The 171,155-nt window shown below is 52.2% G+C and carries 141 protein-coding genes, 1 pseudogene and 2 riboswitches; of the genes and pseudogenes, 36 read left to right on the top strand and 106 right to left on the bottom strand.

Annotated elements, in window-relative coordinates; all coding sequences use genetic code 11:
- Positions 1 to 297: 297 nt before the first annotated feature.
- Genes AB4Z33_RS03280 through AB4Z33_RS03270 form a run of 3 tightly spaced genes read right to left on the bottom strand, consistent with a single transcriptional unit; the run spans position 298 to position 4,216 of the window.
- Positions 298 to 1,518: a pyridoxal-phosphate-dependent aminotransferase family protein gene (locus AB4Z33_RS03280; RefSeq protein WP_442048525.1), complete on the bottom strand. Its 1,221-nt coding sequence runs from the start codon at positions 1,516 to 1,518 to the stop codon at positions 298 to 300.
- The gene (allC, locus tag AB4Z33_RS03275; protein WP_442048524.1) at positions 1,515 to 2,801 is read right to left on the bottom strand and encodes an allantoate deiminase; all 1,287 of its coding nucleotides are present in this window, start codon (positions 2,799 to 2,801) and stop codon (positions 1,515 to 1,517) included. The genes AB4Z33_RS03280 and allC overlap by 4 nt, the downstream gene beginning before the upstream one ends.
- A 47-nt stretch (positions 2,802 to 2,848) precedes the next feature.
- The gene (locus tag AB4Z33_RS03270; protein ID WP_442048523.1) at positions 2,849 to 4,216 is read right to left on the bottom strand and encodes an allantoinase; all 1,368 of its coding nucleotides are present in this window, start codon (positions 4,214 to 4,216) and stop codon (positions 2,849 to 2,851) included.
- 273 nt (positions 4,217 to 4,489) lie between these two features.
- Between AB4Z33_RS03270 and AB4Z33_RS03265 the strand changes: the two genes are divergently transcribed.
- On the top strand, positions 4,490 to 6,139 hold the full coding sequence (locus AB4Z33_RS03265; RefSeq protein ID WP_442048522.1) for a PucR family transcriptional regulator: 1,650 nt from the start codon (positions 4,490 to 4,492) through the stop codon (positions 6,137 to 6,139).
- 26 nt (positions 6,140 to 6,165) lie between these two features.
- Here the strand turns inward: AB4Z33_RS03265 and AB4Z33_RS03260 are convergent, their stop codons facing one another.
- On the bottom strand, positions 6,166 to 7,209 hold the full coding sequence (locus tag AB4Z33_RS03260) for a YheC/YheD family protein (RefSeq protein ID WP_442048521.1): 1,044 nt from the start codon (positions 7,207 to 7,209) through the stop codon (positions 6,166 to 6,168).
- Positions 7,210 to 7,364: 155 nt separating this feature from the next.
- Between AB4Z33_RS03260 and AB4Z33_RS03255 the strand changes: the two genes are divergently transcribed.
- The 3 genes from AB4Z33_RS03255 to AB4Z33_RS03245 are packed head-to-tail and all read left to right on the top strand — an operon-like array spanning position 7,365 to position 10,544.
- Positions 7,365 to 8,585: a hypothetical protein gene (locus tag AB4Z33_RS03255; protein ID WP_442048520.1), complete on the top strand. Its 1,221-nt coding sequence runs from the start codon at positions 7,365 to 7,367 to the stop codon at positions 8,583 to 8,585.
- A gap of 16 nt (positions 8,586 to 8,601) precedes the next feature.
- Positions 8,602 to 9,573: a 2,3-diaminopropionate biosynthesis protein SbnA gene (gene sbnA, locus AB4Z33_RS03250; protein ID WP_442048519.1), complete on the top strand. Its 972-nt coding sequence runs from the start codon at positions 8,602 to 8,604 to the stop codon at positions 9,571 to 9,573.
- A 5-nt stretch (positions 9,574 to 9,578) separates the two neighbouring features.
- Complete coding sequence (locus AB4Z33_RS03245) at positions 9,579 to 10,544, top strand: 2,3-diaminopropionate biosynthesis protein SbnB (RefSeq protein ID WP_442048518.1); 966 nt, start codon at positions 9,579 to 9,581, stop codon at positions 10,542 to 10,544.
- A 350-nt stretch (positions 10,545 to 10,894) separates the two neighbouring features.
- Here AB4Z33_RS03245 and AB4Z33_RS03240 read toward each other — a convergent pair whose 3' ends face one another.
- Positions 10,895 to 11,131 (bottom strand): DUF6953 family protein, encoded by a 237-nt coding sequence (locus tag AB4Z33_RS03240; RefSeq protein ID WP_442048517.1) that lies wholly within the window; start codon positions 11,129 to 11,131, stop codon positions 10,895 to 10,897.
- Between the two features lie 346 nt (positions 11,132 to 11,477).
- On the opposite strand from AB4Z33_RS03240, the gene AB4Z33_RS03235 reads away from it, so the two are divergent.
- Together AB4Z33_RS03235 and AB4Z33_RS03230 are read left to right on the top strand one after the other, a co-directional pair.
- The gene (locus tag AB4Z33_RS03235) at positions 11,478 to 11,927 is read left to right on the top strand and encodes a MarR family winged helix-turn-helix transcriptional regulator (RefSeq protein ID WP_442048516.1); all 450 of its coding nucleotides are present in this window, start codon (positions 11,478 to 11,480) and stop codon (positions 11,925 to 11,927) included.
- 87 nt (positions 11,928 to 12,014) lie between these two features.
- Positions 12,015 to 12,953: an aldo/keto reductase gene (locus tag AB4Z33_RS03230; protein ID WP_442048515.1), complete on the top strand. Its 939-nt coding sequence runs from the start codon at positions 12,015 to 12,017 to the stop codon at positions 12,951 to 12,953.
- A gap of 52 nt (positions 12,954 to 13,005) precedes the next feature.
- On the opposite strand, the gene AB4Z33_RS03225 is transcribed toward AB4Z33_RS03230, so the two are convergent.
- Positions 13,006 to 13,707 (bottom strand): class I SAM-dependent methyltransferase, encoded by a 702-nt coding sequence (locus AB4Z33_RS03225; RefSeq protein ID WP_442048514.1) that lies wholly within the window; start codon positions 13,705 to 13,707, stop codon positions 13,006 to 13,008.
- Between the two features lie 161 nt (positions 13,708 to 13,868).
- Here AB4Z33_RS03225 and AB4Z33_RS03220 point away from each other — a divergent pair, with 161 nt between their 5' ends.
- From AB4Z33_RS03220 to AB4Z33_RS03210, 3 genes are all read left to right on the top strand, one after another.
- Entirely contained in the window at positions 13,869 to 14,573 is a 705-nt protein-coding gene (locus AB4Z33_RS03220) for a peptidylprolyl isomerase (protein ID WP_442048513.1), read from the top strand.
- Between the two features lie 175 nt (positions 14,574 to 14,748).
- Positions 14,749 to 16,278: a glycoside hydrolase family 43 protein gene (locus AB4Z33_RS03215; RefSeq protein WP_442048512.1), complete on the top strand. Its 1,530-nt coding sequence runs from the start codon at positions 14,749 to 14,751 to the stop codon at positions 16,276 to 16,278.
- 111 nt (positions 16,279 to 16,389) lie between these two features.
- Complete coding sequence (locus AB4Z33_RS03210) at positions 16,390 to 16,923, top strand: DUF6143 family protein (RefSeq protein ID WP_442048511.1); 534 nt, start codon at positions 16,390 to 16,392, stop codon at positions 16,921 to 16,923.
- A 136-nt stretch (positions 16,924 to 17,059) separates the two neighbouring features.
- Here AB4Z33_RS03210 and AB4Z33_RS03205 read toward each other — a convergent pair whose 3' ends face one another.
- The 5 genes from AB4Z33_RS03205 to AB4Z33_RS03185 form a co-directional block, all read right to left on the bottom strand.
- Complete coding sequence (locus AB4Z33_RS03205) at positions 17,060 to 18,238, bottom strand: LLM class flavin-dependent oxidoreductase (RefSeq protein WP_442048510.1); 1,179 nt, start codon at positions 18,236 to 18,238, stop codon at positions 17,060 to 17,062.
- Entirely contained in the window at positions 18,138 to 18,656 is a 519-nt protein-coding gene (locus AB4Z33_RS03200; RefSeq protein ID WP_442048509.1) for a TetR/AcrR family transcriptional regulator, read from the bottom strand. The genes AB4Z33_RS03205 and AB4Z33_RS03200 overlap by 101 nt, the downstream gene beginning before the upstream one ends.
- A gap of 185 nt (positions 18,657 to 18,841) precedes the next feature.
- Complete coding sequence (locus tag AB4Z33_RS03195; RefSeq protein WP_442048508.1) at positions 18,842 to 19,312, bottom strand: hypothetical protein; 471 nt, start codon at positions 19,310 to 19,312, stop codon at positions 18,842 to 18,844.
- A gap of 75 nt (positions 19,313 to 19,387) precedes the next feature.
- Positions 19,388 to 20,806 (bottom strand): sensor histidine kinase, encoded by a 1,419-nt coding sequence (locus AB4Z33_RS03190; RefSeq protein WP_442048507.1) that lies wholly within the window; start codon positions 20,804 to 20,806, stop codon positions 19,388 to 19,390.
- Positions 20,803 to 21,483: a response regulator transcription factor gene (locus AB4Z33_RS03185; protein WP_442048532.1), complete on the bottom strand. Its 681-nt coding sequence runs from the start codon at positions 21,481 to 21,483 to the stop codon at positions 20,803 to 20,805. The genes AB4Z33_RS03190 and AB4Z33_RS03185 overlap by 4 nt, the downstream gene beginning before the upstream one ends.
- Positions 21,484 to 21,701: 218 nt before the next feature.
- Here AB4Z33_RS03185 and AB4Z33_RS03180 point away from each other — a divergent pair, with 218 nt between their 5' ends.
- Positions 21,702 to 22,124, top strand: coding sequence for a DUF4395 domain-containing protein (locus tag AB4Z33_RS03180; protein ID WP_442048506.1), 423 nt, complete (start codon positions 21,702 to 21,704; stop codon positions 22,122 to 22,124).
- A 43-nt stretch (positions 22,125 to 22,167) separates the two neighbouring features.
- Here AB4Z33_RS03180 and AB4Z33_RS03175 read toward each other — a convergent pair whose 3' ends face one another.
- The 20 genes from AB4Z33_RS03175 to AB4Z33_RS03080 form a co-directional block, all read right to left on the bottom strand.
- Entirely contained in the window at positions 22,168 to 23,154 is a 987-nt protein-coding gene (locus AB4Z33_RS03175) for an oxidoreductase (RefSeq protein WP_442048505.1), read from the bottom strand.
- A gap of 24 nt (positions 23,155 to 23,178) precedes the next feature.
- On the bottom strand, positions 23,179 to 24,756 hold the full coding sequence (locus tag AB4Z33_RS03170; RefSeq protein WP_442048504.1) for an extracellular solute-binding protein: 1,578 nt from the start codon (positions 24,754 to 24,756) through the stop codon (positions 23,179 to 23,181).
- A gap of 44 nt (positions 24,757 to 24,800) precedes the next feature.
- A complete protein-coding gene (locus tag AB4Z33_RS03165) occupies positions 24,801 to 27,179 on the bottom strand; it encodes a helix-turn-helix domain-containing protein (protein ID WP_442048503.1) in 2,379 nt (792 codons plus the stop codon).
- Positions 27,180 to 27,371: 192 nt separating this feature from the next.
- On the bottom strand, positions 27,372 to 28,502 hold the full coding sequence (locus AB4Z33_RS03160) for a glycoside hydrolase family 88 protein (protein ID WP_442048502.1): 1,131 nt from the start codon (positions 28,500 to 28,502) through the stop codon (positions 27,372 to 27,374).
- A 57-nt stretch (positions 28,503 to 28,559) separates the two neighbouring features.
- Positions 28,560 to 29,441, bottom strand: a complete 882-nt coding sequence (locus tag AB4Z33_RS03155) for a carbohydrate ABC transporter permease (protein ID WP_442048501.1) — start codon at positions 29,439 to 29,441, stop codon at positions 28,560 to 28,562.
- An 11-nt stretch (positions 29,442 to 29,452) separates the two neighbouring features.
- The gene (locus AB4Z33_RS03150) at positions 29,453 to 30,331 is read right to left on the bottom strand and encodes an ABC transporter permease (protein WP_442048531.1); all 879 of its coding nucleotides are present in this window, start codon (positions 30,329 to 30,331) and stop codon (positions 29,453 to 29,455) included.
- 113 nt (positions 30,332 to 30,444) lie between these two features.
- Positions 30,445 to 32,085, bottom strand: a complete 1,641-nt coding sequence (locus AB4Z33_RS03145) for an extracellular solute-binding protein (protein ID WP_442048500.1) — start codon at positions 32,083 to 32,085, stop codon at positions 30,445 to 30,447.
- Between the two features lie 424 nt (positions 32,086 to 32,509).
- Complete coding sequence (locus tag AB4Z33_RS03140; RefSeq protein ID WP_442048499.1) at positions 32,510 to 32,785, bottom strand: hypothetical protein; 276 nt, start codon at positions 32,783 to 32,785, stop codon at positions 32,510 to 32,512.
- Positions 32,786 to 32,872: 87 nt separating this feature from the next.
- On the bottom strand, positions 32,873 to 33,178 hold the full coding sequence (locus tag AB4Z33_RS03135) for a hypothetical protein (RefSeq protein WP_442048498.1): 306 nt from the start codon (positions 33,176 to 33,178) through the stop codon (positions 32,873 to 32,875).
- Positions 33,179 to 33,539: 361 nt separating this feature from the next.
- Complete coding sequence (locus AB4Z33_RS03130) at positions 33,540 to 34,286, bottom strand: tyrosine-protein phosphatase (protein ID WP_442048497.1); 747 nt, start codon at positions 34,284 to 34,286, stop codon at positions 33,540 to 33,542.
- The gene (locus AB4Z33_RS03125) at positions 34,286 to 35,119 is read right to left on the bottom strand and encodes a carbohydrate ABC transporter permease (RefSeq protein WP_337104150.1); all 834 of its coding nucleotides are present in this window, start codon (positions 35,117 to 35,119) and stop codon (positions 34,286 to 34,288) included. The genes AB4Z33_RS03130 and AB4Z33_RS03125 overlap by 1 nt, the downstream gene beginning before the upstream one ends.
- Before the next feature lie 16 nt (positions 35,120 to 35,135).
- Positions 35,136 to 36,080, bottom strand: coding sequence for a carbohydrate ABC transporter permease (locus AB4Z33_RS03120; protein WP_442048496.1), 945 nt, complete (start codon positions 36,078 to 36,080; stop codon positions 35,136 to 35,138).
- A 17-nt stretch (positions 36,081 to 36,097) separates the two neighbouring features.
- On the bottom strand, positions 36,098 to 37,480 hold the full coding sequence (locus AB4Z33_RS03115) for an ABC transporter substrate-binding protein (protein ID WP_442048495.1): 1,383 nt from the start codon (positions 37,478 to 37,480) through the stop codon (positions 36,098 to 36,100).
- A 61-nt stretch (positions 37,481 to 37,541) separates the two neighbouring features.
- Entirely contained in the window at positions 37,542 to 38,363 is an 822-nt protein-coding gene (locus tag AB4Z33_RS03110; RefSeq protein ID WP_442048494.1) for a metallophosphoesterase family protein, read from the bottom strand.
- Between the two features lie 15 nt (positions 38,364 to 38,378).
- A complete protein-coding gene (locus AB4Z33_RS03105) occupies positions 38,379 to 39,371 on the bottom strand; it encodes a metallophosphoesterase family protein (protein ID WP_442048493.1) in 993 nt (330 codons plus the stop codon).
- A gap of 160 nt (positions 39,372 to 39,531) precedes the next feature.
- Complete coding sequence (locus AB4Z33_RS03100) at positions 39,532 to 40,179, bottom strand: GntR family transcriptional regulator (protein WP_442048492.1); 648 nt, start codon at positions 40,177 to 40,179, stop codon at positions 39,532 to 39,534.
- A gap of 603 nt (positions 40,180 to 40,782) precedes the next feature.
- Positions 40,783 to 42,891 carry an alpha-galactosidase gene (locus AB4Z33_RS03095; protein WP_442048491.1) on the bottom strand — a complete coding sequence of 703 codons (2,109 nt, stop codon included), beginning with the start codon at positions 42,889 to 42,891 and terminating at the stop codon, positions 40,783 to 40,785.
- A gap of 99 nt (positions 42,892 to 42,990) precedes the next feature.
- Positions 42,991 to 44,304: an ABC transporter substrate-binding protein gene (locus AB4Z33_RS03090; RefSeq protein ID WP_442048490.1), complete on the bottom strand. Its 1,314-nt coding sequence runs from the start codon at positions 44,302 to 44,304 to the stop codon at positions 42,991 to 42,993.
- Positions 44,305 to 44,455: 151 nt separating this feature from the next.
- A complete protein-coding gene (locus AB4Z33_RS03085) occupies positions 44,456 to 46,132 on the bottom strand; it encodes a response regulator (protein WP_442048489.1) in 1,677 nt (558 codons plus the stop codon).
- Positions 46,125 to 47,966 carry a cache domain-containing sensor histidine kinase gene (locus AB4Z33_RS03080; protein ID WP_442048488.1) on the bottom strand — a complete coding sequence of 614 codons (1,842 nt, stop codon included), beginning with the start codon at positions 47,964 to 47,966 and terminating at the stop codon, positions 46,125 to 46,127. Before AB4Z33_RS03080 ends, AB4Z33_RS03085 begins: the two co-directional genes overlap by 8 nt.
- A 256-nt stretch (positions 47,967 to 48,222) precedes the next feature.
- Between AB4Z33_RS03080 and AB4Z33_RS03075 the strand changes: the two genes are divergently transcribed.
- The 3 genes from AB4Z33_RS03075 to AB4Z33_RS03065 all read left to right on the top strand — a co-directional run bounded on the left by AB4Z33_RS03075 (position 48,223) and on the right by AB4Z33_RS03065 (position 51,151).
- On the top strand, positions 48,223 to 49,113 hold the full coding sequence (locus tag AB4Z33_RS03075; RefSeq protein ID WP_442048487.1) for a carbohydrate ABC transporter permease: 891 nt from the start codon (positions 48,223 to 48,225) through the stop codon (positions 49,111 to 49,113).
- Positions 49,113 to 49,952 (top strand): carbohydrate ABC transporter permease, encoded by an 840-nt coding sequence (locus AB4Z33_RS03070; RefSeq protein WP_442048486.1) that lies wholly within the window; start codon positions 49,113 to 49,115, stop codon positions 49,950 to 49,952. Before AB4Z33_RS03075 ends, AB4Z33_RS03070 begins: the two co-directional genes overlap by 1 nt.
- A 416-nt stretch (positions 49,953 to 50,368) precedes the next feature.
- A complete protein-coding gene (locus AB4Z33_RS03065) occupies positions 50,369 to 51,151 on the top strand; it encodes a hypothetical protein (RefSeq protein WP_442048485.1) in 783 nt (260 codons plus the stop codon).
- A 75-nt stretch (positions 51,152 to 51,226) separates the two neighbouring features.
- Here AB4Z33_RS03065 and AB4Z33_RS03060 read toward each other — a convergent pair whose 3' ends face one another.
- From AB4Z33_RS03060 to AB4Z33_RS03035, 6 genes are all read right to left on the bottom strand, one after another.
- On the bottom strand, positions 51,227 to 51,763 hold the full coding sequence (locus tag AB4Z33_RS03060) for a DUF2812 domain-containing protein (protein ID WP_442048484.1): 537 nt from the start codon (positions 51,761 to 51,763) through the stop codon (positions 51,227 to 51,229).
- Positions 51,756 to 52,088 carry a PadR family transcriptional regulator gene (locus tag AB4Z33_RS03055; protein ID WP_442048483.1) on the bottom strand — a complete coding sequence of 111 codons (333 nt, stop codon included), beginning with the start codon at positions 52,086 to 52,088 and terminating at the stop codon, positions 51,756 to 51,758. Before AB4Z33_RS03055 ends, AB4Z33_RS03060 begins: the two co-directional genes overlap by 8 nt.
- 155 nt (positions 52,089 to 52,243) lie before the next feature.
- A complete protein-coding gene (locus AB4Z33_RS03050; protein ID WP_442048482.1) occupies positions 52,244 to 52,549 on the bottom strand; it encodes a TM2 domain-containing protein in 306 nt (101 codons plus the stop codon).
- Between the two features lie 366 nt (positions 52,550 to 52,915).
- Positions 52,916 to 53,458 (bottom strand): LysM peptidoglycan-binding domain-containing protein, encoded by a 543-nt coding sequence (locus AB4Z33_RS03045; protein ID WP_442048481.1) that lies wholly within the window; start codon positions 53,456 to 53,458, stop codon positions 52,916 to 52,918.
- 120 nt (positions 53,459 to 53,578) lie between these two features.
- A complete protein-coding gene (locus AB4Z33_RS03040; protein ID WP_442048480.1) occupies positions 53,579 to 54,361 on the bottom strand; it encodes an SDR family NAD(P)-dependent oxidoreductase in 783 nt (260 codons plus the stop codon).
- Positions 54,362 to 54,515: 154 nt separating this feature from the next.
- Positions 54,516 to 54,863 (bottom strand): ArsR/SmtB family transcription factor, encoded by a 348-nt coding sequence (locus tag AB4Z33_RS03035; RefSeq protein WP_442048479.1) that lies wholly within the window; start codon positions 54,861 to 54,863, stop codon positions 54,516 to 54,518.
- Between the two features lie 151 nt (positions 54,864 to 55,014).
- Between AB4Z33_RS03035 and AB4Z33_RS03030 the strand changes: the two genes are divergently transcribed.
- From AB4Z33_RS03030 to AB4Z33_RS03015, 4 genes are all read left to right on the top strand, one after another.
- Entirely contained in the window at positions 55,015 to 55,677 is a 663-nt protein-coding gene (locus tag AB4Z33_RS03030) for an HAD family hydrolase (RefSeq protein ID WP_442048478.1), read from the top strand.
- A 29-nt stretch (positions 55,678 to 55,706) separates the two neighbouring features.
- Positions 55,707 to 56,585, top strand: coding sequence for an RNA polymerase sigma-70 factor (locus AB4Z33_RS03025; RefSeq protein WP_442048477.1), 879 nt, complete (start codon positions 55,707 to 55,709; stop codon positions 56,583 to 56,585).
- An 83-nt stretch (positions 56,586 to 56,668) separates the two neighbouring features.
- Positions 56,669 to 57,106: a carboxymuconolactone decarboxylase family protein gene (locus AB4Z33_RS03020; RefSeq protein WP_442048476.1), complete on the top strand. Its 438-nt coding sequence runs from the start codon at positions 56,669 to 56,671 to the stop codon at positions 57,104 to 57,106.
- Positions 57,107 to 57,234: 128 nt separating this feature from the next.
- Complete coding sequence (locus AB4Z33_RS03015; protein WP_337102852.1) at positions 57,235 to 57,426, top strand: sporulation protein Cse60; 192 nt, start codon at positions 57,235 to 57,237, stop codon at positions 57,424 to 57,426.
- Positions 57,427 to 57,624: 198 nt separating this feature from the next.
- Here the strand turns inward: AB4Z33_RS03015 and AB4Z33_RS03010 are convergent, their stop codons facing one another.
- Complete coding sequence (locus tag AB4Z33_RS03010; RefSeq protein WP_442048475.1) at positions 57,625 to 58,455, bottom strand: class I SAM-dependent methyltransferase; 831 nt, start codon at positions 58,453 to 58,455, stop codon at positions 57,625 to 57,627.
- A 118-nt stretch (positions 58,456 to 58,573) separates the two neighbouring features.
- The gene (locus AB4Z33_RS03005) at positions 58,574 to 59,428 is read right to left on the bottom strand and encodes a protein-glutamine gamma-glutamyltransferase (RefSeq protein WP_442048474.1); all 855 of its coding nucleotides are present in this window, start codon (positions 59,426 to 59,428) and stop codon (positions 58,574 to 58,576) included.
- Between the two features lie 293 nt (positions 59,429 to 59,721).
- Between AB4Z33_RS03005 and AB4Z33_RS03000 the strand changes: the two genes are divergently transcribed.
- Both AB4Z33_RS03000 and AB4Z33_RS02995 read left to right on the top strand, forming a co-directional pair.
- On the top strand, positions 59,722 to 60,018 hold the full coding sequence (locus AB4Z33_RS03000; RefSeq protein ID WP_442048473.1) for a hypothetical protein: 297 nt from the start codon (positions 59,722 to 59,724) through the stop codon (positions 60,016 to 60,018).
- 76 nt (positions 60,019 to 60,094) lie between these two features.
- Entirely contained in the window at positions 60,095 to 60,868 is a 774-nt protein-coding gene (locus AB4Z33_RS02995) for a polysaccharide deacetylase family protein (protein WP_442048472.1), read from the top strand.
- A gap of 221 nt (positions 60,869 to 61,089) precedes the next feature.
- Here AB4Z33_RS02995 and AB4Z33_RS02990 read toward each other — a convergent pair whose 3' ends face one another.
- The 18 genes from AB4Z33_RS02990 to AB4Z33_RS02905 form a co-directional block, all read right to left on the bottom strand.
- On the bottom strand, positions 61,090 to 62,238 hold the full coding sequence (locus AB4Z33_RS02990) for a bifunctional cystathionine gamma-lyase/homocysteine desulfhydrase (protein ID WP_442048471.1): 1,149 nt from the start codon (positions 62,236 to 62,238) through the stop codon (positions 61,090 to 61,092).
- 1 nt (position 62,239) lies between these two features.
- Complete coding sequence (locus tag AB4Z33_RS02985) at positions 62,240 to 63,163, bottom strand: PLP-dependent cysteine synthase family protein (protein WP_442048470.1); 924 nt, start codon at positions 63,161 to 63,163, stop codon at positions 62,240 to 62,242.
- A 15-nt stretch (positions 63,164 to 63,178) separates the two neighbouring features.
- Entirely contained in the window at positions 63,179 to 63,832 is a 654-nt protein-coding gene (locus tag AB4Z33_RS02980; protein WP_442048469.1) for a class I SAM-dependent DNA methyltransferase, read from the bottom strand.
- 230 nt (positions 63,833 to 64,062) lie between these two features.
- Positions 64,063 to 64,881, bottom strand: a complete 819-nt coding sequence (gene bioC, locus AB4Z33_RS02975; RefSeq protein ID WP_442048468.1) for a malonyl-ACP O-methyltransferase BioC — start codon at positions 64,879 to 64,881, stop codon at positions 64,063 to 64,065.
- A complete protein-coding gene (locus AB4Z33_RS02970; protein WP_442048467.1) occupies positions 64,844 to 65,611 on the bottom strand; it encodes an alpha/beta hydrolase in 768 nt (255 codons plus the stop codon). Before AB4Z33_RS02970 ends, bioC begins: the two co-directional genes overlap by 38 nt.
- Positions 65,608 to 66,786, bottom strand: coding sequence for an 8-amino-7-oxononanoate synthase (bioF, locus tag AB4Z33_RS02965; RefSeq protein ID WP_442048466.1), 1,179 nt, complete (start codon positions 66,784 to 66,786; stop codon positions 65,608 to 65,610). Before bioF ends, AB4Z33_RS02970 begins: the two co-directional genes overlap by 4 nt.
- Positions 66,787 to 66,798: 12 nt before the next feature.
- Positions 66,799 to 67,776 carry a biotin synthase BioB gene (gene bioB, locus AB4Z33_RS02960; protein ID WP_442048530.1) on the bottom strand — a complete coding sequence of 326 codons (978 nt, stop codon included), beginning with the start codon at positions 67,774 to 67,776 and terminating at the stop codon, positions 66,799 to 66,801.
- Between the two features lie 26 nt (positions 67,777 to 67,802).
- Positions 67,803 to 68,549 carry a dethiobiotin synthase gene (gene bioD / locus AB4Z33_RS02955; protein ID WP_442048465.1) on the bottom strand — a complete coding sequence of 249 codons (747 nt, stop codon included), beginning with the start codon at positions 68,547 to 68,549 and terminating at the stop codon, positions 67,803 to 67,805.
- Positions 68,546 to 69,907: an adenosylmethionine--8-amino-7-oxononanoate transaminase gene (gene bioA, locus AB4Z33_RS02950; protein WP_442048464.1), complete on the bottom strand. Its 1,362-nt coding sequence runs from the start codon at positions 69,905 to 69,907 to the stop codon at positions 68,546 to 68,548. The genes bioD and bioA overlap by 4 nt, the downstream gene beginning before the upstream one ends.
- Positions 69,908 to 70,092: 185 nt before the next feature.
- Entirely contained in the window at positions 70,093 to 70,320 is a 228-nt protein-coding gene (locus AB4Z33_RS02945; protein ID WP_442048463.1) for a hypothetical protein, read from the bottom strand.
- A 14-nt stretch (positions 70,321 to 70,334) separates the two neighbouring features.
- Positions 70,335 to 71,033 (bottom strand): CD3324 family protein, encoded by a 699-nt coding sequence (locus AB4Z33_RS02940; RefSeq protein ID WP_442048462.1) that lies wholly within the window; start codon positions 71,031 to 71,033, stop codon positions 70,335 to 70,337.
- A gap of 11 nt (positions 71,034 to 71,044) precedes the next feature.
- Entirely contained in the window at positions 71,045 to 71,749 is a 705-nt protein-coding gene (locus AB4Z33_RS02935) for a hypothetical protein (protein WP_442048461.1), read from the bottom strand.
- A gap of 142 nt (positions 71,750 to 71,891) precedes the next feature.
- Positions 71,892 to 72,881, bottom strand: coding sequence for an aldo/keto reductase (locus AB4Z33_RS02930; RefSeq protein ID WP_442048460.1), 990 nt, complete (start codon positions 72,879 to 72,881; stop codon positions 71,892 to 71,894).
- 91 nt (positions 72,882 to 72,972) lie between these two features.
- Entirely contained in the window at positions 72,973 to 73,218 is a 246-nt protein-coding gene (locus tag AB4Z33_RS02925) for a hypothetical protein (protein ID WP_442048459.1), read from the bottom strand.
- An 8-nt stretch (positions 73,219 to 73,226) separates the two neighbouring features.
- Positions 73,227 to 73,820, bottom strand: a complete 594-nt coding sequence (locus AB4Z33_RS02920; RefSeq protein ID WP_442048458.1) for a hypothetical protein — start codon at positions 73,818 to 73,820, stop codon at positions 73,227 to 73,229.
- Between the two features lie 384 nt (positions 73,821 to 74,204).
- Positions 74,205 to 75,956: a putative bifunctional diguanylate cyclase/phosphodiesterase gene (locus tag AB4Z33_RS02915; protein WP_442048457.1), complete on the bottom strand. Its 1,752-nt coding sequence runs from the start codon at positions 75,954 to 75,956 to the stop codon at positions 74,205 to 74,207.
- Between the two features lie 151 nt (positions 75,957 to 76,107).
- A complete protein-coding gene (locus tag AB4Z33_RS02910; RefSeq protein ID WP_442048456.1) occupies positions 76,108 to 76,680 on the bottom strand; it encodes a DJ-1/PfpI family protein in 573 nt (190 codons plus the stop codon).
- A 1-nt stretch (position 76,681) separates the two neighbouring features.
- On the bottom strand, positions 76,682 to 77,161 hold the full coding sequence (locus tag AB4Z33_RS02905) for a RidA family protein (RefSeq protein WP_442048455.1): 480 nt from the start codon (positions 77,159 to 77,161) through the stop codon (positions 76,682 to 76,684).
- Positions 77,162 to 77,296: 135 nt separating this feature from the next.
- Between AB4Z33_RS02905 and pdxR the strand changes: the two genes are divergently transcribed.
- Positions 77,297 to 78,718: a MocR-like pyridoxine biosynthesis transcription factor PdxR gene (gene pdxR, locus AB4Z33_RS02900; protein WP_442048454.1), complete on the top strand. Its 1,422-nt coding sequence runs from the start codon at positions 77,297 to 77,299 to the stop codon at positions 78,716 to 78,718.
- Positions 78,719 to 78,764: 46 nt separating this feature from the next.
- Here the strand turns inward: pdxR and AB4Z33_RS02895 are convergent, their stop codons facing one another.
- From AB4Z33_RS02895 to AB4Z33_RS02885, 3 genes are all read right to left on the bottom strand, one after another.
- Positions 78,765 to 79,154: a hypothetical protein gene (locus tag AB4Z33_RS02895; RefSeq protein ID WP_442048453.1), complete on the bottom strand. Its 390-nt coding sequence runs from the start codon at positions 79,152 to 79,154 to the stop codon at positions 78,765 to 78,767.
- 76 nt (positions 79,155 to 79,230) lie between these two features.
- Entirely contained in the window at positions 79,231 to 79,695 is a 465-nt protein-coding gene (locus AB4Z33_RS02890) for a CcdC family protein (protein ID WP_442048452.1), read from the bottom strand.
- A 132-nt stretch (positions 79,696 to 79,827) separates the two neighbouring features.
- Complete coding sequence (locus AB4Z33_RS02885) at positions 79,828 to 80,010, bottom strand: hypothetical protein (RefSeq protein WP_337102878.1); 183 nt, start codon at positions 80,008 to 80,010, stop codon at positions 79,828 to 79,830.
- Between the two features lie 278 nt (positions 80,011 to 80,288).
- On the opposite strand from AB4Z33_RS02885, the gene AB4Z33_RS02880 reads away from it, so the two are divergent.
- The 3 genes from AB4Z33_RS02880 to AB4Z33_RS02870 all read left to right on the top strand — a co-directional run bounded on the left by AB4Z33_RS02880 (position 80,289) and on the right by AB4Z33_RS02870 (position 85,465).
- Positions 80,289 to 80,669, top strand: coding sequence for a hypothetical protein (locus tag AB4Z33_RS02880; RefSeq protein ID WP_442048451.1), 381 nt, complete (start codon positions 80,289 to 80,291; stop codon positions 80,667 to 80,669).
- 147 nt (positions 80,670 to 80,816) lie between these two features.
- Positions 80,817 to 82,469 carry an SWIM zinc finger family protein gene (locus AB4Z33_RS02875; RefSeq protein ID WP_442048450.1) on the top strand — a complete coding sequence of 551 codons (1,653 nt, stop codon included), beginning with the start codon at positions 80,817 to 80,819 and terminating at the stop codon, positions 82,467 to 82,469.
- A gap of 14 nt (positions 82,470 to 82,483) precedes the next feature.
- On the top strand, positions 82,484 to 85,465 hold the full coding sequence (locus tag AB4Z33_RS02870) for a DEAD/DEAH box helicase (protein WP_442048529.1): 2,982 nt from the start codon (positions 82,484 to 82,486) through the stop codon (positions 85,463 to 85,465).
- Positions 85,466 to 85,541: 76 nt separating this feature from the next.
- Here AB4Z33_RS02870 and AB4Z33_RS02865 read toward each other — a convergent pair whose 3' ends face one another.
- The 22 genes from AB4Z33_RS02865 to AB4Z33_RS02760 form a co-directional block, all read right to left on the bottom strand.
- Entirely contained in the window at positions 85,542 to 86,882 is a 1,341-nt protein-coding gene (locus tag AB4Z33_RS02865; protein ID WP_442048449.1) for an ATP-binding protein, read from the bottom strand.
- A gap of 108 nt (positions 86,883 to 86,990) precedes the next feature.
- Positions 86,991 to 87,989, bottom strand: a complete 999-nt coding sequence (locus AB4Z33_RS02860; protein WP_442048448.1) for an ABC transporter permease — start codon at positions 87,987 to 87,989, stop codon at positions 86,991 to 86,993.
- On the bottom strand, positions 87,986 to 89,476 hold the full coding sequence (locus tag AB4Z33_RS02855) for a sugar ABC transporter ATP-binding protein (protein WP_442048528.1): 1,491 nt from the start codon (positions 89,474 to 89,476) through the stop codon (positions 87,986 to 87,988). The genes AB4Z33_RS02860 and AB4Z33_RS02855 overlap by 4 nt, the downstream gene beginning before the upstream one ends.
- A 150-nt stretch (positions 89,477 to 89,626) precedes the next feature.
- Positions 89,627 to 90,760: a sugar ABC transporter substrate-binding protein gene (locus tag AB4Z33_RS02850; protein WP_442048447.1), complete on the bottom strand. Its 1,134-nt coding sequence runs from the start codon at positions 90,758 to 90,760 to the stop codon at positions 89,627 to 89,629.
- Positions 90,761 to 90,984: 224 nt separating this feature from the next.
- Entirely contained in the window at positions 90,985 to 93,726 is a 2,742-nt protein-coding gene (locus AB4Z33_RS02845) for an alpha-mannosidase (protein ID WP_442048446.1), read from the bottom strand.
- Between the two features lie 86 nt (positions 93,727 to 93,812).
- Positions 93,813 to 96,965 carry a beta-galactosidase gene (locus AB4Z33_RS02840; protein WP_442048445.1) on the bottom strand — a complete coding sequence of 1,051 codons (3,153 nt, stop codon included), beginning with the start codon at positions 96,963 to 96,965 and terminating at the stop codon, positions 93,813 to 93,815.
- Positions 96,962 to 98,281: a glycoside hydrolase family 125 protein gene (locus tag AB4Z33_RS02835; protein ID WP_442048444.1), complete on the bottom strand. Its 1,320-nt coding sequence runs from the start codon at positions 98,279 to 98,281 to the stop codon at positions 96,962 to 96,964. The genes AB4Z33_RS02840 and AB4Z33_RS02835 overlap by 4 nt, the downstream gene beginning before the upstream one ends.
- 576 nt (positions 98,282 to 98,857) lie before the next feature.
- A complete protein-coding gene (locus tag AB4Z33_RS02830; protein ID WP_442048443.1) occupies positions 98,858 to 101,959 on the bottom strand; it encodes an alpha-mannosidase in 3,102 nt (1,033 codons plus the stop codon).
- 2 nt (positions 101,960 to 101,961) lie between these two features.
- Entirely contained in the window at positions 101,962 to 104,205 is a 2,244-nt protein-coding gene (locus AB4Z33_RS02825; RefSeq protein WP_442048527.1) for a glycoside hydrolase family 3 N-terminal domain-containing protein, read from the bottom strand.
- Positions 104,206 to 104,284: 79 nt separating this feature from the next.
- Positions 104,285 to 105,202 (bottom strand): carbohydrate ABC transporter permease, encoded by a 918-nt coding sequence (locus tag AB4Z33_RS02820; RefSeq protein WP_442048442.1) that lies wholly within the window; start codon positions 105,200 to 105,202, stop codon positions 104,285 to 104,287.
- Between the two features lie 24 nt (positions 105,203 to 105,226).
- Positions 105,227 to 106,165, bottom strand: a complete 939-nt coding sequence (locus AB4Z33_RS02815; protein WP_442048526.1) for an ABC transporter permease — start codon at positions 106,163 to 106,165, stop codon at positions 105,227 to 105,229.
- An 83-nt stretch (positions 106,166 to 106,248) separates the two neighbouring features.
- A complete protein-coding gene (locus AB4Z33_RS02810; RefSeq protein WP_442048441.1) occupies positions 106,249 to 107,730 on the bottom strand; it encodes an ABC transporter substrate-binding protein in 1,482 nt (493 codons plus the stop codon).
- A gap of 235 nt (positions 107,731 to 107,965) precedes the next feature.
- Entirely contained in the window at positions 107,966 to 109,492 is a 1,527-nt protein-coding gene (locus AB4Z33_RS02805; protein WP_442048440.1) for a response regulator, read from the bottom strand.
- A 7-nt stretch (positions 109,493 to 109,499) separates the two neighbouring features.
- Positions 109,500 to 111,314 (bottom strand): sensor histidine kinase, encoded by a 1,815-nt coding sequence (locus AB4Z33_RS02800; RefSeq protein ID WP_442048439.1) that lies wholly within the window; start codon positions 111,312 to 111,314, stop codon positions 109,500 to 109,502.
- Positions 111,315 to 111,347: 33 nt separating this feature from the next.
- Complete coding sequence (locus AB4Z33_RS02795; protein ID WP_442048438.1) at positions 111,348 to 112,097, bottom strand: HAD family hydrolase; 750 nt, start codon at positions 112,095 to 112,097, stop codon at positions 111,348 to 111,350.
- 289 nt (positions 112,098 to 112,386) lie between these two features.
- A complete protein-coding gene (locus tag AB4Z33_RS02790; protein WP_442048437.1) occupies positions 112,387 to 115,893 on the bottom strand; it encodes a glycosyl hydrolase in 3,507 nt (1,168 codons plus the stop codon).
- Positions 115,894 to 116,080: 187 nt separating this feature from the next.
- Positions 116,081 to 116,728, bottom strand: coding sequence for a hypothetical protein (locus AB4Z33_RS02785; protein WP_442048436.1), 648 nt, complete (start codon positions 116,726 to 116,728; stop codon positions 116,081 to 116,083).
- Between the two features lie 15 nt (positions 116,729 to 116,743).
- Positions 116,744 to 117,355 carry a peptide-methionine (S)-S-oxide reductase MsrA gene (locus AB4Z33_RS02780; protein WP_442048435.1) on the bottom strand — a complete coding sequence of 204 codons (612 nt, stop codon included), beginning with the start codon at positions 117,353 to 117,355 and terminating at the stop codon, positions 116,744 to 116,746.
- A 341-nt stretch (positions 117,356 to 117,696) separates the two neighbouring features.
- Entirely contained in the window at positions 117,697 to 118,674 is a 978-nt protein-coding gene (locus tag AB4Z33_RS02775) for a hypothetical protein (protein ID WP_442048434.1), read from the bottom strand.
- A gap of 188 nt (positions 118,675 to 118,862) precedes the next feature.
- A complete protein-coding gene (locus tag AB4Z33_RS02770; protein ID WP_442048433.1) occupies positions 118,863 to 119,606 on the bottom strand; it encodes a bactofilin in 744 nt (247 codons plus the stop codon).
- Positions 119,607 to 119,634: 28 nt separating this feature from the next.
- The gene (locus AB4Z33_RS02765; RefSeq protein WP_442048432.1) at positions 119,635 to 120,312 is read right to left on the bottom strand and encodes a hypothetical protein; all 678 of its coding nucleotides are present in this window, start codon (positions 120,310 to 120,312) and stop codon (positions 119,635 to 119,637) included.
- Between the two features lie 24 nt (positions 120,313 to 120,336).
- Positions 120,337 to 120,966, bottom strand: a complete 630-nt coding sequence (locus tag AB4Z33_RS02760) for a YhbD family protein (RefSeq protein ID WP_442048431.1) — start codon at positions 120,964 to 120,966, stop codon at positions 120,337 to 120,339.
- Positions 120,967 to 121,153: 187 nt separating this feature from the next.
- Between AB4Z33_RS02760 and AB4Z33_RS02755 the strand changes: the two genes are divergently transcribed.
- Positions 121,154 to 122,074 (top strand): helix-turn-helix domain-containing protein, encoded by a 921-nt coding sequence (locus AB4Z33_RS02755; RefSeq protein ID WP_442048430.1) that lies wholly within the window; start codon positions 121,154 to 121,156, stop codon positions 122,072 to 122,074.
- Positions 122,075 to 122,240: 166 nt separating this feature from the next.
- Here AB4Z33_RS02755 and AB4Z33_RS02750 read toward each other — a convergent pair whose 3' ends face one another.
- Both AB4Z33_RS02750 and AB4Z33_RS02745 read right to left on the bottom strand, forming a co-directional pair.
- Positions 122,241 to 122,846, bottom strand: coding sequence for a TetR family transcriptional regulator (locus AB4Z33_RS02750; protein WP_442048429.1), 606 nt, complete (start codon positions 122,844 to 122,846; stop codon positions 122,241 to 122,243).
- Between the two features lie 82 nt (positions 122,847 to 122,928).
- On the bottom strand, positions 122,929 to 123,342 hold the full coding sequence (locus tag AB4Z33_RS02745; protein WP_442048428.1) for a VOC family protein: 414 nt from the start codon (positions 123,340 to 123,342) through the stop codon (positions 122,929 to 122,931).
- A gap of 409 nt (positions 123,343 to 123,751) precedes the next feature.
- Between AB4Z33_RS02745 and AB4Z33_RS02740 the strand changes: the two genes are divergently transcribed.
- Together AB4Z33_RS02740 and AB4Z33_RS02735 are read left to right on the top strand one after the other, a co-directional pair.
- Entirely contained in the window at positions 123,752 to 127,630 is a 3,879-nt protein-coding gene (locus AB4Z33_RS02740; protein WP_442048427.1) for a galactose-binding domain-containing protein, read from the top strand.
- A gap of 263 nt (positions 127,631 to 127,893) precedes the next feature.
- Positions 127,894 to 129,750, top strand: a complete 1,857-nt coding sequence (locus tag AB4Z33_RS02735) for a hypothetical protein (RefSeq protein ID WP_442048426.1) — start codon at positions 127,894 to 127,896, stop codon at positions 129,748 to 129,750.
- A 16-nt stretch (positions 129,751 to 129,766) separates the two neighbouring features.
- Here AB4Z33_RS02735 and AB4Z33_RS02730 read toward each other — a convergent pair whose 3' ends face one another.
- Together AB4Z33_RS02730 and AB4Z33_RS02725 are read right to left on the bottom strand one after the other, a co-directional pair.
- On the bottom strand, positions 129,767 to 130,471 hold the full coding sequence (locus AB4Z33_RS02730; RefSeq protein WP_442048425.1) for a response regulator: 705 nt from the start codon (positions 130,469 to 130,471) through the stop codon (positions 129,767 to 129,769).
- 5 nt (positions 130,472 to 130,476) lie between these two features.
- On the bottom strand, positions 130,477 to 132,012 hold the full coding sequence (locus tag AB4Z33_RS02725; protein ID WP_442048424.1) for a sensor histidine kinase: 1,536 nt from the start codon (positions 132,010 to 132,012) through the stop codon (positions 130,477 to 130,479).
- A gap of 255 nt (positions 132,013 to 132,267) precedes the next feature.
- Between AB4Z33_RS02725 and AB4Z33_RS02720 the strand changes: the two genes are divergently transcribed.
- The 4 genes from AB4Z33_RS02720 to AB4Z33_RS02705 all read left to right on the top strand — a co-directional run bounded on the left by AB4Z33_RS02720 (position 132,268) and on the right by AB4Z33_RS02705 (position 136,772).
- Positions 132,268 to 133,560, top strand: coding sequence for an ABC transporter substrate-binding protein (locus AB4Z33_RS02720; RefSeq protein ID WP_442048423.1), 1,293 nt, complete (start codon positions 132,268 to 132,270; stop codon positions 133,558 to 133,560).
- A gap of 87 nt (positions 133,561 to 133,647) precedes the next feature.
- Positions 133,648 to 134,538, top strand: a complete 891-nt coding sequence (locus tag AB4Z33_RS02715) for a carbohydrate ABC transporter permease (protein ID WP_442048422.1) — start codon at positions 133,648 to 133,650, stop codon at positions 134,536 to 134,538.
- A gap of 17 nt (positions 134,539 to 134,555) precedes the next feature.
- Positions 134,556 to 135,398 (top strand): carbohydrate ABC transporter permease, encoded by an 843-nt coding sequence (locus AB4Z33_RS02710; RefSeq protein WP_442048421.1) that lies wholly within the window; start codon positions 134,556 to 134,558, stop codon positions 135,396 to 135,398.
- Between the two features lie 30 nt (positions 135,399 to 135,428).
- Positions 135,429 to 136,772 carry a glycoside hydrolase family 5 protein gene (locus AB4Z33_RS02705; protein ID WP_442048420.1) on the top strand — a complete coding sequence of 448 codons (1,344 nt, stop codon included), beginning with the start codon at positions 135,429 to 135,431 and terminating at the stop codon, positions 136,770 to 136,772.
- A gap of 49 nt (positions 136,773 to 136,821) precedes the next feature.
- Here AB4Z33_RS02705 and AB4Z33_RS02700 read toward each other — a convergent pair whose 3' ends face one another.
- The 3 genes from AB4Z33_RS02700 to AB4Z33_RS02690 form a co-directional block, all read right to left on the bottom strand.
- Complete coding sequence (locus AB4Z33_RS02700; protein ID WP_442048419.1) at positions 136,822 to 137,289, bottom strand: DinB family protein; 468 nt, start codon at positions 137,287 to 137,289, stop codon at positions 136,822 to 136,824.
- Positions 137,290 to 137,368: 79 nt separating this feature from the next.
- Positions 137,369 to 137,935, bottom strand: coding sequence for a hypothetical protein (locus tag AB4Z33_RS02695; protein WP_442048418.1), 567 nt, complete (start codon positions 137,933 to 137,935; stop codon positions 137,369 to 137,371).
- Between the two features lie 74 nt (positions 137,936 to 138,009).
- Entirely contained in the window at positions 138,010 to 138,711 is a 702-nt protein-coding gene (locus tag AB4Z33_RS02690) for a carbonate dehydratase (protein WP_442048417.1), read from the bottom strand.
- A gap of 194 nt (positions 138,712 to 138,905) precedes the next feature.
- On the opposite strand from AB4Z33_RS02690, the gene AB4Z33_RS02685 reads away from it, so the two are divergent.
- Positions 138,906 to 140,201: a glycosyltransferase family 39 protein gene (locus tag AB4Z33_RS02685; RefSeq protein WP_442048416.1), complete on the top strand. Its 1,296-nt coding sequence runs from the start codon at positions 138,906 to 138,908 to the stop codon at positions 140,199 to 140,201.
- 294 nt (positions 140,202 to 140,495) lie between these two features.
- On the opposite strand, the gene AB4Z33_RS02680 is transcribed toward AB4Z33_RS02685, so the two are convergent.
- The 3 genes and pseudogenes from AB4Z33_RS02680 to AB4Z33_RS02670 all read right to left on the bottom strand — a co-directional run bounded on the left by AB4Z33_RS02680 (position 140,496) and on the right by AB4Z33_RS02670 (position 144,971).
- Positions 140,496 to 142,322 (bottom strand): APC family permease, encoded by a 1,827-nt coding sequence (locus AB4Z33_RS02680; protein WP_442048415.1) that lies wholly within the window; start codon positions 142,320 to 142,322, stop codon positions 140,496 to 140,498.
- Between the two features lie 97 nt (positions 142,323 to 142,419).
- Positions 142,420 to 142,616, bottom strand: a riboswitch (cyclic di-AMP (ydaO/yuaA leader).
- Positions 142,617 to 142,816: 200 nt separating this feature from the next.
- Complete coding sequence (locus AB4Z33_RS02675) at positions 142,817 to 144,223, bottom strand: sensor histidine kinase (protein WP_442048414.1); 1,407 nt, start codon at positions 144,221 to 144,223, stop codon at positions 142,817 to 142,819.
- Positions 144,224 to 144,971: pseudogene (locus tag AB4Z33_RS02670) on the bottom strand (response regulator transcription factor). It abuts the gene before it with no gap.
- A 155-nt stretch (positions 144,972 to 145,126) separates the two neighbouring features.
- Between AB4Z33_RS02670 and AB4Z33_RS02665 the strand changes: the two are divergent.
- Positions 145,127 to 145,867: a hypothetical protein gene (locus AB4Z33_RS02665; protein WP_442048413.1), complete on the top strand. Its 741-nt coding sequence runs from the start codon at positions 145,127 to 145,129 to the stop codon at positions 145,865 to 145,867.
- A 98-nt stretch (positions 145,868 to 145,965) separates the two neighbouring features.
- Here the strand turns inward: AB4Z33_RS02665 and AB4Z33_RS02660 are convergent, their stop codons facing one another.
- From AB4Z33_RS02660 to AB4Z33_RS02630, 7 genes are all read right to left on the bottom strand, one after another.
- On the bottom strand, positions 145,966 to 147,123 hold the full coding sequence (locus AB4Z33_RS02660; protein ID WP_442048412.1) for a glycoside hydrolase family 88 protein: 1,158 nt from the start codon (positions 147,121 to 147,123) through the stop codon (positions 145,966 to 145,968).
- On the bottom strand, positions 147,120 to 148,601 hold the full coding sequence (locus AB4Z33_RS02655) for a hypothetical protein (protein WP_442048411.1): 1,482 nt from the start codon (positions 148,599 to 148,601) through the stop codon (positions 147,120 to 147,122). Before AB4Z33_RS02655 ends, AB4Z33_RS02660 begins: the two co-directional genes overlap by 4 nt.
- Positions 148,580 to 150,172 (bottom strand): ABC transporter substrate-binding protein, encoded by a 1,593-nt coding sequence (locus AB4Z33_RS02650; RefSeq protein ID WP_442048410.1) that lies wholly within the window; start codon positions 150,170 to 150,172, stop codon positions 148,580 to 148,582. The genes AB4Z33_RS02655 and AB4Z33_RS02650 overlap by 22 nt, the downstream gene beginning before the upstream one ends.
- 102 nt (positions 150,173 to 150,274) lie before the next feature.
- Positions 150,275 to 151,186: a carbohydrate ABC transporter permease gene (locus AB4Z33_RS02645; protein ID WP_442048409.1), complete on the bottom strand. Its 912-nt coding sequence runs from the start codon at positions 151,184 to 151,186 to the stop codon at positions 150,275 to 150,277.
- 23 nt (positions 151,187 to 151,209) lie between these two features.
- Positions 151,210 to 152,184, bottom strand: a complete 975-nt coding sequence (locus tag AB4Z33_RS02640) for an ABC transporter permease (RefSeq protein WP_442048408.1) — start codon at positions 152,182 to 152,184, stop codon at positions 151,210 to 151,212.
- Positions 152,185 to 152,334: 150 nt separating this feature from the next.
- Positions 152,335 to 154,047 carry a sensor histidine kinase gene (locus AB4Z33_RS02635; protein ID WP_442048407.1) on the bottom strand — a complete coding sequence of 571 codons (1,713 nt, stop codon included), beginning with the start codon at positions 154,045 to 154,047 and terminating at the stop codon, positions 152,335 to 152,337.
- Between the two features lie 14 nt (positions 154,048 to 154,061).
- A complete protein-coding gene (locus AB4Z33_RS02630) occupies positions 154,062 to 155,708 on the bottom strand; it encodes a response regulator transcription factor (protein WP_442048406.1) in 1,647 nt (548 codons plus the stop codon).
- A gap of 244 nt (positions 155,709 to 155,952) precedes the next feature.
- On the opposite strand from AB4Z33_RS02630, the gene vanG reads away from it, so the two are divergent.
- Genes vanG through vanT form a run of 3 tightly spaced genes read left to right on the top strand, consistent with a single transcriptional unit; the run spans position 155,953 to position 160,072 of the window.
- Positions 155,953 to 157,020 (top strand): D-alanine--D-serine ligase VanG, encoded by a 1,068-nt coding sequence (gene vanG / locus AB4Z33_RS02625; protein ID WP_442048405.1) that lies wholly within the window; start codon positions 155,953 to 155,955, stop codon positions 157,018 to 157,020.
- Entirely contained in the window at positions 157,017 to 157,823 is an 807-nt protein-coding gene (locus AB4Z33_RS02620) for a D-alanyl-D-alanine carboxypeptidase family protein (protein WP_442048404.1), read from the top strand. Before vanG ends, AB4Z33_RS02620 begins: the two co-directional genes overlap by 4 nt.
- On the top strand, positions 157,820 to 160,072 hold the full coding sequence (gene vanT / locus AB4Z33_RS02615; protein WP_442048403.1) for a serine racemase VanT catalytic subunit: 2,253 nt from the start codon (positions 157,820 to 157,822) through the stop codon (positions 160,070 to 160,072). The genes AB4Z33_RS02620 and vanT overlap by 4 nt, the downstream gene beginning before the upstream one ends.
- Before the next feature lie 244 nt (positions 160,073 to 160,316).
- On the opposite strand, the gene AB4Z33_RS02610 is transcribed toward vanT, so the two are convergent.
- Entirely contained in the window at positions 160,317 to 161,636 is a 1,320-nt protein-coding gene (locus AB4Z33_RS02610) for a family 43 glycosylhydrolase (RefSeq protein ID WP_442048402.1), read from the bottom strand.
- A 189-nt stretch (positions 161,637 to 161,825) separates the two neighbouring features.
- A riboswitch (purine riboswitch) is annotated at positions 161,826 to 161,924 on the top strand.
- Positions 161,925 to 161,976: 52 nt separating this feature from the next.
- Between AB4Z33_RS02610 and AB4Z33_RS02605 the strand changes: the two genes are divergently transcribed.
- On the top strand, positions 161,977 to 163,389 hold the full coding sequence (locus tag AB4Z33_RS02605) for an 8-oxoguanine deaminase (RefSeq protein WP_442048401.1): 1,413 nt from the start codon (positions 161,977 to 161,979) through the stop codon (positions 163,387 to 163,389).
- Between the two features lie 233 nt (positions 163,390 to 163,622).
- On the opposite strand, the gene AB4Z33_RS02600 is transcribed toward AB4Z33_RS02605, so the two are convergent.
- The 6 genes from AB4Z33_RS02600 to AB4Z33_RS02575 form a co-directional block, all read right to left on the bottom strand.
- Positions 163,623 to 164,882 (bottom strand): ammonium transporter, encoded by a 1,260-nt coding sequence (locus AB4Z33_RS02600; RefSeq protein ID WP_442048400.1) that lies wholly within the window; start codon positions 164,880 to 164,882, stop codon positions 163,623 to 163,625.
- A gap of 20 nt (positions 164,883 to 164,902) precedes the next feature.
- Positions 164,903 to 165,622, bottom strand: a complete 720-nt coding sequence (locus AB4Z33_RS02595; RefSeq protein ID WP_442048399.1) for a type 1 glutamine amidotransferase — start codon at positions 165,620 to 165,622, stop codon at positions 164,903 to 164,905.
- 254 nt (positions 165,623 to 165,876) lie between these two features.
- A complete protein-coding gene (locus AB4Z33_RS02590) occupies positions 165,877 to 167,184 on the bottom strand; it encodes an ArsR family transcriptional regulator (protein WP_442048398.1) in 1,308 nt (435 codons plus the stop codon).
- A 180-nt stretch (positions 167,185 to 167,364) separates the two neighbouring features.
- A complete protein-coding gene (hflX, locus tag AB4Z33_RS02585) occupies positions 167,365 to 168,660 on the bottom strand; it encodes a GTPase HflX (protein WP_442048397.1) in 1,296 nt (431 codons plus the stop codon).
- A gap of 513 nt (positions 168,661 to 169,173) precedes the next feature.
- Positions 169,174 to 169,803, bottom strand: a complete 630-nt coding sequence (locus AB4Z33_RS02580; RefSeq protein WP_442048396.1) for a glycerol-3-phosphate acyltransferase — start codon at positions 169,801 to 169,803, stop codon at positions 169,174 to 169,176.
- A complete protein-coding gene (locus AB4Z33_RS02575) occupies positions 169,803 to 170,915 on the bottom strand; it encodes a glycosyltransferase (protein ID WP_442048395.1) in 1,113 nt (370 codons plus the stop codon). Before AB4Z33_RS02575 ends, AB4Z33_RS02580 begins: the two co-directional genes overlap by 1 nt.
- Between the last annotated feature and the right edge of the window lie 240 nt (positions 170,916 to 171,155).

Genomic DNA, 171,155 nt, shown 5'->3' with positions numbered 1-171,155 from the left:
GAATCTACGCTAATCTGATATTGAGTCATACCAAAATCCCTCCAATGAATGTTGTCTCGACAACTCCATTCTAAACGAGGATTCTGGCTATGGCTCCCTTTTTTTGAGATCCTAGCTTTTTACACAAGTATACGGACTCAACTCAAAGCAGGGGGCTATGTTGCAAATATCCAACATAGCCCCCAACAGCACACAAAACCGCCTATAGTTACTGCAAATCTCCAACATAGCTGTCTGTTGGCTACGTTTCACGCGCCGCGCCCACCAGCTCGAAGATCGAGCCGGAGTCAGTAGACGTCAAGCATATGCGTTCAATGCCGCTTGCACGGCGCGGCCAGCTTCCAGCTTGTGACCTTGACGCAACAGAGCTGCTTCGAGCGCGCCGAGCGTGAGCAGCACGTTGCGTTTGCTGCAGCTGTAGCCCATCGTGCCAATGCGCCATATCTTCCCCTTCAGCACGCCGAAGGAGCTTGCTATCTCAATGCCAAAATCCTGCAGCAGCGTACTTCTAACCGCTTCGCCGTCGATTCCCTCAGGGATTTCGACGCAGGTGACGACCGGCATTTTGCAGCCGGGGTCGCCATACAGCGACAGTCCCATCGCCTCAATTCCGGCGACAAGCGCCGCTTCATGCGCCTTATGCCGCGCATATCGCGGCTCCAGACCTTCCTCCAGCACAAGTCGCAGTCCTTCTCGCAGCGCATACAGCATCGATGTCGCTTCCGTATGATGGTTCAATCGAGCTGAGCTCCAATAATCCTGGAGCATGCTGAGGTCGAAGTAATTGCTCTGCACCGGACGCAGCAGCGACTCCTCTTCGCCGCCCGTCAGCAGGCCGCGCTCAATCTTCTTGCGCCTTGCGATCTTCGCCGCCGCACGGCTGTTGTACGTAATCGGCGCCATGCCCGCCGGCACGGATAAACATTTCTGCGTGCCGCCGATAACCGCGTCAAGCAGCAAGCGGTCCGTCTCCAGCGCCACGCCGCCTATCGTGGCTACCGCGTCGACGACAAGCAAAGCATCGAGCTCGCGGCACACTTGTCCAATGCCTTCAAGCGACTGCATCCGCCCAGTTGACGTCTCGCCATGAACGATCGCAACAAGTCTAGGCCGATGTGTCCGTATTGCCGCGACAAGCTCCTCCGTATCGAAGACGAAGCCCCACTCCTTCTCGATTGTCACAACTTCGGCGCCGCAACGCTCGGCAATCTCCGTCAACAGATGTCCGAACCGGCCATAGATCGGCACAAGCACCTTATCTCCCGGCTCGATTAAGCTGACGAGAACCGCTTCAATACCGGACCGCGACGTGCCGTCCACCGGAAATGCCCATTCATTTTCGGTAACGAACAGCTTCCGCAGCATTTCCATCGTTTCATTCATTATCGAAGTGAACTCGGGATCGAATTGCCCTAATATCGGATACGACATCGCCCGCAGCACGCGCGGGTCAACCTCTACCGGCCCCGGCGTCATTATCGTACGCGGCGATGGCGACAAATCCTTGTATACCTTCATAACGCTTCCTCCCCATACCCCAATCTGTACAACAACTCCGTCAATACCAGCACGCCAACAGCCAGCTCGCTTGGCGCTGTATATTCAAGCGGCGAATGCGAGATGCCGCCGCGGCTTGGAACGAACAGCATTCCAGTAGGGCAGATGTGCTCGAACATTTGGGCGTCATGCCCCGCTCCGCTAACCATCCGCTTCGAAGAAATGCCCATCTCTCGGCTTATTTCGTCCAAATGGCGTATAATACCCGCATCCATCGGGACAGGCTTCTCGCAAAACCATTCCATCCCGCTAATCTCAAGCTGTCTTTCATCGGCGAGTCGCTTAAACGTCTCCATGACCCACTTGCAAAATAAGCCCAACGCCGCCTCGTCCGCATGCCTGGCATCCACCGTGAACGTCACTTTGCCGGGAACGACATTCGGCACGTTCGGCAATACATTCAGCCGTCCTACCGTCGCCACCAGCGGCGCACCTTGCCGAGTCGCTTCGCGACGCAGCTCCAGAATCATCGCGCTGACACCTTCCAGCGCATCTCTTCGCATATGCATCGGGGTCGTGCCGGCATGATTCGATTCGCCGGTTACCTCGAATTTCATTCGTCTCTGACCAGCTATCGCGTCAACAACGCCAACAGCTACGTTCTCCGTCTCAAGCACTGCTCCTTGCTCAATATGAACCTCAATGAATGCGCCGATATCGTGACGACGACTGCTCCGGCCAGAGCCTTCCCCGAAGCCGCACTTCGCCATCGCATCCACGAACGAAACCTCATCTATATCCTGCAAATGAGCAACCTGCTCAAAGTCCCTTTTGCCCGCTATACTGCCAGACCCCCAGTAAGCCGTCGGAAAACGACTGCCTTCCTCCTCGCATAACGCAACGACCTCCATCGTCCGCTTCGGCTTGCCGTACCGGCCATGCAAGTAGCGCAGCGCCAGCAAGCTTGCCGCGATACCGTATGCGCCGTCATACTTGCCGCCTTGCACGACCGTATCAATATGTGAGCCCGTCAATATGGAAGAGGCCTCTGCATGCTCCCCCGGCAGCTTGCCGAATAGATTGCCTACCTCGTCGAACTCCGTCACGAAACCGTAGCTCTTCATCCGCTCAGCCAGCGCATGCTGCGTACTCAGCCACGTATCGCTATACAGCAGACGGGTAACGCCGCCCGCCTCGTCTGGGCTGAATGCGGCCAACCACTCCAGCACTTCTACAATTTGCTCTTCGAAAATTGCGAGCAGTTCTTCCTTCTCTTGCGGGTGTGCTGCAATTCCTTGTCCCATGGCCGCTCCCCCTTTCAAAGCACTGCTGCAATTAGAACCCTCATGGACTATCGAATAAAAGTTCCCCGCTTCTCACTGCCAAGTCCCGTCTCCGAATCATATACCTTACGCCCTCTGCTATACACGGCCATAATGCCGCAATGAAAGGTCTCGCCAATATAAGGACTATGCTTATGACGATGATAGAGCTGCTCCTTCTGCAGTACATAGGTTGTGTTCAAGTCTATTAAAATAAGATCGGCATCCGAGCCTAATCTGATCTCTCCCTTAGCGGGATACAGGCCAAATCGCTTCGCAGGCTCGCCGGATATCATTCGGCTAATTTCCGTAAGCGGAATACCGCGTTTCACATGACCCTCGCCTACAAAGAATGCGACCGAGCTTTGCGCTCCGGCAATCCCTCCCCAAGCATCGAAGAAGTTGTCCGCTTCCTTCATTGAAGTTGGGCTTGGCGAATGATCCGATGCAATCAGATCGATTCGACCTTCCCTTACCGCTTGCCACAGACGCTCTCGTTCCTCGTTGTCCCGCATTGGAGGCGCACACTTGGCGATCGCGCCTTTCTCCACCATTGTTGCCGAGGTAAACGCTAAGTAATGCGGACAAGTTTCTACCGTAACGTCCATGCCGCGCTCGCGCGCTTCATGAATGGCTCGAACCCCCGCCCCACTGCTTATATGCACAAAATGCAAGGCACAACCCGTCTGCTCGGCGTAGAACAAAGCTCGATTGATTGCCTCAAGCTCAGCCACAATCGGACGCGTGGCGACGTAATCAGCAGCACCAAGTCGACCCTCCGCCCGTGCGGCGTCAGCAAGCCTCGAGACGATCGGCTCACTCTCGGCATGCAGCGCAAGCACTTTGTTCAAGCTCTTAATGATTTTCATTCCTTCAAGCAACGTATAGTCGTCAACCTCGCGGAAGATATCCTCCCCTTCTCCCCCAGGCGCTGACATGAACGCTTTATAACCAACTACACCAGCGTCGCTTAGCGGCTTCAACTCATGCAGCTTGCCTGGAACAAGGCCGCCCCATAATGCGTAATCCACATAGGACCGTTCATACGCCGCATCCAGCTTCATCTGCATAGCGGCGACCGTCACCGTAGGAGGCACCCCGTTCAGCGGCATATCGATATAAGTAGTCACGCCGCCGGCAGCAAGCGCAGCCGAGCCGCTCTCGAAGCCTTCCCACGCGCCAAGTCCCGGCTCATTCAGATGCACATGAGCATCGATCATACCGGCCATCACCGTAAGGCCCGATGCATCGATTGTTTCGAGTGCCGGCGCGTCAATGCCATGACCAAGCTGAACGATAAGTCCATCCTTCACGCCAATATCGAGAATGCGAACCTCATCCTTCAGCACGACGGAACTATTTTTGATTAACAAATCCAGCTTCCCTCTGTCACTCAATGCATCCACCCGCCCTCTCCATGTATTTCTATGCCGACTCGCGGCAACTCATTATTCGAGCCAAAGCACTTTTCCCGTTAACTTACATGACATCAATTAAAGATAGATAAACTCATCATAAACGCTGCAAAATAAATTGTCATTGTGTACACTGACCAAAAATCAACGCCATTCATTGAACAGAATAAACAATCCCGCATTTACATAGCTTCGTATAAATGATATATTCATGTCATATTATCTAACATATATTACGTAGAGGGTGGTTTAACCATGCTGCTCAAAGATTTAATATCGCTTCCTGTCTACGCGAATGCCGTGATCGTAGCCGGCCGTGAAGGAATAAGCAACACCGTTCAATCGATCACCATTATGGACGCGCCCGACATCATTCATTATTTGAAGCCGCAGGAACTGCTTCTGACGACTGGCTACGCGATGAAGGATCATCCCGATGCGCTGCTCTCGCTCGTTACGAATATGGCTAATGTCGGCTGCGCCGGCCTCGCCATTAAGACCAAACGATTTTTCCGCGAGGTGCCGCCGGAAGTCATTAAGCGAGCCGACGAGCTGCAATTTCCAGTCATCGAGCTGTCGCTCGAGCAATCGCTTGGCGATATATCGAGCCACTCGCTCAGTCATATTCTAGAGAAACGGACGGACGAGCTGAACTACGCGCTGACAACGCATAAGCAATTTTCTCAAATGATCATGCAGGGCAAGTCGACGCAAGACATCATTGAGGAGCTGTCCCTTCTCATCAGCTCGCCCGTTATGCTCATTGATTCGGAAGCTAAGCTGTTATGCAGCTCCGGCGGCGCTGCTTCGCAGCAATACCGCAGCTTGCTTCCTAGCCTGCAAGAGCGAATCGGTTCCTCTCTCGAACCTGGAGGGCAGCTCCCGCAAACGCCTTTTACAATTGCGGCGTCAGTGTTTCACCCGATTATGACCTACCAGCTCGAAGGCTACGTCGTTGCAAGCATTGACCGAAGCCATGCGCACTACAACTTGTCCAAGCATGCGATGGAGCAAGCAGCTAACGTAATTGGCCTTGAGCTTATGAAACGGCAAGCGGTGAAGGAGCGATCGCGTCGTTACAAGAATGAGTTTTTCTCCGACTTTGTGGATGGCCTCATTTCCTCGGAGCAAGAGCTTACCCATCGCATCAAGTATTATAGACTGATGAATCATCCCTACTACGTCAGCATCGTTGTCAAACGGGATACGTCCTACGATACCGCAGACGCCTCGAGTACACTTGAATCCGACGGCAGATTCATTTCGGAACGCGACCGCCATTACAATGTGCTTAAGAACGAGTTTTCCAAGCTCGATCAACGGTTCGTGCTGTTCACCAAAAACGATTATTTCTGCATATTAATCGCCTTGCAGCGAAGTATTGACGTAAAGTCAGGCAAGGTAAGCAAGTTTCTCGAGCAAATGCGGCAAGTCGTCGATAGCCTGCACCTGTTGCACGGCATTCCGATATCAATGGGCGTAGGCAACCCCGTCTCTCAGCTCGCAGACATTCCGTTGTCCTACAAGGAGGCCGTGGAAGCTCTGCAGACCGGCTATGATGCGCGCAAGCGACAGTTCGTCCAGCCTTACCGCGCCAAAAACTTCAATAACCTGCTGCGTATGATCCCGAAGGAAGAGCTGAAAGAATATTACGAGGATACGTTCAAGGATCTGCTCCATATTGAAGGCAAGGAACGAAGCGATCTTCTGAAGACACTAAGCACGTTCTACGAGACGCATTGCCAGCTGGCCGAGACTGCCAAGCAGCTATTCGTTCACCGCAACACCGTCACCTATCGCCTCGAAAAATGCGAAAGGCTCACCGGCCGGGACTTGCGCGACCCGGTCGAGAGCCTTCGATTCCGCACTGCCTTCTCAATGGAATCAATCGTCCATTCCGATTGAGGGGCGTGCATTACTGCTATTTACACTTATACGCCGCGCCTAGCCTTGCCGCAATTCAACGCATAGGTGCGGCCATATGCCCTCGCGTAACGGATGATTCTGCGCAGCATCGTCTGATCAGGCAGCAGCGTGAACGGACAAGGATCGGGCGCCGTGTTAACCTCCAATATCCATGGCTTCATTTGTTTATCCAGCGCGAGGTCAAGTCCGATCACGCGCAGCCCCGGATATGCAGCACGAAGCTGCTTCGCCGTAACCAGACCAATATAGTCCATATGCCGCAGCAAACGGTTGCGATAACCCGCATCGGAATATTTCTTCAACAGACGCGCAGTCGGGTATATGGATCCGCCCTGACTGCCGTTTGTTACGATTTTACGCGGATGAGCTACTCTTCCGAGTGTACCCGTCGCTTCCCAGCCGCCATACGGCGACCTCTGCACCATTAAGCGGATATCGAACGGTCTGCCTTTATGCTTAAGCAGGTTAATCCCTTTTTGCACGATATAAGTCTTACCCCTCGTCTCCCTGACAAGAGCGTGATAGAGCGCCTCATAACTGCCGAACGATGCCTTCCGAAGCCCATTCTGATACGTAAACTTGCCTCGATACGCTTCCACGCGCATAACGCCGATGCCCATTTGACCGCCCGTCGGCTTCACATAGACCATACCGAATTTTTGCAGCATTCCATACAAGGATTGCTTGCCGAACAGTTTTGTCATCGGCACGTGATGACGCAGTTCTCCGTTACGTAGCAGTATCTTCGTCTTAGCCCATTTATCCTTATACGATTTGCTCACTTTAACGACTGGTTTAGACACCTTGCGCTTCACTGGTGCTTGTTGTACATATTTCCTCTTAGGAGGCGCCGCATACCTGCTTCTGACCGGGCGACCGTTTCCAGCCGATAGTCCCCGTTTCCTCTTCGCTGCTTTGAATTTCTTCTTTGGCCCCGAATACCCTCTCCGGTACCTAGAGTAGCTGTTAATAGATACCTCGGCCTTTGGGCCATCCTCGATATTGCCAGCTTTTCGAACCGTTGCCGCCTTGTTCACATACACGTCCACGCAATCCCTCCGTTATTTTCAGTCTCTTGTTACAATATTAAACTAGTCAAAAAATAGCCCTAGGCCGCTATCGTCATAAACAGAACCGAGATGTCATCGCGAACATATGCTTAAGTAATTCAGCTTTGAATCTATGCGATAGGAGGTTCATACCTATGACTCTAGCAATGCCGATTCAGCAACAAGTAGAGCTGATAGGCAAGCTTCATCCCTGGTACACCGAATGGCTCGCGCAGTTGGGACTCCATACTTCTGTGCAAAATGTTGCGGAGCTGCCTCTTGTAACATCCGAAGTGCTTGAACAGGGGTATTATGCAGTATCGAGCAGAACGGAACCCGGCTTATCCGTTTATCGGACGTCTGGAACATCATCAGGCAAGCGCAAGTCCATCTATTATTCGGAGTCGGATGATGAGCGCTATATCGATGCCAAGATGACTTCCTTCCAAGAATGGCTGGGCAGTGATCTACCGAGTGTACGCAAAGCGCTTGCCGATATGGGTACTGGGCATGCCGCCAGCACGGCCGTCACTATTTTCGAGAAGATGGGTTTCGTGGCTGATTCCTTGTCTTTCTCTTCTCCCATTGAAGAGCACATCGCCCGCCTTGACACCTTTAAGCCCGACCTCCTCTACACGATGCCTTCCATTCTGGATGGCATCGCCGCAGCCGCTCCCGCACCGTCCGCATTCGGCATCAAAAAAATAATCGTTGTAGGCGAGATCGCTACCTTGGAATGGCAAGCCAATATGGCTGAACGCTTCGGCATTCAGCGGAGCGATATTCTCGACACTTACGGCTCCATCGAGATCGGAGCTATCGCCGCCTACTCGCATGAGCTTGGCAAATACGTTTTATCGGAAGGGTTATTCGCAGAAGCGCTGCCGGCTGAACAGATTGATCCGAGCTTCTCTCCCCTTCAGGAGAACGAAGGCGTACTTGTGCTGACTTCTTTCGTTCGTTCTATGTTTCCTGCTATTCGATTCGTCACTTATGACGTCGTGAGAGATTTTGAGACTCATATCGTGAATGGGGTACCAAGGCAAACCTTCAGGTGCATCTCCAAGCGGATCGGTTCGGAGCTAAAGCATGGCGAGAAGATTAGCCTTTACGACATTGAAGAGGTCGTCAACCGCTACGTGCATGATGCAGAGCTGCGGGTGCGCATTAGCGGCAATAAGCTTGCTGTCCATATTAAGAGCAAAACGTTGGATGAGGCAATGATAGAAACGATTCAGCAGGCCATTGAGGTGAAAATCCCCGAGATTGGCGAAATGATTCAAAACCGAATATTAAGCGGGATTGTCGTAACGAAAGCAACGGATAATGAGCAGTTGGAACGAGGAGCGGTGAAGGCGAAAAAGATTTATTCGTGAGAGGTGGACCATTGTGGTGAATGACAATATATTGGCCGTTATTGGAGAAACGCCGCTCGTGCGGCTGTCCAAACTATTCGAGGAGCGCCGCGGCATACGAGTATACGCCAAGCTAGAGCTGATGAATCCGAACGGCAGCTCCAAGGACCGGCCTGCGGCACGAATTATCAATCAAGCGATCAAGGACGGACGAATCGGTCCGGGGTCGGTCGTCATTGAATCCAGCTCAGGCAATATGGCAATCAGCCTCGCATCCATTTGTTCCTATTATGGAATGAAATTCATATGCGTCATCGACCCAAAAACATCCGAACAGAACATCAAAATTATGAAGGCATACGGTGCGGAGATTGAATTTGTGGCGAAGCCCGATGAAGCGACTGGCGAATATTTGCCTGCAAGGCTGCAGCGGGTGCAAGAGCTGCTTACCCGTATACCGGGCAGCTATTGGCCGAACCAATATGCGAATGAAAACAACTACAGCGCTCATTATGAAGGCACGATGCGCGAGATCGTAGACAAGCTTGGGACAGTCGACTATGTTGTCGGAGGCGTCAGCACCTGCGGCACGATGCTTGGATGCTCCATGTATGCGCGCAAGCACTCGCCTGGCACGAAGCTCGTAGCTGTTGATGCCGAAGGCAGCGTCATATTCGGAGGAGCCAAAGGTCCGCGCGTGTTTCCCGGTCTCGGGGCGGGCATCGTCCCTCCCTTCGGCCAGTCGTCCTTTATGGACATTTCTATGAATATACCAGAACGTGAAATGGCAGCCAGCTGCAGAGCGCTCGTACAGAAGGAGTCGATTCTGGCCGGTCCGTCCTCGGGTGCCGTCATTGCGGCTATGACGCGTCTCTACGATCAGATTCCTAGCGACTCCGTATGCGCCGTTATCCTCCATGATCGCGGCGAGCGCTACTTGGATACCGTATACGCCGACGCCTGGATCGAACGGCAATTCGGCACTGCTAATTCACCGTTGAAAGGATAATGCGCGTGTTATATTTGAACGATAATCATCTACGCATGGTCGGCTTGCAATGGAATGAGCTTGTGAATAGCGTAGAACATGCCGTCACCGTTATGGACCAAGGCGATTTTGCCCAGCCCTTGAAGCCTTATTTGCGCTACAATGATCCGGCGAACCGCATTATCGCAATGCCCGCTTATATCGGCGGCGACGTGCAAGCGGCCGGCTTGAAGTGGATCGCCAGCTTTCCCGGCAACATTCATCTCGGACTACCTCGCGCGCATAGCGTGACAGTCCTGAACAATGCGGTGAGCGGCGTGCCGTATGCCATCCTTAACGCACCGCTCGCGAGCGCCGCACGGACGGCTGCAGTAAGCGGTCTCGTCATTCGCCATTATTTGAAAGCTCATCCGGGCCGCCGCATGAAGGTAGGCATTATCGGATGGGGTCCGATCGGTCAGCTTCATTTCGATATGTGCGCCGATCTATACGGCGATTTCATCGACTCGGCGCTCGTCTACGACATTAGAGAACCGAAGCTCGATGACATCCACCCCGCCCTTCGCGGCAAGACGCTTGCCGCAGCCACTTGGCAGCAGCTCTATGCCGAATCGGACGTCGTCATTACCTGTACCGTGAGCAGCAATCGCTACATTGATGTGCCTCCTGCGCCGGGAACGCTGCTGCTGGACGTGTCGCTGCGCGACTTCAAGACGGACGCCATCGGCAAGGTGAAGGCAGTCATTGTCGACGACTGGAGCGAAGTATGCCGCGAGAATACCGATATCGAGCTGCTGCATAAGGAGTGCGGCCTTGCGAAGGAGCAGACGCATTCGCTCGCCGACGTTGTATGCCGCGAGGCATTAGCCGCTTGGGCCGATGACGAACCGGTCTTGTTCTGCCCAATGGGTATGGCTTCTTTCGATATGACCGTTGCCGCCTATATGGTGCGACGAGCGGAAGCGCTTGGAATCGGCGTAAAGCTGGAGTAGCTGTTGCTGGATGGCAGTTTCATTCTTATTTCTAATAGATATAGTTTTTAGCTCTATTTCTCTCAAACTAACTAAACTTCGCGGAATAGGTATACTTCCTATACCTATTCYATCACGCGGAGGTTGGTGGGGGCATAGTGAGGTAACGATCATGTGAAATAGATATACTTTCCATCTCTATTCCTCCCAAACTAGCTAGACTTCGCGGAATAGGTATACTTCCTATACCTATTCCATCACGCGGCGGTTGGTGGGGGCACGTTAGTCATATAATAGGTAACTGAAAAAAGGCCCTCGGCTCACACGATGAACATATCGTGAAGGCGGAGGGCTTTTTTACAATTTACACTCTAGCTCCAGCCCCAGAAGAAGCCGTCCCGTTCCCATGCCGCTTTGCCGCGGTGGAGCTTGCGGAACGCCTTCTTCACCTCTTTGTCGATCGACTCGTTGCCGTTGTCGTTCACATAAATGAATGATTCGCCAAAATGGCTTTTAATATATTGGACTGCGGCTTCTTGATGCAAGATACCCGCCGATTTCACTTCATTTAACATCCATTCCGCCACATCTTCTGCGGTATGCGCCATTTCTCTACTCCTCCATTCCACATCAAATAAACGCTGTAACTATAGCATAATCAGCTGGAGATCACAACGAAGTTTCACTGCGTACACCGACCGAGAAGATGGCAATGGATCGCGAATGGAAAAATATTCTTCAATTAGACGGGGAAATAAAAAAAGATAACCTCATTGGAATATAGTCCAACCTCCCGACGCTGAAGCAAGCAGGGCAGCCTACACCCTGCCTAATGCCTTGTTGACAGCCGGCAGCCGTGTGAACTATATTTTATTTAATACAATTTAATTGGATAATCATCAATGTAACGGGGCATTTTATTTATGAACAATGCCTATATCTATGGAGGTACTTATGAATATCGACGATACAATAAAGCTTGATAACCAAATCTGCTTCTCCATCTATGCCTGTTCACGGGAAATAACGAAGCTGTACCGCCCTATTCTCGATGAGCTCGGATTAACCTATACACAATACGTCACCATGCTTGCCCTCTGGGAGCAAGATCATATATCGGTAAGTGCGCTCGGCCATCGACTCTATCTAGATTCGGGCACACTTACGCCGTTATTGAAGAAGCTTGAAGCAGCCGGCTTACTGACGCGCACCCGCGATCGCGAAGATGAGCGCAGCGTCCTCGTCACGCTTACGGAACAAGGCCAGGCTTTGAAGAACAAAGCCTATGAAGTCCCTCCTCAGCTTTACTGCCAGCTGGACAGCTCGCCGGAAGAGGCGCACTCGCTCCTGCAACAGATGAATGATCTTTTGGGCAAAATTCAACAAATCACCGGTAAATCCTAACCTGTTCTATAGAACGATTGTTATTTGTCACAAAAGGAGACCGCTGCCATGCCTCAATCCACCTATCGACGATTTGGCAATACTTCTATGAAGTTATCTCCTCTCGGACTCGGCTGCTGGCAGCTCAGCAACGGGAATGGCTTGATTGGCAAGTTCTGGCCTGCGCTTGATCCGAGCACAATCAACGACATCGTCAGAATCAGCTATGAAGGCGGTATCAACTGGTTCGACACCGCCGAAATCTATGGCAACGGGCAGTCGGAGCAGCAGCTTGCCCGGGCTTTGCGCGAGGCGCTGCCAGCAGGAGCTCATACCCATATCGCAACGAAATGGTGGCCGGTCCTTCGTACCGCAACCAATATCGGACGGACGATCCACGATCGTATGAACGCCCTCGAGGGTCGGAAGATCCATTTGTATCAGATTCATAAGCCGTTCTCCTTCTCTAGCGTAAGCAGCGAGATGGGCGAGATGATAAAGCTTGCGGAAGCCGGCATGATCGAGCATATTGGCGTCAGCAACTTCAGTGCTAAGCAGATGGTTGAAGCCGACCGTGTTCTGCGCAGTCATGGCATGCGGCTTGCTTCCAATCAAGTGAAATTCAGCTTGCTTGACCGTGACATAGAGAATAACGGCATCCTGGATACAGCGAAGGAGCTGAACGCCGCTATTATCGCTTTTTCGCCGCTCAAGCAAGGCATTCTAACCGGCAAGTTCCATGACAATCCACAGCTGGTCAAATCAATCCATGGCCCTCGCAGATTCGGCGCATCCTTCCGCCCTAACGGACTGCAGCGCTCAATGCCGCTTATCGATACTATGCGTCAGATCGCTTCCCACTATGATGCCACCGTCGCGCAGATCGCGCTCAATTGGCTCATTCACTTCAATGGCGATACCGTGTTCGCAATTCCCGGCGCATCCAAAGCGCAGCACGCCGAGCAGAACGTCAAGACGCTGCGCTTCAAGCTGACGATTGACGAGATGCACGAGATTAGCGAAGTGTCGAAGTTCGTTATTCGCTAACCTGCACGCAGGAGCAGCGCCTCATCTAAGCGCGCTCTCCCATCTTTCCCCTTTACGTATATAGCCACCAAACCCCCGCGCATTCCGGCACATGAGATGCTGAGCTCCCAGACCCATCTGCCCTCTCCCTATCTTCTCCGAAAAAGAAATCAGTCAGCTCCTCTGCCTGCTCCGCGCTATCGAACTCGTAGTCCAAACGAATCCACTTATGCGAAAACCCGTACTTCTCCGTCAATGCAGAATAATAGCTCAGCAGAAAATCCGGCGGGTTCGGCTGTTCAAACCCCGTTCCCATCGTCTCGAAAATTACAATCGTTCCGCCCGGCCGCAGCACCCGCTTAAGCTCCTTCATGACCGTATCCACATCTTGTTCCCAGCTTGGATTATTGCTAGATCCCAGGTAGCATATACTCCAGCCCGCCACGATGAGATCGGCGCTTCTCTCCGCAAGCGGCAGCTTCCTCATATCAGCGGCGATTGTCCGCCAGTTCGCATGCCCTGCCGCCGTGAGCTTATCCGCCGCAATGGAGAGCATCGCTTCGGAAGCGTCCGTTGCCACGATAGACCGGGCCTCTCCCGCCAGCACCGCAGCGAGTCTGCCCGTACCCGCTCCAACATCAACAATATCCAGTCCGGCATAAGGCTTAATCTCGCGGATGCATGCCTGCAAAGCAGGCTGCTTCGTAATCAACGCGTCGTAACGCGCCGCTTCCTTCCTATAAATCGATTCATGATCCGGCATACCAGTAATCATCCTTCCGTATTCGATTAGCACTACGAATTCATCGTAAAGCTTTCCCTTACGAGAAGGTCAACCCTCCGTCTTAAGCAATCCGTTCCCTACTCCCACTCGCATTCAAATCAATCGATATGCTATTATACAAAGTGGATCATATACAAGGGGGATGCGTACACATGCAGTTGAATAAAAGATTATTTGCAGGGCTGCTCGTCATACTCGCCGTTATGCTTGTCGTAACGACAGGCTGCGGAGCTAGCAAGGAAAACAACGGAGGCAACACCCAAGGCTCGGGCAACAACGAGAATGCTGCCGCCACCGAACCGCCGCAGGAAGAAGGTCCTGAGCTGCTTGGATCGGACAAGCATCCAGTCGTTACAATAGAGATGAGCAATGACAAGGTCATCAAGGTCGAGCTCTATCCAGAGGTCGCTCCGAATACGGTCAACAACTTCATCTCGCTTGTGCAAAGCGGATTCTATGACGGCGTTATTTTCCACCGTGTTATTCCAGGCTTCATGATTCAAGGCGGAGATCCCGATGGCGCAGGCACTGGCGGTCCAGGCTACAGCATCGCCGGCGAATTCACGTCGAACGGCTTCGAGAACAAGCTGAAGCATAAGCGCGGCGTTATCTCCATGGCTCGGACGAATGATCCTAATTCGGCTGGCTCACAGTTCTTCATCATGCACGAGGACGCTAATTCGCTTGACGAACAGTATGCATCATTCGGCAAAGTCATTGAAGGCCTTGATGTCGTTGATGAGATCGTTGCCCAAGAACGCGATGGCAGCGACAAGCCGCTTGATCCTCTTTCCATGAAGAAGGTTACAGTGGATACGAAGGGCATGACGTTCGAAGCTCCGAAAAAAGCAGAATAACGCTTATATCGATTAACTGCTAAGAAGAGAGGACCAGGTTCCTCTCTTTTTTTGCGTTCATGAGTAGCAATTCAATCTATGGCTTGTTAAATGGGCAGAAGAATAATATAATAATTTCATTAATCGATTAATGTTTATATGAATTATTAAATGTCTGAATAGGGGGAACACCACATTGAACAAAAGAACAGCTTTTATCGCGTCCGTATGCGTTCTCGCATTAATGAGCGCTTGCAGCGACAATGGCGGCGGCAATAACGTGCGTAACCAAAATACGAATAACCCCGCCCCCACGACCGTATCTAAGGCAGAGACTAACACGAATAATTTGGAAGCGGTTACAGAAGATGAGCCTCAGTTCAAAAATGCATCTGTACACGATCCGTCGATTATTAAAGTCGGAGATACGTTCTATGTGTTCGGCTCTCATCTCGCGGTGGCCAAGTCGAGCGATCTAATGAGCTGGGAGCAGTTGAATTCCAGCGTCTATGACGAGAATCCAATTATTCCGAACGTAACGAAGGAAATGAGCGAAGGACTGGAATGGGCCGAAACGGATACGTTCTGGGCTGGCGACGTCATTCAGCTCGCGGACGGCAAGTTCTATATGTATTACAGCATGTGCAAAGGCGATTCGCCCCGCTCCGCGCTCGGCATCGCCGTTGCGGACAACGTCGAAGGTCCTTATACGGACAAAGGCTTAATTCTCAAATCCGGCATGTGGAATGATCTCGGCGCAGACGGCAAGTTATACGATGCTACCGTCCATCCTAACGTCGTTGATCCGAACGTGTTCTTCGACAAGGACGGCATCCTGTGGATGGTATACGGCTCCTATTCCGGAGGAATCTTCATTATGAAGCTTGATCCGGCGACGGGGCTGCCGCTCGAAGGGCAAGGCTACGGCAAGAAGCTGCTCGGCAACAACCATAGCCGCATAGAAGCGCCTTATATTCAGTACGTCGAAGAAACCGGCTACTATTACCTCTACCTATCATACGGCGGCCTTGATGCGATAGGCGGCTATAATATTCGTGTCGCCCGATCCGAGAATCCAGACGGTCCTTATGTCGATTCGGAAGGCCAAGAGATGATTAACGCCTTCGGCGCGTACGGCACTTTGTTCGATGATTTATCCATTGCCCCCTACGGTGCTAAGCTAATGGGCAATTTCCAGTTCGATAACGTAGAAGGTGAAATTGCGAATATCGGAACGGGTTATGTATCTCCCGGCCATAATTCCGTTTATTACGATGCCGACTTGAATAAAAACTTCATTATTTTCCATACCCGCTTCCCGTCGCGCGGCGAAGCGCATGAGGTTCGCGTTCATCAATTGCTTATGAATACGGAGGGCTGGCCCGTCATAACTCCTCATCGATACACCGGCGAGACGGCGGAGAAGGTTGATGCTGCGGAGATTGTCGGGGCTTACAAGTTCATTAACCACGGTAAAGAAATTACCGCCGATATTAAAGCTGCCGCGATGATCGAGCTGCAGAAGGACGGCAACCTAACAGGCAGCGTCCAGGGAACGTGGAAGAACACCGGGGACTACACGGCCGATATTACGGTGGACGGGATCGTCTATCATGGCGTTTTCCTCCGTCAATGGAATGAAGGAACGTTGTCATATGTCATGACGTTCAGCGCCCTGTCCGATGAAGGTATCGCAATATGGGGAAGCCACGTCTCCAAGGAATAATTTCATACCGTTAATTATTGTTCATCGTTCCTCAGATGCCTCGTTATAGGCATGTTCTAAGATTCCAATCATATGGTGGAATAGAAGCGAATCTGGAAGGACGGTGCAGCAATGTATTCCTTTGGCCCGCCGAACGTGGTCGATATCACCAATCCGTTCATCAAGTCATTGCAAGGTAAGTATTTCATGGGGGAAACGGATCAGCTTCAGCCGACGGATTCCAACCGCGTCTGGGCTGCGCTCGTCAACCCGCCTCATTCCGGCGTTAATCTATTTTTTGACGTATACGTCATTAGCAATTTGTCGCATGAGCCTCTCGTCTCGCAAATCTGCTTCTGCAACGGCCTGCCTACTCGCGGCATGATGTCGCATGAAGTATCGGCAACGAATCTAACGATACATCCGAGACCGGCGCCTTGCGGTCAGGTGCAATTCGGCAGCGAGCTCGATCCTAAGACGCTCGGCGCCGTCCCCGTCTCGACCCGGGTCATACCGGGCTACTCGAGTATTACATGCGAGAAGGACGGGCGCTGGATCTTCGGCCCAGGCCAATCGCTGCTGTTCACGCTGACCGGACCGATGCACCGCTCCGCTCCTGCCGTTGTGTCGTTCGGCTGGTGGGAGGAGCCGGTAGGTAGATACTAGCCTAACATGAATGAAGAAAACCTCACTCCTCATGAATCTAGATTCATGAGGAGTGAGGTTTTCTTCATTATTTCTATTAACGACTCTTATCTGGCCTTATTCAGTGAGCTTAGCCTCATTAAATAGTGAGACTAGGTCACTGACCCGCTACCGCCGCATCGTTACCGCTGCCGACTAGACTCTCATTCACGCTCGCATTGGCAGCTTCTCCTTGCACCGATGCCCACTTGTTGCGGAAATGTCCGATGCCGGGACGCTCCAGCCCCAGATGCTCGCGCAGCGTGCTGCCGGTGTATTCTTCGCGGAACAGACCGCGCTGCTGCAGAATCGGAACGACTTGATCAACGAAGTCGTCGAGTCCGCCCGGCAGCACCGGAGGCATAATGTTGAAGCCGTCGCAGCCGTACTCATCGAACCAATGCTCCATGAGATCGGCTAGCTGCTCGGGCGTTCCGACGAATTGCATATGTCCCCTCGCACCAAGTATCCGTCTGCCAAGCTCCAGCATCGACAGCTGCTCGCTGCGCGCCATATCCATAATAAGCTGGACGCGGCTCTTCATGCCGTTCGACTTCTCTACCGGATCCGGAATGTCCGGCAATTGATCGTCAAGCGAGTAACCGCTAAGATCGATATTCAGGAAGGCCGACAGGAATCCGGTAATCGCCGAACGAGGAATAAGCTCCTGCAGCTGGCGGTAACGAGCTTGCGCCTCTTCTACCGTCGCGCCGAGAATCGGCGACAGGCCCGGCATGATTTTCATGCTGCCGCGTTCCCTGCCATAGTCCGCCAGCTTGCTGTTCACGCTCTCGTAGAACGTTTTGGCCGCTTCAAGCGATTGCTGCGCCGTGAAGATGACCTCGCCCGTGCTTGCCGCGAAATCCTGGCCCGGCCCGGAAGAGCCGGCCTGGATCAGAACCGGATAGCCTTGCGGCGAACGCGGTACATTAAGCGGACCGCGCGTTTTGTACCAATTGCCCTTGAAGTCGACCGTCCGAACTTTCGAACCGTCCGCGAATTGTCCCGCCTCGCGGTCGAGCACTAACGCATCGTCTTCCCAGCTGTCCCATAGGCGAGTAACCGCATCGACGAATTCCCGCGCCATCTCGTAACGAAGGCCGTGCTCGGGATGCTTATCCTTGCCGTAGTTGAACGCCTCGACATCCTGCTGCGACGTCACGATGTTCCAGCCTGCGCGGCCGCCGCTAATATGATCAAGCGAAGAGAACTTGCGCGCCACGTTGAACGGCTCGTTGTACGGCGTCGATACCGTTGCCGTCAGACCGATCTTCTCCGTCGCGCATAATGTTCGCAACCGGCTGCAAATTTGTCGTGAAACGATCCGTTACCGCCCGTCTGATCTCATTCGGCGTTGCATCGGATAAGCGCGCGCTTTGCATCAGAATGGTGAACGCCCAGCTCGTCTGAATGGACAGCCACGAGGAACAGATCGTAGTCAGCTTCGTAAGAGGCGGGAACGTCGTCTTCGAAATGTCCGTCACATGAATACCGTAATTCGTCTGTCCTCTGCGAAGCACCTCGCTGAATATTTCGTCCTTCGATTCGAAGTAGTGATACACGTTGCCGATACTAACATCGGCCTCCTTCGCAATGTCCTGCATGCTCGTCGGCTGGAAGCCTTTGATCGCCATCACTTTAAGCGCGCTGTCCAATATTTGCTCGATGCGCCGTTCTCTCGCGATGCGGTCCTTCTCTGGATTCCTTGGTGACATGACTTCATCCGCCCTTTCTACGTTCCAGTCGTCAGTTATGGAGACATTATACAGAAATTCGGGCAAGCTTCGCCAACAAAATGTTTAAGCAGTCACATTTTACGGATATGCAAAAAAAGATAGAGCGTCCCCTTCTGCTAAGCAAGGGTATCTCTATCTTCATCCGCTTCCTACGCTCGTACGCGCTACAGCTTGAGGCTAACGATAAGCAGCACGGCAATGACTGCCGCCGCGATAATCGCCGACAACGTCAAGTAACTCGACAGGTTCACCGCTTGCGAAGCCGACGCTTGCGTTGCTCCGGAAGCAGTACCCGCCAGGTTGATCCTCTTCCTCAGCTTACCCCCGAATATCCCCGTTAATATAAGCGATAACAGGGCGATCGTGCCTCCGCCTTTCTCCATTACGTCCAGCCATAGCGGCTTGTCCGAACCCAGCTCCATCTGAATGAGCATGAGTACTCCTGATACGAGAACAAACAGCGCACTCGGGTGCGAGATCCAGCTGAACGCGCGCGTTATTTTGCCAATTAAAATATTCGCTTCAACCGTGCTCACATTCTTCCTTACGAGCGGCAGCACAACCAATATCGTCACCAGTGAACCTATCCATAGCGCGAGACCGGCCAAATGCAGAAACAACAATAATCCAAACATTGCGCGATCATCCTCCAGTCCGTTCAATTCCCCCTCATTATCGGGAGGAAATATGAACGCACGATGAACGGAGTGTTACAAAACGTTCTGCAGCTGGTGTTTTGGAATCTTTACGGTGATGATCGTTCCGATGCCTAACTCGCTCTCCGCGGTAATTGTTCCTCCGTGCAGCGTTACGATATCCTTCGCTATGGACAGGCCCAGCCCGCTCCCGGAGCGGCTTCGATCCCGCGACCTGTCCGCTTTGTAGAACCGCTCGAACAGATGCTGTACCTGGTCGGCCTCGATGCCGATCCCCGTATCGCTCACCGTAACGACAACTGCCTCCGGTTGCTCGGATTGAATCGCAATTCGGATTGAGTCTTCTTTGCTCGTGAACTTCATGCTGTTAACGATTAGATTCAGCCACACCTGATAGAGCAGCCCCTCATCCGCCGTAATCGTCGTCTCCGGCAGGTCGAGCGTCAACTCGAGCCCCTTGCTCGTCCACTCCCACTCCAGCAAAATGATGATTTGGCGAAGCTGCTCATCCAGCCTGTACGTCGTCACATCGGGGGTGCGCGACTGATTGTCGAGCGCCGCGAGCGTCAGCAACTGCTTGCTTAATGCCGATAAGCGTCTGCTCTCCTCATCGATAATGTGCAAGTAGCGTTCCTTCTCCTCCAGCGTCGAACCCTCATCCAGAACGGCTTGCACGAATCCTTGAATGGACGTGAGCGGCGATTGAATTTCATGCGACACGTTGGCGACGAACTGTTGCCTCATCTCGTCCAGCTGCCTCAGCGATAATGCCATTTCCGTAAAATGCCGCGCCAAATTTCCGAGCTCGTCCTGCCGTGCCACATCGAGCGGCACCTCAACATCGAAGCGGCCGCCGACCAGCCGTCTCGTCGCTTCGGTGAGCTTTTTGATAGGCTTAACGATATACGTCGTGAAGATAACGATCAAACAGAGGCTGAATACGAATGTACTTCCCAGCAGCACCGCCATAATAATCCGAATATCTCCAAGCTGCTGCTGCAGATCGGGACGGATGAACAACGCGTAACGCTCACCGTTCACCGTCATCGGAACGCCTACCGTATTGCGCAAGCTATCCTCGAACAGGTTGGACACCGACAACCAGCCCCAACCGGAGGCTGTGCCGTAATATAGTTCTCCGTTCAGCACGCGTTCCTCGTCAGCCGGATCAAGTCCTCCTCTGCGAAATGACGAGCCGTAAAACGCCCCTTCCTTGCGGTCGTTAACGACATAAATCTGGTAGCCGAGATTAGCGATATGAGCCAAGTAGCTGTCCATCGCAAGCTGCGGCGTCTTCTCCAGCAGCGTCTTGATTTCATTGCCGATCTGAACGGCTTTCCGTTCATTGCCCGTGAGCAGCTTGGACTGATAATACATACTGGAGCATAACAATCCCGCTATGCTGCTTATTAAACCGATGAAGGCGAAGGTGAGCACGATTCGGACATAAAGCGACTTCGTCTTTATTTTCATCTGCCGGGCACTTCCAACTTATAGCCAAGCCCTCTTATCGTTGTTAGGATGAGGTCTTGCTCCCGGCCCTCGAACCTCTCACGCAGCCTCTTTATATGTACGTCGATCGTCCTGCTATCACCCATGAAGTCCGAACCCCATATTAGCTGCAGTAACTGCTCCCGCGTGAAAATCCGACCCGGGTGACCCGCTAACTGCGCCAGCAGCTGGAACTCCTTCAACGGCAAAGATATCCGCTCATCGCCGATCCACACTTCGTAACTGCCGCGATCGATGGTAACTCCATTCAGCCGAATGACTTCTGACGACACCATCTGATAGCGGCGAAGCAGTGCCTTGATGCGGAACAGCAGTTCCTTCGGATCGAACGGCTTCACCATGTAATCGTCCGTCCCCGCCAAGAAACCTTGCTCTTTATCCGCCATCTCCGCTTTCGCCGTCAGCATAAGAACGGGAATGTCGTAGTACGACCGAATTTCGCGGCATAGCGCCAACCCGTCCTTCGCCGGCATCATCACATCGACGACCGCCAGATGAATTTGCACCTGTTCCATCAGCGCCGATGCCCGCTCGCCATCCTCCGCCTCGAACACTTCATACCCTTCCTTGCGCAAAAAAAACCGAAGCAGTTCGCGTATATGCTTATCGTCATCCGCAATCAAGATATGAACTCTCATAATTGCCGCACGCTCGCTTTCCATTCGTTTCCCTGCCCCCTGGCAGGTTATTTCTCCTAACTATGCTATAAAAGGACGGGTATTTCAATGCGGACGGATATCGCAACCTTTTTTTGCGATATTGTTCGACTGGAGCATCTGATCTATTGCTAAAAACGATGCTTCGATCTATAATCAAATTAAATATTTTAATTCCGATAAGGAAAGTTGGTATACACATGAAAGAGATACCTATTCCGTACGTGCGAAGCAATCAGGCAGGTATTGTGATCTTCTTAATAGCGTTTTTCCTTACGCAGGCAACATGGATTATTGCGGCATTGTTCGTCATTCAGGTGATTGGCCTTATATTCGGGGCGAAGGCGAATCTGTTCATTCGGATCGCTCGTCCGTTTCTTACGCAGCTCGTAGCGAAGTCCCAGACGGAAGCAGCCGAGCTGCAACGATTCAACAACTCGCTTGCCGTAGGCTTCCTCACTTTGTCGTTGATCAGCTTGTTATTCGGCTGGACAGCGGCAGGCAACATCTTTGCGGCGATGATGGGCGCTGCGGCGTTCGCCGCGCTGCTCGGCTACTGCATCGGCTGCACGGTGTACTTCCAATACAAGCAATTCCGCGCACGCAGATTGCAACGCGGATAAGACCCAAAGCGCTACCCGCTCACTACGGCGGATAGCGCTTTTTTTATATTTTCACGACCATCCGCTTGCGCGAATCCCCCTCTAACATGCGCTTCGTATACGCCGCAACCTGTTCCAGCTCGATAACCTCGCTCATGGCATCCAGCTTATCCAGCTTGTAGCGTCCGGCCAGCAGCTCCCATACGCGGAGCCGCTTCTCCATGTCCGCCATGACCGAATCGATGCCGATCAAACGCACGCCCCGCAGGATGAAAGGATATACGGAGGTCGGGAGATCGATTCCGCCCGTCATGCCGCTCGCCGCTACGGCCCCGCCATAATTCAAGCTCGCGATAATCGATGCCAGCGTTTTGCCGCCGACGCAATCAATGGCTCCCGCCCATAACTGCTTGCCTAGCGGTGCGGATGACTGGGAAACGATCTCTTCCCTCGATACGACGCGTGTAGCGCCAAGTCCAAGCAAATAATCACCCATGTCCGCCTTCCCCGAGCTTGCCGTCACTTCATAACCTAACCGGGAAGCAATAGCTACCGCAATGCTGCCGACACCGCCGGATGCTCCCGTGACGAGCATAGATCCTTTATCCGGCCGGAGTCCGTCCCGTTCCAGCTCGTACAACGATAACGCCGCAGTGAAACCAGCCGTTCCGAGCGCCATCGCAGCCTTCATCGTCAAGCCTTCAGGAAGCTTCACCGCCCATTCCGAAGGCACTCGCGCATATTCGCTATAACCGCCGTAATGCGAGACTCCAAGTCCATACCCTGTAATAAGCACTTCCTCACCTGCGCGATATCGTCCGTTTTCACATGATACGACAACGCCCGCGAGATCGATGCCCGGAACGAACGGATAGCTGCGAACAATATTGCTCCCTGTCTTGCAGGCTAACGCATCCTTATAATTGACGCTGGAGTATGCGACCTTGACGAGCAGATCGCCCTCCGGCAGATCATCGATCCGCAACGTCCTCACCTTCGCCGTTACTTCCTCGTCCTGCTTCTCCAGCACCAGTGCGCGAAAAGAATTCATTTATCCATTCCTCCTGTCGCTCTTCTATTGCGAGTTATACCGTTTCAAAGCAGCCTCTTGGATTGCAATTGCCCGATCAATGCCAAGCGCTTTGACTTGGGAAACCAAATCGTCATAGGCCTCGACCGGCTCGGTTCCCAGAATGATGCGGAGCGACATTTCGTCGACGAGCGTCGTAACGTCCTGCATAATGGCCGACAGCTCCGCGTTCTCCCGCTCGGTTTTCTGAACAGGAGGAAGCATATATTTATCCGCATCCGTATCTGACCAAACTACCATCGCGTCTTTCTGTTCCTTCATCATATAATACTGCTCCAAGTATTGCACATCCTGCACGAAGGGTCCGAAGTAGCTGGCCCGGCTGTACATCGCAAGCGCCTGGGCCGGCGCAAGCTTGTCCGGGTTGCGGAGAATAAGGTCCGTATACGTCGGCTTGTCGCCTTCCATCGTATAACTGACGCCTTCGATACCGAAGTTGAAGAGCAGATGCCCTTCAGGACCGTAACCGTAGTCCAGCATGCGGACGGCTTCCACCGCCTTGTCGCTCTTGGCATAGATGGCAACTCCTCCGCTGCTCATATAAGAATAGACGCGCTGGCCGAATTTCGGGCGTTCGCCATCATGCAGCACCGGATACGGCGCGGGCACGAAGCTCGCCTTCTCGTCAAGCTCTCTGACGATCGGCGTCCATGTGCCGATGCCCGCGCCCGCATTCCAGATCGTAGCGCCGCTCCGTCCGGTAATCATGCTGGCGTCCAGCGTCTTCGTATCGACGGTAGCCATGTTCTTATCGAGCAGCCCTTCCGCATACCACTGCCGGAACAAAGCTAGAAACTGCTTATAGCCCGCCTCTATGGGTCCGAACTTCACCTTACCTTCGCCGTCCAGATAGAACCCTTTCTTAACGCCGAACGCTCCAACGAACCCGCCGTTCTCGATACCGAACAATGGGTTCGGCGTACCGAGAAATGACATCGGCGCTTCTATGCCCTTCTTCTCCTTGAACGCCACCAGCATGTCATGCCACTGATCGATCGTTCTCGGCAGCGGAAGCCCCAGCTCGTCCAGCCAATCCTGGCGGACAATCGGACCTTGATACGTACGCAGCCTAACGTCGCCTTGAATAAAAGGAAAGACGTAATAGCTGCCATCGGCCGTTTTAATCTGCTTATCGATCTCCGGATGCTTCGCGAGATACTTCTTCAGGTTAGGCGCATACTGATCGATCAGATCGTTAAGCCGTAAAATATATCCGTCCTTAATCGCCTTCTCCGGTCCGCCGGGGAAGTTCGCCCACTCGTACTCGATGACATCCGGCAGTTCCCCCGATGCAAGCAACACATTGATGGCCTGCTTCGCTTGATTGGCAGGCGGCTGAATGAACTGCAGCTTCACCCCCGTACGCTTCTGCCACTCTTGGAAGAAAGGGACGTCCTGGAAGCTCGGCTTCACGCTAGCCGCGTTGCCGTTCAGCTCCGCCCAATACGTAAGGGTACTTCCGTCACCCGCAGGCTGTGAAGTAGGCGAAGGCGAAACCGCCGCGTCATCAGTCTGCTTGCATGCTGCGAGCAGCAGAGCAACGACTAGCATTATCAAGATCACACTTCTCGCGCGATACCTTCGTTCCATGTTTCCCTTCACCTCTTTCACGGCGTAAACCGCTTCCCATCATGCATTTCCTTATATTTGCCCGGCGTAATGCCCTCGTATTTCTTGAAAACCCGAATGAACGTCGCCGCGTCATTGTAGCCAACCAGCTTCGAAACATCGCTTACCGATTCCTGATGCAAGACCATCCATTCCTTCGCCCGTACGATGCGATGCTTATGCAAATAATCCAGCAGCCCTTCGCCCGTCTGCGTCTTGAATAGCTTAGACAAATAACTGCCCTTCAGGTCAAAATGCTCTCCGATCGTATTTACATTCAGATTCGAATCGCCGTAATGGTGCTCAATATGCCGTTGCACGCCGGCTGTCAGTTCGCGGAGCGACTCTGCACGCTCCATCGTAACATTGGACTCCATCCTTACCGACGCGAATGCGCATACATTCTTCAGCAGCGTCACCAACTCCTGCCGCATTTCCTGAATCGTGTCGCAAGCGATGATCTTGTCCATCCAGAGCGGATTGTCGCTCAGCACGCTTCCCTCTCCGTCGCCCAGCTCATTAATCGCCTTAACCATCGTACCGACCAGGTTGAACATGAAGCACTTGGCGAGCGTAAGCGATAGGATTGGTTTCTGCGTATTTCGATCCATAATATCATTCATGAAGGCTGAAGCCTGCTCGAAGTCGCCAATCTTAATGAGATTAATTAACTGCTGCTCGGCCTGCAGCGGATAGTAATACCCGAATTGTACCGCTTCCTCGGGATTCACGCGAATGTCGTCGTACGTAATGATCCCTTTTTTGCCGAGTACCATCTTATACTCCATCGCATCAACCGCCTCGCGGTAAGCCGCGGCAATACCGGCCAAGGATGCATGCTTACCTCCGACAGATACGGTAAGATCCATCTCGTACCGCACCAGGAAGCGCTGCGCATCGGTTGCGATCGCATGCAAAYCGTCCTTGTAGAATTCCGCCCTCTCCTCGCATAAGCTTACCAAACAAACCATCATATCGTCGATTTCCGCAACGTAGCCGGCATGACCATGCTCGGATACCAGCTCTTCGACAACGTTGCTAATAATAAACTGGATTAACTTCCRCCGATCGTTCGTATCGATGCCCGGCAGCTTCTCGTATAGGCTTTCATCATTTTCCACAACAAATAAAATAACGGCAAACTCATCCGACAACAGCTTCATATGGAACGACCTGAACGCTTCCTCGTACGGAATCGGCGAATCCAGCTTCCCCTTCATCAGCCGGTTGATCATATTCGAGCGCAATACATTCTGATGGGATTGCAGCTGCTGCGCGATCGTTTCCTTCTCGCTTCTCGTCTTGCTGATCGCCCGCTGGATGAAGCTGAGTTCGTTCCACTCGGTACGCTCCTCCGTCCCGTTCTTGTCCGACAACAGCCTGACGAGCTGCTGGATCGGCGAATAGTTGCGGCGCATGAAAAACCACGTCAGCACGCCCGCGCCCATAATGCTGATCAACACGCTGACGAACGTGAACTTGCGCACGTACTCCGCTTTTTCCCAGTAGATGCTGCTCGGAATGACGAGCGCATACTTCAGATCGGATACCGATGACTGCACGTAAAAGATTTCCGAATCCCCAGCCTTCATCGAGGCGGGCATCGCTTCCCCGCCGCTTTGGACGCTGTCCAGGATGACGTCTTCACCCGACTGCTCCGGCAAGTTGGAGAGCAATACCTCATTGTTGCGGTTCATAATGAGCACGTAACCGCCGCTGAAGCCGGAAATGTTGTCGATCGCATCCAGAAACCGGGACGTGTCGGCCATAACGACGACCGTTCCCGCTTCCTTGCCGTTCAAGTCCTTCGGCAGATGCGTAATATACGCGATCGCCGTCTGCGGCGGCGCGGCGTCCAGATGCGGAAGAAGCATGAATTGATTGTGCTCCGATTGCTCGATGGCCGATACCCACTGCTCATAATTCATTTTGCCGGTGCGATGCAGGGTATAATATGCGGTTTCCATGTCTCTGACATTGCCGGAACGCAGCACGGCGCCCTCCCGCTCCCAGGTCACGTAAAATTCGTCGATTGCCGCATAGGACGTCTGGTACATCCGGAATTCTTTCACCAGCTGGTATGCCTCGAACTGGGCTTCGGCCTCCGAGCGGCTGGAATACATAAGCGTCTGCAGCTTCGCGTTCCACGTCATTTCCATTGTAAGCCGCTTCATCAGATCGATCTGATTATCGATGGTATAGCGGACCTGCTTCAGCAACGAATCGTTGGCCCGGTGAATTTCGCTGCTGAGCGCCGCGCTGGATTGGGAGTAAACGATCAAGCTAATCAGGATGGGAACGAACAGAACAGCGCTATATGAAATGAGCCATGTGACGATAATGCTTTTTCGCTTCTGCCATATCTCTCGAATATTCAAGCTAAGTCTCCTCGCCTGCAAGTTGCCTATTAGACCCCTATTATAACCAAAAGACCACGGAACGAGGAATGCGCAAAACGTTCAAAACGATTGACGAAACGTCCACACGCCCTCAAAACAGCGCCATAACAGCACAAATAACCCGAATGGAGAAATCCATTCGAGCTATTCGCGCTTCTTCTGCTGCTTAGACTAGAACACCCGCTGCTTCCAGCCGTTCAGCTTCGCGACCGCCTCAACGAAGAAGTAGTCGCCGTAGATCAGCGACACATCGACGTTCTGCCCCGCCGGCTTATGCCCCGTTCCGTGCTTCAGAATGGCTTCGTGCTCGTTGTCGTCCCAAGTGCCATAAATCGCATAAAGCGAGCCGAGCATCCGCTCCGCCGCTTCGCGGTAGACGCGTCCTTCCTTCTCGGCGAGCAGTCCCGCAAGCTCCAACAGACCGGAAGCCGCGATCGCGCCCGCCGAGCTGTCGCGCGGCTCGCCTTCCAGCGTCTCGCTTGCGCGGAAGTCCCAATGCGGAACATGGTCCTCCGGCAGATTCGCGAGGAAATAGTGGGCTACGCGCTGGGAAGCGCGCAGATAGGCGGCATCGCCCGTATAGCGATACGTATTCGCCATGCCGTACAGCGCCCAAGCCGCTCCCCGGCTCCAGCCGGAATCGGGCGCGGCGCCTTGGCCGCCGAGCGTCTCGTCATATTCGCCCGTGAGCGGATCGAAGCAGACGATATGGCGAACCGAGCCGTCCTCGCGGATGAAGTGCTTCAGCACCGTATTCGCGTGCGCCGTCGCGATCTGCGCGAAGCGAGGATCGCCGCTCTCCAGCGACGCCCAGTACAGCAGCGACAGATTCATGCTCGTATCGATAATGGACCAGCCATGCATATTGCCGTTCCAAGCTCTGATGAATTGGCCGTTCAGATTGAATCGGCCGGCCAGGAAGTTCGCCGCGAACAGAGCGCGGCGCTTCGCATCCTCATCGCCAGTGAGACGGTGCTTCACAACCGCGGTCGGCAGGAAGTGAAAACCTACGTCGTGGTCGAACGAGTTCGGCTGAAGCATCTGGCGCTCCAACCTCTCGTCCCACTCCCATGCCGATTCTTTATATCGATCTTCGCCAGTCACCTCGTGCATGACCCATAATAGGCCCGGCCAGAAGCCCGACGTCCACCAGTCGATGCGCTGGTCGTCGTATTTGCCGTCCGCCCCCGCCATATGCGGCGACTTCGCGCCGATTAACGCGATCATCCGATCGACCTTGGCCTGAATGTCTTGCCAGATGGATGGAATATCCGTTATATTGCTCGTTGAATGCAAATGCATAACCCGTTCAAGCTCCCTTCTCCCCGTACAATTTGTTAATGGACTACGTGAATCCCGTTACCCTTTGAGCGAGCCGACCATAACGCCTTTGACGAAGAAACGTTGTACGAACGGATACACGCAAAGAATCGGCACGGTGGCGACCATAATCGTCGCGTATTTAATCGTTTCGCCGATCTGATGGCGGTCTCCTGCCGAAGCCCCCGCCGACATGCTGTCGGTCGAGTTCGCGATCAGAATTTCGCGCAGCACGAGCTGCAGCGGGAACAGCTCCCGGCTCTTAATGAATACCGAAGCGTAGAACCATCCGTTCCACTTGTCGACCGCATAATACAGAATCATAACGGCGATAACCGGCATGGAGAGCGGAATGATGATCCGGAATAGGATCGTAAAATGGTTCGCTCCGTCGATCTTCGCCGACTCCTCCAGCGTATCGGGAATGCCCATGAACGCCGTACGCATAATGATCAGATTGAATGTGCTGATTGCGAACGGCACGATGGTCGACCATAGCGAGTCGAGCAAGCCGACGCCCTTCACCACGAGGTACAGCGGGATCAAGCCGCCGCTGAAAAACATCGTGAACACGATGACGATCATGAACGCGTTGTTCCAAAGTACGTTCTTCCGCGACAGCACGTAAGCGCCAAGCGCCGTCATGAGCAGATTAAGCATAAGGCCGAAGAACAGGATAAACAGCGTATTTTTGTAGCCGATCATGATGCCTGGATTGTCGAACACGCTCTTATAGGCGGCAATAGAGAACCCTTCCGGCTTCCATAGAATGCCCTTGTGCACGATCAGCTGACCCGCGTCGCTGAACGACGCGAACAGCACGTACAAGAGCGGATACAGCGTAGCGATGACCAGTAAGCTCAGAATGCCGTATATGCCGATGTCGAACGCTCTTTCTTGCAGACTCGTATCTTTTTTCATTTTGCCTCACCTCACCATAAGCTGCTTTTGTTGACTCTGCGGCTAATATAATTCGCGGTAATCAGAAGAATCAGGTTAATGACGGAATTGAACAAGCCGACCGCGGAGCTGTAGCTCCAGCCGAACTCCAGCAACCCCTTCCGGTAGACGAACGACGAGATGACGTCGGCCGTTTCGTACGTGACCGGATTGTACAGCAATATGATTTTCTCGAAGCCGACGTTGAGCAGGTTGCCCATTCGAAGAATGAGCATGATTGCAATCGTAGGCATAATGCCGGGCAGCGTAATGTAGAAAATTTGCTTGAACCGGCTCGCGCCGTCCATTCTTGCCGCTTCGTATTGCTCCTGGTCGATGCTCATCAGCGCGGCGATATAAATAATCGACTCCCAACCGATGCGCTGCCAGATTTCCGACAAAATGTAGATCGGGCGGAACAGCTCCGGCTTCTGGAGCATCGCCTGCCCGTCATAGCCAAGCGTCATGAGCAGTCTATTGATAATGCCGTCAGCATTCGTAAAGTCGGTAATAATCCCGCAGATGACGACGAGCGATATGAAGTAAGGCATATACGTGATCGTCTGGGCGACGCGCTTGAACGACTTGCTGCGAATCTCGTTGATGAGCAGCGCGAGCAGAATCGGCGCGGGAAACTCGAAGATTAGCGAATATAAGCTGATGACGATTGTATTCTTAAGGATGCGAACAAAGTAATAGCTGTTGAAGAAATCATAAAAATGCTTAAGCCCGACCCAGTCGCTGCCGAGAATGCCCTTCATCGGCGAATATTCCTTGAATGCGATCAGCGCGCCGTACATCGGTGCATAATGAAAGATGACGTAATAGGCAAGAACGGGAATCATCATGATGTACAAATATTTATTAAGCATAAAATCGCGCACAAACCTGCTTTTTACCACTAGCTAGTCACCTCGATCCAAAAAATGGGACGAGGGCGGCGGCCAGCGCCGCCCCGCCCCCTCCTTTACGTCTAACCTTGCTGTTACCGGTTGTTGTAGCGCTCCAAGGCGGCAGTCTGAATTTCGATTGCGCGATCCAAGTTAAGCGACTTCATCTTCTGCACGTAGCTTTCGAACTGGTCCGGGGAATCCGAACCCAAAATAATTTTGAGCGTCATTTCGTCCACGAGCGTGTTCACGTCGTTCATAATCGTCGCGAACTCGGTGCTCTCCTCCGGCGTAGGCGTAATCGGCGGCAAGCTGTATTTGTCCGCGTCCGTCTTCTGCCAGATGTTCACCGCGTCGCGCTGCGTTTGCAGGGCGAAGAACTGCTCGGCGTAACGTTTGTCTTGAATGAACGGACCGTTGTAGCTGCCGCGGGCATAAAGCGAGATCGCTTGCGCCGGAGCGAGCTTGTCCGGATTTTTCATCAATAGATCGGTATAAGTCGGGTAGCCGTCCTTCATTTCGTAGCTTACGCCTTCCGTACCAAAGTTGAAGAACATGCGKCCTTCCTCGCTGTAACCGTAGTCCAGCATACGAACGGCAAGCTCAGGGTTTTGCGCTGCAGTCGTGATGGCAACGGTACCTTCGGACGCGTACGCTTTATGCTTCTGACCGAACTTCGGCGTATCGCCCTTCTTAAGAACCGGATAAGGAGCTGCGACGAGCACGGCCTTTGGATCGTTAGCCGCAACAAGCGGCTGCCACTTGCCGATTCCGCCGCCGGCATTGCCTACCGTTGCGCCCGTTGCGCCGGAGGCGACATTACCGTCAAGCGCCTTCGAATCGGCGGTGGCGATGTTTTTATCGATCAAGCCTTTTTTGTACCAATCGCTGAACAGGCTGAGGTATTCTTTGTAGCCGTTCTCGGCTGGGCCGAACTTAACGGCGCCGTCTTCCAAATAGAAACCTCTCGTCACGCCGAATGCGCCGAGGAACGCGCCGTTGCCGGATTCGTTGAAGAAACGCGGCTTGCTGACGACCGCGAACGGCGCCGCTGCGCCTTTCTTCTCCTTGAATGCCGTGAGCGTAGCCGTCCAATCGTCGATCGTCTCCGGAACCGGGAGGCCTAGCTCGTCAAGCCAGTCTTGGCGAACGATCGGCCCTTGGAACACGCGAAGATACTCGTCGCCGCGAATGAACGGGAAGGCGTAGTAGCTGCCGTTGTCGGTTTTGACCATTTTGTCGATGTCGGGATTTTCTTGCAGGAACTTTTTCAGGTTAGGAGCATACTTGTCGATCAGATCGTTCAGCTTCAAAATATAGCCGTCGTTGATCGCTTTCTCCGGACCGCCCGGGAAGTCGCCCAGGAAGTTGAATTCGATCATATCCGGAAGATCGCCGGATGCGAGCATGACGTTAAGCGCTTCTTTCACTTGGCCGGTTGGCGGCGCGGTGAAGTCGAGCGATACGCCCGTTTGCTTCTGCCAGTCTTGGAAGAAAGGAACTTCGCTGTGCGATGCTTTCACGCCGATCAAGTTGCCGTTGATTTCTCCCCAGTAGGACAGCTTCTTGTCTGTCTTAATCGGATAAGTTGTCGCTTCGGCGGCATTCTGTGTTTGGTTCGCCGAATCATTTGTATTGGTGTTACCGTTTGCTGCGTTCCCCCCATTAGAAGAACAAGCGATTAACGTCGTTCCCAGCACCGCGATGCCGAGTGTTGTTGCTAACAATCGTTTCATGGCTAAACCTCCGCTTGTGTTTAGTGAGATGCATCTCTCCTACACAGCGTAGCGGATGCCATCAGTCGCCCGATATGAGCAAAACGCGAAAACCGATGTCGATTTCGTCGCACCCCGAGTGACGATTTCGCCAAAACGCTTATCGCGCGCTCGATGGACGAATGACGATTTGTACAATCGCATCGATTATCGAGCCAATTCGCACCTTTCCCCGACGCACCATTTGCATATGGATGGATTTTGTCCAATCAAACGGCCTCTTCTAGCGAAAAAGTTACATTTGATTGGAAAACATCCAACCTAATTCGCACATTCCCCATCGTTCCACCAATAAGCGCACATTAGCCTGTACGAAATCCATTCAAACCTTAGACCTGGAACGATATGGCGTATTAGATTGGATGAAATCCACTCAAATGCTTATTCAGGAAAGGAGAAGATCAAGCGTGCCTTCCCTCAGCTCGTAATACAGCACGCCTCGCCCGCTGCTGATCGGATGCAGCCACCCTTTCGCCACCAACGCCTGGAGCCACTTTCTCGCCGTACGGAAATCCACATCCATCTCCTTGATAACATCAATCGGTCTAATGGAGCGTCCTAAGTGCCAGGCAAGCCGCAAAACCTCTTTCTCCGCAATAACCGCCGGCTTAGCGTGATCTCCCAACATAACCGACCTGCTAACCGCCAACTGCAGCAGCATGCGGCAAACCTCCGGCCGTTCCTTAATGTCATCAAACGAAAAGTGAAGCATCCTCCATCCCATGCCCGTCAGAAAGGAATCTCGGTTCTAGGAGTAGCTGAAGCTCTGCCGATCCATGTCCTTGACATGGGATTGGAAGCCGTCGCATTCCAAGCCCAAACGGCCAAGTGCCGGCAAAAAAGCGAAATCAAGAAATTGCGATTTCCGATTCCAATCGTACACCTCATACTCCGGATGCAAATGTTCGAAGCTTCCGAATAACGGCCACCATACGTTTTGCAAAAACAGCTTTTCGGCGTAACCGTGTCCCCTCTCCAGCCTCCCCTTGCGTTCTCCGCCCCTGCTGGCCAAATGTCCGTCTACGAATGCCTGATGCGCCTTCTCAAAACTCATGCTTATTCCCTCCACTAATTCGTGTACGCAAAAAAAGAACGTTCCTGTGCCATTGGCATCAAGAACGTTCTTCGTTCGCTTATGTGTTGAAAAGATTATAGCATCCCTTGCCGCTCTGCTTCCATAGCAATTGTGGCCAGAGTGGAAATCATCCAATCAAAACGGCCGATTTAGGAAGAAAGTTACTTTTAACTGGAAAACATACAGGCAAATGCGTGCGATCGAGCTCATTCGGTCCATTTGACCACTTTTGACTGTACGAAATCCAGCCAAACGAGATCTGTCGCCAATTAGAGGGTGTTTGAATGGATGAAATCCAACCAAACACCCAATTGTGGACGAAGGTGAGCTAGGTTGAGATTTACGGCTGCAGCAGCATCCGTTTCAAAGCTGCCACTTGCCCATCGCTAAGCCCGATCTTTGCGAAGTAACTTTCCGCGCCGCCGAATGAACCATGCAGATGGTCGAGCATCATCTCCATGTTGCTTGGCGCGCTGCCCAGGAACAGCTCGTACATCTCTGCCGGAATTTGCTCTGGACGGTCCTTGCGCAGCTCATCCATGATCGGCGCGAGATTGACCTCCGTCTCGGCATAATCGGCTACGATGACCGAGCGCTCGACGCCTGCCAGATCAAGCAGCAGGGCTGCGACGACGCCAGTACGGTCTTTGCCCGCCGCGCAATGGAACAACACGCCGTCGCCTTCGGCTTCGGCCATTCGCTCGAACACTTCGCGGAGCAGGTGTCCGCACTCGTCCAGCATATTGACGTACATGTCGCCCAAGCTGCGAATATTCATATTGGTCGATGTCGCCGGATTAATCAAGCTAATGTTGTAATAGTTAGCGCGCTCCGAGCCGTTGAAAACGTTGCGCTTCTGCGCCAGCTCATGAGCATGGCGCAGGTCAATTACGGTGCGTACGCCTATTCCCACAATCGCGTCTTGGTCGTCATCCGTTAATCGATGCAGTCCGTCCGCGCGCAGGAAACGTCCTTTTTGCACCGATAGCCCTTCAGTCGTCGCATAACCGCCGATATCTCTTACATTATAAGCACCTTCCAGCTGGAGAAGCCGTTTGTTGCTGTTGCTGTCTATTGTCGTTGTCATTATTTCAGTCCGCCTTTTACGAAAGAATCGATAATTTGTCGTTGCAGCATAAGATAGATGATGAGTACGGGCAAGCTAGCGATCGTCGTCGCCGCCATAAGCGCTCCCCACATATTGCCGTCGGAGGAGATGAACATTTGCAGACCCTTTTGGATCGTCGTATTTTCCAGCTTCGTCGTCACGAGGAGCGGCCAGAAATAATCGTTCCAAGAGGTGATGAACAGCAGAATGCCGATCGAAGCGACCGAAGCCTTCAGATTCGGCATGATCGTGCGCCACAGCAGGCCCCAATCGGAAGCTCCGTCCAGCCTTGCGGCTTCGATCAGCGTTTTCGGATACGATTTGAACGCGTTGTACAATTGGAGCACGGCGAACGCCGAAGCAATATTAGGTACGATAAGACCCATCAAATGATCGCGCCAACCAAAGCCGCTGATYGCGACATAGTTCGGAATCATAATGACTTGGAAAGGCACGAGCCATGTAAGCGCGATTAATCCGTAGATCAAGCTGCTGCCGCGGAATTCCCAGCGAGTGAACGCATAGGCCGCCAATATGCTTGTAAAAAGCTGCATAACTGTCTGAATAATAGCCACGACCATGGAATTTCCCAGCATGCGACCCATCGGAATGGCATTCCATGCTTTGACGTAATTATCGAAAGTAATATGAAGCGGAATTAAGCTTGAGGTGAACACTTCGGTCTCCGGTTTCAAGGAGGTTACGACCATCCAATAGAGCGGAAAAACCGCCAGCAGCGCGAGCGCGATCAATGCAGCATGCTTCACCGTAGCAGCCGTATAAAAACCCGCCTTGCGTCCAGCCTTCTCCATCTTCGTTCCCTCCTCTCTAGTTGTCGAAGAACGACAGCTTTTTCGTTAATTTCATGAACAGCCAAGCAAGCACGCCGAATCCGAGGAAGAAGACGACAGCTGCAGCCGAGCTCGCGCCGATATTGAACGATTGGAAGCCGTACGTCCACAGCAAGTAATATATGTTTGTCGTCGTGTTGAAAGGTCCGCCTTGCGTAAGCACGTTAATATAAGAGAAGCTCATTTCCGATGCGAAAAGCGTGCTCATCATAGCCATGAACAGAATCGTCGGCGAGAGCAGCGGCAAGAGAACATGCCAAATGATTTGGAACCCATTCGCTCGGTCAATCTTGGCCGCTTCAATGTATTCCTTGTTGATACCCGTCATTGCCGCCGAAAATATAAGCGTACTGAAGCCGATCAGCTTCCAGCCTGTGATGAACGTAATCGACCATATCGCCCAATGCTCGTCGGTGAAGAACCGGATCGGTTCAGACAGATGAAACCAGTCGACTAACGCCTTGTTCAATATGCCGTTCGTCGGATGCATGATCCAGCGCCATACGGACGATACGGCAACCGGCGCCATGATCATCGGCAAGAAAATGAGCGCGCGATAGACATTGCTCGCCTTTCTTCCGATATTGTCCGTTGCGATTGCGATAATAAGCGGAATGATAAGCGAGAATGGAATGATGCCCACCGTGTAGATCAGCGTATTCCAAAGCGCGATGCCCATCTCGGGCAGGTTGAACAGATTGGTGAAGTTCTTCAATCCAACGTACTGCTTCGGCGATGTAGGAAGCAAATTCCATTGGTAGACGCTTAGCTGGAACGTCTGCAGCAGCGGCTTATAAATCCAAAAGCCGATCGAAACAAGAGCCGGCAATAGATAGATGTACGGCTTGATTCGGCCAAGCCGCAGCAGGAACGACTTGCGTTCCTTGCTTTGCGGCTTCGCTTCTGCTGCATGACGGGTCATGCTTACAGCATCATAGCTCATTGAATCAGCGATTGGGCGCGTTTCTGCGCATCCTGCATAATGGAGGCCACATCGCCATCGCTCACGATCGCCTTCGATACGGAGTCATTCAGAATCGTTTCGATTTGTTTCCAGTTCGCGCCCGGATACGATACCCAAGGCTTCAGCGAGTCAAGCTGCTCCAGGTTCGGCTTCACGAGCGGATTCGCTTCTACCCAGCCCTTCAAGTAGTTCGGGTCTTCCACGATAGCCGGACGAAGCGGCAAGTAGCCGATCTCCGAAGTAATGATCGTATAACCGCGCTCGCTCGTCGCGAACTTCAAGAACTCCCATGCCGCTTGCTGCTTCGCTTTGTCGTCCGTCAGAATGAATAAGGCGCTGCCCGAGTTGACCGGCGTCGTCGGTTTGTCGCCAAAGGCCGGCATCTTCGCCGTCTTCAATTCCCAGCCTCCTGCTTGCGATGCGGCAACGAACGAGCTTTGAATCGCGCTCGTGAACAGCAGCATGCCGAGCTTGCCTTGACTGAACGCTTCCATCGCTTCGCCGTCGTTCAGCTTGCTGTTCGCCCCGCTCTTAATAAGGTCCTGCCACATCTCGATTGCGCCAACCGCTTCAGGCTCGCCGAACTTGATCGTTTTGCGGTCTTCGGACAACGCCGCGCCGCCGTTACTGCCGATCAATGCTTGAATGATCCAGTCACCGCCAGCCGCGCCGCCTACATGCGTGCCGGTAACGCCTGTTTTCTCACCGATCTGCAAACCGTATTCCTTCACTTGCTCCCAAGTCGTTGGAGGCACAGCCGGATCAAGTCCCGCTTCTTCGAACAGCTTCGCATTGTAGAAAAGAACCGGCGTACTGAACGTAAACGGCAGGCCGTATGTTTTGCCGTTCAACTGACCCAGCTTCATGCCGTTCGGCGAGAAGCCCTCGAAGTTGCTTTGTAATTCATCGGCCGACACGATATCTTCAAGCGGCTTGGCATTGAAGTTGTTGACGGCGAAGTCGAGGCCGTCGAACGTCAATTGCGCGATATCGGGCGCCGTGCCCGCTACGATATCGGCCTGCACCTTGGCGTTAATATCCGTCGAAGCTACCGGAATGGCATCGATTTTAATGTTCGGATGCGCATCCTCGAATTCTTTAATCAGCTTCTCCGTACCCGGAACCTGGCTGGCAATCGCAAGGTTGTAGCTATAGAACTTCAGCGTCACTTGTTCGGTCGATGCTGTATTGTCCGCTTTTTCTGCACTTGCCGAATTCTTATTTGCATTTGCATTCGAGCTCGTGTTCGTGTTCGAACCGTCTGTATTACTCGCGTTGCCGCCACAAGCCGTTGCCAGCAAAGATAACGATACTAGCGTAGCAGCAGCTACTTTTTTGTAAGCCATGATTAATTCCATCTCCTTATTGGCCCCCTGGGGCTTATATATTTACGGTCAGTTCGAAGTCATAGCGCTTTGGTTACGCATGCGCATGTGAAGCATCTATCTTCCATTCGTAAACGATTCGTTGGTCGCCTGCCATCGGCATCGGATGAACGACCATTTGCCCGTTCTTCACCAGCACGAGGTTATAGCCGCTGTTGTCGATGAACTTCATGCTGTCGTTGCTCGTCGGCTCGATTCCGAATGCGACGCCGGTCGCCGCAGCGCTTGGAACGCCTTGGAATATGCCGATATTGTTGCAGTGAATGTGACCCGACAGCAAACCGATTACATCCGTTCCTTCGATCGCAGCAGCCAAGTCTTGCGGATTGTCGAGCAGATGGCTGTCCATCATCGGCGTCATCGTCGGCACGACCGGATGGTGATGAACGATGATTGTGCCGTTCGGTGCCGGTGTTGCAAGTACGTCGCGGAGCCAATTCAACTGCTCTTCATCCAAGCGGCCGCCATGGATGCCGGGAACTTGCGTGTTCAGTACAACGATCCGAAGTCTGTCTTCCATGACGCTATAATAGTAGGACTCTTCCGACGGCAGCTCCTGCAAATATCCTTCGCGGAAAAACGGGCGGGAATCGTGGTTGCCCAGGGCAACATATACCGGTACGCCAAGTTTTGCTTTCTCCTCGTCCAGCACGGTGCGAAGATGACGGTAATCCTCTACGTCGCCATCCTGCGTAAGATCGCCGCTAATAACGACAAACGCCGGCTTTTGGCTCAGCTTGCCGAGCTCCGCGAACGTTTCGCGTAATTTTTTCGTTGCGTCCATTTCGAATAACGGATTTTTGCCGGGAACATTAATATGGGTGTCGGTCAGATGTGCGAAGAATATAGGTTGCATAATAAATAAGCCTCCTTAAGAATGCGAATGTGCTTGCGGTTTGTAATGGTTGATTTCTTGTACGCCGTCGAGATGAATGACGCGGTACGAAGGTTTGCCGTCACGTACATTGACCCATAAGAACAAGTTGTCGCTCTCCGGTCCGTTGCCATGCGCATGGCCGCCCGTTCTTCCGAGCTGAATACGCTCGCCATTGCCGACTACGGAATATTCCATGGCGTGCAGATGTCCGGCGAATACCGTATGCGGACGTCCGTCCAGCAGCTCCATCAGCTTGGCGTAACGCTTGTCTTCCGACTTCCAGCCCGGCTTGTGCATGCTGATGAAGGTCCATTTCACATCTTTGTTCTCTTCGAGCACGCGTTCTGCGAACGCGAGTTGCTCATCGCTGAACGCTAGGTCGATGCGTCCCATTTCCTTGAGTTGCTCTGGCGACATGCGGCTTACGATGTCATCGTAAAAGGCTTGCATATGCGCTTCCATATGTTCCGGATCATTCTGAACGTTGTAGGTTGCTTTTTTGATAATATCGATAAATTCATCGGACAGCTCAGTCGGCGGATCCTCTGTGTTGAGTACGAGGAACAACGCGTCTCCCGCCCGGAATGCGTAATATTCGAAGCCCTTGCGATCGCGCCATACATCCAGCATGACTTGATTGCCGTAATCATGATTGCCGACAACGTGGAAGAAAGGCACTTCCGTTGCTTTGATTTTTTCATCGATGTATTCCCACTCGGCTTCTGCATCGGCAGCGTCGCGCCAGTAGCCCTCGATCAAATCGCCGACCGAAACGACGAAATCCGGCTTTAAGTCTGCTACAACCTCGAGCGCTTTCTCGAATACGCCCGCTGTCGCCATGCCGCAACGGTCTCCCAATACCGCGAAAGAGAAATCTCCTGTTGCCAGCTCCGGCAGCTTGCCGAACCACGGACGCTTGTCCGTATTGAATCGTGCATCGTCATACCAAATTTCACCTGCATTGCGGATTGCTTGAACGATTGTCACTAATCTCTCTCCTCTCGGATCTTGCAATGAAAGAATCACTATCCGAGATCAGTATGCAGGTTGTATGTAAGTGGATTGTTATCGCAGTCTAAATGATATGTAAAAGACCATGTTAACTTTACAAAACAAAAAAGGATGCCTGCGTAGGCACCCTTCACTCTTAAATAACGCCGCTCAGCATAAGCTGCTGCGTCGTATTCATATAATTTTCCTCGATCGCCGCTTTCGCTCCGTCATAGTCTTTGCGCTGCAGCGCTTGATAGATTTTGGCGTTCATGACATTGGCCCATTGCGGCTTTAACTGCGGAAACTGCTTGCGGAACGTGACCATCCGGCAGATGAACTTACCGCGATACGATTCAAGCACTTGAAGCATATAGTCATTGCCCATGGCGCTTAATATCGTCTCGATGCACATCAATGAATTATTGTAGTAGCCTAGAAAGTCGCCTTCCTCGCGGGAGACGTCCTGACGTTTCAAGTAAAGGCCAAGTGCTTCCACGTCGAAATGCAGCTCCCTTTGCTTCGCCATATCCAAGACGAACATCTGCATTGATACAAGCACTTCGAGCATTTGGCAAAACTGGCGGAACGAAATTTCTTTCACGAGCACGCCTCGTCCTTTGAAGCTCTCGACATGCCCTTCCTTCTCCAGCATCGCGATCGCAGCCCGGATCGGCGTCCGGCTCATGCCTAACTCGCTTGCCAGCTCATTCTCGGACAACAGCACGCCCGGCATGACTTCAGCGCGCACGATCCGCTCCTTGATTTGATTGTAAGCTTCCGTTTCCAATGAAGTCGCTCGCATGCTACCCTATCCTTTATTTTTCATTTGGGAATTATCCTAACAAATAGGGAGCGCGATAGATAGTTAAGATATTGTAAAAGAATGGGGCATAATGGGAGATGCGTACGGGTGGACCGTGAAAAGCCATGCGGCGAGAAACAGCTCTATTCCGCCAGTAGTGTCTTTTCATCGAACTAATTTCAGCTAACAGGTGGTTACATGCTCATTAGTTGCATTTCATCGATCTAATTCGCAGGTTCACGCCAAAAACACCAAATCCGCCCGATTAGTTGCCTGATATCGAACTAAACAGGCGAGGTTCCGCGTACAAGACTAATTAGTTGCCTAGAATGACACTATTGCCCGTTAGCTACCTTTTGGAGGGTAGCGCTTCCTGCCGTGGATGGTGGCTACCACCGGGTATATTGCTCATTAGTTGCATCTCATCAAACTAATTGGCTAATTCACACATAAACACCTAACAGGCCTTGCGGCGGGGAGGCTGGATGGAATAGAGCTGAAAACCAGCTCTATTCCGCCAACATCGGTGTGTTGAGCGCCAATAGATATAGAAACTATATCTATTGGCGCGGATGGACGGCGAGAGCGGGCGTGAGGCGCCGCTTACAGCCGGATCTCGAACAGCCTAGCCGTTCGAGCGGCTGGGAGTGTGACCGTGAGCGAGCTATTAGCCGCGCTCCACGTCCAGTCCGTGCCCGCGGCGGGCGCTGCCGGATATGCGCAGCGAATCGCCGGTTCGGCGGAGCTGCCGTGCGGCGGCACGGGCAGCGGCAGAGTCACTTGCGCCGTCTCGCCGGCAACGCGCCAGACGGCTACATAGATGCGGTCGTCTCGGCGCAGCCCGAGACTGACCCACTCATCGCCGTGGCTCGGCAGGCCAAGCGGCCAGAACGGCAGCGCTTCGCGAATGTCGCCGCGAATCGACTTATAATAATCGAGCGCCTCCTTCACCAGCTCGCGGCGGCGCGGGCTAAGCTCCGCGAGATGTCCGCTCTGATGGACGCGCAGCAGCAGCGCGTTGACCATGTTGAAGATGACCTCTTCATCATCGCCTTCGCGCAGCGGATACGACCAGATCGCCGATTGCTCCGGCGTAAGCGCGGCCGGCGAGCCTGCGGCAATCGCCGCATAATTGACGTAGTCTTCCTGATCGCTCGTCGACTGAATGCTGTGGCGGCTCAGCATAGCGTAGTCCATCCGCATGCCGCCGCTCGAACAGTTCTCGATGACCAGCTCGGGATAACGAGCAAATATCGAATCCAACCATTGCAAGTACGCCCGGTTATGCCGCAGCAAACCGTCACCCATGCTGTCCGCATCAGTTTCCGTGCCGATACCCGCATTGATGTTATAGTCCATCTTAATGTAGCCGACGCCATAGTCCTCCACCAAGCGACGAATAACTTCATCGGCATGGGCGATAACCGCGGGATTGCGGTAGTCGAGCTGATAGCGGCTGCGATCCTTCACCCGTTTGCCATGCCGCATGAAGAACCAGCTGTCGTCCGTCTCCGCCAGCTTCGGCGAGTTAATGCCCATAACCTCAAGCTCCAGCCACAAGCCGGGGATAAGCCCTTTGCTGCGGATATAGTCGAGCACGTACTTGATGCCTTCGGGGAATCGCTCCTCGGAAGGCATCCATTCTCCGACGCCATCCCACCATTCGCCCGGCGCGTACCAGCCTGCGTCGATACAGAAATATTCACAGCCGACATCAGCTGCTGCATCAATTAGCGGAAGCAGCTTCTCCGTCGTCGGCGAGCCCCAAAGGCAGTTCATGTAGTCATTGAAGATGACTCGCAGCAGCTTATTATCATCATTCACACGGCGAATGGCGCGTCGATATTGCGTCAACTCCGCAATCGCCTGCTCGAAGCCGCCTTGCACCGCACCAACGGCTACAGGCACAGACTTGAATGACTCGCCAGGCGCAAGCTTTAGCCACCAATGATTGTCATGCTCCGTCGGACCGCTCAAATACAGATACATATGATCGTTCTGATCGGACATCTCCGCATGCCACGAACCGTTATGCTCAATCTGCCAGAATAGGCTGCTGCCGGCCTCCGTATTCTCCAGCACGCCCATCGGCAAGTTCTCGGCCGCCGACCATGAGCCCGTATTGCTGAAGGCAAGTCGCTTCGATCCGCGATCGGCTAGATGCGACAAGCCGATCTCCGGCAACTTGTACGTCCGCCATTGCAGCTCGCTCTGCCAACCGCTATGCGCCACCGTAAGATTCATCTTCTCATTCCGATCCAATATACCTTCCTTGTCGACACCTGTCAGCGCGAACGAGGACACGTACTCAATCGCAAGCTCTTCACCGCCGCCATTAACGAGCTCTACCCAACAACGAACCGTCTGAATGCCGTCATAGAACTGGTAGTGCTGCACCGCACGCAAGCCCGTCACCTCATCGACGAGCGTAACCGCGATCAGACGCCCATTCTCGTTGCGGCTATCCTCATGTCCGCCGTATACCATGCGCAGCCCCGGATACGAAGCGCGATGCGAGCGGCCATGGTATTCGGCCCGATCTTCTCCGGTTAGCTGCAGCTCCAGCATGCGGAAGCCCGTTATTTGCAGATCTGTAATCAACTCCGCGTCCAGCGGCGCTGATCCGAAATGCATCAGTCTCACATCACCGCTCTCCGTCACATCGAACACAAGGTACAGCCCATTTTCCACAATCGAATGTCTACCCGCCATAGTCCTTTCATCCTCCCATTCCACATCTAATAAAGAAAACCCAGCACTGCGAAAGTGCTGGGCTCTAACCTCATACGCTGCTGCCAATGCGGTCAGCTCTTATTGAGCGGAACCGAATTGTACCCACGCCTTCTGAATTTCGTCGATTGCAGCGTCTTTCTTTTTGCTGCCGCCGATGTAGGCTTGCATAAGCTCGCCGAATTTTTGGTGGAACGTATCGAGCGAGTAGTTGACTGTCAGGTCACCGGATTTTTCTGTTTTCAAAATTTCTTCCATTTGTTTCGGCATAACCAAATCAGGCAATGGAGCGTCCTTGATTGGCGGAATGACTTTCGCTACGTTCGAGAACCATTGTTTGCCRTAATCGGATGTGTACAACCAGTTAAAGAACTCGATTGTTTCTTTCGCTACTTTGGAATCTTTGTTGATGCGAAGCGCTTGGTCGGCGCCTGTAATCAGTTGGTTTTGTTCAGCCTTGTCGCTAACCGGGTAACCTACGATACCGATCTCGATGTCCGGACTGATTTTCTTAATCGCTTCTTCGTCCCATGCGCCCTTACCTGTCATGAATGCTGCTTTGCCCGTTGCAAAGTCGCTCACTTCGGCATTGCTGTCGCGCTCAAGCGGCTTGTTCGTGCCATGCTCAACCGTCGAATCAATGAAGTTGAAGAAGTTATCGTACAGTACAGGGTGATCCTTGAACGTCGTTTCGCCAGCGATGAACTTAGCAACCAATTCCTTCGGAGTTGTGCCTGCGTCTTCAGCAGCCGCGTTCACGAAGTTTTGGAAGATATGCTTCCATACCCACCACTCTTTGTACGCATTGGCGAACGGTGTAATGCCTTTCGCTTCAAGCTTCGCAATAGCGTCATTCATTTGAGCCGTTGTTTTCGGAACTTCAGTGATACCTGCATCAGCAAGCAGCTTCTTGTTGTAGATCATCATCATCAGGTTGCCTTTAACCGGCAATCCGAGTACTTTACCGTCGGAAGAGCTCATGTTGATCTTAACAGCGTCTGTCATTGCAGCCGCAAGCGGCTCGTTCGTCAGGTCGGCGCTGTATTCGGCGAATGTATCGATGTCGCCGCCTGCTGTTGTCTGGAATACGTCAGGCGTGCTGCCAGCCGCAATCTTCGACTTCAATACCGTGTTATAGTCAGCTTGCATAATTTCAAGGTTGATCGTTACATTCGGCTTCACTTTTTTGTATTCTGCAATGTAAGCGTTGAATGCATCCGTGTATTCAGGCGATGCCGTGAACATATTAATCGTTACCGCTTTGTCCGAGCCGCCTTCTTCGCCGTTACCAGCGTTCGTACCGTTATTTGTTTCATTGTTTTTGCCGCCGCATGCGGCTAATATTCCGACGACCAGTACGAGACTGACCGACAGCGCGAGAAATCTTTTCAACATGGTGTTGCCCCCATTTCCCTCATTTGTTGTGGTCTTCGTAGCCTATTGTAAAGAAATCGCAATAGGATAAGAATGTACATAAGTGAATAGTTAAGGGTAAAAAAGTGTAGTTTGTCAGCGGTTCACTTTTTGCCACCTGCGCAGGCTTTGCTTATTCGTCCTGCTGCGCTGTACGAAATTCCGAGGGCGATAAGTTGTAATAGTTGCGGAACGCCTTGCTGAAATAGTTTTTGTCCTTGTAGCCCAGCATCTCGGAAATATCCTGAATCTTCAATGCCGAGTCGCCAAGCAGCTCCTTCGCCTTGTCCATCCGCACCTTCTGCACATACTCGTGAATGCCATAACTGAACTGCCCCTTGAACAGCTTCATTAAGTATTCCCGACTTAAAAAATATTTCTCGGCGAACATCGAAATTTTTATATCCTCGAAGTAATGATCGTCAATATAAGCCTTAATGTCGCCAACATCAAACGGCCCATTGGCACTCTCCGCCTTGCGAATCTGCTCGCTGTAATAATCGAGTATGCTAAACAGCAGTCTCTCGTACGATTCGAATGAATCGTAATCGGATGACAGTCCCATCGATCTGAGCGGATGCTCTTCGCCAATCGGAAGCCGCTCCTCCTTAACTCCAAGCTCCAAGGCCATATCGTTTAGCAAAATGACATATTCGGCCATAACGCGGTCTGAATCGCCGATCGTGAACCGCTCCGCTGCTTTCCACCGCTTCGTAAGCTCGCCTAGTACCGATCTCGCGTGCTGCGTGTTGCCGGCCTCCAGCGCCCCGCGAATAATGGCCATTCGGCTCGTAATCGACACCGATGAGCTGTCCCGCTCGCGCTCTTTGTCACGCTCGCGTATTCCTCCGTCTTTAAGCGAAACGGCGGACGACATCACCATCCCACCCTTCAGACGCAGCAGATCCATGCCGCTAATCGCAGCCTTCGCTCCCTCATAGGAGGAAGCTATATCGAGCGCGTCCGAGCAAGACTCTCCGACTCCGATGACAACGGTAATGCCGAACAGCTCCTGCAAGGCGGAGGCTACCTTCTTCATCTGATGGAGGGAATGGTAGGCAATATCCTCGCGATATCCGCCGTTCATCGTTAGAACGGCAAGGATCTCACGCTCCTGCTTCGGATTCGCGAAGCTGAATGACTGGAAGCGGTCGCCCGCAATTTCGTTAAGCACGTTAGAGACGGCGAAGTGAAGCAGATCGGTATCGTTATGAAACCTTCTGCTCCGTACCCGCTCCATATCCAACACGCGCATCACAATAGCCGCGAATCGGTTATTGGGATCATCCGCCCCGATAAGCGGCAGGAACGCTTCATTCGACTGGCTCTTGAAGCTGCGCTCGATGATCGAGAGGTACACTTTCTCCTTGAGCTTCGGCAACGACATATTCAGTGTAATGTTGCGGTTGATGAACTCGCTCTCCCGCTTGCGCTTTGCTTCCAGAAGATCGATCGACTTGCGCAAAGCTTGGTTCAAGTCTTGCCTGTTGATCGGCTTGAGCAGGTAGTCAACAACCTTGGAATGGATGGCTTGTCTCGTATATTCGAAGTCGTTATAGCCGCTGATGACGATCGTAAGCAAGTCGGGATAGTCGCGCTCTACCACTTGAAGAAACTCGATCCCGTTCATCTCAGGCATCTTCATATCGACCATAACGAGGTCGATCCTGCCAGCCTCAAGCAGCTTCAGCGCTCCCAGCCCATCGGAAGCCTCAAGCACCTCGCTTACCTCAAGTCCCTTCCAATCGCCCAAAATCCGAATAGCCTCGCGCAGCGGCTCCTCATCGTCAACAATTAGTACTCTATACATAGCTGCCGCCTCCCCGCGGTAATAACATTTGCATTTCCGTACCTGCGTTATCCTCCGTCACGATCCGCAGCTCGGCTTCCTCGCCATAGAGCAGCTTCAGCCTCGTATGCAAATTAACGAGGCCAATGCTGTCACCCGCGTTATCGCCCTGCCGCTCGTCCCATTCCTTGCGGAACGATTCCCGCACCTGCTCCAGCCGCTCGGGCGTGAAGCCCGGTCCGTCATCATGGACCGATATAATCAAATGCTCGGCGTCCGCCTTCGCCCCGATACTGATCGTAACGGTGCTGGACACCTTCTCGAGCGCATGCTTGATCGCATTTTCGACTAACGTCTGAATCGACAGCTTCGGAATCTCCAGTTCCATAAGGGAGTCGTCCCAGTCGTAAACGACCTGCAGCCTGCTCCCGAACCGCGCCTTCTGCAGCGCCATATACCGCTCGATATGCTGCAGCTCCTCGCGCGCGCGAACGATATCCTTGCCGCTGATTGCATACCTCAGCGTAAGCGCCAGCGCATCGATCATATCGGCGATGTCGAACCTCTCGCTTTTAAGCGCCTTGGTCGAGATCGCCTGCAGCGCGTTATATAGAAAATGCGGGTTGATTTCCGCCTCCAACGCCTTCAAAATCGCGTTTTTCTCCACCAGCTTCATCTTGTACCGCTCGTTAATCAGCTCGTTCGTTCGCCGTACCATTTGGTTGAAATGACGGGATAAATAAGCGAGCTCGTCCTTGCCGACAACCTCCGTCTCGGCCTCGAAGTCACCATGACTGAACCRGTTCATCTGATAAGACAGCTTCTTCAGAGGCCGCGTAATCGCATTCGAGAAAAACGTCACCAGGATGACCGCGAGCAGCAGGAATAGGAAGCCGATCAAGAAGTTTAAGTTACGCGTCGTTGTTGCTGCCGCATAGATTTGGCGATAAGGTATCGGCTTTACCAGCTGCCATCCATCCTGCTCGCTCGTATTGTAGACGACCAAATATTTTTGACCTCCCTCCGACCATGTAAACCGCCCCGATTTCCCGTCCGCCAGCCGCTCCAATGCTCCGTCCTGCTTCATAAAGCCGTAGAAGGACGGATCGTCCATAGCGAACGGAATATGATCATCCGGGCTAAGGAACATCAGATGCTGCCCCTCGCTGAACGGAATATCTTTGATAATGTCATYCTTCATCGAAGGATTGACATAGAACGACAGCACCGCGAGCGGTTCCCTCGACGCAATCGAACGAAGAACCCGATGATACGCCATGAAGCTGTTCGACGTATCCACCGGATACCCGGGCTTCGCGCCCGCCAGCTCGAATGATTGATAGGCGTGATTATTCGGACTGTCCATCGTATCTTGAAACCACGAGAGCCGTGCAATATTAGGATCGGTTGCCGTTCGCACCGTGACATTGTAGTTTTCCTTCGTAACGGCATAGTACTTGTCCTGTTCCACTACGTACAGGTAGATCGCCTCAAGATCTTTGCGCGAAAAATACAGATTCCGCAAGTACTCCTCTACAAACATGCGGGACGCGTACTCCTCGGACTCGTGCATGATGGCATAGGACAGCTCGTCATAGTTGATTTGCGGCAGCGACAATTGCTTAATCCCATTCAAATAATCCTCTAGATTCTGATTCACGAGCAGCAAATTGTTCGACGTACTCGCAATGCTGTTTGCAACCGACTCCTTCTGAAGCATCTGATACGAGATGAAGGTCAGCGATCCGACGACGAGTATAATAATGGTCGTAAATAGCACAATAAGCTTGTTCACAAGCCTTCGAGTCACAAGCTCGATCAGATTGGAAAATGTCTTGGATGCCCGATTGAACAAGGCTCATCCCTCCTTTTCGACAACAATGTCCGCTTTCGCTTACCTGTTCACCTTTTTACCCCTAACTGTTTTCATAAATCCATTTTGACGCCCATAGTGCTGCTTTATAATCGTACTTAGCCAAACGCAAAAGGCTGTCGCAGTCCTTTATAGCGCATCCGCCCAATATCTGCTCCTAATCATACAATAAAAGATTGTTTTGTATAGGCTTTGACTATTTCAGGCCTACATAAACGGTGACGAAAGAGGTGTACTCATGTTCAAATCTCTAGGCAGAAAATGGAGCGAGAAGCTTGAGTTCGGCATATTCACATTGCCCGTATTGATCTGTATCGCTATCGCATTTTATATTCCATTCGCAATGACGATCCGTTACTCCTTAACGAAATGGAACGGTATTTCCAAGCACCCGACGTTCGTCGGACTGGATAACTTCAAGCAAATTTTCACAGGCGACGCCAACTTCACCAGCTCCGCTTGGTTCACGATCAAGTATGCGGTGCTGTACATCATCATCGTCAACGTGCTGGCGATTCTGTTAGCCGTTATACTCGACATGAAGCTGAAGTCGTCCACTTGGCTGAGAGCGGCCTTCTTCATTCCGTACATTCTTAGCCTTGTTATCGTCGGTTTCATCTGGAAGTTCATTTTCATGCAAGGCTTCGAATCGCTGTACAACAGTACGGGCTGGGGCGTCTTCAACTTAAGCTGGCTCGGCGAGCCCGGTCTTGCGTTCGTGTCCATCCTGCTCGTCTCGATATGGCAATCGATCGGCTTCTATCTCGTTATCTATATCGCAGGACTTCAGTCCGTGCCGGATGATCTGAAGGAAGCGGCGACCGTTGACGGCGCCGGACCGGTTAGACGATTCTTCAGCATTACACTGCCATTGCTTGCACCGTCGATCACGATCTCAGTGTTCATGGCATTAACGAACTCCATCAAAGTATTCGACGTTATTCTGTCGCTAACCGGCGGCGGACCTGGCGGTACGACTTACAGTATCGCTTATGATATCTATCGCGACACGTTCCAGAACAATCTGTACGGCTACGGCACGGCCAAAGCGCTTATCCTTTTCGTTGCCGTCCTGCTTGTCACTATCATTCAATTAACGATCTTCAAACGCAGGGAGGTTGAAGCTTAATGAAACGCAGCCGCCAAGGAAAGGCAGGACGGATCGTACTTGAGATCGTCATGGTCCTTCTATCGCTCGTCTTCCTGTATCCGCTATTCTTAGCCATCAACAACTCCTTGAAAAGCTTCGGCGAGGTTATGACTGACGTCGTTGCCCTGCCGAAGAAGCTTGTCTTCGAGAACTACTCGTACGTGTGGTCGTTCATCGACTATCCGAAGCTGTTCCTGAACAACTTCATCATTACGGGCGTCGGGCTGGCGGGTATCGTATTCGTCTCCTCGATCGCCGCTTATAAGCTAGCTCGTACGAAGTCGCGCACAAGCGCACTGCTCTACTTGCTGGTCATTATGCCGATGTTGATCCCGTTCCAATCGATCATGCTGACGGTATTGCAGCTTGCTAAGGACCTTAACTTGTCCGAGAGCACATGGGGACTCGGCTTGCTCTATTGGGGCTTCGGCGCACCGTTGGCCGTATTCATCTACCATGGCTTCGTGAAGGGTATTCCAAAAGAAATCGACGAGAGCGCTACGATTGACGGCGCTTCGGGCTTCCGCCTCTTCTTCAGCGTCATCTTCCCGTTGCTGAAGTCGGTAACGACGACGATCATCATCATCGATGTGATGTGGATCTGGAACGACTTCCTGCTGCCGCTCCTTATGGTGAACGGCTCGCCGGATACGAAGACGCTGACGCTGGCCGCTTACACGTTCGTCGGCCAATACACGTCCGACTGGCAATATGCGATGACGGCTATGGTCATGGCTGTGCTGCCTTCGATCATCGTGTTCATCTTCTTGCAGAAGTACATCGTTAAAGGCGTCGTTGCCGGCGCTGTCAAAGGTTAACCTTAATAAAGAAGGCGTTCAGCCGGAGCTGTCCATAGTGGACTCCTCGCCGGTTGAACGCCTTTTTTTTGCCTTTTCCGCTAGCTTATGCTTTGCAATAACGGGATTTTCTCCAGCTACTTTTCCGCATATCGCCCTTTTATCACCGTTTAACTGGAGTTCCTCCCGTTAATCCTATGCATACGAGCCGATTACCTCTCTATACACCGAATTAGCGGGAGGATTTCCTTTTATTTATTGAAATAAGCTAAATCGGTCATGATTAACGGGATAAACTCCAGTTATTCTCTCCAGCTAGTTATCATCACGCTCCAGCACGACCGTTCGTCCGCCGAATATAACAATCCCTTTTTTCAAATGCGCTCCGAAGTGGTAAACTATTGATATTGTTGTCCATACAGAAAGGCGGAGAACCTATGGTACATACGTTTATTATCGCTCCCGACACATACACAAGCTTCGAGGATGAAGCGGACCTTATTGATCAATGCAAAGCTTGGGGGCTTCTGTCCGACAAGGCCTTGAAGAGCAAGTCCTATGCATACAAAGGAAATGGCAAGAACCTAACTTGCACCATCGCCGGATACGTCGATTCCTATACGGCCGTTATCCAATTCGACGATGGACAGCTCCACTGCGTCCATCCATCATATTTAAAGGAAATGCAGGCTTCCAGCTATGGCCAGAAATCGTCTGCCACAGCAACGACGAGCGACGAGCAACCGGCTGCGGATGAAGCAGCGGCTGAGTTCTCGGAGGCTGTCGAAGCTGCGATCGAGGCAACGCCAGAGCAAGCTGTCCCTGCTGAGCCGGCTGCCGCAGCATTCCCGCCTATCGAGGATATATCCGATGAGCCTAAGCCGAAGGCTAAGGAGAAGACGTCCAAGAGAGCACCTAAGCTTGCACTCCCTGAAGAGAAGGTCAAGATGACCGCGACGGTCCAGGAATTCACGACTGTACCGAACAACTTCTCCGACACCGAGGATGAGGTTATTATTTACGAGGCGGTTGCGATCATCGATCCTGCACTGGAGGTCGGCGTCGCATGGTCCAGCCATAGCAATACGCTTAAGAAGCTGGAGCTTGAGGTCGGGGATACGCTCACTTTCGAATGCAAGATCGTAGCCAAGAAGCTGACGAAACATCCTGTCCCTTACAAAATCAATAATCCTGCCAAAATCCAAAAGGTACAAGCCTAGATACTTATTTACGGCTGCTGCAAAGAGGGATAACGGTCCGCCATCGGCCTCCGTTCCCTCTTTTGCTGCCGCCAGTTACAGCCTCTTCCTCAGCTTGCTGTTCGCCGATGCCAGCCTAAGTATACCGTAGCCAATGAATACGAATAACAGCAAGTAAACGATCCATAACCATACGAAAGCCATCGATCTGAATTGAGGGATATTGATCAGGATAATCGGAAGCTGGAGGAAGCTAACGAGAAACAGCATGCCCATCATGCGATTATTGCGATCGATCCGCGATTGATTGTCGGAATAGATTTCAGGTCTAGCTTCATCGGCCCCGTATGCTTTACGCCAAACATACCAACCGGCTCCCTCATAAGTGAGCTCCCAGCCGGCATCTTCGAAGAGACCTCTATACCCATCATCTTGTGTCGTTTGATAATCGACCCCGTAACGAATCCGTCTTGGCTCCCCTTTTACGAATTCAAAACGGGTCGCATTCCGACTCATCCGCACCAGATGCCAGCCTTCGGCCTCCATTTTCTCAATCCATGATTCAATTTTGTCCGTCTGCCAGCCTGACCACCAGCGGGTAACCAGCTTCCTATTGCTTTCGGTATTACGCATCCAGCTTCCCCTCCACCTTCAACGAATTGTTATACAGTTCGCCTATTCGGGCAATCTCCTGCTTAAGCAGCGCTCTTCCGCTATCGGTAATAAGATAGGACTTCCTCCGATTCTCCTCATGCATAACGGTTATCAAACCGTCCTTCTCCATCCGCGATAAGCTGCCATAAACAGTTCCTGCCCCTAGGCTTATCCGTCCCTTGGTCAGTTCGTCGACATCCTGCATAATGCCGTACCCGTGACGAATCTCCATCAAGGAGAGCAGTATATAGTAAGCCGTCTCTGACATCGGCAAGTAGCTTTTCAACAGCTCTTCCAACTTCACGCTTCTTCACTCCCCTGTATATCACCATCCGTTGTATCACGACGTGATATATCTTGATGTGATTGTATCACGACGTGATACAGTACACAATAGTTTCCGGCACAAAAAAACGAACCACTGCACTGCAGTCGTTCGTCATCATTTTATTTATAAGCTTACCTTCGACTGTATTTCGCTTGAAACCGATCGTTTGGAGTGCACAGATAGATGATGCCTTCAATTAATCCGATAATACCAGGAATGAACGTCCAGCAGAACAGCAAATAGACAATTCCCCAGCCCATGCTGCCCAAATAAAACTTATGTACGCCCAATCCACCAAACAATATCGCAAGTATTCCAGCTAATACTTTATTCTTTTCGTGTACGTATGAATTGTATTGCTGCTGGCCCGCCGATTGCTGGGTATACGGCTGTTGGGTATATGGCTGAGGCTGTGATTGTGTATGGGTCGTCTGCACATCGAAGCTCCATTTAATGACTATTCCATCTTGGCTCGCAGTCGTCTGAATGGATTGCGAGGATTGACCACTCTGACCTTCCTCGAAAAATTGCTTAATCTCTCTTTCTACCTGTTCGTTTGTTGCAGCAACCTGCGTGCCGCAATACGCGCAAGCCTCTTGCCCCTGCTCAATCGGCGCCCCGCATGAGTTGCATTTAGCCTATAATTAGCCTCATTGTATAGTAAATACGGACAGACTGACTAGTATTCGTATGAAAATATCTTATTGACGCATCTATGGTCATTCGACTCTATAATCCGATTCCTAACAAATAAGCCTGCTCGCGGAATGAAGCTCCCGTAAGCAGGCTTATTTCAATATGGACTAATATAGCTTGCCGGAGAACGGCATCACATTCGGTTGGTTCGGTTGCTTCGCTTGATGCATCTGATGCATTTGGTTTGCTTGGTGCATCTGATTTGCCTGATGCATTTGGTTTGCCTGATGCATTTGATTCGCTTGACCTTGCATCATCTGATTAGCCATTGGCGCATCTGCTGCACTCTCGATGTATGTCTTCTGACAACCCATATRAGAGATACGAGGAATATGAACTTCCGTACCCGCTTGAAGACTTTGGCCAGCAAGATGAGGGTTTGCTTCGTCCAAAATCACTTTAGGAATATTGTACATGTGGGCGATCTTATCCATCGAGTCTCCCGCTTGCACCTGATGCTGAGCGACGAACATATCATTGTCGATAATAGTGCCGTCCTCACGGAAGAACGGGAAGAAGAACGGCGAGAAGAAGAAGAACGGGAACAATGCACGGCCAGGGAAGAACGGGTGGGGGAACGGACGGAAAGGTCTGCGGAATCCACCGCCGAATCCACCGCCGAAACCGCCAGGAACAAAACCACGATCCATAAATGAAACCTCCAATATTCGATATAGTCATCTGTCTATATAACATATGGGCTATTGCTCATGGTGTGCTCCTTGTGATTGAAAATGGGCTTGTTTGGTTCATCCCCCCTGTCCGGCCAGCTAAAGCTTCTGCTCGAGAACGCTGCGCGTGATCTTAGTAACGAACCGTCTTGGAAATAAGCGAGGGGCTTGTGCCAGAAGCCAGTTCTGAAAGCCAGGTATCACGAACGTCTTGCTTCGCATCAACGCACGGTAGCCGATCTCGGCTACTTTGTCAGGCGTCATAAGCGCCTCCTGCTTCGCTACCTTCTGATTCTCCATCTTTGCCCGCCGGAAAAATTCCGTTCCCGTTGCTCCCGGGCATAACGCGGTGACACTTACCCCGGTTCCTTGCAGTTCGCTTGCGACAGCTTCCGTAAGAGACAGTACGAACGCCTTGGACGCCGAATAATTCGCGCTTAACGGACAAGCGTAAAACGAAGTCGTTGATCCAACATTAAGGATGCGGCCGCTTCTGCACTTCACCATATCCGGCAGGAACAGCATCATAAGATGCGAAAGGGAATGGACATTAAGCTGGATCATATCCAGCTCGGAGCGGACGTCCATTTCATGAAGCAGACCGAATGAGCCGATACCCGCATTGTTAATCAGGATATCAACAGGAATCTGTTGCTGCTTGAGCTCCTTGTACAACCTTTCAGGGCCGCTGCCGTGCGCCAAGTCTACAGCTATGCAGATCGCTTCTACCCCATATTTTCGCTCAAGCTGTTCGGCAAGCTCACTCCCTTTCTCCGCGTTGCGCGATGCGAGAATCACGCGACAGCCCTTCCTTGCAAACAGCTCGGCGAATGCTTTGCCGATTCCGCTGGACGCTCCTGTAATAAGCACGTTAGACATCATTAAATGACCTCCATTGTTGTTTATTTAACAACCAAATAATTAAATAACTAGATATTTAGTTATTTAAGCGGTGAAAAAAGCTCCGGTTGGAGCTTCGTAAACATATATCCGCCACTTCAATAGCCTAAACCATTAGCAAGTGCCGCTCGCTGTCCTACTCGGATGCCTCTGTCTTGCGCACGATAATTTGCTCTGTCGTACTCAGAAACGTCTTCAGTTGCACAACGGATGCTTCAATATCCAAGCAGTAGTATATTTCAGTCGCTACCTTGTTCGACGAGATGAGCTTCGCTTGGCGCAATATTTTCAAATGGTGGGATATAGCTGACCTGGACATTGGCGATCGCTCGACGATTTGGGCGACGTTCAACGAATCATGTTTGGTAAGCATCATAATAATGTCCTGCCGAATCGGGTCGGCAAGAGCAAGAAAAATCGGGCTGCATTCCCTAAGCTGCTGATGTACGATGTTCTCTAACTGTGCAGTATCGGCGGATTCCATTCTGTCTTCTCTCCATATCGGTCATATAACCAAATAATTAGTTATTTAATCGTAATATAACCGCAATCCGATTAAAAGTCAACATATGGAATTTTTCCGTCATTTCGATTACAATCACTTTGCCATTACAAAAGCGAGGAGTGAGTTCATCTTGCTAAAAGCGGTTCTGTTCGATCTCGATCTCACCTTGCTCGACCGCGATGCTTCCGTTAAGCATTTTGTCAGCCATCAATATGATCGGTACTTTGCAGCTCTGCAGCATATACCAAAGGAAGCTTACATAGAGGCTTTCATTGAGCGGGATGCGGGAGGTTATGTCTGGAAGGACGTTGTCTACGCACAGCTAACAAGCCAGTTCAACATAGTAGACATCACGCCGGCGGAGCTGCTGGAGGATTATGTTACGCAGTTTCACCAAAGCTGTATCCCTTACCCCGGTCTTATAACCATGCTGGATACGCTCAAAAAAGAAGGATACTCGCTTGGGCTTATCACGAATGCTATCGGTGATTTCCAGCATCGCAATATACAGGCTATTGGAATCGAGCCTTACTTTGATGCTATATTGATCTCAGGTTGGGAAGGGATTAAGAAGCCCCATCCGGATATTTTCCTACGGGCGCTAGATCGGCTTGGCGTACAGCCAGAAGAAAGCGTCCATATTGGCGACCATCCGTTAAACGATGTTGAAGCCGCTCGCCTTATTGGCATGAAAAGCATCTGGAAAAGCCATGCCCGCTGGGAACAGCCCGCGCAAGCAGATGGTTTCGTTCATGATTTGCTCGATATACCCGCACTCATATCCCGTCTCTAACCATGACGACCCCTGGAAGGAGTCCAGCTATGATGGATTTTCAGAACGCTTATACGACTTACCATTCCTTGCTGCAAGCGATCGCTTACCGCATGACCGGCTCTTTGGCTGATGCCGAGGACCTCGTGCAGGACGTATTCATCGAGTACAGTAAGCTGCAGACGGACGATATCACCCATCCGAAAGCTTACTTAACCCGTATGACGACCAATCGATGCATCAACTATATGCAATCCGCCCGCATTAGGCGCGAGCAATATGTCGGTACATGGCTTCCCGAACCTCTTGTCAGCTTCACCATGGGCGGCAGCGATGATCCATCGGATCTCTATGATCATACGGAGACCGTATCCTACGCCCTGCTCGTCATGCTGGAGCAATTGTCTGCTGTTGAGAGAGCCGTGTTCATCCTTCGCGGTTCATTCGACTTCGATTACAGCGAGATTGCCGATATACTTGGCAAATCGGAAGCCAACTGTCGCAAAATATTTAGCCGCGCTAATGATAAGCTGCATCAACAATCGCCTGTTCTCCCGGATAATACGGCACAGGCAGTACCGCTTGCGACCGCGTTCCTCGCGGCTGCGCGAGGCGGAAGCGTCGATGCGCTCGTCAGCCTGCTCGCTGAAGACGCGCTGCTTACATCCGACGGCGGCGGCAAAGTACGCGCCGCGATCTTCACGATTATCGGCAGAGAACGCGTGCAAGCATTCCTCGAAGGCGTATCCGCAAAAGGTTTCTTCGGGGAATCGCAAAGCATGGCGCTTATTAACGGGCAGCCGGGCATCGTCTTCTATCGGGACGGCCGTCCGCTTAAGGCTATCAGCTTCAAGCTGGATGCTGCCGGGGAACGGATTGAACATCTCTATATCGTACTCAATCCGGATAAATTACAACGGATTGGGTAACCTGTCACAAACGGAGCTCCTGCATTGTCTTATTAGTGAGACAGTCAAAATAACCGGTGCAGAGCCGGAGAGGAGCCTATACGATGGAACAAAGAATGAATTTAGCCGGTGAAATTCCAGCAGGATACAAAGCAATGAGCGGTCTTGAAGCTTATATACAATCAACGGGCATCGAGAAATCGTTATTGGAGCTAATCAAGATCAGAGCGTCGCAAGTTAACGGTTGTGCCTTCTGTATCGATATGCATACAAAGGATGCCCGCAAGGCAGGCGAAACGGAGCAGCGCATCTACATGCTAAACGCTTGGCGCGAAGCGCCGTTCTACAGCGACGCGGAGCGTGCGGTGCTTGCGCTGACCGAAGCGGTTACGCTCGTGACGCAAGGACATGTACCTGACGAGGTATATGCGGAAGCTGCACGCCACTTCGATACGAAGCGTCTAGGCGAGATCATCATGGCAATTGTTACGATCAACGCTTGGAACCGCATCGCGATCTCCACTCGCATGATGCCGCAATAAACATTTCATTGCGTCAGCAAAGCGATCAGGGCTTGACCCCGAACACTTTACAGCCTACTATAGTCAGAGGCATACCGCGATCATGCATTGCGGTATGTCTCTTTTCTACATAATTAGGAGGTGACCTCATGATTCAAGTGAAAGAATTCATCGATACCGATGCCGTGTTCGCCGAGAAACGCGCGAATGAATTTCTAGCCGAGCTGCGTGACGATCAAGTCGTTAATATTTGCTACGGTTCCATGATTAAGACAGCTACGTCCGGCAATGCGTACCAGCGCAGCACGATCCTGATCGTGTACAAGAAAGACGCAGAGTAATGATGCGCCTAGATTGAGAAAAACTCCTATCGGAGCACTTCGAGGAAGTGCGACCGCGTTTAAGCGGAAGTTTTTATCGCCAATCAGAATGATCTCCTTTACGCTTTATCGCTGTAAAGCACTTACACTTCTGATGTGGTATATAAAGGTGTTCGTATGAGCAATTCGCATACAAACACCTTTTTTCGATTTCCTGCTTTATTTCACTCCGAGCCGCAGCCGATAGCTGAACAGCACGTCAAGCTCCTGTCCGGCAAAATAACGCTCGGCAACCTCGCGGAACTCCGCCAGCTCCTCGTCCAGCGCATTCGAGCCTTGCTTCTGTACGACTCGAACGCCGCCTTGGCTAAGCGCAATGCCTACGTAACGGTCCGCATCGCAGCGCTCCATGTTGTGGAAGACGATCTCCCGCGCATACTTAAACTTGCCGCTCGCCCGAATGCGTCCCAAGTGCTGCTCTTTGTCTGCCTTGACTGCCCGATCCTGCTCTGGAATCAGCTCGGCAATAACGGTTTCCGACTTCGCGATCAGCCGCTCGTATGCCGCCTCGACCTCCCAGTGGATGACAGGCGGCCAATCGCAGTCATACACCGCGAACACGCCTCCCTCCTTCAACACGCGCCCCACCTCATTCAGCGTTCCTACCGGCTCCATCCAGTGGAAAGATTGCGAGCAGGTCACGATATCGATGCTCTCATCAGCGAGCTCCAGCTGATCCGAGTACCCTTTTACGAACGAGATAGGCTCTACCTTATCCGAATCCGCAGTCAATGCCAGCTTACTGGTCGCCTTGCCCCGCATATCATCGTTCGGCTCGACGCCGACAATCCTGTCGGCATGTCCCTTCCATATGAATGTGGACAAGCCCGTACCGCAGCCGAGATCGGCAATCGCATGAGGCCTTCTCCCGAGATAAGTAGTCAGCAGTTCGACAACCTTCTGCGGCGCCTCCGGGCGATAACGGTTATAGTCGTCCTCGAAGCCCGAGAACCGGTTGACGTTATTTTGGATAATCGAATTTGAATGCATGGCTAACAGCACCTCCGTCTCTAATTCTTCACCCTTATTATGGATATCTGTTGCCTTCTTTGCAAGAGTCCGTATATGATAAAAACCCGCCAGCACGGCGGGTTCATTCATAACTATTCTACAGAAGCATTCTGTCTTGCTTCCGCATATTGTGGTTGCGGTACACGTAGACAGCCGTGCCTATCCTCGCTACGACAGCCGGCTCCGCCCGATCCGCAAGGAGCGATTCTCGGCTTCTCGACGGCAGCGTCATCAAATAATTGAAGTCAGGGTGGTTGACCAAATCGGACAAGAATGCCGACTTTGTGCTGCCCGGATTGCGCGTGCCGTTAAGCGCCTCGATCATATCGGCTTTGGTTTCGATGCCGACGCCGTGACCGAAGTATTGATCGTCGGCCATCTTGATCACATTTTCCCCTTGCCATTCCGGCCTGTCGTCGTCATGATCGGGATTCTCGAAGTAGAGAATATCGCCCGGATAAGCTTCCACGTAGCTATAAAGCGTAATTAACCGCAGATCGTTGTCGTACGTCCAGTCGTACAGCAGCAGGTCGCGGAAGTGGCGGTTGAATGTTGCCTCCCCCAGCGTATCCAGCACCGCCTTGTACAACAAAATGACGATGGCCGTTGCGCATTCGAAAGCATACAGCTCGCCGTTAGCATATATATCTCTTATGCCGTCCGAAGGAAGCACGCCCGGTCTTAGCTTGAAGCCGCCAGCCTCCGTACGGGTCCATAGCCGCTCGTTGCACCTTGATTTTTTGAATACCGCAAAGCTTGCTCCGCTGTCGTTCAAATCTTTGGCTGCCTGCACAATATTAGCCCTCAAATCAAGCTCGAACTGCAACGCTTTAAGCGATGGATACCGATATACCTCAGGACTGTTCTCCTTCTGACGCACGATGCTTCTCTGCAGCTCCGTAAGCGGCAGCTGGCTAATCTGCCCTGCATTGCTGCCCGTAATATTAATCACCGTCATACCTCCATATATCCGCATTCGTGTATAGGTTATTGTACGTGAGGTGAGCGCTTTTGGTGAGACGCAAGGTGAAACGGCTAACGCCGTCCTTTGGCGGTGATGCGCGTTTCATTCCGGAGAAATATAAGCACAGTATAAGCAGCCCATTTTATACTTTCTTATATTTGAATCAAGATAGGCGTCCGCAGCCGCTCTAACGATCATGAAACTGTCACAGACAAGAAGGCCGATTTGTCATACGATAAAGTTAAGAGACTGGAATGAAGTGATGAGGAGCGTGAGATTCCATGAAAAAAGAACATATCGTCCATTTCAAAGTCATTCGCGGCGCTTCGTCCGAACGGATGAGAGGGCTTATATTTTTAGAGGAAAATGAGCAGCCGACTTCCGAGCATTTCGAGCAATGTCTGAAACAATGCGGCTTCGAGGTTCGCCTTGCGAACAAGGAGCAATTCATCTATAAGCCGGTTGATCCGAGCGAGGACTATACGATTGATGTGCTAGAGAATTACGGCAAACAAAACGGCGACCTGCAAAGCGATCATTTGGCGAGAAGCTTCATGAAGCCTAACAGGCCCATCTAATAAATAGCTCATAAAATCGCAGAAATAATGGCAAGCTACCTTTGTCCGTATATCTATTGAACAAAGGTTGGATTGTATGTCGGTAAATAGAAGGCTGAAGCTCGCGCTCATCGGCTTAAGCGTGCTGCTCTGTTCGTCCTCGCAGGCATCGTATGCTTCTCCCTTGATTAAGAAGGACCGCAGCTATTTTGAGAAGAAGGGCGATATGATCTGGGAGGTGCAGACCGATCAGAAAGTAATCGCCTTAACATTCGACGACGGGCCGGATCCGGTCGAGACGAATGCCATTTTAGACTTGCTCAATCGTTATGGGGCGAGAAGCACCTTCTTCGTGATTGGGAAGCGCGTCAAACAGTTTCCGGAAGTCGTACAACGAGTCATCGGCGAAGGGCATGAGGTGGCTAACCATACTTACAGCCATGTATTCTTTCACCTGCCTTCTTCGAAGCGGATCGTTCGCGAGGAGATCGAGCGCACAGAGCAAGCGATAATCGAAGCATCCGGCCGAAGAACCTATCTGTTCCGTCCGCCCGGCGGTATCTATGACGAAACCATTATCCAAGTTTCGAATGAAATGGGACTTGTCCCGATTATGTGGTCCTGGCATCAGGACACGGAGGATTGGAACCGGCCCGGTGTGCGGCATATTATCAATAAGGTGCTGAACAATGTCCGCAATGGCGACATTATTTTGTTCCACGACCACGTGGAAGGTAAGACGCAGACGGTCGCTGCGTTAGAGGTTATTTTGCCGGAGCTGCAGAAACGCGGCTACAAAATGGTGCCCGTCTCCGAGCTCCTTCGCTCGGCCGTCCCGATGACGGGTCGCCAGGAGAGCGGCAGCCGCTAACCGGTTAGCTAACGAGCCACAGCCAAGGCATCCCTTCAAGGACAGCCTTGGCTGTGGCTCGTTCTACGCGGCATTTGAGTTCCAAACTCGCTGTTTCTCCCCCTAGCTGTGACAATAGCGAAAGTCCTTTCCCTATTACACACACGCTCGCCGTTTCCGAGCAAATAGCGTAACCTTTTTACGCTATTTGCCCCCTACCGCGCACCCAAGCATGCTTGGGCCTATAACTCCTCGAACTTGAGCGCCTGCTCGAGATCGTTCAGCAAATCTTCGGCATCCTCGATGCCGACCGATATACGGACGAGCCCGTCTGTGATGCCGAGCGCTTCGCGGCGCTCCTTCGGAATCGAGGCATGCGTCATCTTAGCCGGCACCGAGATGAGACTTTCCACCGCGCCTAGGCTTTCGGCCAGCGTGAAGTACTGAAGCCGTCCAAGCAACGCCGCTGCCCTCGCCTCGCTCCCGACATCGAAAGAAATAATACCTCCGAAACCGCGCGCCTGCCTCAAAGCCAGCTCATGCTGCGGATGACTCTCCAGTCCTGGATAATAGACCGCGCCCACAACCTCGGGATGACCGTCCAAGTACGAAGCAAGCTGCCGCGCATTATGCTCATGGGCTTCCATTCGCAGCCCCAGCGTCTTCAGTCCGCGCATAAGCAACCAGCTGTCCTGCGGACCAAGCACGCCGCCAGTTGCGTTCTGAATAAAGTGCAGCCTTTCAGCCAGCTCCCCGCTGTTCACTACGGCCAGGCCCGCAACGACATCGCTATGTCCGCCCAAATATTTCGTAGCCGAATGAACGACGATGTCCGCACCAAGCGTAATCGGCGTCTGCCAGTACGGTGTGCCGAACGTATTGTCGACGATAAGCAGCAGCCCTGCAGCCTTTGACCATTGCGCCAACTCGGCGATGTCCGACACCTTGAGCAGCGGATTGGTCGGCGTCTCGACGAACAATGCCTTCGTATTCGGTTTTAGCGCAGCGTCCAGCTCGCCGTAATCGGTCGTGTCCACGAACGTCGATTCGATGCCGAGCCGCTCAAGCACCTTCGTCGCGATACGGTACGTGCCGCCGTACACATCATCCGTAATCAAGATGTGATCGCCCGCGCGCAGCAGTCCGAATACCGCATGAATAGCCGCCATTCCCGATGCGAAGGCGAATCCGGCCGTCCCTTCCTCCAGGTCGGCGATCAGCACCTCCAGCGCATGACGCGTCGGATTGCCTGTACGCGAATATTCATATCCTTTATGAACGCCGACGCTATCCTGCTTATACGTGCTGACCTGATAGATAGGCACGCTTACAGCGCCCGTATGCGGATCGATCGGCTTGCCGCCATGTATGAGCTTCGTCCTCGGTTTCATGTTATGCGCCCCCGCCGTATATATTTTTGCTCAAATAACGTTCGCTGCTATCCGGAAATAAGGTTACTATCCGACTCCCCGCCTTCGCCCCCGCCGCCTCATCCAGCGCCGCATGAAGCGCTGCGCCTGACGAGCTGCCGACAAGCAAACCCTCCAGCAGCGCCAGCTCCTTCACTCTCGCGAACGCATCATCATCTTGCACGGTATGAATCGCATCAAAGTATCCGGGATCCATGAACGGAGCGAGCTTCTCGACGCCGATCCCTTCCGTCCGATGCGAGCCTGCCTCTCCTCCCGCAAGAATCGAGCCCTCCGGCTCTACAATGACCGTCTTGATCCGCGAATCCTGCTCCTTCAAGAAGCGCGCCGTCCCCATGAACGTGCCTCCCGTTCCCGCTCCCGCGACAAATATATCAAGTGCCCCATCCATATCGCGCCAAAGCTCCGGCCCAAGCGTCCGATAATAGGTTAACGGGTTATCCTCATTCGTGAACTGTCCCGGGATATAAGCGCCAGGCAAAGTCGCCGCCAGTTCCTCCGCCTTGCGAATCGCCCCGCTCATTCCTTCAGATGTCGGCGTATGCACAATCTCGCCGCCAAGCGCCCGCATCAGCTGCTGCTTCTCGATACTGAACTTTTCCGGTACAACGAACACCGTCCGGATCCCCCGCCGCACCGCTGCAAGCGCCAAGCCAATGCCCGTGTTGCCGGCCGTCGGCTCGATAATTGTCCCGCCAGGCTTCAGTCTGCCGTTCTCCAGCGCCCGCTCCAGCAGGCTCAATCCAAGCCGATCCTTCACGCTGCCGCCCGGATTCATAAACTCCAGCTTTGCATACAACTCCACACCCTTTGGCAGCTTAAATCCCGTCACCTGTATCAAAGGAGTGTTGCCGATCAGCTCGTGCACGCTTCTATACAACACCATGCGTCACTCCCCTTCTCAGCTTTCGACCGGCTTGACCTTGACCGCTTCCATCAGCCATACATAACGATTCAAGGAATGGAACGAGACATGAAACCCATTCTCCTTGAACAAGCTTTCAAGCACATCTAATGTCGTATAATATTCGGTCCGTAAATCGTTCAGCAGTTCCATATACCCCGCTGCCTCCGCGGCCGTTTCAATGCTGTGCCTTGCAGCCTCGTCCTGAAATGCCGTATCCGCAAAAATAATTTTGCCGCCGTCACCGAGCCAAGCTGCATATTGCGCGATCGCCAGCCCCTTCTCCTCATCCGTCAGATGATGGAACGCATACGTACTGACAATCGTATCGATCGACTCTTCGATAGCCGGATAGTCGAGGAAATCTCCCTCAAGCAGCGTTGCTGCCAACTGACGTTTGCCAAATTGCGCCCGCATCCCAGCAGATGGCTCAATGCCGTATACGCGCAGCCCTTTGGCGAGCAGTTTCTGTGTCAGATTGCCCGTTCCGACACCAAACTCGACGACCGTTCCGCTTGCGCGAGCAGCTACCGCATTCAAAATATCATCATATCTATCGAACACTTCCTTATACTGCACGTCATGTCCCGTCACCGTTTGATCGTAATGCTCCGACCACTCGTCGAATAGCTTATTAAATTCGGTTCCCACTCCGCATCCGCCCTCTCTGGCTCGAACTATGAAAACCAACCTCGTTCATAAGATTAATTGTATATACCGTTAACATATGAGCGTCGAAAGGCCAAGGTGTAAGCGGAAGCAAGCCAATCGCGGTTTTGTGCGGATGCCTACTATCTCGAAAATATATAGGATTAGACTGACCCAAAAATAAAAAAGCGACCGTCTAGGACTCAAAAATAAAGTCTTAGATTGCCGCTGTTTTATTCTGCTTCGATTAAAAGCAACTCGTAAGTGGCAACGACGCCTCCTTGAATGCCATGCTTATCCTCGTATTCCTTATACATGTCGGTAAATAGGCGTCGAGAGCTTAGTCCACTGGGCGTGGTGGCTTCAGAAGTACTTGCGCCCATCGCTTTAACCGAAAGAAGGAAATCTCTTGGGGAGATGTACGTTTCCTTTTGAATGTCCTGCTTACACTGGATATTTGAAAACCCTGCTTCCTTAAGCAAGTTATTCCACTGGGCAGTTGATAGAAACGATAGTCCGTGCCGTTGAGGCTCCATTCCGTTGGCGCGATAAACGCCATCAAAAGCCTGATGCAGCTCGCGAAACGTATCCGGCCCGAATGTCGTGAACGCCAGTAGGCCGCCAGTGCGAAGAATCCGCTGAATGTGGTTTAGCGTTTGCCACGGATGACTTAGCCATTGGAAGCAGGCATTGGAAACGATAAGGTCGAAGGAATCCGTCGGGGCCTCAGAAGCCCACGTCTCCACATCAGCATGAAGAAAGCATGTATTTGAGTTGACGCGTTGTTCAGCTACTGTGATCATCGCGGGTGCAATGTCTAGTGCAGTAATAGATGCAGCGGGCCACTGGTTCACCAAAATCTCGGTAAGAGCACCTGTGCCGCAGCCAATTTCAAGAATGTTAAGTTCGTCCGCATGACTTTTGCTTTTCCAGTCTAAGAGTGATTTTGCAAGCCGGTCTGCCATCGAACGTTGTACATCGGCGTGAATGTCATACGATCCCTCTGCACTGCGATTAAATTGACGCCGAATTGCGGTAATCCGACTGTTCATCCCACCATCTCCTGAATTGTTCAACAATCTCTTCTTCCCTTCCCAAAAACGGAGCATGCCCGCAAAAAGGTATTGTATGAAGCACGGCGTGAGGCAATGATGATGCAAGCTCCGACGCGGCGCCATAAGGACATATTTTATCCTCAGTCCCATGCACAAGAAAAACCGGACAATCGATTTGTTTAAGTTGAGACAAGAGTTCGTTGCCGCGCAATATCTGAAGGCCCGCGATTAGCGCCGGGATCGTCCAGGAGCAGCTAGGAGGAAGGCTCTTGTCCAGCCCCGCTTCGAATTCGGATTCCGTAAACAGCATTTGGCGAAATTTTGTTTCTACCGCCTCGCGGTCCTTCGAAAGACCTGCAATCATCTGTCTAACATACACATCTGCCCAGCCGCGATCAGCCTCTTCTTTCGGACGAGTAAATCGAGCCGTTGCCGCAAATAAAACAAGGCCATCAGCTAGACCTGCGGCCGCGAGTCTTAGCGCCAATAAACCGCCGAGCGACCAGCCTCCGATTAACAAAGGGCCACATAACCCCTTTGTAGAACGTAGACTCTCTGCCGCCAATTCAGTCTGAAGCAGTATACTCTGCGGAGTATTTGCATCGCTGTAGTCAACGGATATATGGTGAAAGTCTGGCAACAACCCGCGCAGCCTATCGAAAACCGAGTCCTGTATGCTCCATCCGGTCAGCCATAAGACGGTGCCGAAGTTGTCCCGTGCGATCATGGACGCAGCACCCCCATTTGAAGCCCGATAGTGCAGATGCAGTCGGCTGCATCGATTAGTTCTCTATCCGAATGCATTGCCGATAATGAAAAGCGAATTCGTGCTGTACCTTCAGGGACAGTCGGCGGGCGAATTGCAACCGCAGCGATCCCTTCCTTTTCAAGCGCGCTGCTGAAACGTAATGCGGTATCGTTATCGCCAACGATTAACGGTACGATTGGAGAGTCACCGTCACCAATTTTGAAACCCGCGTTGCAAAGCGAGCTGCGAAATACTCTGCTTGCCTTGTATAATCTTTCTCGGCGCCAGTGATCCGCTTTTACCAACTCTAACGCCTTTGAAATACCGGCTACGAGAGAAGGCGGCAACGCAGTTGAATAAATGAGCGGTCTTGCTTTGTTCAACAACCACCGAATCAACGTGCGGCTGCCGCAAATATAAGCTCCGTAAACGCCGAATGATTTACTAAACGTACCCATATGAATATCAACATCGTCTTTCAGTCCGAGCTCATGACACAACCCCTCGCCGCGCCTTCCGTAAATTCCCCCGCTGTGCGCCTCGTCCACCATGAGCATCGCTCCGTACTCGCGTTTGAGAGCGACGAGTTCGTGCAAGCGCGCTTGGTCGCCATCCATAGAGAAGACAGCGTCAGTAACGATCAACTTTCGCCGATTATCGCGATACTTATTCAACAATGTCCGTAAATGCTCCATGTCGTTATGACGGTACCGGGCATGCTCCGAGCGACTGAGTACGACGCCGTCCACTATGCTTGCATGATTCAACTGATCGCTGAAAACGACATCTCCACGGCTAACAAGCGCGCTAATAACACCGGAATTAGCCATATAGCCGTTTGCAATAACTAGTCCGGCCTCGCAGTTCTGCCATTCGGCCAGCGATTCTTCAAGTCGGCCGTAGGGCAACCGGTTGCCTGTGACAAGGCGCGAAGCGCCGGATCCGACTCCTTCGGTTAATAGGGCTTCCCTCATTGCTTCGATAATGGCAGGATGGTCGGCGAGTCCAAGATAGTTATTGGAAGAAAGGTTGAGCAGCACTCGTTCTCCTCGCACCGTGTACCCAGGCCATTCGGAGACGATACTGTGTTCGCGCAATGAACGCTCCAACGAGGCTTCTGCTAATACTTCGAGTTCTTTTTCCATCCATTTCATGGTGTCACCGCCTTACAGGGCGTTCAATTCAATCTCGAATCCTAAATCTTCGATGATTTGATGATCAGATGATACTTCTTGTCCTACAGTTGTTAAATAATCGCCTACAAAAAGTGAATTTGCGGCGAATAAGGACAAAGGCTGAAGCGTACGGAGGTTCACTTCGCGACCGCCCGCTACGCGAATTTCTTTAGATGGACAAATGAAACGAAACAGGGCAAGCACCTTTAATCCTTTCATCGACGGCGTTCGGCCTGCATGTTCCAAAGGCGTTCCCGGTATCGCGTTCAAGAAATTAATCGGAATCGAATCCGTATCGAGCTCGCGAAGCGCATAGGCCATTTCTACGATTTCTTGATCGGTCTCGCCCATGCCGATAATAACGCCGGAGCAGGGAGACATGCCGTGCGTCTTAACCTTCTCTACGGTTTCAACGCGTTGATCATATGTATGGGTCGTCGTTATAGAGGAGTAGTTGGCTTTGCTCGTATTCAAATTGTGGTTATACCGATGAACGCCCGCTTCGGCAAGCCGTTTGGCTTGATCGTCCTTCAGAATGCCCAGACATGCGCAAATTTTTAGCGGCATCGTTTCACGAATTTCTTTAACCGCATCAACTACTTGATTAAGCTCCTTGTCTGTCGGACCTTTACCCGCCGCTACAATGCAATAGGTTCCGGCCTTGCGTGCCATCGCTTCGCGTGCTCCGTCAAGCAGCGTCTCCTTATCGAGCAAGGTGTATTTTTTCACGGGCGCCGTCGAAACGATAGATTGCGAACAATAGCCGCAGTCCTCGGGGCAAAGGCCGCTTTTGGCGTTGATGATCATGTTCAGCTTCACTTTTTTGCCGTAAAAATGTTTTCTCACCGTAAACGCGGCATTCATGATAAGCAGCACTTCGTCATTGTCGGCTTCGAGCACGGCGAGTCCTTCCTCTAACGTTAGACGTCCCCCGCTCAATGCTTTCTCGGCAAGAGATTGCCAATCCATTACTGCAATATTAGTTCCCAACTTATTCATCCTCCCATGGACCCAATAGCAATCGCGTCTCTAATAGGCGCGAGTTGTATTGTTTTTCGTAAGGTATGTATCAACGTTTCTGAATTCGCATCGGCATGCAAACGGGGAAACCGGCCAAGGACCTTAAGTCCGCCGTAACGTTCGATGAGCTCCGCATTCGAAGCGATGCTTGGATCGTCAACCGACTCCGTTAACTTGATGTCATTCATAATGACGCCTATGATCGGAACTCCGCGTTGCCTAAGATAGGACGCCGTCAGAAGCGTGTGGTTAATCGTGCCAAGACAGGAACGGGCTACGATCAGAGCAGGCATCCGAAGTTCCGAAATAAAATCAGCCATGAGGGCGTCATCGGTCAACGGTACCGCGACACCGCCGGCGCCTTCGACGATCAGCGCCTCGTAACGTTTAACGAGCGGTGCGCTAGCCTCGATAAGCTCCTTGAGCGAAAGTGTAACCCCAGACTGCTTGGCGGCGAGCATCGGTGTTACAGGAGATTCGAATGTAAATGGTGCCACCGCTTCAGGCCGTTCATCGATTCCCGTGAGTTGCACCAGTTTTTCAGCATCGGTCATTCCGCTGCCAATTCGCGCACCCGATTGAACCGGCTTCCAGACACCAACATTCCACCCTTCGGCTCTAAGCACGGCCGCGATGGCAGCCGTAACCATTGTCTTTCCCACCCCAGTGTCCGTTCCTGTCACAAATAAACCGTTTATCGTTTCGGCGTTCGCTTTGTTCATGTAACCGATGCTCCATCGGTAACGCTTATTATCGAGTCAGCCAAAATATCTGTCATTTCATCCAGCTCAGCTTCAGTACTGGCAAGCGGAGGAATGAAAACAATCACATTGCCTAGCTGCCTCGTTAGCATTCCGAGCTCTCTGGCTCGCAGACTTGCGCGAACGCCGATCCGTTCTGCCCAATCATAGGGCTCTCGCGATGCCTTATCTCGAACGAGTTCGATACCGATCATCAGTCCCTTTTGCCGGATTTCGCCGACATGCGGGCGATCTTTAAGCGGTTCGAGCTTTTGCTCAACGAATGATGCCTTAGCTCTTACCCCTTCAACCATCTTGCGTTCTTCCATTAGCTTCAAACTAGCCAAAGCAACGGCACAACCAAGCGGGTTACCCGTGAAGGAATGGCCGTGAAAAAATGTCTTCTGTTCTTCGTAATCGGCATAAAAAGCGTTATACACTTCATCCGTCGCTAGCGTCGCTGCCACAGGCAGATAGCCTCCGGTAAGTCCTTTCCCGATCACCATCAAATCCGGAGATACGCCTTCGAGATCGCATGCGAACATAGCGCCCGTCCGACCGAAACCGGTCGCCACCTCGTCGGCGATAAGCAGGACGCCATGCTTGCGGCAAAGCGCAGCCATCTGGCGTAAACAGTTCGGCGGCATGACGATAATGCCGCCGGCGCCTTGCACGATCGGCTCCACGATGAGGGCCGCAATCTCCTCTGCACGCGTCTCGAGCAGATGACTAAGCGCCGTTAGCGTAGCCTCCAATGTTTTCGTCTCACCGCCCTGATGGCGATAAGCGTAGGGATATGGGATGACGTGCGAAGGAAATAACATGGGGCGGAACACATCGTGATAGAGAGGAATCGCGCCAACGCTAACCGCGCCGATTGTATCTCCGTGATACGCTTGATTCATAGTAATAAACGACTTTTTACCCCGTATCCCCTGGTTATGCCAGTATTGAAAAGCCATTTTGATCGCGATCTCGACTCCGGTTGCTCCCGAATCCGAATAAAAGACTTTGTTTAATCCTTTCGGAGCGATTCCCGCCAGCTTCTCTGCAAGCTCGATTGCGGGCACGTTAGCCATTCCGAGAAGGGTTGAATGGGCGACGCGTCCTAACTGATCCGTGATCGCCTGATTTAGCTCCGGCACGTTGTGACCATGTACGTTGAGCCAGACGGATGAGAAACCGTCATAATAAGCGCGTCCTTGGACGTCATACAGCTTGATTCCCTCACCCCGTTGGATAATAAGGGGATCGGAGTTATTGTAGTCTTTCATCTGAGTGAAAGGATGCCATAAGTGTTCCTTATTCAGGGTAGAAAGTCGTTCAAAATCCGTTATCACAAATGATCACCATCCAATAGTTTATTAATTGTTAACCCAAATCTATTATACTTTGGTTAACAATTAATGTAGCCATATTATCAGATAGAGACGGCACTGTAAAGCACTTACACATGGATCGAAACAAAAAAACAGCGGCAGACTTGGACTCCATATAGAGTCTCAGGCTACCGCTGTTTTCAATCTTACAATTCCGTCGTCTTAAGGGTTGTGCCTAGTGTTGTTAATCGATACAAACCGACAACAACGGGATTAGACTGCACCAATCCTTCACGCAAAAGGCTTTGGAGCGAAGGGTTGATGTCGGTTGGATTCCCCGATTCTTTCGGCAGCTGGCCAGAAATTTGCGCCGGTGACTGCCACTCCGTGGTTAGAGTCAATAATATCGATTGTTGCAGTGGAGTCAAATTCATGTTTCGTTCCTCCATCATTCATCTTTAATGAAAAGCAATACGTTTCCATAGTGCTTCATAAATCGTTTATAATCCGACGTTCCCTTCAGAGCAACTACGGTTGGGTACGCATTTACTTTGCGTTGTTTTAATGAAGTTAACATTTCTTTCTGTTCGACGCAATGAAATTTCCCGTCTTCATACTGAATAAGAAGCGGCAGAAGAGCAGAGGAAAGTTCATCTGCTTCATTAACACAGTCCTTCCCTGACTCAATTCCGTCAAGCTGGATGAGACGCAAAGGAAACTTCACGACGCCAAAGTAGATATGCTCTTCTTGTAGCCAGTCGTGTGAATGAGGAGCAGCCTTTCTGGAAAACAGCTGATAACATTGAATCCATTCCTCAAGCATCCCTATCTCCGCAAATTTAACGGCTGACTGAACGGTTGGAGCATAGGTCAGCTGTCTGTCGTTTTTCTTCGAATAGATGATTTTCTTCATGGAATCCAACGATAAAAAATATTCGTCCGCAAGCTCCGATACGGTCATCCCTTTGGCATACTTATTGCGGATCATCCTATTGCGTCTCTGCAATTGATCACGATAGCCGGACATTTCGCCCCAAGCCCTTTTTTCCTCTCCAGTAGGAATATAAAGCAGCTTCCCGGCCGCGTATTTTTGGATTTCTTTCAATAGCTTCTCAGGTATGATGTCGCCGGCATTTTCATATTTCATGTCATCACCATCTACAGGGCGTAAATTCGATCCTTCAACTCACTGATTGATTTCATAATAGACTCGCAGGATTCTGTGTCATCAATCGAGGCATGCYAGCGCAAAACATCGATGCCCTTATAGTAAGCCATACACAAATATCTTTCTTTAAAATCCGGGATGACGATATTCCTTTGGTTGCAATACTCAACCAGCAATTCCGGTATGTTTAAGTAAGGCTTATTTAGGTCCATAATTACAAAATCCAAAAGGAAATCGCAAATGCCGGATCTGCTCCAGTCGGGAAATCCGACCGTTGTCTTGCCGTCGGTAATCATATTTTCGAAAAACGTATTATTGTTTACCAAATAACGTCTACCTTCGCAATAATGAATTCTGTCGTTCATTTCCTTCAAGTACGCTTCGACAAAATCACGATCCAAAATCGTCGTATCGAATAGTTCCTTCCAATTAAACCAATAGCCCTCTTTGTCCTCTGCAAAGTTGCCGATTAGATAATCCCTGCAGGTGCCGTACTCGGTTTTACAGTCCTCGTCAAAGTCGCCGTAACCCGGCACGCCCGCTATATCCGATGCACTAATTTCAAATATTTTATCAAAAAACAACTCGTAGCAATCTGCGAACTGATCCGGGTTTAATAGATCCGCGACAAAGCCATTCGGCGTCATGCTCACCCGATCAGAAAGCATGGATTTAATAATTTGGTCGTTACTCATGTCTCTATCTCCTTTACACCTGCTAATGGTAAACTCATCAGTTGCGCACCTGATATGCGGTAATAATACCATCGGCCATGTACCCGGATATAGGCAATGAATAGGTTTAATCAACTTTACACTCACAGCTGCAATTAAGCGTTTATCGTGACGTAATCGCGCCAACGACAGGATGTGGGACATACGTCTCTTCCATCGATGCAATTTCTTCAGCGGTCAACGTTATGGAAAGAGCTCCTACCGCTTCTTCGAGATGGGACATTTTCGTAGCGCCGAAGACCGGAGCGGTTACCGGTTCTTTTTGCAGCAACCAGGCAAGCGCGATTTGAGCCCTTGGAACGCCGCGTTTTTCCGCGATTGCCGCAACCCGCTCTATAATAGAGAGGTCTGCACTGGCTGTTGCGTCATATTTCATTTTCTGGGCCTGGTCGGTTTCGGAACGATAAGTGGTTTCGGACCAATCGCGCGCGAGCCTTCCGGATGCAAGCGGGCTATAAGGAATAACGCCGATCTTCTCTTCTTTGCAAAGCGGCATCATCTCCCTCTCCTCCTCGCGGTAGATGAGGTTGAGGTGATTTTGCATCGATACGAATCGCGTCCACCCGTTTCTCTCGGCAACATGCAATGCCTTTTGGAACTGCCATGCGAACATTGCCGAAGCGCCTATGTATCTTGCTTTCCCGGCCTTCACAACGTCATGCAGCGCTTCCATCGTTTCTTCGATTGGCGTATCGTAGTCCCAGCGGTGAATCTGATACAGATCTACATAATCCGTTCCCAGTCTCTTAAGGCTCTTATCGATTTCGCTCATGATCGCCTTACGGGAAAGTCCGGCACCATTGGGACCCTGATGCATACGGAAATGAACCTTAGTCGCGAGAACAATTTCATCTCGGTTGGCGTACTCCTTTAATGCGCGGCCAACGATTTCTTCGCTTGTTCCGTCTGAATATACGTTCGCCGTATCAAAAAAATTGATGCCCAGCTCCAAAGCTCTTTTTATAAAAGGACGGCTGTTCTCTTCATTAAGTATCCAAGGGTGGGTCCAACGCTCCGCTACACCAAAGCTCATACAGCCCAGACAAAGCCGGGATACATCCAGGCCTGTATTTCCGAGTTTCATATATTCCATTTCATTGTTCCTCACCTTCATAATCGTTATGGTTTTCCAACAATTACAGTTTACTCCTTGGAGTTAACTCCAAGTCAAGCGATATTGCATATTATCGAACGAAACTGATTACAACAACCGCTGCACCCATTAGCACAATAACTGAGATGAAAAAATAGCCAAAGATCCTTAGAGGACGCGGCATCGTACGGAGATCAACTTTTCGTATTGGTCCTCCGCCTTCTATTTGTTGAATAGAGCGAAGGTTCTCATCGATATCATTAACGTTAGAAAATACATCTCTCGTTTCTTGCTTCTCAGACTGGGTTTCGTGAATGTTTTTTTCGTTCATTCCCATTCCCTCTCCTACTCCTTCACTTCAAAATCAATGTTCGCTTGTATATTGAAGCTTTGTTTGCCTTCTTCGCCGCCCGTGTTGGATTGAACATAAAAATCTACAGAACCATCAACGACATAGTGACCTTCAGGAAATCCGTCCTCCCATAAGCTTTTTATGAAATCGACATAATCCTTTTCATCTTGTTCACCGTAACCGCCGCCTCGTTTGTATTCTTCTCGAAGAGGTTCTCCTCTTTTGAGCGTTGTGTTCAATAACGGTTGATCCATCATATAAGCAATTCCATAGTTCCTTGTTGTCTCCGTTATCGGAAAATAGAACGGTGATGCAGAGTGATAAATGGTCACAGATTCCTTGTCTCCGATATACTCTAATTCTCCATATACCTTTACGGGTTCACCTTTGCGATACTCTTCTTTGTCAGAGACAAGTCGGTAGACAAAATCGCCTTCAGTTGCCTCGGCGCTTGACCCGTTTACTTCTTCAATATTGGACGGGGTAGGTGCGGGATCGGAGCTACCTTTATCGATGTTTGCTTGCGAACTGCAGCTTGCCAATACGATCGTTAACGCAACATACCCTACTAAAATAAATGCTCTCACTCTATATCACCTCACTATTCTGACGGAATATGGAAAAAATTTGTTGCAAGTAACTTTCAATATGAGCCGTATGCCAAGTTCGCTGTAAGAGCACATATGAACTTACAGCGCTGAAGTCATATACGTTACTCGTCTGTAAGAACATATACGCACTTACAGGCTACTCGGGACTGATCGCAACGCGCCAAAGTTTGCTGTAAGGGCACATATGCACTTACAACACTGAAGTCACATACGTTACTCGTCTGTAGGAGCACATACGCACTTACAGGGTACATGGGACTCGCTGCCATGCGCAATCGGAGGTGTAGGCAATTCAAAAAAACCTCACCAGCGCTGAACCACGAGGTTCAGTGCAAGTAAGGTTCCCCTTATTATCCATTATCAATTCCAACCGAGCAGAAGCTGCTCCAGCTCGCCGGCCGATAACGGCTTGCTGAACAAGTAGCCCTGCACCTTGTCGCAGCCCCTCTCCTGCAAGTAAGCCAGCTGTCTCTCATTCTCCACGCCCTCGGCGATCACGCACATGCTCATTCTTTTGCCGATCAAAATAATTTGTTCCACAAGCGTCGCTTGATTCGACTCCGCCCCGATCAGATCGATGAACGACTTGTCGATCTTCAGCGTCGAGATCGGCAGATGAGTCAGGTGGCTCAACGAGGAATAGCCGGTGCCGAAGTCGTCCAGCGCGATCTTAATATTTTCGCGTTTCAACTCGTTCAGCTTCACGCTTACGTAATCATACGATTCAAGCAGCACCGACTCCGTAATCTCCAGCTCCAAATGATGCGGCACAAGTCCCGACTGTCCCAGCGTACGAAGCACCATCTCGTTAAAGTCGTTTTGCATCAGCTGCAGCACGGATATGTTGACTGACATCGTCAGGTCAGCGAACCCTTTGCGATGAAGCTCGTTCAGGAATCGGCAAGCGGTCGCCAGCACCCATTCGCCGATCGGCACGATTAGATGGGAATCCTCGGCTACGTTAATGAACTTAAGCGGCGATACGTAACCGAGCTCCGGGCTCTTCCAACGCAGCAGCGCCTCCAGCCCCGATATCCGGTTCGACGCCAAATCGACCTGCGGCTGATAGACCAGCTCGAACTCTTCCTGCTCTAATGCCTTGTACAACTGCTTCTCGATCATCATCCGTTCGGCGAACATCTCGTTCAGCGGATGATCGAAGACGACATAGTTGTCCTTTCCCGCTTCCTTCGCTTTGTACATCGCAATGTCCGCGCGCTTCACCAGCTCCATCATATCGCTGCCATGATCCGGATATAAGCTGACGCCTACGCTAATGCTGATATGAATCATCGTGTTCTCCACATCCACCGCTTCTTTAAAGCAGGATAAAACGCTGCCCGCCGCGACATGAATATACTCCTGCTCCTCTAGTGAATGCCATACGATAATGAACTCATCACCGCCGAACCGGTATACGTCACCCTGACGGCCGACGATTGCCCTTAAACGCTCGCTTGCCTTCAAGATGAGCCGATCGCCGAATCCATGCCCCATCGTATCGTTAATATATTTGAAGTTGTCTATATCGACGAACAGCAGTGCTGCTTGGCCCGGCCTGCCCGCCAGGAAAGAACTCGATACGTTCTCGTACAGCGCCAGCTTATTCGGCAGACCTGTCAACAGATCGTGGTAGGCCAGATGCTGCATCTTCTCTTCGCTTTCCCTCAGCTTCTTCTGATTATCGATGACGAATTCGTATTGCTGCCGCAGCTCGTCCTCGGTCGCCGTAATCTCCTCGTAAGCGGACTCCAGCTCATCGTGGGCCTGCACCATTTCGCGATAAGCAAGCTCCAGCTTCTCTTCCATCCTCTTGATGCGCTTGAGCGTCCGCCATATAAGCCCGAAGACGAGCAGCGCGGTAACGAGGATGAAGAACCACCCTTTAATCATATTAATACTTGCGAGCCAATCCGCATCATCCGTAATAGCCGATACAGCCCGATCCGTAAGTAAGATCCACAAGATCCCTACTATAAAATATATGCCTGCAATCCGCAGTGAGCCTTGCAACGGGCTGAAGGAGCGCTTGTCTCCCCATCCCTCGCCTAGCTTCTCATAAGCTTCATTTCTTATTGGATGGGTACTCTTGTCTTTTTTTCTATGCAGCATGTGGCCCTCTCCCATTCGGTAAACAGTATGTACTGTTAAAATTTTCTACAAAATTACCGAAATTCCTCCATTATTCTCTATTTTACGCAAATAAAAAAGAAGGAACTGTGCCAAATTGGACAAGTCCTTCTCCTGTTCCCTGCTATGACGCTTACGTTAAGCGTTTATAATACGGATAATCCATCGTTTGCTGAATCTCTGCCGCAACAGCCTCGCCCCAGATCGATTCGATGAAAAACAATCCCAAATCGACGGATGCCGTAATTCCTCCACCTGTAAAAACCGTGTCATCCCGCACATATCTCTCCTTCACCGCAGTGTCGCAATAAGGAACGAGCAGTTCGATAGCGTTCGGATTCGTAGTTGCCCGCTTCCCCGCGAGCAAGCCCGCAGCGCCAAGCAGAACTGCTCCCGTACAAACGGACGCTTTATATTCGGCTCCTCCTGCCGTCCGCAGCCACTCGATGAACGAAGCGTCGCCAACAAGTCTCCTCGTCCCCATTCCTCCAGGAATGAACACGACATCGTAATCGCCCAAATGCGGCAAAACAAGATCGGCCTTTACGCGCATGCCGCGATCATCCGTAATCTCTTCCGCAGCCGCGCAATAATCCCAAGTCATATTTTCCACTATGCCGCGTTTCTTTAGCCAAGTCACCGCATTATGGAAGCCGCTGAAGTCAAGCGTCGTCATATCATCGAATAATATAAAAGCAAGCCGCATCTTAATGTTCCTCCTCCCGCACAGCGAATATGGAATCGATAATAACGGGCAGTCCGCCCCGCAAGGATACCGCTCCGAATACGGAGCGAGCATGTACGCCTCTATCCCCGAACACTTCGGCCATCAGATCGGAGAAGCCGTCGAGCACCTTATGATGCTCCTCGAACTCCGCGCTTGCGTTAATGAAGCCCTGCACCTTCACGACGCGAGCCACCTTGTCCAATGAACCGAGATAAGACTGGACGACGGCCAATATTTCAATCGCCGTCTCTCTCGCATACTTGTAGCCTTCCTCTGTCGTATAATGGATACCCAGCTTCCCTCTTGCTCCGCTGCTTGGTCCTTTGCCCGATACGAACAGCAGCCCGCCTTCCAAGACGCAGTTCGCATAACTGGCTGCCGGTTCGCTGGCGGGCGGCAGCTTGATGCCTAACCTCTCCAATCTAGAAAACGTATCCTCCATCGGTACATCATTTTCCATGCCGTTGTCCCCCTTCACCCTTCTCTATTGCCGATTGCTTAGATCACAGTCTATACTACAATTGACCCCTAACAAAGTGTCAGTCAACTACTATTTTTAGTGGTCAGATTGACTGAAGCGGAGGCACTTACCCCCATGGATATAACGCTTCATCCGAACGATACAGGAGCGCTATACTTACAGCTTTACAAGCGTATCAAATCGCTTATTCAGGATGGCATCGTACAAAACGGAACAAAACTTCCCTCGGTGCGGACATTATGCAAGCAATTAGGCGTCAGCAAAACGACCGTCGAGACCGCCTATCAGATGCTCTTGGAGGAAGGTTACGCGGCGAGTAAGCCTCGTTCTGGCCTATATGTGATCCATCACCATTATGGACAGCACCCGCGCGTGAGCTCATCTCCGCAGAATAGTGAACCTGCGAGACAGCAATACGAGCAAGACGCAAAGCCGCAGGACGCGGTGATCGACTTCAGCCTATTGACCGTCGACGGCGAGTCCTTCCCGCTCCGCCTGTGGCGATCCGCCCTAGCCGATTCGCTTGCGGCAAATAGCCGCTTCATTCACGAATACGGAGATCCGAAAGGCGAATACAGCTTGCGCGAGCAGCTTGCCCGCTACTTGACGAATTCGAGGGGAGCAGTCTGTACGGCCGAACAGATCGTCGTCGGCACGGGCATTTCGAACAGCATCCATGTGCTGTCAAGGCTGCTTGGAGAGGGATTGGCCGTTGGCGTAGAGGCGTATGGCATTGCTCAGGTGAGGACCATTTTCGAACAAAATCAATTACAGCTCATTCCGATTCAAGGCGAAGGCGACCATCACGAATTGACCTTCGAGCAATTGGAACGCAGCACGCTACAGGCGCTCTACCTGACCCCGTCGCATCGTCCCGCGGGCAGTCCTCTTCCCTACAAAACGCGGCAACAGCTTCTGCAATGGGCACAAGCAAGCGGCAGTTATATCATCGAAGACGATTATGACGGCGAATTCCGTTATTACGGCAAAACAATCCCTTCTTTGCAAGGGATGGACTGCCATGATTCCGTTATCTATTTAGGCACATTCTCCAAGTCGTTCACACCCGCGCTGCGGATGAGCTACATGGTGCTCCCGCCGAAGCTTATGGAGAAGCTAAACGATCTAACGCATATTCTGACATGCCCGTCGCGAATCGATCAGTGGGCGATGGAGCTGTTCATGGAGAAAGGCCATTGGTATCGTCATATTCGCAAAATGAGGCAGGTGTATCGGAGGAAGCATGAATGGCTGATCGCATGCATCGAACGCTGCTTGCCGGGCAAAGCGCAAGTGACAAGCGATCATGCCGGGCTGCATATTGAGCTGACGCTGGAAGCGAGCTGCAGACCCGAGCGGCTCATCGAGCTTGCGGCAGCCGCAGGAGTTCGCGTCTACGGTCTGCAAAGCCCGGACCTACCCGGACTTAACGACAAGCCTAAGCTGTACCTGGGCTTCGGAGGCATAACAGACAGCGATATGTCGCATGGCATTCAATTATTAAGCGAAGCATGGACGCCTGTATGGCGTCATTAATAAAAAAAAGCGATATGGCCCGAGAGCGCATATCGCTTGCTTCGTATTATTTTTTGCTAATTCTAATAACGAGATAAATGACCTCTACAATAAGGCCAACGGCGAATCCGGCTGCAATCAACTCCATGAACACAAGGATACTGATGAGATCCTCCCAGCCGGTCATATCCCTAGAATAAACGGCCATTCCGATTAGACCCGCCGCGAGTCCGGCAGTCGAGCATAATGCCAGCTTACGCGCGCCCAGCCATCCGAAGAAGCCGAACAGAAACGATAAGCCCGTGCCTAACAGCAGAAACCGGAAAGCATACACTCCCGTGAAGGCTTGCTCCATAAGGACGAACCGTATAAGCCATAGCAGCAAGGTTGCCGTAAGCGACGATATGCCCGCCCATAGCCACCACCGACTGCTTCTTGCAGCAGGAAGCCAACGCATAACTACTGCCCCTCTCTCGAAACGCTTTTTCTTGATGCATCTATAAGACGTATCTCGAGTTGCATTTGTTTCGGAACTAGGCTCGAAGCCCGGCGACCTTGCGGTATTTCATGTAAGAGACCACGCGCCAAGGCAATACGTAGGAGAACGCAACGAGCATGAACAAGGCGCCCAGCGTCGAAGGATTAACGATATCCAGGTACCCTCTTAGGGCAAATCGAATAACAAGAATCGCGAGGAAGGCGAAAATAAATCCCATATTTTTTTTCGCATAGATTTGATTGTCGTCCCGAACCTCATAGTTCGTCGTCCATATGAGCGGCAGCGACATCGCGACGCCTAGAACGACTGCGATAAGCCAATCGTACATCGGTGCATGTACGTCCGCATTCATGAACAAAGTGATGCCCGGCAGCATGAAGAGCATCGGCAGCAATAACCGTTTACCTCCGCGCACCGGCTTGTAGAAGGACCTCGTACGCCTCCAAAGCACCAATGCGGCAATCGCCAAAACCATAATATACATTTCGTTCGTGTTCATTTCCCCACCGCTTTCCGCTCCATTTTTATCCTCAATCAGTATACATCGATAAGCATATTTTGGAAATATTTATGTGCGCAAAAAAATAGAGCATCCTAAGATGCTCCTAACGAATAACGATGATGTTGCTTGCTACATTTGACGGCGTCTTACCGTATTCAGTTCCATCTCGTTCTGATGCCATTCTTTAATGATATGCTGATAAAAATGGCTCTCTTGCGAGCTTAAGCCCCGCTTATTGCTCTTCACGGCAAACTTCTCGATGCGCTTCTTCAAAATCTCGTTGCGACGACCCAACAAATCCGAATAAGTCAAGTAAAATCAGCCTCCAGCAGTCGTATTCTGTCTCGTCTCGATTAAGTATATCGGAATAACCGGGTATTGAAAAACCGCATATGCTCGCTATTATCCGCAAATATCCGCCTCAGCGTCTCTCTTCCAAAGCGAGCAAATCGTATTCGGAAATATCCTTCCCGATACGCAGTCTCGCGATAGGAGGGCAGCCTATTTTCAGCTAATAGAGTAGAATCGTCCAAGCCGTTTGGCAACCTTTTCATAGAATATATGAATCTATTGAAAGGTTGTGAGATTAGATGGCTGTGTTTAAATATTCAACTGGCCCCGTCGAGAACTCCGTTAATGTCGACGATTCGTTCACGCCGCCGGGCGCGTCGAGCTTCGTCTTCGTCAAGGCGCTCAACAACAGTACTTGCAATAACGTAAGGGTACGCGTGAAGCTGTTTCAATTGAACGGAAGAAAGCGGCTCGTGAGTAATCAGTCATTTACATTAAGAAGATTCGAATCCAACTTCGTCATCCTCGACGTTGCAACAATCGCGCAATACGAGGTGCAAATCTTCACCAGCCACAAGAGCGTGCTCGTCTCCGCTTGGGGCAAAGACGCAGACGGCCAGCTCGTCGCCGCTCAGCGCTTCACCCAACAGGAGCTTACCAAAGCAACCTTCAAAGGCTAACAAACTAGGATGAAATGGTTGTGCAGGCTCTCCCTCCTGTGCCGCCATTTTTTTGCGTTWAGTGATATAATCTAGAGTAGCCGAAAGACACTGTTCTTTGGCGGCCTAAGATTTTTCATAGTGAAACAAATGGGAGATTATTCGAACATGGATAACTTGTATAGGATAGATAACAATCAATGGAATATGCTTGTTCAAGACGTAAGCGACAGCTTCGACGATGGGACCATTAAGCGCGGGTATGCTTATTACAGACAGGGGCGGGTGCTTCATATCGCGATGAGCGCGCCGCAGCAAATAGAGGGAATCGTCGAGGGGAACGACAATTATAAGGTCGAGATTAACCTCGATTTTTTCACACTGAGCAACTGCTCGTGTCCGGTAGGCGGCAACTGCAAGCATCAATTCGCGATTCTGCTCGAGTACGCCAGACTGCAGAACCGATCCGTCGAGATGCTTGTGAACGCTGGACAGCATGTTTTCAGCCAGCCTTCGCCGCGATCCGCAACTACATTCGCAGCATCCGTACGCAAACAGCAGCCCGTTGCTAATAAGCCAGCCGTCTTATCGGCAGCAGAACTGACCGGCAAGGGCAGCATGCTTGCACAGATGACGATCGCCCAGTGGCAGGAATGGTTCGCCCTCTGCACGGCAGGACTCGAGGAGAAGACGCGGAACGGACAATATGTGCAGGATTCACTGAAGGCCATTATGGCTCACAAGCCCCCGCTCTCGCCCGTACTGGAGCAGCTTCTTGGTCTGAACGCCCGGCTCTTCGTTCTTCAAGCGCTGACGAAGCCGATAGCGAACTCCTCCATGCCGGGCCACTTCTATATGGGTTTCTTCACGAATTCAGCCGCTATCGATCTAGAAAAAGAAATAATGGGCGTATTGGATTCGAATCTTCCCATCCAAGCCGAACCTGAGCAATGGGATCGCGTCAAGGAAACTCTCGCTATTATTCGCCGCGCCATGCTCGTCCAATCACGCATTCAGCAAGCTGCGGTCAGCTTCTACTTCCAACTGTGGACGGAGTGGCTTACACCCAATATGAACGGCACGGCGCTTTATGAGGATGAGCTTCGGGAGCTGGCGGCTGCTTCCGAAGCGCTGGGAAGCGAACTCCGCCAATATCCGTGGCTGATTGCGCGAAGCTGGATGTCGTTCAGCCTATCCGAGGACGAGAAAGCTTGGGAACTGCTGGGCACGATCAAACGGTCCGATGGCAGTTCCGATGATCTTTTCCGATTCCTGCATGCGCTAATCAAGGATGAACATTGGGACCGCTTGATCCAATGGCTGTCATGGTTCGGTTCGAACATCGTAGGCTTAGTCACCCATGCCGAGCAATTGTATTCGCATCTATGGGACGAGGCACTTCTTCATCGTCCAGACGCCGAGCCGCTCATGTGGCATACGCTGAAGCAGCGACTGCCAGCCAGTCAGGAAGCTTATGAGGACAAGCTGCTCAATTACGGCAAGCTGCGCGAGTGGATGGACTTTCAGATGAGCTCGGGCAGGGAACCGCTCGATTATCGCGTCTCGGAATTCGCGGATATTGAGCGCAACGATCCGAAGCTGCTGCTCCCCTTTTACCACCAAGCCGTTGAGCGGTACGTTCTGCTCAAGAACAGAGCCGATTACAAGCAGGCGGTCAAGCTGCTTAAGAGGCTCGCCAAGCTATATAAGAAGCTGAAACGAGAGGACAGATGGGAGCTGTTCTTGAACTCATTCCTTGATCGGCATAGCAGGCTGCGCGCCTTATCAGAGGAATTGAGGAAAGGAAAGCTGATACCATGAGTGCGAACATGAACATGAGCATCCAAGTAGACATGATTAAGGTTACCGTTACAATAACGACACAAGGCGACGCCCTCTTATATGGACATAGAGCGAATCGCAACACCGCTATGAGCGGCTTGGCACTAAAGCACCGCTTATTTGCCTGGCATGAACCGTCCTTCTATGGAACAGAGCTAGAAGTCATGCAGGTACAGCATACAGAGCTCATTCTGCTGCCTGCCGAGCAGGTGCTTCCGTTCTTCGCCGAGCTGGAGCTCCTCTCTTCGATTGAATGGGAATGGGCCGGACATGGCCCCGCGCTCGTTCGGCTGACGCCAGTGCTGTCGGCATGTCTGGAGCAAAAACAATATATTCCGAGTCTCCCTGCCTTCCATGAAGGCAAGCTGGAATGGTCGTGGGACAATACAGACGCGCAAAGGATAATGGATCAATCGCAGGAGTATGAGGATCAGGATGAGCTAGCGGAGGATACCCTTACGGAAGGGCTTCGAGCGTCATTCTCGGCCGCCGTATTTGGTCGCTTCTATTCTACCGAAGCCGAGCAAGCCGATCTGCACCGGGAATTTCCGCTCTTATTCGCGGAAGATCGCTCGGCGGCTGCCGGGATGGACGAGCAGGCTTGGCTCATTGCGGTCGGCTGGAGAGCCGATTCGGCGCCGTTCCGGCCGCTTCTGCAATTGCTTGAGCCGGGCGAGGAGGAGCTAGACTGGCGGCTGCGGCTTGTGCTGCAGGACAAGCTGGACGCTGCGGCGATTACGCCAATCCGGCTGGCAGCCAGCGGCAGCGCGTTAGGCTCTTGGCCGGCGTCATGGACAGGCTTCGTGCAAGAACGCTCGGCTGGCTGGCTGGAGCATCTTCGCGCTTGTCTGCCGGCTGCGCAACTGGCGGGTGAAGGCGCCCGCAACGATGATCTGCTTAGCGCTCCGCTATCGGACGAAGCCGCGTGGCAGTTTCTAACGACGGACAGCAAGCGTCTGCTCGAAGCCGGCTGGCAAGTGCTGCTTCCCGCCTGGTGGGAGGCGGCGAGCAAGAAGAAGCCGCGGCTGCGCGCCAAAGTGAAAGACAGCGCGGGCCGAGCAACGAACCGCTCGTTGTTCGGCCTCGATTCCCTCGTCGACTTCGACTGGCGAATCGCGATCGGCGAAGCAGATCTCACCGAGGAAGAGTTCGCCGCCCTCGTCGCTCGTAACGAACGTCTCGTTCGCTTCCGCGGGCAATGGATCTCGCTTGACCCTGCCCTGCTGTCGCAAATTCGCAAGCTGATGGCCAGCGTGGATCGGACGGAAGGACTGTCCTTCCAGGACGTACTGCAGCTGCATCTGCTCGGAAACGGCGGCGCGAGCAGCCCTGAAGAAGAGGCGGCTGCAGCGGCGGACAACGCGGCTCGCATCCAACTCGAGGTCGAGCTTAACGAGCATCTCGTTAAGCTGATCGGCCAGCTCGGCTCGCAATCCGAGCTGCCGCCCCTTGAGCCGCCGGCGGGGCTGCGCGCCGAGCTGCGAACCTATCAGCGGGAAGGCTACGCATGGCTTTCCTTCCTGAGACGCTTCGGTCTCGGCGCCTGTCTCGCCGACGACATGGGCCTGGGCAAGACGGTACAGCTGATCGCGTACTTGCTGCATATGAAGGAAACGGGAGCGCTTCAAGACGGCGCTCCCCCAGCTCTTATCATCTGCCCAACGTCCGTACTCGGCAACTGGCAGAAAGAAATTACGCGCTTCGCCCCATCGCTCAGCGTCACGCTCCACTACGGCAGCAGGCGCAACAGCGGCGACGCTTTCCTTGCGCAGACCCAGCAAGCCGATATCGTGCTGACCTCCTATGCGACGGCCACGCTTGATCAAGAGCTGCTGCAGTCCATTAACTGGGCTGCAATCTGTCTTGACGAAGCCCAGAACATTAAGAACGCTCAGACGAAGCAGTCGTCGGCCGTTCGCGGCATGAAGGCTAAGCATCGCATCGCCCTTACAGGAACGCCGATCGAGAACCGGCTAAGCGAGTTATGGTCGATCTACGACTTCATCAATCCCGGCTTCCTCGGCAGCGCGGCCGGCTTCCAGCAGCGGTTCGTCAAGGCGATCGAAACCGAGCGCGACGAGAAACGGATGGCTGACCTGCAGAAGCTCGTTAAGCCGTTCATGCTGCGCCGCAAGAAAAAGGATCCCGCGATCCAGCTCGACTTGCCGGATAAGAATGAGATGAAGACGTACATTCATCTCACGGCCGAGCAAGGCGCGCTCTATGACCAGAGCGTGAATCAGCTCATGGACCGCATGCAGAAGCTCGAGGGCATCGAGCGGAAAGGCGCGATTCTTGCCGCGCTCACCCAGCTCAAGCAGCTATGCGATCACCCGCTGCTGCTGACGAAGGAGAGGACGGCGGCAGCAATTGGCGAAGCCGCTGCCGATGCTCCGCTTGATACGGAAGCGCTCATCAGCCGCTCCTCCAAGTTGGAGCGCCTGCTCGCGATGGTTCGCGAGCTGCGCGACGAAGGCGAGCGCTGCCTCATCTTCACGCAATATGTCGGCATGGGACAGATGTTGCAGCAGGTGCTCCGGCATGAGCTGCAGGAGCCGGTGCTGTACTTGAACGGCAGCACGTCCAAGTCCGCGCGCGACCGAATGATCGAGCAATTCCAATCGCAGACGCTGCCCCCCGAGGAGCAGCCGAACGTATTCATTCTGTCGATCAAGGCTGGAGGCGTCGGCCTTAATCTGACAGCGGCGAATCATGTCTTCCACTTCGACCGCTGGTGGAATCCGGCCGTCGAGAACCAAGCAACCGACCGCGCATACCGGATGGGCCAGACCCGGGATGTGCAGGTGCATAAGTTCATCTCGCTCGGTACGCTCGAGGAGCGAATCGATGAGATGCTCGAGAGCAAGCAGCAGCTTAGCGACACGATCATCACAAGCTCCGAAGGCTGGATTACCGAGCTATCGACCGATGCGCTGCACGACCTCTTCACGCTGCGGCATGATTTTGCCGATTAAGGCTATTCCATAAAAATAAGGGTTATCCGATTGATTGGGCATTGCCCCCCGTCGGATAACCCTTTTACTAATCTTCTCACACCACGCTGGCTTTCTTACCGCCTGTTTCATTCATCTTTACGTCTCTAGCGAAGCTGAACTGAAACGAGGTTCCAGCTCCTATCCTGCTCTGTATGTCGATCTTGCCATTCATCTTCTTAATGATGCCGAACGACACCATCGTCCCAAGGCCCGTCCCTTTCTCCTTCGTCGAATAATAAGGCGTGCCGAGCCTCCGGATTTGTTCCTGTGTCATGCCGCAGCCGGTATCGTTAATGCTAATAAGCAATTGATCTTGATATTTTTCCGATCTGATCTCGAGCAGTCCGCCGCCCGGCATCGCCTCGATCGCGTTTTTGCCGATGTTGATCATCGCTTGGCGGAACTTGTATCGATCCCCAGCAACAAAGAGCGGCTGTTCGTCCGCTACGTACTCTTTAATCTGAATGTTGTTATAGTTCGCATAAGTGAGCAGCACGTTCGATAAATAATGAACCTCTTCATTCAAGTCGATATTTTCGACCGTCTCGGGATCGGGCTTGGCCAGCGTCAAGTAATCGGTGATGATTAGCTGCGCTCGATCTAATTCTTCCAGACTGATCTTTTTGTAAAACTCTTTCTTCTGCTGACTTAAGTTCGCCGTTCCGAGCAGCTCGATGAACCCTCTGACGGTCGTGAGCGGGTTGCGAATCTCGTGAGMGACGGAAGCAGCCATGTCGCCGACGATCTTCATTTTCTCGCTGCGAATAACCTCTTCCTGCATGTAAAAATATTTGCCGAGAATCTCGATTAAATAAATGCCGATTCCGATAATGACGCCTTGCAGCAGATAGGTTTCCAATGTCTCTATCGGCTTTTTGTAAAGCAAATCGAGGCTTCCGATCATCGAGAGGTATAGAGAGAAGGCAATAAGTTTAATGGAAGTGCATAAAAAAATGGCAGCCATGATCTTTTGCGGCAGCTTGAGTGTATGATAGCGCTTGTTAAGACCATAGACGATAATCAGAGTTGGCAACAGAGCGCACGCATAGATCAGCTCGTTCGGATTGCCTAACAAATACCGAAAGATCAGCAATGTCGCATATAACAACAACGCGACGGGGATCCCGCCGTATAACGAGCCAATTGCTAAAGGAATAGAGCGAAAATCGTATGTAAGGCCGTGGATATGGATAGGAAAGGACATCGTCGTAATGAGCGCAATCGCAAAAAGAATATAGAGAAGAAACCGATAGAGCAGCAATTTGCCCCTTACCCTGAAAATATACGGATAAAACACGAGCGGGGAAAAAATAAGAAAAATATTAAGAATAAAATCTTTGAATTGAGCGACCATGACTTCCCCCAGCCCTATACCTATTTGACCTAAATATATCATAAAAGGTCGCTGTTGGATGCATCGTTTCGGCAAGAAAAAAAGCGGTCCGCAGTCTTTGTTCAGACTGTCGGAACCGCTTCATTTTCAGGGCCCATCTTGCCCGCGCAGCTAGTGCTTTCGCTTGTAATACGTTATCGCTAGCGCAAGTGCCAGAACGGAGCCTTTCACAATATCCATCGCATAATAGGGAACGGAAAGCATAACTAGTCCATTGGACAATATGCCGATAAGCACCGCGCCCGCGAACGTGCCGAACGCGTTAGGTTTGCCGGCTCCGAATACGGAGTAGCCGATGAACGCCGCCGCAACCGCGTCCATTAAGTACGAGCCGCCCGAATTAACCTCTGCATTCATGACGCGCGCGCCGAGTATGATTCCGCCGACTGCCGCGAACAGCGCCGATACGAGATAAGCGATCAAGCGGTACTTGCCCACCGCGATGCCTGACAGCTTAGCCGCTTCCGGGTTGCCGCCGATCATATACATATAACGGCCATGCTTCGTATACGTCAGGAATAGATGTACGACGATGACTACAAGCAGCATAATAATGATGATCCACGGCACTTCCCCTAATTTGCCGAAGGAATCGGGAATGACGCCCGTGGCAAAATCGCCGTTTGGCATAATCATATTTTGCGAGATCGTCGCACCTCTGGTGTACGTCAGCGCCACGCCCTGGAAGACGAACATCGTCGCGAGCGTCATCAGCATGTCTTGAATCTTGAAGTTGATGACAAGAAACGCATTAATGAGGCCGATAACGAGACAGAAGGCAATCGTGATCGCGATGCCGACGCCGATGTTCTGTCCATGCCAGACGAACATGGAGATGACGAGCGCATTGGCGACCGAAGCCGTCGAGCCGACCGATAAGTCGAAGCCCCCGACCGACAGCGATACCGTAAGTCCAGTTGCGATAATCGTTACAATAGCAATCGAACGCAAAATATTAATAATATTAGCGCCGTTCAAGAAGTTGTCCGTCATTGTGCCGAACACGGCAATGAGCAGCAGGATCGTAATTAACGTCCCGTATTTATAGAGAAAGTCAAAGAAATGAAACCCTTTCGCGCTCCGATCGGCATTCGCTTCGGCAGCCTTCATGTCAACAAGCCTCCAGTGCTGTATAGCAAAATCTCTTCCTCATTCGTATGCTTCGTCTCCAGCTCTTTAATGACGCCTCCGTCATACATGACGTACATGCGGTCGGTGATGCCCATCATCTCGGACATTTCGCTGGAGGCGTATAGTATGCATTTGCCGCGGCTAGCCAGCTCGGCTACCAGCTCGTAGATGTCGCGCTTCGCGCCTACATCCACGCCTTTGGTCGGCTCGTCGAAAATGTAGACGTCAGCGTCGACGAGCAGCCATTTGCCGATGGCGACCTTCTGCTGATTGCCGCCCGACAGATTGCGAACCTTCGCCGCTCCGCTTGGCGTCTTAATGCCAAGATCGGCAATGATCGCCGTCGCGGCTTTCTTCTCCTTCGCCGCGCTCAGCCACGAGCCCCATTTGGTGAACCTTGACAGAACCGATGCCGAAATGTTGTCGGACACCGACTCATCGACGAAGACGCCTTCACGCCGACGCTCCTCAGGTACGAGCGCCAGACCGTGCTTCACCGCTTCATGCGGCGAACGAATCCGCAGCTTGCGCCCTTGCAGATAGGTATCGCCTGTCGATGTCGATGACGCTCCGAACAAGGCGCGGCAAAGCTCCGTCTTGCCCGCGCCGACGAGACCCGCGAGGCCGACGATCTCGCCTTTGCGAATGAATAGCTCGACGTTCTTCACCTTGTCCGTATCGCTGACCGACTTCGCCTCGAACCACTTCTCCCCTATCGTCCTTTCCGACTTCGGGAATTGTCCGTCCAGCTTCGCCCCTAACATATGCTCAACCACTTGCTGCTGGCTGAGCCGCTTGATTTCGTCTCTTATGACAAGCTTCCCGTCACGCATGATCGTGATGTCGTCGCATATTTCATACAGCTCCGGCAGACGGTGGGAGATGAAGATAATGCCTACGCCTTCCGACTTAAGCTGTCGCACTAAGCGGAACAGCTGCTCCGTCTCGCTATGGCTAAGCGGAGCGGTCGGCTCGTCCAATACGAGGAAGCGGCATTCCATCGACACCGCCCGGGCGATCAAAACCATCTGCTTCTCCGCAAGCGTCAGCTCTTGGACAAGCTTGCGTGTCGGCACCTTCACATTCAGGCGGTCTAGCACAGCCTGAGCCGAGCGGTGAAGCTGCTTCCAGCCAATGAGATGCCGTCCCTTCATGTTATGGACGGTTTGTTCCATCATAATATTTTCGCCGACGGTCAAGTTGGGAATTAAGACAGTGTCTACTTCCTGATAGACGATCTGAATGCCGTTATCCTTCGCGTCCTTCGGCGACCGAATAGCCGCTTGCTTACCGTCCAGCCATATATCGCCCGTGTAGTGATTGTACGCGCCCGAGAGCACCTTCATCAGCGTTGATTTGCCCGCCCCGTTCGCGCCGATTAAGGCATGAGCCCGTCCAGCCAACGTGTGAAAGTCAACGTCGGTTAACGCTTTTACGCCGGGAAACTCAATCGAGATCCGTTTCATTTCAAGCTTGCTTGCTTGTCGCTCTGTCAACCGCCCTACCTTCCTCTCCAAACAGGATAGAGCGCCCCCATCCGGATGGACAAGGGCGCTTTCCTTAAGCTTCATGCAGCTAGTGCTAGCTGTACCATTATTCGATATGGCTGCTTTCGTCTATTTGCCGTTTGCGGCTTTCAACGATTTGATCCAATCCTCTTCAAAAGCATCCGTCGTTCCCCAGCCAGGAATGATTTCGGCAAGCGTAACCATGTTGACAGGGTTAGCCGACGTCTTCAATGTTTCTTGGTCAATCAACGCCGCTTCCAAGTTGTACGATGCAGGCGTTTCTTCGCCAGCCAGCTTCTTCGCAAGCAATCTTACGTTCACCGCGCCGATCATCTTCGGATCAACCGCAGCAGTGGATGCCCAAGGGCTGTTCTCTTCTTGCATAATTTGCAGGTCGGCGTTCGATACGTCGATGCCGTAAATCTTGATTTCCGTGCGTCCCGCTTCGATCAGCGCTCTAGCTGCACCGATTGCGAAAGCATCCCATGTTGCGAAGATCGCGTCGATCTCGCCTTTCGGGTATTTCGTCAGCATTGCCGCTACCGCGTTTTGCGTATCAACCGATGTGTTCTCATTCGCAACGCCGAAACGGTCAACTTCCTTGATGTTCGGGTATTTGGCAAGCGTATCCGTGTATACCTTGTTGCGGCGAACCATTGGAGGGAAACCGTCTACCCAAAGGTATACGATCTTTGCATCCTCGCCTTGCTCTTTCACGAGATTGTCTAGGGCGAATTGCGCGAGCGCTTCGTCGTCTTGCGAAGTAAGCGTAACGCCGGATACGCCAGACAGTTCTCCCACGGAATCGAAAGCAACAACTTCGATGCCTTTATCTCTTAGCTTCTGTACAGCATTCACTGTAGCAGGGTCATCGCCGTGCGAGACGACTACGCCGTCTACGTCGCTGTTCGCCGCTTGGTCAAGCGCGTCAAGGAACTTCACCGTGTCGCCGTTCGCCGAGAACGTGTCGACGCTGAATCCAAGCGCTTCGCCCTCTTGCTTTGCGCCAGCAAGGAATTGTGCGGTATGATCGTCTCCGCCGATCTTGCGGATTACTTTCAGTTTTATATCGCCTTTATCGGCCAATGCCGCTGGAACGTCTACCTTCTCTACATTAGCAGACTGGTTATTGCCGCCTGCTGCTTCGTTTGCGTTGTTGTTCTTCGCTTGTCCGCAGCCCGTTGCTACGATAACGACGGCCAGCATCAGACCAAGCATAGAACGAAGTTTCTTGTTGTTCATTTTGTTTTCTCCCCTTGTATCTACAAATGATTGTATTAATACAAGTAATCCTATCGGATATTCTATTGGACGTCAATAGATTATCTATTTATTATTTGTAAAAACAGCAAATTTGCTTTGATTTTGTTCACACAATCCCCATTATACCTCAAAAATGACTCATAAGACGAAAAAAACTTCCCGAATCATGAAGAATGTTCGGGAAGTTTGTAGAATTGAGTCTATTATTTTGCGTTAGCAGCCATTCCGATCGTCACGATCTGGTATGGTTGAACCTTCAACGACGGCTGGCCGGAGCCATTCGCTTCAAGCGCGGCACCTTGTGTTTCCAAGATGTCGCTGCTGTATGGCGAGCTAGCGTTATGAAGAGACAACGCCGTCTCGTTCGCACCCATGTTGAACCAGCGCAGCATGACATCGTCGCTGCCCGGCTTCAGCTTCATGGAAGAGAAGGCGAGCCCGCTGCCTGCTTCCCAGCGGATTGGCGCATGCGCCGGCGCAACCGCGCCTTCGTGTACGCCCGTCTGGCTGGATGTCCATGGTACTTGGAACTGGTAAGCAGCTGCGTAAGCGCCGCCGTTCATTCCATTGCCGCCGTGCGGTATTAAGCAAAGCTCTACCGTGCTCTCGCCTAGGCATTGCGCCTCCGGCGTAGGGAAGTAACCCCAGTCGCCAAGCTCTCCTACTGCCCGCAGCAGCGTAACCGCGATCGTGTTGCGACCGTCCCTCAGCACCTCGTACTCGTTCAACCCGAGGTTCGCAACGGTCAATCCCGCATCGACGCCGCTTACGTCGACGAATGCTTGCTGATGCTGGGCGTTGCTTGGATTGCTCCACTCCGGCGCAGGTTCGTTGCCGCGCTCGGCGATTTCGAACATCGAATCTACCCGGTGCGTGCTCGCAGCCAGATCGGTAGGGAACAATGCCCGGAGGCGGTGATCCTTCGCTTGATTATTAAAAGTAGCTTTGACGTTCAGCCCTTTGCCGCTGTGCTCCAAGGACAGCACCGTACGAATCGTCATCGTCACCATCTCATTCGAGCGGCCCGACTTGCGTTCAGGATAGTAGATCAGCTCGCGCTGCTCCTCATCCAGCTTGCTCTCCGCCGATGCCGGCAGCTGCCAGTCATGCGTAATTTCGAAGGAAGCGCGGAACGGCGTATCCTCGATCAGACGGATGCTCGCCTTCAAGTCTTTCGTCGTAAGCGCGGCTTCTCCATTCGGCTGCTTGTACATATACTCGTTGCCGATGTCGCCCGTGTTCTCATATACGCCGAGATCGCGGTACTTGGTGCCGCTCGCTTTATCCGTCAGCGTGTAAGTACCGTCTTCCGCAATCGTGACCGATAGACGGTCATTTTCCATCGAAGCAACTCCCGTCACCATGGAGGCGCGGTTAGCTTCATTCGTCGGCGCTGTTGCGTCGGTTTTGACCAAAGCGTACGTCTTCCAGCCGAGCGCCGGCACTTGACCAGCCTCGAACGTCAGCTTCACCCTGCGGCACATGTACGGCTGGCGGAACTTATCGTCCGGCAGATCGTAGCCGAATTGCAGCCCTAGATCCTCCATGGTATATGCCGTTTCCGTTCCCTCAGCATCGATGAGTACGCGACCAGATAGATCGGTCTCCTTCACGATTCGTGCGGCTTCCTCTAGGGTATAGCCGTCGCGGAAGTAAAGACGCAGCGCGTCGAGCTCTACGGTCAGCACGCCCGAACGCTCCCAGCCCGTCGTATTGAATACGACGACGGGCAGCGCGTCTTTGCCGTGTTGGCCGAAGCCCGTTGTATCAATCGCATCAGATAGCGCCGCTTTGCTGCTGTCGATGATCGATTCAGCGACATGGCGGCTTTTGTCAAAGCGGGTAACCATTTCGCGGTGAACCTCATCGACGCTGCATCCGCAGATGCTGTCATGCGGATGGTTCTGCATTAATGTTTTCCATGCATAGGTGAACAAATGATGCGGATAGGCTTGTCCGGTAAGCTTGGCTAATGCCGCCAGAGGCTCGGCAACCTTCTCCAGCATCGCTTGTCCGAGCTGATTCATCTGCTTCAGATAGACACGGGCCGACGCCGTGTTGACGAGCGTACCCCAGCCGTCTGTCCGCTGGCTTCTCAGCTCACCCTTAACCGAGGACAGCGCTTGATCCATCGATTGATTAACGGCGACTAAATAATCTTCGAACGTCGAATGGATAAACTCCGTGTCCGGGTATAACTGACGCGCCGTCTCCAGCGCCTCAGGCAGATCAAGCTGAATCGGCTGGTGATCACAGCCGTTCATGTACAGCAATTGGTTGGTGGATGCGTACTTCTCGGCGTCAGCCAGCTTCCGCTCCCAGTAATCGGCTGCCTCTTGCTTATCGACCGGTACCTCATTGCCGTTGGAATACCAGTTCGCGAACAGGATGCCGAGCACCTTGGAGCCGTCCGGCCCTTCCCATAGCAGCTCGGAGAACGACGACTCGTAGCCGCCGTCGGATACCGTGTTATTGAAGCCCGTCGGTTTCACGCCGCGCCCGAAGAACGCATTCGTAATGCCGGCTTGCAGCATTAATTGAGGCGTCTGCCCCGTTAAGCCGAACGTATCGGGGAAATAGCCGATTTTGGACGGCGTGCCGTATTGAAGCGCGTCCTGATGCCCGATCTGCATATTCCGCACGTTCGCTTCGCTGCTCGTAAGGAACGCGTCCTGCAAAATATACCAAGGTCCGATGATAATGCGGCCTTCTTGAATGTATTTTTCGAGCCGCTCGCGACGTTCGGGACGGACCTGCAAATAATCTTCCAGAATGATCGTTTGTCCATCCATATAGAAGCTTTTGTACGCCGGATCTTCTTCAAGCTTATCCAGCAGCGCATCCACCAGCTCGACAAGGCGGACGTGATGTTTCTCGTAAGGCAAATACCATTCCCGATCCCAATGCGTATGGGAGATAATATGCGCCGTGCGTTTCTTTGCCATGATGTTAATCGCCTCCACCGTTAGGAGCCTGCCGGCTCCCGCTTTATTCTCTTTTTGATAGCTCATATATGCATTTACAGTCATCCCTATTCGGTGACTACCACGTTTACCTCGTTCGGACGATAGACCGACAGCAGCCGTCCCTCGCGATCCGCGAAAAATAACACGCTGCGCTCTTTCTCCAGCTTGAACGCATAGGATACGCCAGTGCTCTCATCCTTCACGGCGATATCGGCGTCCCAAGCATACTCCGATACAAACACATATAAATATCCGCTCTCGTAGCTCAGCTTCCGCCCATATACGCCAGGCAGATCGCCGCCGGACAGCCATTCGAGGCCGCCCTTAGCGCCAGCCGTGTCAGCGGCGTAACGGTACAGCTTCACAAGCGGCTCGATCCGATCGTTCAGCTCGACCGGAAGCGAGCTCCAGAGGAATTTCCCTTTGCCAAGCGGCATTTCAAACAATTCATAACCGCCAGCTACGTTATTCCGCTGTTCCGCAGCGCCATCAACGGGCACTTCCTTCGCGATCTCCGCGATGCGGCGATGGCCGAACGATACCGGTAATGCTTCGCCGGCAAGTACGAGTCTCTCCTCTCGCTGAACGTTGCGAACGTCCGTTGCGCCCAGCTTATCTTCAACGCGTCCGGTCACATGCCAGTAAGCGTCCAAGCTAAGCGGACCTGTTGCAAGCAACGTAGCTCCGGTTTGCTCTGCTACGGCGAATAGCTGGCGGAGCGCCTCGCTGTCCACGTTATGCGCGCTTGGCAGCACGATCAGCTTCGCAGGCTGCGCCATCAGATCGTTCAGATGATACTCCGATACGCCTCGGAACGGAAGGTTCAGCTCGTAAGACATTGCCCGAGTGAGGCGTGTCGTCCCGTCAAAAGCGAGCTTGCGATTCGAGAAGTCATTCGAATACGGGAATACGACCGCAATATCTTCCAGCTCCCGATCTCCGAGCAGATGGCCGATCTCGCTTATGAAAGCGCCGAAATCGTACGATACGTCGGCTTCCGGCTTCTCCGTTCCATCCGCGCGAAGCGCGCCGATCTGCGATTCGTTCGCGTTATCCATGTAGAAGTTTGTATTCCAAATCCATTGGATTGCGCCAGCACCGCCCGTTGCAAAGGCGTATGCGTACTTACGCTCCAGGAAGCCGCGAAGCTCCTCCTCCGAACGCTTCGCCCTGCCGTCCGGCGTCTCCACGTACATAATGCCCGTTTCCTGAATGACATTCGGCTTATGCGCCGTCTTCGCGAAAATGCCGTCCCATAGCAGATAATCATTGAACCACCACGAGTGGACGGTCGTATAATCGACCGCTTCCGCATAGAAGAACGGCGAAGGCCGCTGAGCGCCAAGCGCCTCGTCCTGTCCGACCGTTACAAGATGGTTCGGACAGAGCTCCTTGATAGCGGCTGTCAGCTCCGATGCCCATCTATTGTGCATGTCCATCGAGAACAGCACGTAGTCGAGCCAACGCGTCCCTTTTTTCGCCGAATGAATGTCCTGAATGCTGAAGTTGATCTCCTCGGCCTCGGGAGGCTTAGCGGACGCAAAGTCAGGCAATTGCAGAGCCGTCAAATTCCAGTGCTCTCTCAGCACATCGATTGAGCCGTGACGCTTCTCCAGCCATTCCGCGAATGCGGCCTGCTCGAACGGATCGCGGCATGATCTCGGTCSGTCGGAGAAAATCTGAGCAGGATCGAACATGGACGGCTCGTTGATTAGATCCCAGTCGATATTCGTTGTCTCGCGATGCCTGGAGACGATCGAGCGGATGAACCGCTTCTGCGCTTCCACGCTGCGCGGATCAAGGTAAGGATTGAGTCCTTCCCAAGGCTCCGGCGTGAACGAGAAGAAGGTAAACGTCAGTTGCAGATCATGACGTTTCGCCGTCAGAACGAAAGCATCGATCGCCCGCAGCACTTCCTCCGACGCATGACCGTCAACCTGCATAATATTGCGGTAGGCAGTCCATATGCCCGTGCGAATCCAGTTGATGCCGGCTTTTTTCATTTGAGCCATATCGCGGTCCCAGACCGCCGCATTCGGCAGGAACAAGAATTTACGCGCAACGTCGCTCGTCATGTACGTCATGCCGACGACCGGCATCGTTTTGCCGTTCTTCACGAAGAAGTCGCGTCCCGCTTGAATCGGTTCCCCTTGCTTCAGCAGCTCGTCGTCCCTGCCCCAGAAGCCTTGCTTCAGCACGCGAACTTCTCCGCTCGGCGCTTCGACGCGGCAAGTAACGCGATAGAAGCCGCTTTCGATATCAAAAGGCAGCGGAATACGGACGATATTGTGCCAGTCCGTCACTTCCTCTTGCCATGTTTTTGTCCATAGAACTACTGCTTCGCCTTCACGTTGGACGGTCAGGTGGAAGCTCCAAGTTGTTGCCGGACGGTCTTCGCCAGCAACGCAGCGGCTTAGCCGCTGCGTCTGCAGCGTCAGCTGCGCGCGGTCGCCAGTTTCATAAGAAGCATAATTCGGCTTCAACCACAGTTCTGTTACGCCGCGAGCGGCGAATGCCGCCCAGCTCGCCACATGCTCCGCGCCGCCGGCAGACCAGAAGTCGGCCGTAAGCGGCTGGCCGACGAACAGCCAGCGGCCGCCCTTGAACGGACCGCCGACATGCTCCCAAAGCACAGCCGGAGCCGATACTTCGCGGCCTTCCGCGCTAATGCCTTTCAACAGCGGATAGACGCGCGTGTCCATCGGACCCGACGAGCCCATCTGATGCGGCAGGTCGCTGCTCTTCGTAACATGCGGAACCAGATTCCACGTATCGTGAATCGGCAGTAAAACCTCGCTGCCTTCGAATAACGGAATATCGGCCAGCGCTTCAAGCGTTGTCGCGCGTCCGCCGTCTACCCTCAGTGCTTCATGGATATGAAGCTGCTGATGATAGGCGGTTTGCTCCGCTTCTACGATCCACTCGTCGTTTTCTTGGCGAACGGGATGCTTGAAAGGCGCGCCCCCAATGCTAAGCAGGCTGCCTCCACGCTGCAAGAAGTCGGCGATATCCGCCCACGCCGCCTTCGGGAAGTACGGCGCGTGCATATTAATGAAGCATCCGCCTTCAGCCGCGCGAAGCGCGGCGCCAAGACCTTCTGCGTCTACTGCCGTTCCGATCTCCTTCATTGCCGTCAATGCCGCAGCCGCCTGTGCCGCATCCATTGCACCGCTGATCGGGAACGCCGGATCGGCGAATAGGATGAATCGGCTCATCATAGAAGACCGTCCTTCATCGCTTTGTACACCAACTGCGAGAACAGGCTGTTCGACCAAGCGAACCATTTTCGAGTGAAGATCGTCGGATCGTCGGAATGGAATCCTTCATGCATGAAGCCGGTATCCGCATCGGTTGCTTCCAGCATATCGATCATCGCAAGCTTCTCTTCGTTCGTCGTTGCCGTCAAACCTTGCATGGACAGCGCCATATGCCAAATGTAGCCTGGAGGCGTGTGCGGGCTACCGATTCCTTTTGCCGCTTTGCCTTCATAATAGAAAGGATTGCTGTGGCTAAGCGCAAATCTTCTTGTGTTCTGATACACCTTATCATCCGCGGTTACGTAACCGAGATACGGAATCGAGACGAGTCCCGGCGTGCCGGCGTCGTCCATCAGGCAGTAATTGCCGAAGCCGTCCGTCTCGTACGCATAGATAGGACCGAATTCGGGATGGCGATAGATGCCGTACAGTTGGATGCCATGATCGATATCCGCTTCCAGGCGCTTCAACTTCGCAAGCAAGTCCATATCGCGGAATACCCACTCGGCGAACTCCTGCATTTGGCGCAGCGTTACAACCGCGAACATATTGCCCGGAATGTTGTAGTGGAAGTCGCAAGCGTCGTCGCTCGAACGGAAGCCCGACCAGACCATGCCCGTATAGTTGACCGGCATGCCTATTCCATCATTGCGTATCGAGTCCTCCTTGATGCCGTTATCCCGCGTGAAACGGTACGGCGATTTCTCGAAATGATGCTGCTCTGTTTTGAACAAATCATAGATCGTGATCATCGCTTGCTTGAAGCCGGCGTCGAAAATATCCGTAAGACCCGTTTCTTTCCAATACTGATAAGCCAGTCGGATTACGAAGCAAAGCGAGTCGATTTCGAACTTGCGCTCCCATACCCATGGCGACATTTCCGTCTCGTCGGTCGTATTCCAATGCCAATCGTTCGCCGTTTCATTGAACGCGTTCGCGTAAGGGTCAATGCCGATATAAGAGATATGGCGTTTGATAAGGCCGCTGATAATACGTTGCAGGTCGGCGTCATCCTTAGCAAGCGGCACGTAGTGAATCACCTGCTCGACGGAATCACGCAGCCAAAGCGCTGGAATATCGCCGGTAATGACGAAGGTCGTGCCGTCGTCCATCAGCTTCGTCGTCGTTTCCAGCGTATTCGGAAAACAGTTCTTAAACAGCTGAAGCAGCTTAGGGCGATGCGCCAGCTTCTGCTCAGCTTCTTTCAACACGTCTTGAACCGCTCCCGGCAGTTCAATCGTAGGCATTGGTATCTTAGGCAATCTGAATTGTTCCACAGCGAATCTCTCCTCTGTCCATATGAAATTAATCTTAGTGTTCCGCTTACTTTTATCCGCCGCGTTACCTCCGAAAAAGCCTCCTACGACGGGGCCCCTGACCAAATAGAGCTAAAATACAGCTTTATTTCGCAAACTTTGGTGTGTTACGGGAAAATAGAGCTAGAAACTAGCTCTATTCGCCGCATTGCCTCCGAAAAAGCCTCCTACGACGGTCTCCCTGACCAATAGAGCTACAATGTAGCTTTATTTCGCAAACTTTGGTGTGTGTCTAGGAAATAGAGCTAGAAATTAGCTCTATTCACCGCGTTGCCTCCGAAAAAGCCTCCTRCGACGGTGTCCCTGACCAAATAGAGCTAAAATACAGCTTTATTTCGCAAACTTTGGTGTGTTACGGGAAAATAGAGCTAGAAACTAGCTCTATTCGCCGCGTCGCCTCCGAAAAAGCCTCCTACGACGGTGTTCCTGGCCAAGGTAGAGCTATAATGTAGCCTTATTTCGCAAACTAACGTGTGTTTAGGCAAAATAGAGCTAGAAACTAGCTCTATTCCCCGCGACTAACGCAAATACTTCTATTTAAAAGGTCAATTTGATCGTTTTGATCTCATACGGCGCAAAGTGCAGCGTGATGAGACGATCTTCGGCCTTGATCTGCTCTAGCTCTTCCTCCAGCGCGTTGGAAACCCGCGCCTGCGAGAAAGCATGAGGCCAGCCGAGCGTGACGCTCTCGCGGCCGCCGGACGATTCGTACAGACGGATGACGATACCGTCGCCGTCCTCGGCAGGTTTCACCGTGTCGACGACAACATGCACGCCGTCGAACGAGATATACGATTGCTCCGATACCTCCGGAGATTCCGCAAGGGAAACCGAAACGGCTTCGCTGTTAAGCTCCGCCGCCTTGCGCAGCGTATGAGCTTCGCGCCAATCGCCCTCATGCGGATACAACGAGTAAGTGAAGTTGTGCTCGCCAAGGTCTGCGGTAACATCCGGCCACTTTGGCGCGCGCAGCAACGACAAGCGGATAACGCTGTCTTGGATATCGTATCCATATTTGCTGTCGTTCAACAAACTTACGCCGTAACCGCGCTCGGATACATCGACGAATCGATGGCCGCAAACTTCGTATTGCGCCTGCTCCCAGCTCGTGTTGCGATGCGTCACCCGTTCCAAAGCGCCGAACGGAATTTCGTAGATCGCCTTATCTGTCACGATATCGACCGGGAATGCGACCTTCAGCAGCTTATGCGCCTCGTTCCAGTTCACCTTCGTCACGAAGTCTATCCGCTTGTCATCACGGTACAGAATCATATCCTGGCTAATGTCGGATTGTCCGATTCGCCAGCGGAAGCGCAAGACGTCCATCGTCTCGCCCGTCAATACGACTTCCTTGCCCAGCAGCACGGCGTCTCCGGCCGGCTGTTGCTCATAACGGTCGTCGATATCCCAAGCGTCCCATAACGTCGGGCGGTCATGGAAGAAGTCGAACCGGTTGCCCGTCTCGCCGCTCTTCAACACTTCCCTGCCGGCCTGCTTATCGATCAAGCTTGCGATTTCGCCGCGTTCGTTGAATGTAATCAGATAAAACTCGGTTTCCCATCTATCCTCAAGCGGAGCATGAGCAGCAGCGGCCGCAACCGCAGCATCCTCACGCTTCAGCCCTATCGTCTTATAACCAAGAGCCGGAACATTCGGTACTCTGATTACCGCCGAACCATCCTCTGTCATCCGGTCCATCGACAGCTTCACTCCATGGCTATCGTAAGCCTGCAGGTCCGAAGCAGCGTCCGCCAGCCGCAGCATGACGTCACGACTCCAGCCGAGGCTGTTGAATACGACAAGCGATTCACCAGCCTTGCCGCCAGCTCCGATTCCGGCAGTCAGCTCCTCAAGCCCCGCCTGCAGACCAGCCCGGCCTTTCGCGAACACTTGCTCATATTCCTTCGTCGAAGTCTCATATGCTTCCGTGATCGCCGAGCCCGGAATAATATCGTGGAACTGGTTAAGCAGAATCAGCTTCCAGCCTTCATGCAGCTGCGACTTGACGGAGTCCAGCCGCGCCTTGTTGCCACCTGTATAAGCAAGCGATTGCCATAGCTCGGCTTCCCTGTACAGAATTTCCGCTTTGCGATTGTACAGCTTATTGCGTCCATGCGTCGTATACGTGCCGCGATGAAGCTCCAAATACAAGTCGCCGCGCCACTTCGGAAGCGAAGACGATGCCTCGTCAGTGCCAACGAAGAAATCGGCCGCCGTACTGTAGCGGCTGGCCGGTTGGCCAACCATCAGCTCTGCGCGGTCGATGTACTCCAGCATTTCGCGGGTTGCCCCGCCGCCGCCGTCGCCATGTCCGAACAACAGCATCTGCTCCGCATGCTTATCCTTCTCGCGGTAAGACTGCCAGTGATCGTGCACGTCCTTCGGCAGCGTGTTTTCGTTGACGCCGTGATTCAAATACGAGAGCATCGGCGTGCCGTCGATGCCGACCCAATGGAACAGGTCGTAAGGGAAAACGTTCGTATCATTCCATCCGAGCTTCGTCGTCATGAAATAACGAATGCCGCCATGCTTCAATATCTGCGGCAGCGAAGCGCAATAACCGAACGTATCCGGCAGCCACTCGATCTCCGAGGTTATGCCGAACTCTTCCCGATAGAACCGCTGCCCGTACAGCATTTGACGCATAAACGATTCGCCGCTCGGAATGTTCAGATCGGGCTCGACCCACATGCCTCCGACCAGCTCCCAGCGTCCTTCGCGGATTCTGGCTTTCACCCGCTCATACAATTCCGGGTCGTTCAGCTTCAAGTATTCGAACAATAACGGTTGACTCTGCGTGAACCGATATTGCGGATATTCATTCATTAAGGCATCAACCGTCGAGAACGTACGGCTCGTCTTCCGAACCGTCTCGCGCGCCGGCCACAGCCAAGCGATGTCGATATGCGATTGGCCGACCATATGCATCAGACCTTCCGCATTGCCGCCAATCCGCTGAACCTCGGCACGCAGCCGTTCCTCGATGGCTGCGACCGCTCCCGTCTCTGGCAGCGACCATTGCCGCTCGTCTAAAGATACGAATGCATCCATCGCTTCATACAGCGCGGCCATTAACCGGCTGCGCCGTCCATCCTGCTCGGGAAGCAGCAGCATGCTGTCTCTTACGACCGTTGCCGTGTACATCAGACTTTGCACGGGATGATTCACTCGAACGAGCAAGCTGCGGATTGCCGTCATCGGAGGCTGTATAACAGCCTGCTGATTAAGTGGATCCACCGGTTCGGGAATCGGATCGTACATCTCGATCTCCAGCTCCAACCGACCGTCGCCGACCGTCATGCTTTCGCTCAGCGTAACGAACGTATGATTTCGATCAATCCCTTGCGCGGAAGCGCCGTTAATGCGCAGCAGCCCCTCGCCGCCGGAATCGAAAATCAAGCCGATACCGCCGCTGCCCGCCCAGCCGGCAGGTAGCTCCAAGCTTTTACGGAAAAAATAAGTCGTGCCTTGTTTGCTCGGAAAACGGTTATAGTCGTTTCCTTCCGGATAGGGAGCAATCCCTTCATACTGTCCCGGCAGCACATAAGTCGAGCGGTCGATCGTCCAATCGTTCAGCTCCACCTGCTCGAGCCACTGGCGCTCCGAAAGCTCGCGTATAAATCTTCTAATCCGCTCCATCCTTACTTCGCCTCCCGGACGATGAGGTCTGCGTTCAACGTATCCTGCACATTGCGCCCCACAAGCACGCGGAACAACCCAGGCTCTACGACAGGCACCATGTCCTTGCCGATATATTGCAACTGCTCGGCTCCAACCGAGAATGTAACGGTACGCTTCTCGCCAGGAGCAAGCATGATCTTCTCAAACCCCTTAAGCTCACGCTCCGGGCGCGTCACCTTGCTCGCAGCATCGGACACATAGAGCTGCACGACCTCTGCCCCGGAGCGATCACCTGCATTCATAACGTCCACCGTCACCATCGCTTCCTCGCCCACGGCGAGCTCAGCCGGTTCGACCGACAAATTCGAATACTCAAACGTTGTATAGCTAAGCCCGTATCCGAACGGATACCGCGGCTGCGAATCTTCCTCCAAATACCTCTTGCCTCGCGAACGCTTGCCGTTGTAGTAAACCGGCAGCTGCCCGGTATGCTTCGGAATCGATACCGTCAGACGACCGGACGGATTCTCGTCGCCGAACAGCACATCGGCAATCGCACTTCCGCCCTCCTGCCCCGGATACCAAGCCTCCACGATCGCATGCGCGTTCTCGTCGATCCACGGCTCTACGACCGGACGGCCGTTAATGTACACGACGACGACCGGCTTGCCGAGCTTATGCACTTCCTGAACCAGTTCCAGCTGCACGCCGGACAATCCAAGCGAGACGCGGTCGATGCCTTCGCCGCAATCCATGTCGTTCCACGCATTTTCCGTTACCTTCGAGGCGCCGGTGCGCAGATCGATCGTTCCCTCTCCGAAGTCGCGTGCGCTCGAACCGCCGACGACCATGACGATCGAATCGGCTGCAGCGGCGCATGCCAGCGCCGATTCGAACCCTTCGCGCGACTCGCCGCGAATTCGGCAACCCGGCGCGTACAACACTGAGTCCGGATCTTCTTTGTACCTGCTGCGAATCGCTTCCAGCACGGTCACGACTTTATCCTTCGGCTGCGGCGACGTATAATCGCCAAGCTGATTATAGAACGCGTCGGCATTCGGACCGATGACCGCAATCCGACCCGCGGTCCCCTTCTCCAGAGGCAGCGTCCCGCCATCATTTTTCAACAATACGATACCCTCGCTTGCAACGCGGCGCGCCAACGCGATATGCTCCTCGCTGCCGATCAGCTTCTCCGCCCGATCAGGGTCGGCATAAGGCTGCTCGAACAAACCGAGCTCGAACTTCAGCGCCAACACGCGAGCCGCTGCCGTATCCAATACGGCCGGATCAAGCTTGCCCTCGCTCAAAGCCTGCAGCAAATACTGTCCGAACATTACGCCGGACATTTCCATATCGATGCCTGCCGTAATGGACTGCACCGATGCGTCCAAGCCGTCCTCGGCTACGTCATGTCCCGACGCCAACATATCGATCGCCCCGCAATCGGTAATGACCATGCCGTCGAAGCCCCACTCGTCGCGCAATATATCCTGCAGCAGCTCGCTGCTTGTCGTACACGGCACGCCATCGATTTCGTTGTAGGCCGTCATGATCGATTTCGCTCCCGCTTCGACCGCCGCCTTGAACGGAAGCATATCAACTTCCAGCAGCTCTCGCTTGCCCATATGAACCGGACCGGCGTTGCGTCCGCCCTCCGAGCTGCCATACCCGACGAAATGCTTCAACGTCACGGCCACGCTATCTTCATGAGCAAGCGACTCGCCTTGGAAACCTTCAACGGAAGCTTTCGCATATTCCGCGATCAAATGCGGATCTTCGCCGAAGCATTCTTCCGTCCGTCCCCAGCGCGGATCGCGCACGACGTCGAGCACCGGCGAATACGTGACGGCGCCGCCCTGGCTGCGCGTCTCCTTCGCCACGGCGCGGCACATCTCACGATACAACTCGACGTTCCACGCGCTGCCTAGCGACAGCGGCACCGGGAACACCGTCGCCCCGATCGCCATATGGCCGTGCGAGCATTCCTCGCCGATCAGGATCGGAATGCCAAGCCGCGAATGCTCCATCGCGTACCGCTGAATCGCATTGACCGCTTCCGCGCCCTCGCGCGGCGACAAGCCCGACTCCAGCGTCACGCCCGTCCATGGATCGGCGCGAAGCGCTCCGTACAAGGAGCCGACGCCCCCAGCTTCGACTTGCTGCTTGAACGATTCGGCAAGCTCTATCTTGCCGTCCTTATGCTCGTAAGTCTGCCAGCCGAACGGCTGCAGCAGCTGTCCGACCTTCTCCTCGGGCGTCATTCGGCCGAGCAGATCGGCTACCCGTTCCGCTACCGGACGTTGGCTCTCTTTGTATATCACGTATGATCGCTCCTCTCTTCTATTCCTTAACCGCTCCGACTGTCAAACCTTGAATGAAATAACGCTGGAAGAACGGATAAGCGAAGATGATTGGTCCCGTCGCAAGTACAACCATCGCCATACGCGACGTATCCTGCGGCATATTGCGCAGCGCTTCAAGTCCAAGCGAGCTGTTTTGCGAGTTTTGCATAATGAATTGCAGATTCGTCTCGATACGCATCAGCATCGATTGCAGCGGCACGAGATTCGGATTGTCGATATAGAGCAAAGCGTTGAACCAATCGTTCCAATAACCGAGCGTGCTGAACAGGGCGATCGTAGCCAGACCCGGCAGCGACAGCGGCAGAACGAGCTTAATGAATGTGCCGAACTCGCCGGCGCCGTCGATTTTGCCCGATTCGATGACTGCATCAGGCACGCTCGTGCTGTAGAACGTCCGAAGAATCATAATGTAGAACGCGTTGACCGCAAGCGGTAAAATAAGCGCCCATACCGTATCTTTAAGGCCGAGCAATTGCGTCGTCACGATGTAAGACGGCACAAGACCGCCGTTGAACAACATCGTGAAGAAAGCGAAGAAAGCGAAGAAATTGCGGTATTTGAAGCTTTTGCGCGACAGCGCATAGGCATATAGGGCAATGAACAGCAGGCTGACGATCGTTCCTACGACGGTGACGAAGATCGTTACCCCATAGGAACGAAGCAACGTATCGCCTGTTTGGAATACATATTTATACGCCTCGAGGCTCCACTCGGTCGGAATGAGTCGGTATCCGTCCCTTGCCAGAGCGTTCTCATCCGTAAACGAAATAATAACGACGAACAAAAATGGAAATACGCATATAAAAGAGAATAGGCCGGCGAATAAATTAAAGGCCGCGTTCCATGGCGTAGACAGCTTATGGAAATCTCGTTGTTTTTTCTTAACTAGTGACATTTGGCGTCCACTCCCTTCCGAAGTTTAGAACAAGGCGTTATCTTTATTGAATCTGCGTACGATATAGTTCGACGTGATGACCAGCGCGAATCCGACTACCGATTGATACAAGCCGGCCGCCGTGCTCATGCCGATCTCGCCTGTCGTTTTCAGACCGCGGTATACATACGTGTCGATAACGTTCGTGACGGAATACAAAGTTCCCGAATCCCTCGGCACCTGATAGAACAAGCCAAAGTCAGCGTAGAACACTTTACCTACGGCAAGCAACGTCATGATCGTAATGATCGGCGTCAGCAGCGGAAGCGTAATATTGCGAATTTGCTGCCATTTGTTAGCTCCGTCGATCATCGCCGCTTCATACAACGATTTGTCGATGCCCATAATGGCCGCCAAGTAGACGACGCTGTTATAGCCGACTGCTTTCCATAGATAAATGAACACGATGATATAAGGCCAGTACTTCGGATCGGAGTACCATTGCATCGATTCCCAGCCGAAATATTCGAACACATAATTCAACAGGCCGCGCTCGGAGCTTAGGAAGCTGAACGCAAAATATCCGACAATTACCCATGACAAAAAGTACGGAAGGAACATGCCGGTCTGATATAGCTTAGACAGCTTCTTATTCGTAATCTCGGACAATACGACGGCCATAAGCACCGCCAGCGCAAGACCGACTACGATGAACACCGCGTTATACAAAATCGTGTTGCGGGTAATGATATAAGCATCGTCCGTGCTGAATAGAAACTTGAAATTATCGAGACCTACCCATTTGCTGTTGACGATACTGGCCCAGAACCCGTCTCTGTCGAACCGGTATTCCTTGAACGCGATAACCGTCCCGAGCATCGGGATATAGGAGAAGAACAGAAACCATAGGGCACCCGGAAGCACCATGAGCAGCATTACTTTATTTTTAACGACGTCTTTGAAAATAGCGCCGAGCGTTTTCATAATCATCCCTCCAGACTCCTGATAGCGTAAAAAAAGAAAAGAATCKGGCGAAGATTCTTCACCCGCCCGATTCGCGTTGCCTACTATTTGTTGTTCGCTGCTTTCCAAGCGTCAAGCTGCGATTGTACTTCCGCTATTACCTTATCAAGGCCAGCAGCCTTAAATTTCTCGTTCGCTTTCGGCAGGAACTCGTTAGGATCAACTGCTCCCGTCATCAATGCAGACCAGAACTCTTCTTTAACGTTTTGTACAGCTGCAATTTCTTTGGATACTTTCGTTGCGTCGAAGTTAAAGCCAAGCAGCGGAGCGTCGATGCCCGATGCGTTGAATTCTTTGAACAGCTCCCATTTGTTCTCAGGGTCGTTCTCGTTCAAGTACGTAATAAGCAAGTTGCCGAGGGAGAACGTCGGCATATCGTAGTTTTTCGAGTCAGGCAGGTTTTTCATTACGTTTTCGCTGACTTTCTCGTAGTGAACGCCTTCGATACCGGAGTCGATCATGTTGCGAAGCACCGGATCGGTGTTAAGCAGGTTCAAGAACTCCATTGCTTTCTCCGGGTGCTCGGAGTTAGCCGAGATCGCTTGCATCGAACCCATAACCGACCAGTTGAACGTGTACGCTTTGCCGGCAGGCGTCGATGTAACCGGGTAGCCGTAGCTTGCCGTCCACAGGTTTTCCGCAAGAGGCTGAGTCGAAGCGCGGTCCGTGAACCATTTGCCCGATTTGTACAGGTCTTCAACCGAAGTCGTCGTCGCTGCTTCAGGCGAAATGTAGCCCGCTTCGTAGAACTTGTGCATCGTATCAAGAGCAGCCTTTAGTTCAGGCGTGTCGAAGATGTTAAGCACTTTGTAGTCTGTCGTGTCCAAGTAAACGGCCATTGGCAGCTTCTCGATGATGTAATCGAAAGGCATGAGCGGCACGAAGTCTTTCGTAAGGGAGAGCGGCGTCACTTGCGGCTCGTTATCCTTGATTGTTTTCAGAAGCGGCTCTAGGCTTTCCATCGTGGTAACGCTCTTGATGTCCAGGTTGTATTTCTTCACGAGCTCATCGTTGAAGCGCCATACCTCTTGAGCGGGAAGCTCTTTGTTGGCAGGCACGCCATAGTTATGGCCGTCAACCTTGGAGCCTTCGAGGAACGCCGGATCAAGCGTTTCCTTGATGCCTTTGCCGCTTGTCTCGAGCAGATCGTCGATCGCCGTGAATGCGCCTTTACGCGCGTTTTGCACGTAATCGAACGCCCACGAGCTTGTGAACAAAATGTCCATCGGCTCGCCCGAGGAAACCATGACCTGCATTTTTTGTGTATAGTCACCAAAGTCGATCATTTTCATGTTAACCGTTGCATTGATTTTTTCTTTTGTATATTCGTTGATTTTTTCATTGACCTTAGCCAAATCTTTCTGCGGTACGCCAATCGTGTACCAGATAAGCTCAACCGGCTTCTCCGACGATCCGCCGTTGCCGTTGCTCTCCGTTTTGTTGTCACTGCCGCATGCGCTTACAACTAGCGCGAACGCCAGCAGTGCCGTTAACAGCACAGAAAATCGGGTTTTCTTGTTACTCATGTATGTTACCCTCCCCTTCGAATATCGCTCTCGGGACAAGCTGCGCATGGTTACATCCTTCCGCGCAGCATGATCGTTTATACGTGCTGTCGTTGCGTGAAAGCCTTTTCCGTGTCACTTAACGCTTGTCCTTCGAACTCCCTTAACTTTATAAAATGAAAACATTTTCAAATAGAATAGAAACTAAATAAATCATGCTCAAAATAAAGAAAGCTGCTTCGCGACAAAAAAATCGCTATAGCAGCCCTCTGTATTCCGACGGCGAAATGCCGACATGTTTTTTGAATTGCTTATAGAAGTAGCCCGTCTCCCAGTAACCAACGTTCGTGGCGATGTCATGCACCTTAAGCGTCGTATTCTTCAGCAGCTCCTTCGCCTTCTCGACCCTGTACTTGTTCATGTACTCGGTGAACGTCTCGTTCACTTCCTTATGGAACAGCTGGCCCAAGTAGACGGGATGGATGTTGTACATGGCGCCCAGCTTCTTCAGCGACAGGTCTTCGTTGAAGGCGTCTTTAACATGGTTCAGCACCTGCTGCACGATCGGACTCTTCACATCGCGAATGAGCGCATCGACCGTCATTCCCGCCGCTTCCTTCAGCATCTCCACCACTTGCTCGAGCGACGCCGCTTGCCGCAGCTGGTCGAAGCTGCCTTGGAACAGCTGCGTTTCCTCGTCGTGGCGAATTTCCTCGAGCTGCATCTTCAGGCGAACCGCAAGCTCCATGCCCGTATCGCGAATATCGGCCGGAGTGAGTCCTTCCCGCTTCTGCAGCTGCGCAAAATCATCCTCCAGGCGGTGCAGCAGCTCCTCCTTCTCCTTCGCCATGATGAGCTGCGCATACTCCGCCCAATCGAGCGGGAACCGTTGCTGATTGTCGCCTTGTCCGCTCGGAAGCTCGTCATAACGTACGATTTCCCGGTCAGGGTAGATCATGTAATATTCCAGCGCCTTGCGGGCATGGGCATAACTGTGCGCTGCATCCTCCAGCTTCTCCGCGCTTCCGAGCGACAGTCTCGGCTGCTCCTTGCCAGGCCACTCGGCTCTAAAGCTGCGCAGCAATTGCGCTGCTTGCTCCAAGCCTTCCTCGCGTTCGTTCAGCTTGAACACAACGACGACATCGCCCTCCATATCGCGGAATGCGATGATGGACGTGCCATAGTCGCTTTCATTACGGGTCGCCATCCAATCGAGCGTCTCCCTCTGCAGGTGCGCCATGCTAATGATGGCGATCGCGACATAAGGCGTATCGAGTCTTATACCGAGCAGCTCCGCGCGTTCGCCGAACTGTGCCGGATCAATCTGATTCATCAGCCATCGGTACATGACATTGTCCCGCAAAATCCTTATGCTTCGCTTATTGAAATCGATGCTAGCCTTGGCTTCGTTAAGCTTGCTTATCGTATTGGCCAGCGTCGCCTTCAGCTCTTCCAGATTGATCGGCTTCAGCAAATAGTTCTCGATGCCAAGCCGCATGCCTTCTTTCAAATAATCGAACTCGTTGAAGCCGCTCAGCACGATAACCTTCAAGTCGGCATTCAGCGATTCCCTCGCGCTTCGAATAAGAGCCAGCCCGTTCATGACCGGCATCGAGATATCGGTAATTAGAATGTCGGCCGGACGCCCCGCGAGAGCCTCCAGCGCATCCTTCCCGTTCTCCGCATGGCCGACAATCTCCAGATCCATGCTGCCCCAATCGATAATATCGTAAAGCCCTTCGATGATGAACGGCTCGTCGTCTACAATAAACACCCTATACATATCCGCATCAAACCTCCCCTTCATCCGGAAAATAAACGGACACCGCCGTCCCTTCGCCCAGCTTGCTCTCGATCGCGATACCGTATTCGTCGCCGTAGAGCAGCTGCAGCCGTTCATGAATGCTGCGCAGCCCGAACGATTCGCCGACGTTCTCCGGCGCGGCCAGCGCCGACTTTATTTCACCCAGTCGTTCCGGCGCTATGCCCTTGCCGTTATCGGATACCGTTACGCTAATCAACTCGCCTTGCTTCGCCACTTCAATATCGATGCGGTTGTCGCTGCTGGCCGACCTTAGACCGTGCAAAATGTAATTTTCGATAATCGGTTGCAGCGACATCTTCAGCGCCTTCTTGTTCTTAAGCTCAGGGCTGCAATCGAAAGCGTAGGCAAATCGGTCCTTGTAGCGTATTCGGAACAGCTCGAGGTAAAGGCGGCACGCCTCCAGCTCGTCCTGCAGCGTATAGTTCGGCTTCTGGTGCACGTAGCTTTTGAACAGCACCGACAGACTGTAGATCATTTCGCCGACATCGCTCGCCCCTTGGGAGATCGCCCTCATCCGGATGACCTCGAGCGTATTGTACAGGAAATGCGGATTGACGCGCGCCTCGAGCGCCGCCAGTTCCGTATGCTTCTGCTTGATCTCGGCCTTGTACACCCGGTCGATATATTGGTTCAGCTCTTCGAGCATATCGTTGAAGCTCTTCGAGATTTGGCCCAGCTCGTCTTCCTTGCCATCCGCGATTCGGACCGTCAGATCGCCTTGCTTCACTTTGCGGGTGACGCGAATGATGTTATGCGTCCGCTTGGCGAAGTTCGAGATGAAGATGGACGGGATGAGAATCGCGAACAAAATACAAATCGAGCTGATCGTCAGGATCGTGCTGCGGACGCCGCGATACGACGCCTCAATCTCTTTCTTCGGCACGACGCTAAGCACAGTGAAGCCGCCCTTCGTGCGCTGAAGCTTCGACACGATCATCCCTTGGCTCGTTTCACCGTCCGAATCGTACACCGATTCGATCTGCTCCAAGTACGGATAGGGCTTGCCATAATAGACGTCCGAAGTATCAAACACCACTTCCCCTTCCGCGGACAGCACGAGGATGGAGCCCATCAGCTTGTCCTCCATCGAAGCGTAGCTGACTTTGATCTTGTCCGCATCGAAGAAAACGAGCAGCTGGCCGATATTGCGCAGCGTTTGATTGTTGTTAATCGGCACTTTCACGCCGTACAGCTTGAGCTCAGGATTCAGCTTAACGGCTTTTTTCACCCAAATGTTCGGAAGCGAGACGTTCGATCCCTCCTCCAAGTACATCGCGTCCGGCACGTACGAATTTGCCGCGTTCGTCGAAACGATTTTGAACTGCCTGTTCACGTTATACGTATAGAGCTGCTGCTGCTCCGCGCTATACATCATGAGGCTCGTAATGTCCGCGTCGTCGTCCAGCTTATTGCGAAAATATTGCACGGCGTCCACGGAGGAGCTGTTGTTGTTGTAATATTGGTCGAGCCCGAACCTCACGTAGTCCGGGTAAGGCTTTTCCATCAAATAAGACATATTGAACGCCAACTGATTGTCTCGATACACGTCGACCATCATCGTCTGCACGGAATCGTATTTGTTCCCGATATAATTGCCTACGCTTTCGATCGCCCGCTTCTGCACGTCAAGCTGCCTTTGGAGCGCCGATTGCGACATGGATAAGTACATCAGATAGGAGAACGTGATGATCGTGACGATCGTGATGCCGGCGAACAACAGAATCATTTTGACGAATAAGTTATTTTTCATATATTTGCGGTACAAGTTGCCCGTCCCCACGTTTTAGCCTACCCTCCTTCTCTTCGCAAACCATTATACCGAACGCACTTCATTTCTCATAAGCAGACGATTCAATTGTTCATAGCTTGACGCGATATGATGCGGCATATGCTCCGACTCGGGCTTCGCGCCGCGATGATTGAACCAAATGACGCTCCAGCCCGCCTCAATCGCGCCGATGACGTCGTTGCGCCACGAATCGCCGACATAGATGCAGTTCGCCGGCTTCGTTCCCGTCTGTTCATTCACGTATTCGAAAATACGGCGATCGGGCTTGTCGTGGCCAACCTTGCCCGAAACGAATTGACGTTCCGGCGGGATAAGCGCATCGAGCTCCATCGCTTTGATCTTGCTCATCTGATGCGCCTCCGCCCCGTTCGTGATGAGTCCGACAACGAAGCCGGCCCCGCTCAGCCGCTTCAGCAATTCGCGCGCCCCGTCGAACATCTGGATGTCGAACTGGCAGCCGATATAAGCAGCCTGAATGTCGGCTGACTGCTGCTCGCTAACCTCGATGCCGAACTCGGCAAGCGTGAGCTGGAAACGCCGACGGCGCATCAATTCCGTCGCTTGTCCTTCCTCCATTTTGCCCGCTCCGCCCATCTCCAATGATAGTATGTCGCTATAGTAGCGCATCCGATGATACGCCTCTTCGTAAGGGAACGCTTCAGTAGTCGCTGCGACCGTCTCCAACGCTTTCCGAAACGGCGTCAAATGATCGTATAACGTGTCGTCCACATCAAAAAATACGGCTGTATGAGTAACATTGATGTCCAATTTCATTACTTCTCCTGTCTATCACTCGTTTTTTTGTACTTATTCTACCACTAGACGGGGGCAGATAGCTTCTACGATTGCAAAAAGGCTAAAAGTGCCGTGTTCGTGCGAGGCTGTAAGTGCGTATGCGCTCTTACAGCGAAGGAGTAACCCGTTTGTGTCACGGGTAAGGTCATATATGCTCTTACAGCGCTGGGCTTGGCGGTTTCGGGACTGTTGTGTGGGTCCACGCCTAACACAAAAAAGCTCTGCCCGCTCCTATTGGAACGGACAAAGCTTTGGTTAAACTTAATTCCTATTGCTTCTTCACCACGACCGTTATCGTATCGCTCCAAGTAACGCCAGCCGCATTCACAAGCTCGCATCGATACGTATAGGTGCCCTTAGCCTTACCCGTGATTGTTGTCACTGCGTTTTGCGCGCCAGGCGTAGATTCGCTGAGCGGCTTCACATCGATGATCTGACCGTTCTCGTAGAGACGATACTCCGTGGCATTCGTTCCCCACCACATATTCATCGTTACCTTGAACTGGCCGTCTCCATCCCAGTTGTCGCTGGACAATACGGGTTTGCCCGGGTTTGCATCCTTAACGACGACGACGAGCGGCGTGCACGAAGTTGTGCCGAAAACATTCGTCAGCTCGCATGTATACGTGTACGTACCGTTTGCTTTGCCTGCAATCGCAGTCGCGACGGTTTGCGCAGATGGCGATACGTCCGTCAGCTTCTTCGTGTTAACGAGTACGCCATTCTCATACAACTTGAACTCCGTACCGTTGTTGCCGTGCCACAGGTTCATCGTAACGGTATAGCTGCCATCCTTCAATCCGGTGTCATAACCATTGTTGTCGCTTAACACCGGCTTGCCAGGAGCGCCTTTCGCCAGCGGCTTCACAACTCCAAAGGTAACACTGCCTGCTTGTTCATTGCCCGCTTTGTCCGTAATGGTAAACTGAACCGTATGCGATCCCGCCGAAAGAGCCGATGAGTTGATAGCCTTACCGCTGACAATCGCTGTTCCGTCAAGCAACAATTGCTCGGCTGCAACGCCGGATGCCGCATCCGTACTTGTCAGATCGAATCGCAGCGGCTCTCCTTGCGTAATATCATGGACAGCACTGCCCGACTGCAACAGCTGCGCCGACGGCGCTGTTTTGTCCAGCTTCACCTGAACCGTCTTGACCGATTCCGCTGCACCTGCGGCATCAACCGAATAATACGAAATCGTCGTCTCGCCTTCGAAAGAAATCTCCATAGGCTCTGCATATACCCCGTAAGCGCCATCGTTGACCGCATAATACGTGGTTAGCGAATCTCCTTCACCAGAAGGGCCGGCGGTTAAAGTCACCGTAACATCCTCGTTAAACCATCCATTCGCATTCGGCGATGCTGATAAGGAAGCCGACGTATCCGGCAGTCCGTAGCTGTATATATGGTCAGGCAGCTCATCCAGCGTAATGACATAATCACTGTTAAATACTTTATCCAAATGCTCTGCGGTGTTAGTGACGCCGTCCGTAATGAAGCTGCCTGCCCATGTGCTGAACCAACTCCAGTCGGCGTTATAAATTTGTAGCAAATCCGGATCCGGAATCGGTCCGTTCTCTGGCAGCGTAACCAGCTTCTTATCGTTCACAAGCGATACAAGGCTGTCGTATTTATTGCTGCTCGGGCTGTAATCACCCGCCGGATTGTAAATGTCGGTACTAATAATATCTACTACATCATCGCCTGGATACCAGTCCGCTGAAGGAGAGTTCCAAATCCAGATCAGGTTGTTCAAGCCATGGTAGTTTGTCATCCGGTCGTACATCATACGATAAAGCTCTTTCACTGCTTCTGGACCGCTCGCTCCCCACCAGAACCAGCCGCCTTCTGCCTCATGCAGCGGTCTCCATAGCACGGGAATGTTCGCATCTTTCAGTCGCTTCAACTGCACCGATATCGCATCGATGTCGCGAATCAGCAGCTCATAATCCTCCGAATCCTTGTTATCTAGCGCATACTGAAGATTAAAAGTTGTGAATTCTGTATAGAAGCCTCTCCACCATTCCTTGCCCACTTCATTGCCGAACAGCCCCTTCGGAGCGTTCCAATGCCAGCACAAGGAAATTAGTCCGCCTCTCTCCGCCCAGTCCATCATCTTCTCGACCTCTTGCGAAGTCGACCCGTACTCGACGCGGGAAGGCGAATACTCAATCAGGTCAGTTGAGAAAATAGCCGGATATTTGCCCGTTTGCTCATAAATCCATTCTGTGTTTTCCAACGTTTGCTGGCCGGAAATAATCTTTTTGCCGTAGTTGTCCACGAGATAGTTCATGACCGCTTGCGCCTCTGGCGAAGCGTTCGGATTCACAAGCGTCTTCGGCACATTATGCGTCTTCGGCGGAGCCGTAGGCGTCAACGAAACGTAGTCGATATTGTACCAGCCCCAGAACGGCTCGAACGTAATCGTATTTTCACCTGCTTGAAGCAGCAGCTTACCTGCCTGCTTCTCCGAGAACTCGGTCGTCTGCTCAAGCGGAACGCTTGCGACAGGAGAACCGTTCAGCAGCACGGATGTCTCTTTGTAACCATACGGAGCTTGGTAGCCGATAGCAAAATCATACAGCCCCTCAGAAGCCGCGTTGTACGTCAGTGTAATAGTACCGCTCCCCGACATGAACACGTAGCCCGTGCCCGAATACCCCGGCGCGTCCATCAGCACGGATGCCCCTTCGCCTATGACGCCGTTCTCCGCCTCGACGCGGTCGGCTACCGGTTTGTCGGATTCAAGCGTAATGTACTCAATGCCGTAGTATCCCCAGTTTCTCGCAAAACCGATTGTGTTTGCCCCCTCTTGCAGAAGTACTTTACCGGCCGCGTACTCACCAGTTACTTCACCCGCGGGCAATATCGGCAGCTTTGAGTTGCCGTTTGACTGTCCGTTAATGAGAATCGACGTTTCCTTGTCGCCATAGGGCGCGTAATAGCCGACTATTAACTTGTATAGCCCTGTCTCCGGAACGTTCACATTGAACGTAGCCGTTCCAGGACTCGCTTCGTCATGCTCATAGAAGAAGGAGACGTAGCCTTCGCCTTCATAGAGAGCATCGCCTCCAACTGGAACGGTTCTGAATTCAGGTCCAATGCCAGCCAGCAACGCATCGACAGCCTTGTACGTACCGACGACTTGCGTAGGCGGCTCCGGATCGACAGGGACATCAGTCCGTGCAGACAATCGGATATTATCTACATAGATTGCACCGTTGTAGACGAGATCCATGTTCTTCTGCATTTGAATAACGAGCTCGCCTTGCGCTGAGCCTGTCGGTATGACGACGCTTTTATGGATCGGCACATAGGAGATGCCATTGATCGTCTGAGCACCCGAGGCAAGCGCGGTTATATCATGATTGCTGTAGTCTAACCCCTGCCAACTGCCGTTCAGATCAGTGCTGACCCCGAGAACGCCGGGGAAAGACTGCGGGACATAGAGATCATAATCGACCTTGCCGTATTTCGTTAGATCAAGGCCGTGATATACACGAATGGCAGCGGTCTGCCATGTCGCAGTGTTCGAATAGCTCGTATTTACTTTTAGCGCATAGCTATTGCCTTCAGCAGCGAGATCGCCGCTTGCTTCTACCGATACTAGCGCATCCCCCCAGCCGCCCTGCCAGCCGCTTATCGTGCCATCCTCGAAGTCATAATTCACATCCTCTGTCTGCGCATATGCAATGCCTGCAACCGGTACTAACAAATAAATCAGCATCGATAAAGCTATGAGACTGGACAACCATTTTTTCCTTGCTATGAACAAACCGCATCCCTCCGCACCATATATTGGATAACATCATTATAATTACACCAATATTATACATGGAAGCGATTACATAAAACATGGCGTGATCATTGTTTTTTGTATCTTTTTTGATATGTTAGCTAACAAAAATAACAAAATAAAAATAGCTCTGGACAAGAGTTTCCTCTTGATCAGAGCTATTACCTCATGGCATCACGCTAGATTGACCCGCATATTGCAGTATTGCAATAGCCGCACGTTCCCTCCGATCCGCATTGTCGCTATGCAGCGCAGCTTCCAATACCGTCAGCGCCTCTGCGATGAGATAAGCAGGTACTGCAGAAGAAGGCCCTTCATCGCTCGTTTGATTAACGTTCGGCTTCTTTACTGCCCACTCGTTCTCCAATTCCGTCCTGGAGACGGGCTTCTCGAATCGTGATACCGCAGCCTCATCCGTTAGAAAAGCGTGCAGCTCCTCTCTAAGGTCGGCACGAGCATACCGTTTCAACCATGTAACCCCGCGTCGATGACAGCTGCCGTCTTCCTCATTATCGAAGCGATCGACATAATAGTAGTCGCCTAGATCTCCTAGATGAACATCGTCCCCGTCAGCCACAAGCACGTAGTCGCCATCTTGCATATGGAGCACGAAGCGGCTGAGCTCCTCGATATTTTTGCTTAGCGCCGCAGCTTCCGCCCCGTATTGCCGAGTTACCCGCGCAACGAGCTCCGTCTCACTGACACACTCCAAATCCCCTAATCCAGCAGAACCTGTGCAAACGTAGTTATCCTCCAGAAAAGAAACCATACGATGCTGCCCATTCTGTATAGGCTTCATTTGAAACAAGGTCATTGCCCATCCCCTCCTTTACCAACGAATTTGGGTGATTACATGCAAAATACGTTCCCCTTCACCCGAGTCGATATCCCATCCTCCGATTTCTTCTTTTAAACGCGACAGGTTGGTGTACCCTTTGGCTAAACCATTCAAACGCGCAGCTAGCGTAGAACTCAGCAGCTCATCACGCGAGGAATACAGACCATTAAGCGCATCAACCGCTTGTGGATATCTGTGCAAATAATATTTCTGATGCCTATCCTCAGCTTCCCAGAACATTGTATACGGTTGTATTTCCGTATCGGGTGCTGTCTCCCGCTCCTTCAGTACCTTTTGTATAGCGTCTAGCTGCGATTCATGATGATAGATCAATAAGGACTGATATTGTCTTCCCTTGTAACCATTAATATTGTAGGGGTTATGGTTATCCCAGAAAAGCCGCAACAGCTCTTCAAGGGAAACAACGGCGGTATTGTACTCTAGCTCTACCGTCTCCGAATGGTCGCCCATCTGGCGATAGGTTGGAGCTGGCGTCGTGCCTCCGGCATAACCTGTCCGCGTACGAACGACGCCCGGGACGCTGCCGAACAATGCATCCGGACTCCAGAAGCAGCCCATACCAAGTGTAATCGTATCGCTCATCTGCGCGCCTCCTTCTCTAAGAATAATTACCGGAACGCCGACCTTTGGCCGCTGTTTTGCTGGTGGGTATTGCTATAATGGATTTCTGCAGGATAGAAGCCCCATTTGAAGCTTGACTGAGTGCTATATTGGATTTTCGCATCAACTCCATGCTTGAACAGCCGAAAAGTTAATGCAATTATCCAACATAGACGCAAATAAAGTTTGAGCACAGTTGAGATGATTCCGATCGAATCGAATAAGCCATGTATCTTTATTTTAGCCGAAAGCTGTCCATCTGACGAAATAGTTGGTAAAAAAAGAATCATAACCCCAATCGGTTATGATCCTTATCGCCTTACTTATGAGTATGGAACCGCATACTGGGCATGATGATACTCCATCGACATCGTATCGCCCGCTTCCTCTTGGGCCGAGAACGAGACGACGTAGTCGCCGTATGCATACTCCAAATACCACCCGCTGCCCTCTTCGTCCCCATAACGATAGCCCTCTCCCATAACGGCCTCGATCTCGTCGAACGTATCACCGACAACGACACCGCCGATTGAAGCGCCCCTCGGAAGCGCTATGGATATGATTTTGCCATGCTCGATCGTTCCGTCCTCCGCCCTCGCGGCGCTAGTCAGAAAAACAACATCGGAGTAGGAAAAATAAAGACCGCCTTCATAATAATCAGCCTCAACCGGCTCGCCGTAATGCTCGGCAATCAGCTCTGTGGAGTCGCCCAAAACGAGCGAAATTCCTTCTAGCTGCCCTGCGTACATACCCTCAATATTTTCGTTCGCATCTGTCATTGGCGCTTGAGTAGACTCGGCAATTTCCTCAATTCCCTCAACGGGTTGCCCCTCTGTTCCGGAAGCGGCCGAGCCGTCTTCGAATACTTTGGTCAGCACGGACAGCTTAATCAGCTCCGTCTGCGGGACATCATTGAAGGACAATGCACCTACCTCGATCGTATCCGACTCGTCGTCCACAATAAATTGCAAACGTGCTTTAACTTCTGTATCCATATACATCATCATACCTGTAAACTCAACGACATGCTCATCCGTATCTGACAAGAAATAGGTCCATGTAGGTCCCGCAAAAAACTGCTCGAATGTATCTCCGTACAATTGATCCGGGTTATCCTCCTGGTAGCCACCCTTAACTGCCAACACATAAGGATTCGCGCTATCCGTGACATTCTCGATCTGATCCTCGATCATCTGTGCAGTCTGCTTCGTTTCGACCGAGCACCCGCTTAGAATAACAAACAGCAAAGCTAATCCCGCAATACCCTTAACTATCTTTCTAGTACGATTATGACCCCTCATGATTCCGTTCCCCTTCTGTATGTATGCTAGGTGTGCCAGAACCGTCACGGGGCTTCCAAATATCCCCTAGTTCCAAAGTCCATCATACTCACATCATCAAAATCATACAAGCATGAAATGAAGATAAGTCCTTCGATGCATAAAAAAGAAGCGGATCCGGCTGCTTATTGCCGAATCCGCTTCATCCCTTATATTTTGCGCTTCTGCTTCACCGTAGATCCGCTCATCAGCTCGAGGCTTTCCTTATATTCGACTGCGCCGATCTCACAGCCGGGCCCAATCGTCACACGTTTACCGCGAACAATACCCGCCTTCGTATACTCGATATAGATTTGATCGCCTTCAATGACGTTCGTTGTCAACGACGCCTTGGCGTCCGGCCTGAAGAAAAACAGGTTGAACGGATTGAGCAGGCTTGCCTTCTTGATCGTGATCTTCTCCCCGCCAATCTCATCAGCCGAGCAGTCCTGATACAGCTTAATGTCCAGCCGTCCCGCATTCAGGAGGCCTCCAATGTGGAACATGCCTCTCACCGTGAACTGATCAACCTCGCAGGCTCCCTTCGCTTTCAGTTCACCTTTCAGTATGAACCGCTCGCTGCGCACGTTGCCCGCAACCTCCATCGCCCCCGAGCAGCGAAGCTCCTGTATTTGCACATTTCCTGCAACTGTCGCCGTTCCTGTCACCTTCGCGGTTGCTGCTTGCACATGATCCGAGAAGACGGCTGTGCCGACAACATGAATGTCCTTCGTCTGCAATCGCCCGTTCATCTCCAGCGTGCCCATAACTTTGAGCTTATTGCTCTGCACATCGCCCTCTATCGAGCCTTCTCCGACAATTTTCACCCGATCATAATGGCCGCCAAGCGCAACGGAGCTACCCGTAATCGTTAAGCCACCGCTCGTTAATCCGCCTTGTGACATACTGCTCATTCCTTTAGCCTCCCCTCCGTCTTCTCCTTTATTGCTTAACCTTGCTGCCGACATGCGCGCTCTTATCCTGAACGAACTTCTCCTTATACTCCACAAGCTCAATCTCGCAGCCCGCACCAATCGTAACGTTATTCCCGCGCACGACCTTTGCCTTCGTATATTCCACATGAATGTCGTCGCCTTCAATTGTATGAACACTCAGCTTATCGCTGAATGGAACAGGAAGCGTCTTCAGCCATTTAAGTAGACCTTTGCTCGATCCCTTCCGAATACTAATGCGCTCGCCGCCGATTTCTCCAATGCTGCAGTTCCCGTGGATCTTCAGTTCGACCGTCCCTGCGTTTAGCAACCCTACATGCAGCCTGCCGCTCCCGCGGAACGTTTCCATCTCGCACTTGCCCTTGACCGTCAACATCCCGTTAATCTCCATAAAGTCGCCTATCAAATCGCCATCTATTGTTACTTTACCGTTCAGCTCAAGCTGCTTCGCGAGCATATTGCCCTCGATGTGAGACGTTCCATACAATCGGGCTTTTACAGATTCCAGACTGCCAGAGATCGTCGCTATACCATCCAGCACAAAGTCCGTGCAGCGTATGCTGCCCTTCACTCGCCCGATTCCTTCAATCTTCGCCATGCCGACTTCGCCGCCCTGCGTAGAACCTATGCCCACTATCTTAAGATCAGGCTTACGTATCGCCTCCATTGACATATCCCCCTTCACCTCTTGTTAATAAGACGACAGCTTCAGCTTCAATTCCTCGATACACTTGGCAATAGGAATATGCAGGGCAATTCTAACGCCGCTTTCCATGTAAAGCTCGCTTCCCGATGCCATAAGAAAAAACGTCGATACGCCCATTTTGCGAATCAAATATAGATCACAAGGTTTGCCCTCGAATTTCGGGTAATGCTCCGTCAACGTTCGAAGCAAGTTTTTGCCCTCGTCCAGGCTCATCTCGCCCGTCAACAAGCTTTGGTCCAATATGTAAAAGTACATCGTCTGCTCGAAGGTGTAGAGAGGCAATCTGCCCATTTGCTCTTCCGCAAAATCCGCTGTAACATTCGTAACAATGTTTCGTTCAATTAATTGCTGCACACTGAGTGCCAGTCCGGCAGGCGTTGGCGAAAACACTTCAGCCAGCTCATCGAGCGACAAATCATCCTTCATGTTAATGATTTTATCGATTCTGGCCAGCATTCGTTGCTTCGGAAAAAACGTCTCTTGTCCCGTAAATGCGGACTTCCGGATAAACCAATCCTCCGGCACGAGGTTTTTGCGCTTCCATCGGTACAACTGTCCGTATGAAATACCCGTCAGCTCAAGCAGCTCTTTCTTGGATATGAGTTCATCGTCCATGATACCGCCCCTTTCAGATATTAATGTAACATAACATTGTTACGCGGTAAAGAGGCGGATATTGCTTTGAATTCTACCGCTGGTTGCAAACCTTAATTCTACCAACAATTGATAGGCTGCCGATCGCCCGCATGCTATGCTGTTATTGACAGTGCGCGCTGTACGTAACCTTTTAGGAGGAATCGGAATGCTTGATCTGCGTTTGATTGGAGCCTACATCTCGAAGCTTAGGAAAGAGAAGGATTTGACGCAAATGGAGGTGGCCGATCAACTGAACGTGAGCCACCAAGCCGTCTCGAAGTGGGAGCGCGGGGAGTCGATGCCTGATATCGGAACTTTGCCGGGGCTGGCGAAGTTCTACGACACGAGCGTCGACGACATTATCAATGGCGGACTTGCTGGAGACGGGCATAGTCACCACACAGGCACCATTATTGAGAAAATAGCTGTCGACGAAACCGATCAAGTAGCCGCTATGGTGAACGACGGCAGCATGGAAGCGGATGAACTCGTGGAGGTTGCTCCGTTAATGAAAGCAAGCACGCTGAAGCAGGTCACCGATAAGGTAGATCACGCAAGGTTCAGCATGAACGTCATTCAACAGTTGGCGCCGTTCCTGCCCACGGAGACGATCGACGCTCTCGTAGTTCAAGCAGCCGATAACGAAATACCTTGGGAAACGGTTGGTTCGCTCGCCCCGTTCGTTAGCAGGGAAGCGCTTGGCAGGTTAGTCGACCGGACAATCGCCAGTACGGCCGATTTATCGCAAATCGTCGGACTCGCCCCCTTCCTCCACCGGGAAGACATAGACAAACTCGTCACGCAAGCAGCGAACGGCAACATTAGCTGGAGCGCCGTGCAAAGTCTTGCTCCCTTCATCAGTCAACATACGCTCAGCCAACTTGTCGACCAAGTTACCGATGGCAGTCTAGATGCGAGCCGCATCGTAGGGTTGGCCCCCTTCCTTGGCAAGGCTCATATCGAGAAGCTGCTGGAAGGAATGAACGAGGACAACTACAATCCCGACCTGCTCGCAAGTCTCGCCCCCTTCATCGGGAGGGAGTCGCTCAGCAAGCTAGTGACCGGGCTCGTGAACCGGATGAAATAATACCAAAAACCGCGCAACTGCACAGCTGCGCGGTTTTTGCATTTAAAGCGCTAATTTCTTGCCGCCTTCGCCCCGACAACATCCTGTCTGTGCAGTCGCAATCGGAAAAAGAATCACCGAAATTACACGTAAAATAGAGGTTCCCCGCGCGGGTAGCCACATATTCTTATAATTGGCGAACATCGGCCAGCTTAATGCCCTCTAAAAGCAGTTTCAGCGTCCGCATCGCTTCTCCCAGCGCTTCCGGCCGCGTCTCCGTATGCGCCAGCCAAAGCGAGGCTTCGTTCAGCGCGCCCGATAACAAATGCGTCATCGCGTCGATGGATGCACGGTTTAAATAACCTTGCTCCTTCATAAGCCGCAATTGGCCTCTCAGCAAGCTCATCGCATGCTGTTCATCCATTTCGCGCCATACGTTCCAGCCCAGGATTGCCGGTCCGTCGATCAGCATAATGCGTTTGCGGTTCTCTTCTACCGCAGCCATCACGAACGCGCGGCACCCCAGATAGAGCTGCTCCCATACGTCTTCCGATGTGGAAGCATCCCGCTCGACGCGCTGGGCCACTTCGCGCTGTACCGATTCCAACACGCTGCGGAACAGCTCTTTTTTGCTGCGAAAATGATGATAGACGGCGCCTCGCGTCAGGTTCGCTTCCTGTACGATCAGCTCCAGCGCCGCATCCGCATAACCGTATTCCGTGAAATGCCGCCTGGCTATTGCCGTAAGCGTATGAATCGTCTCGTTCGTCTCTGCTTTCGTTCTTCTGGCCATAAGGAAGCTCCAATCGTCTGCTTGTCAACCGTTCTAGCCGGTCCGTCTCGTTGTCATACATTGTAGCGGACGATTCAGGGTCTTACAAGTATTGTTCGCTATAAGCTTCAGAAGGCGGAATGACTTGAATTATATCGATCAGTACGCCGTTCGGATCGGCTGTAATAAAGTGTCGCTGACCGAACTCCTCATCCCGAATATCTTGCAGTAGCGGCAGCTTGGCGATCTGAATAAGACGCTCGTACTCGATATCCGCATCCTCTATCTCCAGGTTCAAGATAAGTCCATTTACGCTCGCCCCATATCCCTCAGGAACGGTAGGATGCGCCGGATCCAAAATCGCCAGCTCGAACGGAATTTCACTGTTAGCAAGCTTCAAGCTCACGTACCAATCTGCCTCGAATACCTTTTCAAAGCCAAAGTAAGCCGTGTAAAACGCTGCGGTCTCCGACACTTTCCCCGACTGAATGACCGGATAAAAACTCGTTACTTTCATTGGAACAGCCTCCTTGATTTCGTCATTTGATGTGTTGATTGCATTCATATTAACATACATACTGTATGTATGTAAACTGCGCGCTATAAACCAAACAATAAAATAACACACGATCATCGTAGGAATAGCTATTCAGTAATGAAGGGAACTGCTTTATGCTAGGCTCATACGACCAATCCGAACCTTGCCTCATGAAACGACCCTTTCATCCTCCACTATCTTTGCACGATGCATGTTGCACGCTGCGACCTCAACTCTGCACACTCTACTTCTGTCAAATTGTGAAAACAAATGAAAACAACATAACCTATCTCTCTATTAAGGAGGTGATCGTCAAAAGTCCACTCGTTTTGCGCAATAATGTAAGCGCATTATTTTCCTTAAGAAAGATATAACTAGGAGGTTATTTATGTTCTCTATGAGCAAACGGCTTACGAAAAATCCGTCCTTCATCCTGTTCCTGTCCTTCGTGGTATTGCTGTCGCAGTTCACCCTCTACCCTTCCGACTCGTCCGCCGCTGGCGGGCCTAACCTCGCCGCGGGCAAAAACGTAACCTCCAGCGGTCATGCCGACGTGTACGTTGCGGGCAACGTCGTCGACAGCAACGCAAGCACGTATTGGGAAAGCGTGAACAACGCATTCCCGCAGTGGATTCAAGTCGATCTCGGCGCTAGCTTCAGCATCGATCAAGTCGTGCTGAAGCTGCCGGCAGGCTGGGAGACGCGCACGCAAACGTTGGCCGTGCAGGGCAGCTCGAACGGCTCATCGTTTACCGACATCGTTGGCTCTGCAAGCTATGTGTTCAACCCTTCCGTTAGCGGCAACTCCGTAACGATTAACTTTGCCGCTGTCAGCACGCGTTATGTTCGCCTGAGCATCTCCGCCAACACGGGCTGGCAAGCTGGACAAATTTCCGAATTCGAAATTTACGGATCAACCGTCACACCTACACCAACGCCTCCAGTTACTCCTACTCCTACAACAGCACCTACAGGCACTTATCAAGCCGAAAGCGCCGCACTCGCTTCCGGAGCCAAAGTAAATACCGATCATACCGGATACTCCGGCACAGGTTTCGTAGACGGTTACTGGACACAAGGCGCGACAACTACGTTTACGGTTAGCGCAGCGTCAGCCGGCAACTACGATGTTGCCTTGAAATACGGCAACGCCCAAGGCGGTTCGCGCACGATCAGCGTTTACGTCAACGGCACGAAAATTCGCCAGACAACGCTATCTAACCTCGCGAACTGGGATACATGGGGCACGAAATCGGAAACGCTGGCTTTGAATGCCGGCAGCAATACGATCGCGTACAAATATGATGCGGGCGATTCCGGCAATGTTAATCTGGACCAGATTACGTTGACATTCACGAATACGACGCCTACACCTACACCAACAGCTTCGCCAACGCCTACACCAACACCGACTCCTACACCAACTGCATCTCCTACTCYGACACCTACGATTACGCCTACACCTACACCTACGACGCCAACTGGAAATAATGTCGCATTGAACAAAAGCATTACCTCTTCCTCTACCGTCCACACTTTTGTAGCAGCTAACGGCAACGATGGCAGTACGGCTACATACTGGGAAGGCAGCAGTAACCCGAGTAGCCTCACAGTCGATCTCGGCTCCAACCATAACATCACATCAATCGTCTTGAAGCTGAACCCGGCTACGGAATGGGGCACTCGCACCCAAACGATTCAAGTATTAGGCAACAACCAAGAAACGGCAACCTTCAACAATATCGTATCCGCCGCGTCGTATACGTTCAATCCGGCTACAGGCAACTCTGTCACGATTCCGGTCACCGCTGTAGTCAAACAGGTACGCTTGAACATTACAGCCAACACCGGTTCTTCTGCGGGTCAAGTAGCGGAATTCGAAATATACGGCACACCGGCTCCGAATCCGGATCTGACGATTACCGGCATGACCTCCGCGCCGGCATCACCAGTCGAGACCGATGCCATTACATTGAGCGCAACCGTCAAAAATAACGGCAACGCGATCGCACCGTCAACTTCGGTCAACTTCTATCTGGCTGGCGAGCTTGTCGGTTCTGCACCGGTCAGCGCTTTGGCGGCCGGCGCCTCAGCAACGGTTACACTGAATGCCGGAACGAGAAATGCCGGCACTTACGCAGTAAGCGCCAAAGTCGATGAGAGCAATGCCATCATCGAGCAGAACGACAGCAACAACAGCTTTACGAGTGCGTCCTCGCTGACAGTCGTTCCCGTGCCGAGCTCCGACCTCATTACAACGGCTTCCTGGAATCCAAGCAATCCGAGCGCAGGTAACACCGTAACGTTCACGGTTAATTTGAAAAACCAAGGCAACGTTGCATCAGCAGGCGGCGCCCATGCGATTACGCTTCTGCTGAAGAACGCGGCAGGCACGACGATTCAGACGCTGAACGGCTCATATAGCGGAGCGCTCACGGCTGGCCAATCTGTCAACGTCAATATGGGAACTTGGACCGCTGCGAATGGCAGCTACTCCGCGACAGCAACGGTTGCCAATGATGCGAACGAAGTAAGCATCAAGCAAGCAAACAACACAAGCACATCAAGCCTTTATGTAGGCCGCGGCGCGAATATGCCGTTCACCATCATTGAGGCGGAAGCTCCCTCCAACACGACGAACGGAACGAAGCTTGCCCCTAACTTCAAGCCTGGCGACTTCGCCGGCGAAGCTTCCGGACGTTCTGCCGTCCACCTCGATGCAACGGGCGAATATGTCGAGTTTACGCTTACCGCTCCAGCGAACGCATTCGTTCTTCGCAACGCGGTAGCCGAAAGTACGACCGGAACGGTCAGCATTTACGCTAACGGTGTCGATAAAGGCAACTTCAACGTCACCTCCAAGTTCTCTTACGTGTACGCAACGCCTAGCACGCTCGGCCGACTCGGCTACGACAACGCTCCTGGGGCAGGCTTAACTGCATACTGGCTCTATGAAGATTCGCAGCTCATGCTCGATCAAGTGTATCCGGCAGGCACGAAGATCAAGATTCAGAAGGATGCCGGCGACGTATCCTGGATTTATGTCGACATGATCGAAACGGAAAACGTCGCGCCGGCTGCCTCCAACCCGGATCCAAGCAAATACGTTCAAGTTTCGGCTACCAAGTCCATTGAGCAGGCGCTTAACGAATTCAGGCAAGACAACACGAAGAAGGGCATCTTCATCCCTGCCGGTGAGTGGACGATCAACAGCAAAATCTTCCTCTACGGCCGTGCAACGGAGATCATCGGCGCAGGCCCATGGCATACGAAGCTCGTCGCTCCGCAGAGCCAGTCCAATACGGATGTCGGCTTCAATATCGGATCGACCGCGAACGGTTCGACGATCAAAGATCTGTCCGCATGGGGCAACTATGTTTATCGGACAGACGGTCCAGGCAAGTTCATTGACGGCAACGGCATGCAGGACGTTACGGTTCAGAACATTTGGGTCGAGCACTTCATCTGCTTGTACTGGGGCGTCAACTCCTCCTACAATACGTTCCAAGACAACCGAATCAAAAACACGTTCGCGGACGGCATCAACATGACGAACGGCTCGTCCTATAACGTCATCGACAACAACTACTCGCGCGGAGCCGGCGACGACGCTTTCGCCTTGTTCAGCGCGGTGGATGCAGGCGGGTCTTACAACGTAGGCAACGTATACTCGAATCTGACCGCTACTTGCGTTAGACGCGCAGCCGCGTTCGCCGTATACGGCGGTTCGGGCAACCTGTATCAAAACCTGTACGGCGCAGATACGCTTACGTATCCGGGCCTCACGATCAGCAGCCTCAGCTTCGGCTACAACACGCTCGGATTCGGGGATCAAGATACGGTCATCGACGGCGTAACGCTCGACCGTACCGGCGGCGACTTCTGGACCAGCGTTGGCGCGGACGACAAAATCAACGAATACCAGAACTTCGGCGCGATCTGGTTCTTCGGCGGCGACCGGACGTTCAAGAACATCCTCGTCAAGAACGTCGACATCAATAATCCGGTCTACTTCGGCCTAATGTTCCAGACGAAGTCGCCGGAAAATCTTGCGATGCAAAACGTTCGCGTCGAGAACGTCAACATCAACAACCCTACCCGCTACGGCATCAAACTCGTCGTCAGAGCGGAGCAAGGGCAAGGCCCGGCGGTCGGCGGGGCGAGCTTCACGAACGTGAAGATCAACAACCCAGGCGTAGCCGCCATTTACGGCGAGAGCGGCAGCCCGAACTTCACCGTCACGAGAGTGTCCGGCAACAACTGGTGATCATACGCTGCAACGCAAAAAAAGAGCTTACTCGGGCAACCGAGTAAGCTCTTTTTCTATTAACTGGACTTTTCCATATATAGGTTCCTTTCGTCAGTCGTATAGAGTATCTTTAAAATATGTCTAAAAAGTACACCGATGGTTAAAGGAGCACAACTATGCCGGACTGGTCGTATCAGACCTTATTTCGACCTTTGTTATTTATACTGCCATCACGACTAAGCAGAGCAATAACGTTAAAAGCCATAGGAACCCTAAGCAAGTTGCCTAGCGGTCCCTTTGTCATACGGACGCTTGGCCATATGGAGCCGTCGCCGCTGCTGGAGCAAGAGCTGGCGGGACTGTCATTAAGTACGCCAGTAGGCTTGTCTGGCAGCTTGGACCCGCAGGGAACGGCTCATAAAGCGTTCGCTCAGTTCGGCATCGGCTTCATTGAGCATGGGCCCATTACGGTTCGCCCTGTCCGCATTCAAGCGCCGATTGAGAACGACCAAGCGAACGAAACGATACGCTACCCCTCCTACTACGAAAACGAAGGCGTTGAACGTACGGCTATCCGCATGGCCAAGCCTGGGCATCGATTGCCTCAAATGGCGCGGATTACGCCGCTTCCCAGCTCCTCCCCGGAGGAGGCTGTTCATGAGCTTTGCAACATGATGGCAAGGCTAAGCCGTTCTGGCGCTTCGGCCTTTTATGTGGATATCATAAACGGAACTCGCTCTTTGGAGGAAACGGTAGAGATCGCCAAGCGCTTTACAGCAGTAGCAGCGTCCTATAACCCGAATCAAGTGCCGCTATTTCTTTATGTACCGCCCGACTTCCCTAATGACAGATTATGCAGCCTGCTGGACATGGAAGGGGCTTCTTTCTGGAAAGGGGTTGTTATTGGAGAAGCCATTCACGAATGCGAGGATGACCCTAGCAGTCACAATTACCCGATTAAGGTTGGAAGAGAAGCAAAAGCAGCTTCCCTGCAAAAAATAAAACATCTTCGCGACCGTTACCACTCCTCCTGCGACTCGTTCGTGATCAAAGCGGGAGGCGGCGTTCATGAGCCGCAGGATGCGCTCGACCTCATGAATGCCGGCGCGAATGCCGTCATGCTGCATAGCGGACTCGTCTATGCCGGCCCGGGTCTTCCGAAGCGGATCAACGAAGCCGTCATTTATGAACGGGTTCGGCATACAACTAAACCCAAGACGCCTTCCTTTTGGAAGCATTGGGGCTGGATGTGCTTGCTTGGGGTCGGAATGATCATTGGCGGCATCCTTTCATGGATCATTGCCGCGACGACTGTACTATTGCCTTACGATTTGGATTTTATAGGCATGTCCGTGGAAGAGCTTCATGGCATTAACCATCATCTGCTCCATTTCATGTCGCATGATCGGATTACGCTGGCCGGGACAATGATTTCTATCGGCATTCTTTATTACCAGCTGGCGAGGTATGGACTGAAGGACGGCCTGCACTGGGCCAAGACGGCTTTAATAACCTCCGGCCTGGTTGGCTTTGCTAGCTTTTTTCTGTATCTGGGCTACGGCTATTTCGATCCGCTCCATGCGGTCGCTGCCGCTTTGCTGTTTCCTATGTTCCTTCTCTCCATGCGCGGCAACCCCGACCAGCCCTATCGGAAGCCAGTCAATTTGCGCAATACTCGACTATGGCGTACGGCGATGTGGGGGCAATTATGCTTTGTTGTACTCGGCTTTGCGTTAGCGATCGGGGGTCTAACCATTGCAACGGTCGGCGTTACGGAGGTATTCGTTCCGGAGGATCTTGCCTATTTGAAAATAACGCCTGCCGAGCTGGACGCAGCCAATCCAAGGTTAATGCCGTTAATCGCCCATGATCGGGCCGGCTTCGGGGGCGCGCTGCTTTGCGATGCATTGGCTATTCTCATCATCGCTTTGTGGGGCATTCAGCAAGGAGCTCGTTGGTTATGGTGGACGCTGCTGCTTGGCGGAGCTCCGGGCTTCTATGCCGGTTTCAGCGTGCATTTCTCGATCGGCTATACCGACTTTTGGCACCTGCTGCCGGCGTTATTCGCTCTGCTTCTGTATGTTTTCGGAATCATTCTCTTATATCCGTACCTGATGCGGGGCGAGCCGTCTAAGTAAATACGCAAGACGACGTTTAACTTGACGGCTTCCCCTTCCGCTGCGCCAAAATTTCCGGGATGTGCAGCTCTCGCAATGCGGGCACGATTTCCTGCACGCTGTTTTTATCGAATTTTTTCAATATGCTGTTGATTTGCGATTTGAGCGTCGAGGGCTCTACATGTCTCAGCTTGCATATTTCCTGGCGCGTGTAATCCTTCATCAGCAGCTCCAGCACCTCAAGCTCCGTAGGCGTCAGCTGCGTCAAAATATAGAAGTTGTGCAGCAAGCTGTCTTCCGTCGTTTTGATCCGTTTGAACTCGCGCGTAATCTTACCCGCGATATTGGCATGCAGAGACGGCTGGTCGTAATAGGCATCCTTGATAGCCTCCAACACGGCATCCGCTTGCATGTTTTTCAGCAAATAATTCGTAGCGCCGAGTTCAAAGGCGCGAAACACGGTTTCGTCCGTTTCGCAGACGGTCAGCATCACGATTTTCACATCGGGCATATAGTTCAATATTTCGGACGTTGCCCGCAGCCCCGCCTGTTTATCCTCCAGCTCCACGTCCATCAATATAATATCCGGCTTGTTCAAAGCGGCCAGCATCGTGCCTTCGTAGCCGCTGGACGCCCTCCCCACGAATTCGATCTGATCGTCCTTGGAGAGAATCATTTGGTACCGCTTCGCGATTAAGTGATCGTCTTCCACGATAAGTACCTTAATCTTCGGCTCGCTCATGCTGCTCATCTCCTTTCGCTCATGTCCGTCGACAATAAAGGCATGACAATGTGGAAGGCGCTGCCTTCGCCCTTCTTGCTCTCGGCGCTAATCTTGCCCCCATGCGTCGTAATGATCGTGTGACAGATAGATAGTCCCATGCCCCAGTTGGTCGCGGTCGGCTTAGAGGAATAGAACGGCTGAAAAATATGCACAAGAGCCTCTTCCTCCATACCGATGCCGTTATCCCGAATGACTACCTCTACCCACTTGTTCTTCACGTTGATCTCAATGGTCAGCTGCCGCGATTTTTCCGGAACGAATTCGAGCGCATCGACGGCGTTCGAAATAATATTTTCAAGCGCTTGCGCGAAATAATAAGGGTCGGCCATAATGACCAGCTGCCGCGGCGGCATCGCATAATGAACCTTGATCGGCTTCAATTCCATTCTTTTATCGTCCAGAAGCTTGTTGAGCAGCTCATTCAGCATAACAGGCTGCAGCTCGATTTTGGACTTCAGATTTTTCTGATGGACAGCGTCGAGCCGATCATATACCTTCTTGCAGCGCTGTTCAATGACCCGAATCTCCTCGACGACCTCCGGCGACTTCTCGCACATGTTTTCCAAAAACTCTGTTTGCGCCATTATGGCAAGCAGTTCGTTCTTCATATAATGGCTGAACACGCGCGACGTTAAGATAGCGGAATCGATATTATGCGAAATAACCGATTCTTGATTGCGAATGCTGTTCTGGATGCGCGCGTATTTGTAAATGCTGTACAAGCTGACGAACAGACAAACCCCCGCAATGTACGGCAGCATTGTATAAATAGAAGGGTTGCCGACGAGGTTAATCGGCTTGAACCTTATAAAATGGGCGGCTTTGGATACTTTAATCAATATATCGGGCGCCCAATAATTCATGTAATAATACGTAATTTGAACCGAAATGTAAGAGATTAAGATCATTAATATATTGCTTCGAATTTGACGAACTTTAGGCGCATCATACAAAGCGTATACAAGCAGCACTACCCCCGCAACAATATACAGCGTATTGACGACGAACGTAACCGTGTGGATGGATTCATACAGCGAGACGAACCCTTTCGCCGTCATGTAGTCCGGGTACATCCGATAGTACATATGCGCGTAGAAGAAAGGATCGTACAGCATGATCTGAACGATGCAGGGAATGGCTAGCAGCGATAATAGCAAGGTTCTACGTCTGGACGAAATGTTGAAAGCGAAATAAATGGCGGAGCACAGCCCCGTATACAGAAACATCATTGTAAACACGTTAAATACGCGAATGAGCGCAAAGCGCGAGATCGGCAGAAACATCAATTGATTTTGCAGCGACTGCCTGATTCCGAAATAATCGTCGAGGCTGAAGTAGTAGTAAGCATCCTTGGACATGTACGTAATGATGCAGGAAACGACGATTAAATAAGCAAACCCCATCAGCAGCATGAAGAGAGTCGCTTTCGTATATTTCTGCTGTGTCAGACAAAATACCGCTATCGCAATAAACAAGATAAACACGAAGAAAATGAACACCAGCGACCCTCCCGCTCTCTTTCCATGCAAATAAAATAGATTTTATTTGATCCACACGCCGCTGTATAGGTTGAAGTTTTGTACACCTAGCTAGCCGCATAACCCGCGTAAAGCGCTATTATTCCCCTATAATCCCCTACCATTATCCAATTTACCCTGTCTCGCCCCTTGAAAGCGATGATAAAACTTCAACCTTACGTTCACGGCCGGTTGCCATTACGATGGAAGCACGACAAAGATACAGGAGGGGTTTTCATGAATCAACGTTTTAGATACCTCAGTATAACGCTTATGGCGGGGCTTGCGGCGACGATCGTAGGTTGCGGCTCGAACAACGCGAACGAACCAAGCAGCACGAACGGCAACGACAAGGTGGTATTGGAATATTACACTTGGACCGATGAAGAAGCCTATATGAAGAAGGTCGTTGAGGCGTTTAACGCCCAGAACAGCGACATCGAAGTGAAGATGAACACGATTAGCAACAACTCGAATGAGTATAACACCAAAATCATGACCAACCTATCCGGCGGCTCCAAAATGGACGTATACAGCATTAACGGCACGACGAGCCTAGGCACGTACTCTTCCAAAAACCAGCTTCTCGATATAACCGATCGAATCAAAGAAGCGAACCTAGACGTTGGCGCTTATGGACCTAGCTTCCAAGATATTACCGAGGTGCTGACGAAAGGCAAGTATTACGCGCTTCCTTACCGCACATCGCAATATGCTTTGTTCTACAACAAAGCGATCTTCGACCGTGAAGGCATTAACTACCCTACGCAACTGACATGGGACCAATATGCCGAGCTGGCGAAGGCTCTCACGAAGGGCGACGGGGCTAGCAAGCAATGGGGCGGCTACTATGCGGACTGGATGACCGCGCCGCTTGGCGCGCTTCAGAAGGGCACGACTATTCTTGACGACAGCTTGGACGATGTAGCGGACTGGTTCGATTATCTCGACCGCATCTACTACAAGGATCAATCTCATATGAGCTATAAGCAAATGAAGTCGCAGAGCACCGACTGGATCAAACAATTCGAAAGCGGCAATGTCGCGATGCTCGTTAACGGCGAATGGACGATTAATATGCTGAAAGCGGATATCGAAGCCGGCAAAACGAACATCGAATTCGATATGGCGCCGCTTCCGCTGCCAGACGGAACGAGCGATCCGATTACGGTCGGCGGCGTAAGCACATTTATGGGCATTAATCCTGACAGCAAAAACATCGATGCGGCGTTCAAGTTCGTCCAGTTCGTAACGGGCGAAGCAGGCGAAGCGATCATTGCCGAATCCAGCGTATTGCCGGCTTATGCCAGCGACAAAACGAAGGAATCATTCCTTAACGCAACCGGCATTAAAGGAAGCAGCTACTTCTTCGAAGCGAACACCGTTGTGGAAAACCAGCCGATTGCCCAGATCGACGAAGTCAATCGCGTCTATAGCGAACAACGGGATCTCTATCTGTTCCAGGAGCTGGATGCCGCGAAAGCCATGAAAAACTTCATGGAACAGCGCGCTTCCGTTCTTAAACCGTAACTATAGCTAAGCAGTCGGCTTCCGTATCCTAGGACGGAGGCCGATCTTGTTTCACGAGCTATACCATTCTATCAGGAGGTTGTTTCTATGACGGACAAACGTCTTCTCAACTACAAGTCATACCTAACAGGGACGTTATTCATTCTACCGGCCTTCGTCTTATTTGCCGTATTCATTCTCGTTCCGTTAGTGTATGGCATCGTCATGAGCTTCACGGATTACGGCGGCTTCAATATTACGCCTAATTTCGTTGGTTTGGATAATTACGCGAGGCTGCTGCAGGACGATTATTTCCGTGTTTCTCTGAAAAACAATTTTATATACACGCTATTATTCGTGCCGTTAACGATGCTGCTAGCTTTGCTGTCTGCTATAGCGCTGAACAGCATTCTGCATCTGCGCAAATATTTGCGCATGGCCTTTTATTTTCCGCAAATTACGTCGATGGTATCCGTTGCGATCGTCTGGGGACTATTGTTCAACCCGATGTCCGGCCCGATCAATCATATGCTGGAAGCGATCGGCATATCGAATCCGCCGGAGTGGCTTATGTCCTCGCAGTGGGCGCTTCTTGCCGTCGTCATTGTCGCGGTGTGGAAGAGCTTCGGCTACTACATGATTATTCTGCTCGCGGGCATTCAAGGCATTCCCGAGCATTTGTATGAATCCGCTAGACTGGACGGCGCGGGCAAGCTGCAGCAGTTTTTCTATATTACGCTGCCAAGTCTATCGCCGACGTTGTTTATGGTATTAATTTTAACCATCATTAACTCTTTCCAAGTGTTCGATCTCGTATCCGTCATGACCGACGGCGGGCCGGGGCGTTCAACGAACGTATTGGTATTCCGCATTTTTCAAGAAGCATTCATCAACTACAAGATGGGGTATGCCGCAGCGATGTCGACCGTCCTGTTCCTCATCATTATGGTCATATCGCTCATTCAATTCAGGCTCGAGAAAAAATGGGTGACTTACTAAAATGGGAGGTACGCATAATGGAAGCCGTCACTAAATCGAAGACTAGCAAGCTCTTGTATTATGTGCTGCTGCTTATTCTGGTTGCCTTCTCGGTCGCCACTCTCTTTCCGTTCTTATGGATGATCTCGACTTCGCTGCGCACGGATATCGACCTTTTCCAGAACCCGAATAACTGGATTCCATCGTCGTTATATCTCAATAACTTCAAAGAGGTATGGACGATCATTCCTTTCGGCAAATATTTCATGAACACCGTCATGCTGTCCGTCGTCATTACCGTGCTTCAAGTGCTGATCTGCTCCATGGCCGCTTATGCGTTCGCCAAGCTCAAGGTGCCGTTCAAGAGCACGCTCTTCATCCTGTTTATGGCCAACTTAATGATGCCTTGGCACTCCATCATGGTTCCGCAATTCGCCGTCGTCAGCAGCTTGGGGCTGTACAACACGCATGGCGGCTACATCTTGATTCAATTGTTCAGCGGCTTCGGCATCTTTCTGATGCGTCAGTTTTTCATGAGCTTGCCTGGCGAGCTGAACGAAGCCGCTCGTGTCGACGGGTTTAGCGAGTGGAAAATATTTTGGCGGATCATTATGCCGCTATCGGCCGCGAGCTTGTCCACGTTCTCGATCTTTACCTTCACGTTTATGTGGAACGACTATTTGGCGCCGATGATTTACCTGAACGACGAATCGCTGAAGACGCTTCAGCTCGGCTTGCAGTCGTTCCAAACCGAACACACGATGGACTACGGCTTGCTGATGGCGGGTACGGTGCTGGCCACCATTCCGATGGTTATTGTCTTCCTGATCGGCGAACGGTTCTTCATTCAAAGCGTTGCGACGACAGGCATGAAAAACTAATTACTATATTAAAGAAAAGAGGACTTCTATATGACTATTCAACTGGAAAAATTCGTTCAAGTTCGCGGCGAGGATTTTACGGTTAACGGCGAAAAGATCGTATTTCGGGGCTTCGGTCTCGGCTCGTGGATGAACCTGGAGCATTTCATGATCGGCTTGCCCGGCACGGACACGATGATTAAGCAAGCATTCGCGGAGGTGTACGGCGAGGATCGCAGCACCGCCTTCTTCGACCGCTTCCTGCTGGAGTTCGTCGGCGAGAAGGACTTTGCATTTTTGAAAAAAATCGGCGTTAACCATTTGCGCATTCCGTTTAACTATAAGTACTTCATCGACGATCAAAATCCCGCCGTGTACAAAAAAGAAGGCTTCGTCTATCTCGACCATATCATTGCTCTATGCGAGAAATACGAAATCTACGCGATGCTCGACCTCCACTCCGTTCCCGGCGGGCAAAATCCGGATTGGCATTGCGACACGAACTCGGGTCTGCCGCTGTTCTGGGAATACAGCGCGCTGCGCGATACGGTAATCGGGCTATGGGGTCATATCGCGGACTACTACAAGGATCAGCCTTGGATTGCCGCTTACGATATCGTCAACGAGCCTTCGATGGTAACGAACGCGAAGGTATTCAACGAGTTCTATGAGAGGGTCATCGCGGAAATTCGCAAATACGACGAGCATCATATTATTTTCATCGAGGGCAATGCGTTCACGACCGACTTCACGATGCTCGATCCGGTCGACGACCCGCAGGTCGCTTACGAGTTCCACTTCTACCCTTTCGTCGACGAGCCGGCCGTTCTGACGCCGGAGATGGACCGTACGAGACGCCGGGAAATTTTCAAAGAAGCTTTCGACAAGCTGGTGAGCATCCGTGAGAAATACAAGCGTCCGCTTTGGTGCGGCGAGCTTGGCTTGGTGTTCGAGAAGGAGCAGATCGACTTCCAGATGACGATCATCGAGGATATGCTCGACCTTTGCGAAGCCAATGACGTCTCTTGGGCGCTATGGACGTACAAGGACGCCGCTACGATGGGTATCGTGTATCCGCGCGAAGACACGCCTTGGCGTCAATTGACCGAAGAGATCAAGCTGGTCTGGAATCAACATAAGGAGCAAGAGAAAGGCGAGGCGCTGGTCGATTACATGGCGGCGACCTACTTCAAACCGATCTCCGTAGAGGAGCGCTATCCGCTGCAGTTCCGGATGAGAACGCTGATGCAAGATATCACAGTGGAACAGATTTTGAAGCCGCATTTGCAGAAGCGTTCGTGGGAAGAGATGTACGAGCTACCTGCATCGTTCCACTGGGAGCAATGCGAGCAATGGGACGAGCTTGCCGCTGTGGTCGAGAAGTATACGAAGTAAATAAGAAGAAGGTCATTCTTTGCATTGATGCAAGGGATGACCTTCTTCGTTAATTGGCAAAACGTTTAATCAGGTTTATCGAGTTGAAGTGCAAACCCTCATGGTAGAGTGTGTAGTTCAGAAACTCCCCTATTGTGCTTATCGTAAGTCCCGACCCTGTCGTATACGAATCTTTGACCGGCTCATCCAAGCGACCAATCAAAGTGTGCTCGATACGCTTCGGCTGCTCGGCCAACATTGCAAGCAACGTATCCAAGCTCGGAAGTTCTCCTTCCCAATCAGCCGGTTTCGTCCCTCTTCCGAACCAGCGTTCGAAACTCTCCGGCAATTGCACGGTCTCCCCGGAAAAATAAAAAGCAAACTTCTCTTGAACCAAATAAATATGCCCTAAATTCCATCTTAAATTGTTATTGAACCCTTTCGGAACGATGTCCAGTGTGCTCTCGGAAATCCCCTCTACTGCCTTAATAGTCTGCTGGCGGATGAATTCAAGCTGTTTGAATAATGGTTGATTCATACGATCCCTCATTTAATTTTAGAATTTTAATTCCTCAAGACCAAATGACATTAATTTCCTATAGCTTACCATATGATCTTCATTTTATCGAGTTGGCTATTTCAAGCAGTATATGAACGGTTACTTTGTCTTCTACCCGGCTATCAATAGACAGTAGGTATTGCCATCCGTCCTTTTCAAATACGAGTATATTGAATCCTCTCTTAGACATCGGAATGGGCATTTCCATGTAGAGTGCTCGATTACCGTCCTGGAGCGTGTAGCTTTGTTTTATTCTTCTCGATTTTTCAAAGTTTAATTTTTGCGAGCTTGGTCTTACATCAATCTTGTAATGATTTTCGCCTTTCTTTTCATGAAGATACTCGATACCCAATTCATCGTTTTTATGGTATTCCTTGTCGTTATAGCAGCTGCCAAAGTGATGGGTAAACGCGATCGGAGGCAATTTATAGGGCAGTTTAAGTTCTTTATGATGTAGCGTTTCGCATTCTTGCAAAGCTTCTTCAACCGATTTAAAGCCCCCATCTAAATAAGGTTTCTCAAACGGAGGAACATCGCCGCGTGGTTCTGCACCGACTGTATGGATCTGGATTACTATCACACCGCACACAAACAATAATCCCCTTATGACAGCTCTGCACTTCATAGACGTTTCACCACCTTAACTTTTTACCGGTAGTGTACGCTATTAAGAAACTAGTTATTAATCCTATTAAGAATTCATTTCTGCCGCCGCGATTCGGCTGCAAGGCCGCAGGAGCAGCGCCGCTCTCCGAACAGCATGCTGTAGCTTGCCGGAAAAGCTTGGTTCACGCGCTGAACCTCCTTCGCGAACTGTTGCTTCTCCATCGGCAATAGGCTAAGACCATCGGCTTTCGATTGCATGTCGATCACAGCCCCAGGTGGAACGAACCGATTATCTGCGACACGGACACCGCCGGTTACGACGGCGTGATTGGAAACAAATACGCCGCTGCCCAGCTCCGCATCGAACACGAGCGCATGGAAGCCGACAAACGAGCCCACCCCGAGCAGCGCAGGTCCGTGGATGATCGCGCCATGTCCGCACGTAACCTCCGAATCAATATAGATTGAATAGCGACTGCCTCCGACCGTTACGTATTCATCCTTCAACCCGTGTAAAATAACGCCGTCCTGCAGATTCGTGCGATCGCCAATGTAGAACGGTGTCCCTTCGTCTGCGCGTATGCTTGCGCTAGGCGCCACGAACACCCCTCCCTTAATCGTCACGTCCCCGATAATGCTTACAAACGGACTAATGAACGCTTCCTTGCTTATGACAGGCACACGCGATACCGGTACGGTAGGCGTAACCGGGTTCGGACTTATGAACCGAACGAACAGATTATACGGACCCTCCGGCTTCAGGAAATGAACCATCGAACGAAACCCTTTTCCCATACCTGTCATCTCCCCTACTCACTAATAGCAGTAGTTAACTATATGTGTATAGAACGATAGCTTTCCCTAGTCGAAGTAACAATTTGGCAGATAAGTCCGTCTGATACCATATAACAGGAACTCATGCTACAATAAGTAATCCTGCGACGATGTTGTTCGCAGATTGTTTATAACAAGAAAGGTAGTGTTTCACCATGTTAACCAAATGGCGGTCATTCACTAGCTGCCACGCCCTTGTCCTAATCGTATCGTTCGTCGTCATCATAAGCACGTACATTACATTCAGCCAAGGCCATGACATGTATCTCGGAAGCTTCACCGAATATAACAACGATGACGTAAAATACATCCGCAGTGCAGAGACGCTTCTGCAGCATGGAATATTCACCTACCATGAGCCGGACGTATCTACCGTATTCATCATGCCGGGTCTTCCGTTCGTTCTCGCCTTTTGTATGAAGCTGTTCGGATATTGGGGAGGTATACAAGCTTTCCGCGTCGTGCAAATATTGTTTTTGGCGGGCACGATCGTTCTATTCTATTTATTCAGCCGTCGTCTGCTTAATGAACGGTTCGGACTTATTGCAGCGCTCTTATTCGCGCTCTATATACCGAACTATGTCGCTGCCAACCTCATTCTTACGGAGGTGCTCGGCCAGTTCTTCCTTTGGCTGTTTCTTTACGCCGGCTACTTGGCTGTCACACGGCATAGCTTGCCGTTATTCGCATTAGCTGCTGCAAGCTTGAGCCTAGGCATCTATGAGCGGCCTAACTTTGCCCTGCTTCCGCTCGTCTTCTTGGTGTACATGCTTATTCACGGCTACCGGGTGAAGCAGCTCATTAAGCCCGCCCTTGTCGTATCCGGCATCGTTCTACTGTGCATGTCTCCTTGGTGGATCCGCAACGCGATTGTTTTCCATGAGTTTATTCCGCTCACGTTGTCATCGGGTAATCCTTCGCTGCTTGGCTCTCAGCTTGAATGGCAGTATCCGCCGGGTGCAGTCGAGAAATTCAAGGACGACTTCGATAAGATCGCATCCGCGACCAATCGCATCGATTCGGATCGATTCCAGAAGGAGCTCGCCGTGAAAATTCGAAATTACGGCTTCCGAACACAGCCTATGACTTACCTTTGGCAATACACGGGGGATCGCGTCAATGATATGTTCAAAGTTCCTTATTACTGGAAAGAGATTTTCGGACTAAAGCCGCATTTCGTCAAATCAACGCATTTCGTTATGATCGGCATAGGAATCTTAGGCTTCATTATGACGTTAGTGATGAAAGTTCGACGCAAGGATTTGTCGCTCTTATGGTTAACGGCGCTGTATTTTATCGTAACGGCGCTTCCGTTCATCACCTTTTCGAGGTATGGGTATTTCCTCATGTCGTTCTTCATTATGTATGCCGCATTTGCCATTCATGCGTTCATACCGAAAGCGCAGTTGCACCCGAGTCGTGCCAAAAGCTCAAGCAGCTTGCACGGTTAAGCATACGAAGGTTGCCAATGCCAATACCATACCTAAATAACTGGAATTACTCCTTTTATTTTCGAGGCTGTAGGCCATTTCGGAGTAATAACTGGAAAAATTCCCGTTAATATCAGGCCTATCTGCAAATCGTCGCCATAGTGGAAAAATTAACGCCGGAAAACGGAGCTATTTCGTTCTCAAACCTAATAATTCTGAAATTAACGGGAGGAATTCCCGTTATTGATAACCCCACAATAAAGAGGCTGCCCATAAGTACGCTTATGGTGCAGCCTCTCCCTTTAAACCAACCTATTATTTTTTCAAATGATACGGAACGGTCGTTACGATCACGTCTTTGCGATGAAGCAGATTGGCTCGAATCATGAAGCTGGTCTGGTTGTGCAAAATATTATGCCAGCCCTTCTTCGGAATGAACTGCGGGATGACAACCGTCACCTGATAGTTCGACTCGCTTGCCTTACGCTGAACGGTATCGACGAACTTGAGCAGCGGATGGATGATCGTTCGATATGGCGAGTGGAGCGTCACCAACCTTACGTCAGGCATAAACTTCTCCCACTTCTCCTCGAATGCCGCTTCATCCTCCCGCTCGAAAGGAATGTACACCGCAATAATCTGTTCGGCTTTCAGCGACTTCGCGTAGTTGATCGAGTTCTCGACGACATGCGTAATGCCGGCTACCGGCAAAATAATGACGTTGCCCTCTATCGCAACTGGAGGCTCGCAGGTCGCCAGACGCAGCTGCTCCCCTACCGCTTCATAATGCTTCTTAATCCGCATGAACAAATAAATGATTAGCGGCAAGAATATGAGAATCGACCATACTTGCTCGAACTTCGTTAGGAAGAACATCATCGTGACAACGAAGCTAATGAGTGCGCCCGTCGCATTAATGATAAGCTTCGTTACCCAACCCTTCGGCTTCTCGCGAATCCACTTCACGATCATGCCCGTCTGCGACAGCGTGAACGGGATGAACACGCCTACCGCATATAGCGGGATGAGATGCTCCGTCTGCCCGTGGAACGTAATAATGAGGATGATGGACAGTACGCCCAAAATAATAATGCCGTTCGAGTAACCGAGCCGATCGCCCCTCACCGTGAACATGCGCGGAATGAACTTATCCTTCGCCAAATTCACCGCAAGCAGCGGGAAAGCCGAATAGCCCGTATTAGCCGCAAGAATGAGAATTAGTGCCGTCGTGCCTTGAATGAAATAATACATAATGTTGCGTCCGAACGTCTCTTCGGCGATCTGCGATACGACCGTCACTTCCACCTTTGGCGAAATCCCGTAATAATAAGCGAGCCATACGATACCGGAAAATAACACCGCAAGCAGCGCTCCCATCGCAACCAACGTCTTCGCCGCATTGTTCGGAGCAGGATCCTTGAAGTTCGGAATCGCGTTCGATATCGCCTCAACGCCCGTCAGTGCCGAGCTGCCCGATGCGAAAGCACGCAGCAGCAAGAACAAGCTAATACCCGCAACCGGCGTGCCAAGCGGCGGATGCAGCTCCGGCGATACGTGACCGGTAGCGATGTTGTAGATACCGACGCCGATCATGATGAACAGCGCCAGCACGAACAAGTACACCGGATAAGAGAGAATCGAAGCCGATTCCGTCACGCCCCGTAAGTTCAATATCGTGATGAAGATGACGAAGATCACCGCGATCAGAACTGTGTATTCGTGCAGGCTGGGAAAAGCCGACGTAATCGCGTCGGTTCCAGCCGATACGCTTACCGCAACGGTCAATATATAATCGACCAGCAGCGCGCCGCCTGATATGAGCCCCGGGAACAGGCCGAGATTTTGTTTCGATACAACATAAGCGCCGCCGCCATGCGGATAAGCGAAAATAATTTGTCGATACGATAAAATTAATGCCGTCAATAAAATCAATACGCCAATTGCAATCGGAACAGAATACCAGAACGCCGCTACGCCAATCGTCATTAGCACAAGCAGAATTTGTTCCGGACCATAAGCAACCGAAGATAATGCGTCCGAAGACAGAATAGCGAGCGCCTTCGTCTTAGCGAGCTTCTGCTCGCCTAGTTCCTTCGACTTGAGCGGTCGACCGATTAATAATCTTTTGATTGAAGCTAACATGCTGTCACCGCCGTCAATGAATGGTTTTCCTTAAAAAAGAGCACAACAAAAAAAGCCGCAGGGAAATCCCCGCGGCTATAAGACGAGCCGTAGTTGATTCACCTCTCCATACACGCTTACAAGGTTAGCTGACGGATTCGGGCGTTTAGAGTCGCCCTACCTCGAGCGAGCCTTCATAAAGGCAGCGACTCTCGGATTCACCCCGGCGACGTAGCAAGCTTTCGCTTATGCTGCGCGTCGCGATTGGTTCCCCTGCTTTCCGCTTCGAGAGCGGAAACTCAGCGATCGTGAATATATATTTTAGTGCATTACGATCATAGTCCTCTGGGAATGGAATGTAAACCAACGTTTTCGCTCAAATAACGTTAAAAAAGCGATAGAAAATCCATGAATGCGCATACATGACCGCAAGACGTGGCGCACGTCCCTGCTTTGCRCATTTTAATCGTTCAATCGCCACAATATCCGCTACACCCTTGATAATAATTAATTTATTAGACAACCGGGAAAGCAAGCGAGAATTCCGCTCCGCCATCTTTGCGGTTAGACGCTGTAATATGGCCGCCGCAGCGCTCGACAATCGCACGGGCAATCGCGAGCCCAAGCCCGCTTTCGCCGTCCTTGCCCTTCACGAAGCGATGGAATAAATACGGCAACAATTCCTCGGGAATGCCATTTCCGTCGTCGGATATCGACAATTCGACATGTCCCTTGCTGACGGCTGCGTGAATATAAATATGCTTGTTTGCATGGCGAACCGCATTGGACGAAATATTAAGCAGCGCCTGGAGCAGCTTATCCCGATCAGCCCTCACGAGCAGCTCTTCATGCTCATCGACCGATGGATGTAGGGACAGCTCTTTCTTAACCAACATCGGGTTCACGCGTTCGATCGTTTCGATAAGCAGTTCCTTGAGGCTGACCACTTCCGGTTCATAAATATCTTCCTCGCTGTCGAGCTTGGCGAGCAGCGTCATTTCCGTTACGATGTTTTTCAATCTTGCGCTCTCGCTTAATATGATGTCCAGTCCCTTATTAATGGATTCACCCTCGAATATGCCGTCCCGAATACCTTCCGTATATCCCGCAATGGACATTAACGGCGACTTCAGCTCATGCGAGGCGTTCTGGAAAAACTGCTTCTGCGCTCGGCTGAATCGATTCAGCTCTCCGGCCATTTCATGCACCGTACGCGCTACCGAGCCAATCTCGCCGCTTGCCTTCACAAGCTGCACGTCGGCGAACTGTCTGCCTTTCACCTTCGTCAGCTCTTCCTTCAGCCTCATTAACGGCTTAATAAGCTTTCTCGTAATGAGATGGCTGAGCACAAGCATAAGTACGCCGCCAATCGCGAATACGAGGAGCAGCCGTCCGAGCAGCGCCCGCTCGATTTCTTCGATTTTGCTGACGGAGGTCAGAAGCGTAAGCTTCCCTTGAGGGACGCTGGTGACGCTGGAAATATAACGGCTGTCGGTTCCGTCCCATATTTTTTGCAAGCTTACGGAATCAAGGTTCTCTACGGTCACCGCGCCTGCCACCGTTGCCTCCAGCTTGGCTGACGGCTGCAGTTGAAAGGAAACGGAAGGTGTAAATTCTCCTGCTTTCACATCTACATAATTGCCTTCCGCATCCGTCACAATGGCAGCTATGCCAGCCGCGGTCACAGGCGTAAGCGTCACGGATTCCGAAGCTACCGTCCCTTTATCGATCGATGAAACGGCCGACAACGTCGTAAAATGCTCAAGCGATTTCGTTATTTCGGCACTGACCTGAGCCATGTCCTGCTTCTGAGCGACCATGAAGTGATCCAGCAGCACATAATGAATAAGCACCGCAGTGATGGACAACACAATGACGAGCGCGACTCCAAAGGCAATATTGATTTGGTGGACAAGCTTCATCTATTCATTCACGCTCCGTTCCGTTCGCATGCGGTAACCGTGTCCCCACACGGATTCAATGGGGAGATGCTCGATTTTTTTGCGGATGCGTTTGATTAAATGATCGACAGCACGGTCGCTGCCGAAATAATCGTCGCCCCATACAAGCATTAACAGGTCGGATCTAGTGAAGGCGCGATTGGGCTGCTCGATGAACACTCTCAACATCGTAAACTCCTTGCTGGTCATCTCGACCTCCTCCTCTTGCCAGAACACGCGCCTCTCCTCCGGAAGCAGCGCCAACTCGCCTAGCTCCAGTCGCGATTTGGACTGTGCTGCGGTTAAAGCTCCTGACGGATTGCCGTCCTCGACTTGATTCCGTTTATACCAACGCTTCAATTGACGATTAACCCGGGCCACCAGCTCGCGCGGGCTGAACGGCTTCACCATATAATCGTCGCCGCCAAGCTCCAAACCTAATATTTTATCGACCTCCGTGTCCTTGGCCGAAATCATAATAATAGGCACCTCCGCTTCGTTGCGGATTCGTCTGCCACAGCTCGTAGCCATCCATGCCCGGAAGCATAATATCGAGCACCCATAGATCGGGCGGGCTTGTCCGCCATAGCTCCAACGCGTCCTCGGCCGTTTCAAGACCAACCGTCTCATACCCTTCCTTGCGCAAATACATTTCCACCAGATGGCGTATATGTTGATCGTCGTCCACGACGGCGATGCGATATTCGGTGATTGAAGCGTTCAATTTCATACCCCTCCACACAAGCCTTAGATGTAACAAGTATACCAAGCAGGCCTGGCCAATGGGGGCGTGCCATCGTTTTTCCACAAATACACCAACGTTATGCCACACTCGTCCTTTACTGTTAGAGCTGTAAGACAAACCGATTAGGAGAGTGAACCGATATGAACCACAAATTAGTTATTTCAAGAGCCGTCCTGTCATCCGCCTTGCTGCTGAGCGCCATTGCCGCTCCAACCTTGTCGAGCGCAGCCAGCGCCGGCGACAACCAAACAACGGTTTACGACACGAAGCACCAGCTGGCCACGCTGACCAAGGCAAGCTCGGTTGAAGCCGCTTCCGTCGTGTACAGCTTCAATAACCCCGTAGAGCTCGCCGAGCAATATGCGCCGGAGACGGTGCGGGCTTGGAAGAAAGCGCTGGAGCAATATGAGAAGCATGTCGGGACAACGGCTTCGTTCAAGAGCTCTACGCTCTCCGTTGAGGCTTTACCTGCACCTGCGGGGGAAGTAGCCACATTTAACATCAAAGACGGCATCCAGCTCACCAATATCGAAGAAGGCACGGTTGCGCTGCAATCCGTGAACGCTTCGGGGTCTGCTACAGAGGTTGAGCCTCTCGAACTTGCGAAGGCTGATAGCACTCCGATTAAGTTGGAAGCCGTGCAATTGAACGAGGGTGTTGCAAATATGAGCTTCACCGTCGGCGAAGCCGTTGAAGTCGCGGGAACTACGGCTGCTATTACAGCGGCGGGCGATGCTGACATGTCGTTCATTCGTGCCGAGATCGGTCTGGCGAAGGCCGTTCAGGCCGATGACGCAGAGGAAATCAAGCTGGCGTTGAGCAAGCTGCTGGAGCAATACGAAATTCAAATCGCAGAGTGGGAAGCGGCTGTTACGAAGTAACGCCGGGATTGCGAGCATGTCGATAAAAAGGTTAGAAGAACATACAGAGAGAAAACATTCGGACGTGAAGAGGCTGCCCATCGGGCAGCCTCTTCTTCCTACCAATACAATCGCCAATCCGTCATTAGCCTCGCAAGCGCCTCGAAGTAAAAGTAATCGCCCCAGATCGTGCACTCGTCGATGCCCATCCCTCTTGGCTTATTGTAGACCGCGTGCATCAAGACGCCATTCGAATGCGGATAATCCTTCGTCGTATAGCGTTTGGCCAACGACGACAGCATGCTTAGAGCGGCGTTATAATAGTGCTGTTTGTCAGGATCGTCTACCGGGAGCTGCTTCGCAAGCTCCAGCAAACCGCAGCATGCGATGGCCGCCGCGGAGCTGTCCCGCTCCTGCTCTATGCCTTCCGTGAAGATCAAATCCCAATAGACGATTCCGTCCTCGGGCAGTCGCGAAAGGAAGTAATCAGCCAGCGACTTCGACACTCCGATCAGCGACTCATCCTTCGTATACGCATAGCTCAGCATGAACCCGTATATACCCCAAGCCTGACCGCGCGCCCAGCAGGAGTCGTCGGCATAGCCTTGATGCGTATTGCCGTACTTCGGCGCTCCGGACAACACGTCCATATAGTACGTATGGTAAGATGTATGATCGGGACGGACGAGATAAGCGGCTGATTGCTTCACATGGGATCGCGCCATATCCGCATAACGCGCATCGTCCGTCTCTTCCGACGCCCAATACAGCAACGGCAAGTTCATCAAGCAATCAATGATCATTCTGCCGCACTGCTCGGGATCGTCCAGATCGCCCCATGCTTGAATGATTCCGGCCGCTGGAAAATACCGTTCCGCCAGCAGCTCGGCAGCTTTAAGCGCCATATCTCTAGCTTCCTTGCCGCCGGTTACCCGATAGCTCGCGACGGCAGACAAACTGTACAGAAATCCGAGATCATGGGTCTGGATCGCGATCCGCTCTTCGACCCGGCGCTTATAGCTCGGAAGCTGGCACTCGGCCGCCTCGCGATACCGGACTTCGCCGGTCAGCTCATACGCCAGCCATAGCATGCCCGTGTAGAAGCTGGCCGTCCAATCCTCGTTCACTATGGCGGGATAGACCAGTCCCTCGCTTGCCGGAGCAGGGAACAGTTCCGTGAACCGGGAAAGATTCTGATCCAGCTTCGCCAGCACGAACTTCGCCGCTTCCTGAAGCCTTTCTAGGTCTGATGCCGTCAACGAATGCGTCTGCGTCACGCTCCCTCGCCTCCCTTCTTCTTCACGAGCGACAGCTCGATCCGCAACGGGCTTCCCGACAGATGAAACCGCAGAAACGCCAGCTGCTCCTGGATCAGCTTTACTTGCACGCCTTCCGAGCTGCCGCTTAATTCGTAACCATTCAAGTCATCCCAATAGGCCAATCCGAACGGAATCGGCTTCCAATGGCCGATCTCGAACACGAGCCGAATATGATCTTCCATCTTCTCGTATTCGGTTACGAATACTTGCGGAAGGTCCTCCTGGAACTCGTCGTTCATATTCCCTTTGCCGATATAGCTGCGCAGCCTGTGCGGCCTGCTCTCCCCTTGAACGAACGACATTTGGCACTCATGGTCGTAGTAGAGGAAGGTCGTCGGCCAAGGCCCGCTCGCCGTACCGCCAAGCGTCATCGTATATTCGTTGACCGCGGGTCGAATCTCCGTATCGTGGGTCAGCATATACGCAGGGGCAGTCACTTMGTTATGCGCATGGTACAGCTCAATGGCTTTAGGGAGCGTCGTAAGCGTGACCGGATAGCTGGCAACATGCGAGAAGAACAGGTCGAGCATGCCCGCGCAGCCTTCGACGTCCGCAGCGGGAAATACCTTGAATCGGTCGGTATATTCCATCTCGTGAGCCTCCTGCTGCTGCAGAAAAAACACCTGATCATTATGCGCCGTATTGTCGAGGTAATCCTGGAATAGCTTTTTCCAATATTCTATATCGTTGCCCGTGCACAGGCCTGCGCGTAACACATCGTTCGGATCGGTGGAGTAGACGACGGGACTGCCCGAATGATACGTCGCGTTCAAGTCGCGCGCCGTCCACTCGCAGGCCACGATCTTCCCTTTGCCCGGATGCGGCGCTTTATATCGGCTGCCGTCGACGTACCAGGATCCCCATGGAATCCCTTTATGGGTAATGCCGTCCCACCAGACCTGCTCCCAGCAGTAGCCCCACATGCCTTTGAAATCCATCTCCTCCAACACTTGAATGAGCTCGTTGTATATTTTTCCCCGCGCCGCGACCTTCGTCTTCGCCCATGGGAAAGCTTCCTCCACGATCCGCCAGTCCCGCTCGAGTGCTTGCTTGAACTTCTCCTTCGACATGCCGGTATCCTCGATGAAAAAAGGACATTGCAGGATGACATCGTCGCCGAAGCGCTCGTGCCAATCCGTGATTCGCTCCGCAAGAACAGGCACGGAACTGCCGTTCACGATCCACGTGACGGGAATGCCGTGCTTGTGCGCAAGCTCGGCCGTCAGTTCGATGCCATCGACGGCTGTGCCCTTCCCCCAAGGCGTATCGTAATGCGACGCATAGCTGACGAACGTATAGATCAAATTTTCCGGTCTCAAGCCCTGCTCCCCCTTCATGTTGTCTGGCAAACAGAAGGGCGGCCGGAAGCCTTCGTTATAAGGAACGAAGCTCCCTGCCGCCCCATACCGACTGCTTACTTCTTGTTCTCCGCCCACCAGGCGTCGATTTGCGCTTGCAGCTCCGTTTGAATCTTCTCGATGCCTGCCGCTTTCAGCTTGGTATTGCGTTCTTCGAGTAGCTTAGCCGGATTTTTCACCGCGCCGGTGAAGATCGATTTGTACTCGGTTACGACGGCCGTAATTTGCGTAATTTCGTTTTTCACTTTCGCGTCGTCGAATACAAAGCCCATAAGCGGGAAACGCTTCGCCTCGTTATTGAAATTCTCCCAGTTAATATACAGATCGTCCGGCTGGCCGGGCTTCAGGTAGTTCAGCATTTGGTTGCCGATGACCCAGAACAAGCCGCTTGTGCCGTAGCCGGAATCGGCAATCGGTTCGATACGGTTGTCGCTGACCTTGTTGTAGTGCTTTCCTTCGATGCCGTTGACGATCAGGTTGATTACGTAAGGATCGGTGTGCAGGTAGTTAAGCACCATCATTGCACGGTCCGGATCCTTCGACGTTCTCGAGATGCCGAACATCGAGCCTGCGGCAAGATCCGTCGTGACGATCGGCTCTTCGACCACATGCGATACGTATTCGTTGCCGTTGTTATCGGCGTTCTGAAGATCGATGTCCGCGCCCGGCTTCCACGTCGCCGACTGCATCCATACTTTGTTCTGCTTCCGAAGCTCGCCGACTTCCGACGTGCTCGTGCCCGAGTCGGAGTTGACGTAGCCCTTCTCGTAAAAGTCCCGGTACAACTCGATTTCGGCTTTGTTGATGTCGACGATTTCTTGATCGAGAACCGACTTGACCTTCATGTCGGTCGACGTGTAGTCGAGCAGAAACATCGGCGTTTTGCCCGGAGTCGGACCGATCGGGCGGTAGTTGGAGCGCGTCTCGTACATCATGAAGCCGCTCGAGAAGTTGCCGGAGCCGCCGTTCAGGAACAAGTTCGTCATCTCCGGATTGTCTTGCTTCACCTTCTGGAACCAAGGCTCAAGGTCCGCTACCGTTTGGATCGTGTCGATCGGAATATTGTATTTCTCCACGAAGTCTTTGCGGTACGTGAACGCTTTGCCTTGCGTAATTTCTTTGTTCGTCGGAATCGCGTACAGCTTGCCTTTGAAGCGAGGCGCTTCGAGATACAGCGGATTGAGACGCTCCTTGATGCCTTGACCGTACTTCTCGAGAAGATCGTCGAGCTCGAGGTACGCGCCTTTCGTCACGTTGCCGAAGAAGTTCAGCCAGGAGGCCGCGAACACGAGGTCCATTTTCTCGCCCGTATTCATCATCAGCTCCGTGCGGTTTTTGTAATCGCTGGAAGCGATCGGCTGCAGCTTGACGGTTGCGTTGATTTTCTCTTTGAAAAACTTGTTGAGCTCCTCTTCGACGAGCGCGTCGTCCTTCTGCGGCGTGCCGAAGTACGTAATGGACACCTCATACGGCTCGAGCTTAGGCTCCTCAGATTCGGCGGGCTTCGCCGTCTCGGCCGGTTTGTCGGTGCCGTCGGCAGGAGCCGCGGTCGGATCGTTCTTCGACCCGTTGCCCGAGCAAGCCGATAGCACCATCGATAAAGCGATTACAATTGCGAGCATTAACATAAGCGGTTTTTTTTGCGTCATTGCTGTTAACCCTCCTATATTTGTTATTATAGCAATCGTTCGGCAGCTCCGGTTAGAGCTGCGGAACGCGAGTGCCCGATTCGTTGAGCCGGCGCTGCGCGGTTAGCCTTTGATCGCGCCGACCGTAAGCCCCTTGACGAAATATTTTTGAAAAAAAGGATACACAAGCAGGATCGGCCCCATGCCCACGACGGCCATCGCCATCTGAAGCGATTCGTTCGGCAGGTTGTTCATCAGCTCCGGATTTTGCGCGGCCATCTGCACGTTCGATCGCAAGTACTGCACATCGTTCAGCACGCGCATCATTAAATATTGCAGCGGGTACTGCTCCTCGGTGCGGATGAACAGCAGCGCGTTGAACCAATCGTTCCAGAATGCGATCGTGCCGAGCAGCGCCATCGTCGCCATGACGGGCAGCGACAGCGGCAGCACGATGCGGAAGAAGATCAGCAGCTCGCCCGCGCCGTCGATTCTGGCCGATTCGATGAGCGCGGGATGAATCGTGCTTTGGAAGAACGTGCGCATGATGATAACGTTGAACGGAATAATCAGCAGCGGCAGGACGAGCGCCGCATACGAATCGAGCAAACCGATACCCTGCGTGAAAACGATGTATTTGCTCACCACTCCGCCGCTGAACAGCATCGTGAAGAACAGGAAAAAAGTGAAGAAGCCGCGAAACGGATAGTCGGCCCGGGAAATCGGGTAGGCGTAGAGCGCCATCAGCATAACGCTGAGCGTCGTGCCGATCGCCGTGACGCCGATGCTGATCGCATACGCGCGGGCTATCGTCGAATAATCTTTGAATAAGCTCTCGTAAGCGATGGCCGACCATTCGCTCGGCCAGAAGCTGTAGCCGATGTTAACGAGCGAATCGTTATGGGTCAGCGACACGATGACGACCAGCACGACCGGCAGCACACAGGCGAGAGACAGTAGGATGAAGCCGACGTTCAGCAGAACGTTCGTGAACGAACTGATCGTATTTTCGCGGCGGCTTGTTGTAGTGCTCATCGGAATCACCTCAAGTTAATGCCCTAGAAGAGGGCCTGCTCTTTATTGATTTTGCGCACGGCCGAATTTGTAGCAATGACCATGATAAAGCCCAGTACGGATTGAACGAGTGCGGCCGCGGAAGACATCCCGATATCGTTCAGCTCGATCAGCACGCGGTATACGTAAGTGTCGACCGTGTCGGTTACGGGGTACAGCGCCCCTGAATCCATCGGGACCTGATAGAACAAGCCGAAGTCGCTGTTGAACACATGCCCCATCGAAAGAATCGTCATGATGATGATGATCGGTTGGATCGAAGGAAGCGTGATATGAATCGTTTGCTGCCATTTCGTCGCGCCGTCGATGACCGCCGCCTCGTAATATTCGGGGTCGATGCCGGCGATGGCCGCGATATAGATGACGGCTCCGATGCCAACGCCCTTCCATGCATTCACGATCGTCAGGATAAACGGCCAATATGCCTGCTCGGAGTACCAGGACACTTTATCCTGACCGAACAGCTCGAGAATCGAGGCGTTCAGGAAACCTTTGTCGGGATTAAGAAACGCGTACGCCAGGTAGCTGATGACGATCATCGACAGAAAGTAAGGCATGATGAGAAACGTCTGATAGCCTTTGGCCAGCAGCTTTCCTCTCAGCTCGTTGATGGCGACGGCAATTCCGACCGATAGGATGAGATTGACGACCATGAAGGCCAAGCTGTACGTTACCGTATTTCTGGCGATCCTCCACAGCGAATCGGACRTGAACAGAAACGTGAAGTTATCGAAGCCGACCCACGGGCTCCTCCAAATGCCGTCGATGTAGTTGATGTTCTTAAAGGCGATGAACACGCCGAACATCGGCAAATAGTTGTTGAGGATAAGCACGATTACGGTAGGAATCATCATGAGCGTCAAATATCTGAACTTCCACAGCGAGTGGAAAAACAGTGCCGGTCCCGTCTTTCGTTGTCTTAGCAAACCCGCTCCCCGGGTTTCCGTTATGCGGTTCATTAGGACCACCTCCTCTCTGTTGATCTCAGTATAGAGCGGCGCCCTTACCAAGACGATGATCTATTCCTGACAGAGTGTGATGTAAAATAAACTTGGTTTGCAAACGCAAAAAAACTCCGGACGGTTGCCGGAGCTTCTCTTCAATCGCCATTATTGCTGGGCAGGAAAACGGATAACGGCTTTGATTCCGCCGCCCTCCCGCTTCTCGTAGCGCAAGCCGTAAGCCTCGCCGAAGTGAAGCCGGATTCGCTGATGGACGTTACGGATGCCATAGCCCTTGTCGTCGAGTGCGCCATGGACAATGTTGTCCAGCCGTTCCATATCAACGGGCAAGAAGCCGTTGTCTTCTACGATCATCTCGATCTCATGGTCCGCTTGCCGAATGCGGATCCATATTTCCCCTTCCCCATCCATGCTGCTTACCCCGTGAAAAATCGCGTTCTCGATCAAAGGCTGCAGGATCACTTTAGGCGTCTTATACGTTCTCGCCGCCTCGTCAATATCCCAGTGAACCTCGAACTTGTCGGGGTACCGCTTCATTTGAAGTCTGCTGTAAGCCATCACATGCTCGATTTCCTCGTCGATCGTAATAACGGTTTTGCCCTTGCTCAGACCGATTCGAAGCAGCTTGGACAGATCCTTGACCATGTCCCCGACATCCTTGTTGCCGCTGTCCAGCGCATACCAATAAATCGAGTCGAGCGTGTTGTACAGCAGATGAGGCGTGATCTGGGAATGAAGCGTCGCAAGCTCATTTTCCTTCTGCTTGATCTTAATGCCGTAGTTTTCTTCGATGGAATGATCCAATCTTGTCGTCATGCGGACGAAGGCGCCGTACAGAATGCCGAATTCGTCGGCGCGCATCAGATCGCCATCGGCGTTCAGCTTTTTGCCCGGCTCGTATAGCTTCGTAATGGATACGAGCCGCGCGAGAGGCTTAACGATCAAACGCAGCAGATACAGCACGAAGAAAAGCACAATGGCCAAGTAAATGGCCGATACGACCATGATCAACCACTGGAACGCCGTCTGATTCCCCGTAATCGATGCCAGCGGAATGCGGTAGACGAGCCTCGTGTCGAAAGCGGTGCGGTGTGAGTAGGCGTATAGCCACTTCTGTCCGTCCTCGCTCGCGAAGTAATAGCCCTCTACGTCGTTATGCGCTTGCGCCGGTATGTGCGTCATTTGCTCGCTTTCCGAGGAATCCGACTGCATGAGCAGCTCGTCGTCGCCGTTGAACAAATAAATGCCGGCATTGTCCTGCAGCTGCACCGATACAAGATCTCTGGTCAGCAGAACCTCTAGCTTCGAAACGACGAGAAACCCGATCGCATCCGTGTACGCCTCGGGGTTCAATATGCTTCTTACGAAAACAACGGACGGCGTTCCGCTCTCCGTCTTGACGGACTGAAGCGTGCCGCCCCCTCCTTCTCTCTGGGAGCGCTCCGCCCACGCCAGCTGCTCGGTGCCGTTTCTGGCTACGTACTTGAATCCCCGTGTTTTGTACGACAAATCGAACGGAGGATTTCGTCCCGCCGTATTTTTCATATAAAGCGAATATTCGGTTCCGTCCGAGGACCACGTCTCCAGAATGTCGTCCGCTTTCCGAATATCGCCTAGCGTCTCGATTCTCGTCCAGAAGCGGTATTGTTCCGGATCGCTGAAGAAGTGGTTGTCGAGCAAGGTCACCGTCTTGTCGTTGACGGAGGACAACGTCTTCTCGATCGTGACGTGATTCTGCTTCACGAGCTGCAGCGTCGTCCTGCCTACCTCGTCCCTCATCGAATCGGAAGCTTTGTATGCCGAAATCCAGCCGATGATCAGGAACGGCCCGACGATGAACAGGACGAATGCAAGTGTCACTTTAAATTTAAGTCTCAGCCCGCTCCCCCCTGACCTTCCTTGCGGTATTCAGCCGGGCTTACGCCGGCGTAACGCTTGAACATGCGGCCGAAATGCTCCGGCGATTCGTATCCGACCTCGTACGCGACCTCGTACCGCTTCTTGTCCGTCGTAGCGAGCAGCCGTTTTGCCTCCTCGATCCTAAGCTCGGTTACATAATCCCATACGTTCTTCTTCATTTCCTGCTTGAACAGGTAGCTGAGGTACGCCGTACTGAAATGCACCTCGCTCGCGATATCCTGTATCTTCAGTGCCGGATTGCGGAAATGCAAACGGATATAGCCGGCGATCCTTGCCAATATGGACTGATCCCGCTCCTTGACGAGCTGCTTGACGACGATTGCCGTCTCCTGAATGTATTCATGCAGCATTTGCAGCTTCTGCTCGCCGTCCGCGCCGCGAAAGTACGTATCCGGATCGAAACGCTGCAGCGAAATCCCGTTCGAATGTCCGTATTCAAGCACCAAGCCGTACAGTCTATAGACCAGCATGCCGAAATAGCTGTTGAACAGCTCCTCTTTCTTGGCCAACTCCTTCAGCGGACTGATCACCGAGTCCGAACCGACAGGCATCGTCTGATCGAAGCTCGCTTTCAGCAGCGCGATAAAATCGTCAACCGTAGCCATCCATTCGACGATGGTCACGTTCTCCCGAGCGATTACGTCTTCGTAATAGAACACCTTATGGTTCGGATGAATGTTTTTCCACTCTGCGGCTGTATTCGCCTCTTCCATCAGCTTGGGCAGCATGAACACGTCTGGGTGTAGGGTGCTCATCCCGACTGACGCTTCCACATTCAAAAATTGCTTCAAATTCATCGGCACCATCTGCCCGATCAGATGCAGCTGCGATCTCAAGTCGAATCGCTGGCTCTCGTTCTCTTGTTCATTTAACTGAATGATGCCGATAAGCTCATTACCGAAGCCGTTGAACGCCAGACCGTTCCATTCCGACAGGCTCTCTTCGACAATGTTGACAGACGCGTACTTTAGCAGCTTGCGATCCTGCAGCGATATTTCACGATTGCTGAACCCGCCGCGGTTCAGATCGAGCCGGATCGACACGACGCCGAAATAATGACCGCTTAGCTGTCCCCCCAGCTCGACCATCAGCTCGGCATAATCCTTCTTCGTCAAGCTGCGCTCCGTTACCAGCTCCATCAGCAGCTCGTTGCGGCTGACGCTGTTCGACTTCTCCTTGTCGGCCTGCCTCTGCCTCTTGGACAGCTCCAGCGATTGCTTGCCGATTTCCTCCCGCTCGTTCAGCACTTTGCGAACGACGCGCAGCAGATCCTCCTGCTCGACCGGCTTCACCAAGTAATCCCTCGCCCCTAAGCGCAACGACTTCTTTGCAAAATCGAACTTCTCGTGAGCGGAAATGACGATGACGGGAAGATGAGGCTGCTCCATATAGATCGTCTCCATCAGTTCAATCCCGCTCATTCTGCTCATCTGAATGTCAGTCAATACGAGATCGAAGCTGTCCATGCGCAAATAGTCGATCGCTTCGAATCCGTTGAGCGCCGTCTCGACGCATGTTATATGAAGATCTGAGCCGAGCAGGAAATTTTTGATTCCCGTGCTTACGCGCGGCTCGTCGTCTACGACCAATATTTTGTACATAGTAGCGCCTCCGCCCCCAGCAGATTCTCTTCGCTGCTTCGTTACTTACAGTCTAATGAGAGCGCTTTGCTTTAGCAATGATCTATACTAGCGGAAATGTGATGTATATGCATCCGTGTCTGTCAACTTTTATGAAAATATTTAAGCGATCTTAATAGTTCTTAATGTTTTCTTTCCGGATTATTTAATTCCGCTCCCTATAATCAAGGGCAAGCTCGGAATTCGAGAGGAGAGAAAATAATTAATGACCATTCAACATATAGCCGTTCTGTTCGGAGGAAAGTCTACGGAGTACGGGGTGTCGCTGCAATCGGCCGCGTCGGTGATCGACCATTTGGACCGCTCCAAATACGCTGTCATTATGCTTGGAATTACGCGTGAAGGCGCTTGGTATCGATATAACGGAAGCACCGATGAGATCAGGAACGATCGCTGGCATTACCATGCAAGCTGTATCCCTGCCTTCCTATCGCCTAGTCGTTCTATAGCTGGAATCGTCGAACTGACTGGCACTGAATATCGAACCGTATCTGTTGACGCCGTCATTCCTGTTCTTCATGGGCGCAATGGCGAGGACGGAACCGTGCAAGGGCTGCTAGAGCTGTCAGGCATACCTTTCATCGGGTGCGATACAATGTCATCAGCAATAAGTATGGACAAGGCGATAGCGAGTACGCTCGTTCGCGCTGCGGGCATTCAGACAGCCGCCTCGGTTACTGTATGGGAGAGTGAGGATTGGGAGGCGGCAGCGGGCGAAGCGATGAAGCTTGGTTTTCCTTTGTACGTGAAGCCTTCCAGATCCGGTTCGTCGTTCGGCATTACGAAAGCTTATGATCTTGCAGCTCTGCTTCAAGGCATTCGGGAGGCATTCTCCCATGATGGCAAGGTTATTATCGAGCAAAATATCGACGGTTTCGAGGTTGGCTGCGCGGTGCTTGGCAGCGGAGAAGAACCGTTCATCGCCGAGATCGACGAGATCGAGCTGGCGGGCGAGTTTTTCGATTATGACGAGAAGTATTCGCTGCGCACCTCGCAGATTCGCCTTCCTGCCCGATTGGAGGCAGGAATCGCCGAACAAGTGAGGGCCGCGGCGCAAATCATCTACAAGACGCTTGGCTGCTCGGGTCTCGCCAGAGTGGACATGTTCGTCACGAACGATGGCCGTATCGTGTTCAACGAGGTCAATACGATGCCCGGCTTCACCGCGTCCAGCCGATACCCGAACATGATGCGGCATAGCGGCGTATCGTATCCGCAGCTGATGGACCGGCTTATCGAGCAAGCCATCGCCGGAAAGGAGCGCGCACGATGACACCTGCGACTATGTTCAACCTGGACAACAGTCTGATTCATACCGGACACCTCGTGCTCGTGAATAGAGAGCATCCGGTCGCCTCGCCGCCGTACGCCGATCAGCTTGCTCCTGTCGTGTCGGTGCTTAGAGCGAGCTCAGAGGAGCGAAAGCCGCAGCTGGAACGGACATGCCTGCGGCAACTGGAGCTATGGCTATCGGCAAGCGGCTTATCAGACCGCATCGGGATCGTCAGCGGCTATCGCACCCGTGAACAGCAGCAGCAAATCTACGACCGTTCCTTGGTGGAGAACGGTTATGACTTTACGGCAAGCTACGTCGCATTGCCGGACCGAAGCGAGCATCAGACTGGACTTGCCGTCGATCTTGGCGAGCTGAGCGGCGAGGTCGATTACATTCGCCCTTCGCTGCCCGACCATGGCGAATTCGCTGCCTTCAAGAGCATGGCGGCCGCCTTCGGCTTCATACAGCGCTATAAGAAAGGCTTCGAAGCGGTGACAGGCATTGCAAGCGAGCCATGGCATTATCGGTATATCGGTGTTCCGCATTCATTGATTATGGAGCGGCATGATTGGTGCTTGGAGCAATATCTTGCGTATATGAAACGATTCACGGCGGACAATCCTTACGAGCATTGGAGCGAGGGGAAGCTAACAGCAGAGGTGTTCTACGTGAAAGGCAGCCATTCGAGGAGTATTGAAATTCCGATGAGAAGCGATGCCTCCGGATATGAATGGTCGGGCAACAACAGGGATGGCTTCATCGTTACCATCATGCATGAACGGGAACGGATTCCGTCGTGATCACCGCGCAGCGCAGCCGCTCGGGCGGGGCTGGAATCAACATCGATTGGTTCAAAATCGTAGCCGCCTTGCTCGTCATAGCTGTCCACACCGGTCCGCTTATGACGTACAGTCCGGATGCCGACTTTCTGCTGACCGGCATCGCGGCGCGTATCGCCGTCCCTTTCTTTTTCATCGCTTCCGGTTATTTCTTTTTCCTCAAAAAGATGAACGATGAGAGCAATCGAAATTCCAAATCGTTGCATCGATATGCGCTGAGAACGGGTAAACTTTATGTAATTGCAATTATAATCTATATCCCGATTAATGTTTATGCGGGCTATTTTTCAGCGGCGGAAGCCGGATTCAGCTGGGCGGGATTGACCAGCGATCTGATTTTTAACGGAACGTTTTATCATCTATGGTATTTGCCCGCTTCGATCTTGGGAATGTACATCACTTATGCGCTCTATAATCATCTGTCGCTGAAGGGAATGCTGATTGCAGCTGCCGGTCTATATGCGATCGGACTGCTCGGCGATAGCTACTACGGTCTAACGGCTACCAATGATACGTTGTTGAAGTTGTACGATGTCATGTTCACTTTGTTCGATTACACGCGTAACGGGATCTTTTTCACTCCATTGTACTTCGCTTTGGGCGCCTTGGCGGCGTCTCGTCGGACAGCAGCGGATACGCAGACTGCTGGTTGGCGAAAGCCCCTTTCGTTTAGGGCTAATGCCGCTTGGTTTACGGTGTCTATCGTCTTGATGTTTGCCGAAGGCATTATACTAAGAGGTCTAGAATGGCCGCGCCATGACAGCATGTACCTGACTCTCGCTCCCGCCGTCTACTTCCTGTTCCAATGCCTGCTAACGGGTAAAAACTGGCTTGGGATCGGCAAGAGCGCCGGATTGTATATGAGACAGCTCAGCACTTGGATTTATATATTGCATCCTGCGATCATCGTCATCGTTCGGTTCGGGGCAAAAACAGCGGGGCAAACCGAACTGCTCGTTACGAACAGCTTGGTTCATTATTTGACTGTCGCTCTGTTGTCCATCTTGGCTTCGATGATCGCAGTTTACGCGGAGGAGAGGTTGCCTCTTATTCGCGGACGCAATAAAGAAGCTGTTAACGGGCATGCTGTTCACCGCGCCTGGGCGGAGATCAGCCTTCCGAACTTACGGCATAACTTGTCCGAGTTAAAAGGAGTTCTTCCCGATTCTTGTGCAGTTATCGCCGTTGTGAAGGCGAATGCCTATGGACACGGCAGCGTCCGTATCGCCCGGCACTTGAATGCGCTCGGCATCAAGCAGCTCGCGGTCGCCGAGATCGAGGAAGCGATCGAATTAAGGAAGCATGGCGTGAAAGGCGATATTCTCATATTGGGATACACTTCCCCTCGTCGGGCGGGCGATCTTAAGCGGTACAAGCTGACCCAGACGCTCGTAAGCGAGGAATACGGCAAGCAGCTGGACGCGTGCGGCAAGGCGCTGAACGTGCATGTGAAGATCGATTCCGGCATGAATCGGCTCGGCGTACCGCATGACGATACAGAAAGCTTGCTCGCCTGCTACAAGTTCAAGCGTCTTAACGTGACCGGCACGTTCAGCCATCTGTCCGTATCGGACAGCCGGAAGCCGGAGCATGTGACCTTCACGCACCGTCAATTGCAGCGGTTCGATCATGCGATGAGCCTCATTCGCGCCGCCGGCTTCGACCCCGGAATCGCTCATATTCAGAGCAGCTATGGGCTATTGAACTATTCATCCTGCCTGTATGAGGCGGCTCGTCCCGGCATTGCCCTATATGGACTTATGAGCAACGAAGACGATACGCCGCTGGCGCGGGTCGACTTGCGGCCCGTCCTTTCCTTGCGAGCGACGGTAACGCAGGTCAAGGCTGTCGAAGCGTACAGCCCCGTCGGCTACGGTCATTCATATGTCCCTAATCGCGACGTACGGATCGCAACGATCTCGATCGGTTATGCGGATGGCATCCCACGGGAGTTATCCGAACGCGGCGGTTATGTACTAATCCGCGGTCAGCGGGCCCCGATCAAGGGGATCATCTGCATGGATCAGATGATCGTTGACGTCACCGGCATCGAGGAGGCGCAGCAAGGCGACACCGCAACGTTGATCGGGCATGACGGCGACGAGCTGATCACGGCCGGCCAGCTCGCGAAACGCTGCGCAACGCTGACCAACGAAATCGTGAGCCGCCTCGGCAGCCGAATCACCCGCGTATATGCACACGAGGGCTGAGGTTGACGGTTAGTTGTGGAAGCTTGCTATCCGAGTAATGCTTGCTGATTAGGCCCTTCTCGCTCTGCCTATGTTGGATATTTGCATCATAATGCTGCAAATATCCAATATAGCTCGTCCGATACAACCATATGTTGAAAAGTTACTGCCATTATCCAACATAGCGCCGAATGACCTGCCATGCCCAAAACTAGTCAAAAAAAAGCCCGAGCCGCATGCAGCTCGAGCTTCTTGGTATAGGGAGTTAATCGTTAAACGGACTGACGGCAATGCTTTCTACAACAATTGCGCCTTTGCCGCCCGTCAGGCGTATCGTATTGTCACTGCCCGCTTCCAGCTTAACCGTAATCGTAACCGCTTCGCTGAACGTTTCCTCGCTGCCCGTGGACAACGCGTTAAGCAGCGAATAATCGTTACCGTTAACAGTGAGATGCAGCTTGGAGAGTCTTTCCGCTGTCGCATACCGAACATGAATAGCCGCGCGACCGCCAGAGCCACCGTCTACCTGTTCAAACTCGAAATATGAGCCTTCCGCCTGCAACTGCGAGATCACATTCACACCCTGCTTATTGCGCTCCAGTGCAGCGCCGCCGCCTAGCTTGCTCGTTTCCGCCGCATACACCTTACGGTTCGGATTCGGAAGCGGCGCAGGACCGACAGGCGTAATATCGCCTTTCGTCTGGATTACCGTTTGAATCGTACCGTCTTCATTAAAGTACAAGCGGTCGATGCACATGCTGCGCAACGTGCCTTGGCCCGATATTTCTTGATTGTGATAGAACAGATACCATTGGCCTTTGTACTCGGCAATCGATCCGTGAGTCGTCGAGCAGCCCGTAGGCTCCAGGAATATTCCCCGGTACGACCAAGGACCAAGCGGCTTATCGCTTGTGGCATAGCGCATGCAGTTGTTGCCTTCTAGATTGTCGGCGTACATCATGTAATAAAGGCCTTCGCGCTTGAATACCCATACCGCCTCATGAAAATCCTCAAGCCCTTCCATATCGCGCATGCCGTCCTTAAGCGACATCATATCGTCGTTAAGCTCTCCGCCTGCGCATCTGCTTCCGCCGCCATAGTACATATATGCGCGTCCATCGTCATCGACCAGCACGCTTGGATCAATCATGGCGAAGCCGCCCATGCCTTCGATATATCCGCGATCGACGAAGCCGCTCGCCGGCTTGTCGCTGGTTGCGACGCCCATTTTCCAAGTCTGATTCCATTCGGAGCCGCTAGGATGCGGGTAATAGAAGTAATAGGTGCCGTTCTTATAAGCCGCGTCAGGCGCCCACATGAAGCCGCCTTCCGGCCGTCCCCATGCAACGTCATCAGCCCGCAATATCTCGCCCTCGTCCGTCCAGTTCACCATATCCTCCGAGGAGAAGACGTGGTAACGGTCCATCAGATCGCAGCCTCTCGCCGGATCCATGTCATGGGATGCATAAATATATACTTTGCCGTCTTCCCATACATGGGCGGACGGATCTGCCGTAAAAATCGATGTAACAATCGGGTTCGACGATACCGTCTTCACGTTCGTTTCTGTGTAGCTACTGCTCATTTCATGATCCTCCCTGCAGCTCGAATAACAACATGTTTACTCCAGCATAACGCGCAAGGCCCAAACGCCGCCATGAGACGATCTTAAATTAAATAGTCGATTTAAAAAGGATCTGTCACGCACACTCATGTCAGAATAGTTGACAACAACTCTGCTGCTGATTACTATGTAATTAATCTATTTCATTTAAACTCTCACTCATATGCAGTTCGTATAACCTCGATAATCGGTTCGGGGGCTCTACTGGGATCCGTAAAAATCCTAACTACGAACGTAATGCCCTCTGCTGGGTATTGCGCTCGCGGTTAGGATTTTTTTCATTTAAAAGGAGGTTTGTAAGATGGCAACGCTATTAATCCGCAATGCGCGCAACATCATTACGATGGATGCCGATCGCAACACCTATCCTGGCGGCAGTCTGTACGCAGACGGGCATGAAATCAAAGCAATCGGTCTCGATATCCCTTACGATACGGCCGATACCGTCATCGATGCTGCGGGGAAGATTGTATACCCCGGCCTTATTAATACCCATCATCATTTATACCAAACGTTCACTCGCAATATACCGTGGGCGCAGGACGTCGAACTATTCGACTGGCTGCTAACGCTCTACGATATTTGGCGCCATATGCGCCCGGAGGACGTTTATTTGAGCGCGATGGTCGGCCTCGGTGAATTGCTCAAGACCGGCTGCACGACGGCTTCCGACCACTTCTACTGCTTTCCTAACGGAATATCCGGAGAGCTGATCGACGAGGAAATCAGAGCTGCCGCCGAGCTTGGCATCCGTTTCTTCCCTACGAGAGGCTCCATGAATCTTGGCCGCTCGCAAGGTGGTCTTCCGCCCGACGAGGTGACGCAGTCGATGGTCGTTATTCTGAAGGATACGCAACGCGTTATCGAGTCGTATCATGATGCATCGAAGTTCGGCATGGTGCGCGTCGGGGTCGCGCCTTGCTCCCCGTTCTCCGTTTCCGAAGATTTATTGCGGGAATCAGCTGTATTGGCGCGGAGCTATAAGGTGCGCATGCATACCCATTTGGCGGAAACAAAGGATGAAGAGAACTTCTGCCTCGCGACGAAGGGACTTCGCCCGCTCGACTATATGGAGCGAGCAGGCTGGCTCGGCAACGACGTCTGGTATGCGCACGGCATACACTTCAACGATGGCGAGATTCACCGCATGGGCGCATGCGGCTGCGGGGTCGCACATTGCCCAAGCAGCAATATGAAGCTGGCATCGGGCATCTTCCCGCTCGCGGATATGCTGAAAGTAGGCGTCCATGTCGGGCTCGGCGTCGACGGCTCGGCGTCCAACGATGCTTCCAATCTGCTTGGCGAGGTGCGCCAAGCTTACTTGCTGCACAAGCTTAGCGCAGGCAAGCAAAGTCCAACCGCCGCCGAGAGCCTATGGCTCGGGACGGTCGGCTCCTCCCGCGTGCTCGGCTGGGAGGATGCCATCGGCTCTCTCGAAGTCGGCAAGGCTGCCGATCTCTTCATGATCGATACCCGCAAGCTCGAATACGCCGGCGCGTTGTTCGACGATACCGCCTTGCCCGTCGTCACAGGCATTAGCCAGAACGTCGATATGACCGTCGTCGGCGGCAAAGTCGTCGTGAAGGACGGACAGCTCGTCCATGTGAACGAGCAGCGTCTAGCCGTATCGGCGCAAGCAGCCGCGCTCCGCATGCTGGAAACGGCAGCGAAGCATACAGGCGCTAACTATTATAAGCAGCGCGGCCGCGGGTGATTGGATTTTATACAGGCTAATAAGCGCTTTGTTGCGGAATGGTGGGAATGGGTGGATTAGAGGACGGAATAGGCCATTTGATTGGACAGAATCCACTCAAATGCGAAGGTTGCGAGACATGGCAGTATCCCGGTCAATATAGGAAAACGGATTGGCCATATAATACGAAGGGCCCCAAGCTCCACTGTAAAATGGAGGCTGAGGCCCTTTTTCTCGGAAGTATTAAACATGAATTAGTGCTTTTCTTTCAACAGCTCCGGATAGCCGTATGAACCATGCTCGCTGATATCCAGTCCGATAATCTCTTGTTCTTCCGTTACGCGCAGTCCCATCGTTTTCTTCATTACGAATAGAATGATGTACGATACCGCGAAAGCAAACGCACCGCAAGCTGCAATACCCAGTGCTTGTACACCAAGCTGCTCCAAGCCGCCGCCATAGAATAGGCCTGCTTTGCCGACTCCTATTTTCTCAGCCAGCTCCGGCGTAGCGAACAAGCCATTGGACAATGTGCCCCAGACGCCCGCGGCGCCATGTGCGGACAATGCGTAGATCGGATCGTCGATGCCCATTTTTTCGAAGAAACGCATGCTCAGGACGACAACGATACCGGCAATCAAGCCAATCACAATCGCAGCCCACGGCTCTACGAATGCGCAGGAAGCCGTTATCGCAACGAGGCCAGCCAGCGCGCCATTCAGCATCGCGCCAATATCCGACTTGCCAACGAACATCCAGCTTACGATAAGCGCGGCAATCGCTCCGCCCGCAGCGCCAAGCTGCGTATTGACGGCGATAAAGCCGAAGAAGCTGCCGTCGCCAGCCGTGATCGAGCTGCCGGCGTTGAAGCCGAACCAGCCGATCCATAGAATCATAACGCCAAGCGTCGTGAATACTTGGTTATGTCCCGGCATGTCGTTCGCTTTGCCGTTTTTGCTGAACTTGCCGATACGCGGCTTAAGCAGCAGCGTAGCTGCCAGCGCCGCCATTGCGCCCGTTAAGTGAACGACCGTCGAACCGGCAAAGTCCTGTTTGCCATGCTCGGCAAGCCAGCCGCCGCCCCAAATCCAATGCGCAACGACGGGATAGACAAGAGCCGAGAATAACACCGCGAATATTAAGTAAACGGATAGTTTCGCCCGCTCAGCGAACCCGCCCCAAGCGACGGACATCGAGATCGCCGCGAACGCCATTTGGAAGAGGAACATGATCATTGGAGCAACCGTTGCTCCCTCCGGCACGTCCATTACATTGAAACCGAAGTAATCGCCCCAGCCAAGCAATGAGTTTCCTTCCGAGCCGAAAATAAAAGCATAACCTACCGCCCAAAATACAATCGACACGATACCTACCGTAAATACCGTTTTGCCGGCGATATGTCCCGCATTTTTCATCCGGGTCGAGCCTGCCTCCAGCAAAATGAATCCGCATTGCATGAACAGCACCAATATAGCGCCAAGCATCGTCCAAATTCCGTTTATGCCAAGTTCCATAAAGCTTCAATCCCCTCTGCCTAGATTCGTAGTTGTCGTTTGCTCTCATATATGTCTGCCATGCCGTCCAAAATGCCGGCCAACATCGCATGCGAAACCTCGCTTCTTCCCGACTGTTCCAAGATCGCTTCAGCCGTCTGAATATAAGGCGCATCAATCAGCTCACTGTGCCACACATCAAGCATCGTTGCGATACATGCCGGTGTTGTCTCCAGATGGAACTGCAGCGCTAAGGCGAGATCGCCGTAAGCAAACGCCTGCTCTCCGCAAGCTTCCGAATATGCCAGCCGCCTTGCTCCAGCCGGAAGCGTAAATGTATCGCCATGCCACTGGAAACTGGTGAACGTCTGCGGCATGTGACTAAAGCTTGGATGCTGTTCCTCCGTACGGGAAACCGCATGCCAGCCGATTTCCTTCTGCGCGTTCCGGCTAACCTTGCCGCCGAGAACCTCGGACAGCATTTGCGCGCCGAGGCAAATGCCAAGCACGGCCTTCCCGGCATCTATCGTTTCGCGAACGAACCGTTTCTCCATGGCCAGCCACGGATACTGTTCACCCTCATAAACACTCATCGGCCCTCCTAATATGACGAGCATATCGAATGATGCAGAAGAGGGATACTCGTACTCGGTTAAATGGGAGGGTGTCAGCATACGCAGCGTATGGCCTCGCTGCGCCGCCCAAGCTTTCAAAGCGTACTCGTCATCGAAGTCAAAATGCTTGAATGCGATAATATTCATTGTATCCCTCCTCGTAAGCGCCGTTCGTGATCCGAGAAGTTGCTTACGGCTTCATTTATATTTACGGCTGATTAAAGGCTATGACCGTATATTAATAAAAAAACACCCTCATGTCAACTAACCTGACAAACTTTTTGCCCCTTGCCTCCTTTTTACACAAAAAAACACACCTACAGCGCTAAAACGCCTGATTCGGTGTGCTTCACTGTGTAAGATTGAAACCTTGTTAACTTGATAGCTTTTTTTGTATTAGCCTATTGGCTGTCCCGACGCAGTGCCACTTTGTACAGTTTCAGCGGCCTGCCGCGGGTACTAGTCGTTTCCTCGCCGATGACGGAAGCATATCCGCTCGATTCGAGTTGGATGAGTATACGCCGCGCGCTTCGCGGCATAATGCCCATTTGCTGAGCCAGCTCGTTAGAATGGATGACGTCTGTTTGCAATTTACGCAGGATCGCTTCGATCTTGCCTAACGTTAACGAGCTTAATCCCGTATCATCGCTAACCTCTTGCAGACCTTCCGCCGAATAGGAGTAAGAAATACGCTCAGCGCGTCCCAAAGGACCGGACACCGTCTTGTCGTTGAAGACGACCATCCAAACTCCTTTACCGTATTGCCTCGTCTGCATGAGCGCGTTGCCTGCCATCATCTCCGCCTCGTAAGCCGTGCGGCCAATGCCAATGCCGCACGTCAGCTCTGCGCCCAAGCCGCTAAGCTCGGGACAGTCCGGCATTTGCGTGAAATGCTCCGTTATATTTTTCAATATGCCGCGCGTCGTGAAGATTGCATATCTCCCTGGCGATATCGTCTTCAGCGAGCCTTGCACCCGCCTGGAATAATCGAGCAGCGCCTCGCTTACCGCGAGCTCCATGCGGAACAGCTCATCCGACACGTACGAATCCTTCGTAATGCCCGAATACGGATCGGTCTCTATGAACTGAACAGCAATTTGCGTGTCTTTGTATCGCAGCGTTTCCCATGTCCGCCAAGCTTCCGTCAGCGCCGCCTGTACGGACGATTCCGTCGGAATTACCCGCAGCACCGGCACGCCGAGCGCCTTCAGCTTGTCCTGCACGTACCAGACGCAGGTAACCGCGTAATCGATTCGCCCTTGCCGCCACATATCCAGATGGAAGTCGATCAGCGCTTGGTACGAGCCCTCGAACGGCTTTCCGTTCAGCACGCTGCCGCCGAGTTCCAGCTCTTCCGCGACCTTAGCCAGTTCCTCTGCGCTGTACATATCGAAGCTAAGCCTTGATATATCGATCCGCTGCCGATAGAACAGCTGACATAACGTACGGTACAACCCCGTTCCGCTATAGGAGATATAGAACATCGGCTGCTGGATATGAGACGCCTGCTCCTTAGCCGCTTGATAAGGAAGCGGTCCAGAGAACAGCCACATATCGACTTTATGCGCATGAGCCGACACGATCGGCCCAATGTCCTCGAACCGCTCATGCGTGAAGGGGTAACATTCGAATTCGGCGCTTTGCCTTATAATATCGGTGACAAATCCCATCGTATCTTCAACGCCTACGTAACCGAGTTTGATTTTCAACCAGGCACCCTCCTCATTCGGGCTCGTTCCTCATATTCCCTCTATGTTACCACTGTAGCACGACCCTAATAAAGATCAACCTAATTGACCATTTTCACGCGCTAAAAAGGCTCAACGACAAAGAGAGTGCCAGGAGGCACTCTCTTTAACTTAAGCTTCGCTAATTCCGGCTCCCCGGCTCTATTCGACTTCGACTTCGACTTCCAGCGGCTCTACGAAAACATCCTTGAACTTGTCGTAATCCGCTTGTCTGCATTCCATAACGAGGCGCGTACCGTTCGGTTCATAGCTCGTTTCTTGAATGTTCGCATTCGTATTGAAATAAGCCACGACACGCCCTTCTGCGAACGGGATAATGACCTCGCACTTCACGTAGTCCTGGAAGATCCGCTTCTTCGTGAGCGTCACTAACTCATCCAGTCCCGCGCCTTCCTTGACCGACATATACACCTTATCGCCATTCACTTGCGGATAAGGCTCACTTGTCATATCCGTTTTGTTGTAGGCGAAGATCATCGGAATATGGTCGGCGCCAAGCTCCTTCAATGTCGAGTTAGTCACATCGATAAGCCGCTCGTATTCCTCATTCGAGTAATCGACGACCTGAATGAGAAGATCCGCTTCAGCTACTTCCTCGAGCGTTGAACGGAACGCTTTCACCAAATAATGCGGCAGCTGGCTGACGAAGCCGACCGTATCGGTAAGCAGAAACGACTTATTGTCCGGCAGCTCGATGTTGCGAACCGAGGTCTCCAGCGTGGCGAACAGCATGTCTTTGGCGAATACCTGCTTATTCGATTCCGGCATGAAAGCATCCAGCAGCGCATTCATCAGGCTCGACTTGCCCGCATTCGTATAACCGACGAGACAGACAACGGGAATGCCCGTCTTCTGCCGCTGCTTGCGCTGCACCTGGCGCTGCGCGACCAGCTTCTCAAGCTCGGACTGAAGCGCGTGGATTCTGTCCTCGATACGGCGGCGATCAAGCTCCAGCTTCGTCTCGCCCGTTCCTTTATTTTTCATGCCGGAGCCGCCGCCTCCGCCTTGGCGTCCAAGCGATTCGCGCAAACCTACGAGCCTAGGCAGCATATATTGCAGCTGCGCCACCTCAACCTGCAACTGCGCCTCGCGCGTCTTAGCCCGTTCCGCGAAGATGTCGAGGATAAGGATCGTACGGTCGATGACCTTTTTCTCCAACGAGCTCTCCAGATTACGAATTTGCGACGGGGACAGCTCGTCGTTAAAGATGACGGTAGATGCATCGACGCCCGCGACGAGCGCGGACAACTCATCGATTTTGCCGCTGCCAATATAATGCGAGCTGTTGATCTTGGCTAGATTCTGGGTCAGCTCCCCCGCCACCTCAATGTTGCACGCCTCCGCAAGATTGCGGAGCTCCTCCATGGAGTATAGAAAATCAGGCCGATCCTGTAAGTTAACGCCGACGATAACGGCTTTGTTGTTCGGTTGTTCCATATAGTAGTTCCTCCTTCAAATATCCTTGATTTGATCAATGCGGCAACAAAAAAACACACGGACGCTGCGGCCTGTGTGTTCGCTTTGACGAAATAGAGAAGCACGGAGTAGATACTGCCTGGAATGGAGCAAGCCGGAGCTTGCTTGCCATCGCACAAGTCAGCGAGGTCAATCCGGTCAGCGCTGAAAAAGAGACCCGTCACTACCCACGAGTACCTTCCATGCGCTTTCCGAAAGCATCATTTGGTTAAAGGCGGCAGAGAGCTATCCGATCATTCCATTACTCTCCAGCCAATCATAATTGCTATGGGTTACCTTTAATGAGGCAGACCTATCCCGAGTTCTCTGCACACAGGCAGAGTATTGGCGCTATTCAATTAGCCGCGCGAACTTCTAACTCGGATAAAGTCTATCACACGTAACCCTCCGTTCCCAATTAAAGTAAAGCCATTCTAACATAGGACAATAACAGAAAGCAAACAGGTGTTTACTTTGCTGGATTGAATTTCTGCTTCAATGATGCTGGTCTGTTTGATTCGATGCTAGAAGCTGTCGCAATTCCAGTCTATGGGTGAACATAAGCAGGAGCAAATTAATGATCCCGAATAGCAGGATCGCACGGGAATAGCTGCCGCTAACAGCTATATATACGGTAAGCAGCAGCATACCCAGGACGACCTGAAGAGCGTCGATCCGGGGCGTTATCCGTTTGTCTTTTAACAGCAGCCTCGTCACTGCCAGCAATATCGCCAGAATAACGGCATAAGCAAGAGCTGCCTTGAACGCTGTTAGCGCGCTCCATACGCCGAACGTTGTCGCAATGGCCTTGCCCCCTTTGCCTCTCAAGAAGGGAGAGAATACATGGCCGAGCAGCGCCGCCGCAGATGGAAGGATGAGTGGGTAGCCGGATATAGCATCCGTGTGGACAATCCACAAGAGGGGGACATACCCTTTGGCAAAATCTAGCGCGATGCCGGTCAGCCCATACCCGTAGCCGGCCGTTCGCCATAAATTAAGCGCACCAGGATTGCCGTCACCGTGCGATCGCAAGTTGTGCTTCGCTATAAGACCAAGCCAGTAGGAGAACATAAGAGAGCCGGAAAGAAACGACAGCAGCGTCCACAAGGTGATCGTCACCGCCACTACTTCCGACCTCCTACCTCAATGCGCCGCCCCTTCCACGCTACCCGTCCGAAGAACACGACCTGATACAACGAATAAAGCATAATATAGAGGAAAAATACGGTGCTCAGCATATGAATGGCAGGCAGCCACCAGCCGAATCGGCCCGTGTAATGGATGAAATAGTAGATTTGCGCCGTGTAGAGCAAGTAGCCGATGAATAGCGGCCACGCCCATGCCGTACCGATCGCGAAAGGCGCGGCCTCTGTGGCGATCAGTCCAATGAGCCATATCGCGACGAGCAGCGTCGTGAAGCTGCTAAGCTTACTCGTGCTCATTACCGCTCCTTTGCTGAAGCCTTCAATCTCGCTGCGAATACCGCCCGGGTACATACGAAAAGAAACAATGCCGTAACCGATATAGTTCGTTACCGGAACGCCGGCTTCAATGAACTTGGCGCCTAGATTGAGATCGTCCAGCAGTTCAGCCTTAATGCCCTCATGCCCTTTGGCCCGCTCATAGTCTGTCCGTGTCGTCAGGATACAAGATCCGTACAGCCCTTTGAGCTTGTTCGCCCGCTCCATCGGCGAGGTGAAGGCATATAAGCCAAGCAGATTCGGAATGAGCGCCAATCGCTCGTAAAATCTCTCCGCCTCGTGATAGGGCACAACAGAGATTGCTCCTCTCGTTTCCTCTCTTGCGGCAATCAGTGATTGCAGCGCATGCGGAGCGAGACGGACATCGGCATCAAGGAAAGCAAGCAAATCGCCCGTCGCCTGCATGTAGCCGTTCCACACGGCCCAGTTCTTGCCTGTCCATCCGGGCGGGGGCGGCGAGCCGGCAATAACCGTTACCCCATAACTCTCCGCGATCGCTCGCGTCCGATCCTCGGAGCAATCATCGATGACGATAATTTCGAACGGCTTATATGTCTGGGCCATAAGTGATCCTAGAAGATGCGGTAAGTTTTTTTCCTCATTCCTCGCGGGAATAATAATGGACAGCTTGCCCGAAGTGGCCGCCAGATCTTCAGCACTAGCATGCTGCTTAGGGATAGGAACCGTATTTTTATGGAACAAAACAAACCCGGCAGCGCAAGCCATCAGCAATAGAACGATGATCCACAGTATCATCTCACTACCCCCTGCTATCGATATGGACAAGCCTTCTGGCGACGATGGATTCCCATTGGAAAGTCTCTAGTTTAACTATATTGCGCCGATGCCGCGCCTATGAAGATTATCTTGAACAACAAACAAGGCCAACCGTCCCGTGAACTGCACCCCGTCAAGTAGACAGTACAAAAAATAAAGATCTATGAAGCGGCCTTAGCCCTAAATTCAAGGGGACTGAGGCCGTTTAGTTTTAGTTTT

Source organism: Paenibacillus sp. 2TAB19 (genome assembly GCF_052115185.1).
Classification (GTDB): domain Bacteria; phylum Bacillota; class Bacilli; order Paenibacillales; family Paenibacillaceae; genus Pristimantibacillus.
The sequence above is the reverse complement of the archived record's forward strand: the minus strand, read 5'-3'. Positions and strand labels throughout refer to the sequence as shown.

What these genes read in the sequence shown, in the direction of transcription:
- AB4Z33_RS03060 (WP_442048484.1), bottom strand. Translation starts at nt 51,763, where the DNA reads ATGCGTAATACCGAAAGCAATAGGAAGCTGGTTACCCGCTGGTGGTCA.
- AB4Z33_RS03255 (WP_442048520.1), top strand. Translation starts at nt 7,365, where the DNA reads ATGACTCTAGCAATGCCGATTCAGCAACAAGTAGAGCTGATAGGCAAG.
- AB4Z33_RS02815 (WP_442048526.1), bottom strand. Translation starts at nt 106,165, where the DNA reads ATGAAAACGCTCGGCGCTATTTTCAAAGACGTCGTTAAAAATAAAGTA.
- AB4Z33_RS03135 (WP_442048498.1), bottom strand. Translation starts at nt 33,178, where the DNA reads ATGAGTTTTGAGAAGGCGCATCAGGCATTCGTAGACGGACATTTGGCC.
- AB4Z33_RS03210 (WP_442048511.1), top strand. Translation starts at nt 16,390, where the DNA reads ATGTATTCCTTTGGCCCGCCGAACGTGGTCGATATCACCAATCCGTTC.
- allC (WP_442048524.1), bottom strand. Translation starts at nt 2,801, where the DNA reads ATGGGACAAGGAATTGCAGCACACCCGCAAGAGAAGGAAGAACTGCTC.
- AB4Z33_RS02760 (WP_442048431.1), bottom strand. Translation starts at nt 120,966, where the DNA reads ATGGACGATGAACTCATATCCAAGAAAGAGCTGCTTGAGCTGACGGGT.
- AB4Z33_RS02680 (WP_442048415.1), bottom strand. Translation starts at nt 142,322, where the DNA reads ATGTTAGCTTCAATCAAAAGATTATTAATCGGTCGACCGCTCAAGTCG.
- AB4Z33_RS02995 (WP_442048472.1), top strand. Translation starts at nt 60,095, where the DNA reads ATGTCGGTAAATAGAAGGCTGAAGCTCGCGCTCATCGGCTTAAGCGTG.
- AB4Z33_RS02805 (WP_442048440.1), bottom strand. Translation starts at nt 109,492, where the DNA reads ATGTATAGGGTGTTTATTGTAGACGACGAGCCGTTCATCATCGAAGGG.
- AB4Z33_RS02755 (WP_442048430.1), top strand. Translation starts at nt 121,154, where the DNA reads ATGCTTGATCTGCGTTTGATTGGAGCCTACATCTCGAAGCTTAGGAAA.
- AB4Z33_RS02630 (WP_442048406.1), bottom strand. Translation starts at nt 155,708, where the DNA reads ATGTACAAAATATTGGTCGTAGACGACGAGCCGCGCGTAAGCACGGGA.
- AB4Z33_RS02990 (WP_442048471.1), bottom strand. Translation starts at nt 62,238, where the DNA reads ATGAAACCGAGGACGAAGCTCATACATGGCGGCAAGCCGATCGATCCG.
- AB4Z33_RS02700 (WP_442048419.1), bottom strand. Translation starts at nt 137,289, where the DNA reads ATGAATCAACCATTATTCAAACAGCTTGAATTCATCCGCCAGCAGACT.
- AB4Z33_RS02905 (WP_442048455.1), bottom strand. Translation starts at nt 77,161, where the DNA reads ATGGAAAATGATGTACCGATGGAGGATACGTTTTCTAGATTGGAGAGG.
- AB4Z33_RS02645 (WP_442048409.1), bottom strand. Translation starts at nt 151,186, where the DNA reads ATGAGCACTACAACAAGCCGCCGCGAAAATACGATCAGTTCGTTCACG.
- AB4Z33_RS03015 (WP_337102852.1), top strand. Translation starts at nt 57,235, where the DNA reads ATGATTCAAGTGAAAGAATTCATCGATACCGATGCCGTGTTCGCCGAG.
- AB4Z33_RS03120 (WP_442048496.1), bottom strand. Translation starts at nt 36,080, where the DNA reads ATGACCCGTCATGCAGCAGAAGCGAAGCCGCAAAGCAAGGAACGCAAG.
- pdxR (WP_442048454.1), top strand. Translation starts at nt 77,297, where the DNA reads ATGGATATAACGCTTCATCCGAACGATACAGGAGCGCTATACTTACAG.
- AB4Z33_RS03180 (WP_442048506.1), top strand. Translation starts at nt 21,702, where the DNA reads ATGAAAGAGATACCTATTCCGTACGTGCGAAGCAATCAGGCAGGTATT.
- AB4Z33_RS03160 (WP_442048502.1), bottom strand. Translation starts at nt 28,502, where the DNA reads ATGCATTTGCATTCAACGAGCAATATAACGGATATTCCATCCATCTGG.
- AB4Z33_RS03000 (WP_442048473.1), top strand. Translation starts at nt 59,722, where the DNA reads ATGAAAAAAGAACATATCGTCCATTTCAAAGTCATTCGCGGCGCTTCG.
- AB4Z33_RS03190 (WP_442048507.1), bottom strand. Translation starts at nt 20,806, where the DNA reads ATGAAAATAAAGACGAAGTCGCTTTATGTCCGAATCGTGCTCACCTTC.
- AB4Z33_RS03240 (WP_442048517.1), bottom strand. Translation starts at nt 11,131, where the DNA reads ATGGCGCATACCGCAGAAGATGTGGCGGAATGGATGTTAAATGAAGTG.
- AB4Z33_RS02690 (WP_442048417.1), bottom strand. Translation starts at nt 138,711, where the DNA reads ATGGGAAAAGGGTTTCGTTCGATGGTTCATTTCCTGAAGCCGGAGGGT.
- AB4Z33_RS02675 (WP_442048414.1), bottom strand. Translation starts at nt 144,223, where the DNA reads ATGAAGCTTGTCCACCAAATCAATATTGCCTTTGGAGTCGCGCTCGTC.
- AB4Z33_RS02825 (WP_442048527.1), bottom strand. Translation starts at nt 104,205, where the DNA reads ATGACGCCCGAGGAGAAGGTCGGACAGCTGCTGCAGCCGTTCGGCTGG.
- AB4Z33_RS03065 (WP_442048485.1), top strand. Translation starts at nt 50,369, where the DNA reads ATGGTACATACGTTTATTATCGCTCCCGACACATACACAAGCTTCGAG.
- AB4Z33_RS02870 (WP_442048529.1), top strand. Translation starts at nt 82,484, where the DNA reads ATGAGCATCCAAGTAGACATGATTAAGGTTACCGTTACAATAACGACA.
- AB4Z33_RS03115 (WP_442048495.1), bottom strand. Translation starts at nt 37,480, where the DNA reads ATGGAATTAATCATGGCTTACAAAAAAGTAGCTGCTGCTACGCTAGTA.
- AB4Z33_RS02605 (WP_442048401.1), top strand. Translation starts at nt 161,977, where the DNA reads ATGGCAACGCTATTAATCCGCAATGCGCGCAACATCATTACGATGGAT.
- AB4Z33_RS03220 (WP_442048513.1), top strand. Translation starts at nt 13,869, where the DNA reads ATGCAGTTGAATAAAAGATTATTTGCAGGGCTGCTCGTCATACTCGCC.
- AB4Z33_RS03130 (WP_442048497.1), bottom strand. Translation starts at nt 34,286, where the DNA reads ATGACAACGACAATAGACAGCAACAGCAACAAACGGCTTCTCCAGCTG.
- AB4Z33_RS03070 (WP_442048486.1), top strand. Translation starts at nt 49,113, where the DNA reads ATGAAACGCAGCCGCCAAGGAAAGGCAGGACGGATCGTACTTGAGATC.
- AB4Z33_RS03150 (WP_442048531.1), bottom strand. Translation starts at nt 30,331, where the DNA reads ATGCTTAATAAATATTTGTACATCATGATGATTCCCGTTCTTGCCTAT.
- AB4Z33_RS02860 (WP_442048448.1), bottom strand. Translation starts at nt 87,989, where the DNA reads ATGAAGGCTGCCGAAGCGAATGCCGATCGGAGCGCGAAAGGGTTTCAT.
- AB4Z33_RS02945 (WP_442048463.1), bottom strand. Translation starts at nt 70,320, where the DNA reads ATGAATTTGACTCCACTGCAACAATCGATATTATTGACTCTAACCACG.
- vanG (WP_442048405.1), top strand. Translation starts at nt 155,953, where the DNA reads ATGACCATTCAACATATAGCCGTTCTGTTCGGAGGAAAGTCTACGGAG.
- AB4Z33_RS02750 (WP_442048429.1), bottom strand. Translation starts at nt 122,846, where the DNA reads ATGGCCAGAAGAACGAAAGCAGAGACGAACGAGACGATTCATACGCTT.
- AB4Z33_RS02845 (WP_442048446.1), bottom strand. Translation starts at nt 93,726, where the DNA reads ATGGCAAAGAAACGCACGGCGCATATTATCTCCCATACGCATTGGGAT.
- AB4Z33_RS03195 (WP_442048508.1), bottom strand. Translation starts at nt 19,312, where the DNA reads ATGTTTGGATTATTGTTGTTTCTGCATTTGGCCGGTCTCGCGCTATGG.
- AB4Z33_RS02915 (WP_442048457.1), bottom strand. Translation starts at nt 75,956, where the DNA reads ATGCTGCATAGAAAAAAAGACAAGAGTACCCATCCAATAAGAAATGAA.
- AB4Z33_RS02595 (WP_442048399.1), bottom strand. Translation starts at nt 165,622, where the DNA reads ATGAATATTATCGCATTCAAGCATTTTGACTTCGATGACGAGTACGCT.
- AB4Z33_RS03095 (WP_442048491.1), bottom strand. Translation starts at nt 42,891, where the DNA reads ATGGCGGGTAGACATTCGATTGTGGAAAATGGGCTGTACCTTGTGTTC.
- AB4Z33_RS02880 (WP_442048451.1), top strand. Translation starts at nt 80,289, where the DNA reads ATGGCTGTGTTTAAATATTCAACTGGCCCCGTCGAGAACTCCGTTAAT.
- AB4Z33_RS03155 (WP_442048501.1), bottom strand. Translation starts at nt 29,441, where the DNA reads ATGAAAAAAGATACGAGTCTGCAAGAAAGAGCGTTCGACATCGGCATA.
- AB4Z33_RS02715 (WP_442048422.1), top strand. Translation starts at nt 133,648, where the DNA reads ATGACGGACAAACGTCTTCTCAACTACAAGTCATACCTAACAGGGACG.
- AB4Z33_RS02810 (WP_442048441.1), bottom strand. Translation starts at nt 107,730, where the DNA reads ATGAGTAACAAGAAAACCCGATTTTCTGTGCTGTTAACGGCACTGCTG.
- AB4Z33_RS02650 (WP_442048410.1), bottom strand. Translation starts at nt 150,172, where the DNA reads ATGACGCAAAAAAAACCGCTTATGTTAATGCTCGCAATTGTAATCGCT.
- AB4Z33_RS03010 (WP_442048475.1), bottom strand. Translation starts at nt 58,455, where the DNA reads ATGCATTCAAATTCGATTATCCAAAATAACGTCAACCGGTTCTCGGGC.
- AB4Z33_RS02685 (WP_442048416.1), top strand. Translation starts at nt 138,906, where the DNA reads ATGTTAACCAAATGGCGGTCATTCACTAGCTGCCACGCCCTTGTCCTA.
- AB4Z33_RS03110 (WP_442048494.1), bottom strand. Translation starts at nt 38,363, where the DNA reads ATGCAACCTATATTCTTCGCACATCTGACCGACACCCATATTAATGTT.
- AB4Z33_RS03140 (WP_442048499.1), bottom strand. Translation starts at nt 32,785, where the DNA reads ATGCTGCTGCAGTTGGCGGTTAGCAGGTCGGTTATGTTGGGAGATCAC.
- AB4Z33_RS02940 (WP_442048462.1), bottom strand. Translation starts at nt 71,033, where the DNA reads ATGAAATATGAAAATGCCGGCGACATCATACCTGAGAAGCTATTGAAA.
- AB4Z33_RS03025 (WP_442048477.1), top strand. Translation starts at nt 55,707, where the DNA reads ATGATGGATTTTCAGAACGCTTATACGACTTACCATTCCTTGCTGCAA.
- AB4Z33_RS02820 (WP_442048442.1), bottom strand. Translation starts at nt 105,202, where the DNA reads ATGTCACTAGTTAAGAAAAAACAACGAGATTTCCATAAGCTGTCTACG.
- bioF (WP_442048466.1), bottom strand. Translation starts at nt 66,786, where the DNA reads ATGAAATGGATGGAAAAAGAACTCGAAGTATTAGCAGAAGCCTCGTTG.
- AB4Z33_RS02665 (WP_442048413.1), top strand. Translation starts at nt 145,127, where the DNA reads ATGAACCACAAATTAGTTATTTCAAGAGCCGTCCTGTCATCCGCCTTG.
- AB4Z33_RS03075 (WP_442048487.1), top strand. Translation starts at nt 48,223, where the DNA reads ATGTTCAAATCTCTAGGCAGAAAATGGAGCGAGAAGCTTGAGTTCGGC.
- hflX (WP_442048397.1), bottom strand. Translation starts at nt 168,660, where the DNA reads ATGGAACAACCGAACAACAAAGCCGTTATCGTCGGCGTTAACTTACAG.
- AB4Z33_RS02970 (WP_442048467.1), bottom strand. Translation starts at nt 65,611, where the DNA reads ATGATCGCACGGGACAACTTCGGCACCGTCTTATGGCTGACCGGATGG.
- AB4Z33_RS02855 (WP_442048528.1), bottom strand. Translation starts at nt 89,476, where the DNA reads ATGAAACGGATCTCGATTGAGTTTCCCGGCGTAAAAGCGTTAACCGAC.
- AB4Z33_RS02830 (WP_442048443.1), bottom strand. Translation starts at nt 101,959, where the DNA reads ATGGAGCGGATTAGAAGATTTATACGCGAGCTTTCGGAGCGCCAGTGG.
- AB4Z33_RS02695 (WP_442048418.1), bottom strand. Translation starts at nt 137,935, where the DNA reads ATGAAGTGCAGAGCTGTCATAAGGGGATTATTGTTTGTGTGCGGTGTG.
- AB4Z33_RS03280 (WP_442048525.1), bottom strand. Translation starts at nt 1,518, where the DNA reads ATGAAGGTATACAAGGATTTGTCGCCATCGCCGCGTACGATAATGACG.
- AB4Z33_RS03230 (WP_442048515.1), top strand. Translation starts at nt 12,015, where the DNA reads ATGAAGTTATCTCCTCTCGGACTCGGCTGCTGGCAGCTCAGCAACGGG.
- AB4Z33_RS02575 (WP_442048395.1), bottom strand. Translation starts at nt 170,915, where the DNA reads ATGATACTGTGGATCATCGTTCTATTGCTGATGGCTTGCGCTGCCGGG.
- AB4Z33_RS03175 (WP_442048505.1), bottom strand. Translation starts at nt 23,154, where the DNA reads ATGAATTCTTTTCGCGCACTGGTGCTGGAGAAGCAGGACGAGGAAGTA.
- AB4Z33_RS03100 (WP_442048492.1), bottom strand. Translation starts at nt 40,179, where the DNA reads ATGCGAGCGACTTCATTGGAAACGGAAGCTTACAATCAAATCAAGGAG.
- AB4Z33_RS03265 (WP_442048522.1), top strand. Translation starts at nt 4,490, where the DNA reads ATGCTGCTCAAAGATTTAATATCGCTTCCTGTCTACGCGAATGCCGTG.
- AB4Z33_RS02620 (WP_442048404.1), top strand. Translation starts at nt 157,017, where the DNA reads ATGACACCTGCGACTATGTTCAACCTGGACAACAGTCTGATTCATACC.
- AB4Z33_RS02890 (WP_442048452.1), bottom strand. Translation starts at nt 79,695, where the DNA reads ATGAACACGAACGAAATGTATATTATGGTTTTGGCGATTGCCGCATTG.
- AB4Z33_RS02705 (WP_442048420.1), top strand. Translation starts at nt 135,429, where the DNA reads ATGACTATTCAACTGGAAAAATTCGTTCAAGTTCGCGGCGAGGATTTT.
- AB4Z33_RS03185 (WP_442048532.1), bottom strand. Translation starts at nt 21,483, where the DNA reads ATGAGAGTTCATATCTTGATTGCGGATGACGATAAGCATATACGCGAA.
- AB4Z33_RS03200 (WP_442048509.1), bottom strand. Translation starts at nt 18,656, where the DNA reads ATGTCACCAAGGAATCCAGAGAAGGACCGCATCGCGAGAGAACGGCGC.
- bioC (WP_442048468.1), bottom strand. Translation starts at nt 64,881, where the DNA reads ATGAACAGTCGGATTACCGCAATTCGGCGTCAATTTAATCGCAGTGCA.
- AB4Z33_RS02730 (WP_442048425.1), bottom strand. Translation starts at nt 130,471, where the DNA reads ATGAGCGAGCCGAAGATTAAGGTACTTATCGTGGAAGACGATCACTTA.
- AB4Z33_RS02710 (WP_442048421.1), top strand. Translation starts at nt 134,556, where the DNA reads ATGGAAGCCGTCACTAAATCGAAGACTAGCAAGCTCTTGTATTATGTG.
- bioD (WP_442048465.1), bottom strand. Translation starts at nt 68,549, where the DNA reads ATGAACAAAGCGAACGCCGAAACGATAAACGGTTTATTTGTGACAGGA.
- AB4Z33_RS02895 (WP_442048453.1), bottom strand. Translation starts at nt 79,154, where the DNA reads ATGCGTTGGCTTCCTGCTGCAAGAAGCAGTCGGTGGTGGCTATGGGCG.
- AB4Z33_RS03085 (WP_442048489.1), bottom strand. Translation starts at nt 46,132, where the DNA reads ATGTATAGAGTACTAATTGTTGACGATGAGGAGCCGCTGCGCGAGGCT.
- AB4Z33_RS03035 (WP_442048479.1), bottom strand. Translation starts at nt 54,863, where the DNA reads ATGGAATCCGCCGATACTGCACAGTTAGAGAACATCGTACATCAGCAG.
- AB4Z33_RS02785 (WP_442048436.1), bottom strand. Translation starts at nt 116,728, where the DNA reads ATGACCTTGTTTCAAATGAAGCCTATACAGAATGGGCAGCATCGTATG.
- AB4Z33_RS02775 (WP_442048434.1), bottom strand. Translation starts at nt 118,674, where the DNA reads ATGAGGGGTCATAATCGTACTAGAAAGATAGTTAAGGGTATTGCGGGA.
- AB4Z33_RS02925 (WP_442048459.1), bottom strand. Translation starts at nt 73,218, where the DNA reads ATGGGAATGAACGAAAAAAACATTCACGAAACCCAGTCTGAGAAGCAA.
- AB4Z33_RS02930 (WP_442048460.1), bottom strand. Translation starts at nt 72,881, where the DNA reads ATGGAATATATGAAACTCGGAAATACAGGCCTGGATGTATCCCGGCTT.
- AB4Z33_RS02910 (WP_442048456.1), bottom strand. Translation starts at nt 76,680, where the DNA reads ATGCGGCTTGCTTTTATATTATTCGATGATATGACGACGCTTGACTTC.
- AB4Z33_RS03020 (WP_442048476.1), top strand. Translation starts at nt 56,669, where the DNA reads ATGGAACAAAGAATGAATTTAGCCGGTGAAATTCCAGCAGGATACAAA.
- AB4Z33_RS02600 (WP_442048400.1), bottom strand. Translation starts at nt 164,882, where the DNA reads ATGGAACTTGGCATAAACGGAATTTGGACGATGCTTGGCGCTATATTG.
- AB4Z33_RS02850 (WP_442048447.1), bottom strand. Translation starts at nt 90,760, where the DNA reads ATGAACAACAAGAAACTTCGTTCTATGCTTGGTCTGATGCTGGCCGTC.
- AB4Z33_RS02795 (WP_442048438.1), bottom strand. Translation starts at nt 112,097, where the DNA reads ATGAAATTGGACATCAATGTTACTCATACAGCCGTATTTTTTGATGTG.
- AB4Z33_RS02780 (WP_442048435.1), bottom strand. Translation starts at nt 117,355, where the DNA reads ATGAGCGATACGATTACACTTGGTATGGGCTGCTTCTGGAGTCCGGAT.
- AB4Z33_RS02875 (WP_442048450.1), top strand. Translation starts at nt 80,817, where the DNA reads ATGGATAACTTGTATAGGATAGATAACAATCAATGGAATATGCTTGTT.
- AB4Z33_RS02745 (WP_442048428.1), bottom strand. Translation starts at nt 123,342, where the DNA reads ATGAAAGTAACGAGTTTTTATCCGGTCATTCAGTCGGGGAAAGTGTCG.
- AB4Z33_RS03235 (WP_442048516.1), top strand. Translation starts at nt 11,478, where the DNA reads ATGAATATCGACGATACAATAAAGCTTGATAACCAAATCTGCTTCTCC.
- AB4Z33_RS03040 (WP_442048480.1), bottom strand. Translation starts at nt 54,361, where the DNA reads ATGATGTCTAACGTGCTTATTACAGGAGCGTCCAGCGGAATCGGCAAA.
- AB4Z33_RS02765 (WP_442048432.1), bottom strand. Translation starts at nt 120,312, where the DNA reads ATGGAGGCGATACGTAAGCCTGATCTTAAGATAGTGGGCATAGGTTCT.
- AB4Z33_RS02770 (WP_442048433.1), bottom strand. Translation starts at nt 119,606, where the DNA reads ATGAGCAGTATGTCACAAGGCGGATTAACGAGCGGTGGCTTAACGATT.
- AB4Z33_RS03225 (WP_442048514.1), bottom strand. Translation starts at nt 13,707, where the DNA reads ATGATTACTGGTATGCCGGATCATGAATCGATTTATAGGAAGGAAGCG.
- AB4Z33_RS02610 (WP_442048402.1), bottom strand. Translation starts at nt 161,636, where the DNA reads ATGAGCAGTAGCTACACAGAAACGAACGTGAAGACGGTATCGTCGAAC.
- AB4Z33_RS02985 (WP_442048470.1), bottom strand. Translation starts at nt 63,163, where the DNA reads ATGGTGTTGTATAGAAGCGTGCACGAGCTGATCGGCAACACTCCTTTG.
- AB4Z33_RS02720 (WP_442048423.1), top strand. Translation starts at nt 132,268, where the DNA reads ATGAATCAACGTTTTAGATACCTCAGTATAACGCTTATGGCGGGGCTT.
- bioB (WP_442048530.1), bottom strand. Translation starts at nt 67,776, where the DNA reads ATGGATTGGCAATCTCTTGCCGAGAAAGCATTGAGCGGGGGACGTCTA.